Origin of the sequence: Burkholderia sp. IT-111MI5, assembly GCF_949752865.1 — a bacterium.
Taxonomy (GTDB): domain Bacteria; phylum Pseudomonadota; class Gammaproteobacteria; order Burkholderiales; family Burkholderiaceae; genus Burkholderia; species Burkholderia pyrrocinia_C.
Genome location: NZ_CATKIF010000055.1, coordinates 1 through 225366 on the forward strand (window position 1 = coordinate 1; position 225366 = coordinate 225366).

Annotated in this window: 200 protein-coding genes, 1 tRNA gene, 3 pseudogenes and 1 riboswitch (1 of these 205 only partly in view); of the genes and pseudogenes, 112 read left to right on the plus strand and 92 right to left on the minus strand. The window is 68.1% G+C overall.

The window, feature by feature from the left end; translation table 11 throughout:
• The 3 genes and pseudogenes from ACM6JT_RS27190 to ACM6JT_RS27200 all read left to right on the plus strand — a co-directional run.
• Positions 1–154 (plus strand): annotated as a pseudogene (locus tag ACM6JT_RS27190) (acetyl-CoA C-acetyltransferase); the annotation flags it as partial.
• Between the two features lie 217 nt (positions 155–371).
• Positions 372–1115, plus strand: a complete 744-nt coding sequence (gene phbB, locus ACM6JT_RS27195; protein WP_217591029.1) for an acetoacetyl-CoA reductase — start codon at positions 372–374, stop codon at positions 1113–1115.
• Between the two features lie 109 nt (positions 1116–1224).
• Complete coding sequence (locus tag ACM6JT_RS27200; protein WP_034179041.1) at positions 1225–1431, plus strand: hypothetical protein; 207 nt, start codon at positions 1225–1227, stop codon at positions 1429–1431.
• Positions 1432–1501: 70 nt separating this feature from the next.
• On the opposite strand, the gene ACM6JT_RS27205 is transcribed toward ACM6JT_RS27200, so the two are convergent.
• From ACM6JT_RS27205 to ACM6JT_RS27250, 10 genes are all read right to left on the minus strand, one after another.
• The gene (locus ACM6JT_RS27205; protein WP_414857670.1) at positions 1502–1831 is read right to left on the minus strand and encodes a hypothetical protein; all 330 of its coding nucleotides are present in this window, start codon (positions 1829–1831) and stop codon (positions 1502–1504) included.
• Positions 1828–2331, minus strand: a complete 504-nt coding sequence (locus tag ACM6JT_RS27210) for a hotdog family protein (protein ID WP_414857671.1) — start codon at positions 2329–2331, stop codon at positions 1828–1830. The genes ACM6JT_RS27205 and ACM6JT_RS27210 overlap by 4 nt, the downstream gene beginning before the upstream one ends.
• On the minus strand, positions 2331–3146 hold the full coding sequence (locus tag ACM6JT_RS27215; RefSeq protein WP_217591026.1) for a beta-ketoacyl synthase chain length factor: 816 nt from the start codon (positions 3144–3146) through the stop codon (positions 2331–2333). Before ACM6JT_RS27215 ends, ACM6JT_RS27210 begins: the two co-directional genes overlap by 1 nt.
• Before the next feature lie 8 nt (positions 3147–3154).
• Positions 3155–4366: a beta-ketoacyl-[acyl-carrier-protein] synthase family protein gene (locus ACM6JT_RS27220; protein ID WP_414857672.1), complete on the minus strand. Its 1212-nt coding sequence runs from the start codon at positions 4364–4366 to the stop codon at positions 3155–3157.
• A 63-nt stretch (positions 4367–4429) separates the two neighbouring features.
• Entirely contained in the window at positions 4430–5320 is an 891-nt protein-coding gene (locus ACM6JT_RS27225; RefSeq protein WP_414857673.1) for a polysaccharide deacetylase family protein, read from the minus strand.
• The gene (locus tag ACM6JT_RS27230) at positions 5317–7779 is read right to left on the minus strand and encodes an MMPL family transporter (RefSeq protein WP_414857674.1); all 2463 of its coding nucleotides are present in this window, start codon (positions 7777–7779) and stop codon (positions 5317–5319) included. The genes ACM6JT_RS27225 and ACM6JT_RS27230 overlap by 4 nt, the downstream gene beginning before the upstream one ends.
• Positions 7779–8417 (minus strand): outer membrane lipoprotein carrier protein LolA, encoded by a 639-nt coding sequence (locus tag ACM6JT_RS27235; RefSeq protein WP_414857675.1) that lies wholly within the window; start codon positions 8415–8417, stop codon positions 7779–7781. The genes ACM6JT_RS27230 and ACM6JT_RS27235 overlap by 1 nt, the downstream gene beginning before the upstream one ends.
• A complete protein-coding gene (locus tag ACM6JT_RS27240) occupies positions 8414–9391 on the minus strand; it encodes an acyl-CoA synthetase (protein ID WP_414857676.1) in 978 nt (325 codons plus the stop codon). The genes ACM6JT_RS27235 and ACM6JT_RS27240 overlap by 4 nt, the downstream gene beginning before the upstream one ends.
• A complete protein-coding gene (locus ACM6JT_RS27245; protein WP_414857677.1) occupies positions 9388–11136 on the minus strand; it encodes an AMP-binding protein in 1749 nt (582 codons plus the stop codon). Before ACM6JT_RS27245 ends, ACM6JT_RS27240 begins: the two co-directional genes overlap by 4 nt.
• Positions 11137–11200: 64 nt before the next feature.
• Positions 11201–11860 (minus strand): membrane protein, encoded by a 660-nt coding sequence (locus ACM6JT_RS27250; RefSeq protein WP_034179434.1) that lies wholly within the window; start codon positions 11858–11860, stop codon positions 11201–11203.
• A 571-nt stretch (positions 11861–12431) separates the two neighbouring features.
• On the opposite strand from ACM6JT_RS27250, the gene ACM6JT_RS27255 reads away from it, so the two are divergent.
• The 5 genes from ACM6JT_RS27255 to ACM6JT_RS27275 all read left to right on the plus strand — a co-directional run bounded on the left by ACM6JT_RS27255 (position 12432) and on the right by ACM6JT_RS27275 (position 16872).
• Positions 12432–12692 (plus strand): phosphopantetheine-binding protein, encoded by a 261-nt coding sequence (locus ACM6JT_RS27255; RefSeq protein WP_034179433.1) that lies wholly within the window; start codon positions 12432–12434, stop codon positions 12690–12692.
• 110 nt (positions 12693–12802) lie between these two features.
• Positions 12803–13519, plus strand: coding sequence for a 3-oxoacyl-ACP reductase FabG (gene fabG, locus ACM6JT_RS27260; RefSeq protein ID WP_034179432.1), 717 nt, complete (start codon positions 12803–12805; stop codon positions 13517–13519).
• 87 nt (positions 13520–13606) lie between these two features.
• Positions 13607–15004, plus strand: coding sequence for an endoribonuclease L-PSP (locus tag ACM6JT_RS27265; RefSeq protein ID WP_414857678.1), 1398 nt, complete (start codon positions 13607–13609; stop codon positions 15002–15004).
• A 125-nt stretch (positions 15005–15129) separates the two neighbouring features.
• Complete coding sequence (locus ACM6JT_RS27270) at positions 15130–15912, plus strand: glycosyltransferase family 2 protein (RefSeq protein ID WP_414857679.1); 783 nt, start codon at positions 15130–15132, stop codon at positions 15910–15912.
• Positions 15913–16110: 198 nt separating this feature from the next.
• Complete coding sequence (locus ACM6JT_RS27275; RefSeq protein WP_034179029.1) at positions 16111–16872, plus strand: M48 family metalloprotease; 762 nt, start codon at positions 16111–16113, stop codon at positions 16870–16872.
• A gap of 103 nt (positions 16873–16975) precedes the next feature.
• On the opposite strand, the gene ACM6JT_RS27280 is transcribed toward ACM6JT_RS27275, so the two are convergent.
• From ACM6JT_RS27280 to ACM6JT_RS27295, 4 genes are read right to left on the minus strand one after another with little or no spacing between them, the layout of a single operon-like run.
• On the minus strand, positions 16976–18682 hold the full coding sequence (locus ACM6JT_RS27280; protein WP_414857680.1) for a lactate permease LctP family transporter: 1707 nt from the start codon (positions 18680–18682) through the stop codon (positions 16976–16978).
• A gap of 57 nt (positions 18683–18739) precedes the next feature.
• Positions 18740–20185, minus strand: a complete 1446-nt coding sequence (locus tag ACM6JT_RS27285) for a LutB/LldF family L-lactate oxidation iron-sulfur protein (protein WP_414857681.1) — start codon at positions 20183–20185, stop codon at positions 18740–18742.
• Positions 20182–20922, minus strand: coding sequence for a LutC/YkgG family protein (locus tag ACM6JT_RS27290; RefSeq protein ID WP_034179027.1), 741 nt, complete (start codon positions 20920–20922; stop codon positions 20182–20184). The genes ACM6JT_RS27285 and ACM6JT_RS27290 overlap by 4 nt, the downstream gene beginning before the upstream one ends.
• Complete coding sequence (locus ACM6JT_RS27295; protein ID WP_217591017.1) at positions 20919–21719, minus strand: (Fe-S)-binding protein; 801 nt, start codon at positions 21717–21719, stop codon at positions 20919–20921. The genes ACM6JT_RS27290 and ACM6JT_RS27295 overlap by 4 nt, the downstream gene beginning before the upstream one ends.
• A gap of 134 nt (positions 21720–21853) precedes the next feature.
• On the opposite strand from ACM6JT_RS27295, the gene ACM6JT_RS27300 reads away from it, so the two are divergent.
• The 5 genes from ACM6JT_RS27300 to ACM6JT_RS27320 all read left to right on the plus strand — a co-directional run bounded on the left by ACM6JT_RS27300 (position 21854) and on the right by ACM6JT_RS27320 (position 27283).
• Positions 21854–22570, plus strand: coding sequence for a FadR/GntR family transcriptional regulator (locus ACM6JT_RS27300; RefSeq protein ID WP_105391387.1), 717 nt, complete (start codon positions 21854–21856; stop codon positions 22568–22570).
• A 244-nt stretch (positions 22571–22814) separates the two neighbouring features.
• On the plus strand, positions 22815–24437 hold the full coding sequence (locus ACM6JT_RS27305; RefSeq protein ID WP_217591016.1) for a phospholipase D family protein: 1623 nt from the start codon (positions 22815–22817) through the stop codon (positions 24435–24437).
• 189 nt (positions 24438–24626) lie between these two features.
• Positions 24627–25400 (plus strand): class II aldolase/adducin family protein, encoded by a 774-nt coding sequence (locus ACM6JT_RS27310; protein ID WP_414857682.1) that lies wholly within the window; start codon positions 24627–24629, stop codon positions 25398–25400.
• Positions 25401–25796: 396 nt separating this feature from the next.
• Positions 25797–26231 (plus strand): CHRD domain-containing protein, encoded by a 435-nt coding sequence (locus tag ACM6JT_RS27315; protein WP_034179022.1) that lies wholly within the window; start codon positions 25797–25799, stop codon positions 26229–26231.
• Between the two features lie 89 nt (positions 26232–26320).
• Entirely contained in the window at positions 26321–27283 is a 963-nt protein-coding gene (locus tag ACM6JT_RS27320; protein ID WP_034179021.1) for an alpha/beta hydrolase, read from the plus strand.
• On the opposite strand, the gene ACM6JT_RS27325 is transcribed toward ACM6JT_RS27320, so the two are convergent.
• The gene (locus ACM6JT_RS27325) at positions 27253–28095 is read right to left on the minus strand and encodes an EcsC family protein (RefSeq protein ID WP_034179020.1); all 843 of its coding nucleotides are present in this window, start codon (positions 28093–28095) and stop codon (positions 27253–27255) included. The genes ACM6JT_RS27320 and ACM6JT_RS27325 overlap by 31 nt on opposite strands.
• 108 nt (positions 28096–28203) lie before the next feature.
• Here ACM6JT_RS27325 and ACM6JT_RS27330 point away from each other — a divergent pair, with 108 nt between their 5' ends.
• Both ACM6JT_RS27330 and ACM6JT_RS27335 read left to right on the plus strand, forming a co-directional pair.
• On the plus strand, positions 28204–29799 hold the full coding sequence (locus ACM6JT_RS27330) for an MDR family MFS transporter (RefSeq protein ID WP_034179019.1): 1596 nt from the start codon (positions 28204–28206) through the stop codon (positions 29797–29799).
• A gap of 34 nt (positions 29800–29833) precedes the next feature.
• The gene (locus ACM6JT_RS27335; protein WP_034179018.1) at positions 29834–30280 is read left to right on the plus strand and encodes a MarR family winged helix-turn-helix transcriptional regulator; all 447 of its coding nucleotides are present in this window, start codon (positions 29834–29836) and stop codon (positions 30278–30280) included.
• Positions 30281–30392: 112 nt separating this feature from the next.
• Here ACM6JT_RS27335 and ACM6JT_RS27340 read toward each other — a convergent pair whose 3' ends face one another.
• Complete coding sequence (locus ACM6JT_RS27340) at positions 30393–30974, minus strand: DJ-1/PfpI family protein (protein WP_034179017.1); 582 nt, start codon at positions 30972–30974, stop codon at positions 30393–30395.
• 167 nt (positions 30975–31141) lie between these two features.
• On the minus strand, positions 31142–32422 hold the full coding sequence (locus ACM6JT_RS27345; protein WP_175750286.1) for an amino acid deaminase: 1281 nt from the start codon (positions 32420–32422) through the stop codon (positions 31142–31144).
• A gap of 119 nt (positions 32423–32541) precedes the next feature.
• On the opposite strand from ACM6JT_RS27345, the gene ACM6JT_RS27350 reads away from it, so the two are divergent.
• The 3 genes from ACM6JT_RS27350 to ACM6JT_RS27360 all read left to right on the plus strand — a co-directional run bounded on the left by ACM6JT_RS27350 (position 32542) and on the right by ACM6JT_RS27360 (position 35484).
• Positions 32542–33480, plus strand: coding sequence for a MurR/RpiR family transcriptional regulator (locus tag ACM6JT_RS27350; RefSeq protein WP_034179015.1), 939 nt, complete (start codon positions 32542–32544; stop codon positions 33478–33480).
• 2 nt (positions 33481–33482) lie between these two features.
• Positions 33483–34964, plus strand: a complete 1482-nt coding sequence (locus tag ACM6JT_RS27355) for an N-acyl-D-amino-acid deacylase family protein (RefSeq protein WP_414857683.1) — start codon at positions 33483–33485, stop codon at positions 34962–34964.
• A 133-nt stretch (positions 34965–35097) separates the two neighbouring features.
• The gene (locus ACM6JT_RS27360) at positions 35098–35484 is read left to right on the plus strand and encodes a RidA family protein (RefSeq protein WP_414857684.1); all 387 of its coding nucleotides are present in this window, start codon (positions 35098–35100) and stop codon (positions 35482–35484) included.
• 99 nt (positions 35485–35583) lie between these two features.
• On the opposite strand, the gene queF is transcribed toward ACM6JT_RS27360, so the two are convergent.
• Both queF and ilvA read right to left on the minus strand, forming a co-directional pair.
• Positions 35584–36408, minus strand: coding sequence for an NADPH-dependent 7-cyano-7-deazaguanine reductase QueF (gene queF, locus ACM6JT_RS27365; protein ID WP_414857685.1), 825 nt, complete (start codon positions 36406–36408; stop codon positions 35584–35586).
• Positions 36409–36420: 12 nt separating this feature from the next.
• Positions 36421–37944 (minus strand): threonine ammonia-lyase, biosynthetic, encoded by a 1524-nt coding sequence (gene ilvA / locus ACM6JT_RS27370; protein WP_414857686.1) that lies wholly within the window; start codon positions 37942–37944, stop codon positions 36421–36423.
• Between the two features lie 578 nt (positions 37945–38522).
• Here ilvA and ACM6JT_RS27375 point away from each other — a divergent pair.
• The 23 genes from ACM6JT_RS27375 to ACM6JT_RS27485 all read left to right on the plus strand — a co-directional run bounded on the left by ACM6JT_RS27375 (position 38523) and on the right by ACM6JT_RS27485 (position 66303).
• Positions 38523–42548: a DUF3683 domain-containing protein gene (locus tag ACM6JT_RS27375; RefSeq protein WP_414857687.1), complete on the plus strand. Its 4026-nt coding sequence runs from the start codon at positions 38523–38525 to the stop codon at positions 42546–42548.
• 87 nt (positions 42549–42635) lie between these two features.
• Positions 42636–43079 (plus strand): HIT family protein, encoded by a 444-nt coding sequence (locus tag ACM6JT_RS27380; RefSeq protein ID WP_034179010.1) that lies wholly within the window; start codon positions 42636–42638, stop codon positions 43077–43079.
• Complete coding sequence (locus ACM6JT_RS27385; protein ID WP_034179009.1) at positions 43076–43489, plus strand: gamma-butyrobetaine hydroxylase-like domain-containing protein; 414 nt, start codon at positions 43076–43078, stop codon at positions 43487–43489. The genes ACM6JT_RS27380 and ACM6JT_RS27385 overlap by 4 nt, the downstream gene beginning before the upstream one ends.
• A 52-nt stretch (positions 43490–43541) precedes the next feature.
• Positions 43542–44273, plus strand: coding sequence for a bifunctional demethylmenaquinone methyltransferase/2-methoxy-6-polyprenyl-1,4-benzoquinol methylase UbiE (gene ubiE, locus ACM6JT_RS27390; RefSeq protein WP_414857688.1), 732 nt, complete (start codon positions 43542–43544; stop codon positions 44271–44273).
• 41 nt (positions 44274–44314) lie between these two features.
• A complete protein-coding gene (locus ACM6JT_RS27395; RefSeq protein ID WP_034179007.1) occupies positions 44315–45355 on the plus strand; it encodes a Tim44 domain-containing protein in 1041 nt (346 codons plus the stop codon).
• A gap of 164 nt (positions 45356–45519) precedes the next feature.
• Complete coding sequence (locus ACM6JT_RS27400; RefSeq protein WP_034179006.1) at positions 45520–46146, plus strand: SCP2 domain-containing protein; 627 nt, start codon at positions 45520–45522, stop codon at positions 46144–46146.
• A 12-nt stretch (positions 46147–46158) separates the two neighbouring features.
• Complete coding sequence (gene ubiB, locus ACM6JT_RS27405) at positions 46159–47736, plus strand: ubiquinone biosynthesis regulatory protein kinase UbiB (protein WP_034179005.1); 1578 nt, start codon at positions 46159–46161, stop codon at positions 47734–47736.
• A 17-nt stretch (positions 47737–47753) separates the two neighbouring features.
• Positions 47754–48380 (plus strand): SAM-dependent methyltransferase, encoded by a 627-nt coding sequence (locus ACM6JT_RS27410; RefSeq protein WP_414857689.1) that lies wholly within the window; start codon positions 47754–47756, stop codon positions 48378–48380.
• A 95-nt stretch (positions 48381–48475) separates the two neighbouring features.
• Entirely contained in the window at positions 48476–48826 is a 351-nt protein-coding gene (locus ACM6JT_RS27415) for an FmdB family zinc ribbon protein (protein WP_131947138.1), read from the plus strand.
• 61 nt (positions 48827–48887) lie between these two features.
• A complete protein-coding gene (locus ACM6JT_RS27420; RefSeq protein ID WP_034179003.1) occupies positions 48888–49538 on the plus strand; it encodes a DUF502 domain-containing protein in 651 nt (216 codons plus the stop codon).
• A 67-nt stretch (positions 49539–49605) separates the two neighbouring features.
• Complete coding sequence (aspS, locus tag ACM6JT_RS27425; RefSeq protein WP_034179002.1) at positions 49606–51408, plus strand: aspartate--tRNA ligase; 1803 nt, start codon at positions 49606–49608, stop codon at positions 51406–51408.
• 160 nt (positions 51409–51568) lie between these two features.
• Positions 51569–52063 (plus strand): dihydroneopterin triphosphate diphosphatase, encoded by a 495-nt coding sequence (gene nudB, locus ACM6JT_RS27430; RefSeq protein ID WP_243564899.1) that lies wholly within the window; start codon positions 51569–51571, stop codon positions 52061–52063.
• Entirely contained in the window at positions 52060–53334 is a 1275-nt protein-coding gene (gene clsB / locus ACM6JT_RS27435; protein ID WP_034179001.1) for a cardiolipin synthase ClsB, read from the plus strand. Before nudB ends, clsB begins: the two co-directional genes overlap by 4 nt.
• 200 nt (positions 53335–53534) lie before the next feature.
• A complete protein-coding gene (locus tag ACM6JT_RS27440) occupies positions 53535–54134 on the plus strand; it encodes a TetR/AcrR family transcriptional regulator (protein WP_034179000.1) in 600 nt (199 codons plus the stop codon).
• 58 nt (positions 54135–54192) lie between these two features.
• On the plus strand, positions 54193–55980 hold the full coding sequence (locus ACM6JT_RS27445) for an acyl-CoA dehydrogenase C-terminal domain-containing protein (RefSeq protein WP_034178999.1): 1788 nt from the start codon (positions 54193–54195) through the stop codon (positions 55978–55980).
• Positions 55981–56093: 113 nt separating this feature from the next.
• Positions 56094–58529, plus strand: a complete 2436-nt coding sequence (locus ACM6JT_RS27450; protein ID WP_034178998.1) for a 3-hydroxyacyl-CoA dehydrogenase/enoyl-CoA hydratase family protein — start codon at positions 56094–56096, stop codon at positions 58527–58529.
• A 31-nt stretch (positions 58530–58560) separates the two neighbouring features.
• Positions 58561–59760, plus strand: a complete 1200-nt coding sequence (locus tag ACM6JT_RS27455; protein WP_034178997.1) for an acetyl-CoA C-acyltransferase — start codon at positions 58561–58563, stop codon at positions 59758–59760.
• A 92-nt stretch (positions 59761–59852) separates the two neighbouring features.
• Positions 59853–60620 (plus strand): enoyl-CoA hydratase, encoded by a 768-nt coding sequence (locus ACM6JT_RS27460; RefSeq protein WP_131947142.1) that lies wholly within the window; start codon positions 59853–59855, stop codon positions 60618–60620.
• Between the two features lie 561 nt (positions 60621–61181).
• Positions 61182–62072: a ubiquinol oxidase subunit II gene (gene cyoA / locus ACM6JT_RS27465; RefSeq protein ID WP_034178995.1), complete on the plus strand. Its 891-nt coding sequence runs from the start codon at positions 61182–61184 to the stop codon at positions 62070–62072.
• A 3-nt stretch (positions 62073–62075) separates the two neighbouring features.
• Positions 62076–64088 (plus strand): cytochrome o ubiquinol oxidase subunit I, encoded by a 2013-nt coding sequence (gene cyoB / locus ACM6JT_RS27470; protein WP_105391403.1) that lies wholly within the window; start codon positions 62076–62078, stop codon positions 64086–64088.
• The gene (cyoC, locus tag ACM6JT_RS27475; RefSeq protein ID WP_034178993.1) at positions 64088–64699 is read left to right on the plus strand and encodes a cytochrome o ubiquinol oxidase subunit III; all 612 of its coding nucleotides are present in this window, start codon (positions 64088–64090) and stop codon (positions 64697–64699) included. The genes cyoB and cyoC overlap by 1 nt, the downstream gene beginning before the upstream one ends.
• Positions 64700–65032 carry a cytochrome o ubiquinol oxidase subunit IV gene (gene cyoD / locus ACM6JT_RS27480; RefSeq protein ID WP_034178992.1) on the plus strand — a complete coding sequence of 111 codons (333 nt, stop codon included), beginning with the start codon at positions 64700–64702 and terminating at the stop codon, positions 65030–65032.
• A gap of 95 nt (positions 65033–65127) precedes the next feature.
• Positions 65128–66303, plus strand: a complete 1176-nt coding sequence (locus tag ACM6JT_RS27485; RefSeq protein WP_243564894.1) for a fatty acid desaturase — start codon at positions 65128–65130, stop codon at positions 66301–66303.
• Here ACM6JT_RS27485 and fdhD read toward each other — a convergent pair.
• On the minus strand, positions 66288–67142 hold the full coding sequence (gene fdhD, locus ACM6JT_RS27490) for a formate dehydrogenase accessory sulfurtransferase FdhD (RefSeq protein WP_131947145.1): 855 nt from the start codon (positions 67140–67142) through the stop codon (positions 66288–66290). The genes ACM6JT_RS27485 and fdhD overlap by 16 nt on opposite strands.
• A 120-nt stretch (positions 67143–67262) precedes the next feature.
• On the opposite strand from fdhD, the gene ACM6JT_RS27495 reads away from it, so the two are divergent.
• Positions 67263–67745, plus strand: a complete 483-nt coding sequence (locus tag ACM6JT_RS27495; RefSeq protein WP_034178989.1) for a nitrate reductase associated protein — start codon at positions 67263–67265, stop codon at positions 67743–67745.
• Between the two features lie 45 nt (positions 67746–67790).
• Here ACM6JT_RS27495 and ACM6JT_RS27500 read toward each other — a convergent pair whose 3' ends face one another.
• Positions 67791–68186 carry an acyl-CoA thioesterase gene (locus ACM6JT_RS27500; protein WP_034178988.1) on the minus strand — a complete coding sequence of 132 codons (396 nt, stop codon included), beginning with the start codon at positions 68184–68186 and terminating at the stop codon, positions 67791–67793.
• A gap of 174 nt (positions 68187–68360) precedes the next feature.
• On the opposite strand from ACM6JT_RS27500, the gene ACM6JT_RS27505 reads away from it, so the two are divergent.
• A complete protein-coding gene (locus tag ACM6JT_RS27505; protein ID WP_105391406.1) occupies positions 68361–70232 on the plus strand; it encodes an ABCB family ABC transporter ATP-binding protein/permease in 1872 nt (623 codons plus the stop codon).
• A 113-nt stretch (positions 70233–70345) separates the two neighbouring features.
• Here ACM6JT_RS27505 and murU read toward each other — a convergent pair whose 3' ends face one another.
• Complete coding sequence (gene murU, locus ACM6JT_RS27510; protein WP_243564892.1) at positions 70346–71065, minus strand: N-acetylmuramate alpha-1-phosphate uridylyltransferase MurU; 720 nt, start codon at positions 71063–71065, stop codon at positions 70346–70348.
• A gap of 22 nt (positions 71066–71087) precedes the next feature.
• Positions 71088–72137 (minus strand): aminoglycoside phosphotransferase family protein, encoded by a 1050-nt coding sequence (locus tag ACM6JT_RS27515; RefSeq protein WP_105391408.1) that lies wholly within the window; start codon positions 72135–72137, stop codon positions 71088–71090.
• A 223-nt stretch (positions 72138–72360) separates the two neighbouring features.
• Between ACM6JT_RS27515 and ACM6JT_RS27520 the strand changes: the two genes are divergently transcribed.
• From ACM6JT_RS27520 to rsmA, 4 genes are read left to right on the plus strand one after another with little or no spacing between them, the layout of a single operon-like run.
• A complete protein-coding gene (locus ACM6JT_RS27520) occupies positions 72361–74721 on the plus strand; it encodes an LPS-assembly protein LptD (RefSeq protein ID WP_034178985.1) in 2361 nt (786 codons plus the stop codon).
• 51 nt (positions 74722–74772) lie between these two features.
• Positions 74773–76131, plus strand: a complete 1359-nt coding sequence (locus ACM6JT_RS27525) for a peptidylprolyl isomerase (protein WP_105391409.1) — start codon at positions 74773–74775, stop codon at positions 76129–76131.
• Positions 76132–76142: 11 nt separating this feature from the next.
• A complete protein-coding gene (gene pdxA / locus ACM6JT_RS27530; RefSeq protein WP_243564890.1) occupies positions 76143–77129 on the plus strand; it encodes a 4-hydroxythreonine-4-phosphate dehydrogenase PdxA in 987 nt (328 codons plus the stop codon).
• Between the two features lie 49 nt (positions 77130–77178).
• Complete coding sequence (gene rsmA / locus ACM6JT_RS27535; RefSeq protein ID WP_243564889.1) at positions 77179–78006, plus strand: 16S rRNA (adenine(1518)-N(6)/adenine(1519)-N(6))-dimethyltransferase RsmA; 828 nt, start codon at positions 77179–77181, stop codon at positions 78004–78006.
• Between the two features lie 108 nt (positions 78007–78114).
• Here the strand turns inward: rsmA and ACM6JT_RS27540 are convergent, their stop codons facing one another.
• Both ACM6JT_RS27540 and gloA read right to left on the minus strand, forming a co-directional pair.
• Positions 78115–79050 carry a DMT family transporter gene (locus ACM6JT_RS27540; RefSeq protein WP_034178981.1) on the minus strand — a complete coding sequence of 312 codons (936 nt, stop codon included), beginning with the start codon at positions 79048–79050 and terminating at the stop codon, positions 78115–78117.
• A 251-nt stretch (positions 79051–79301) separates the two neighbouring features.
• Positions 79302–79697, minus strand: a complete 396-nt coding sequence (gene gloA, locus ACM6JT_RS27545) for a lactoylglutathione lyase (protein ID WP_034178980.1) — start codon at positions 79695–79697, stop codon at positions 79302–79304.
• Positions 79698–79828: 131 nt separating this feature from the next.
• Between gloA and ACM6JT_RS27550 the strand changes: the two genes are divergently transcribed.
• Positions 79829–80917 (plus strand): RNA-guided endonuclease InsQ/TnpB family protein, encoded by a 1089-nt coding sequence (locus ACM6JT_RS27550; protein WP_051983609.1) that lies wholly within the window; start codon positions 79829–79831, stop codon positions 80915–80917.
• A 117-nt stretch (positions 80918–81034) separates the two neighbouring features.
• On the opposite strand, the gene ACM6JT_RS27555 is transcribed toward ACM6JT_RS27550, so the two are convergent.
• Genes ACM6JT_RS27555 through glyQ form a run of 5 tightly spaced genes read right to left on the minus strand, consistent with a single transcriptional unit; the run spans position 81035 to position 86477 of the window.
• Positions 81035–81922, minus strand: a complete 888-nt coding sequence (locus tag ACM6JT_RS27555; RefSeq protein ID WP_034179426.1) for a M48 family metallopeptidase — start codon at positions 81920–81922, stop codon at positions 81035–81037.
• 46 nt (positions 81923–81968) lie between these two features.
• The gene (locus ACM6JT_RS27560; protein WP_034178979.1) at positions 81969–82733 is read right to left on the minus strand and encodes a lysophospholipid acyltransferase family protein; all 765 of its coding nucleotides are present in this window, start codon (positions 82731–82733) and stop codon (positions 81969–81971) included.
• Positions 82734–82776: 43 nt separating this feature from the next.
• Positions 82777–83340 (minus strand): D-glycero-beta-D-manno-heptose 1,7-bisphosphate 7-phosphatase, encoded by a 564-nt coding sequence (gmhB, locus tag ACM6JT_RS27565; RefSeq protein ID WP_034178978.1) that lies wholly within the window; start codon positions 83338–83340, stop codon positions 82777–82779.
• A 10-nt stretch (positions 83341–83350) separates the two neighbouring features.
• Positions 83351–85450 carry a glycine--tRNA ligase subunit beta gene (gene glyS, locus ACM6JT_RS27570; RefSeq protein WP_034178977.1) on the minus strand — a complete coding sequence of 700 codons (2100 nt, stop codon included), beginning with the start codon at positions 85448–85450 and terminating at the stop codon, positions 83351–83353.
• A 22-nt stretch (positions 85451–85472) separates the two neighbouring features.
• Positions 85473–86477, minus strand: coding sequence for a glycine--tRNA ligase subunit alpha (gene glyQ / locus ACM6JT_RS27575; RefSeq protein ID WP_082729061.1), 1005 nt, complete (start codon positions 86475–86477; stop codon positions 85473–85475).
• Positions 86478–86798: 321 nt separating this feature from the next.
• On the opposite strand from glyQ, the gene ACM6JT_RS27580 reads away from it, so the two are divergent.
• Positions 86799–88454 carry a hypothetical protein gene (locus tag ACM6JT_RS27580; RefSeq protein ID WP_414857690.1) on the plus strand — a complete coding sequence of 552 codons (1656 nt, stop codon included), beginning with the start codon at positions 86799–86801 and terminating at the stop codon, positions 88452–88454.
• A gap of 31 nt (positions 88455–88485) precedes the next feature.
• On the opposite strand, the gene lnt is transcribed toward ACM6JT_RS27580, so the two are convergent.
• From lnt to ACM6JT_RS27620, 8 genes are all read right to left on the minus strand, one after another.
• Complete coding sequence (gene lnt / locus ACM6JT_RS27585; protein ID WP_414857691.1) at positions 88486–90177, minus strand: apolipoprotein N-acyltransferase; 1692 nt, start codon at positions 90175–90177, stop codon at positions 88486–88488.
• Positions 90178–90229: 52 nt separating this feature from the next.
• Positions 90230–91117 (minus strand): HlyC/CorC family transporter, encoded by an 888-nt coding sequence (locus ACM6JT_RS27590; protein ID WP_034178974.1) that lies wholly within the window; start codon positions 91115–91117, stop codon positions 90230–90232.
• 386 nt (positions 91118–91503) lie between these two features.
• Positions 91504–91653, minus strand: a complete 150-nt coding sequence (locus tag ACM6JT_RS27595) for a hypothetical protein (RefSeq protein ID WP_165948079.1) — start codon at positions 91651–91653, stop codon at positions 91504–91506.
• A gap of 70 nt (positions 91654–91723) precedes the next feature.
• Positions 91724–92356 carry a gamma-glutamylcyclotransferase gene (locus ACM6JT_RS27600; RefSeq protein ID WP_034178973.1) on the minus strand — a complete coding sequence of 211 codons (633 nt, stop codon included), beginning with the start codon at positions 92354–92356 and terminating at the stop codon, positions 91724–91726.
• Between the two features lie 12 nt (positions 92357–92368).
• A complete protein-coding gene (ybeY, locus tag ACM6JT_RS27605) occupies positions 92369–93145 on the minus strand; it encodes an rRNA maturation RNase YbeY (RefSeq protein ID WP_105391413.1) in 777 nt (258 codons plus the stop codon).
• 142 nt (positions 93146–93287) lie between these two features.
• Positions 93288–94331 (minus strand): PhoH family protein, encoded by a 1044-nt coding sequence (locus tag ACM6JT_RS27610; RefSeq protein WP_105391414.1) that lies wholly within the window; start codon positions 94329–94331, stop codon positions 93288–93290.
• A 29-nt stretch (positions 94332–94360) separates the two neighbouring features.
• Positions 94361–95734 carry a tRNA (N6-isopentenyl adenosine(37)-C2)-methylthiotransferase MiaB gene (gene miaB, locus ACM6JT_RS27615; RefSeq protein ID WP_407970856.1) on the minus strand — a complete coding sequence of 458 codons (1374 nt, stop codon included), beginning with the start codon at positions 95732–95734 and terminating at the stop codon, positions 94361–94363.
• A 214-nt stretch (positions 95735–95948) separates the two neighbouring features.
• Positions 95949–96881 carry a LysR family transcriptional regulator gene (locus ACM6JT_RS27620; RefSeq protein ID WP_034178969.1) on the minus strand — a complete coding sequence of 311 codons (933 nt, stop codon included), beginning with the start codon at positions 96879–96881 and terminating at the stop codon, positions 95949–95951.
• Positions 96882–97027: 146 nt separating this feature from the next.
• Here ACM6JT_RS27620 and ACM6JT_RS27625 point away from each other — a divergent pair, with 146 nt between their 5' ends.
• The 4 genes from ACM6JT_RS27625 (at position 97028) to ACM6JT_RS27640 (ending at position 100689) form a co-directional block, all read left to right on the plus strand.
• Positions 97028–98203: an MFS transporter gene (locus ACM6JT_RS27625; RefSeq protein WP_407970855.1), complete on the plus strand. Its 1176-nt coding sequence runs from the start codon at positions 97028–97030 to the stop codon at positions 98201–98203.
• A gap of 217 nt (positions 98204–98420) precedes the next feature.
• Complete coding sequence (locus ACM6JT_RS27630) at positions 98421–99104, plus strand: helix-turn-helix domain-containing protein (RefSeq protein WP_034178967.1); 684 nt, start codon at positions 98421–98423, stop codon at positions 99102–99104.
• Positions 99105–99290: 186 nt separating this feature from the next.
• Positions 99291–99439: riboswitch (FMN riboswitch) on the plus strand.
• Between the two features lie 118 nt (positions 99440–99557).
• A complete protein-coding gene (gene ribB, locus ACM6JT_RS27635) occupies positions 99558–100268 on the plus strand; it encodes a 3,4-dihydroxy-2-butanone-4-phosphate synthase (protein WP_414857692.1) in 711 nt (236 codons plus the stop codon).
• A gap of 187 nt (positions 100269–100455) precedes the next feature.
• Positions 100456–100689 carry a hypothetical protein gene (locus ACM6JT_RS27640; protein WP_414857693.1) on the plus strand — a complete coding sequence of 78 codons (234 nt, stop codon included), beginning with the start codon at positions 100456–100458 and terminating at the stop codon, positions 100687–100689.
• A 207-nt stretch (positions 100690–100896) separates the two neighbouring features.
• Here ACM6JT_RS27640 and ACM6JT_RS27645 read toward each other — a convergent pair whose 3' ends face one another.
• The 5 genes and pseudogenes from ACM6JT_RS27645 to ACM6JT_RS27665 form a co-directional block, all read right to left on the minus strand.
• A complete protein-coding gene (locus ACM6JT_RS27645; RefSeq protein ID WP_217591231.1) occupies positions 100897–101583 on the minus strand; it encodes an HAD family hydrolase in 687 nt (228 codons plus the stop codon).
• Between the two features lie 185 nt (positions 101584–101768).
• Positions 101769–102755: an inositol 2-dehydrogenase gene (gene iolG, locus ACM6JT_RS27650; RefSeq protein ID WP_131946988.1), complete on the minus strand. Its 987-nt coding sequence runs from the start codon at positions 102753–102755 to the stop codon at positions 101769–101771.
• Between the two features lie 132 nt (positions 102756–102887).
• A complete protein-coding gene (locus ACM6JT_RS27655) occupies positions 102888–103715 on the minus strand; it encodes a TIM barrel protein (protein ID WP_243564881.1) in 828 nt (275 codons plus the stop codon).
• An 87-nt stretch (positions 103716–103802) separates the two neighbouring features.
• A pseudogene (locus ACM6JT_RS27660) lies at positions 103803–104789 on the minus strand (xylose isomerase); the annotation flags it as partial.
• A 145-nt stretch (positions 104790–104934) separates the two neighbouring features.
• Positions 104935–105999 (minus strand): LacI family DNA-binding transcriptional regulator, encoded by a 1065-nt coding sequence (locus ACM6JT_RS27665; protein WP_414857694.1) that lies wholly within the window; start codon positions 105997–105999, stop codon positions 104935–104937.
• 178 nt (positions 106000–106177) lie between these two features.
• Here ACM6JT_RS27665 and ACM6JT_RS27670 point away from each other — a divergent pair, with 178 nt between their 5' ends.
• From ACM6JT_RS27670 to ACM6JT_RS27680, 3 genes are read left to right on the plus strand one after another with little or no spacing between them, the layout of a single operon-like run.
• Positions 106178–107260, plus strand: a complete 1083-nt coding sequence (locus tag ACM6JT_RS27670; RefSeq protein WP_034178962.1) for a fatty acid desaturase family protein — start codon at positions 106178–106180, stop codon at positions 107258–107260.
• A gap of 36 nt (positions 107261–107296) precedes the next feature.
• Positions 107297–107605 (plus strand): non-heme iron oxygenase ferredoxin subunit, encoded by a 309-nt coding sequence (locus ACM6JT_RS27675; RefSeq protein ID WP_034178961.1) that lies wholly within the window; start codon positions 107297–107299, stop codon positions 107603–107605.
• A gap of 4 nt (positions 107606–107609) precedes the next feature.
• On the plus strand, positions 107610–108857 hold the full coding sequence (locus ACM6JT_RS27680) for an NAD(P)/FAD-dependent oxidoreductase (RefSeq protein ID WP_105391420.1): 1248 nt from the start codon (positions 107610–107612) through the stop codon (positions 108855–108857).
• A gap of 84 nt (positions 108858–108941) precedes the next feature.
• Here ACM6JT_RS27680 and ACM6JT_RS27685 read toward each other — a convergent pair whose 3' ends face one another.
• The 3 genes from ACM6JT_RS27685 to glpD all read right to left on the minus strand — a co-directional run bounded on the left by ACM6JT_RS27685 (position 108942) and on the right by glpD (position 112871).
• Complete coding sequence (locus tag ACM6JT_RS27685) at positions 108942–109658, minus strand: MIP/aquaporin family protein (RefSeq protein ID WP_105391421.1); 717 nt, start codon at positions 109656–109658, stop codon at positions 108942–108944.
• A gap of 81 nt (positions 109659–109739) precedes the next feature.
• Entirely contained in the window at positions 109740–111242 is a 1503-nt protein-coding gene (gene glpK, locus ACM6JT_RS27690) for a glycerol kinase GlpK (protein ID WP_111016167.1), read from the minus strand.
• 105 nt (positions 111243–111347) lie between these two features.
• Positions 111348–112871 carry a glycerol-3-phosphate dehydrogenase gene (gene glpD / locus ACM6JT_RS27695; protein ID WP_034178957.1) on the minus strand — a complete coding sequence of 508 codons (1524 nt, stop codon included), beginning with the start codon at positions 112869–112871 and terminating at the stop codon, positions 111348–111350.
• Between the two features lie 162 nt (positions 112872–113033).
• Between glpD and ACM6JT_RS27700 the strand changes: the two genes are divergently transcribed.
• Entirely contained in the window at positions 113034–113402 is a 369-nt protein-coding gene (locus ACM6JT_RS27700; RefSeq protein WP_034178956.1) for a hypothetical protein, read from the plus strand.
• A 97-nt stretch (positions 113403–113499) separates the two neighbouring features.
• On the opposite strand, the gene ACM6JT_RS27705 is transcribed toward ACM6JT_RS27700, so the two are convergent.
• A complete protein-coding gene (locus ACM6JT_RS27705; protein ID WP_034179421.1) occupies positions 113500–113697 on the minus strand; it encodes a hypothetical protein in 198 nt (65 codons plus the stop codon).
• Positions 113698–114011: 314 nt separating this feature from the next.
• Positions 114012–114791: a DeoR/GlpR family DNA-binding transcription regulator gene (locus ACM6JT_RS27710; protein WP_006493999.1), complete on the minus strand. Its 780-nt coding sequence runs from the start codon at positions 114789–114791 to the stop codon at positions 114012–114014.
• A gap of 222 nt (positions 114792–115013) precedes the next feature.
• Between ACM6JT_RS27710 and ACM6JT_RS27715 the strand changes: the two genes are divergently transcribed.
• The 3 genes from ACM6JT_RS27715 to ACM6JT_RS27725 all read left to right on the plus strand — a co-directional run bounded on the left by ACM6JT_RS27715 (position 115014) and on the right by ACM6JT_RS27725 (position 118371).
• On the plus strand, positions 115014–116654 hold the full coding sequence (locus ACM6JT_RS27715; protein WP_414857695.1) for a gamma-glutamyltransferase family protein: 1641 nt from the start codon (positions 115014–115016) through the stop codon (positions 116652–116654).
• 312 nt (positions 116655–116966) lie between these two features.
• Positions 116967–117794: a ferritin-like domain-containing protein gene (locus tag ACM6JT_RS27720; protein WP_034178954.1), complete on the plus strand. Its 828-nt coding sequence runs from the start codon at positions 116967–116969 to the stop codon at positions 117792–117794.
• Positions 117795–117864: 70 nt separating this feature from the next.
• Entirely contained in the window at positions 117865–118371 is a 507-nt protein-coding gene (locus ACM6JT_RS27725) for a hypothetical protein (RefSeq protein ID WP_034178953.1), read from the plus strand.
• Here the strand turns inward: ACM6JT_RS27725 and ACM6JT_RS27730 are convergent.
• The 3 genes and pseudogenes from ACM6JT_RS27730 to ACM6JT_RS27740 all read right to left on the minus strand — a co-directional run bounded on the left by ACM6JT_RS27730 (position 118365) and on the right by ACM6JT_RS27740 (position 121954).
• Complete coding sequence (locus tag ACM6JT_RS27730; RefSeq protein WP_414857696.1) at positions 118365–119804, minus strand: DEAD/DEAH box helicase; 1440 nt, start codon at positions 119802–119804, stop codon at positions 118365–118367. The two genes, ACM6JT_RS27725 and ACM6JT_RS27730, sit on opposite strands and share 7 nt — an antisense overlap.
• Before the next feature lie 73 nt (positions 119805–119877).
• Positions 119878–121170 (minus strand): annotated as a pseudogene (locus tag ACM6JT_RS27735) (c-type cytochrome); the annotation flags it as partial.
• A 19-nt stretch (positions 121171–121189) separates the two neighbouring features.
• Entirely contained in the window at positions 121190–121954 is a 765-nt protein-coding gene (locus ACM6JT_RS27740) for a c-type cytochrome (protein WP_072443436.1), read from the minus strand.
• Between the two features lie 378 nt (positions 121955–122332).
• Here ACM6JT_RS27740 and ACM6JT_RS27745 point away from each other — a divergent pair, with 378 nt between their 5' ends.
• Complete coding sequence (locus ACM6JT_RS27745; protein ID WP_414857697.1) at positions 122333–123265, plus strand: CopD family protein; 933 nt, start codon at positions 122333–122335, stop codon at positions 123263–123265.
• A gap of 139 nt (positions 123266–123404) precedes the next feature.
• On the opposite strand, the gene dgoD is transcribed toward ACM6JT_RS27745, so the two are convergent.
• On the minus strand, positions 123405–124553 hold the full coding sequence (gene dgoD, locus ACM6JT_RS27750) for a galactonate dehydratase (RefSeq protein ID WP_021160175.1): 1149 nt from the start codon (positions 124551–124553) through the stop codon (positions 123405–123407).
• 155 nt (positions 124554–124708) lie between these two features.
• Here dgoD and ACM6JT_RS27755 point away from each other — a divergent pair, with 155 nt between their 5' ends.
• Positions 124709–125392: a FadR/GntR family transcriptional regulator gene (locus tag ACM6JT_RS27755; protein WP_034178948.1), complete on the plus strand. Its 684-nt coding sequence runs from the start codon at positions 124709–124711 to the stop codon at positions 125390–125392.
• Between the two features lie 18 nt (positions 125393–125410).
• On the opposite strand, the gene ACM6JT_RS27760 is transcribed toward ACM6JT_RS27755, so the two are convergent.
• Positions 125411–125659, minus strand: a complete 249-nt coding sequence (locus tag ACM6JT_RS27760) for a DUF1272 domain-containing protein (protein ID WP_034178947.1) — start codon at positions 125657–125659, stop codon at positions 125411–125413.
• A gap of 153 nt (positions 125660–125812) precedes the next feature.
• Here ACM6JT_RS27760 and ACM6JT_RS27765 point away from each other — a divergent pair, with 153 nt between their 5' ends.
• On the plus strand, positions 125813–126160 hold the full coding sequence (locus ACM6JT_RS27765) for a GFA family protein (protein ID WP_034179419.1): 348 nt from the start codon (positions 125813–125815) through the stop codon (positions 126158–126160).
• A 34-nt stretch (positions 126161–126194) separates the two neighbouring features.
• On the opposite strand, the gene ACM6JT_RS27770 is transcribed toward ACM6JT_RS27765, so the two are convergent.
• Positions 126195–129302: a transglycosylase domain-containing protein gene (locus ACM6JT_RS27770; RefSeq protein ID WP_414857698.1), complete on the minus strand. Its 3108-nt coding sequence runs from the start codon at positions 129300–129302 to the stop codon at positions 126195–126197.
• A gap of 196 nt (positions 129303–129498) precedes the next feature.
• Positions 129499–130386: a LysR family transcriptional regulator gene (locus ACM6JT_RS27775; protein ID WP_034178945.1), complete on the minus strand. Its 888-nt coding sequence runs from the start codon at positions 130384–130386 to the stop codon at positions 129499–129501.
• Between the two features lie 456 nt (positions 130387–130842).
• On the opposite strand from ACM6JT_RS27775, the gene ACM6JT_RS27780 reads away from it, so the two are divergent.
• Complete coding sequence (locus ACM6JT_RS27780) at positions 130843–131127, plus strand: PAAR domain-containing protein (RefSeq protein WP_034179418.1); 285 nt, start codon at positions 130843–130845, stop codon at positions 131125–131127.
• 36 nt (positions 131128–131163) lie between these two features.
• Here ACM6JT_RS27780 and ACM6JT_RS27785 read toward each other — a convergent pair whose 3' ends face one another.
• Positions 131164–131475: a cupin domain-containing protein gene (locus ACM6JT_RS27785; RefSeq protein ID WP_111016179.1), complete on the minus strand. Its 312-nt coding sequence runs from the start codon at positions 131473–131475 to the stop codon at positions 131164–131166.
• A 59-nt stretch (positions 131476–131534) separates the two neighbouring features.
• Positions 131535–132218 (minus strand): DJ-1/PfpI family protein, encoded by a 684-nt coding sequence (locus tag ACM6JT_RS27790; protein ID WP_105390020.1) that lies wholly within the window; start codon positions 132216–132218, stop codon positions 131535–131537.
• Positions 132219–132335: 117 nt separating this feature from the next.
• Between ACM6JT_RS27790 and ACM6JT_RS27795 the strand changes: the two genes are divergently transcribed.
• Together ACM6JT_RS27795 and ACM6JT_RS27800 are read left to right on the plus strand one after the other, a co-directional pair.
• Positions 132336–133307 carry a GlxA family transcriptional regulator gene (locus ACM6JT_RS27795; protein ID WP_105390021.1) on the plus strand — a complete coding sequence of 324 codons (972 nt, stop codon included), beginning with the start codon at positions 132336–132338 and terminating at the stop codon, positions 133305–133307.
• Between the two features lie 174 nt (positions 133308–133481).
• Positions 133482–134456: a LysR family transcriptional regulator gene (locus tag ACM6JT_RS27800; RefSeq protein ID WP_034178941.1), complete on the plus strand. Its 975-nt coding sequence runs from the start codon at positions 133482–133484 to the stop codon at positions 134454–134456.
• Between the two features lie 184 nt (positions 134457–134640).
• Here the strand turns inward: ACM6JT_RS27800 and ACM6JT_RS27805 are convergent.
• The 4 genes from ACM6JT_RS27805 to ACM6JT_RS27820 all read right to left on the minus strand — a co-directional run bounded on the left by ACM6JT_RS27805 (position 134641) and on the right by ACM6JT_RS27820 (position 139052).
• Positions 134641–134717, minus strand: a tRNA-Met gene (locus ACM6JT_RS27805).
• Between the two features lie 156 nt (positions 134718–134873).
• Entirely contained in the window at positions 134874–136532 is a 1659-nt protein-coding gene (locus ACM6JT_RS27810) for an MFS transporter (protein ID WP_034178940.1), read from the minus strand.
• 226 nt (positions 136533–136758) lie between these two features.
• Positions 136759–138306, minus strand: a complete 1548-nt coding sequence (locus ACM6JT_RS27815; RefSeq protein ID WP_034178939.1) for a sensor histidine kinase — start codon at positions 138304–138306, stop codon at positions 136759–136761.
• A gap of 17 nt (positions 138307–138323) precedes the next feature.
• Positions 138324–139052, minus strand: coding sequence for a response regulator transcription factor (locus ACM6JT_RS27820; RefSeq protein WP_034178938.1), 729 nt, complete (start codon positions 139050–139052; stop codon positions 138324–138326).
• Positions 139053–139242: 190 nt separating this feature from the next.
• On the opposite strand from ACM6JT_RS27820, the gene recA reads away from it, so the two are divergent.
• The 9 genes from recA (at position 139243) to ACM6JT_RS27865 (ending at position 148411) form a co-directional block, all read left to right on the plus strand.
• The gene (recA, locus tag ACM6JT_RS27825; RefSeq protein ID WP_034178937.1) at positions 139243–140313 is read left to right on the plus strand and encodes a recombinase RecA; all 1071 of its coding nucleotides are present in this window, start codon (positions 139243–139245) and stop codon (positions 140311–140313) included.
• The gene (gene recX / locus ACM6JT_RS27830) at positions 140313–141182 is read left to right on the plus strand and encodes a recombination regulator RecX (protein WP_131946661.1); all 870 of its coding nucleotides are present in this window, start codon (positions 140313–140315) and stop codon (positions 141180–141182) included. Before recA ends, recX begins: the two co-directional genes overlap by 1 nt.
• Before the next feature lie 146 nt (positions 141183–141328).
• Complete coding sequence (locus ACM6JT_RS27835; RefSeq protein WP_034178935.1) at positions 141329–141937, plus strand: DUF2889 domain-containing protein; 609 nt, start codon at positions 141329–141331, stop codon at positions 141935–141937.
• 68 nt (positions 141938–142005) lie between these two features.
• Positions 142006–143172, plus strand: a complete 1167-nt coding sequence (sucC, locus tag ACM6JT_RS27840) for an ADP-forming succinate--CoA ligase subunit beta (protein WP_034178934.1) — start codon at positions 142006–142008, stop codon at positions 143170–143172.
• Between the two features lie 64 nt (positions 143173–143236).
• Entirely contained in the window at positions 143237–144118 is an 882-nt protein-coding gene (gene sucD / locus ACM6JT_RS27845; RefSeq protein ID WP_034178933.1) for a succinate--CoA ligase subunit alpha, read from the plus strand.
• A 156-nt stretch (positions 144119–144274) separates the two neighbouring features.
• Positions 144275–144979 carry a TerC family protein gene (locus ACM6JT_RS27850; protein WP_105390024.1) on the plus strand — a complete coding sequence of 235 codons (705 nt, stop codon included), beginning with the start codon at positions 144275–144277 and terminating at the stop codon, positions 144977–144979.
• Positions 144980–145076: 97 nt separating this feature from the next.
• Positions 145077–145673: a pilin gene (locus ACM6JT_RS27855; RefSeq protein ID WP_034178931.1), complete on the plus strand. Its 597-nt coding sequence runs from the start codon at positions 145077–145079 to the stop codon at positions 145671–145673.
• A gap of 156 nt (positions 145674–145829) precedes the next feature.
• Positions 145830–147608 carry a PglL family O-oligosaccharyltransferase gene (locus tag ACM6JT_RS27860; RefSeq protein WP_414857699.1) on the plus strand — a complete coding sequence of 593 codons (1779 nt, stop codon included), beginning with the start codon at positions 145830–145832 and terminating at the stop codon, positions 147606–147608.
• 452 nt (positions 147609–148060) lie between these two features.
• Entirely contained in the window at positions 148061–148411 is a 351-nt protein-coding gene (locus ACM6JT_RS27865) for a TonB family protein (RefSeq protein WP_034178929.1), read from the plus strand.
• 120 nt (positions 148412–148531) lie between these two features.
• Here ACM6JT_RS27865 and ACM6JT_RS27870 read toward each other — a convergent pair whose 3' ends face one another.
• The 6 genes from ACM6JT_RS27870 to moaC form a co-directional block, all read right to left on the minus strand.
• The gene (locus tag ACM6JT_RS27870; protein WP_105390027.1) at positions 148532–149746 is read right to left on the minus strand and encodes a hypothetical protein; all 1215 of its coding nucleotides are present in this window, start codon (positions 149744–149746) and stop codon (positions 148532–148534) included.
• On the minus strand, positions 149743–149952 hold the full coding sequence (locus ACM6JT_RS27875) for a hypothetical protein (protein WP_146120796.1): 210 nt from the start codon (positions 149950–149952) through the stop codon (positions 149743–149745). Before ACM6JT_RS27875 ends, ACM6JT_RS27870 begins: the two co-directional genes overlap by 4 nt.
• Positions 149953–150001: 49 nt before the next feature.
• Positions 150002–151177 carry a WD40/YVTN/BNR-like repeat-containing protein gene (locus ACM6JT_RS27880; RefSeq protein WP_105390093.1) on the minus strand — a complete coding sequence of 392 codons (1176 nt, stop codon included), beginning with the start codon at positions 151175–151177 and terminating at the stop codon, positions 150002–150004.
• A gap of 79 nt (positions 151178–151256) precedes the next feature.
• Positions 151257–152201: a hypothetical protein gene (locus tag ACM6JT_RS27885; RefSeq protein WP_414857700.1), complete on the minus strand. Its 945-nt coding sequence runs from the start codon at positions 152199–152201 to the stop codon at positions 151257–151259.
• Positions 152194–154881 carry a type VI secretion system Vgr family protein gene (locus tag ACM6JT_RS27890; RefSeq protein WP_414857701.1) on the minus strand — a complete coding sequence of 896 codons (2688 nt, stop codon included), beginning with the start codon at positions 154879–154881 and terminating at the stop codon, positions 152194–152196. The genes ACM6JT_RS27885 and ACM6JT_RS27890 overlap by 8 nt, the downstream gene beginning before the upstream one ends.
• 112 nt (positions 154882–154993) lie before the next feature.
• Positions 154994–155482, minus strand: a complete 489-nt coding sequence (moaC, locus tag ACM6JT_RS27895) for a cyclic pyranopterin monophosphate synthase MoaC (RefSeq protein WP_034178925.1) — start codon at positions 155480–155482, stop codon at positions 154994–154996.
• Positions 155483–155660: 178 nt separating this feature from the next.
• Here moaC and ACM6JT_RS27900 point away from each other — a divergent pair, with 178 nt between their 5' ends.
• Positions 155661–157355 carry a M48 family metalloprotease gene (locus ACM6JT_RS27900; protein WP_243564863.1) on the plus strand — a complete coding sequence of 565 codons (1695 nt, stop codon included), beginning with the start codon at positions 155661–155663 and terminating at the stop codon, positions 157353–157355.
• 39 nt (positions 157356–157394) lie between these two features.
• Here ACM6JT_RS27900 and ACM6JT_RS27905 read toward each other — a convergent pair whose 3' ends face one another.
• From ACM6JT_RS27905 to ACM6JT_RS27930, 6 genes are all read right to left on the minus strand, one after another.
• A complete protein-coding gene (locus ACM6JT_RS27905) occupies positions 157395–157982 on the minus strand; it encodes a DUF2946 family protein (protein ID WP_175748927.1) in 588 nt (195 codons plus the stop codon).
• Entirely contained in the window at positions 157975–159012 is a 1038-nt protein-coding gene (locus tag ACM6JT_RS27910) for a hydrolase (protein ID WP_034179416.1), read from the minus strand. Before ACM6JT_RS27910 ends, ACM6JT_RS27905 begins: the two co-directional genes overlap by 8 nt.
• A gap of 34 nt (positions 159013–159046) precedes the next feature.
• Positions 159047–159493: a nuclear transport factor 2 family protein gene (locus tag ACM6JT_RS27915; protein ID WP_034178922.1), complete on the minus strand. Its 447-nt coding sequence runs from the start codon at positions 159491–159493 to the stop codon at positions 159047–159049.
• 115 nt (positions 159494–159608) lie between these two features.
• Positions 159609–160646, minus strand: coding sequence for a lipopolysaccharide heptosyltransferase II (gene waaF, locus ACM6JT_RS27920; protein ID WP_027785312.1), 1038 nt, complete (start codon positions 160644–160646; stop codon positions 159609–159611).
• Between the two features lie 139 nt (positions 160647–160785).
• Positions 160786–160980, minus strand: coding sequence for a zinc-finger domain-containing protein (locus ACM6JT_RS27925; RefSeq protein ID WP_006749970.1), 195 nt, complete (start codon positions 160978–160980; stop codon positions 160786–160788).
• 51 nt (positions 160981–161031) lie between these two features.
• On the minus strand, positions 161032–161955 hold the full coding sequence (locus ACM6JT_RS27930; protein WP_047898927.1) for a branched-chain amino acid transaminase: 924 nt from the start codon (positions 161953–161955) through the stop codon (positions 161032–161034).
• Positions 161956–162149: 194 nt separating this feature from the next.
• Here ACM6JT_RS27930 and ACM6JT_RS27935 point away from each other — a divergent pair, with 194 nt between their 5' ends.
• The 3 genes from ACM6JT_RS27935 to ACM6JT_RS27945 all read left to right on the plus strand — a co-directional run bounded on the left by ACM6JT_RS27935 (position 162150) and on the right by ACM6JT_RS27945 (position 164702).
• On the plus strand, positions 162150–162905 hold the full coding sequence (locus ACM6JT_RS27935; protein WP_034178920.1) for an AzlC family ABC transporter permease: 756 nt from the start codon (positions 162150–162152) through the stop codon (positions 162903–162905).
• Positions 162902–163225, plus strand: a complete 324-nt coding sequence (locus tag ACM6JT_RS27940) for an AzlD domain-containing protein (RefSeq protein ID WP_034178919.1) — start codon at positions 162902–162904, stop codon at positions 163223–163225. Before ACM6JT_RS27935 ends, ACM6JT_RS27940 begins: the two co-directional genes overlap by 4 nt.
• Before the next feature lie 280 nt (positions 163226–163505).
• On the plus strand, positions 163506–164702 hold the full coding sequence (locus tag ACM6JT_RS27945) for a phosphoglycerate kinase (protein WP_072442751.1): 1197 nt from the start codon (positions 163506–163508) through the stop codon (positions 164700–164702).
• 157 nt (positions 164703–164859) lie between these two features.
• Here ACM6JT_RS27945 and ACM6JT_RS27950 read toward each other — a convergent pair whose 3' ends face one another.
• Positions 164860–164988: a hypothetical protein gene (locus tag ACM6JT_RS27950; RefSeq protein ID WP_258170483.1), complete on the minus strand. Its 129-nt coding sequence runs from the start codon at positions 164986–164988 to the stop codon at positions 164860–164862.
• Between ACM6JT_RS27950 and pyk the strand changes: the two genes are divergently transcribed.
• The 6 genes from pyk to ACM6JT_RS27980 all read left to right on the plus strand — a co-directional run bounded on the left by pyk (position 164987) and on the right by ACM6JT_RS27980 (position 171868).
• Complete coding sequence (gene pyk, locus ACM6JT_RS27955) at positions 164987–166423, plus strand: pyruvate kinase (protein ID WP_034178917.1); 1437 nt, start codon at positions 164987–164989, stop codon at positions 166421–166423. The two genes, ACM6JT_RS27950 and pyk, sit on opposite strands and share 2 nt — an antisense overlap.
• Positions 166424–166729: 306 nt before the next feature.
• Positions 166730–167794 carry a class II fructose-bisphosphate aldolase gene (gene fba, locus ACM6JT_RS27960; protein ID WP_034178916.1) on the plus strand — a complete coding sequence of 355 codons (1065 nt, stop codon included), beginning with the start codon at positions 166730–166732 and terminating at the stop codon, positions 167792–167794.
• Positions 167795–168023: 229 nt separating this feature from the next.
• Entirely contained in the window at positions 168024–168914 is an 891-nt protein-coding gene (locus ACM6JT_RS27965; protein ID WP_034178915.1) for a phosphoribosylaminoimidazolesuccinocarboxamide synthase, read from the plus strand.
• 114 nt (positions 168915–169028) lie between these two features.
• Positions 169029–169550 (plus strand): 5-(carboxyamino)imidazole ribonucleotide mutase, encoded by a 522-nt coding sequence (gene purE / locus ACM6JT_RS27970; RefSeq protein WP_006763511.1) that lies wholly within the window; start codon positions 169029–169031, stop codon positions 169548–169550.
• A gap of 81 nt (positions 169551–169631) precedes the next feature.
• Positions 169632–170828, plus strand: a complete 1197-nt coding sequence (locus tag ACM6JT_RS27975) for a 5-(carboxyamino)imidazole ribonucleotide synthase (protein WP_034178914.1) — start codon at positions 169632–169634, stop codon at positions 170826–170828.
• 11 nt (positions 170829–170839) lie between these two features.
• Positions 170840–171868, plus strand: coding sequence for an L-threonylcarbamoyladenylate synthase (locus tag ACM6JT_RS27980; protein WP_407970836.1), 1029 nt, complete (start codon positions 170840–170842; stop codon positions 171866–171868).
• Positions 171869–171999: 131 nt separating this feature from the next.
• Here ACM6JT_RS27980 and ACM6JT_RS27985 read toward each other — a convergent pair whose 3' ends face one another.
• From ACM6JT_RS27985 to dacB, 3 genes are all read right to left on the minus strand, one after another.
• Positions 172000–173139: an SGNH/GDSL hydrolase family protein gene (locus ACM6JT_RS27985; protein WP_034178912.1), complete on the minus strand. Its 1140-nt coding sequence runs from the start codon at positions 173137–173139 to the stop codon at positions 172000–172002.
• A 94-nt stretch (positions 173140–173233) separates the two neighbouring features.
• On the minus strand, positions 173234–174148 hold the full coding sequence (locus ACM6JT_RS27990) for a sterol desaturase family protein (protein WP_034178911.1): 915 nt from the start codon (positions 174146–174148) through the stop codon (positions 173234–173236).
• Positions 174149–174534: 386 nt separating this feature from the next.
• The gene (gene dacB / locus ACM6JT_RS27995) at positions 174535–176067 is read right to left on the minus strand and encodes a D-alanyl-D-alanine carboxypeptidase/D-alanyl-D-alanine-endopeptidase (protein WP_034178910.1); all 1533 of its coding nucleotides are present in this window, start codon (positions 176065–176067) and stop codon (positions 174535–174537) included.
• Between the two features lie 201 nt (positions 176068–176268).
• Between dacB and ACM6JT_RS28000 the strand changes: the two genes are divergently transcribed.
• From ACM6JT_RS28000 to ACM6JT_RS28025, 6 genes are all read left to right on the plus strand, one after another.
• A complete protein-coding gene (locus ACM6JT_RS28000) occupies positions 176269–176931 on the plus strand; it encodes a response regulator (protein WP_034178909.1) in 663 nt (220 codons plus the stop codon).
• Positions 176932–176934: 3 nt separating this feature from the next.
• The gene (locus ACM6JT_RS28005; protein WP_175961960.1) at positions 176935–178281 is read left to right on the plus strand and encodes an ATP-binding protein; all 1347 of its coding nucleotides are present in this window, start codon (positions 176935–176937) and stop codon (positions 178279–178281) included.
• Between the two features lie 112 nt (positions 178282–178393).
• The gene (locus ACM6JT_RS28010) at positions 178394–179878 is read left to right on the plus strand and encodes a DegQ family serine endoprotease (RefSeq protein WP_034178907.1); all 1485 of its coding nucleotides are present in this window, start codon (positions 178394–178396) and stop codon (positions 179876–179878) included.
• 101 nt (positions 179879–179979) lie between these two features.
• Complete coding sequence (locus ACM6JT_RS28015) at positions 179980–180417, plus strand: carboxypeptidase-like regulatory domain-containing protein (protein WP_034178906.1); 438 nt, start codon at positions 179980–179982, stop codon at positions 180415–180417.
• Between the two features lie 136 nt (positions 180418–180553).
• Entirely contained in the window at positions 180554–180913 is a 360-nt protein-coding gene (locus tag ACM6JT_RS28020) for a DUF427 domain-containing protein (RefSeq protein WP_034179415.1), read from the plus strand.
• A gap of 28 nt (positions 180914–180941) precedes the next feature.
• The gene (locus ACM6JT_RS28025) at positions 180942–181649 is read left to right on the plus strand and encodes a CoxG family protein (RefSeq protein ID WP_131947551.1); all 708 of its coding nucleotides are present in this window, start codon (positions 180942–180944) and stop codon (positions 181647–181649) included.
• A gap of 66 nt (positions 181650–181715) precedes the next feature.
• Here the strand turns inward: ACM6JT_RS28025 and ACM6JT_RS28030 are convergent, their stop codons facing one another.
• Positions 181716–182723 (minus strand): helix-turn-helix domain-containing protein, encoded by a 1008-nt coding sequence (locus ACM6JT_RS28030; RefSeq protein WP_217589993.1) that lies wholly within the window; start codon positions 182721–182723, stop codon positions 181716–181718.
• A 152-nt stretch (positions 182724–182875) separates the two neighbouring features.
• Here ACM6JT_RS28030 and ACM6JT_RS28035 point away from each other — a divergent pair, with 152 nt between their 5' ends.
• Entirely contained in the window at positions 182876–183529 is a 654-nt protein-coding gene (locus tag ACM6JT_RS28035) for a cysteine hydrolase family protein (RefSeq protein WP_034179414.1), read from the plus strand.
• A 105-nt stretch (positions 183530–183634) separates the two neighbouring features.
• On the opposite strand, the gene ACM6JT_RS28040 is transcribed toward ACM6JT_RS28035, so the two are convergent.
• On the minus strand, positions 183635–184276 hold the full coding sequence (locus ACM6JT_RS28040) for a TetR family transcriptional regulator (protein WP_105390038.1): 642 nt from the start codon (positions 184274–184276) through the stop codon (positions 183635–183637).
• Positions 184277–184674: 398 nt separating this feature from the next.
• Here ACM6JT_RS28040 and ACM6JT_RS28045 point away from each other — a divergent pair, with 398 nt between their 5' ends.
• Genes ACM6JT_RS28045 through ACM6JT_RS28055 form a run of 3 tightly spaced genes read left to right on the plus strand, consistent with a single transcriptional unit; the run spans position 184675 to position 190691 of the window.
• Positions 184675–185952 carry an efflux RND transporter periplasmic adaptor subunit gene (locus tag ACM6JT_RS28045; RefSeq protein ID WP_034178902.1) on the plus strand — a complete coding sequence of 426 codons (1278 nt, stop codon included), beginning with the start codon at positions 184675–184677 and terminating at the stop codon, positions 185950–185952.
• A gap of 15 nt (positions 185953–185967) precedes the next feature.
• A complete protein-coding gene (locus ACM6JT_RS28050) occupies positions 185968–189168 on the plus strand; it encodes an efflux RND transporter permease subunit (protein ID WP_105390039.1) in 3201 nt (1066 codons plus the stop codon).
• Positions 189168–190691: an efflux transporter outer membrane subunit gene (locus ACM6JT_RS28055; protein WP_105390040.1), complete on the plus strand. Its 1524-nt coding sequence runs from the start codon at positions 189168–189170 to the stop codon at positions 190689–190691. The genes ACM6JT_RS28050 and ACM6JT_RS28055 overlap by 1 nt, the downstream gene beginning before the upstream one ends.
• Positions 190692–190824: 133 nt before the next feature.
• Here the strand turns inward: ACM6JT_RS28055 and ACM6JT_RS28060 are convergent, their stop codons facing one another.
• Complete coding sequence (locus tag ACM6JT_RS28060) at positions 190825–192201, minus strand: nucleobase:cation symporter-2 family protein (RefSeq protein WP_034178899.1); 1377 nt, start codon at positions 192199–192201, stop codon at positions 190825–190827.
• A gap of 449 nt (positions 192202–192650) precedes the next feature.
• Here ACM6JT_RS28060 and ACM6JT_RS28065 point away from each other — a divergent pair, with 449 nt between their 5' ends.
• From ACM6JT_RS28065 to fghA, 3 genes are all read left to right on the plus strand, one after another.
• Positions 192651–194132, plus strand: a complete 1482-nt coding sequence (locus tag ACM6JT_RS28065; RefSeq protein WP_414857702.1) for a xylulokinase — start codon at positions 192651–192653, stop codon at positions 194130–194132.
• A gap of 242 nt (positions 194133–194374) precedes the next feature.
• Positions 194375–195481: an S-(hydroxymethyl)glutathione dehydrogenase/class III alcohol dehydrogenase gene (locus tag ACM6JT_RS28070; protein WP_034178897.1), complete on the plus strand. Its 1107-nt coding sequence runs from the start codon at positions 194375–194377 to the stop codon at positions 195479–195481.
• Positions 195482–195497: 16 nt separating this feature from the next.
• Positions 195498–196346, plus strand: a complete 849-nt coding sequence (fghA, locus tag ACM6JT_RS28075) for an S-formylglutathione hydrolase (protein WP_243564857.1) — start codon at positions 195498–195500, stop codon at positions 196344–196346.
• A 105-nt stretch (positions 196347–196451) separates the two neighbouring features.
• Here fghA and ACM6JT_RS28080 read toward each other — a convergent pair whose 3' ends face one another.
• From ACM6JT_RS28080 to ACM6JT_RS28095, 4 genes are read right to left on the minus strand one after another with little or no spacing between them, the layout of a single operon-like run.
• A complete protein-coding gene (locus ACM6JT_RS28080; RefSeq protein ID WP_034178895.1) occupies positions 196452–197234 on the minus strand; it encodes a metal ABC transporter permease in 783 nt (260 codons plus the stop codon).
• Positions 197227–198114 (minus strand): ABC transporter ATP-binding protein, encoded by an 888-nt coding sequence (locus ACM6JT_RS28085; RefSeq protein ID WP_414857703.1) that lies wholly within the window; start codon positions 198112–198114, stop codon positions 197227–197229. The genes ACM6JT_RS28080 and ACM6JT_RS28085 overlap by 8 nt, the downstream gene beginning before the upstream one ends.
• Before the next feature lie 14 nt (positions 198115–198128).
• Positions 198129–199043 carry a metal ABC transporter solute-binding protein gene (locus ACM6JT_RS28090; RefSeq protein ID WP_414857704.1) on the minus strand — a complete coding sequence of 305 codons (915 nt, stop codon included), beginning with the start codon at positions 199041–199043 and terminating at the stop codon, positions 198129–198131.
• Positions 199044–199089: 46 nt separating this feature from the next.
• Positions 199090–199551 (minus strand): Fur family transcriptional regulator, encoded by a 462-nt coding sequence (locus ACM6JT_RS28095; protein WP_011546084.1) that lies wholly within the window; start codon positions 199549–199551, stop codon positions 199090–199092.
• A gap of 329 nt (positions 199552–199880) precedes the next feature.
• On the opposite strand from ACM6JT_RS28095, the gene ACM6JT_RS28100 reads away from it, so the two are divergent.
• The gene (locus ACM6JT_RS28100) at positions 199881–200657 is read left to right on the plus strand and encodes an L-iditol 2-dehydrogenase (protein ID WP_034178892.1); all 777 of its coding nucleotides are present in this window, start codon (positions 199881–199883) and stop codon (positions 200655–200657) included.
• An 18-nt stretch (positions 200658–200675) separates the two neighbouring features.
• Here ACM6JT_RS28100 and ACM6JT_RS28105 read toward each other — a convergent pair whose 3' ends face one another.
• Positions 200676–201728 carry an RNA-guided endonuclease InsQ/TnpB family protein gene (locus ACM6JT_RS28105; protein WP_034178891.1) on the minus strand — a complete coding sequence of 351 codons (1053 nt, stop codon included), beginning with the start codon at positions 201726–201728 and terminating at the stop codon, positions 200676–200678.
• Positions 201729–201898: 170 nt separating this feature from the next.
• Between ACM6JT_RS28105 and ACM6JT_RS28110 the strand changes: the two genes are divergently transcribed.
• The 7 genes from ACM6JT_RS28110 to ACM6JT_RS28140 all read left to right on the plus strand — a co-directional run bounded on the left by ACM6JT_RS28110 (position 201899) and on the right by ACM6JT_RS28140 (position 209361).
• Positions 201899–202855, plus strand: a complete 957-nt coding sequence (locus ACM6JT_RS28110) for a sugar kinase (protein WP_414857705.1) — start codon at positions 201899–201901, stop codon at positions 202853–202855.
• Positions 202843–204204 (plus strand): D-tagatose-bisphosphate aldolase, class II, non-catalytic subunit, encoded by a 1362-nt coding sequence (locus tag ACM6JT_RS28115; protein WP_414857706.1) that lies wholly within the window; start codon positions 202843–202845, stop codon positions 204202–204204. The genes ACM6JT_RS28110 and ACM6JT_RS28115 overlap by 13 nt, the downstream gene beginning before the upstream one ends.
• A 58-nt stretch (positions 204205–204262) precedes the next feature.
• On the plus strand, positions 204263–205588 hold the full coding sequence (locus tag ACM6JT_RS28120; protein WP_414857707.1) for an ABC transporter substrate-binding protein: 1326 nt from the start codon (positions 204263–204265) through the stop codon (positions 205586–205588).
• Between the two features lie 114 nt (positions 205589–205702).
• Positions 205703–206650, plus strand: coding sequence for a carbohydrate ABC transporter permease (locus ACM6JT_RS28125; protein WP_407970827.1), 948 nt, complete (start codon positions 205703–205705; stop codon positions 206648–206650).
• Positions 206647–207498 carry a carbohydrate ABC transporter permease gene (locus tag ACM6JT_RS28130; protein WP_034178886.1) on the plus strand — a complete coding sequence of 284 codons (852 nt, stop codon included), beginning with the start codon at positions 206647–206649 and terminating at the stop codon, positions 207496–207498. The genes ACM6JT_RS28125 and ACM6JT_RS28130 overlap by 4 nt, the downstream gene beginning before the upstream one ends.
• Positions 207495–208193: an HAD family hydrolase gene (locus ACM6JT_RS28135; protein ID WP_414857708.1), complete on the plus strand. Its 699-nt coding sequence runs from the start codon at positions 207495–207497 to the stop codon at positions 208191–208193. Before ACM6JT_RS28130 ends, ACM6JT_RS28135 begins: the two co-directional genes overlap by 4 nt.
• Positions 208194–208251: 58 nt before the next feature.
• Positions 208252–209361 (plus strand): ABC transporter ATP-binding protein, encoded by a 1110-nt coding sequence (locus tag ACM6JT_RS28140; RefSeq protein ID WP_407970824.1) that lies wholly within the window; start codon positions 208252–208254, stop codon positions 209359–209361.
• 13 nt (positions 209362–209374) lie between these two features.
• Here ACM6JT_RS28140 and ACM6JT_RS28145 read toward each other — a convergent pair whose 3' ends face one another.
• Positions 209375–210259: a LysR family transcriptional regulator gene (locus tag ACM6JT_RS28145; protein ID WP_034178884.1), complete on the minus strand. Its 885-nt coding sequence runs from the start codon at positions 210257–210259 to the stop codon at positions 209375–209377.
• Between the two features lie 114 nt (positions 210260–210373).
• Between ACM6JT_RS28145 and ACM6JT_RS28150 the strand changes: the two genes are divergently transcribed.
• Together ACM6JT_RS28150 and ACM6JT_RS28155 are read left to right on the plus strand one after the other, a co-directional pair.
• Positions 210374–211570, plus strand: a complete 1197-nt coding sequence (locus ACM6JT_RS28150) for a serine hydrolase domain-containing protein (protein ID WP_414857709.1) — start codon at positions 210374–210376, stop codon at positions 211568–211570.
• A complete protein-coding gene (locus ACM6JT_RS28155; protein WP_034178882.1) occupies positions 211567–212778 on the plus strand; it encodes an MFS transporter in 1212 nt (403 codons plus the stop codon). Before ACM6JT_RS28150 ends, ACM6JT_RS28155 begins: the two co-directional genes overlap by 4 nt.
• A gap of 16 nt (positions 212779–212794) precedes the next feature.
• On the opposite strand, the gene ACM6JT_RS28160 is transcribed toward ACM6JT_RS28155, so the two are convergent.
• The 4 genes from ACM6JT_RS28160 to ACM6JT_RS28175 form a co-directional block, all read right to left on the minus strand.
• Positions 212795–213751 carry a sugar-binding transcriptional regulator gene (locus ACM6JT_RS28160; RefSeq protein WP_034178881.1) on the minus strand — a complete coding sequence of 319 codons (957 nt, stop codon included), beginning with the start codon at positions 213749–213751 and terminating at the stop codon, positions 212795–212797.
• A 122-nt stretch (positions 213752–213873) separates the two neighbouring features.
• Positions 213874–215355, minus strand: a complete 1482-nt coding sequence (gene xylB, locus ACM6JT_RS28165) for a xylulokinase (protein WP_175748913.1) — start codon at positions 215353–215355, stop codon at positions 213874–213876.
• A gap of 104 nt (positions 215356–215459) precedes the next feature.
• Positions 215460–216869: a D-arabinitol 4-dehydrogenase gene (gene dalD / locus ACM6JT_RS28170; protein WP_243564848.1), complete on the minus strand. Its 1410-nt coding sequence runs from the start codon at positions 216867–216869 to the stop codon at positions 215460–215462.
• A 206-nt stretch (positions 216870–217075) separates the two neighbouring features.
• Positions 217076–217987, minus strand: coding sequence for a LysR family transcriptional regulator (locus tag ACM6JT_RS28175; protein WP_034178878.1), 912 nt, complete (start codon positions 217985–217987; stop codon positions 217076–217078).
• Between the two features lie 99 nt (positions 217988–218086).
• Here ACM6JT_RS28175 and mdlC point away from each other — a divergent pair, with 99 nt between their 5' ends.
• From mdlC to ACM6JT_RS28195, 4 genes are all read left to right on the plus strand, one after another.
• Complete coding sequence (gene mdlC, locus ACM6JT_RS28180) at positions 218087–219694, plus strand: benzoylformate decarboxylase (protein ID WP_407970820.1); 1608 nt, start codon at positions 218087–218089, stop codon at positions 219692–219694.
• A 29-nt stretch (positions 219695–219723) separates the two neighbouring features.
• Positions 219724–221175 carry an aldehyde dehydrogenase gene (locus ACM6JT_RS28185; RefSeq protein ID WP_414857710.1) on the plus strand — a complete coding sequence of 484 codons (1452 nt, stop codon included), beginning with the start codon at positions 219724–219726 and terminating at the stop codon, positions 221173–221175.
• A 14-nt stretch (positions 221176–221189) separates the two neighbouring features.
• Positions 221190–222134, plus strand: a complete 945-nt coding sequence (locus ACM6JT_RS28190) for a ketopantoate reductase family protein (protein WP_243564844.1) — start codon at positions 221190–221192, stop codon at positions 222132–222134.
• Positions 222135–222400: 266 nt separating this feature from the next.
• A complete protein-coding gene (locus ACM6JT_RS28195; protein ID WP_414857711.1) occupies positions 222401–223798 on the plus strand; it encodes an MFS transporter in 1398 nt (465 codons plus the stop codon).
• 30 nt (positions 223799–223828) lie between these two features.
• Here ACM6JT_RS28195 and kynA read toward each other — a convergent pair whose 3' ends face one another.
• The gene (gene kynA, locus ACM6JT_RS28200; protein ID WP_243565623.1) at positions 223829–224782 is read right to left on the minus strand and encodes a tryptophan 2,3-dioxygenase; all 954 of its coding nucleotides are present in this window, start codon (positions 224780–224782) and stop codon (positions 223829–223831) included.
• Positions 224783–224874: 92 nt separating this feature from the next.
• Positions 224875–225366 carry the final stretch of a kynureninase gene (gene kynU / locus ACM6JT_RS28205; protein ID WP_414857712.1) on the minus strand. The gene runs 762 nt beyond the window's last position, so only the last 492 of its 1254 coding nucleotides appear in the window; the start codon falls outside the window, past its right edge — the gene reads right to left on this strand; the stop codon is at positions 224875–224877.

The window sequence follows — 225366 nt, forward strand, 5'->3', positions numbered from 1 at the left end:
GGCGATCGCGATCGGCCACCCGATCGGCGCGTCGGGCTGCCGGATCCTGGTGACGCTGCTGCACGAGATGGCCAAGCGCGATGCGAAGCGCGGGCTGGCGTCGCTGTGCATCGGCGGCGGGATGGGCGTCGCGCTCGCGGTCGAGCGCGTCTGAGCCGGGGCTGAAGACACGACCCGCAGGCGGCGCCGGCCGGCGCCGCGGGCGGGCGAAGCGGTTGTCGCGCACGACAAGCAGCCAACAACAAGCGCGATGTTCCGGTGCGTGCCGTGCCCGCGACGCGGGCGGCTGCGCATCGAAGCGGTGGGGCGGCAGCATGTGCGATGCCGTCGCCCCGCATTCATCGATTACTTTTTTGTCGGTAATTTATAGGATGACTAAGCGAATTGCAATTGTGACAGGTGGAATGGGCGGTCTCGGCGAAGCGGTCAGCATCAGGTTGAACGACGCTGGCCACCGGGTAGTCGTCACGTATTCGCCGAACAACACCGGCGCCGACCGCTGGCTGACCGAGATGCACGCGGCCGGCCGCGAGTTCCTTGCGTACCCGGTGGACGTGGCCGATTACGATTCGTGCCGGCAATGCATCGAGACGATCGTGCGGGACGTCGGCCCGGTCGACATTCTCGTGAACAACGCGGGCATCACGCGCGACATGACGCTGCGCAAGCTCGACAAGGTGAACTGGGATGCCGTGATCCGAACGAACCTCGATTCCGTGTTCAACATGACGAAGCCCGTCTGCGAAAGCATGGTCGAGCGCGGCTGGGGTCGCATCGTCAACATCTCGTCCGTGAACGGCTCGAAGGGTTCGGTCGGCCAGACCAACTACGCGGCCGCGAAGGCCGGCATGCACGGTTTCACCAAATCGCTCGCGCTCGAGGTCGCGCGCAAGGGCGTGACGGTGAACACGGTGTCGCCGGGCTACCTCGCGACGAAGATGGTCACGTCGATCCCGCAGGACATCCTCGACACGAAGATCCTCCCGCAGATTCCGGCGGGCCGGCTCGGCAAGCCCGAAGAAGTCGCGGCGCTGGTCGCTTACCTGTGCTCGGAGGAGGCCGGTTTCGTGACGGGCTCCAACATCGCGATCAACGGCGGCCAGCACATGCACTGACGCGCGACGGCCCGGGCCGCGTTCGCACGCGTTTCGGGCCGCGTTCCGCTATATCCAGTGCCGGAGCGGCGGCAGGCGCGCCGCTTCGGCCTCGCATTCCGGAGAAGGCATGGGTGAAACCTGGATGGGACTCGCGATCGGCGGCTCGGCACTGGCCGTCGCGCTGACGATGGCGATCTCGCTCTACTGGCTCGAGCGGCGCCGCGCGCGGCTGCTGCGGAACTTCGATCATCGCGATTGCTGGTTCGTCGCGTACGGCAAGTGCTTCGCTCGCAGGCCGGCGAGGCCGGCACGCCGCATGCGCGGCGCGCGGTAACGCGGCGTCGCGACTGACGAACGGTCACGCATCGCGCGCATGCAGTCGGTGATGCGCGCGATGCGCGTGCTCAATTGCTCTTTTCGCTCTTTCCACCCGACTCGCTCGAGTCGTTCTTGTGGAAGATCCGCTTCGTCGTGCGCTTGGTGGCATCCCAGCCTTCGCGCGACGCGTGTGCGACTCCGTGCCCGACCGCCTTCGCGGCGCTCGCGGTTGCGTGGCCGAAGCTGCGTGCAGCTTCGCCCGTCTTGTGCGCGGCTTCTTTCGAATCGCGCTTGATGTCCTGCTTCACTTCCGACATGTCCGCATGCGCGATCGGGCTGATCAGCGCCAGAACGAGTGCGGTGCCAATGAACTGACGAACTTTCACGACCTGGTTTCCTTGTGTAAGTCTCTTCATCGAGGATTCGAATTGCCGGCGGGCGGCGGGGCAAACGTGCCGGCGGCCGATGCGTCGAGCATCACCGCGGCGCGGCCAGTAAGCAGCACGCGATCGCCGCAGCGCAGCGCGAAGCCGTACAGCACCGAGCGGCCGTCGCCGCCCACTCGTTCCGCGTCGACGGTGAGCGGCAGGTCGAACGTGTCGATCCGATCGACGAACGCGTCGACATTGCGCACGCTCGCCAGATAGCCGGCGCGCGGACGTTCTTCTTGCATACCGAGCAGCGCGCCGTGCACGGCCATCGCCTGCGCCGCGTATTCGATGCCGCAGACCGACGCGAGCCGGCCGTGCGAGCGCAGCGGGTTGTGCGGATCGCAGTGACTCGTCGCGGTGCAGCGGATGCGTTCGGCGTCCCACGCATCGACCGTATCGAGCACGCACATCGTGCCGCCGTGCGGAATATGCGCGGCGATCCACGCGTGGTCGAGCGGCGGCATCAACGCGATCGTCGCGGCCATCACGTGCGCTCCGCGAAGGCGTCCGGCATCGCGACGTCGACCTGCACGCGCGTATCGGCCAGGTAGTCGAGCACGACGCGCGTCGAACGCCCTGCGGCCAGCGCATCGAGCAGCGGCAGCACGCGTGCGGCCGGATTGCCGGCGCGCAGTGCGTCGAGCCCGGCATTCGCGAGCGTCGTAGCGGGCGCGTCGGTGAGCTGCACGTCGATGCGGGCGAGCGTGCGCGCGCTCGCTTCCGGCGCGAATACGAGCGCGACGCCGAATGCGTCGTCGATCGGCCGCACCGTGCGCAGCGGTTCCGGATAGTCGGTGTCGTACGCGATCAGCAGGGTCGGTATGCGATCGACCGCGACCTGGCACAGGCTCTCGAGCAGGCCCGCGGCAAAGCTGCCGTCGTGCGCGCACAGCACGTTCGACGTCGCCATCGCGCGGGTCGCGATGCTCCAGTAGCCGGCCGGCGCGTTGTGCACGGAGTTGTGGAAACGCGTCGGCGACAGCTGGCGATCGTCGCCGGCGAGGGTTTCGCAGATCGCGTGGCAGTTCTGGCCGTCGCCGCCGGACGCGCTGAACACGGTCGCGAGCGTGGCCGCATCGCGTCCGCTTGCCGCGACCGCTTCGTGGCCGACCGCGAGCGCGACGCGCACGACGGGGCCCGTGCGGCGCCGCTCGGCCGACGGCAGGCCGGCCGGCGGCGGCAGCACGGTGCGTGCGCTCGCATAGGCCGTGCGGCCCGCGAGCACGTCGGCCGCGTGCGGCCAGTCGTTCAAGCCCGGCCCGACGAGACCGATGCTTTCGATGAAGGCGGTGAGCGTCATGTCGGGCCTCAACGGCGTACGTGGCCGGCGCGGCCGAGGATCAGGCTGCAATTCGTGCCGCCGAAGCCGAACGAATTGGAGAGCACGGTGCGCACGCGCATATCGCGGCTCGCGAGCACGTAGTCGGCGGCGAGCGCCGGGTCGGGCTGCGTCGTGTTGACGCCGGCCGGCACGAACTGCTCGCGCAGCGCGAGCGCGGCGACGACCGCTTCGAGCGCGCCGGCCGCGCCGAGCGTGTGGCCGGTCGCGCCCTTCGTCGAGCTGCACGGCGTGCGCGCGAGCAGCGCGCCGACCGCGCGGCTTTCGGCCGCGTCGTTGCTCGGCGTTGCGGTGCCGTGCAGGTTCACGTAATCGATGTCGTTCGCGTCGAGGCCGGCGGACGCGAGCGCCTGCTCGATCGCGACACGCGCGCCGAGCCCGTCCGGATGCGGCGACGACATGTGGTGCGCGTCGCTCGATTCGCCGATGCCGAGCAGCAGGACCGCGTTGCCGTCGAGCGCGCCGGGCGGTTCGGGCACGCGTTCGACGAGCGCGAAGGCCGCGGCCTCGCCGATCGAGATGCCGTCGCGCGCAACGTCGAACGGCCGGCACGGTAGGCGCGACAGCAGTTCGAGCGAGTTGAAGCCGTACAGCGTCGTCAGGCACAGCGAATCGACGCCGCCGACGACGGCCGCGTCGATCAACCCGGCCTCGATCATGCGGCGCGCGGAGCCGAATACCTTCGCGCCGGACGAGCACGCGGACGAGATCGCCATCGCCGGCCCGCGCAGCGCGAAATACGTGCGCACGAACGCGGCCACCGAATACGGGTTGTGCGTGTTCGCATAGTGGAAGTCGGTGGGCAGCGCGCCGCTCGCCGGATCTCGATGCTGGTACGCGCATTCGGTCTCGAGGATGCCGGCCGTGCTCGTGCCGATGAACACGCCGACGCGCGCCGCGCCGTGGCGCGCGACGGCCGCCGCGACGCGGGCGTCGAAGCCGTCCTGCGTGAGAGCGAGCTGCGCGAGGCGGTTGTTGCGGCACTCGAAGTCGGCGAGGTCCGCGCGCACGGGTTGCTCGTCGACGCCGTCCACCGCGCCGATCCACGTGTCGAGATCCGCACGCTCGAAGTCGCACGGCGCGAGCCCGCCGCGGGCATTGCGCAGCGCGTCGAGGGTCGCATCGAGGCCGCGGCCGATGCAGCTGGTGGCGGTGAAGTGCGAGAGCAGGAGAGGTTTCACGAGGGTCGCATCCGGTGGCCGGAACGGGCGCCGCAGCAGGGCTGGCAGGCGCGCCGTTCAAGTTCAGATTTTATCAAACGGGGGTGCCGGAACGCCCGGCTGGCCGGGCGGTTCGGGCGCGAGCGCCGCGCGCAGCGTGGTCCAGTGCAGTTGCGCATCGGCGGCTGCGCGCAGCACCGCTTGCAGTACGTCGAGCACGACCGGTTCGCCGCGCGCGTCGCGTGCCGCGTGACCGTCGTGTACCAGCAGGATGTCGCGCGGTGCGAGGCCGTGCAGCAGGCGGCGCGTGACGGTCGCGGCGTCGTGCGCACGCGTGTCGAAGCCGCGCCGCGTCCAGCTCGCAAGCTGCAGGCCGAGTTCGCACAGCACCGGTTCGAGAAACGGATTGCGCAGGCCGGCCGGCGCGCGGAAGAACAGCGGACGCGTGCCGGCGATCTCGGTCAGCGTCTGCTGCGCGGCCGCGATCTCGCGCCGCAGCGCGGCGGGCCCCGACAGCGAGAACGAGTGCCGGTGCCGCTGGCTGTGGTTCTCGATCGCGTGACCGCGCGCGACGATCGCTTCGATCCAGCGCGGATGACGGCGCGCGAGATCGCCGATGCAGAAGAACGTCGCGCGCGCGTCGTAACGATCGAGCAGGTCGAGCACGCGCGGCGTAACGTCCGGGTCCGGGCCGTCGTCGATCGTCAGCGCGATCCGGCGGTCGGCGCCGGCCGGCAGGCGCGTCCAGTTCGGGCCGAGCAGCGTGCTGCGCGGCCACAGGCCGGCGGCGGTCAGCGCGAGATGCGACGCGACCACGCCGCCGACGGCCCACGGCCATGCGGCCGGTTGCGTGACGACGGTGGCGGCCGCGCCCGCGTGCAGCGCGACCGTGCCCGCGATCAGCGGCGTCGGCTTCCAGCGGCGCGCGCCGGATTGGCCGGGCTGTCGAGGCGGAACGGACGACGGTGCGTTCATGCCTGGCTCCGTTGACGACGATCGCCGGCTGCCGCGGCGCGTGGCGCGAGTATCGCCGCGAACGCGAGCGCGAGCATCGCGCCGGGGCCGACGGTCAGCCCGAAGGTTTCGAGCAGCGGCACGCGCGACAGCGCCAGCAGCCCGAAGCCGGCGACCGTCGCGAGGTTCGCGATCAGCAGCGACACGAGCGTGTACGGCGTGACGGGCTGCGCGTCGTCGCGCTTGCAGAAGAACAGCGCGTAGTTCGAGCCGACCGCGACGATCAGGAGCATGCCGACGAGGTGCAGGATCGTCAGCTGCACGCCGGCGAGCGCGAAGCCGGCCGTCACGACCAGCACGGCCGCGACGAGCGGCGCGAGCGCGCGCACGGCACGGCGCGGCGAGCGCAGCGCGATCAGCAGCAGCACGGCGATCGCCGCGAAACCCGCGAGCGACAGCCGGATGTCCTCGTGCACGTAGCTCACGTACAGGCGATCGGCTTCGGCCTTCATGTCGACGAACAGCGCATCGGGCACGCCCGCTTGCGCGACGGCCATGCGTATCGGCGTTGCGTCGAACCCTTGCGCCGCGCGTGCGGCGTCCGGCGCGCGCAGCGGCAGCATCGCGCTCCAGCGGCCGTCGCGTTCGGTCAGCAGCGCATCGACCGCGAGCGCCATCGACGTGCCGCGCAACGCCGCGCGCGTCAGCAGCGGCGCGTGGCGGGCGGCTTCGACATCGGCGATGAACGGCGCGAACAGGTCGGGTTTTACAGCGATCGGCTGGTTCGCGACGGCGTCGCGCATTCGCGCGGCGAGCACGTCCGCATCGGGCAGGCTCGCCTGGCGCGCGCGCTGCGCGGCGTCGCTCGGCAGGTAGCGCGCGGGGCTTTCGAAACCCGCGAGCGCGCGCTGGTCGACGAGCGGCTGCAGTTGCGCGGCGACCTTTTCGGCGCCTTCGAGCGCGGCCTGCTCGGTCGGCGCGGAAATCACGACGAGGTAGCGTACGTCGGGCGCGCCGACATCGGCGCGCAGCCGCGCGTCGAGCGCCTGCGCGCGCGCCGGCACGGGGCTGAGCGAGGCGAGCTCGCGGCTCCACAGGCCGTCGCGATGCAGCACGAGCGTCGCGCACGCGGCGACCACCAGTGCGGCGAGCGGCCAGCGCAGCCGCGGCGCGGCGTCGGCCGCGCGCGCGAGCACGGCGCCGACGCGCGACATGTCGCGGATCGCGACATGCTCGCCGCGCAGGTGCGGCAGCACGAAGCGCGTGACGAGCGCGGCGGCCGTCAGCCCGGCGATCGAATACAGCCCGAGCTGCACGAGGCCCGGGAATCCGGAGAACAGCATCGACGCGAAACCGCACACGGACGTCAGCACGCCGAGCCGGATCGTCGGCCAGTACGCGGCGAGCCATGCGCGCGTCGCATCGGCCGGGCGAGCGGTGCCGCGCATGCCGGTCTGCGCCGATTGCACGAACAGGTAGATCGAATAGTCGACGGCTTCGCCGATCAGCGTCGTGCCGAAGCCGAGCGTCAGCCCGTGGACCGTGCCGAACGCGACGCTGACCGCCGCGATCCCGGCCGCGGCGCCCGTCAGCACCGGCAGCAACCCGAGCGCGAGCGTGCGCGGCGAGCGGTACAGCGTCAGCAGCAGCGCGACGATCAGCACGACGCTCGCCGTCGACAGCCGCTCGACGTCGTGCCGGATCGTGTCGCGCATGTCGACCGAGAACACGCCGGGGCCCGTCATCGCGAGCGTGGTCGCGGCCGCGTTCGGCACGGCCTGCGTCGCGGCGGCGAATGCGCGGCGCACCGTGTCGATCGCGCGCGCCTGCGCGTCGGTGTCGGAGCCGGCCGCGGCGGTCTGCACGACGAGCACCGCGCGCGTACCGTCGTGCGACGCCCACACGCCGTCGCGGTTCGCCGGCTGCGCCGCGCTGTCGATCTGGTCGACGAGCGCGGCGACTTCGCCGGTCGGGTCGCGCGGCAGCATCGCCTTGGCCATGAGGCCGGCCGACGAGCTCAGCAGGTCGAGGCTGTCGCCGAGCGCCTGATGCAGGCCGTCGGCGCTGAAGCGCTGCGGCGTGACCGCCGGGCTCAGCAGGTAGCGGTGATCGAAGATGAACTGCCGGTCGCGCGCGTCGTTCGCGGCTTCGCCGTTGTTAACCGCCGCGAACTGCGGATCGGTGCGCAGCGTGCCGGCGATGCGCCGCGACACTGAGGCGCGCGTACTTGCCTCGCCGCCGTCGATCGCGACGAGGATCAGCCGCGACACGATGCCGTCGCGCAACTGGTCGACGAGCACGCGCTGCCCGGCGCTCGGCGAGTTTGGCAGGAACGCGGACAGGTCGGCCGTGAAGTGCGCGCGGCCGATCGCGACGCCGCACGCGACGAGCGCGAGCAGCCACACGAGCACCGCGCGCTGCCGCAACGCGTGCAGGCGGCGCGTGACGGGTGACGATGAAGGGCGCGTGTGTTCGTCCATCAGTTCGGATTCGCCGGAACGGGTTGCAGGCGCATCACCGAATGATCGCCGTCGGCCTGCCGGATCGCGACGCCGCGCAACATATCGCGCGTGCCGTCGAGCGTGATCGTGCTGACCACCTTCAGCATCCGCGAGTCGAGCGGCGTGAGCGTCAGCGTCCAGTCGTCGCCGCGCCCGGCGAGCGCGACCTTGTACACCTGCTCGAGCGCGAAGCGGTTGCCGGCGAGCGTCGCGCGGATGCTGTCGATGAACGCGCCGAGTTCCGGATAGCGCGCGAGCGCGAGCGTGTACTTGCGGTTGTTGCGCTCGACGGTGAGCATGTCGCCGTCGACGACGAGGTGCTCGGGCTTCGGGCTCAGCGTGTGCTTTTCCAGATGATCGGGCGCGACGAATATGAGTTCGCCGGACGATTCGACCGGCTGCGTGGCGATCGACAGGTACTTCGTTTCGGTGAACGTCGCACGCCCCGACTTGTGCTGCGCGAGCGTCGACATCAGCCGGTCGAGGTTCCAGGCCGACGCCGTGTCGGCCGCCTGCGCCGCGGGCACGGCCAGTGCGATCGCTGCGACGGTTGCGGCGAGCAAGCGGGCACCGCGGTGCAGCGCGAGCGGAAGCAGGAAGCGGCGAACGGCGGTCATGCGTCGGAATCCCTCGTGGCGGGCAGGTCGGCAGCGGCGCGCGCAGCGTCGCGGCCCGCGGCCGCAGCGTCGCCGACTTGCCAGAAATCGAAATAGTTGAACCAGTTGTACGGCGCTGCTCGGCAGTACTTGTCGAGCAGCGCGACGTAGCGCGCGAGTGCCGCGTCGACGGCCGCCGCGCGTGCGTCGCGCCGCACGTCGGAGAAATCGGCGAGCGTCTCGAAGTGCACGTCGTAGCGATTGCCGTCGCGATAGAGGCCCGTCATGAAGATCACCGGGCGTCGCAGCATCGCGGCCATGTAGAGCGGCCCGAGCGGGAACGCGGCCGGCGCGCCGAGCAGCGGCAGCCGCCGCAGCGACGCGGCCGCGTCGTCGCGCAGCGTACGATCGGCGAGCATGCCGACCATGCAGTTCGCGTCGAGGCGCTCGCGTACCTTCAGCATCGAGTCGACCTGCCCGAGCGGAATCACTTCCGGCGTCGCGGCCGGATTCACCGCGGCGAGCGTCGCGTTGATCTTGCGCGCATTGTTCTCGTACATCGTGACGACGACGCGCAGGTCCGGGTGCGTGCGGCCGATCGCACGCACGACCTCGAAGCTGCCGAGGTGCGCACCCATCAGGAACGCGCCGCGTCCGCCCGCGAGCGCATCGTCGACGAGCGTTTCGCCGTGCAGCCGGATGTCGAACAGGTCGAAGCGCCCGTTCATCAGATAGATGCGGTCGTGGATCGTCGCCGCGAACGTGAACACGTGCCGGTACACGTCGCGCCAGCGTGCGGGGCGGCCGAGCACGCGACGCAGGTAGTCGCGCGACGCGGCGCATGCCACCGGCGAGAACAGCACGAAATACGTCGCGATCAGATGCAGCACGATGCGCGCACGCTGCCGGCCGAAGCGCAGCGAGATCCACGTCATCGCGCGCAGCAATCCCGCGTTGCTGCGCTCCTGGCGTTCGGCCCACGCGGTGCGCTTCATGGCTGGGCACCGTCCTGCACGGCCGGCGGCACGGACAGCACGCCGGTCGCGACATCGCGCGACCCGGCGCGCAGCGTGAAGCGGATCGCGCCGCTGGCCGAGGCGTCGAACGCGAGATCGAGCGGCTCGCCGGGCGCGACCGGGCTCAGGAATTTCGCGGAGCCGAGCCGCCAAGCGTGCATCGGGCGGTTCAGCGCCGCGCCGATCGCGTGGATCGCGTGATCGAGCAGCACGACGCCCGGCACGACCGGATGGCCGGGGAAGTGGCCGGGCAGCGCCGGATGGTCGGCGGGAATCGTGAACCCGAGCGCGGGTGCGTCGGCTGCGCCGCGTGCGGCCATGGGCGCGGTCGCGGCGCGCGCGTGTCGTGCAACGAGCGCGGCCAGCACGTCGCGCGGCAGCTTGCCCGTTTCGTTGCGCGGCAGCGCGTCGACGAACACGAGCGGGCGCGGCATGAACGCGGGATCGATCCGCTCGCGCAGCGCGCGCTGCAGATCGGCGGCGGCGAGCGTCGGCGCGACGACGAGCGCGACGAGGCGCGTGACCGGTTCGAGGCCGGTGTCGGCGGCCGCGGTTTCGTCGGGCATGAAGAACACGCCGTCGACTACATCCGGAATCGCGTTGAGCTGATGGTTCAGGTACGCGAGCGACGTGCGCTTGCCGGCGATGTTGACGAGATCGGTCTTGCGGCCGTGCAGCAGGAAGCGGCCGTCGCCGAGCAGTTCGAGCGCATCGCCCATCGGCACGGGCGCCTCGACGTGTCCGCCCGACACCCAGACGGTCGGCCCGCCGTCGTCGCCCGTGTGGTCGCTTGCGGGCTCGTCGCGCGCGTCGAGCCGGATGCCCGGGAACAGCTGCCACGCTGCGCCCTGCGACGTGCGGCGGGTCGCGATCTGGCCGGTCTCGGTGCTGCCGTAGATCTCGACGAGCGGTGCGTCGAGCGCGGCCTCGGCTTCGCATGCGAGCTTTTCCGACAGCGGCGCGGTGGCCGACAGCACGAGCGCCGCGCGCGGCAGTGCATGGCCGGCCGACAGCAGCGCGCGTAGGTGGATCGGCGATGTGACGAGCACGCGCGGCTGCGGGATCGCATCGAGTTCGTCGCGAATGTCGACCGGGTAGAACGGCTGGCGATTGCTGAACGCGAGGCCGCCGATCAGTGCGAGCAGCACCGTCGATTCGAAGCCGTACATGTGCTGCGCGGGCACCGTGCCGATCAGCGTGGCCGCGCGACCGTCGAGCAGCCCGAGGCGGTCGGCCGCCGCGCGCACGCAACCGACCAGGAAGCCCCAGGTCTTGCGGTGCGGCACCGGCGCGCCGGTCGAACCGGACGTGAACACGTACGCCATGATCCGCGCCGCATCGATCTGCGGCACCGCGAACGGCGCATCGTCGGCGAGGTCGCCGGGGGCGGCGTCGGGATACGCGAAGCGCGGCAGGTCGATCGCGCAGTCGGGCGCGTCGTGCAGGCAGAACGCATCGGGCGCGAACGACGCGAGCTGGCGGACCATTTCCGGCGTGTGCGTCGACGGCAGCAGGCTGACCCTGCCGGAGACGAGCGCCGCGCACAGGCTGACCGCGAAACGGTAGCGGTCGCGGCACACGTTGAACACGTGGCCGCCGGCGGGCAGCGCGGCGGCCACGCGCGCGACGTCGGCGACGAACGCGCGCACGGTGACGGGCGCACCGTCGCGCCAGGCGATCGTCTGGTCCGGCGACGAATGGAATACCAGCGGGTGAGTCGGCATAAATCGGTAAAAACGGGAGCGAAGGCCGGCGCGGCCGCATTGCGGCGCCGCGCCGGCCGTGAATTCATCGTGACGCCTGCGACGCGTGGGTTGTCGCGCGATACGCGCGCACGGCTTCGATCATTCGCGGCCGCGGCTCGTGCGGCAGCGCGAAGCGCCGGCAGGCATGCTCGGCGGCGAACATCACGGCGACGAGCGGCAGCGACAGGTAGTTCGCGAACGTCGACCACGTGACGATCGGCGCGGTCGCGAACAGCAGCGTCGACACGGCGGCGATCGCGACGAAGAACAGCGTCCACGCGAGCGTGATCTGCCGCGTATAGCGCGCAATGGCCGGCGTGACCGCGCCGTGGCCGTGGACCATCGTCGCGAAGCGCGTGCACAGCGGCACCTCGCCTGCCGCGAGCGTGCGGCCGAACAGCAGCGCCATCGCGACGTTGAAGCTCGCGTGTTCCAGATACAGGCCCCATTCGAAGTGCTGCGCGAGCGGCGCGCGCGCGGCCCACAGTGCGGCGGCGGCCAGCAGCCACGCCGGCACGAACCATGCACGTCGCGGCGAGCGCAGCGCCGCGCCGAGCGCGAGCAGCAGCGGCGGCACGAGCGCCATCGCGAGGCCGAAGCCGTGCGCGCCGGGCGTCGCGGCAGCGTAGTGCGCGCCGGCCTGGTAGGCCGCCACGGCGCCGACCGCGGCGACGCCGCGCGCGATGGACAGCAGCCTGCTCATCGGCGGCCTCCGTGCGGGCGTGGGCTGGCGTCGCCGGCGGCCGCCGGGCGGCGGCAGACGGACGGGCGAACCGGAACGGAGCGGAAGGACGGACGCGGCATGACTGGAGACATCGGGCGGATCGTGGCTGAACGCAGTGGTCGGGCCGTCAAACATCATATGAATGGCGGCCGGAACGCGGGTCGGGGCCGGTAGTCGAGTGCGCCCATTTTAGGGCCGTGGCACGGCGTGTTCGGGGCGGGCGTGTGCGGGTTTTGTAACCGATTGTATGGCACCGGACGAACGGTTTCGCGGGGTCGGTCCATTTCCATCCAAAGCGGCTCAAGCGTCTCGTGCATTCGTGTCACGAAACGGGCCGCGGCGCCGGCTCGCCAGTCTGTAACCATTCCCCGTATACGGCCCGATACCCATCGTCTAGAATCCGCGTAACTTTTACAAACGATCCCCAAATAACGCAGGCGGGGACGCCGGCAGACGCCGGAGGGACGGAGATTTGCACGCGCCGGGCGTGCACGACGGTTGCCGTTTCCGGGCGCCTCCCGCTGCCATTGGCCGCCTGCTCGCACGCATGATGAACGCACTGGAACAAGAGCTCGCCACGCTGATCATCGGCGAACTGAATCTCGAAGACGTCCCGCTCGAAACAGTGACGGTCGAAACCCCGCTGTACGGCGAAGGTTTCGGGCTCGACTCCATCGACATCCTGGAAATCGCGCTGCTGATCTCGAAGAAATACGGCTTCGAACTGCGCTCGGACAATCCGGACAACCAGAAGATCTTTGCGACGCTCGGCGCGCTGGCCGCGTACGTCGCCGCGCATCGTACGAAGTGACGGCGCAGCGCACGGGCGCGACGCGCAGGTGATGACGGTATGCGGCGGCGATCGGCAGACGATGCGCCGCCGCGTCGATCGAGGTGAAACGCGATGAACGGAGCAATTCGATGCGCTCGCTCGTGACGGGCGGCAGCGGCGCACTCGGGCAGGCGATCTGCATGGCGCTCGCGCAGGCCGGCCATGAAGTGTGGGTCCATGCGAACCGCCATCTCGCGCAGGCGGAGGCGGTCGCGCAGCAGATCGTCGCGGCCGGCGGCACCGCGCGCGCGATCGCGTTCGACGTGACCGACGCCGACGCGACGCTCGCCGCGCTGGCGCCGCTCGCCGACGAAGCGCCGGTGCAGATCCTCGTCAACAACGCCGGCATTCACGACGACGCGCCGATGGCCGGCATGTCGCGTCGGCAGTGGCACAGCGTGATCGACGTGACGCTCAACGGCTTTTTCAACGTCACGCAGCCGCTGCTGCTGCCGATGATTCGCACGCGACGCGGGCGGATCGTCAACATCGCATCGGTGGCCGGCGTGACCGGCAATCGCGGGCAGGTCAATTACGCGGCCGCGAAGGCAGGGCTGATCGGCGCGACGAAATCGCTGTCGCTGGAGCTTGCGTCGCGCGGCATTACCGTGAACGCGGTCGCGCCCGGCATCATCGAATCGCCGATGGCCGAACAGGCGTTTCCCGCCGAACGGATCAAGCAGCTCGTGCCCGCGCAGCGCGCGGGCCGGCCCGACGAAGTCGCGGCGATGGTCGCGTATCTGGTGTCCGACGCCGCCGCCTATGTGACGGGGCAGGTGATGTCCGTCAACGGCGGGCTCGCATGACGAAACGCGCGGCGTCGGCCTGACGTCGCGCAACGCGATGCCGGCCGCGTTGTCGCGCGGCCGGCGCCGCATAGTGAGGAAATCGAAGTGTCCGTGCATCCAGTCGACGCCGAACGGCGCCCGTGTTCCCTGTCGTCAGCCACCGCGCCGGTCGCGCGCGGGCAGGCGGCCGGCGGGCCGGACGCATCGCGATCGGGCGCGCCGCTCGCAAACGGCGGCGACCGCGCACTGCGGCTCGTCCAGATGAGTCATGCGCGGCTCGCCGCGTTGCTGCACGATGCGCGCATGCGTGGCGATGGAATCGACCGCGTGTTTCCCGGCGCGTTGGGCGCGGTGTGCATCGGCGCGGCCGGATTGCAGGACGAATCGAACGCAGAATCGCACGCCGATGCGGCGGCACGAATGCTGGCCGATGCCGTGCCTGACCTGCCGGTTGCACCGGTGCAGATGGCGCTGCTCGGCGCCGGCGTCGCACCGGGCGATGCCGTCTGCGAAATCTGGCAATGCGATGCGCGCGACCTGCGTAGCGAACGGCGCGGTGCGCTGCATTATCGCTACAGCGAAGCGGCGGGGCTCGTGTTCGGCAGCATCGTCGTGCACGAAACGCACGAAACGCACGAAACGCACGAAACGCACGAAACGCACGAAACGCACGAAACGCACGAAACGCACGAAACGCACGAAACGCACGACGTGCACGACGTGCACGACGTGCAGCGCGACGGCGGCACGCCGCTCGAACGCGCGACGCACGATGCATACCGCACGCTGTTCGACGTGCTCGATACGCTCGGCATGCCGCATCCGCTGCGCATCTGGAATACCGTGCCGGCGATCAATGCCGTGCAGTTCGGGATCGAGCGCTATCGTCAGTTCAATATCGGCCGTCAGCACGCCTTCGACGCGTGCCGCCGCGCACTGACGGGCGGCGTGCCGGCCGCGTGCGCGCTCGGTTCGGTCGTGCCGGTCGCGGGCGACGCATCGCCGGCCGCGCCGCTCGCGATCCATTTCATCGCGAGCCGCACGCCCGCGGATCCGGTCGAGAACCCGCGCCAGGTCAGTGCGTATCACTATCCGGCGCAATACGGCCCGCGTGCGCCGACGTTCGCGCGTGCAGCCGCCTGGGCGAATGGCGGCGCCGCGCCGGTGCTGTTCGTATCCGGCACCGCGAGCATCGTCGGGCACCGCACCGTTCATCGCGGCGACGTCGTCGCGCAAACGCGCGAGACGGTCGCGAACCTCGCGGCCGTGCTCGAGCAGGCCGCGCGGCAGGGGCATGGTCCGTTCTCGCTTGCCGACCTGAGCTATCGCGTCTACGTGCGCGACGCCGGCGATGCCGCGGCGCTTGCCGAAATCGATCGGGTGCTGCGCGATGCGGCCGGCCCCGGCGTGCGGCCGCTCTTCGTCCATGCGGATGTATGCCGCGACGACCTGCTGGTCGAGATCGAGGCGAGCGCGGGGCACGCAGTGGAGCGGCTGTCATGAAGCGGGAGAACCTCACGATCCGGCAACCGGCACCGCATACGGGCGGCGTCGACGAAGCCTGCCGCCAGTCGCCGGCAAGTCATAAACTTTTGTCAGGATCCCTGTCTTCGCAATCGGCCGTTCCCATGTCCAAGCTGCACGCCTCGTCCACCCACCTCGTCCTGATTCCGAGCTACAACCCCGGCGCCAAGGTCGACACGACCGTGCGCAATGCCCGCGCGCAGTGGAATCCGGTGTGGGTCGTCGTCGACGGCAGCACCGACGGCAGCGCCGAGCGGCTGCAGGCGATGGCCGAGCACGATCCCGGGTTGCGCGTGATCGTGTTGCCGGAGAACCGCGGCAAGGGCGCGGCAGTGCTCGCGGGGCTCGACGCGGCTGCCGCGAGCGGCTTCACGCACGTGCTGACGATGGATTCCGACGGCCAGCATCCGGCCGACCTGATTCCCGCTTTCATGGCCGCGTCGCAGGCCGCGCCCGATGCGATGGTGCTCGGTGTGCCGAAGTTCGACGCGAGTGCGCCGCAGCTGCGCGTGCAAGGGCGCCGGCTGTCGAACGCCTGGGCCGACCTCGAGACGCTGTGGGCCGGGATCGGCGATTCGCTGTACGGCTTTCGCGTGTATCCGGTCGCGCAGCTCGCCGCGATCATGCGGCGCCAGCCGTGGATGCGCGGCTTCGACTTCGATCCCGAAGCGGCTGTGCGGCTGTGCTGGGCCGGCGTGCGTCCGATCCGCATCGACGCGCCGGTGCGCTACTTCGGCCGGCACGAGGGCGGCGTGTCGCATTTCCACTACGGCCGCGACAATGCGCTGCTTGTATGGATGCACCTGCGTCTTTTCGCCGGCTTCGCGGTGCGGCTGCCGATGCTGGTCGCGCGGCGGCTGACGCGCCGCCGCGACCAGGCGGCCTGAGCGACGCGCCCGTTTTCCGTCCCGATCGTCGCCCGCTCGCGGCGATTGCTTCGGTTTTGATCTTCAATTCCGCTGAAAATCGCCGCTTCGCTTCAATCCTGTGAGTAATTAAGGTGTCATCGGATGTAAACATCTGGTAATTTTCTGCCGGATTATGCAAAATCGCCGCTCCCAAATACAACTATCGAGGGATCCGGGATGCAACTCAAGAAAGCGGTGGCAGCGTGTGGCGTGGCGTTTCTGTTGAGCGCGTGTGGCGGGGTACAGAGCCTCGACGCGAACAGCCTGACGTCGGCGGGGACGAACCTGTTCAAGGCAGCGACGCTGTCGGATTCGGACATCGCCGCGCTGTCGAACGACTCGTGCAAGTCCAGCGACGCCGAATCGAAGATCGCGCCGGCGAACAGCGCGTATTCGAAGCGCCTGACGAAGGTGATGAAGGGCTTCGGCGACATGACGCTGAACGGCCAGAAGGTCAACTACAAGGTGTACGTGACCAAGGACGTCAACGCGTGGGCGATGGGCAACGGCTGCGTGCGCGTGTACAGCGGCCTGATGGACATGATGAACGACGACGAACTGCGCGGCGTGATCGGCCATGAAATGGGCCACGTTGCACTGGGTCACTCGAAGAAGGCGATGCAGACGGCGTACGCGGTGAGCGCGGCGCGCAGCGCGGCCGGTGCGGCATCGCCGGGCGTGGCGGCGCTGACGAGCTCGCAGCTCGGCGACATCACCGAGAAGTTCATCAACGCGCAGTTCTCGCAGACGCAGGAAAGCGCGGCGGACGACTACTCGTTCGACCTGATGAAGCAGAAGGGCATGAGCCAGAAGGGCCTCGTCACCGCATTCCAGAAGCTGGCGAAGCTCGATGGCGGCCAGAGCTCGATGATGAGCTCGCACCCGTCGTCGACGAGCCGTGCGCAGCACATCGAGGATCGCATCGCGAAGGGCAGCTGATCGCGCAGCCGCTCGCCGGCCGACGCCGGCGATCGGCAGGCAGAAAGAAAAACCCCACGCTTTTCCGGGCGTGGGGTTTTGTTTTTGCGGGGGCGCGTGCCGCTTACGGCACCATCCCCGGCAGCACGTACGCCTGCACCAGCGTGATCAAGCCGACGATCACCGCGAACAGCAGGCTGTGCCGCACCGTGAAGCGGAACAGCGCCGACTCGTTGCCGACGAGGCCCGTCGCCGCGCATGCGACCGCGATCGACTGCGGCGAGATCATCTTCGCGGTCACGCCGCCCGTCGTGTTCGCGGCCACCGCGAGCGTCTCGGGCACGCCGAGCTGATGGGCCGTGGCCTGCTGCAGCGAGCAGAACAGGGCGTTCGACGACGTGTCCGAGCCGGTCAGGAACACGCCGAGCCAGCCGAGGAACGGCGAGAAGAACGGGAACGCGGCGCCGGTCGCGGCCAGCATCAGCGCGAGCGTCGACGACATCCCCGAGTAGTTCGCGACGAACGCGAACGCGAGCACGAGGCCGATCGACAGGATCGGGCGCGTCAGCTCCTTCAGCGTCTCGCCGAACGTGACGAGTGCGTCGCGCGGCTTCATCCGCAACAGCGCCATCGAGATCAGCGCGGTCACGAGGATCGCGCTGCCCACCGCCGACACCAGATCGATCTTCAGCACGGCGTCGAGCGCCTTCGGCGTCGCGGCGATCGGCGCGGTCTTCACGACGAGCTGGTCGAGCCCCGCCACATGGAACTTCAGCACGGTCGACGCGAGCGCGCCGTGCGCGGCGAACAGCGCCTTGAACGGCGCGATGCTCCACACGGTGACGACGGCCGTCAGGATCAGGAACGGCGACCACGCGCGCACGGTTTGCGCGAGCGTGTACGGCGACGCCTGCCGGCTCGTGCCCGTGCCGAAGCCGTTGCCGCCCGCGCCGAAACCGGCCAGCGCAGCGCCGCCGCCGGTCGCGACGATGCCGCCTGCCGGCTGCTTCGCGGTGCGCGGCTGCCACACCTTCAGGAACGTCGCGAGCGCGACGAGGCTGACGAGCGACGACGTGATGTCCGGCAGCTCGGGCCCGATGTGGTTCGACGTGAAGTATTGCGTGACCGCGAAGCTGCCGCCCGCGACGAGCGCGGCCGGCCAGGTCTGCCGCACGCCGCGCAGCCCGTCCATCATGAACACGAGCCAGAACGGCACCGCGAGCGACAGCAGCGGCAGCTGGCGGCCGGCCATCGCGCCGATATGGAACGGGTCGATGCCCGTCACCTGTCCGGCGACGATGATCGGGATGCCCATCGCGCCGAACGCGACCGGCGCGGTGTTCGCGATCAGGCACAGCCCGGCCGCGTGCAGCGGCTTGAAGCCGAGGCCGACGAGCAGCGCGGCCGTGATCGCGACGGGCGCGCCGAAGCCGGCCGCGCCTTCCAGGAACGCGCCGAACGAGAAGCCGATCAGCAGCATCTGCAGGCGCTGGTCGTCGGTGATCGACAGCACGGATGCGCGGATGACGTCGAACTGGCCGGTCTTCACGACGATCTTGTACAGGAACACGGCCGCGACGATGATCCACGCGATCGGCCACAGGCCGTACGCGAAGCCGAAGCCGGCCGCCGCGAGCGCCTGCGGCACGGGCATCCCGTACGCGAGGATCGCGACGCCGAGCGACAGCAGCAGCGTGATCGCGGCCGCGACGTGGCCCTTCATCCGCAGCGCGGCCAGCGCGACGAAAAAGAAGATGATCGGGATCGCGGCGACGAACGCCGACAGCCCGAGGCTGCCGAGCGGGGTGTAGATCTGATGCCAAACCTGCATGGTTGTCTCCTCCATCTGTGTCTGTATCTCTATGGGTACGGTCGGGAAAGCGGTGTCTTATTCGGGCTGGCCGCGTGCGTGCAGCAGGTCGGACAGGCTGCGCGGCGCCGGTTCGAGCGGCGTGCGGTGCTGCGTCCAGCCCATCTGTTTCGCGGGCGTCAGCGCGCGCAGGCGCGTCGCGGTCCAGCGGAACGCGCGATACGCGCGCGGATGCGCGAATGCGCCCGACCAGAAGCGCCACACGAGGTCTTCCGCGCGGTTGTAGTTCGCGCCCTGGCCGCGCAGCGGATGCGCGACGGGTTCGTCGGGCTTGCGGTTCGCCTCGGTGCGCAGCCGCACGAGCAGTTCCGGGATCGGGATCCGGACCGGACATACCTCGCCGCATGCGCCGCACAGCGTCGACGCGGTCGGCAGGTCGGCCGTCGCGTCGAGGCCGAGCAGGTGCGGCGAGATGATCTTGCCGATCGGCCCCGGGTAGGTCGTCCCGTACGCGTGGCCGCCGATGCGCGTATAGACGGGGCAGTGGTTCATGCATGCGCCGCAGCGGATGCACTGCAGCGTCGCGCGCAGCTGTTCGTCCGCATAGGCCTGCGTGCGGCCGTTGTCGAGCAGCACGAGATGCAGTTCGCGCGGGCCGTCGCGTTCGCCGTCGCGGCGCGGGCCCGAGATCAGGTTGAAGTAGGTCGTGATCGCCTGGCCGGTAGCCGAGCGCGTGAGCAGGCTCGACAGCGGCACGATGTGCTCGAGCTTCTCGACGACCTTCTCGATCCCCATGATCGCGATGTGCGTGTCGGGCACCGTCGTCGACAGGCGGCCGTTGCCTTCGTTCTCGACGAGCCACAGCGTGCCCGTGTCGGCCGCCGCGAAGTTCACGCCCGACAGGCCGATGTCCGCGTCGGCGAACGCGCGGCGCAGCGCGCGCCGGCCGGTCTGGATCAGCTCGTCGACGTCTTCCGTGTAGCGCGTGCCGGGGATGTGTTTCTCGAACAGTTCGGCGATGTCGCCGCGCGTCTTGTGGATCGCCGGCATCACGATATGCGACGGCTTCTCGCCCGCGAGCTGCACGACGAACTCGCCCATGTCGGACTCGATGCAGTCGACGCCGTGATCCGCGAGGTAATGGTTCAGCTCGATTTCCTCGCTCGCCATCGATTTGCCCTTGATCACGCGGCGCGCCTTCTTCGCCTGCGCGATGCCGAGCACGATCGCGTTCGCGTCGGCGGCCGTCTCGGCCCAGTGCACGTGCACGCCGGCTTCGACGAGCTTCGCCTCCAGCCGTTCGAGCAGCGCCGGCAACTGCGCGAGCGCGTGCCGGCGCACGGCTTCGCCGAGATCGCGCAACTGCTGCAGCTCGGTGTCGTCGGGGAATTGCGTCGTGCGCTTGCCCTGCAGGAAGTCCATCGCACCGCGAAAACTCCGGCGCAGCGCGGGATCGTCGAGCGCGGCGCGCGCGCGGGCCTTGAAGTCGCCGGGGGCGACGAATTGCAGCGTGTGGTCGCTCATCGCGGTTGGTCCTCGCAAGCGGTGGCGGCCGGCCGGGCGGTCGCGGCATCGGCAGCCGGATCGGTGACGATCACGACCCACAGGCGGCGCGGGCCATGCGCGCCATAAGCGAGCGTCTGCTGGATGTCGGACGTCTTCGACGGCCCCGACACCAGCACGAGGTTGGTCGGCATGCCGGCGTGCCAGCGCTCCGCGTGCACGGCTGCGTGCAGGTCCGCATGCAGCGTGTTCGCGTGGACGAGCGCGACATGCAGCGGCGGCACCAGCGACACCGTGCGCGGCGTGCCGGCATCGGGGGCGAGCACGACGGTGCCGGTTGCCGCAATGCCCGAGCGGGCGACGGTGAAGCCCGCGTCGATCGTGTCGAACAGTTCGGTCTTCCACGCGTCGATCGGCCGGTCGAACGGCACGGGCGCGACCGCGTCGGGCAGCGCGCGGGCGAGCGCCGCCGATTCGGCGCGGGCCGGGTCGAGCAGCAGGCGACGCACGCCGGCGTCGGCGAGACGCGCGGCAAGCTGCGCGGGCCATTCGTCGTCGGTCGCGCACCAGGCTTCCGCGTGCGAGGCGGCGAGCGCGGCCTGCAGCGCCTGAGCGAGCGTGTGTGGATCGCGCGCGGCTGGCGCGCGGCGCGTGTCGTAATGCGTATCGATGCGCGCATCGAGCGCGGGGGCGGCCGTCGCGGCGACGCCCGGGGCGGCGCCGCGCAGGCGCGCGAGAATCGCGGCGCGCGCGCTCATTGCTTGTCTCCGCGCAGCGATGCGGCGCCGGACGTGCGCCGCCACAGGAAGCTCGCGAGATGCTCGACGGGCAGCCGCGCGCCGGCCTTGGTCGCAGCGTGGCCGATGTTCAGCAGGCAGCCGCAGTCCGCGGACACGAGCCGGTCGCAGCCGGTCGCGCAGGCCGACGCGACCTTGTCGCGCACCATCGCGCCGGAGATGTCGGGATGCTTCAGCGAGAACGTGCCGCCGAAGCCGCAGCATTCGGATTCGCGTTCGTGTTCGATCCGCGTCACGCCCGGCAGCGCGTCGACGAGCGCGACGCCGTGCACGCGCGTGCCCATCTCGCGGCGCGCCGCGCACGACGTGTGCAGCACGACGCGCTCGTCGGGCCCGGCGCTTGCCGCGGCCGCGTCGAGTTGCACGTCGAGCACATGGACGAGGAATTCTGCGAGTTCGTAGGTCCGCTCCGCGATTGCCCGCACCTTCGGGCCGTGGACGGGGTCGTCGGCGAACAGCGCCGGCCAATGGTGACGGATCATGCCCGCGCACGAGCCCGACGGCACGATCACCGGCCACGGTTCGGCGAACAGGTCGAGCTGCGCGGCCGCGACGCGGCGCGCTTCGTCGGGATTGCCGCTGCTGTAGGCCGGCTGCCCGCAGCAGCTCTGGCCGCGCGGATAGTGGACGGTCAGGCCTTCGCGCTCCAGCAGGCGGACCGCGTCGAGCCCCGCTTCGGGGACGAACAGGTCGACCAGGCAGGTCGCGAACAGATAGACGTGCGCGGGGGCGGCGGCGGGGTACTGCCTTTCGTTCATGTCTCGCTCCAGTGGCGACGGCCCGGCATGCGGATGCGGGACGACGTTTTCGCTGCATAATTCCCGCGACGGCGCCGCAGCTCAAATTGGTTGGGCCAATCGGCGCGACGGGCATTCCGAGGGGAGACGCGACGATGGCGGCGATGACGGCACGGGGCCGGACCGAAGTGGTGATGCGCAAGATCGAGACGGCGCTGCTCGACGGCACCTGGCCGGCCGGCGCGCGCCTGCCGGCCGAGCGCGTGCTCGCGCAGCAGTACGGCGTCGCGCGCAACACGGTGCGCGAGGCGACCCAGCGGCTCGTCGCGCGCGGGCTGCTGCAGAGCCGGCGCGGCGCGGGCGTCTACGTGACCGACCAGTTGCGCGCGGGCATCGCGTCGCCGTGGGGCCAGCTGGTTGCCGATCATCCCGCGCTGCGCGACGACATCCTCGAATTCCGTCGCGTGCTTGAGGGCGCGACCGCGTATTTCGCCGCGCTGCGGGCCGATGCGAACGACCGGCGCAGGATCCGCACGCTGCTGCGCGAACTCGAGACCGCGCATGCGAACGACGACGCGGTCGTCGAAGCCGCGACCGACGCGCAGCTGCACGAGGCGATCGCACGCGCATCGCACAACACGATGTTCCTGCACCTGCATACGAGCGTGATCGGGATGCTGCGCGAGCACATCTCGATCAACGTGGCGGGCATGACGACGGACGACGAGCAGGCGTCCGAGCTGCTGTTGCTGCAGCACCGCGTCGTATGCGACGCGATTTGCGCGCATCGGCCCGAAGAGGCGCGCACCGCGATGCAGACGCATATCGATTACGTGCGCAGCCATTTCGAGCGCAGCGGCGACGGCGCATGAGATTGGTCGGACCGTTTCGGTGCGCGGGCCGCCCGGCGGGCGAATCCGGGGCGATCGGACCTCGACGCCAGATACGCGGACGTTCGCCCGCCGCCCACGCCGCCCGCTGCCGCAACGGGGCGCCGCCTGCGCCACCCGCGTGATTGACCGGTTCATCGGGCGCCCACTAGAATCGGCTGAACCGCCCGCCAGCCGCGCGCCGCGGCGAATGCGGACCGTTGTTCCGCCAGTCGAGGAAGCTTCCGTGCTCACGTCTTTCATCCGGCGCGCGCCGGCCGCGCTGTCGTGGCGCGCCGCATGCGGCCCGGCCCGTGCGCTGGCCGTCTGCGTGCTGCTGTCGCTCGTCGCCGCGTGCGCGACGCATCCGCCCGCCACCACGCTCGATCGCCCGGTTTCCCATGCATTGCCGTCCGATGCCGCGACGCCGCTGCGCGACGCGCTGGCCGCGCCCGAGGCCGCGCATCCGGGCCAGTCGGGTTTCCGGCTGCTGGCGGACGGCGCCGAGGCGCTGCAGATGCGCATCGCGCTCGCGCGCGCCGCGACGAAGACGCTCGACATGCAGTACTACATCGCGACCGAGGACACGACCGGCAAGCTGCTGCTTGCCGCGGCGCTGTACACGGCCGATCGCGGCGTGCGTGTGCGGATGCTGGTCGACGACCTGAACTTCCGCGACATCGACCGCATCATGGCCGCGCTGAACACGCACCCGAACATCGAGATCCGCGTGTTCAACCCGTTCGGCGCGTCGCAGGGCATGGTCGAGCGCACGACCAATTTCTTCACGAGTATCGACAGCTTCACGCGCCGGATGCACAACAAGGCGATGATCGCGGACAACCGGATCGCGATCGTCGGCGGCCGCAATCTCGGCGACGAATACTTCAGCGCGAGCCCGACGCTGCAGTTCCGCGATCTCGACGTGCTCGCCGCCGGCCCCGTGACGAACGACATCTCGGCGAGCTTCGACACCTACTGGGCGAGCGCGAGCAGCTATCCGCTGCGCGTGCTGAATCATCAGTCGTTCGATCCGAAGGATCTCGACGCGATGCGCGACGAGCTGCGCAACCACTGGCGCCAGAACGCCGATCCGTACAACGCGAAGCCGCTGAACGCGACACCGCTCGCGCAGCAGATCGCGCGCAACGAGCTCGCGCTCGTGTGGGCGCCGGCCGAGTTCAAGGCCGACGCGCCCGACAAGATCGCGCAGCCGGACGACGCATACGTGAGCCCGCCGATGCGGCGCCTCGTCGAGCTGACGCGCGGCGCGCAGCAGGAATTCCTCGCGTTCTCGCCGTATTTCGTGCCGCACGACGCGGGCGTGAAGATTCTCGGCGACACGACCGCGCGCGGCGTGCGCGTCGCGATCCTGACGAATTCGCTCGCCGCGACCGACGCGGTGGCCGTGCAGGCCGGCTACGGGCCGTACCGCGTGCCGCTGCTGCGGCACGGCGTCGAGCTGTACGAGTTCAAGGCGCAGCCCGGCCGGCAGCGCCCGCGCCTGTTCGGGTCGCGCTCGCGCGCGAGCCTGCACGCGAAGGCGTACGTGATCGACCGGAAGATCCTCGTGATCGGCTCGATGAACCTCGATCCGCGTTCCGCGCACCTGAATACCGAGCTCGCACTCGTGATCCACAGCCCGGCGCTCGCGCAGCAGGTCGCGACGATTTTCGCGCGCGTGACGCAGCCGGACGAAAGCTATCGCGTGAGCCTCGCGACGCCGGCGGGCGGCGGCGCGCCCGAACTCGAGTGGACGGGCACGGACGACGGCCGGCCGACCACCTATCACGTCGATCCGCACGCGGGGCTGCTGCGCAACCTGATGACCGGCATCTTCACGCTGCTGCCGGTCGACGACCAGCTTTAGGGCCAGCGCAGGCCTGTCATTGGCGTGAACGGGCCCCAAGAGGACGGAAGCGCCCCGGCTAAACCCGCGTTACCGGTGCGCGGGGAAAGGTGATATGGTTGTGTGCGCAACGATCGTGGCAGCGTGACGATGGCGCCGGACGGCCCGTGCCACGCGCACCGCGCACACCCGCAACCGGAGTTCCCCCCCATGCAACGTGTCACGAACCAGCCGTTCACGCGTCCCGCCCGCTTCTCCGAAGCCGAATGGCAGGCGCGCGTGCAGCTCGCGGCGGCCTACCGCATCTTCGATCATCTCGGCTGGACCGAGCTGATCTACAACCATATCTCGCTGCGCGTGCCGGGCGAGGACGGGCATTTCCTGATCAACCCGTTCGGGCTCCATTACCGCGAGGTGTGCGCGTCGAACCTCGTGAAGATCGACATCGACGGCAACGTGATCGGCCCTTCCGACTGGCCGATCAATCCGGCCGGCTTCACGTTCCACAGCGCGATCCATGCGGCGCTGCCCGACGCGCACTGCGTGATGCACGTGCACACGACGCCCGCGATGGCCGTGTGCTGTTCGCGCGACGGGCTGTCGTTCTCGAATTTCTATTCGGCGCAGTTGTACGGGAAGATCGCGTATCACGACTTCGAGGGCATCACCGTGCATCTGGAGGAGGGGCGGCGCATCGTCGAGAGCGCGGGCGGGCGGCCCGTGCTGCTGTTGCGCAACCACGGACCGGTGACGATCGGCGCGACGCTCGCGCAGACGTTCTCGCTGATGTGGCTGCTCAACCGCGCGTGCGAGGTGCAGGTTGCCACGCACGCGATCGGCGGCGCGCTGCCGATCGCGCCGCAGGTGCTCGAAGCGTGCGTGCGGGATTCGCTGAATTTCGACCCGAAGCATGGCGCGGGGCAGGACGCGTTCGACGCGCTGCAGCGCATCGTCGATCGCATCGATCCCGGCTATCGCGCGTGACAGCGAAGTGCTGTCGTGCCGCGAGCGGTGGCGGACTCGCTTCGTCATGCTCGAGACGGAGCGAACCGGATCCGGCCACATACGCAAAAAAAACGCGGCCGGGTGGCCGCGTGAATACTCGCAGACTCCTTCGGACGAAGGAAACAAGCAACTGTGAGACGAAGTGTAGCGAAAGGCTGGGCGCGGATTCAGGCGTCAGGCTGCAAAGGTCTCTTCCAGGTTGACGCAAACTGACGCGATGCGTCGCGCGAGAGGGCCTGCCGTGCGCGGCGCGCCGATGGGCTGCGGCGATTCGCGGCATGGCCGTTCGGAGGACTCCCGGATCGGCGGCGATCGACTACCATCATGTGTAGCGCTCCCGTTCGGGCGGCGTACAACGTCGTGCAAGGAGAGTCCATGCTCAAGCTGCGTTTGCTCCAGGTCGCGTTACTCGCGGGCGTGCTGGCCGCCGGCAGCGCCGCTGCCGAAACGGTGCGCCTGTCCGCCAGTCTCCAGCCGTCGAGCGAAGTGCCGCCGACGGCGACCAAGGGTTCGGGCGCCGTCGACGCCACTTACGACACGGCCAGCCGCACGCTGCAATGGATGGTGACTTACGAACACCTCACCGGCCCGGCGACGGCCGCGCACTTCCACGGGCCCGCGCCGGTCGGCCAGAACGCCGGCGTGCAGGTGCCGATTCCTAAGGACGAGCTCGCGAGCCCGATCAAGGGCTCGAAGGTGCTGACCGACGCGCAGGTCATCGACCTGATGGGCGGCAAGTGGTATTTCAACGTCCATACGAAGGAGCATCCGTCCGGCGAGATCCGCGGCCAGCTGATGCCGGCGAACTGAGCGCCGGCGTTTGATATAGAGCCTCCGTTCGAGCGGCGCGGGAACGATCGCACGTACCATCGTCACACTGTGATTACGGAGTGCGTCCGATGAGTTGGCAAAGCAAGTTCGCCTGCTGGCTGCTGCGCTGGCAGTTCCGTCCCGAGACCACGCGCGAGGTGCTCGATCCCGCCCGCGCACGGCGCTTTACCGACCTGCGGATGGTCGTGCCGCGCCGCGCGCCGTCGGGCTACCGGCTGCGCCAGTGCTACGGCGCGAGCGACGCGCCGCTGCGCGGCGAATGGCTCGAACGCACCGACGCGGGCGTGGCTCGCGCGCCCGGCCGCACGCTGCTGTACTTCCACGGCGGCGGCTATTACTTCTGTTCGACGAAGACTCACCGGCCGCTCGTGTTCGGCCTGACGAAGCGCGCGGGCGTGCGCTCGTTCTCGCTCGACTACCGGCTCGCGCCCGAAAACCGCTTCCCGGCCGCGCTCGACGATGCGCTGGCCGCGTACCGGCAACTGCTGGCGCTCGGCACGCCGCCCGAGTCGATCGTGCTCGGCGGCGATTCGGCCGGCGGCGGCCTCGCGCTCGCGACGCTCGTCGCGCTGCGCGATCGCGGCGAGCCGTTGCCGGCCGGCGCGATCCTGTTTTCGCCGTGGACCGACCTGGCCGGCACGGGCGATACGATGCGCACCAACGACGGCGCCGATCCGATGTTCGCCGGCGCCGCGCTGCCGAAGGCCGCGAAGCTGTACCTCGGCGACGAGCCGGCGACGAATCCGTACGCATCGCCGCTCTATGCGGATTTCGCGGGCCTGCCGCCGCTGTATATCCAGGTCGGCAGCACCGAGGTGCTGCTGGACGATTCGCGCCGTGTCGCGGAGAAGGCGAAGGCGGCCGGCGTGCCGGTCGAGATCGAGGTGTGGCCGGACATGCCGCACGTGTGGCAGCTTTACGCGCCGATGGTGCCGGAAGCGCGCGATGCGCTCGATCGCGCGGCCGCGTTCCTGCGCCGCGTCGCGGTCGAACGCGCGGTTCAGCGCGTCGGCGAGGCGTCGATCGCCTGATAGGCGGCCTGGACGGCCGCCGGGCCGTACTTGCGCTCGAGCCGGCGCACGGTGAAGTGGCCGTGCGCCATCTGCTGGAAGTGGTCGATGAACAGCGTGTTGACGGTCGCGCCGAGCACGGCGCCGATCGCCGGGATCGACTTCGCGGCCATCTGCTCGGTCACCTGCACCGAGAACCGCGATGCCACCGTCTGTACCAGCTTGAACACCGCCGCCGAGCTGTGCGCGGCGATGCCTTTCGTCGTGATGTCGGACGACGCCTTCGAGATCGCCTGCGCGAGCGCGCCGCGCAGCACGAAATAGCCGAGATCGGCGTCCTCTTCCTGCTTGTCCGGGTTGCCGCCCATGCCGAGCACGGCCAGGCATTGCAACTGTGTGTCCACCGACGCGAGATCCTCGCCCTCGCTGCGCGCGATGTCGCATACCGAGCGGAAGATCAGCGTGGTCGTCACCGGCAGCTCGACCGGCAGCGCGAGAAAGCCGAACGCACCGCCCGCCGCGCCGGTCGTCGCGACCGCGAGCTTGTGCAGCAGGTTGCTGGGTTTCTCGGGCTCGGCGTCCGGCGTCTGCGGCTTGCCGAGCGTGCGCAGCGCGATGTTCAGGCACTTGCGCAGCGCGAGCTGCGTCGCATCGTTGATCTTGCCGGTCGCGAAATCAGGCAGCCGCGCGATCATCTTCTCGACCGGCGCGCCGAGCACGCCCGTCAGCTTCATCGTCAGCGACGGGCTTTCCAGCACCTGCTTCGCGCGCCGCAGCGCGTCCCGGTCCTCCGGCGACAGCGTCGTCGCGGGCGTGATTGAAATCGGTTCCATCTTTCTCCTTGGCGGCCGGGGAGCGGTTTGACCGCCGCCGGCCTAGATTACTCCGACATGCTAGAATTTTGAGATCGTTTGACTCGTCAAAAGTTGCATCAACAAAAAATGGCCGTCCATACTGCCGCCCACCATTCGAGCGGGCAAGTCCTGCCGTTCCGCGAATCGCTACTGGCGATGATCGGGATCTCGTTCGTCACCATGCTCGTCGCGCTCGACCAGACCGTGGTCGGCACCGCGCTGCCGACCATCGTCGCCGAGTTGAGGGGCTTCGACCTGTACGCGTGGGTCGCGACTTCGTACCTGCTCAGCTCCGTGATTACCGTGCCGATCTTCGGCCGCCTCGGCGACTACTACGGCCGCAAGCCGTTCGTGATCGTGTCGATCGTCGTGTTCACCGTCGCGTCCGTGCTGTGCGGGATGGCCAACGACATGCTGACCCTCGTGCTCGCGCGCGGCCTGCAGGGGATCGGCGGCGGAATGCTGGTCGGCACTGCGTTCGCGTGCATTCCCGACCTGTTCCCCGATTCGGTCGTGCGGCTGCGCTGGCAGGTGCTGATGAGCTCGGCCTTCGGCATCGCGAACGCGGTCGGCCCGTCGCTCGGCGGCGTGCTGACCCAGTCGTTCGGCTGGCGCTCGGTGTTCTACGTGAACCTGCCGGTCGGCCTGCTGTCGCTGCTGTTCGTATGGCGCTACCTGCCGCACCTGCGCCACGTCGAGCACGATCGCAAGATGCGGCTCGACTGGCCGGGCGCGCTGCTGATCGCGCTGTCGCTCGGCGCGCTGCAACTGTTCGTCGAATGGCTGCCGAAGTACGGCGTCGCGAGCTGGGCGTCGCTGCTGCTCGTCGTCGCGGTCGCGGCCGGCATCGGCCTGTGGCACTGGGAGAAGCGCTGCGCGCAGCCGATTCTGCCGTTCGACATGTTCGGCAACCGCGCGCTGTCGGCGCTGTTCGTGCTCGCGATCCTCGCCGGCTTCTCGATGTTCTCGCTGCTGTTCTACGCGCCGCTGCTGTTCCAGGGCGGCTTCGGGATGTCGCCGAAGGAGGCCGGGCTCGTGATCACGCCGCTCGTCGTGTTCATCACGATCGGCAGCATCATGAACGGCCGCGTCGTCACGCGCATCCGCAATCCGAACGCGATGCTGCACGTCGGCTTCGTGCTGTTCGCGATCGCATGCGCGGGCATCGTCGTGTCGACCCACACGACGCCGACCTGGATGCTGATGGCGCTGATGGTCGCGGGCGGCATCGGGCTCGGCTTCGTGCTGCCGAACCTCACCGTGTTCGCGCAGCAGGCGGCCGGCCGCGAGCATCTCGGCATCGCGACGGCGCTGCTGCAGTCGCTGCGGATGGTCGGCGGGATGATCGGCACCGCGCTGACGGGCACGCTCGTCAACCAGATGTATTCGGGCGGCGTGCGCAATGCACTCGCGGCCGACCATGCGACGCAGTGGCATGCGCAGCTCGCCGATCCGCAGATCCTGATCGACCGGGCGGCGCAGGGCGGTCTGGTCGCGGAGCTGACGCGCGCCGGGCATAATGGCGCGCTGCTGCTGGAAGCGGCCCGCGAATCGCTCGTCGGCGCGATTCACCTGGGCGTCGCGATGGCGGCCGTCGTCGCCGTGGTGTCGGTATGGCAGTGCCGCCGCGTGCCGCCGATCGCGCTGCGGCGCAAGATCGAGCCGCACGTCGCGGCCGATTAACGATTCAACGATTCACCGGAAACGAAATCAGCGCATGGAAGAACAGGACCGCGTCGCGATCTTGCAGCAATTCGGACGCACGTATCGCGCGTTCATGACCGCGTTCGAAGCGCACGTCGGGCAGCCGATGCCGCGCTGGCGCATCATGGTCGCGTTGCACACGATGGGCGGACATTCGTCGCAGAAGAAGCTCGTCGAAGTGCTGCGCATCGATCCGGGCGCGCTCACGCGCCAGTTGAAGTCGCTCGACGCGCTCGGCTGGATCGAGCGCGAATCCGACGCACGCGACAACCGCGTGACCAACGTGACGCTGACGGACGACGGCCGCGCCGCGTTCGACGCGTGCCTGCCGCGCCGCAAGGCGTTTCTCGAACAGACGGTGGCGCAGTTGCCGGACGACGTGCTGAATGCGCTGTCGGGCGCGCTGGCGATGCTGGAATCGCGGATCGCGGACGTCGGTTCGACGCCGGTCGCGCGCTGAAGCGCGGCGCGGGCAGGCGCGTACGCCGCGCCCGCGAACGATCGCGACCGGCAGGCGAGCACGAAATCTTGCCACCGGCCAGCGCTTCAATTCATCTCAATTCACTTCAGGTTCACAGCTCGATGCGCGTTCCCAGCAGCGCGAGGAACTGCGCGAGCCATGCCGGATGCGCGGGCCACGCGGGCGCGGTGACGAACGGCGCGTCGGTCACGGCCGCGTCGACCGGGATGTCCGCATATTCGCCGCCGGCGAGCTTCACCTCGGGCGCGCAGGCCGGGTAGGCCGAGATGCGCTTGCCGCGGATCACGTCGGCGGCCGCGAGCAGTTGCGCGGCGTGGCAGATCGCTGCGATCGGCTTGCCGGCCGCGGCGAACTCGCGCACGAGCGAAATCACCTTCGGGTCGAGTCGCAGATATTCGGGCGCACGGCCGCCCGCGATTGCGAGCGCGTCGTAGCGCGATGCATCGACGTCGTCGAACGCCGCGTTCAGCGTGAACTGGTGGCCGGGCTTCTCGGTGTAGGTCTGGTCGCCCTCGAAATCGTGGATCGCGGTCTTGATCTTGTCGCCCGCGCGCTTGCCCGGGCAGACTGCGTCGACGTGATGGCCGACGGCCTGCAGCGCCTGGAACGGCACCATCGTTTCGTAGTCTTCGGCGAAATCGCCGGTCAGGAACAGGATCTTCTTCGCGGCCATGACTTTCTCCAGTGAAGCAGCGTTGAGGGCCCGTTCGCGCCGCGTGCGGCAGACCGACGCAACGGCCGCGAGGGGCCCCGAGGACGAAAGCGCAGTGTACTCCGGCAGATTGAAGCGCGCGTGACGGCCGCCCCGCGCGAGCGGCGGGGCGGCGCGCGCAACGTGCGTCAGAAGAAGGTTTCGACCACTTCCGTCACGCGGAACTGCGGATCGAGCACGAGCACTTGGCGCCACTTGTCGAACGTCAGGCACGGGTGCGAGATGTCGAACGCGACCATGTCGCCGACCTTCACGTCGGCGCCCGGCGGGATCTGCAGGTATGCGTGCTGATCCATCATCCCGGTCACGGCCCAGCCTTCGGTGGCGGCGACGTCGCGCGGCGCGGTGTCGCGGCCCGGGCGGAAGTGGCGCGCCGGCTCGGGCAGGCCTGCATCGAATGCCGCGTCGCGCTTGCCGAGCGCGACGATCGCGCGATTCTGCTCCGGCACCGACTGCACGTACGCCCACAGCTGCAGTGCGGGCAGCAGCCCTTCGCCCATCTTGCGTGCGATCGGGTTGCGCGCGAACACGTCGGTCTGCGCCTTCTTGTAGATGCCGACGTCGTGCGTCAGATAGCAGCCCGGGCGCAGCACGACTTCCGCGAAGCCCGCGTCGGACGCCTTCGCGAATTCTTCCGCGACCACGTCGTACCACGCCGAACCGGCGCCGGACAGGATCGCCGGCGTGCGCGCGAAGCGGCCGGCGTCGGCCAGCTCGCGCGTGAGCGCGACCGCGTCCTGCAGGAACGCGCGGATCTCGCCTTCCTCCTTCAGCACGCCTTCGTAGAGTTCGATGCCGGCCAGCTTAAGCGTGTCCGGATAGCGCGCGAGCGCGGCGAGCACGGCCTCGCGCTGCGCGGCGTCGCGCACGCCCGCGCGGCCGCCCGGCACACCGAGCTCGAGCAGCACGTTCAGCGTTTTTTTCGCGTCGCCGAAGAAGCGGCCGAGCTGGTCGACGCTCTCGGCGGAATCGACGAGACAGAAGAATTCGAAGTCGGGATCGGACAGCAGCCCGGCGATGATCGTCATGTTCTGGCGGCCGACGAGCTGGTTCGCGAGCAGCACGCGTCGCACGCCGCCGTGATACGCGGCCTGCGTCTGGTGCGCGGTCGCGAGCGTGATGCCCCACGCACCGGCATCGAGCTGGCGGCGGAACAGTTGCGGCGCCATCGTCGTCTTGCCGTGCGGCGCGAACTTGACGCCATACTGCTGGACGAACGCCTGCATCCAGTTCAGGTTGTGTTCGATGCGGTCCTCGTAAAGCACGGCAGCCGGCAGGCTGACGTCTTCCGCGAGCAGGTTCCACTCGAGGCGGCCCGCGTCGCCGAGCGGCACGCTGGCGCTCGGCAGGTTGCCCAGGCCCTTGCCGAAAGGATCGATCGTCGCTTCCTGATAGTTTGTAACTTTCATGTCATCCCGCTCCATCATCACTATGCATTGCACTGAAGTTGACATGCCGATGGTACAGAAAGTAGCATCGGCGCGGTGATGTTATTTAGTAACATCAGGCTTCGAACCCTTTTCCGCAGATGAATACGCCCGCCACCCCGTCCGCTCCGCTCGCGGCCGAGCCCCATCCGGCTTCGGCCGCCCCGCCGGTCCTCGACATCGTCGCGAGGATCGCCGAATGCGCGCCCGAGCTGCGCGATGCCGAGCGCAAGGTCGCCACGTTCATCCTCGCCGATCTCGCGCGCGCCGCGCATGCGAGCATCGGCGCGCTCGCGCGCGACGCGGAGGTCAGCGTCGCGACGGTCACGCGTTTCGCGAAGGCCGTCGGCTGCCGCGACGTGCGCGAACTGAAGGTGCTCGTCGCGCAGGCGGCGGCCGTCGGCCAGCGTTTTCTGGTGCCGTCCGACGATGCGCCGACCGCCGACGCGAGCCCCGCGTCGGTCGTCTACGACGAGATCCGCGTGGCGCTCGCGCACAACCACCAGTTGCTGCGCAACACGTCGTTCGACGCGGCGGCCGATCTGCTCGCCGGCGCGAAGATGATCTACGTGTACGGGCAGGGCGGCGGCTCGACCATGCTCGCCGACGAGCTGCGCTTCCGGCTCGTGCGCTTCGGCCGGCCGGTCGCGAGCTACCAGGACAGCCTGCTGCAGCGGATGGTGTCCGCGACGCTGTCGCGCGACGCGGTCGTCGTCGCGCTGTCGGTGAGCGGGCGCGTGCCCGAGCTGCTCGAGAGCTGCCGCCTCGCGAAGCGCTACGGCGCGAAGCTGATCGCGATCACCGCGCCGGCTTCGCCGCTCGCGAAGCTCGCCGACCACCTGATCCCGGTCGTCGCGTTCGAAACCGATTTCATTTACAAGCCGTCGACGTCGCGCTACGCGATGATGATGGCGATCGACGTGCTCGTCACCGGAGTCGCGCTGCGGCTCGGCGATGCGGGCCGAGAATCGCTGCGCCGCATCAAGCATGCGCTCGATGCGCATCGCGGCGGCGGAGACCGTCAACCGGTAGGAGACTGACCATGCATTCGCATCCCGAAGCCGCCGATACGCTGATCGTCGGCGCGCAGTTGTACGACGGCACCGGCGCGCCGCCCGTCACGCGCGACGTCGCGATCCGCAACGGCGTGATCGCGGCGATCGGCAACCTGTCGAACTGGCTCGCCGAGACCGTCGTCGATGCGAACGGCCGCGCGCTCGCGCCGGGCTTCGTCGACGTGCACACGCACGACGACACGCACGTGATCCGCGCGCCGCAGATGCTGCCGAAGATCTCGCAGGGCGTGACGACCGTGATCGTCGGCAACTGCGGGATCAGCGCGTCGCCGGTGACGCTCGCGGGCGATCCGCCCGACCCGATGAACCTGCTCGGCGAGCGCGGCGCGTTCCGGTACCCGACCTTCGCCGACTACGTCGCGGCCGTGAACGACGCGCGTCCGGCCGTGAACGTCGCGGCGCTCGTCGGCCACACGGCGCTGCGCAACAACCAGATGGATCGCCTCGACCGCGCGGCGACCGACGGCGAGATCGCCGCGATGCGCACGCAGCTCGAGGAGGCGCTCGCGAACGGCGCGCTCGGCTTGTCGTCGGGCCTCGCGTACGGTTCCGCGTTCGCGGCGCCGACCGAGGAAGTGATGGCGCTCGCCGAGCCGCTCGCGAATGCGGGCGCGCTGTATACGACGCACATGCGCACCGAGTTCGACGCGATCCTCGACGCGATGGACGAGGCGTATCGCGTCGGCCGCCATGCGCAGGTGCCGGTCGTGATCTCGCACCTGAAGTGCGCGGGGCCGTCGAACTGGGGGCGCAGCACCGAAGTGCTCGAGTCGCTCGAAGGCGCGCGCCGTTACCAGCCGGTCGGCTGCGACTGCTATCCGTACAGCCGCAGCTCGTCGACGCTCGACCTGAAGCAGGTGACGGGCGACATCGACATCACGATCACGTGGTCGGAGCCGCACCCGGAAGTCGCGGGCAAGCTGCTGAAGGCGATTGCGGCCGACTGGGGCGTGACCGAGCAGGAAGCCGCGCAGCGCATCCGCCCGGCCGGTGCCGTGTACCACAACATGTCCGAGGACGACGTGCGGCGGATCCTGTCGCACCCCGCGACGATGGTCGGCTCGGACGGTCTGCCGAACGATCCGCTGCCGCACCCGCGGCTGTGGGGCGCGTTCCCGCGCGTGCTCGGCCATTACGTGCGCGACACGAACCTGCTGCCGCTCGAGGAGGCGATCCGCAAGATGACGTCGCTGTCCGCGCGCCGCTACGGGATCGCGCGGCGCGGCGAGGTGCATGTCGGCTATCACGCGGATCTCGTGCTGTTCGATCCGGCGCGCGTGATCGACGCCGCGACGTTCGAGAAGCCGCAGCAGCCCGCGCACGGGATCGATGCCGTGTGGGTGAACGGCGTGCTGACCTACGAGAACGGCCAGCCGACCGGCGAGCGCGCCGGCGGCTTCGTCGCGCGTGGCGAGCGCGTGCCGGCGAGCGCCGAAGCTGCATTCTGAGTCCGGACGCGGCGATTGTTCCGATCTTCACGCGTGTGCCGCTGCCGGCGCGCGCATCCGCAACCGAGCGTTGCACGGGATCCGGGGCGGTGCTGAAGCGCCTGCCCGGGTCGACAAAACAAGGAGTGAAACGATGAAGCGATATGGCGTAGGCGAAGCGAAGGGTACCGGCGGCCAGGTGATGCCGTTTGCGCGTGCGGTCGAGGCCGACGGCTGGCTGTACGTGTCGGGCCAGACGCCGATGGTGAACGGCGAGGTCGTCGAAGGCGGGATCGTCACGCAGTCGAAGCAGACGATCGAGAACGTGATCGCGATCCTGAAGGAAGCCGGCTACGGCCTCGAGCACGTCGTGCGCTGCGGCGTGTGGCTCGACGATGCGCGCGATTTCGCGTCGTTCAACAAGGTGTTCGTGTCGTACTTCGGCGAGCATCCGCCGGCGCGCGCATGCGTGCAGTCGAGCGTGGTCATCGACTGCAAGGTCGAGGTCGACTGCATCGCGTACAAGGCGCCGGCGAAGTAACGCGGCTGCGCTTCCCCGCGCACAGGAGAACAGCCCGTCCGGCGCGAGCCGAACGGGCTGTTCTGTTTGGGGCTCGCGTCTGCCGCTCGCCGGCCGCCGTCACTGCCGCGCAGTCCGCGCGTTGTCCGGCATCGGCTGGTTGTAGTTCGTGCGGAACGGGTTGATGTCGAGCCCGCCGCGGCGTGTGTAACGCGCATACACCGCGAGCTTCACCGGTTTGCACGCATGCAGGATGTCGAGGAAGATCCGCTCGACGCACTGCTCGTGAAAGCCCGTGTGATTGCGGAACGAGATGATGTAGCGCAGCAAGCCGGCATGATCGATCTGCGGCCCGACGTAGTGGATCTGCACGCTGCCCCAGTCGGGCTGGCCGGTGACCGGGCAGTTCGAGCGCAGCAGGTCCGACACGAGCGTCTCCTCGACCGGCGCTTCGTTCTCGGCGGCCGACAGCAGCGACGGATCGGGTTCGTACACGTCGGTGTCGAGATCGAGCCGGTCGAGCGACAGCCCGTCGAGCTCGTCCATTTCCAGCTTGCCGAAATCGTGCGCCGACACGAGTTGCACGGCGACGCTCGCGCCGCATGCGGCCGACACGTCGCGCTTCAGCGTGTCGCGCACCGTGTCGATCGAGTCGAACTTCGACTGCGCGAACGAGCCGAGATACAGCTTGAACGACTTCGATTCGACGATGTTCGGCGATTCGGCCGGCACGTAGAACGTCGCGACCGCGACCTGCGGCTTACCGCGCACGTTGAGCCACGACAGCTCGTACGCGTTCCAGATGTCGGTGCCGAAAAACGGCAGCGCCGACGCGATGCCGAGCTGCTCGCGCGCGCCCGCGCGCGGGATCGGGAACAGCAGCGACGCATCGTACTGGGCTGCGTAGACGGTGGCCTTGCCGAGCGGGGAGTGTTCGGGATTCATTGCGTGACGCCTTTACGACAGGAAGAGGCGGTAAGCCGGGTTGGCGCTCTCTTCGACATACGGATAGCCGAGTGCCGCGAGGAAGCCCTCGAACTCGGCGCGATCGGCCTGCGGCACCTGCAGCCCGACGAGGATCGAACTGTAGTCCGCGCCCTGGTTGCGGTAGTGGAACAGGCTGATGTTCCAGTCCGGCGCCATCGACGACAGGAATTTCATCAGCGCGCCCGGCCGCTCCGGGAATTCGAAGCGGAACAGGCGCTCGTCGAGCGCGAGCGGCGAGCGGCCGCCGACCATGTAGCGGATATGTTCCTTCGACAGCTCGTCGTGCGTCAGGTCGACGCTCTTGAAGCCGTGCGACTCGAAGTTCGCGGCGATTTCCGCCGATTCGCCGCGACGGCGGATCTGCACGCCGACGAAGATGTGCGCGGATTGCGCATCGGCGATCCGGTAGTTGAACTCGGTGACGTTGCGGTCGCCGACGAGCGAGCAGAAGCGCTTGAAGCTGCCGCGCTCCTCGGGGATCGTGACCGCGAATACGGCTTCGCGCGCCTCGCCGACCTCCGCGCGCTCGGCGACGAAGCGCATCCGGTCGAAGTTCATGTTCGCGCCGGACGTGACCGCGACGAGCGCCTGGTTCTCGATCCCCTCGCGTTCCGCATACAGCTTCGCGCCCGCGACCGCGAGCGCGCCGGACGGCTCGAGCACGCTGCGGGTATCCTGGAACACGTCCTTGATCGCCGCGCACAGTGCGTCGGTGTCGACGGTCACGACACCGTCCAGGTATTCGCGGCACAGCCGGAAGGTTTCCTCGCCGACGAGCTTCACCGCGGTGCCGTCCGCGAACAGGCCGACCTCGGTCAGCTCGACGCGCTCACCGGCCTTCAGCGATTGCGCCATCGCGCACGAATCCTCGGCCTGCACGCCGATCACCTTGATCTCCGGGCGCACGGCCTTCACGTATGCGGCGACACCGGACGCGAGGCCGCCGCCGCCGATCGGCACGAAGATCGCGTGGATCGGGCCCTGGTGCTGGCGCAGGATCTCCATCGCGATGGTGCCCTGGCCGGCGATCACGTAAGGATCGTCGAACGGGTGGACGAACGTGAGGCTGCGCTCTTCCTGCACCTTGACCGCATGCGCGTACGCGTCGCTGTACGACTCGCCGGCCTGGATCACCTCGACGCCCGGGCCGCCGTGCGCGCGCACCGCGTCCACTTTCACCTGCGGCGTCGTGACGGGTACGACGATCACCGCCTTGACGCCCATCCGGGCCGCCGAGAACGCGACGCCCTGCGCGTGATTGCCGGCCGACGCGGTAATCACGCCGCGCGCGAGCGCGTCGGCCGGAATGTGCGCCATTTTGTTGTACGCGCCGCGCAGCTTGAACGAGAACACCGGCTGGTTGTCCTCGCGCTTCAGGTAAACGGCATTGCGCAGCCGGGCTGACAGGTTGCGGGCGGGTTCGAGTTCCGTCTCGATCGCGACGTCGTAGACGCGCGCGGTGAGGATTTTCTTCAGGTAATCGTGGGATGCCATGGGCGCTCGCGTGCAGTGCGGAAGCAGACGGTAAAAGGTCAATGATAGCGCCAAGGGTCCGCCCGCACGCAAGCGGCATGCCGGGCGAGCGGTCGCGGGGCCGCGCGGGCGGCGCATTCGCGACGCCGGGCGTCCCGTTTTTACCGGTTTAACCGCGCGGTTACCGACCGGACGGGCGGCGAATGATCGCACGAATCCGCGCCGAACCAGGCCTGGCGCGGCTGGCGGGGATAGCCCCACGACCTGTCCGGCGTGTCACGCATGGCCCGATCATGGGTTAGAATTCCGTTTTGAATCAAGGATCGGAAGATGCAGAGGCACCCTCGGATCGCCCCGTTGAAGCCGACGCCGCGCGCAGCCAGCCCCGCGGCGGAACGGCATGCGCGCCGCGCGCGATCGTGCTGATGGTTCCGAGTGCCGCCAGGCCCTGTCGCCGGCCAGGAGGGGCGAATCAACGCCCGCTCCGGCCCCATGAAGGACAGCCGCGCGCCTGGTAACAGAACAGATTTCCCCAAGATTGCGCCCACGCGCTTGCCGACGCCCGTGCACGGGGTATCGGCCCTCCGAGTCGTCCGAACATGAACGCACCACAAGTTTTCGATCCGAATGGCGCGGCCGCCGCCGTCGCCGCCGACCCCGCGCCCCGGTTGCGCGAGATTCCCTACAACTACACGTCCTTCTCCGATCGCGAGATCGTGATCCGCCTGCTCGGCGAAGAGGCGTGGTCGGTGCTCGACGAACTGCGCGCCGAACGCCGTACGGGTCGTTCGGCACGGATGCTGTATGAAGTGCTCGGCGATATCTGGGTCGTGCGGCGCAATCCGTACCTGCAGGACGACCTGCTCGACAACCCGAAGCGCCGCGCGCTGCTGATCGAGGCGCTGAACCACCGCCTGACCGAGATCGGCAAGCGCCGCAGCGCGGATCTCACCGCGCACCGCGACGACGCGGGCCGCGAGCGCGCGTTGCGCGTCGAGATGCTCGAAGCCGCCGCGCAGCGTGCGGTCAACGAGTTCGCCGACGAATTCGAGAAAATGGCCGACCTGCGCCGCCGCGCGACCAAGGCGCTCGGCCGCTGCACGCAGAAGGACAACATCCGCTTCGACGGGCTGTCGCGCGTGTCGCACGTGACCGACGCGACCGACTGGCGCGTCGAATACCCGTTCGTCGTGCTGACGCCCGATACCGAAGCCGAGATCGCGGGCCTGATCAAGGCCTGCTTCGAGCTCGGCCTGACGGTGATTCCGCGCGGCGGCGGCACCGGCTACACGGGTGGCGCGGTGCCGCTCACGCCGTTCTCCGCGGTGATCAACACCGAGAAGCTCGAACAGCTCGGTGCGGTCGAGTTGACCGAGCTGCCGGGCGTCGCGCACAAGGTGCCGACGATCTTCTCCGGCGCGGGCGTCGTCACGCGCCGCGTGACCGAAGCGGCCGAGGCGGCCGGCTACGTGTTCGCGGTCGATCCGACCTCGCTCGACGCATCGTGCATCGGCGGCAACGTCGCGATGAACGCGGGCGGCAAGAAGGCCGTGCTGTGGGGCACCGCGCTCGACAACCTGGCCTGGTGGCGGATGGTCGACCCGGACGGCAACTGGCTCGAAGTCACGCGCCACGAGCACAACCAGGGCAAGATCCACGACATTGCGGTCGCGCGTTTCGAGCTGAAGTGGTTCGACGGCGCGTACGCGCCGGGCGAGAAGCTGCTGCGCACCGAGATGCTCGAGATCGAAGGCCGCCGGTTCCGCAAGGAAGGGCTCGGCAAGGACGTGACCGACAAGTTCCTCGCCGGCCTGCCGGGCGTGCAGAAGGAAGGCTGCGACGGGCTCATCACGTCCGCGCGCTGGGTGCTGCACAAGATGCCCGCGCATACGCGCACCGTCTGCCTCGAATTCTTCGGCCAGGCGCGCGAGGCGATCCCGAGCATCGTCGAAATCAAGGACTACCTGTTCGAGACGTCGAAGCAGGGCGGCGCGATCCTCGCGGGCCTCGAGCACCTCGACGAGCGCTACCTGCGCGCGGTCGGCTACGCGACCAAGAGCAAGCGCAATTCGTTCCCGAAGATGGTGCTGATCGGCGACATCGTCGGCGACGATGCGGATGCGGTCGCGCACGCGACGTCCGAAGTGATCCGGATGGCGAACGGCAAGAGCGGCGAGGGTTTCGTCGCGGTCAGCGCGGAGGCGCGCAAGCGCTTCTGGCTCGACCGCAGCCGCACGGCCGCGATCGCGAAGCACACGAACGCGTTCAAGATCAACGAGGACGTCGTCATCCCGCTGAACCGGATGGGCGAGTACACCGACGGCATCGAGCGGATCAACATCGAGCTGTCGCTGAAGAACAAGCTGCAGCTCGTCGACGCGCTCGAAGCGTTCTTCCGCGGCGGCAACCTGCCGCTCGGCAAGACCGACGACGCGAACGAGATCCCGAGCGCCGAGCTGCTCGAAGACCGCGTCCAGCAGGCGCTGGAGCTGCTCAAGCGCGTGCGTGCCCGCTGGGAATTCGTGCGCGACCGGCTCGACCAGCCGTTGCGCGAGGCGCAGCACTACCTCGTGCAGCTCGGCTACGAGGCGCTGGCCGAGAAGTTCGCGGATCGTGCGGACGAGCAGCCGGGCGCGACCGTGTTCCACATCACGCAGGACCGCACGGTCCGCATCTCGTGGAAGCAGGAGATCCGCGCGGAGCTGCGCGCGATCTTCAACGGCGGCGCGTTCAAGCAGATCCTCGACGAGGCGCAGGCGATCCACAAGCAGGTGCTGCGCGGCCGCGTGTTCGTCGCGCTGCACATGCACGCGGGCGACGGTAACGTCCACACGAACATCCCGGTCAACTCCGACAACTACGAGATGCTGCAGGACGCGCACGCGTCGGTTGCACGCATCATGAAGCTCGCGCGCTCGCTCGACGGCGTGATCTCCGGCGAGCACGGGATCGGCATCACGAAGCTCGAGTTCCTGACCGACGACGAGATCGCCGAATTCCGCGCGTACAAGCAGCGCGTCGACCCGAACGGCCGCTTCAACAAGGGCAAGCTGCTCGAAGGCGCCGATCTTCGCAACGCGTATACGCCGAGCTTCGGGCTGATGGGCTACGAGTCGCTGATCATGCAGCAGTCCGACATCGGCGCGATCGCCGATTCGGTGAAGGACTGCCTGCGCTGCGGCAAGTGCAAGCCGGTGTGCGCGACCCACGTGCCGCGCGCGAACCTGCTGTACAGCCCGCGCAACAAGATCCTTGCGACGTCGCTGCTGATCGAGGCGTTCCTGTACGAGGAACAGACGCGCCGCGGCGTGTCGATCAAGCACTGGGACGAGTTCAACGACGTGGCCGACCATTGCACGGTGTGCCACAAGTGCGCGACGCCGTGCCCGGTGAAGATCGACTTCGGCGACGTCACGATGAACATGCGCAACCTGTTGCGCAAGATGGGCAAGAAGAAGTTCAACCCGGGCAGCGCGGCGGGCATGTTCTTCCTGAACGCGACCAATCCGCAGACGATCAACGCCGCGCGCAGCGTGATGATGGGCGTCGGCTACAAGGTGCAGCGCTTCGCGAACGACATGCTGAAGAACGTCGTGAAGAAGCAGACGCAGCACCCGCCGGCGACCGTCGGCAAGCCGCCCGTCGTCCAGCAGGTGATCCACTTCGTCAACAAGAAGATGCCGGGCAACCTGCCGAAGAAGACGGCGCGTGCGCTGCTCGACATCGAGGACAACAAGATCGTGCCGATCATCCGCAACCCGAAAGCGACGACCGTCGATTCGGAAGCGGTGTTCTACTTCCCGGGCTGCGGCTCCGAGCGCCTGTTCTCGCAGGTCGGCCTGGCTACGCAGGCGATGCTGTGGGAAGCCGGCGTGCAGACGGTGCTGCCGCCGGGCTATCTGTGCTGCGGTTATCCGCAGCGCGGCGCGGGGCAGTACGACAAGGCCGAGAAGATCGTCACCGACAACCGCGTGCTGTTCCACCGCGTCGCGAACACGCTGAACTACCTCGACATCAAGACGGTGGTCGTGTCGTGCGGCACGTGTTACGACCAGCTCGCCGGCTATGAATTCGACAAGATCTTCCCGGGCTGCCGGATCATCGACATCCACGAGTTCCTGCTCGAGAAGGGGATGAAGCTCGACGGCGTGACGGGCACGCGCTACATGTATCACGACCCGTGCCACACGCCGATCAAGACGATGGACCCGGTCAAGCTCGTCAACGAGCTGATGGGCACGGAGAAGGACGGCTACAAGATCGAGAAGAACGACCGTTGCTGCGGCGAATCGGGCACGCTCGCGGTCACGCGCCCGGACGTGTCGACGCAGGTCCGCTTCCGCAAGGAAGAGGAAATCCGCAAGGGCGCGGCGAAGCTGCGCAGCATCCCGGTCGTCGCCGGCGATGCGCCGGCGCCGGCCGCAGCGGCCGCGAACGGCCCGGACGTGAAGATCCTGACGAGCTGCCCGTCGTGCCTGCAGGGCCTGTCGCGCTACAACGAGGATGCGAACATCGAGGCCGACTACATCGTGGTCGAGATCGCGCGCCAGGTGCTCGGCGAGAACTGGATGGCCGATTATGTCGCACGGGCGAACCATGGCGGGATCGAGCGCGTGCTGGTCTAATGCGGGCATGACGACCGCCCGACCGGGCTTGGGATGAGAGCGGGCGCCGGCGCCGATGCGCGGGCGCCCGCCCACATGGGAGCGACGATGGAATGCGTGTTTTGCCGTGAAGACGGCGGCGAGCTGCTCTGGCGGGACGACGCGCTGCGCGTCGTGCTGGCAACGGGCGAGCACGACTACCCGGGCTTCTGCCGGGTGATCTGGGGTGCGCACGTGGCTGAGTTTTCCGATCTCGGCGAGCCCGAGCGGGCACATCTGATGCGCGTGGTCTACGCGGTCGAGCGGGCCGTGCGCCGCGTGATGCAGCCGAACAAGGTGAATCTCGCGAGCCTCGGCAACATGGTGCCGCATGTGCACTGGCACGTGATCCCGCGCTTCTCGAACGACGCCCATTTCCCGCAGCCCGTGTGGGCGCCGCGCCAGCGCGGCGTGTCCGAGGCGCTGCTGCGCACGCGCGCCGCGCAGGCCTCGCTGCTGCACAATGCGGTGCGCGAGGAAATTCAACGAACGACCGATTCGAGGCAGCCATGAGCGGTTTGACTTCCACGACGCCGATTCCGTCCGGCGTCGTCGTGCACGCGGTGTCGCGCGTGCTCGAATTGCAGTACCCGAACGGCGACAGCTACCGGATTCCGTTCGAGTTGATGCGCGTCTATTCGCCGTCGGCCGAGGTGCGCGGCCACGGGCCCGGCCAGGAGACGCTGCAGACGGGCAAGCGCGAGGTGACGATCACCGCGCTCGAAGGCGTCGGCAACTATGCGCTGCAGCCGACGTTCTCCGACGGCCATTCGACCGGCATCTACTCATGGGACCTGCTGTACGAACTGGCGACGCAGCAGGACGCGCTGTGGCGCGACTATTTCGACAAACTGAAGGCGGCGGGCGCCGATCGCGACGCCCCGATGCAGGCGGCCGCGGCGCCGCACGGCCACTGCCACTGAAATCGACGGCGCCCGCTCGGCGCCGTCTTGCCATTTACTGAGGATCAACGCGATGAGCAAAACCCACTTCGGCTTCGAAAGCGTCGAGGAAAACGAAAAAGCGAAGAAAGTGGCGGGTGTGTTCCATTCGGTCGCGAGCAACTACGATCTGATGAACGACCTGATGTCGGCGGGCATGCACCGCGCGTGGAAGGCGTTCACGATCGCGCAGGTGAACGTGCGCCCCGGCTTCAAGGTGCTCGATATCGCGGCCGGCACCGGCGACCTGACCAAGTCGTTCGCGAAGGCGGCCGGGCCGACGGGCGAAGTCTGGCACACGGACATCAACGAATCGATGCTGCGCGTCGGCCGCGACCGGCTGCTCGACAAGGGCATCGTGACGCCGTCGCTGCTGTGCGACGCGGAGAAAACTCCCTTTCCGGACAACTACTTCGATGTCGTCACGGTCGCGTTCGGGCTGCGCAACATGACGCACAAGGACGCCGCGCTGGCGGAAATGCGCCGCGTGACGAAGCCCGGGGGCCGCGTGATGGTGCTGGAATTCTCGAAAGTCTGGGATCCGCTGAAAAAAGCGTACGATCTGTATTCTTTCAAAGTATTACCGTGGCTTGGCGACAAGTTCGCGAAAGATGCTGAAAGTTACCGGTACCTTGCTGAATCTATCCGGATGCACCCCGATCAGGACACGCTGAAGACGATGATGGAACAAGCGGGCCTCGATGCCGTCAAATATTACAATTTGTCAGGTGGCGTGGTAGCTTTACATATGGGAACCAAGTACTAAGGGGTTCTTCCCATACATTTGTCTTACATCTGGAGAAAGTGATGTCCGAATCGCGTTCGTTGTTCAACCGTAGCAAGCCGTCGAAGCCGTGGGCTCGACGGGTCGGCACGCTGCTGATGGTCGGCCTGCTCACGGCCGGCACGTTCGCGTCGCTCGACGCCGAAGCCCGGCGCATGGGTGGCGGGCGCAGCATCGGCCGCCAGAATTCCACCGTCACGCAGCGCCAGGCCACGCCGCCCGCGCAGCAGCCGATGCAGCAGGCCGCGCCGTCGCAGGCGCAACGTGCCAACCCGGCCGCGCCCGCGCCGGCCGCGCAGCCCAACCGCTCGCGCTGGCTCGGGCCGATCGCCGGCCTCGCGGCCGGTCTCGGCATCGCGGCGCTGCTGTCGCACTTCGGTCTCGGCGAAGCGTTTGCCGGCATGATGTCGAACATCATCGTGATCGCGCTGCTCGCGATGATCGGCATCTGGCTGGTACGCAAGTTCATGAACCGCCGTCGCTCGCAGGAGCCGGCGTATTCGGTCGGCGGTTCGGCATCGTCGTCGGGCGGCTACTCGCAAAGCCCGTCGTTCCAGCAGGGCAACACCGGCAGCAATCAGGCGGGCAGCGGCAGCAGCTACGCGAACGAAGCGCAGGGCGTGTTCGGCGGCGGTGCCGCGGCTGCCGGCGCGGCAGCGGGTGCGATGGCCTCGGCCGCACCGCTCCAGGTGCCGGCCGGCTTCGACACCGAAGCGTTCCTGCGCAGCGCGAAGGTCTATTTCGTGCGCCTGCAGGCTGCGTGGGACCAGGGCAACCTGGCCGACATCCGCGAGTTCACGACGCCCGAAATGTTCGCCGAGATCAAGATCGACCTTGATTCGCGCGGCAACGAGTCGAACCAGACCGACGTCGTGCAGCTCGACGCGGAACTGGTCGCGATCGAGGATCGCGGCATCGAGCAGTCGGCGAGCGTGCGCTTCCACGGCCTGATCCGCGAATCGGCGAATGCGTCGGCCGCGCCGTTCGACGAAGTGTGGAACCTGTCGAAGTCGGGCAGTCAGGGCTGGCTGCTCGCGGGCATCCAGCAACTCAACACGCACTGAGCGTGACCGGCGGCCCGCGCCGCCGGATGCCCGGGCGAGCGCCGCCGCACTGCGACCGCTTGCCGCCCGGCTGTACGGTCGGGCACGGTCTGCCGACGATCCGACGTTACAATAGAAACCCGCGTGGGCGCCCGGCCTGCGCGGGTTTTTTCTTTCCCAGCCCGATGACCTTTGCCGCCAAGCCTTTTGCTGCTGCTGTCAATCACCTGCTCGCGCGCGAATCGTGGGCGCGCGACCGCCTGATTCCGTATGCGGGCAAGACTGCCCGGATCGACGTGCCCCCCGTCACGCTCACGCTGCTGGTGCAGCCCGACGGCTATCTGTCGGCTGTCGACGCGCACGATGCGCAACAGGTCGACGTGTCGATCGCACTCGCGGGCGACACGCTCGCCGCGTTCCTGCAGGGCGGCCAGGCGGCCGTGATGAAGCACGTGAAGATCGACGGCGATGCGGAGTTCGCGACGCAGATCGCGAAGCTTGCCGAGCACCTGCGCTGGGAACCGGAAGAAGATCTCGCGAAGCTGGTCGGCGACGCGGCGGCACACCGGATCGCGACGGTCGTGCGCGATGCCGGCGCACGCGCGCGACGTACCGGCCGCAACGTGCTCGATTCCGTCGCCGAGTACTGGCTCGACGAGAATCCGCAAGTCGTCCGGCGCACGGCGCTCGGCGGCTTCGACGCCGAACTGGCGCGCGCACGCGATGCGCTCGCGCGGGTCGAAAAGCGGGTCGAGCGACTCGAACAAAAAATCGGCGCGCGCACGGGTTCAGGCCCGCGCGGCGCGCACTGAGGGCCGCAGGGCATGCGCATTTTCCGTTTCATCAAGATTGTCTACACCGTCATCCGCTTTGGCCTCGACGAAGTGATGCTGTCCCGGATCGACGACCGGCGCGTGAAGCTGCTGCTGCGGATCACGACGATCGGCCGCCGCTATTCCGATCCGCCCGCCGTGCGGCTGCGTCACGCGCTCGAAAGCCTCGGCCCGATCTTCGTGAAGTTCGGCCAGGTGCTGTCGACGCGCCGCGACCTGCTGTCGGTCGATTTCGCGAACGAACTCGCGAAGCTGCAGGACCAGGTGCCGCCGTTCGATTCGGCGGTCGCGATCGCGATCATCGAGAAGTCGCTCGGTGCGCCGGTCGACGAGCTGTTCGACGAATTCGAGCGCGAGCCGATCGCGAGCGCGTCGATCGCGCAGGTGCATTTCGCGAAGCTCAAGCAGGGTGTGCACGCGGGCAAGGCCGTCGCCGTGAAGGTGCTGCGCCCGAACATGCTGTCCGTGATCGATTCGGATCTCGCGCTGATGCGCGACATCGCGATCTGGACCGAGCGCATGTGGGCCGACGGCCGGCGCCTGAAGCCGCGCGAGGTCGTCGCCGAATTCGACAAGTACCTGCACGACGAGCTCGACCTGATGCGCGAGGCCGCGAACGGCAGCCAGCTGCGCCGCAATTTCGCGGGCCTCGACCTGCTGCTCGTGCCCGAGATGTTCTGGGATTTTTCGACGTCGCAGGTGCTCGTGATGGAGCGCATGACCGGCGTGCCGATCAGCCAGGTCGAGACGCTGCGCTCGGCCGGCGTCGACATCAAGAAGCTCGCGCGCGAAGGCGTCGAGATCTTCTTCACGCAGGTGTTCCGCGACGGCTTCTTCCATGCGGACATGCACCCCGGCAACATCCAGGTGAGCCTCGACCCGAACACGTTCGGCCGCTACATCGCGCTCGATTTCGGGATCGTCGGCGCGCTGTCCGATTTCGACAAGAACTACCTCGCGCAGAACTTCCTCGCGTTCTTCAAGCGCGACTACCACCGCGTCGCGACGCTCCACCTCGAATCGGGCTGGGTGCCGCCCGAGACGCGCGTCGAGGAGCTCGAAAGCGCGATCCGCGCGGTGTGCGAGCCGTATTTCGACCGTGCGCTGAAGGACATCTCGCTCGGCCAGGTGCTGATGCGCCTGTTCTCGACGTCGCGCCGCTTCAACGTCGAGATCCAGCCGCAGCTCGTGCTGCTGCAGAAGACCATGCTGAACGTCGAGGGGCTCGGCCGCTCGCTCGACCCCGAACTCGACCTGTGGAAGACCGCGAAGCCTTACCTCGAGCGCTGGATGACCGAGCAGATCGGCCTGCGCGGCTGGTACGAGCGTTTCAAGGTCGAGGCGCCGCAGTGGAGCAAGACGCTGCCGCAACTGCCGCGCCTGATCCATCACGCGATGGCGGCGCGCCATGACGCACCGCGTGCCGCGAGCGAGGACCTGATGCGTCAGGTCCTCGTCGAGCAGAAGCGTACGAACCGGCTGCTGCAGGCGCTGCTGATCTTCGGCCTCGCCGTCGGCGTCGGGGCGCTCGTCGCGCGCGTGCTGCTGGCGCTCGCGTACGGCGCATGACCGAAAGGAGCAGCGCGATGTCCGATCCGAAGCAACCGGCCGCACCGGCGGCCGCCGATTTCGCGACGCGCGACCCCGGCAACGCATCGTTCTGGGACGAGCGTTTCGAGCGCGGCGTGACGCCGTGGGAATTCGGCGGCGTGCCGGACGGCTTTCGCGTGTTCGCGCACCGGCTCGAGCCGTGCGCGGTGCTGATTCCCGGCTGCGGCAGTGCGCAGGAGGCCGGGTGGCTCGCGCAGGCCGGCTGGCCCGTGCGTGCGATCGATTTCGCCGCGCAGGCGGTGGCTGTCGCGAAGGCGCAGCTCGGCGCGCATGCGGACGTCGTCGAGCAGGCCGATTTCTTCGCGTACCGGCCGCCGTTCGACGTGCAGTGGGTGTACGAGCGTGCGTTCCTGTGCGCGCTGCCGCCGAGCCTGCGCGCCGACTATGCGGCACGGATGGCCGAGCTGCTGCCGGCAGGCGGATTGTTGGCCGGCTATTTCTTCCTGACGGCGAAACCGAAAGGGCCGCCGTTCGGGATCGAGCGTGCCGAACTCGACGCGCTGCTCGCGCCGCACTTCGAACTGATCGAGGATTTGCCCGTGACCGATTCGCTGCCGGTGTTCGAAGGGCACGAGCGCTGGCTCACGTGGCGCCGCCGCTGATGCGCGGGCGTCACGGCCGTTGCCGGAGCGCGCCGAGGTTTCGGCTATAATTCAAGGTTTTGCAAGCCGTTTCCAGTTTCCGCGGGAAAAATATCATGCCGATCTACGCCTATCGATGCGAAGCGTGTGGTTTCGCGAAGGACGTGCTCCAGAAGATGAGCGACGCGCCGCTGTCGCAGTGCCCGGAATGCGGGAAGGATGCGTTTCGCAAGCAGGTCACTGCCGCGGGCTTCCAGCTGAAGGGTTCGGGTTGGTATGTCACCGATTTCCGCGGCGGTTCGGGCGGCACCAGCGCACCGGCGTCGGCGTCGGGCGACGCGGCGCCGGCAGCCGCTGCGGCGGCCGCGCCCGCAGCGGACGCGCCGGCTGCATCGAGCAGTTCCGAAAGCACGACGACGAGCGCCGCGCCGGCCCCGGCCGCAGCGCCCGCCGCCGCCAGCAGTTGACCGTCGCGGCCCGGCCGGGCCGCGACCACCCCGCGCCGACGGCGCGGTTCATTGACGGCAGATGATGAAAAAGACGACCCTGAAATCGGTGTTTCTGACCGGCCTGCTGGTTCTCGTCCCGCTCGCGATCACGCTGTGGGTGCTCGGTCTCATCATCGGCACGATGGACCAGACGCTGCTCCTGCTGCCCGAATCGTGGCAGCCCGAGCGGCTGCTCGGCTTCCACCTGCCGGGGATCGGCGCGGTGCTGACGCTCGCGTTCATCTTCATCGTCGGGCTGGCCACGCGGAATTTCATCGGCCAGAAGCTCGTCACCTGGTGGAATGCGGTCGTGCGCCACATCCCGGTGGTCGGGCCGATCTACACGAGCGTCAAGCAGGTGTCGGACACGCTGCTGTCGAGCAGCGGCAACGCGTTTCGCAAGGCGCTGCTGATCGAATACCCGCGCCGCGGCTCGTATACGATCGCGTTTCTGACCGGCACGCCCGGCGGCGACGTGCTCAATCATCTGACGGAAGAATACGTGAGCGTGTATATCCCGACGACGCCGAACCCGACGTCGGGCTTCTTCCTGATGCTGCCGAAGAGCGAAGTCATCGAACTCGACATGTCGGTCGATGCCGCGCTGAAGTACATCGTCTCGATGGGCGTCGTGGCGCCCCCGGCGCCGGCTCCGGCGCCCGCCCGCCGCCCCGTCGAGCCGCCGCTGTAAGTAAAGAATCATCGCCCGGGCCGCGCGTTGCGGCACCCGTTGATCAAACCGAACGAAAGCAAACATCATGTCGATGCGTACTGAATACTGCGGTCTCGTGACCGAACACCTGCTGGGCCAAACCGTGTCGCTGTGCGGCTGGGTGCAGCGCCGCCGCGATCACGGCGGTGTGATCTTCATCGACCTGCGCGATCGTGAAGGCCTCGTGCAGGTGGTGTGCGACCCGGATCGCGCGGAGATGTTCGCGACCGCCGAAGGCGTGCGCAACGAGTTCTGCGTGCAGATCAAGGGCCTCGTGCGCAACCGTCCGGACGGCACGGTCAACGCCGGCCTGAAGAGCGGCAAGATCGAAGTGCTGTGCCACGAACTGAACGTGCTGAACGCGTCGGTCACGCCGCCGTTCCAGCTCGACGACGACAACCTGTCGGAAACGACGCGTCTCACGCACCGCGTGCTCGACCTGCGCCGTCCGCAGATGCAGCACAACCTGCGCCTGCGCTACCGCGTCGCGATCGAGGCGCGCAAGTACCTCGACGAGCAGGGCTTCATCGACATCGAAACGCCGATGCTGACGAAGAGCACGCCGGAAGGCGCGCGCGACTACCTCGTGCCGTCGCGCGTGAACGCGGGCCAGTTCTTCGCGCTGCCGCAGTCGCCGCAGCTGTTCAAGCAGCTGCTGATGGTCGCGAACTTCGACCGTTACTACCAGATCACCAAGTGCTTCCGCGACGAAGATCTCCGTGCCGACCGTCAGCCGGAATTCACGCAGATCGACTGCGAGACGTCGTTCCTCGGCGAGCAGGAAATCCGTGACCTGTTCGAGGACATGATCCGTCACATCTTCAAGACGACGATCGACGTCGAGCTCGACGCGACGTTCCCGGTGATGCCGTACTCGGAAGCGATGGCGCGTTTCGGTTCGGACAAGCCGGACCTGCGCGTGCAGCTCGAATTCACCGAGCTGACCGACGCGATGAAGGACGTCGACTTCAAGGTGTTCAGCACGCCGGCCAACGCGAAGGACGGCCGGGTCGCGGCGCTGCGCGTACCGAAGGGCGGCGAGCTGTCGCGCGGCGACATCGACGGCTACACGGAATTCGTGCGCATCTACGGCGCGAAGGGCCTCGCATGGATCAAGGTCAACGAGAAGGCGAAGGGCCGCGACGGCCTGCAGAGCCCGATCGTCAAGAACCTGCACGACGCGTCGATCGCGGCGATCCTCGAGCGCACCGGCGCTGAAGACGGCGACATCATCTTCTTCGCGGCCGACCGCGCGAAGGTCGTCAACGACAGCCTCGGCGCGCTGCGCCTGAAGATCGGCCATTCGGAATTCGGCAAGGCGAACGGCCTCGTCCAGGCCGGCTGGAAGCCGCTGTGGGTCGTCGATTTCCCGATGTTCGAATACGACGACGAAGATGCGCGCTACGTCGCTGCGCACCACCCGTTCACGAGCCCGAAGGACGAGCACCTCGAGTACCTCGAGACCGACCCGGGCCGCTGCCTCGCGAAGGCATACGACATGGTGCTGAACGGCTGGGAAATCGGTGGCGGCTCGGTGCGTATCCATCGCGAGGAAGTGCAGAGCAAGGTGTTCCGCGCGCTGAAGATCGGTGCGGAAGAGGCTCAGCTGAAGTTCGGCTTCCTGCTGGACGCACTGCAGTACGGCGCGCCGCCGCACGGCGGTATCGCGTTCGGCCTCGACCGCATCGTCACGATGATGGCCGGCGCCGACTCGATCCGCGACGTGATCGCGTTCCCGAAGACGCAGCGTGCGCAGGATCTGCTCACGCAGGCACCGAGCCCGGTCGACGAGCGTCAGCTGCGCGAACTGCACATCCGTCTGCGTCAGCCGGAACAGCCGAAGGCGTAACGCGTTTTCGCACCCGGTCGTGTGTGCGGCGACGCGCACACGACGCAACTGAAAAAGGCGCAGCGATGCGCCTTTTTCAGTTTTTGCGGTACAGTCGCAGCACTTGCCGCACGTTCGGAGCACATGCCCGGCGCGCGGCCCCGTGCCGCATGAAACCAAGATGACGAAGCCGCCGAAAATCCCCGAATCCGTTCTCGTCGTGATCTACACGCCCGACCTCGATGTGCTGGTGATCAAGCGTGCCGACCAGCCCGATTTCTGGCAATCGGTGACCGGATCGAAGGACGCGCTCGACGAGCCGCTCGCGGTCACGGCCGCGCGCGAAGTGGCCGAGGAAACCGGTATCTCGGTCGGCACGCCGGACGTGCCGGCCACCGCGCTGGTCGACTGGCGTCACCGGATCGAATACACGATCTATCCGCAATACCTGCACCGCTACGCACCGGGCGTCACGCGCAACACCGAGCACTGGTTCGGCCTGTGCGTGCCGCATCGCGTCGACGTGACGCTGTCGCCGCGCGAGCATGTGGATCACGCGTGGCTGCCGTTCCGCGAGGCGGCCGCGCGCTGCTTCTCGCCGTCGAACGCCGAGGCGATCCTGCAATTGCCCGTGCGCGTCGCGCTCGCGCGCACGCCGCACGGCTCGTCCGCATGACTGCGGAGGCTCGCAAGCGCTTCGCGCAATTGCGGCAGATGTTCCTGCAGGAACGCGGCTCGGCGTCGCGGCTCGCGTTCACGGCGGGCAACACGGTGCGGTTGTGCGAGGGCGGCGGCGAATTCTTCCGGGCACTGATCGAGCGGATCGATGCCGCGCGCGAGCAGGTGATGCTCGAAACCTATATCTTCTGCGACGATGCGGCCGGCCGGCCGGTATCGGATGCGCTGATCCGCGCGGCGCAGCGCGGCGTGCGCGTGCGCGTGATCACCGACGGCGTCGGCACCGCGCGCCTGCCGCTGTTCGACATGTGGGCAGAGGCCGGCGTCGAGCACTGCATCTACAACCGTTTCCTGTTCGGCCGCTTCGGCTTCTCGCGTACGCACCGCAAGCTCGCGGTGATCGATCACGCGGCCGCGTTCTGCGGCGGCATCAACATCATCGACGACTACGCGCAAAACGGCACGACGCTGCCGTTTCCGCGCTGGGATTTCGCGGTCGAGATGGCGGGGCCGGCAGTATCCGACGTGCGCGCCGCGTTCGAGCTGCAGTGGCACCGGATCCTGTTCGGTCACAAGCCGTACGCACAGTACGCGGCCGGGCTGCATGGCGGCGAAGCGTTCCCCGACATGTTCCGGCGCTGGATACGCAGCCACCGGTGGATCAAGGCCGGCGCGCTGCGGGTCGTGACGGAGCCGAGCGTCGCGTTCGTCGCGCGCGACAACGTCGTGAACCGCCGCGCGATCGAGAAGGCCTATCTCGCGGCGATCGGCCAGGCGCGCCAGCGGATCCTGGTCGCGAATCCGTATTTCATGCCCGGCCGCAAGCTGCGCCGTGCGCTGACGGGCGCCGCGCGACGCGGCGTCGACGTGCGGGTCCTGATCGGCCGCAAGGAGTTCGCGGCGCTCGATACGGCCGTGCCGTTCCTCTATCACACGCTGCTGCGCGCGGGCGTGCGCGTTGCCGAATACGACAAGACGATGCTGCACGGCAAGGTGGCCGTGATCGACGACAACTGGGCGACGGTCGGATCGTCGAATCTGGACGCGCTGAGCCTGATGCTGAACAATGAGGCGAACGTCGTGCTGGTGCGCTACGATTCGGTCACGAACGAACTGCGCGACGCGATCGCGGCCGCGTTCGCCGACGGCCGGGAGATCGACGCCGCGCGATTCGCCGCGCGCCCGCGCATCGAGCGTATGCTGAACTGGCTCGCCTATACGGTGTATCGCGTCGTGATGAAGGCGCTGACGGTCGGCAGTTACGACTGACGCGGACTAAGCGTTCGCTTCAAAAAATCTATCCGCACGTTCGTGCGGAAAAGCCGCTCCGGTCCCGCCGGAATCGCGCAAAATAGCGGCTCGGTTAGACACCGGTTTCTAATAATTTCCTTGTTTCGCGAGCGGCCGCACTCAATAATAGTACGGCCGTTCGATTTTATTCGAACCCCCGAACGGTTACAGAAATAGCTATGCGAAAAGGCGAACAGACGCGTGCCGCGATACTTGAAGCTGCTTTGGACCTCGCCAGCCGTGACGGGCTGGAGGGGCTGACGATCGGCCTGCTGGCCGAGCGCATGCAGATGAGCAAGAGTGGCGTGTTCGCGCACTTCGGATCGCGCGAGGACCTGCAGGTCGAGGTCGTCCGCGAGTATCACCATCGTTTCGAAAACGAGGTGTTCTTTCCGAGCCTGCGCGAAGCGCGCGGTCTGCCGCGTCTGCGGGCGATGCTGGCGCGCTGGATCGAGAAGCGCATTCAGGAGGTGACGACTGGATGCATCTACATCAGCGGCGCAGTGGAGTACGACGACCGGCCGGACAGCCCCGTGCGCGAGCAGTTGATCGCGAGCGTGACCGCCTGGCGTGCCGCGTTGCTGCGCGCCATTTCGCAGGCGATGGAAGAGGGGCATCTGCGCACGGATACCGATCCGGACCTGATGCTCTTCGAGTTGTACAGCTTCACGCTCGGCCTGCATCACGACGCACGTTTCCTGCATTCGCCGGATGCCGTGCGCCTCACGTGGGCCGCGCTGGAAAAGACGATTGTTTCGTATCAGAGCGAGAGCCGTTAGCGGCGCGTGATCCGCCCGCCAGGAGCTCGAGCCGTTTTGCCCACCTTTGGAGAGAGTCATGGGACAGTACGCCGCGCCGCTGCGCGACATGCAATTCGTGTTGCACGAGCTTCTGAACGTCGAAGCCGAAGTCAAGCAAATGCCCAAGCATGCGGACCTCGACGCCGACACGATCAACCAGGTCCTCGAGGAGGCGGGCAAGTTCTGCTCCGAGGTGCTGTTCCCGCTGAACCAGGTCGGCGACCGCGAAGGCTGCACGTATGAAGGCGACGGCGTCGTGAAGACCCCGACCGGCTTCAAGGAAGCCTACCGGCAATACGTCGAGGCCGGCTGGCCGGCGCTGGGCTGCGACCCGGACTACGGCGGCCAGGGCCTGCCCGCGTTCGTGAACAACGCGCTCTACGAGATGATGAACTCGGCGAACCAGGCATGGACGATGTATCCGGGCCTGTCGCACGGCGCGTACGAATGCCTGCACGCACACGGCGCACCGGAACTGCAAAAGACCTACCTGCCGAAGCTCGTGACGGGCGAATGGACCGGCACGATGTGCCTGACCGAGCCGCACTGCGGCACCGACCTCGGCATCCTGCGCACCAAGGCCGAACCGAACGGCGACGGCTCCTACTCGATCAGCGGCACGAAGATCTTCATCTCGAGCGGCGAACACGACATGGCCGAGAACATCGTCCACCTCGTGCTCGCGCGCCTGCCGGACGCGCCGCAGGGCACGAAGGGGATCTCGCTGTTCATCGTGCCGAAGTTCATCCCCGATGCAGCGGGCGAGCCGGGCGAGCGCAACGGCATCAAGTGCGGCTCGATCGAGCACAAGATGGGCATCCACGGCAACTCGACTTGCGTGATGAACCTCGACAACGCGAAGGGCTGGATGGTCGGCGAGCCGAACAAGGGCTTGAACGCGATGTTCGTGATGATGAACGCGGCCCGCCTCGGCGTCGGCGCGCAGGGCCTCGGCCTCACGGAAGTCGCTTATCAGAACTCGCTCGCGTATGCGAAGGAGCGCCTGCAGATGCGCTCGCTGACGGGCCCGAAGGCACCGGACAAGCCGGCCGACCCGATCATCGTGCACCCGGACGTGCGCCGCATGCTGCTCACGCAGAAGGCGTACGCGGAAGGCGCGCGCGCGTTCACGTACTGGTCCGCGCTGCAGATCGACAAGGAGCTGTCGCACGCCGACGAAGCGGTGCGCAAGGAAGCGGCCGACCTCGTCGCGCTGCTCACGCCGATCATCAAGGCGTTCCTGACCGACAACGCGTTCGAGTGCACGAACCACGCGATGCAGATCTACGGCGGCCACGGCTTCATCTCCGAGTGGGGCATGGAGCAATACGTGCGCGACGCGCGGATCAACATGATCTACGAAGGCACGAACTCGATCCAGTCGCTCGACCTGCTGGGCCGCAAGGTGCTCGGCGACATGGGCGCGAAGCTGAAGAAGTTCGGCAAGCTCGTCACGGAATTCGCGGAAGCCGAAGGCGTGAAGCCGGAAATGGCCGAGTTCATCAACCCGCTCGCCGACATCGGCGACAAGGTGCAGAAGCTGACGATGGAAATCGGCATGAAGGCGATGCAGAACCCCGACGAAGTCGGCGCTGCCGCCGTGCCGTACCTGCGCACCGTCGGCCACCTGGTGTTCTCGTACTTCTGGGCGCGGATGGCGCGCATCGCACTCGACAACGAAGCGTCGGGCGATCCGTTCTACAAATCGAAGCTCGCGACTGCCCGCTTCTACTTCGCGCGCCTGCTGCCCGAGACGGCATCGACGATCCGCGCCGCGCGCGCCGGCTCGAAGACGCTGATGGAAGTCGACGAATCGCTGTTCTGACGCGAGTCCGGGCGGTGCGCGATGCGTACCGCCCGAACGCAACGGTTCCTGGTACTCACTTCTCCGTGCAGCCCTCACATTCCGCGCTGCACGACACTATCCGGAGACATCCCGTGAGCAATTTCCTGATTCGCAAGGTCGCCGTGCTGGGCGCCGGCGTGATGGGCGCGCAGATCGCCGCGCACCTCATCAACGCGCGCGTGCCGGTGCTGCTGTTCGACCTGCCGGCCAAGGAAGGCCCGAAAAACGCGATCGCGCTGAAGGCGATCGAGAACCTGAAGAAGCTGTCGCCCGCGCCGTTCGGCGTGAAGGACGACGCAAAGTATCTCGAGGCGGCGAACTACGAAGACGACATCGCGAAGCTGGCCGAATGCGATGTCGTGATCGAGGCGATCGCCGAGCGGATGGACTGGAAGCACGACCTGTACAAGAAGGTCGCGCCGCACATCGCGCCGAACGCGATCTTCGCGACCAACACGTCGGGCCTGTCGATCACGAAGTTGTCCGAAGGTTTCTCGGACGAGCTGAAGGCGCGCTTCTGCGGCGTGCACTTCTTCAACCCGCCGCGCTACATGCACCTCGTCGAGCTGATCCCGACCGCGCATACGCGCCCGGAGATCCTCGACCAGCTCGAGACGTTCCTGACGAGCATCGTCGGCAAGGGCGTCGTGCGCGCGAAGGACACGCCGAACTTCATCGCGAACCGCGTCGGCATCTTCTCGATCCTCGCGGTGATCACCGAGGCCGCGAAGTTCGGCCTGCGCTTCGACGAAGTCGACGACCTGACGGGCAGCCGCCTCGGCCGCGCGAAGTCGGCGACGTTCCGCACCGCGGACGTGGTCGGCCTCGACACGATGGCGCACGTGATCAAGACGATGCAGGACAACCTCGCCGACGATCCGTTCTTCCCGGTCTACCAGACGCCTGCCGTGCTCGCCGAACTGGTGAAGCAGGGCGCGCTCGGCCAGAAGACGGGCGGCGGTTTCTACAAGAAGGAAGGCAAGGCGATCAAGGTGCTCGACGCGAAGACGGGCACCTACGTCGATTCGGGCGCAAAGGCTGACGAAACCGTCGGCCGCATCCTGAAGCGTCCGCCGGCCGAGCGCCTGAAGCTGCTGCGCGAGACGGACCATCCGCACGCGCAGTTCCTGTGGTCGATCTTCCGCGACGTGTTCCACTACATCGGCGTGCATCTCGAGTCGATCGCCGACAACGCGCGCGACGTCGACCTCGCGATCCGCTGGGGCTTCGGCTGGAACGAAGGCCCGTTCGAAGGCTGGCAGGCTGCCGGCTGGAAGCAGGTCGCCGAGTGGGTGCAGGAAGACATCGCGGCCGGCAAGGCGCTCGCGAACGTGCCGCTGCCGTCGTGGGTGCTCGACGGCCCGGTCGCCGAGCAGGGCGGCGTGCACACGGCCGAAGGCTCGTGGGCGCCGGCAGCGCAGCGCTTCGTGCCGCGTTCGGACCTCGCGGTCTACGGCAAGCAGGTGTTCCGTGCGCCGTTGCTCGGCGAAACCGGTGCCGATCCGAAGACGTACGGCAAGACGCTGTTCGAAACCGACGCGGTGCGCGCCTGGGTCGACGACCGTGCGGGCGAGGACGACGTCGTGATCGTGTCGTTCAAGTCGAAGATGAACACGATCGGACCGAGCGTGATCGACGGCCTCGTGCAGGCGATCGAACTCGCGGAGAAGGACTACAAGGGCGTGGTGATCTGGCAGCCGACGTCGCTGAAGCTCGGCACGCCGGGCGGCCCGTTCTCGGCCGGTGCGAACCTCGAAGAGGCGATGCCCGCGTTCATGATGGGCGGCGCGAAGGGCATCGAGCCGTTCGTGAAGAAGTTCCAGGAAGGCATGCTGCGCGTGAAGTACGCGAACGTGCCGGTCGTTGCAGCCGTGTCGGGCATCGCGCTCGGCGGCGGGTGCGAGCTGATGCTGCACAGCGCGAAGCGCGTCGTGCACGTCGAGAGCTACATCGGTCTCGTCGAAGTGGGTGTCGGCCTCGTGCCGGCGGGCGGCGGCCTGAAGGAAGCCGCGCTGCGCGCGGCGGATGCCGCCACGGCCGCGAACGCGACCACCGACATCCTGAAGTTCGTCACGAAGTCGTTCGAGAACGCGGCGATGGCGAAGGTGTCGGCGTCCGCGCACGATGCGCGTGCGATGGGCTACCTGAAGCCGTCCGACACGATCATCTTCAACGTGTTCGAACTGCTCGACACCGCGAAGAAGGAAGCGCGCGCACTGGCCGCAAGCGGCTACCGCGCACCGCTGCGGGCGAAGGACGTGCCGGTCGCGGGCCGCTCGGCGATCGCGACGATCAAGGCATCGCTCGTCAACATGCGTGACGGCCGCTTCATCAGCGAGCACGACTACCTGATCGCGAGCCGCATCGCCGAAGCCGTGTGCGGCGGCGACGTCGAAGCCGGCAGCCTCGTCGACGAGCAGTGGCTGCTCGCGCTCGAGCGCCGCGCGTTCGTCGAGCTGCTCGGCACGCAGAAGACGCAGGAACGGATCATGGGCATGTTGCAGACCGGCAAGCCGGTGCGTAACTGAGCGAGCGGACAGAGCGGACAAGGAGTCTGAAATGAGCAAACAATTGCAAGACGCATACATCGTCGCCGCCAGCCGCACGCCGATCGGCAAGGCCCCGCGCGGTGTATTCAAGAACACGCGCCCGGACGAGCTGCTGGTCCACGCGATCAGGTCGGCGGTCGCGCAGGTGCCCGGCTTCGACACGAAGCTGATCGAGGATGCGATCATCGGCTGCGCGATTCCGGAAGCCGAGCAGGGCCTGAACGTCGCGCGGATGGGCGCGCTGCTCGCGGGCCTGCCGCAGACGGTCGGCGGCGTGACGGTCAACCGCTTCTGCGCGTCGGGCATCACGGCACTCGCGATGGCGGCCGACCGCATCCGTGTCGGCGAGTCGGATGCGCTGCTCGCGGGCGGCTGCGAATCGATGAGCATGGTGCCGATGATGGGCAACAAGCCGTCGATGTCGCCGCACATCTTCGATCGTAACGAAGACTTCGGCATCGCGTACGGGATGGGCCTGACGGCCGAGCGCGTCGCCGACCAGTGGAAGGTGAGCCGCGAGGACCAGGACGCGTTCTCGGTCGAGTCGCACCGCAAGGCGCTCGCCGCGCAGCAGGCCGGCGAGTTCAACGACGAGATCGCCGCATACACGCTCACCGAGCGTTTCCCGAACCTCGCGACCGGCGAAGTCGACGTGAAGACGCGCGAGATCGCGCTCGACGAAGGCCCGCGCGCGGACACGTCGCTCGAAGGCCTCGCGAAGCTGCGCACGGTGTTCGCGAACAAGGGCTCGGTCACGGCCGGCAACAGCTCGCAGACGTCGGACGGCGCCGGTGCGCTGCTCGTCGTGTCGGAGAAGGTGCTCAAGGAGTTCAACCTGACGCCGCTCGCGCGCTTCGTGAGCTTCGCGGTGCGCGGCGTGCCGCCGGAAATCATGGGCATCGGTCCGAAGGAAGCGATTCCGGCCGCGCTGAAGGCCGCGGGCCTGAAGCAGGACGATCTCGACTGGATCGAGCTGAACGAGGCGTTCGCCGCGCAATCGCTGGCGGTGATCCGCGATCTCGGCCTCGACCCGTCGAAGGTCAACCCGCTGGGCGGCGCGATCGCGCTCGGCCACCCGCTCGGCGCGACCGGCGCGATCCGCGCGGCGACCGTCGTGCACGGCCTGCGCCGCCGCAACCTGAAGTACGGGATGGTCACGATGTGCGTCGGCACCGGCATGGGCGCGGCGGGCATCATCGAACGCCTGTAAGCGGGACGCGACGAAAAGCGACGACGGTGCGCGGGCCACGAGCTCGCGCACCGTTTTTTCATTCCGATAGAGGAAAGTCAAAGGAGACGGTTGTGGCCGAAATTCAAGTGGAACGCGCCGATGGCGTGATGACGATCACGATCGCGCGCCCGGCGAAGAAGAACGCGCTGACGGCGGCGATGTACCAGACGATGGCCGACGCACTCGCCGAAGCGCAGGAAGACAAGGCGGTCCGCGTGATCCTGCTGCGCGGCGGCGACGGCAATTTCAGCTCGGGGAACGATCTCGAGGATTTCCTGAAGGCGCCGCCGAAGGACGAGAACGCGCCGGTGTTCCAGTTTCTCGCGCGGATCAGTGGTGCACCGAAGCCGATCGTCGCCGCGGTGCCGGGCATCGCGGTCGGCGTCGGCGTGACGATGCTGCTGCACTGCGATCTCGTCTATGCGGCCGACACCGCGACGTTCTCGCTGCCGTTCGCGCAGCTCGGGCTGTGCCCGGAAGCCGCATCGAGCGCGCTGCTGCCGCGCCTGGCCGGCCATCAGGTCGCCGCGGAGAAGCTGCTGCTCGGCGAGGCGTTCGATGCGCTGGAAGCGCACCGGATCGGCATCGTCAACCGCGTGCTGCCGGCCGCCGAGCTCGACGCGTTCGCGGCGAAGCAGGCGGCGAAGCTCGCGGCGCTGCCGGCGTCGTCGCTGCGCGTGACGAAGGCGCTGCTGAAGGATACGGGCGGCGTGGCGACCGCCGCGCGGATGGCCGAAGAGGCGGGCCATTTCTCCGCGATGCTGCGCGCGCCGGAAGCGCGCGAGGCGATGACCGCGTTCTTCGAGAAGCGCAAGCCGGATTTCCGTCAGTTCGACTGACACCGGGCCCCCGTGCGTTGCCGCCCCGGATTCCTTCACCGTCCGAGGCGGCCACGCTAGCCCGCGCGAGCCGCCGACCGCGCGGCTTGCGTTGGGTCTTCACGGCCGATGCGTCAATCGACGCGTCGGCTCGAACCTGCGCCGCTGCGCGTTCGCGCGGCGTTCCGCGTTCCCCTGCGCCGTTCTGCTGCCGTACTGCACTCACAACGCGCGTCGGTGTCGACGATGGCGTGGCGTGATGCCGCGGTCGGCGTCTCTCGTGTCGCGGTGCGGCGCCGTCATGTTTCCCGTTTCGCCATTGCCGCCCGCCATCCGCGGGGCTTGAGCGACGGCTCCCTATCCGTTGCGCCATAGGCCATCGCCGGCAATCGTGCGCGGGTGCCGGCGTCCCGATTCGCCCCGCTCGGGGCGGTTCCGGCTCACCTCGGCAAAGCTTGTCCGCCGTCAAGTTGCACTGCGGCAATTTTCCGTACAGTTCGCGCACAGGTCGCCGCGGCCGGATGCGTCGCGCGATGACGGCATGCGGCCGGCTCTTCTCAACGACAATCAGGCGAACGAACAATGATCGGACGAATCACCGGCGGAGCGCGTGCGGCGCCCGCCATCGGGCTGCTGGCGGCACTCGCCGGCTGCAGCGACCTTCACGTGCTCGATCCGAAGGGCGCGGTGGGCGTCGCCGAGAAATCGCTGATCGCGACGGCGACGTGGGCGATGCTGATCGTCGTCGTGCCGGTGATCCTGCTGACGCTTTACTTCGCGTGGCGCTACCGCGCGTCGAACCGCAACGCAACCTACGCGCCGAACTGGTCGCACTCGACCGCGATCGAAGTCGTGATCTGGACGGTGCCGACGCTGATCATCCTGTTCCTCGGCATCCTCACGTGGCGGACGACGCACGAGCTCGACCCGTACAAGCCGCTCGAATCGTCGGTGAAGCCGATCGATGTCGAGGTTGTCGCGCTCGACTGGAAGTGGCTGTTCATCTATCCGGAGCTCGGCATCGCGTCGGTGAACCAGCTCGCGATTCCGGTCGGCACGCCGGTGAATTTCCGCATCACGTCGGACTCGGTGATGAACTCGTTCTTCATCCCGCAGCTCGGCAGCCAGGTCTATGCGATGGCCGGCATGCAGACGCGCCTGCACCTGATCGCCGACGAGGCGGGCAGCTACGCGGGCGTGTCCGCCAACTACAGCGGCCGCGGCTTCTCCGACATGAAGTTCCGCACGCTCGCGGAGCCGCGCGAGCAGTTCGACGCGTGGGTGCGGAAGGTGAAGGCGTCGTCCGACCGGCTCGACATGACCGCCTACGGCGCGGTCGCACAGCCGAGCGAGAAGGCGCCCGTGCGCTACTTCTCGTCGGTGGATCCGAAGCTCTTTCACAACATCATCGCGAAATACAACAACGGCCACGCCCTCGACCCGAAGGACGCCGCCTGCACGACGAAGGGGTAACGCATGTTCGGCAAACTCACACTATCGGCGATCCCGTTCGACCAGCCCATCATCATGGGGGCGAGCGCCTTCATGGGGCTCGTCGTGCTGGGCATCGTCGCCGCGCTGACGGTCACCGGCCGATGGAAATGGCTGTGGAGCGAATGGCTGACGTCCGTCGATCACAAGAAGATCGGCGTGATGTACCTGGTCGTCGCGGTGCTGATGCTGCTGCGCGGCTTCGCGGACGCCGTGATGATGCGCGTGCAGCTCGCGCTCGCGTACAACGGCCCCGGCTACCTGCCGCCGCATCATTACGACCAGGTCTTCACCGCGCACGGCGTGATCATGATCTTCTTCATGGCGATGGCGCTGCTGGTCGCGTTCTTCAACCTGATCGTGCCGCTGCAGATCGGCGCGCGCGACGTCGCGTTCCCGTTCCTGAACTCGCTGAGCTTCTGGATGACGGCGATGGCCGCGATCCTGATGAACATCTCGCTCGTGATCGGCGAATTCGCGCAGACGGGCTGGCTCGCGTATCCGCCGCTGTCGGAGCTGCAGTTCAGCCCGGGTGTCGGCGTCGACTACTACCTGTGGGCGCTGCAGATCTCGGGCGTCGGCACGCTGATCACGGCGATCAACTTTTTCGTGACGATCATCAAGATGCGCGCGCCGGGCATGACGTTGATGAAGATGCCGGTGTTCACGTGGACCGCGCTGTGCTCGAACGTGCTGATCATGGCCACGTTCCCGATCCTGACGGTCGCGCTCGCGCTGCTGGGCCTCGACCGCTACCTCGACATGCACTTCTTCACGAACGATGCCGGCGGCAATGCGATGCTGTACCTGAACCTGATCTGGGCATGGGGGCATCCGGAGGTGTACATCCTCGTGCTGCCCGCGTTCGGCATCTATTCGGAAGTCATCGCCACGTTCGCGAAGAAGCCGTTGTTCGGCTACCGGACGATGGTCTATGCATCGTGCGTGATCATGGTGCTCGCGTTCCTCGTGTGGCTGCACCACTTCTTCACGATGGGTTCCGGTGCGGACGTCAACGCGTTTTTCGGCATCATGACGATGGTCATCGCGATTCCGACCGGCGTGAAGATCTTCAACTGGCTGTTTACGATGTACCGCGGCCGCATCGAATTCACGGCGCCCGTGCTGTGGACGATCGGTTTCATGGTCACGTTCACGCTCGGCGGCATGACCGGCGTGATGATGGCGATTCCCGGCGCGGACTTCGTGCTGCACAACAGCCTGTTCCTGATCGCGCACTTCCACAACGCGATCATCGGCGGCGTCGTGTTCGGCTACTTCGCGGGCGTGCATTACTGGTTCCCGAAGGTGTTCGGTTTCCGGCTCGACGAGAAGTTCGGCAAGCGTGCTTTCTGGTGCTGGTTCCTCGGCTTCTACGCGTCGTTCGTGCCGCTGTACGTGCTCGGCTTCATGGGCATGACGCGGCGGCTCAACCACTACGACAACCCGGCCTGGCATCCGTGGCTGGTCGCCGCCGCGTTCGGCGTCGCGCTGATCGCGCTCGGCGTGCTGTGTCAGGTCGCATCGGTGTGGGTCGGCTGGCGCAATCGCAACCAGCCGCAGTATCGCGATGCGACGGGCGATCCGTGGAACGGCCGCACGCTCGAATGGGCGACGAGTTCGCCGCCCGCCGTCTACAACTTCGCGGTGATCCCGAACGTTCATGAACTCGACGAGCTCGCGTATCGCAAGGCGAAGGGCCTCGGGCTCGGTCTCGGCAAGAACGTCAGGTACCAGGACATCCACATGCCGTCGAACACGAGTGCGGGCTTCTTCGTCGGCCTCTTCAGCCTGATGCTCGGCTTCGCACTCGTCTGGCACATCTGGTGGCTCGCGATTGCCGCGCTCGTCGGCATCGTCGCGACGGTGGTGCTGTACAGCGCACAGGACAACGACGGCTATTACATTCCGGCGGATACCGTCCGCACGATCGAGGAACAACGCGCGGGCGTGCGGATCGGCACACCGGCGCCGCAAGCCGAACTGGAGGCGAACTGATGTCGTATCAATCTCTCGCGGGCGCCGGCCATCAACCGGCGGCGCACCACCATCCGCCGTCGCATTCGGTGTTCGGCTTCTGGCTGTACCTGATGACCGACTGCGTGATCTTCGCGTCGCTGTTTGCGACGTTCGCGGTGCTCGGCCACCAGTTTGCGGGCGGGCCGACCGCGAAGGACCTGTTCGATATCCCGGGCGTCGCACTCGAGACCGCCGCGCTGCTGCTGTCCAGCATCACGTACGGCTTCGCGATGCTCGGCGCGCAGCGCCGCCGGCGCGGCACCGTGTTCGTCTGGCTTGCGGTGACGTTCGTGCTCGGCGCTGCGTTTCTCGCGATGGAACTGCGCGAGTTCTCGCACCTGATCGCGGAAGGCGCGGGCCCGCAGCGCAGCGCGTTCCTGTCGGCGTTCTTCGCGCTGGTCGGCACGCACGGATTGCACGTGGCGGTGGGCCTGTTGTGGATGGTCGTGCTCGTGGTGCAGATCGCACGTGGCCCCGGCATGACGGAACGCGACTTCCGGCGCCTCACCTGCCTGAGCCTCTTCTGGCACTTCCTCGACATCGTCTGGATCTGCGTGTTCTCCTTCGTCTATCTCGCGGGCGTGATCTAAATGGCTCATTCGGAACTCATCCACCACGATGAAGCGCACGGCACGGCCGGCGGCTACGTCGTCGGTTTCGTGCTGTCGGTGCTGCTGACGGCCGCGTCGTTCGGCCTCGTGACGGGCGGCGTGCTGGCGCCGAGGGCGGCGCTCATCGCGCTCGCGGTGCTCGCGTTCGTGCAGATTCTCGTGCACCTCGTGTGCTTCCTGCACATGAACACGTCGTCCAGCCAGCGCTGGAACGTGATGGCGTTCAGCTACACGGTGCTCACTGCGCTGATCCTGATCTTCGGGACGCTGTGGGTGATGCACAACGTCAGCATGAACATGATGTCGCGTTAACCGGCCCGGGCCGTGGTTTGGCCCGCCCTTCCGCGCCGTGCCCGCAGCACGGCTTTGTTCCTTTCGGGCGTGCGGTTCGCGCGCCTTTGCGCATCATGATCAACAACGATTCCCAGACCCCGGTTCGTGCCGACGAGCCGATCCCGCATCGCAAGGTCATCCGCGCGTGGCTCGTGCCGTTCGCCACGCGCGAGATCGTGCGCCCGATCGCGCTGCTCGTGCTCGACTACCTGCTGCTGTTCGCGGCGTTCGCCGGCGCGCTGCTGATTCCGTCGATCATCGGCAAGATCGTCTGCGGGATGGCCGCCGGCTTCATCACCGGGCGGCTCTTCATCATCGGGCACGACGCGTGTCACCAGAGCCTGACGCCCGATCGCCGGCTGAACCGCTGGCTCGGCCGCATCGCATTCCTGCCGTCGCTGACGCCATACAGCCTGTGGGAAGTCGGGCACAACGTCGTGCACCACGGTTATACGAACCTGAAGGGCTTTGACTTCGTGTGGGCGCCGCATACGCCGGCGGAATACGCCGCGCTGTCGCCGGTGCGCCGCTTGCTGGATCGCGTCTACCGAAGCGGCTGGGCGCCGGGGCTTTATTATCTCGTCGAGATCTGGTGGCTGCGGATGTATTTCCCGACCAGGACCTATGTCGGTGCGTCGCGGCCCGTATTCCGGCGCGACTGCCTGCTGGTGACGGGCTTCGCGGCCGTGTGGATCGCCGCCGTCGTCTGGGTGGCGATCGCGACAGGGCAGCCCATCGCGCTGCTGCTCGCAACCGCTGTGCTCGTGCCGTTCCTGTTCTGGTGCTCGATGATCGGCTTCGTCGTGTATGTCCATCACACCGATCCGCGCATCGCGTGGCACGCGAACCGCGCGGAATGGTCGAATGCCGCGCCGTTCGTGTCGACCACGCTGCACCTGACGTTCCCGTTCGGTATCGGCGGCCTGCTGCACCACATCATGGAGCACACGGCGCATCACGTGGACATGAGCGTGCCGCTGTACCGGCTCAAGCCCGCGCAGTCAAAACTGGAAGACATGCTGCCCGGGCGGATCGTCGTGCAGCGCTTCAGCTGGCGCTGGTATTTCGACACGGCGCGCCGCTGCAAGCTCTATGACACCGACCGCAAGCTCTGGACGGACTACCTCGGAAACCGGACGAGCGACGCGGCATGCGACGCGCTCCCGCCGGCCGCCGCGGACGAACTGGGGGGCGCGGTTCCCGAACCGGCGGGCAAGGTGCCCGCCGCGAGCGCTCACGCGGTGCCGTAATCCACGTGGCCGGTTTCGCGGCAGAAGCTGACGAGCCGCAAACCGGCCGCCTTTGCGATCTCGATCGCGAGCGACGACGGCGCGGAGATGGTTGCGACCATCGGGATGCCGACCCGTGCGGCCTTGCGCACGAGCTCGTAGCTCGCGCGGCTCGACAGGAACACGAAGCCGTCGGTCGCGTCGGCGCGCGACAGCACGAGCGAGCCGATCAGCTTGTCCAGCGCGTTGTGGCGGCCAACGTCCTCGAACGCGATCCGGATCGCGCCTGTTGCGTCGCACCATGCGGCCGCATGCAGGCCGCCCGTGAGCTGCGTGAGCGCCTGGTGGGCCGGCAGCGCATGTGCCGCGCGCGCCAGCGCGTCGGGCGCGAGGCGCGCGAGAAAGCCCGTGTCGGGCACGCGTTCGGGCGCGAGGTCGAGCAGGTCGATGCTTTCGATTCCGCATACGCCGCAGCCGGTGCGCCCCGCGAGCGCGCGGCGCCGGTCCTTCAGCGCGGCGAATGCCTGCTGGACGACTTCCAGATGGACTTCCGCATGCGGCAGCGGCGCGTCGGCGTGCAGGATCACCTCGATGTCCTTGATGTCGCTGCCGCGCGCGACGATCCCTTCCGAGATTGCGAAGCCGACCGCGAACGCTTCGAGGTCGCACGGCGTGCACATCATCACCGCGTGCGAGATGCCGTTGAAGACGAGTGCGACGGGCCATTCCTGGCCGACGTAGTCGTGCGCGGTTTCGACGGCGCCGCCGCGCGTGCGGCGCACGGACAGCTCGATCGCGCCGCGCGGTTCGGCGTGCGGTTCGTCGCGCAGTTCGTCGGATTCGGTCGGATTCACGAGCACTCCCGTTGATTCGAGGCACGGCTGGCGGACCATCAATCGTGTCCGCCGTCCGCGCGCAGAGGTTCTAAAATACCCCAGGCAGGCCGGCCGCGCCGGCAACCGTCATGTCAGGTAACGACCATGGGACTCAGCGACGCTCCGTTGCTATTCAACTTCGAACACGATTCGTCGGAAAATTTCACGTACATCCCGATGATCGTGCGTTTCAACCTCGACCGCTTCGGTTTGCGGATTTCGCTCGAGCAGTGGCAGTTGCTGCCGCTCGAGGACCGCAAGCTGCTCGCGCGCTTTCCGGCCGACGACGACACCGCGATCGAGCCCAACTTCGATCATGCGCTGTTCGAGATGCTGCGCACGCACGCCGATCTGGAACCGTCGTGGTTCCAGCCGGACGAGCAGCCGAGCTGGCGCGCCACCGACACGGTGCCGGAGTCGCTCGTGCAGCAGAGCGCGCTGGCCGGGTTGTCGGCACCCGCGCTCGCGCAGTGGCAGCGGCTTGCGCCGTTCCAGCGCTACGTGCTGGTGAAGCTGTCGCGCAAGCCGAAGCTGAATCACGATTTCCTGCCCGCGATGCGGGAGTTCGGGCTGACGGCCACGCACTGACGGGCCGCGTGCCGCGCCGCAGCGCGGCGCTTGTCCGTCAGGGCGTCAGAGCGGCGGCAGTTGCCGCGGCTTGCGGTCCTGGCCGGTCGCGACGTACGTGAGCGTCGCTTCGGTGACCTTCACGATTTCGCCCATCAGGCGCATGCGCTGTGCATACACCTCGACGTCGACCGTGATCGACGTGTTGCCGGTGCGCATGATGGTCGCGTAGAAGCTCAGAAGATCGCCGACGAACACCGGCTGCTTGAACACGAACGAGTTGACCGCGACCGTCGCGACGCGTCCATTTGCGCGCTGGCTCGCGGGGATCGAACCGGCAATGTCGACCTGCGACATGATCCAGCCGCCGAACACGTCGCCGTGGACGTTCGCGTCGTGCGGTTGCGGGACGACGCGCAGCGCGGGCTGCTTTTGCGGAAGTTCGAGGGTCGAATCGGTCATGGCGGGGGCTTTCATCCTGTAATAAATTCGCCGCCGCGCGCAGGCTGGCCGGCAAGACCGCCGGCAGCGGCGCGAAGCGGCTTCTGCGACAATACAACGTTCGCAAATTGTACGAGAAAGCGGGCGAGCCGGCCGCCGATGCACGCGTCCGGCGCCGCCGCCGATCCTTCCCCCATGCGCCGATTTCCTGCTTCCGGCGAGCCCGCGCCGGCTTCGACCGGGCCCCGCAACGACTGGCAGACCATCCGGTCGCTGCTGCCGTACCTGAGCACCTACAAATGGCGCGTCGCGCTCGCGCTCGCCTGCCTGATCGGCGCGAAGGTCGCGAACCTCGGCGTGCCGGTCGTGATGAAGCGCATCGTCGACCACCTGTCCTACGTGCAGCAGATCACCGCGCTCGGCCGCGCCGAGCAGTCGGCCGGCATCGTGCTCGCGGGCGGCGTCGGGCTGCTGGTCGTCGCGTATGCGTTCGTGCGGCTGTCGACGTCGCTGTTTACCGAGCTGCGCGAGATCCTGTTCTCGAAGGTCACCGAGAGCGCGGTGCGCCAGCTCGCGCTGCAGGTATTCAGGCACCTGCACGGGCTGTCGCTGCGGTTTCACCTGGAGCGCCAGACGGGCGGCATGTCGCGCGACATCGAGCGCGGCACGCGCGGCATCCAGCAGCTGATTTCGTATTCGCTGTACAGCATCCTGCCGACGCTCGTCGAGGTCGGGCTCGTGCTCGGCTTCTTCGTGGTCAAGTACGAGGCCTATTACGCGTACGTGACGTTCGCTGCGCTGGTCACGTACATCGTGTTCACGGTGAAGGTCACCAACTGGCGCACGCACTTCCGCCGCACGATGAACGAACTCGATTCGCGCGCGAACGCGCGGGCGATCGATTCGCTGATCAACTACGAGACGGTGAAGTACTTCGGCAACGAGGAGTGGGAAGCGCAGCGCTACGACGAGAACCTGAAGCGCTACCGCAAGGCGGCGATCCGCTCGCAGAACTCGCTGTCGGTGCTGAACTTCGGCCAGCAGGCGATCATCGGCACGGGGCTCGTGTTCATCCTGTGGCGCGCGACGCAGGGCGTGCTCGCGGGCAAGCTGACGCTCGGCGATCTCGTGCTGATCAACACGTTCATGCTGCAGCTCTATATTCCGCTGAACTTTCTCGGCGTCGTCTATCGCGAGCTGAAGCAGAGCCTCACCGACATGGACCGGATGTTCGGGCTGCTGTCGGCCGCGAAGGAAGTCGCGGATTTACCCGATGCACGGCCGCTCGCGGTGGCCGGCGCGCAGGTGCGCTTCGAGCATGTGAACTTCGCATACGAGCCGGCGCGGTCGATCCTGCACGACGTGACGTTCACGATCGACGCGGGCACGACGACCGCGGTGGTCGGTCACAGCGGTTCCGGGAAGTCGACGCTGTCGCGCCTGCTGTTCCGCTTCTACGATCTCGACCGGCAGGCGGGCGGCGCGATCCGGATCGACGGCCAGGACATTCGCGACGTCACGCAGGATTCGCTGCGCGCATCGATCGGGATCGTGCCGCAGGACACCGTGCTGTTCAACGACTCGATCTACTACAACATCGCGTACGGCCGGCCGACCGCGACCCGCGACGAGGTGGTCGCGGCCGCGCGTGCCGCGCATATCCACGATTTCATCGAAAGCTTGCCGAAGGGCTATGACACGCCGGTCGGCGAGCGCGGGCTGAAGCTGTCGGGCGGCGAGAAGCAGCGCGTCGCGATCGCGCGCACGCTGCTGAAGAATCCGCCGATCCTGCTGTTCGACGAAGCGACGTCGGCGCTCGATTCGCGTTCGGAACGCGCGATCCAGCACGAGCTCGACCAGATCGCGCGGCATCGCACGACGCTCGTGATCGCGCATCGGCTGTCGACGGTCGTGCACGCGCAGCAGATCCTCGTGATGGATCACGGACGGATCGTGGAACGCGGCACGCACGACGAACTCGTGCGTGCGGACGGGCTGTATGCGCAGATGTGGGCGCTGCAGCAGCAGCGCGCGGCGGCGGGCGGGGAAGAGGCCGAGGCCGCGTGAGCGGCGATGCTGCGCGCGGTGGCGCGCAGCGGGAACCCGGGGCGGTCTGCCGGAAGTGCGCGCGGGCAGCGTAGCGGCACGACGCGGCGCCGCGTAGGTAGTCCGTCGTCCGGTCAGCCCGCGGCGCGCAGCCGCGCGTCGAGTTCGCCGAGCTGCGCGGGCGTGCCGACGTTCTCCCAGACGCCTTCGTACAGTTCGCCGCTCGCGCGGCCGGCTTCGATCGTCGCGCGGAAGTACGGCGTCAGTGCGCGTCGCGTGCCGGGCGCGAGATCGCGGAACATCCGCGTGTCGTACAGGCCGATGCTGCCGAACGTGACGCGCTCGCCGCCGTCGAGCGACAGGCGCCCGTCGCCACCGAGCACGAAGTCGCCGGACGGATGGAACGGCGGATTCGGCACCATCACGAGATGCATCGCGGGCGCGTCGAGTGCCGACATGCGCGCGGCGGGGGCGGCGAGCTTCCCGTAATCGAACTCGGCGAACACGTCGCCGGCCACCGCGACGAACACTGTCGGCCGCCCGTCGGGTTCCAGCAGCGGCAATGCCTGCGCGATGCCGCCGGCGGTTTCCAGCGCTTCGCCCTCGGCCGAATACGCGAGCCGCACTCCCCAGCGCGAACCGTCGCCGAGCGAGGCCTCGATCCGTTCGCCGAGCCATGCATGGTTGATCACGATCGTCTCGATGCCCGCGCGTGCGAGCGCTTCGATCTGCCAGACGATCAGCGGCTTGCCGCCCGCTTCGAGCAGCGGCTTCGGGCGGGTGTCGGTCAGCGGGCGCATCCGTTCGCCGCGCCCGGCGGCGAAGATCATCGCCGTGGTCAGGGTGTCACTCATGTTCGGCCGGGTGTCAGGACAGTCAGAACGTATAGCCCACGTCGGCCGGCGCGTTGCCCTCGAGTTCGTCGAGCAGCTTCGCGAACGGCACGAGCGGGCGATAGCGCAGCGCGACCTTGCGCGCATACGCGAGGAAGCGCGGCAGGTCGTTCAGGTAGTGCGGCTTGCCGTCGCGGTAATTGATGCGCGCGAACAGGCCGAGGATCTTGATATGGCGCTGCAGCCCCATCCATTCGAGCTGGCGGTAGAACTCGCCGAAATCCGGATCGACCGGCAGGCCGGCCTTTTTCGCCTTTTCCCAGTAGTACGCGAAGCAGTCGAGCTCGAACTCCTCGTCCCAGCTGACGAACGCGTCGCGCAGCAACGACACGACGTCGTACGTCAGCGGCCCGTAGACGGCGTCCTGGAAGTCGAGCACGCCCGGATTCGGCTCGCAGACCATCAGGTTGCGCGGCATGAAGTCGCGCAGCATGAAACCCTGCGGCTGCGCGTGCGCGCTGGCGACTAGCAGTGCGAAGGTGCGGTCGAGCGTGCCGCGCATCGCGTCGGTGACGGGCTTGCCGAGGTGGCGGCCGACGAACCATTCGGGCAGCAGCTCCATTTCGCGGCGCAGGAACGCTTCGTCGAACGGCGGCAGCACGTCGGGCTTCGACGTGAGCTGGAAGCGGATCAGCGCGTCGAGCGCGTCGCGCATCAGCGGCCGCGCGGCGGCCGGGTCGGCCGGATCGAGCACCGAGATGTACGACGTGCGGCCGAGGTCCGTCACGAGCATGAAGCCCGCATCGAAATCGTGGGCCAGGATGTCCGGCACGTGATCGCCGGCCGCGGCGAGCAACTGCGCGACCTGGACGAACTCGCGGCACTTCTCTGGCGGCGGCGCGTCGACGGCAATCAGCGTGCCGCCGGCGCTCGTGGCCGACGCGACACGGAAATAACGGCGGAAACTGGCGTCGGACGACGCAGGCGCGAGGGTCGACAGGTCAAGGGCGTAGCGCCCGGCGAGCGGGCGCAGCCACGCGGTGAGTGCGTCGAGGCGGGCGTCGGGCTGGGATGCGGCGGATGGCGGCGTCATGAAACTCGGGGGAGGGGGGAACGTCTTGCCATATAATACCCCACGACTTTTTTGACGCGCCCCGCGTCAGCTTCCGCCGTACAGGCCCGCTGCCTGTCGCGCCGTCCGCCCGATCGCCTCCCCGGTTTGCGCTCAGCCGCAGTCGCGGTTCGACGGCGCGGCCCGCCGTGCGCGAGTGTGCCGTGAAGGCGCGGTTGACAAGGGGCGATTCGCCAAACGATAGATGCCGCCCAAACCGCTATTCCCGAATGTTTTCCCCGGTGACGGGGCGCCGCGCAAACGGCGGCTCGCGCTCGCGCTCCTGGCCGTGCCGGGCCTCGTGCCGGCCGTGTCGTACGCGCAGCTGTCGGGCGCGGCTGCGCAGCCGCAGCCGCTCGACTCGCCGTGGGATCTGCGTCTCGCACCCCAGCTCGAGGATCATCCGCTGAAGGACGGCGCGAAGCCGGCCGCCTTCGTGATCGCCGACCACACGAGCGGCACGGCCGAGCAGGATCTGGCCGCGAAGGGTTCGGCCGAACTGCGGCGCGGCGAAGCCGTCGTGAAGGCCGACGCGATCCACTACGATCAGGATACCGACATGGCCGATGCGTACGGCCAGGTCAGGATAGTCAACGGCGGCACGTCGTTCGCGGGCCCCGAGGCGCATCTGAAGATCGAGGCGAACCAGGGCTTCATGACGGCGCCGAAGTACCACTTCAACGTGACGGGCGGGTCGGGCAGCGCGGAGCGCGTCGACATGGTCGACAACGAGCGCTCGGTGTTCGTCAACGGCACGTACACGGCGTGCCAGTGCTCGACGAACCCCGCGTGGTACATCAAGGGCAGCCGCTTCGACTTCGATACGGGCGCCGACGAAGGCACCGCGCGCAACGGCGTGCTGTTCTTCCAGGGCGTGCCGATCTTCGCGAGCCCGTGGCTGACGTTCCCGCTGTCGGGTGAGCGGCGCAGCGGCCTGCTGCCGCCGACGTTCTCGATGAACTCGAACAACGGCTTCGAGCTGTCGCTGCCGTACTACTTCAACATCGCGCCGAACCGCGACCTGACGCTTACGCCGCGCATCATCTCGCGGCGCGGCGTGATGGCCGAAGCGACGTTCCGCTACCTGTCGGCGTCGTATTCGGGCACGCTGACGGCCAATTACCTGCCGGATGACCGGCTCGCGCACCGCAACCGCTACGCGATCTACTGGCAGCACCAGCAGAACTTCGGCGGCGGCTTCGGCGGCTACGTCTACTACAACAAGGTCTCGGACAACACCTATCCCGAAGATCTCGGTTCGACGAACCAGTTCATCAACGGGACGCAGACGCTGTACCAGCAGGAAGCCGGCCTCACGTACAACAACGGCCCGTGGTCGGTGCTTGCGCGTTACCAGCACTGGCAGACGCTGCCGCCGTCGATCGCGCCGTACAGCCGCGAGCCGCAGTTGAACGTGAAGTACACGAAGTACAACGTCGGCGGCTTCGACTTCGGCGCGGAAGCCGATTATTCGCGGTTCCGCATCACGACGGCCGATGCGACCGAAGGCGACCGGATCGTCTTCAACCCGTACATCGCATACGGCGTGTACGGCCCCGGCTACTTCGTCGTGCCGAAGGTCCAGTACCACTTCGCGTCGTACGACCTGAGCCACCTGTCGTCGGGCACGCCGAACAACCCGAAGCGCTTCACCGAGTCGATCCCGACCGTGACCTTCGACTCGGGCCTGATCTTCGACCGCTCGGTGCGCCTGTTCGGGCAGGACTTCATCCAGACCCTCGAGCCGCGCCTGTACTACGTGTACACGCCGTATCGCGACCAGTCGAACGCGCCGCTGTTCGACACCGCGGAATCGGACTTCGGCCTCGCGGAGATCTACCAGCCGAACACGTTCGTCGGCAACGACCGGATCGCCGATGCGAACCGGATCACGGCCGGCCTCACGTCGCGCTTCATCGATCCGCGCACCGGCGACGAGCGTGCGCGCTTCGTGATCGCGCAGCAGTACTACTTCGCCGATCAGCGCGTCACGCTGAACCCCGGGCAGAGCGCCGTGCTGGCGCGCCACTCGGACCTGATCGTCGGCGCCGCGCTGAAGCTCGGTTCGGGCTTCATGTCGGAAACGGCGTTCCAGTACAACCAGAACAACAACCAGCTCGTGAAGTCGAGCATCGGTTTCGGCTACAGCCCGGGCGAGCGCCGCGTGATCAACGTCGGCTACCGCTATACGCGCTCGAACACCACGCTCGACAACCAGCCGATCAACCAGTTCCTGGTGTCCGCGCAGTGGCCGCTCACGCGCCGCCTGTATGCGATCGGCCGCTTCAACTACGATCTCGCCGGCGATCGCGTGGTCGACGGTCTGCTCGGCTTACAATACGACGCGGATTGCTGGGCGCTCGGGGTAGGGGTGCAGCGGGCCGCGAACGGCATCAATTCGTCGGGACAGCAGAACTCGTCGACGCGCTTCATGATGCAACTGACGCTCAAGGGCTTGTCGACCGTCGACAACGGCCTCGTGTCCGCATTCCGCGCCGGGGTGCCGGGCTACACGCCGCTGCCGCCGCCGCCGCCGCCGATGTCCCGCTTCAGCAACTACGAGTAACGCCGGCTTGTCTGCACCGGTCAGCACGATTTCAATGGAGTATCAGTGGCAATGAAGAAATCCCTTCGTTTCGCGGCAGTCGTGTCCAGCCTCGCCGCGTCCGCCGCGCTGCTCGCCGCCGCGCCGGCCGCGGCGCAGGCGCTCGGTTCGCGAGGTGCGCAGCTCGCCGACGAAGTCGTCGCGGTCGTCAACAACGACGTGATCACGGGCCGCGAACTCGACCAGCGCGTCGGCCTGATCGCGCGCCGGCTGCAGCAGCAGAACGCGCCGGTGCCGCCGGCCGACCAGTTGCGTGCGCAGGTGCTGAACCAGATGGTGCTCGAGCGGATCCAGGTGCAGAAGGCCAAGGACGACGGGATCCGCATCGACGACGCGACCGTGCAGTCGACGCTGCAGCGTCTCGCGCAAGCGAACGGGATGACGCTCGAGCAGTACCGCGCGCGTCTGGAGTCGCAAGGCGTGCCCTGGAGCATCTTCACGAGCGATGCGCGTACCGAGCTGATGCTGTCGAAGCTGCGCGAGCGCGAGGTCGACGGCAAGATCACCGTGTCGGACGCCGAGGTCGCGAACTACATCGCGAGCCAGCGCGGGCCGAACGCGGCACAGCAGCAGGACCTGCGCTTCCAGCACATCTTCATCAAGGCGCCGACCAACGCGCCGCAGGCCGACATCGAAGCCGCGCAGAAGAAGGCCGACGCGCTGCTGCAGCAAGCGAAGTCGGGCGCCGATTTCGAGCGGCTCGCGAAGAACAACTCCGAAGCAAACGACGCGAAGAAGGGCGGCGACCTCGGCTTCAAGGCGCCGAGCGCGCTGCCGGCCGAAGTCGTCGATGCCGCATCGAAGCTGCGCCCGGGCCAGGTCAACCCGACGCTGATCCGCGTGCCGGACGGCTTCGAGATCGTGCGTCTCGTCGACCGCCGCCAGAGCCAGGGCGCTTCCGCCGCGGCGCCGAAGATCGTCCAGACGCACGTGCGCCACATCCTGCTGCGCGTGGGCGAAGGCAAGTCGGAAGGGCAGGCGCGCCAGCAACTGGCCGACATCCGCAACCAGGTCGAGGCCGGCGGCGATTTCGCGAAGTTCGCGCGTACCTACTCGCAGGACGGTTCGGCGTCGCAGGGCGGCGATCTCGGCTGGATCAGCCCGGGTGAAACCGTGCCGGAATTCGAGCGTGCGATGAACAACCTGCAGGACGGCCAGATCAGCCAGCCGATTCGTACCGAGTACGGCTACCACCTGATCCAGGTGCTGAACCGCCGCGAGGCGGAAGGCTCGGTGCAGCAGCAGATGGACATCGCGCGTCAGGCGATCGGCCAGCGCAAGGCCGAGCAGGCATATGCCGACTGGCTGCGCGAGCTGCGCGACTCGTCGTACGTGCAGTTCAAGATCGGCGGCGCCGGCCCGGCGAACTGAACGAGCCTCCGATGACCACGCCCGCGCTGCAGATCGCGATCACGACCGGCGAACCCGCGGGCGTCGGCCCTGAGCTGACCGTGCAGGCGCTGCGAGATGCCGCGCAGCGCTGGCCCGACGCGCATTTCACCGTGCTCGGCGATGCGGCGCTGCTCGACGCGCGCGCGGCGGCGGTCGGCGCGAGCCCTGCAACGCTCGCCGGCGGGCAGGTGTCGGTCGCGCATCACGCGCTCGCCGCTCCCGTGCAGGCGGGCAAGCTGGATGCGGCGAACGGCCGGTACGTGCTCGACCTGCTCGACACGGCGATCGACGGCGCGCTGGCGGGCCGGTACGACGCGATCGTTACCGCGCCGCTGCAGAAGAGCACGATCAACGATGCGGGCGTGCCGTTCACCGGCCATACCGAATACCTGGCCGAGCGCACGCATACGCCGCGTGTCGTGATGATGCTGGCGGGCACCGGTGCCAGGCCGCTGCGCGTCGCGCTCGCGACCACGCACCTGCCGCTGAAGGACGTGTCGGCCGCGCTGACGATCGACGGGCTCGTCGAGACGCTCGCGATCATCGATCGCGACCTGCGGCGCGACTTCGGTCTCGCCGCGCCGCGCATCCTCGTGACGGGCCTGAACCCGCACGCGGGCGAGAACGGTTATCTCGGCCGCGAAGAGATCGACGTGATCTCGCCGGCGCTGGCCCGCGCGAACGCGCAGGGTATCGATGCGCGCGGCCCGTATCCGGCCGACACGCTGTTCCAGCCGCGCCATCTGGCCGATGCCGATTGCGTGCTCGCGATGTTCCATGACCAGGGGTTGCCCGTGCTGAAGTACGCGACGTTCGGCGAGGGCATCAACGTGACGCTCGGGCTGCCGATCATCCGCACGTCGGTCGATCACGGCACCGCGCTCGATCTGGCCGGCACGGGCCGCGCGGATCCGGGCAGCATGGTCGCCGCGCTCGATACGGCCGTCACGATGGCGCGCCATCGCCGCGCGGCCTGACGCGGCCCGACCTCACCCCATTCGTCGTATTTTTCGTTTTACTGAGTCGATGTCGAACAGCAGACAGCACCAAGGCCACTTCGCGCGCAAGCGCTTCGGGCAGAACTTCCTCGTCGATCACGGCGTGATCGATTCGATCGTGTCGACGATCGGTCCCGCGCGCGGCCAGCGCATGGTCGAGATCGGCCCCGGGCTCGGCGCGCTGACCGGGCCGCTGATCGAGCGTCTCGCGACGCCCGAGGCGCCGCTGCACGCGGTCGAGCTCGACCGCGACCTGATCGGGCGCCTGCAGCAGCGCTTCGGCGCGCTGCTCGAACTGCACGCGGGCGACGCGCTCGCGTTCGACTTCGGTTCGCTCGCGGCGCCCGGCGACAAGCCGTCGCTGCGGATCGTCGGCAACCTGCCGTACAACATTTCCAGCCCGCTGCTGTTTCACCTGATGACGTTCGCCGACGTGGTCATCGACCAGCATTTCATGCTGCAGAACGAAGTCGTCGAGCGGATGGTCGCAGAGCCGGGCACGAAGGCGTTTTCGCGGCTGTCGGTGATGCTGCAGTACCGCTACGTGATGGAAAAGATGCTCGACGTGCCGCCGGAATCGTTCCAGCCGCCGCCGAAGGTCGATTCGGCGATCGTCCGGATGATTCCGTACGAGCCGCACGAACTGCCGGACGTCGATCCGGTGCTGCTCGGCGAAATCGTCACCGCCGCGTTCTCGCAGCGCCGCAAGATGCTGCGCAATACGCTCGGCGACTATCGCGAGACGATCGATTTCGATGCGCTCGGCTTCGATCTCGCGCGCCGTGCGGAGGACGTGAGCGTGGCCGAATACGTCGGCGTCGCGCAGACGCTCGCGGCGGTGCGCAAGGCCGGGTAACGCGCATGGCGCGGGCCGGACCACCGGATGTCGCGATGAGGCTGCCCCGCGGGGCAGCTTTTTTATTGCGCTCGTGCCTTTCTTCGCATGTGCGGCTGCCGCCTGCCGTCACGCCCGCCTGCGCGGCGGCGTGTTGACGAGCGCGATGCCGGTCAGCACGAGCGCGGCCGCGGACATGAAGCGCCAGCCGACCGATTCGCCGAGCAGCAGCACGCCGAACGCGACGCCGAACAGCGGCGACAGGAACGTGAATACGGACAGCCGCGACGCGCTGTAGCGCGTCAGCAACCAGAACCACGACAGGTAGCTGACGAACGCGACGATCACCGACTGGTACGCGAGGCTTGCCACCGCGACCGGCGTCACATGCGCGAACGACATCTGGCCGAACAGCGCGGCCAGCGCGACCAGTACGACCGCCGACACCGCGAGCTGGTAGAACAGCGTCTTGCTCGCACTTGCGTGCGCGAGCGCCGTCGAACGCACGACGACCGTCGTCGCGGCCCACATTGCGCCGCCGAGTATGCCGAGCGCGTCGCCGGCCAGCCCCGCCAGCACCGATGCGCCGGGCGCGCGCGGCGTCAGGAAGCCGTCCGCGAACGCGAGTGCGATACCGGCGAACGCGAGGCCGACGCCGGCCCACTGCGCGCGCTGCAGCCGTTCGCCCGGCGCGAACAGGTGCAGGCCGAGCGCGGTGAAGCAGGGTGCCGTGTACAGGAAGATCGCCATGTGCGACGCGCTCGTCAGCGTCAGCCCGAAGAACACGCAGACGAATTCGCCGGCGAACAGCGCACCGGCCGCGAGGCCGGCGCCGAACGTGCCGTCCGCGTGGAACAGCGGCGTGCCGCGCGCGCGGGCCCAGCCCCACAGCAGCAGCGCGGCAATCACCGAGCGCAGCCCGGCCTGGAACATCGGCGCGATGGCGGCATTCGTGCTCTTGATCGCGACCTGCTGGAAGCCCCAGATCGCGCACAGCAACAGCATCAGGCCCACCGCGCGCATGTCGAGCGCGCGGCGCATGGGCGTGGCGGCAAGCGTGGTCATCGGCGAGCCTCGCTGATTCGATACGGCAGCAGCGAGATCGGGTGGGCGGCGCGTTCGGCGCGCTCGAATCGGCGGTTTCGCACGAGAGTTTAGAGAGGCGCGAGATGGTCTTGGAGTCGGGAACGAGAATCTAAACTTGGACCTCGCAGCCTCGGAGCGGGCTCACGGTGGACGAACATTCGAAGGGCAATGTAAGCGCCGCCTATGGTCCTCTGTGCGATGAGAGTTGGAGGCTTCACGCTTTGTGAGGTTTAGTCGACTCGACCTTTTTTCTGGATCAGTTCAATTTTGTAGCCATCGGGGTCCGCGACAAAGGCGATCACGGTTGTACCGTGCTTCATAGGGCCGGCTTCGCGCGCCACGACGCCACCGCGCTTTTTTACTTCTTCACAGGCGGCATACGCGTCTTCCACTTCCAGCGCGATATGACCGTACCCCGTTCCCAAGTCGTACTTGTCGGTGCCCCAGTTGTAGGTCAATTCGATAGCTGCGGCTTCGGACTCGTCTTCGTAACCGACAAATGCCAGCGTGAACTTTCCATCAGGGTAGTCGTGCTTTCGGAGCAGACGCATGCCGAGGACCTCGGTGTAGAAGCGGATGGACGCGTCCAAATCGCCTACGCGAAGCATAGTGTGCAGGATTCGCATGAGTAGTCCTTTGATGGCGCGTCGAAAGACGCATTGAGAACCCGCAATTGTAGAGGATATGGAGTTGACCTGCTTTTCGCCCCAACTTGTCCCTTGACCGGCAGTTTCTTCCGCAGGTTAGGATGACCGGCATGATTCTTGTCTACCGCTACCGCGTGAAGTCGCTCAACGGACTGCTCAACAAACAGAGCCGTGCGGTGAACTACGTCTGGAATTTCTGCAACGACACGCAGAAGCACGCGCTCAAGTGGAGCAAGAGGTGGCCGACCGGCTTCGACCTGAATGTGCTCACGACCGGCAGCAGCAAGGAACTCGGCATTCACTCGGGAACGGTCAACGCAACGTGCGAGCAGTACGCGAAGTCGCGCAGCCAGCACCGGCGCCCTTACCTGCGCTATCGCGGCAGGAAATCGCTTGGCTGGGTGCCGTTGAAAGGCCGCGACATGAAACGTGAAGGCGACGCGTTTCGCTTTGCCGGCCATACTTTCCGCGTGTTCAGCAGCCGGCCGCTCCCTGAAGGCAAGATCAAGGACGGAACCAATTTTGCGCAGGATGCGCGCGGCAACTGGTTTCTCAACATCGTGATCGAGATGCCCGATGTTCAGGCGCGCCCGATCCGTTCCGGCGTCGGCCTCGATCTCGGTCTGAAAGACTTCGCCACACTTTCGACCGGCGAGAAGCTGCCTAACGACCGGTTCGGCCAGCGCGCGGCCGAAAAGCTGGCGAGAGCCCAACGCGCGCGAAAGCACAAACGACATATCGCGAAGCTGCACGCGAAAGTGGCGAATGCCCGCGCCGATTTCCAGCACAAGCTCGCACTCGATCTGGTGCGACGCTTCGACTACATCGCGGTCGGCAATGTGTCGGCCACCAAACTCGCCAGAACCAGGATGGCGAAGAGCATCTACGACGCATCCTGGTCGTCCTTCCGAAACAAGCTTCGTCACAAAGCGATGGCGCACGGAGTCACGTTCGAGGAAGTGGACGAAAGCGGTTCTACCCAGTCCTGTTCGGCGTGCGGGTCGAGAGACAGCACGACGCGGCCGAAAGGTATCGCGGGACTGCGAGTAAGAGAGTGGACCTGCGGTGACTGTGGCGTCGAGCATGATCGTGATACCAACGCTGCGCTGAACATTCTCCGATGCGGGCGTGCATCGCCAGTAGTGGGAATCCACTGCCGTTTGGCGGTGGAGGACGTCAACCAGAAGAAGGCGCACTGAGCGCGGGATGAGCAGGCCGCGGCGCGCGATGCATGTGGCGGCCGGTCGAACGAACGGGCGGTGCGGGGTGACCCGCAGCGCCCGTTTGCATTTGCGCGCGAGGAAAGACTGCGCGCGTTACAGCGACGGCAGCAGCTCGGGCGGGTGATGCTTGAGCGTGTGCCGCGCTTCGCGGAACTCGGGGAAGATCGATTCGACGGTCTGCCAGAAGGCGGGGCTGTGGTTCATCTCGCGCAGGTGCGACAGTTCGTGCGCGACCACGTAGTCGACGATCGACATCGGAAAATGGATCAACCGCCAGTTCAGGCGGATCTTGCCGTCGCTCGAGCAGCTGCCCCAGCGCGTCGCGGCCGACGACAGCGCGTACATCGAATACGTGACGCCCAGCTTTTCCGCATAGACCGCGAGGCGTTCGCCGAAGATCCGCTTCGCCTCGCCCTGCAGCCAGCCCTGCACGCGATCCTTGATCTGCTGCATGTCGGCCTGCGCGGGCAGCGGCAACGACAGCCGCAGCGCATCGGCGTCGAACCCGACGGCGCCCGCGCCGAGCGCGATCGTCACCGTCTTGCCGAGATACGGAAGCTGCGCGCCGTCGCGCCAGTCGATCTGCGGCAGCGCGCGCTGCTCGGTGCGCGTTTTCCACTCCGCGAGCTTCGCGAAGATCCAGCGTTGTTTCTCGGAGATCGCGGCTTCGATGTCGGCGAGCGTGACCCAGCGCGGCGCGGTGATCGACAACCCGCTGCCGTCGATCGTGAAGCCGATCGTGCGGCGCGCCGAGCGCTTCAGGCGGTATTCGAGCACGCGGCTGTCGAGTGCGAACGTGCGCACGCGCGAGCGGTCGGGGGCCGGGCCCGGATCGAGCGGTGCGGCGGGCGCCGCTTCAGGCGGCGCCGGCGGCGTGGCGGGCGCCGACGGTGCGGCGGCCGGCCCGTCGAAGAGCGGCAGATCCATCTGGCGATGATCGAGAGCCACGACGGCTGGCCGTGGCCGCGGACGCTGTTTCATCAGTTCGCTTCTTTTTGACGTACGCAACGGCTGCAACCCGCGGGATTCAGACTCGCGCGGCATCGCGCGTGCCGGCATTGCCCGCTTGACGATATGCATCGGGATCGATACGGCGCATTTCCGCTTCGATCCATGCTTCGACCTGCGAGTTCAATGCATCGGGCGTGAGGCCGGTCGAATCGATCGGCTTGCCGATCGACACGGTGACGACGCCCGGGAATTTCATGAACGAGTTGCGCGGCCACACCCGTCCTGCATTGTGCGCGATCGGCACGACGGGCGTGCCGGTTTCGATCGCGAAGCGCGCGCCGCCCGTCTTGTACTTGCCCTGCTTGCCGACCGGCGTGCGCGTGCCCTCGGGGAACATGATCATCCATGCGCCTTCCGACAGGCGCTTCTTGCCCTGGCGGATCACCGAGTTGAACGCGTTCTTGCCTTCCTTGCGGTTGATGTTGACCATGTGCAGCATCCCGAGCGCCCAGCCGAAGAACGGCACGTACAGCAGCTCGCGCTTGAACACGTAGCAGAGCGGCTTCGGCATCAGCGCCGGAAACGCGAGCGTCTCCCACGCGGACTGGTGCTTCGACAGCAGCACGGCCGGGCCGTCGGGCAGGTTGTCCATCCCTTCGATCCGGTAGCGGATGCCGTTCAGCCAGCGCACGACCCACAGCGTCGACTTGCACCAGCCGGCCGCCATCCAGTAGCGCGCATCGGGGCGCATGAACGGGAACGCGATGAAGCACGCGGTGGCGTACGGCACCGTGTACAGGATGAAGTAGATCAGCAGCAGCAGGGAGCGGACGAAGCGCATCGGCGTGAGTCTGGCGTTGGGGAGGATGCGCGCGGCAGCCGCATCACTCGTGTTCGTGTGAAAGGAAATCGAGCGCAAATGCGCGCAGGTCGTCGTGGACCTTCGTGCCGGGCGGCAGATTGCCGGCGGCGAGCGTTTTCTTGCCCTTGCCGGTCAGCACGAGGTGCGGCTGGAAGCCGACCGCGACACCGGCCTGCAGGTCGCGCAGCGAATCGCCGACGGCCGGCGTGTGACCGGGATCGATCTCGAAGCGCTCGGCGATCATCTGCATCATGCCGGGCTTCGGCTTGCGGCAGTCGCAGTGATCCTCGGCCGTATGCGGGCAGAAGAACACCGCGTCGATGCGCGCGCCGACCGCGGCCGCCGCGCGATGCATCTTCAGGTGCATCTCGTTGAGCGCGGCCATGTCGAACAGCCCGCGACCGATGCCGGACTGGTTGGTCGCGACGACCACGCGATAGCCCGCGTGGTTGAGCCGGGCGATCGCCTCGAGGCTGCCGGGCAGCGCGATCCATTCGTCGGGCGTCTTGATGAACGCATCCGAATCGACGTTGATCACGCCGTCCCGGTCGAGGACGACGAGCTTTCGGGTGGGGCTGGTCGGCATCGTGCGGCCCTTATGCGGCGAGCTTCGAGATGTCGGCGACGCAGTTCATCTGCTGGTGCAGTGCCGACAGCAGCGCGAGACGGTTCGCTCGCAGCGCGGGATCTTCCGCGTTGACCATCACGTCGTTGAAGAACGTGTCGACCGGCGCGCGCAACGCGGCGAGCGCCGACAGCGCGCCCGTGTACGCACGCGCCTCGAGCTGCGACTGCACGTGAGGCGTCACGGCCGCGAGCTGTTCGTGCAGCGCCTTCTCGGCTGCTTCGACGAGCAGCGCCGGCTGTACCGCGCCGTTCACGCCGCCTTCCGACTTCTTCAGGATGTTCGAGATCCGCTTGTTCGCGGCCGCGAGCGCTTCGGCTTCCACGAGAAGCGTGAATTCGCGCACCGCGTCGAGGCGTGCGACGAGATCGTCGACGCGCGTCGGGTTCAGGCTCAGCACGGCGTCGACTTCGCCGGCCGAATAGCCGCGCTCGCGCAGCAGGCCGCGCAGGCGATCCATGAAGAACGCGAAGATCGCATCGGTCGATTCGGCGACGCCCGGCACGCCTTCGAAGCGCGCGTGGGCCGTGCGCAGCAGCGACACGAGATCGAGCGGCAACTGCTTCTCGAGCAGCAGGCGCAGCACGCCGAGCGCATGGCGGCGCAGCGCGAACGGATCCTTCTCGCCGGTCGGCGCGAGGCCGATGCCCCAGATGCCGACGATCGTCTCGAGCTTGTCGGCGAGCGCGACGGCGGTCGATACGGGCGTGGTCGGCAGCGCGTCGCCGGAGAAGCGCGGCTGGTAGTGCTCGGCGCACGCGAGCGCGACGTCGTCGGCTTCGCCGTCGTGGCGCGCGTAGTACGTGCCCATCGTGCCCTGCAGTTCCGGGAATTCGCCGACCATGTCGGTCAGCAGGTCGGCCTTCGCGAGGCGCGCGGCGCGCTTCGCGTGCACGGCGTCGGCGCCGATCGCGGGTGCGATCTCGCCGGCCAGCGCCTCGAGGCGCTCGACGCGCGCGAGCGCCGAACCGAGCTTGTTGTGATAGACGACGTTCGCGAGCAGCGGCACGCGGTCGGCGAGCGGCTTCTTCTTGTCCTGCTCGAAGAAGAACTTCGCATCGGCGAGGCGCGGGCGCACGACGCGCTCGTTGCCTTCGACGATCTCGTCCGGCGTCTTCGTCTCGATGTTCGACACGATCAGGAAGCGCGAGCGCAGCTTGCCGCCGATATCGGTCAGCGCGAAATACTTCTGGTTCGTCTGCATCGTGAGGATCAGGCATTCCTGCGGCACCTGCAGGAATTCGTCCTCGAAGCGGCACGGGTAGACGACCGGCCATTCGACCAGCGACGTCACTTCGTCGAGCAGCGATTCGGGCATCACGACCGTGTCGCCGCTCGCGTGCTCGTTCAGTTGCGTGCGGATCGTTTCGCGGCGATCGGCGAAGTGCGCGATCACGCGGCCCTTGTCGCGCAGCGTGTCGGCGTAGGCGCGCGCATGCTGGATCGCGACGAGGCCGTCGGACAGGAAGCGGTGGCCGAGCGTGGTGTCGCCGGCGTCGATGCCGAACGCGGTGACGGGCACGATGCGATCGTCGTGCAGCACCGTCAGGCGATGCACGGGGCGCACGAACTGCACGTCGGAGCCGTCCGGGCGTTGATACGTCATCACCTTCGGGATCGGCAGCTTCGCGAGCGTTTCGTCGAGCGCGGCCTGCAGGCCGTCGGCGAGCGTCGCGCCGGCTGCCGAATAGTTGATGAAGAACGCTTCGGCCTTGCCGTCCTGCGCACGCTCGAGATCGGCGATCGACAGGTTCGGGTGGCCGAGCGCCGCGAGCTTCTTCGCGAGCGGGGCCGTCGGCTTGCCTTCGGCGTCGAGCGCGACCGACACGGGCAGGACCTTTTCGCGGACCTGTTTTTCAGGCGCGACGGCGCGCACGTTCTGCACGACGACGGCGAGGCGGCGCGGCGTGGCGTAGCGTTCGAACACGAGTTCGCCTTCGACGAGGTCGCGCGCCGCGAGGCGTTGCGCGAGACCTTCGGCGAATGCGTCGCCGAGGCGCGCGAGGGCCTTCGGCGGCAGCTCTTCGGTCAGCAGTTCGACGAGCAGGGGAGCGGGATGATTGTGCGTCATGTTTGGAGGAAATCTCGTCTCGTCAGTCTTGGTCGATCTTGCGTTCGACCTTGAGCGGCGGCGCCCATGCCGGCTGCGCGGCGTCCTGGGCGTCGGTGGTGAGGCCCGGCACGCCCGGCGGGTTACCGAGCATCGGGAAGCCGAGCTTCTCGCGCGAGTCGTAATAAGCCTGCGCGACGAGACGCGACAGCGCGCGGATGCGGCCGATGTACGCCGCGCGCTCGGTCACCGAGATCGCACCGCGCGCATCGAGCAGGTTGAACGTGTGGCCGGCCTTCAGCACGAGTTCGTACGCGGGCAGCGCGAGCTGCGCGTCGATCATCTTCTTCGCTTCCGCTTCGTAGCTGTTGAAGAACGTGAACAGCAGGTCGACGTTCGCGTGCTCGAAGTTGTAGGTCGACTGCTCGACCTCGTTCTGGTGATAGACGTCGCCATACGACAGGCGGCGCAGCTCGGGGCCGTTCGGGCCGTGCTCTTCCCACTCGGTCCACACGAGGTCGTACACGTTCTCGACCTTCTGCAGGTACATCGCGAGGCGTTCGAGGCCGTACGTGATCTCGCCGAGCACGGGTTTGCAGTCGAGGCCGCCGACCTGCTGGAAATACGTGAACTGCGTGACTTCCATCCCGTTCAGCCACACTTCCCAACCGAGGCCCCACGCGCCGAGCGTCGGGTTTTCCCAGTCGTCCTCGACGAAGCGCACGTCGTTCTGCTGCAGGTCGAAGCCGAGCGCTTCGAGCGAGCCGAGGTACAGGTCGAGGATGTTCTCCGGCGCCGGCTTGAGCACGACCTGGTACTGATAGTAGTGCTGCAGGCGGTTCGGGTTCTCGCCGTAGCGGCCGTCCTTCGGGCGGCGCGACGGCTGCACGTATGCGGCGCGCCACGGCTCGGGGCCGACCGCACGCAGGAACGTGTGGACGTGCGACGTGCCCGCGCCGACTTCCATGTCGATGGGCTGGAGCAAGGCGCAACCCTGCTTGTCCCAGTAGGACTGCAGCGTCAGGATGATTTGCTGAAACGTAAGCATGAAGAGCCTTCGAGGCGCTGGCGCTCCGTTGCGGGCCGCGCTCCGGGCAGGGCCCCGAGGGTCGGCTCGCGCGGCGGCGCGGCTTGTTAGTGTGCTGAAACGTGTAATTTTACCGGATCGGCGACCGGATGCGGCCGGAACGCTGGCGAGGCCGCTGCCGGCCCGCTTCCTGCGGCCTCGCCAGCGTGACCCCGTGCGCTCCGCGCAGGCGCATACGGCCCGTCGCGACACGCGTGCCGCGACGCTTCGCGCGGGCGTTAAGATGCGCGTATTGCGGCTCGCGCGACGCGTGCCGCGCCACCGCTTGCAGGCTCCGATCGCATGGACGACCCGACCGACATCCTCATTCCGCTGCTTCCGCCGTTCCTTGCGCTGCTCCGGCACGCCGCCGATGCGCAGGCGCGCGGCGAGCGCGCCGCGCACGATCTGTGGCTCGCCGCAGCCGCCCATCTGCATGCGGTCGACGCCGATGCGCTCGCGCAGCTCACATCGACGCTCGTCGCGCGGCAGCGCACGGCCGACGCGCTCGCGCTCGCCGAATGCGCGGCGCGCGTGCGGCCGGGCGCGGCCGCGCACTTCAATCACGGCTATACGCTGCAGATGGCCGGCCGTCACGCGGACGCGGTCGCGCCGTACCGTGCGGCGCTGGCGGCCGATGCCGGCTGGCCGTCGCTGCGCAACAACCTCGCGATCGCGCTGCGGCTGTCGGGCGGCGACCGCACGGAGGAAATCGCGCTGCTCGACGCGGCCGTGAACGCCGATCCGCGCGACGTGCAGGCGTGGATCAACCTCGTCGTCGCGCGGCTCGCGACGCACGACCTCGACGGCGCGCTCGCGTGCGCCGCGCGGCTCGCCGACCTCGCGCCCGACAACGCGCTCGCGATGAACAACGTCGCGATGGCGATGAAGGAGGCGCAGCGCTGGGACGACGCCGAGCGTTACGCGGCGCGCGCGTGCGAGCTGGCGCCCGACGACGCGTCGTTCCGTTTCAATCTCGCGATCATCCAGCTCGTGCGCGGCAATCACGCGGCCGGCTGGCGCGGCCACGAGGCGCGCTGGGACGGCGCCGGCGAACTGCGCGGCCGCCGGCCGGCGCTGCCGGGCCCGCGCTGGCAGGGCGAGCCGCTCGCGGGCAAGACGCTGCTCGTATGGGGCGAGCAGGGGCTCGGCGACGTGCTGCAGTTCTGCCGCTTCGTCACGCCGCTCGCCGAGCGCGTGCATCGCGAGGGCGGCCGGCTCGCGTGGAACACGTTCCCGCAGGTGGGCACGCTGATGCAGCGCAGCCTGGGCGCGCAGGCGGACGCGTTCGGCGCGGGCGGCGGCGTCGACGCGCTGCCTGCATTCGATTACGAAGTGCCGCTGATCGGCCTGCCGCTGATGCTCGGCATGGAAGCGTCGACGCTGGCGTCGTCGGTGCCGTACTTGCGGGCCGATCCGGATGCGCGCGATGCGTGGCGCGCGCGGCTCGCGGGCGACCGCCGGCTGAAGGTCGGGCTCGTGTGGACGGGCAGTGCGGGCCACCAGCGCAATCCGTTCCGGCGCGTCGGGCTCGAGCGTTATGCCGATGCGTTCCGCGGGATCGACGGGGTCGCGTTTTATTCGCTGCAGCCGGGCGCGGATGCGGATGTCGCGGCGGCGCGTGCAGCCGGCTTCGCGATCGAGGACTTCACGGCGGAACTGAAGAGCTTCGACGATACGGCCGCGTTCATCGGCGCGCTGGATCTCGTGATCACCGTGTGCACGTCGGTTGCGCACCTGTCCGGCGCGCTCGGTGCGCGCACCTGGGTGCTGCTCGACGTGAATCCGCACTGGCCGTGGCTGCTCGAACGCAAGGACAGCCCGTGGTATCCGACCGCGACGCTGTATCGGCAGCGGACGTTCGGCGCGTGGGAACCGGTGATGGAGGAGGTGGCGGGTGATTTGCGGAGCCTGGCCGCGCAGCCGGCTCAATCGGACCGATCGGCCCGGCAGGCCTGAGCGGCCGACCGCATTGCGGTCACGGGCCGCGTCATGCGCGCCGGTCGTCGTCGGGCTTCGCGCCGTTGCGCCGGCGCAGCCCCGGCCCGAACGTGAAGCCGAACGCAAGCAGCACGAACGACACCGCGAGCACGATGTTGTTGCCGCTCGTCACGTACGGCGTGAAGCCGCTCGTGCCTTCGATCCGCACGTCGAGCGAGCCGATCGTGAACGGCTTCAACTGGCCGAGCACGCGCCCGTGCGCGTCGATCGCGGCCGTCATCCCGGTATTGGTCGAGCGCAGCATCGGCCGGCCCGTTTCGAGCGAGCGCATCCGCGCGATCTGCAGGTGCTGGTCGAGCGCGATCGTGTCGCCGAACCATGCGAGGTTCGTCACGTTGACGAGCACGCCGGGCGGTTGAGGATTGTCGCGGATCGTTGCGGCGATTTCCTCGCCGAACAGATCCTCGTAGCAGATGTCGGCCATCACGGGCTGGTTGTGCACGAGGAACGGCTTCTGTACCGGCGCGCCGCGCGCGAAATCGCCGAGCGGCATCTTCATCAGGTCGACGAACCACCGGAAGCCCCACGGAATGAATTCGCCGAAGGGCACGAGGTGGTGCTTGTCGTAGTGATAGATGTCGCGCGAGTTCGGCGTCACGCCGTACAGGCTGTTCGTATAGTCGACGTAGCGGCCTTCCTCGGTCACCGACGCGCCGACCGCGCCGAACAGCACGGCCGAACCGGTCGTGTCGCTGAACTTGCGGATCGCGACGGCGAACGGTTCGGGCAGTTCCTGGATCATCACCGCGATCGCGGTCTCGGGCGTGACGATCAGGTCGGCCGGCTTCTCGACGATCATCTGCTGGTACATCTTGATCGCCGCGTCGATGCCTTCCTGCTCGAACTTGATGTCCTGCTTCACATTGCCCTGCAGCAGCCGCACGGTGAGCGGCGCGTTCGCGGGCACGGTCCACGTGACCTGCGACAGCCCGAGGCCGGCCGCGACGAGCGCGACGGCGACGCCGGCCGGCGCGGCGATACGCACGCGCGCGTTGCCGCCGGTGCTGCCTTCACGCAAGGGCGACGGGCGCGCGACGGCGAGCGCCTGCACGACCAGCGCGGCGAACAGTGCGAGCACCCACGCGATCCCGTACACGCCGACGATCGGCGCGAAGCCCGCGAACGGGCCGTCGACCTGCGGGTAGCCGCTCGCGAGCCACGGAAAACCGGTGAGCAGCGTGCCGCGCAGCCATTCGCCGAAGGCCCACGCGCTCGCGAACGCGAACGCGCCGTGCCAGGTCGGCGAGAACGGCCGCGGGTCGGGCGCGCGGCGATGCCACGCATGGCCCGCGCAGAACGACCACAGCCCGGCCGAGAACGCCGGGTACAGCGACAGGTACAGCGAGAACAGCACGAGCGCGCCGCCCGCGAGCGGCGCGGCCATCTCGCCGTATACGTGCATGCTGATGTAGAGCCACCAGATGCCGCTGATGAAGTTGCCGAAGCCGAACGCGCCGCCCGTGAGCGCGGCGCCGCGCCAGCTCGACGTGCGCGTCAGTTGCGCGAAAAACCAGACGAATACGGCGAGCTGCAGCCAGCCGCCGTGCGGCGTCGGTGCGAAGCTGAGCGTATTGGCCGCGCCGGCGAGCAGCGCGGCCGGGTAATGCCAGCGTGGCAGCGCGCGGCCGGGTGCCGGCGCGAGAAGGCCGCCAGCCGGGCGGGACGGGATCGGATCGTCCATGTGAAGCGGAAGTGGGCGAGCGGTTGAAGGAGACGCGGCTGGCGCGGGACGGTCAGTCCTCGTGCGAGGTTTCGGCGCGACGGCTGGCGAGCGGGTTGCGGCGTACCAGCAGCACATGAACCTGGCGCGCATCGCCGCGCTGGATCTCGAATACGAGGTTGCCGAGCTGCAGCTTCTCGCCGCGGTGCGGCACGCGTCCGAAATGATGGGTGATCAGGCCGCCGATCGTATCGACTTCGTCGTCGGGGAAATCGGTGCCGAACGCCTCGTTGAACTGTTCGATCTCGGTAAGCGCGCGCACGCGGTAGCGGCCGTCCGGCCCTGCGATGATGTTGCCGGCTTCCTCGTCGAAGTCGTATTCGTCCTCGATGTCGCCGACGATCTGCTCGAGCACGTCCTCGATCGTGATCAGGCCCGCGACGCCGCCGTATTCGTCGACGACGATCGCGAGGTGGTTGCGGTTCACGCGGAAGTCGTGCAGCAGCACGTTCAGGCGCTTCGATTCGGGAATGAACACGGCCGGGCGCAGCATCCCGCGCACGTCGAACTCTTCTTCGGCGTAGAAGCGCAGCAGATCCTTCGCGAGCAGCACGCCGATCACGTTGTCGCGGTTCTCCTCGAACACGGGGTAGCGCGAGTGCGCCTTTTCGAGGACGAACGGGATGAAATCTTCGGGTTTGTCGGCGATGTTGATCGCGTCCATCTGCGCACGCGGCACCATGATGTCGCGCGCGCACAGGTCGGATACCTGGAACACGCCTTCGATCATCGACAGCGAATCGGCGTCGATCAGGTTGCGTTCGTGGGCGTCCTGGAGGATTTCCAGCAGCTCGCCGCGGGATTCGGGCTCGGGCGAGATGAAGTCGGTCAGGCGCTCGAGGAGCGAGCGCTTTTCTTGCGGTTTGTCGGTTGGCTTACGACTGGGATACGAATCGTTCATGGTGGTGCGCCCGGGTCGTGCCGGGGCGCGCTGTCACGGAGTAGGCAAGGATACACCAAGGGCACGACGCGACCGTGTCACCCCGGCCGTGCGGCCAGGGTGCGCAGCCCGCGCGGGCCTGCTCGCGGACGGCCGCGCCGGGCGCGGCATCGTCCTCGTGTCCATCCTATCCCAGAAAAGGGCGGCGGCGCAGCCGCGGCAAAAATCGGGTGTGGGCAGGACGGGGGCGGCGTGGAAAGGCGACCGGCCGGCCGGTCGGTACCGGGGCGGCATTCTGCCGCACGCGATCGCGCCCGGCGCGCGGCTCTCAAGAAAACGCCGGGCCGCCCCAAGTCTTCTTGACCCTCTCGGGGGGGCCTGGCGCGAAGCGACAGGTCCGGGGGCGCTCAGAACCGCATGCCGGTCGAGCAGCCGCCGGCGGCCGCGCCGTTGGTCGCGGCGCCGCCGCAGCCGAGTATTCCGCAGCCGGACAGCGCGACGCTCGCGGCGACGATCAGCGCGGCGACCTTGCAGCGGGACCAGCGTGATGGTTTCATCGGCAGGAACCTCGTTCGAATGCGCAGGGAGCGCGGTTTCGCGCAGCGGCAAGCCGGGCGTCGCGTTGCGTCACCGGCATCGCGCGAGCAGCCCTTCCAGCGCGCGATCGGGGATGCCGCTCGCGCGCAGCGCGTCGACCGTGCGGCTCACGTAGTCGAGCGTCGTGCCGTAGCGGCCGGCCGCGCAGCCGAACACTTCCTTCACGACGGAGTCGGACAGCTTGCCCGTATAGGTCGGCGCGTCGCGGCGCATCACGAACGCGAGCGCGTTCACGCGTTCGCCGTTCTCGAGCGAGCACGGCAGCCACGCGGGCCGGTACGAACCCATCGGCATCTCGCGCTTCCACAGCGTCTCGAGGTGCGGCTGCGCGGTCGGGCCCGAGAGCCGGAACGCGATGCCCGAGCACGAGCCGCCGCGATCGAGCGCCAGCACGAGGCCCGGACGTTCGGGCGTGCCGCGGTTCACGCGCGACCACAGGTAGAGCCCGCGATGGTAGCCGTGCACCTTGCCGCGCACGGCGGCGACGGTCGGCAACCCCGGGTTCCAGATCAGCGAGCCATAGCCGAACAGCCAGAGGTCCTGCCGGCCGTCCCAGTCGCGCATCGTATGCGCGAGCGATGCCGCGAGCTCGTCTTCCGTCAGCAGCCGCCCGTCGCCGATCGACGGCGGGTAGGCGGGCGGGAGCATCGCGGCGTTGCGCATCGTGCGGCCGGCTTACTGGTACGGGTTCGGGAAGCCCAGCTTCGCGAGGATGTCGACTTCGAGCGCTTCCATTTCGGCCGCGTCCTCGTCGCTCGTCTCGTGGTCGTAGCCCTGCGCGTGCAGCGCACCGTGCACCAGCAGGTGCGCGTAGTGGGCCGTGAGCGGCTTGCCCTGGTCGTGCGCTTCCTGCTCGACGACCGGGCAGCACAGCACGAGGTCGCCGATCACGGTGCCGTCGGGCGCCGCGTCGTACGCGAAGGTCAGCACGTTGGTCGGGTAGTCCTTGTGGCGGTAGCCGGCGTTCAGCGTGCGGCCTTCGTTTTCGCCGACGAAGCGCACGGTGAGCTGCGCGCCGGCGAACAGCGCCGGCTCGATCCATTCGGCGATCAGCTTGCGCTTGGGTAGCGTCTTGCGCACGTCGCTCGTGATTTCGTCGCCGTATTGCACGGACAGGTCGAGTTCCGGCTCGTGCAGCGCGTCTTCGATTTCGTCTTCGCGCGGCGCGAGCTCGGCGCCCACGTGCAGCGTCACGCTGTCGTAGTGCTCGGGCTGCAGCGCCAGCTTCGCGCGCATCGCGGGATCGTTGTGCTGCGCGACGATCGCGACGGCCGCGTCCCCCGAGCTGCCCGACAGGTCGAACATCAGGCTGCGGCCGTCCGGGAAGTCGATTCGCAGCCCCTGTGCGTTGACGGTCCGGGCCTTGCCCTTCGCATCGAACAGCGAAAGACGGGGGGATTCGGGCGCGGCGGACTGGGCGCGCCCGGACTTGCGAGAACGGGAGGATTTCATGACACGTGCGGCGATTGGAACGCGTTGAGGATACACCAAACGGCCGATCGCGCCCGAATTCGCGCGGGCGAAAAAAGGCCCGGCGCGCCGTCTGGCGGGCCGGGCCGGCTGGCCGGGGCAGCGCGCGGGCGCCGCCGGCCGGTCAGCTGTCCTGGTGCTGCGCGTGGAACTCGTCGTACGCCTCGACGATGCGCGCGACGAGCGGATGGCGCACGACGTCCGCGCTCGTGAAACGCGTGAGCGCGATGCCGCGCACGCCGCTCAGCACCTGCTGCGCCTCGACGAGGCCGCTCTTGTGGCCGCGCGGCAGGTCGACCTGGCTCGTGTCGCCGGTCACGACCGCCTTCGAGCCGAAGCCGATCCGCGTGAGGAACATCTTCATCTGCTCGGGCGTGGTGTTCTGCGCCTCGTCGAGAATGATGAACGCGTGGTTCAGCGTGCGGCCGCGCATGTACGCGAGCGGCGCGATCTCGATCATCTGGCGCTCGAACATCTTCGCGGTCTTGTCGAAGCCGAGCAGGTCGTACAGCGCGTCGTACAGCGGACGCAGGTACGGGTCGACCTTCTGCGCGAGGTCGCCCGGCAGGAAGCCGAGCCGCTCGCCGGCCTCGACGGCCGGGCGCGTCAGCACGATCCGCTTGACCTGGTCGCGCTCGAGCGCGTCGACCGCGCACGCGACCGCGAGGTAGGTCTTGCCGGTGCCGGCCGGCCCGATGCCGAGCGTGACGTCGTGCGACAGGATCTGCTTCAGGTATTCGCGCTGCGCGGGCGTGCGGCCGCGCAGGTCGGCGCGCCGCGTGTAGAGCTTCGGCCCCTGCTCTTCGAGCGCCTCGTCGTCGAGCTGCACGACAGGCTCGTCGAACGGATGGTCGGGGTCGCCGCGAAAGCGCACGTCGAGCGTGTTCTCGCGGCCGTTGCCGGCGGTGTGGCGCACTTCGACCAGCGCGAGCTGGATGTCGTCGACCGACAGCGGATCGCGCGCGCGGTTGTAGAAGTTGTCGAGCGCCGCGAGCGCGAGCTTGGCGCCGCGCCCGCGGATCGTGATCCGGTGGCCGCGCCGCGCGAGCGTCACGTCGAGCGCCTGTTCGATCTGCCGCAGGTTTTCGTCGAGCGGGCCGCAGAGATTGGCGAGGCGCGCGTTGTCGTCGCGCGGCGCGATGAATTCCAGGGGGTGGGCGGGCTTCAAAGTGGCGTCGGGCTCCGGTGATGCGTCGGTCAGTGGGTGGCCGCGCTCGCGTCGTCGCTGACGAGCACGAGCTCGCCGCGCAGCGAATGCGGGTACGCATGGTTGATCTTCACGTCGATCATCTGGCCGATCAGGCGCGGGTGCGACGCGAGCGGCGCCGGGAAATTCACGACCCGGTTGTTCTCGGTACGGCCCGCGAGTTCGTTCGGGTCCTTGCGCGACGGGCCCTCGACGAGGATCCGCTCGACCTTCCCGACCATCGACTGGCTGATGCGCGCGACGTTCTCCTCGATGGTCGCCTGCAGATGTTGCAGGCGTTTGAGCTTCACTTCGCGCGGCGTGTCGTCGTGCAGGTTCGCGGCCGGCGTGCCGGGGCGTGGGCTGTAGATGAACGAGAAGCTCGTGTCGTAGCTCATGTCGTGCACGAGCGCCATCATCTTGTCGAAATCGTCCTCGGTCTCGCCGGGGAAGCCGACGATCATGTCGGTCGACAACGACAGGTCGGGGCGGATCGCGCGCAGCTTGCGGATCACCGACTTGTATTCGAGCACCGTGTAGCCGCGCTTCATCGCCATCAGGATGCGGTCGGAACCGTGCTGCACGGGCAGGTGCAGGTGGCTCACGAGCTTCGGCACCTTCGCGTAGGTGTCGATCAGCCGCTGCGTGAATTCCTTCGGGTGCGACGTCGTGTAGCGGATCCGCTCGATGCCGGGGATGTCGGCGACGTATTCGATCAGCGTCGCGAAATCGGCGATCTCGGATGCGCCGGCCGTCAGCGCGCCGCGATACGCGTTCACGTTCTGGCCGAGCAGCGTGACTTCGCGCACGCCCTGGTCGGCGAGGCCGGCCACTTCGGTCAGCACGTCGTCGAGCGGGCGCGACACTTCGTCGCCGCGCGTGTACGGCACCACACAGTAGCTGCAGTACTTCGAGCAGCCTTCCATGATCGACACGAACGCGCTCGGCCCCTCGACGCGCGCGGGCGGCAGGTGGTCGAACTTTTCGATTTCGGGGAACGTGATGTCGACCTGCGCGCGGCCGCTCGCGCGGCGCGCGTCGATCATCTGCGGCAGGCGGTGCAGCGTCTGCGGGCCGAACACGAGGTCGACGTACGGTGCGCGCGACACGATCGACGCGCCTTCCTGGCTCGCGACGCAGCCGCCGACGCCGATCAGCAGGCCGGGCTTCGCTTCCTTCAGCTCGCGCACGCGGCCGAGATCGGAGAACACCTTCTCCTGCGCCTTTTCACGCACCGAGCACGTGTTGAACAGGATGACGTCCGCGTCTTCGGGGTTGTCGGTCTTTTCGAGGCCTTCGGCCGCATTGAGCACGTCCACCATCTTGTCCGAGTCGTACTCGTTCATCTGGCAGCCGAAGGTCTTTACGTAAACTTTCTTGGTCATGGGGATTCGCCGTTCGCAGTGGTTGACCTGGGGGCGTCGTCAAGGGTGAATCGGGACGGCCGTACGCTGCACGCAGGTTGCGCGCGTCAAGCATGAAAGGCCGTCGGGAAAGCTTTCCATTATAGCTTTTCGCGCTGCGCCGGACGGCCGGCGGGTTGCGGCCGCGCGACGTCGATCGTCAGATTCCGACCCTTGAGCGGCCATGCATCGGCCGTCAGCGGCACGCGTTCAGCAGGTCGTCGAGCGCGGCTTCCTCGCGCGCGAAGCGTTCGGCGAGAAAGTCGAGCAGCACGCGCACGCGCGGCGCCATGTAGCGCTTGCTGTGATAGATCGCGTGCAGCGGCGCGTCCTGGTGCCGCCAGTCGGGCAGCAGCACGCGCAGCCGGCCCGCGCGGACGTCGTCGGCGATGTCCCACAGCGATTTCAGCGCAATGCCGTGGCCGCGCAGCGTCCATTCGCGCGTGAGGCCGCCGTCGTTGGTCTCGAATGCGGTCGCGACCGGCACCCTGTGGATCTGCACCTCGTCGCCGCGCGTGAAGTGCCAGACGTTCATCGGACCGGACGCGATCGTGATCACGTTGCACGGAAAGCGGGCCAGATCGTGCGGATCGGCCGGCACGCCGTGGCGCTCGACGAACGACGGCGCCGCGCACAGCACGCGCCGGTTCGTCGCGAGACGGCGGGCGATCAGCGCACCGTCGGGCGGCGCGGCGAAGCGGATCGCGAGGTCGATCTCGTCCTGCCACAGGTTCGACGACGAATCGGACGCCGTCAGCGCGAACGTGACGTCGGGATGGCGTGTCGTGAATTCGTCGAGCCAGTCGAGCAACTGGTTGCGGCCGAAATCGGACGTCGACGACAGCCGCACCTTGCCGCCGACGACGTTGCGGCCTTCCTGCAGCATCGCGTCCGCGTCGTCGAGCGCCTGCAGCGCCTGGCGGCAGCAGTTCAGGTACAGCCGGCCTTCGTCGGTGAGCCGCAATTGCCGCGTCGAACGTTCGAACAGCCGTGTCGCGGTCTTCGCCTCGAGTTTCGCGAGGCGCGCGCTCGCGGCGGCCGGCGTGAGGTTCAGCTTGCGGCCGGCAGCGGACAGGCTGCCCAGTTCCGCCGCCTCGACGAATAGCCGGATATCGCCCAGTCGATCCATTCGATTTTCCAGAGTTTTTTGAAAATGGTTCAAATGCCACGCCAATTATCAAATATAGGCATCTTCGGGACAATGCGCGCACATCCCGCTTCTTGTGCGGTGCGGCACCGACCGGGCGCCGCTTCCGCCGCCCTCCGGAGAACGTCATGCCCATCCCGTTACTGGCGCTCGCGATCAGCGCCTTCGCCATCGGCACCACCGAATTCATCATCATGGGCCTGCTGCCCGAGGTCGCGCACGATCTCGCCGTTTCGCTGCCGTCGGCCGGCCTGCTCGTCACCGGTTACGCGCTCGGCGTCGCGGTCGGCGCGCCGTTGCTCGCGGTGCTGACGAGCCGCATGCCGCGCAAGGCTGCGCTGCAGTTGCTGATGGCGATCTTCATCGTCGGCAACGTGCTGTGCGCCACCGCGTCCGGCTACGCGATGCTGATGGTCGCGCGCGTGGTTACGTCGTTCGCGCACGGGTCATTCTTCGGGATCGGCGCGGTGGTCGCCGCGTCGCTCGTGCCGGCCGACAAGCGGGCGAGCGCAATCGCGCTGATGTTCACGGGGCTCACGCTGTCGAACGTGCTCGGCGTGCCGTTCGGCACGTTCGTCGGCCAGCTGCTCGGCTGGCGCGCGTCGTTCTGGATCGTCGCCGCGCTCGGCGTGCTGGCGCTCGGCGGCGTGGCCGCGCTCGTGCCGAACCGCCACGACGGCGGGCCGGTCGGCCTCGGCCACGAGGTGCGCGTGCTGAAGGAGCCGCAGGTGTGGCTCGCACTGCTGATGACCGTGCTCGGCTTCGGCGGCGTGTTCGTCGTGTTCACGTATATCGCGCCGATTCTCGAGACGGTGTCGGGCTACTCGCCGCGCTCGGTCGCGCTGATCCTCGTGCTGTTCGGCGCGGGGCTGACGATCGGCAATACGATCGGCGGCAAGCTCGCCGACCGCGCGCTGATGCCGTCGCTGGTCGCGATCCTCGTCGCGCTGATGGCCGTGATGGCCGTGTTCGCCAAAACGAGCCACCTGCCGGTCGCGGCCGCCGTCACCGTGTTCGTATGGGGGATGGTCGCGTTCGCGACGGTGCCGCCGCTGCAGGCGCGCGTGGTCGAGAAGGCCGCGAGCGCGCCGAATCTCGCGTCGACGCTCAATATCGGCGCGTTCAACGTCGGCAATGCGGGCGGCGCGTGGCTCGGCGGCCTCGCGCTGGAACACGGCTTCGCGCTCGATGCGCTGCCGTGGGTTGCCGTCGCGGTGACGTTCGCGGCGCTCGTCGTCACGTGGCTCGCGATGCGGCTCGATGCGCGCGGTCCGGCGCGCGGCGCGGCGCCGGCGGCACAATGAGCGGCGCGATGGTGGCGTGACGGCGACGCCATAGCGGCAGGAAAAGGTTCGCGAGAAACGCATTCCTCCGCGATGCTGATAACGGTGTGAAGATAACTTCGTTTGCCCGCGCAAGGCCGGGTGATAGCGTCTCGATACGCGCCGTTGCAGGCGCAACCCGATTCCGATCCCGGCTTACCCCATACGCAGGGCCGCGCGGCGGCCCGGAGGCAATGCTATGTCTTCATCCCTGGCGCTGGTGCGCGACGTGTCTTCCTTCGAGTCCGGCAACGCCGCCGACGTGCGGGCATCCGCGTCGCTCGATGTCCTCGAACAGGTCGTCGGCGTGAATCTCGCGCGCTTGCGCGCCGAGCGGCAACTGTCGCTCGATGCGCTCGCGCGGCTGTCCGGCGTGTCGCGCGCGATGCTCGCGCAGATCGAGTCGGCGCGCAGCGTGCCGTCGATCAAGGTGCTCTGCAAGATTGCCGCGGCGCTGAAGGTGTCGGTCGCCGCGTTCCTGCGCCGCCATGCGGTGAACGGCTTCGAACACCTGGCGGCCGAGCGCGCGTCGCGCGTCGTCAGCTCGAACGGCCGTTTCTCGGCGCGCGCACTGTACCCGGAAGGCGAGCCGGCCGCGGCCGAATTCCACGAGCTGCGGATCGCGCCGCTGCATACGGAGCCCGGCACGCGCCGCGCGCCCGGCACGACGGTCAACCTCGTCGTCAGCGAGGGCACGCTCGAAGTCAGCGTGCATGACCGCCGCCAGTTGCTCGCGACCGGCGACGCGATCGTGTTCGATGCCGACCAGCCGTACAGCCTGCGCAACCCGGGCGACAGCGAAGCGCGCGCGTTTCGCGTGACGGTGAGCCCCGAGGTGCCGCCGCGCTGGCTCGTGCCCGACGCGGCGCACGCGGCCGGTTGATCGTGCGGGTCGCACGGAGCGGTTGCCGTCCCCATATCGGGCGGGACCGCAGCGCGGCCGTCGGCCGTCTGGACGATGCCGTTAGACGGAGTCGTCAGTAAGGTTTTAGGTGCTGTTGGCTGCGCCATGCGCGCGGCTGTTGTATGCTTGGCCCGCCGCTGATGGGCAGCCCCCATCCGGCAATCAGTGCGTCTTCAGGGCGGGGCGAAATTCCCCACCGGCGGTAGGCTGGCGTAAGCCGGCGAGCCCGCGAGCGCCCGCGCCACCGCGCGGGGTCAGCAGATCTGGTCGAATGCCAGAGCCGACGGTCACAGTCCGGATGAGAGAAGATGTGCAGATAGTCATGTCCGCCAGGGCCGCTTCGCGATGCGTGCGAAGCGGGTTGTCGTTCTGTCTGTTTGCAATGCCCTGAAACGTTTTTCGCCCAAATCGTATTTGCGAGGAGCGTTTCACATGTCCTTGATGTCCGTTTCGTCGGCACCCGCCGACGCCTTTGCCGATCTCCCGTTGCTGGATTCCGAACCGGTGCCGCCGCGCATCGCCGCTGCGCTCGAAGCGATGCGCGCGGGCCGCGCGGTCGTGCTGCAGGACGACCACGACCGCGAGAACGAGGCCGACCTGATCGTCGCCGCCGAGCGCATCACGCCCGAGACGATGGCGCTGCTGATTCGCGAGTGCAGCGGCATCGTGTGCCTGTGCCTGACCGACGACACGGTGCGTGCGCTCGAACTGCCGCCGATGGTGCAGACCAACGAGAGCCGCAACGGCACCGCGTTCACCGTCTCGATCGAGGCACGCGAAGGCGTGCATACGGGCGTATCGGCGGCCGACCGCGTGACGACGATCCGCGCGGCGATCGCCGACGGAGCGAAGCCGCACGACATCGTGCGTCCCGGCCACGTGTTTCCGCTGCGTGCGCAACCGGGCGGCGTGCTCGCGCGCCGCGGTCACACCGAAGGCACGGTCGACCTGTCGATCCTTGCGGGCCTGAAGCCGGCTGGCGTGCTGTGCGAGCTGATGAATCCGGACGGCACGATGACGCGCGGCGACGACGTCGAGCGTTTCGCGCGACAGCACGGGCTGCCGATGCTGACGATCGCGGAACTCGTCGAATTCCGCGAGGCGCTGGCCGTTGCGCGCGAGGGCTGCTTGAGCGACGCGTAGAGGGCTGCACGCGTAGTCCCGAAATTTGGCGATTCGGCGATATTCGGCTTCCGGAGCGCTACCTATACTCGACCGGGCTCGTCGGCATGGCGAACCGATAGTCCGGTTCGTGGTGTCGTGCTTGCACAAGGAGCCCGCGGCGGTCACGCACGGGTGTCGATCACGAACCAACAGAGGTAGGGAAATCATGCGAACAATCAACATGACGGAACGCGCATGCGTCGGTGGCGGGGTAGGCGGCCAGAACGCGATTCAATTGCCGGAGGGCACCGTCGATGCGGGGTTTGCGGCCCACGAGATTATGACGGCGCGCCCCGTTTTGCCGGGAGCAGCGGTTGGCGGCTCACGTGGGCGCTATCTCATCTACAAGTTCCCGCACGGCTGTACCCTGCCGATGATCCCGCGAGAGTGGCTGCGTTAAGCGCCGACGGCCCGGCGTGAAGGCGGGCCGCCAGTACAGCGGGCCCGGCTTCACGCCGGGCATCGCACTGACAACATGTCCTGGCTGACCAAGCGCGGCAATTGGCTGGTCGGCTAGCGCCCCTGCAGAATTCCGCTGCACCTGCTGCGCTGAACGGCGCGTTCCGTTCGCGACGGCATATCGTCCAGCGCTGCCGTCGCGACACGTTCACGACTGCACGTCGCCGAATTCGCCGCGCATGCCGGCTTCGACGAGCGCCGGCAGTTCGTCCATCTTGCGCATGATCCGCGTGATGCCCATCGCGCGCAGCGCGTCCGCGTAGTTGTCGGGGATGTGGCTTGCGCCGACGAACGCGATCGTCTTCATCCCCGCCGCGCGCGCGGCATTCAACCCCGATACGCTGTCCTCGACGACGATGCAGCGCGCCGGCGCCACGCCGAGCGTCTGCGCCGCATGCAGGTAGACGTCGGGGTAGGGTTTCGGCCGCGACACCTGCTCGGAACTGAACACGCGTTCGCCGAAGATCTCGGTGAGCGACGCGCGCTTCAGCGAGTTGCGCACGCGCACGAGCCGGCTGTTCGACACGACGGCGGCCGGCAGGCTGACCTTCAGCAGCGCGTCGCGCACGCCGGTGATCGGCGCGAGCGATTGCGCCAGTGCGATCTCGATGTTGTGCTCGATGGTCTCGATGAAGTCGGCCGGCATCTCGACGCCGAAGCGGGATTCGAGCCCCGCGAGGAAACGCGACGTCTGCTGGCCGAACGCCGACTTCGCGGCGGCTTCGAAATCGATATGCGGGAAGGTGGCGGTCAGCGTGTCGAGCAGCACGCGGTCGGCGATGACTTCGCTGTCGACGAGCACGCCGTCGCAGTCGCAGATGAGGTGATCGAGCATGATGGTGAACAAGCGGGATATCGGCGACGCCGATCGATTCGCCATCATACGTGCTTTCACGCGCATGCCGCGCGACGTTTCGGCAAATCTGCCCGATGCGGCCGTGCCGTCGCGGCATTTCGTACAGGTGTGCTGCCGATCGTGCGACGGCGGCGGTCCGCTTGCACGGGCCGCCATCGTTCGCGTCACATCTCGATCACGCGCCCCGTTTTCCACGACGTCATCGCGGCCTCGGCCAGCTCGAGCGCGGCGAGCCCGTCGTCGATCGTCGTCCTGACCGGCGTGCCGTCGCGCAGCGCGTCGACGAAGTGCGCGATCTCGGCCGCGTACGCATGCCGGTAGCGCTCGAGGAAGAACGGCTCCGGCACGTCCGTCGCGATGCCGCCGGCCAGCCACGCGCTCACCTCGGTCGGCCGCACGTTGCCGGCCTGCAGCATCCCGTTGCTGCCGAGCAGCTCGAAGCGCTGGTCGTAGCCGTAGGCCGCGCGCCGCGACGTGTTGATCTGGCACAGCAGCCCGCGCCGCGTGCGGATCGTCACGGCGGTCGAATCGATGTCGCCGGCATCGAGCACGGCCGGGTCGGTCAGGCAACTGCCGGTCGCATGCAGCGTCTGCGCTTCGTCGCCGAGGATCCAGCGGAACACGTCGAAATCGTGGATCAGCATGTCCTTGAAGATGCCGCCCGAGCTGCGGATGTAGTCGACGGGCGGCGCGCCCGGGTCGCGGCTCGTGACGACCAGCATCTCCGGCGTGCCGATCTCGCCGCGTTCGACGCGCGCCTTCAGCGCGGCGAAGGTCGGGTCGAAACGGCGCTGGAAGCCGATCATGCAGGTCACGCCGGTGCGCCGCACGACGTCCGCGCATGCGCGCGAGCGCTCGACGGTCAGGTCGACCGGCTTCTCGCAGAACACGGCCTTGCCCGCGTTCGCCGCCGCGACGATCAGGTCCGCATGCGTGTCGGTGCTCGACGCGATCACGACCGCCTGCACGGCCGAATCGCCGAGCGCTCGCTCGACGTCGGCGACCTGCGCGCCGTGCGCATGCGCCAGCGCTTCGGCCGACGGCGCATGCCGGTCGACCACATACTTCAGCTTCGCGCCCGGATGGCGCGCCAGATTCGCCGCGTGGATCTTGCCGATTCTTCCCGCGCCGAACAAAGCGAATTCGATCATTCTGTTCTCCTCTTCCTTTAAGTTCGTTGTCTTCTTCCTGTCAGGCCCGTGCCTGGCGCGCACATCGAGTGCATGGCCGCACGCGTCGTCACGTGTACGGGTCGTCACGCCGGCCGCGCACCGCGGCGACGCTCAGCAATCCGCCAGTTCGCGCCGCACATAGTCGATGCTTGCCCGCAGCCGGTCTTCGATGTCGTCGGCTTCCGCGATTTCGTTCGCGAACGGCTCGAACGAGAACGCGCCGCGGTAGCCGCGCGCGAGCAGTTCGCGCAACTGCCGGATGTTGCCGAGCCGGTCGGCGCCGCCGACCAGCACGCGATGGCCGTCGCGCATCCGGTCGACCGGCAGGTCGGCTTCGTCGACGCCAGAGATGTGCACGAGGCCCGTCAGGTTCGGGAAGAAGATGTCCTCGCCCGACAGGTGATGGTGGAACGTGTCGTGCACGAGCCGGAAGACCTGTTCGCCGGCTGCGTCGTAAATGCCTTTCACCGCGTCGGACTTGCGGCGCAGCGCGCACTCGTCGAAGCCGAGCGGCTCGATGAAGCCGAGCAGGCCGCGCGCTTCGAGGATCGGCTTGAGCGCCTTCAGCGCCTTCACGAGATCCGCATGGCGCACGTCCGCGCCGCGCGTGTCGCCGCGGCTGTTGGTCGGGCACAGCACCAGCGCACGCGCGCCGCACTGCGCCGCGTAGTCGGCCAGCGCGGTCGCTTCGTCCGCGCGCTCGGCGCTCCATTGCTCGAAGCGCTGCAGCGCGTTGATCGTCAGGATCGTCACGCCGCCGGCTTCGGCCGTCGCGCGCACGGCGGCGGCCGGCGTGCCGTCGGCGATCTCGACGCCGTCGAGATCGTTGCGGATTTCGATCGTGTCGATGCCGAGGCGCCGGCACAGTGCGACATAGCGGTCGAGCGGCAGGCGCGGCGCGCTCATCCGGTTCAGCGAAAAGTGGAATGCTTGCGTCATCGTTCTGTCCTTGTGTGTCGAGTAGGGGCGGGGGCTGAATCGGGTGAGGTCGCGCGCGGTGGTGTCGGCCGGCGCATCCGTCGGCGGCGCGGTGAGTGCGTGCCATGTATCGCGCAGCCAGTGCGCGCATGCGACGTTGTTGTCGAAGATCGAATAGCGTGCGCTGCCGCCGTAGTCGGGAAACGGGATGAACTCGCAACTGATCTGCTCGAGCCGCGCCGACCGAGCGTGAGCCTGCGATTGCAGCAACTGACGCAGCGCGGCCTTCCACGTGTCGAGCGCCGCCGCGTGCCATTCGCCGTGCCAGGCGCCCGGTGCCGGCGCGACGAACGGATACTGGATGCCGCGGCCGGGCCGGCCGTCCGCGCGGCGCATCCAGCGGTTCTCGGGATTGTTCGGGATCACGCTGCGCGCATGCGCATGCCGGACCCAGCCGCGCGCGATCCAGTCGGCGTAGATGGCGGCCGGCGATGCGGGGTCGAGCACGAGACTGCCGCTGTCGACCCGTTCGCGAATGCCCGACGCATCGAGTTCGGCGCGATTGCCGATCTTGAACAGCAGGTGCGAATGATCGAGCGTGATCCGGAACGGCGCACCGGCCTGCTCGACATGCTGCGCGACCCGCGCGACGCGCGTGAAATCCTCGCTCCACATGTCGACGTGCACTTCGAGGCTCGGCAGGCAGCCGACCGGCTCGCCGCGTTCGTACGTGCGCAGGTAGAAATCGGCGACTTCGCGGTCCGACAGCGGATGGCCGTCCGCGTGATGCGCGTACAGCTGGCAGTTGAGTACGGTGCTGCCGAACCGCGCGCCGGCATCGACGATTTCGGCGGCATGCGCTTCGTCGCGGCCCGCGCACCAGATGCCGCCGATCACGCGAATCGGCAGCGCGTGGCGTTCGACCAGCGCGAAATACGGCGACAGATCTTCGCCGCGCGACGGGTTCTTTTCGACGTAGTCGAACACGCCGGCGTCGGCGATCATCCGGAAGCGTTCGGCAGGCGTGGGCAACGGCAGGCCGTCGTGTTCGAGCACGCCGTCGAGGTTCACGCCGATGAGGATCGGTTCAGCCATCGTCTCCTGTCCGTTGTTGTGCTGGGGATGGCTGTCCAATGTACGGATGCGCGGCGCGGGCTGCATGACAAACGTTGACGAAAAATCGCCAATGCGTCGGTCGATTTTTTTCGCCGCGCGCATGCGCCGCGATGCGCGGCGACATTCAGGGCTGCAGGTAGGCGCTCGTCCTCACGTTCGCCGCACAGAACACGCGGAATTCGACCGGGTCGCCGGGCGGCGGCTGTTCGACGATCCCGCACGCATGCAGTACGTGCTGCAGCGCGGAAATCGCCTGTCCGTCCGGATCCTGGTCGATCGCGAGGTCCATCGCACCGGCGTCGATGAAGGTGCGGTGCTCGTCGAGCATCTCGTGCCCGATCCAGACCACGCGGCCGGTCGCGCCGGCCTTGCGCAGCGCCGCTTCGATGCCGGCCGAGCCGGCGCCGCTGTTGTAGATCGCGACCACGTCGTCGTGTGCCTGCAGTGCCTTCGTCACCGCGCGGTAGCAGCGGTCGTCCTGGTCGAGCGTCTCGACCGGCTCGGCGTCGCAGCGCAGCGCGGCGAACGCGTCGGCGAGCTGGTCGCGGCAGCCGGCCATCCGGTCGGCGTGCGCGCGGTAGCCCATGCGGCCGCCGAGCAGCAGCACGCGGCCCGGGCGTGCCGCCAGACGGCCGACGTAGTAGCCGGCCGTGCGTCCGGCACGGTAGTTGTCGATGCCCGCGTAGTGCACGCGGTCGATGCCGCCGATGTCGGTGACCATCGTGACGACGGTTTCGCCGCGCGCGATCGCGCCGGCCAGCGCATCGCGCACGCGGGCGGTGTCGCGTGCCGTGACGATCAGCGCCGCGCGCCGGTATGCGGGCCGTTCGATCAGCGCGGCGGCGCGTTCGTCGTCCGCGGCGGGCAGGATCGTCCGGTGCACGACCACGCGCCGGTCGAGCATCTGCAGCGAGCGCTGCAGCGCCTGCTGCAGCCGCCGGAAGAACGGCGCGTCGGTGTCCGGCAGCAGCACGTCGAGGTGGATCAGCCCGTGCCGCGTGTCGGGCAGCTGCCGCGGCACGCCGAGCTGCCGCGCCGCCGCGACCACGCGCTCGCGCGCCTGCGCCGACACGCTGCCGCGCTCGTTCAGCACGCGGTCGACGGTGGTCGTGCTGACGCCGGCGAGCGCCGCGATCTCGTCGAAGCGCGCGGTGCGCTTGCGCCAGCGCGGCCCGGATTCACCTGCCATGGTCGTCTCCATCGTCGTGGTCGCCATCATCGGGTGCGTGGCGCTGTCAGGAACGCTAAAACGATGGCGAAATTTCGTCAACGTTTCGATTGAGTGGGGGCGGCCGGTCGCCTAATTTTGGTTCCATGGGGGAAGCGCTTGCCGCGCTTCCCGCACACAAGCAAACCAGGAGACACGAGTGGCCCATACCGACGACCAGGCGCGCGATCGCACGGCGGCGCGCCGTCAGGAATACAGAATGATCGGCGGCGCAGGCGAGCGCGCGCACGCGGCGGGGCTCGTCAACGCCGAGTGGTACCGGTGCGCGGTGCCGCGGCCGCTGATGAAGCAGTTGATGCAGCGCGGCGACGCGCGTGCGATCCGCGACACGCTGATCTGGTACGCGGCGATCGCGGCCAGCGGTGTGCTCGCGTGGCTTGCCTGGCGCGCGCATTCGGCGTGGGCGATCCCCGCGTTCTTCGTGTACGGCACGCTCTACTGCAGCCCGGCCGACTCGCGCTGGCACGAATGCGGGCACGGCACCGCGTTTCGCACGCGCTGGATGAACGACGCGCTGTACCAGGTCGCGTCGTTCCAGGTGTTCCGCCGCGCGACGGCATGGCGCTGGAGCCATGCGCGCCATCACACCGACACGCTGGTCGTCGGACGCGATCCGGAAATCGCCGCGCCGAAGCCGACCGACTGGCTCGCGCTCGCGCTGAACGTCGTCGCGCTGAAGCATGTGGCCGGCGAACTGCGCAAGATGATTGCAGCCGCGTTCACCGGCCGGCTCGACGACGAGGAGCGCACCTACGTGCCCGAATCGGAATGGCCGAAGGTCGTGCGCGAGTCGCGCATCCATCTGGCGGTCTATGCGCTCGTGGTCGGTGCTTCGCTGTACCGGCACACGCTCCTGCCGCTGCTCTACATCGGCTTGCCGAGCCTCTACGGCGCGTGGCTGTACCTGTACTTCGGCCTCACGCAGCACGCGGGCATGCCCGAGAACGTGCTCGATCATCGGCGCAATTGCCGCACCGTGATGATGAATCCGGTGTTCCGCTTCCTGTACTGGAACATGAACTACCACGTCGAGCACCACATGTTCCCGATGGTGCCGTTCCACGCGCTGCCGAAGCTGCACGAGGCCGTGAAGGCCGACATGCCGCCGCCGTACCGCAGCACGCTCGCCGCGTATGCGGAGATCGTGCCGGCGCTGGTCCGGCAGACGCGCGACCCGTCCCATTACGTCGTGCGGCCGGTGCCGGACACGGCGCGCGCGTGATCGACATCGAACAACCCAAGCAAGGAGACACGCATCATGACGCAATGGATCGACACCGGCGCGCTCGACGACATCGACGATGAAGACGTCGCGCGCTTCGATCACGCAGGCCGCACGTACGCGATCTACCGGATCGACGGCCAGGTCTATGCGAGCGACGGCCTGTGCACGCACGAGCGCGTGCATCTCGCGGACGGGCTCGTGATGGGCCATGTGATCGAATGCCCGAAGCACAACGGCCGCTTCGACGTGCGCGACGGCCGGCCGCTGTCCGCGCCCGCATGCGAGAAGCTGCGCACGTACCGCGCGAAGATCGAGGGCGGTCGCGTCCTGATCGAGGTGTGATGCGATGACGAACCACCGTGTGATGGCGATCGTCGGTGCGGGCCATGCGGGCGGCCGCGCGGCGCAGGTGCTGCGCGAGTCCGGCTGGCACGGGCGCATCGTGCTGATCGGCGCGGAGTCGCACCTGCCGTACGAGCGGCCGCCGTTGTCGAAGGGCGTGCTGACGGGCGAGCGCAGCGCGGCGCAGTGCCGGTTGCGCGATCCGGACGCATGGGCGGCCGACGGCATCGAGCCGGTCGTCGCGACGGTCGAGCGCATCGATCCGCACGCACGCGAAGTGCGCGTGTCCGGCGGCCGGGTGTTCGGCTACGACGCGCTGCTGCTCGCGACCGGCGCTCGCGCGCGCCGCCTCGCGATCCCGGGCGCGGCGCTCGACGGCGTGTTTGCATTGCGCACGCTCGACGACGCGGCGGCACTCGGCGCGCGGCTCGTGCCCGACGCGCGGATCGTGCTGATCGGCGGCGGCTTCATCGGTCTCGAAGTCGCGGCGTCGGCGCGGCGGCGCGGCTGCCGCGTGACCGTGCTCGACGCCGCGCCGCGCCTGCTCGGGCGCGCGGTGCCGGAGACGATCGCGGCGCGCGTGCACGCGCTTCACGAGGAGCAGGGCGTGGCGATCCGCGTGAACCGGAAACCCGTTGCGATCGAGCGGACCTCGGGCGGCGCGCTGGCCGTCGCGCTCGACGACGGCGACACGCTGATCGCCGATACGGTCGTGGCCGGCATCGGCATCGAACCGGCCGACGAGCTGGCGCGCGACGCGGGCCTCGCGGTCGATCGCGGCATCGTCGTGAACGCTCGGCTTGAGACGTCGGCGCGCGGCATCCATGCGGCCGGCGACGTCGCGGTGTTTCCGAGTACGTTGTCGGGGCGACCGGTCCGGCAGGAGACATGGCACGGTGCCGAGACCCAGGCGCGCGCCGCCGCGCGCAACATGCTCGGCGCCGACGAACCGTATCGAGAGATGCCGTGGTTCTGGTCGGATCAGTACGACGCGCAATTGCAGGTGGCCGGGGAGCCGGCGCTCGGTGAACGGTCGGTTGCGCGCGTGCTCGGCGACGATGCGGAAATCCACTTTCATTTCGACGCGGGCGGACGGCTCGTCGCGGCGAGCGGCTTCGGCCGCGCGTCCGGATTCGTCAAGGAGATGAAGCTGGCGAGGACGCTGGTCGAACGCGGCGCCGCGGTGGCGCCCGCGATGGTCGCCGATGCGAGCGTGAAACTGAAGTCGCTGTTGCCGACAGACGGCGCGTAGGCGGTAGGCGCAACGCCCGATGAAGAACAGCCCGCGGCCTTCCGGCACGCGGGCTGTGTTGCTGCGTCGATGCGACGGGCTACGTCAGTGCGGCACGTGCAGTTGCAGATAGAGCACGGCTGCGAGCGAGCCGCCGATCAGCGGGCCGACCACCGGAATCCACGCATAGCGCCAGTCGCTGTCGCGCTTGCCGGGAATCGGCAGCAGCGCATGCATCAGGCGCGGCGCGAGGTCGCGCGCGGGGCTCATCGCATAGCCGGTCGGGCCGCCGAGCGAGATGCCGATGCCGAGCACGAGCAGGCCGACGGGCAGCGCGTCGAGCGCGCCGAGGCCGACCTGCGGCGATGCGAGATACAGCACGCCGAGGATCAGCACGAACGTGCAGATCGCCTCGGTCAGCACGTTGTGCCGGACGCTGCGAATCGCGGGCGCCGTGCAGAACACCGCGAGCTTCAAGTCCGCATCGGCTTCCTTCGCGAAGTGCTGGCGATATGCGAGCCACACGAGCAGTGCGCCCGCCATCCCGCCGAGCATCTGCGCGACGATGTAGCCGCCGACTTTCGACCACGCGAACTTGCCCGCGAGCGCGAGGCTGATCGTCACGATCGGGTTCAGGTGCGCGCCGCTGAACGACGCGGTCACGTAGACGGCGACGAATACGGCCATCGCCCAGCCCCACACGATCACGATCAGGTCCGCGCCCTTGCCCTTGGTCTTCGCAAGCAGCACGTTCGCGACCGCGCCGTTGCCGAGCAGCACGAGGATCGCCGTGCCGATGAATTCTGCAATATAAGGTGACATGCTTGTCTCTCGTATGTCGCGGCGGACTCGCGCGCTGCGCGGTCCGCCGGTGTTGTTGTATTTCGTACGGATGGCTGACGATTACTGGGTGTCGTCGGCCCACGCCTTCGCGGCGCGCACCGCACGCTGCCAGCCGGCCATGCAGCGTTCGACCTGCTCCTTCGGCATCGACGGCGAGAAGCGGCGATCGAGCTGCCACTGGTCGCGCACTTCGTCGAGGTTCTTCCAGTAGCCGATCGCGAGGCCCGCGAGATAGGCCGCGCCGAGCGCGGTCGTCTCGGTGATCTGCGGACGCACCGCATCGACGCCGAGCAGGTCGGCCTGGAATTGCATCAGCAGGTCGTTCGCGCTCGCGCCGCCGTCGACGCGCAGCTCGCCGATGCTGATGCCCGAATCGGCTTCCATCGCGGCGAGCACGTCGAGCGACTGGTACGCGATCGAATCGAGCGCCGCACGCGCGAGGTGCGCGGCCGTCGTGCCGCGCGTGACGCCGAACACCGAGCCGCGCGCCCGCGCGTTCCAGTGCGGCGCGCCGAGGCCGGCGAACGCGGGCACGAGATAGACGCCGTCGGTGTGCGGCACGCTCGCGGCGAGCGCTTCGATTTCAGCGGCCGTCTTGATGATGCCGACGCCGTCGCGCAGCCACTGCACGACCGCGCCCGCGATGAAGATGCTGCCTTCGAGCGCGTACTGCACGTCGTCGCCGATCTGCCATGCGATCGTCGTGACGAGGTTGTTCTTCGACTCGATCGGCTTGTCGCCGGTGTTCATCATCAGGAAGCAGCCGGTGCCGTAGGTGTTCTTCACCATGCCCGACGTCGTGCACATCTGGCCGAACAGCGCCGCGTGCTGGTCGCCGGCGATGCCCGCGAGCGGGATCTTCGACGCGAATACGGTGGTTTTCGTATGGCCGTAGATTTCCGACGACGCCTTCACTTCCGGCAGCATGCTGCGCGGGATGTCGAGCAGTTCGAGCAGCTCGCTGTCCCACTCGCGCGTATGGATGTTGAACAGCATCGTGCGCGACGCGTTCGTCACGTCGGTCACGTGCAGTTCGTGCTTCGTGAAGTTCCACACGAGCCAGCTGTCGACGGTGCCGAATGCGAGCTTGCCCTGGCGTGCCTTGTCGCGCGCGCCCGGCACGTTGTCGAGGATCCAGCGGATCTTCGTCGCGGAGAAGTACGAGTCGATCGGCAGGCCGGTCTTCGCACGCACCTTCGCTTCGAGGCCCTGCTGCTTCAGCGAGTCGCAGAAGTCGGCCGTGCGGCGATCCTGCCAGACGATCGCGTTGTAGACGGGCTGGCCAGTCTCGCGATCCCAGACGATCGTCGTCTCGCGCTGGTTGGTGATGCCGATCGCCGCGATCGACGTGCCGTTCAGGCCCGTGCGCGTGACGGCTTCCGCGGCGACGCCGGCTTGCGTCGACCAGATTTCCTGAGGGTCGTGCTCGACCCAGCCGGGTTGCGGGTAGATCTGTTCGAATTCCTTCTGGGCGATCGACACGATATTGCCCTGGCGATCGAACAGCATCGCGCGGGAACTCGTGGTGCCCTGGTCAAGCGCGAGGATGTACTGGTCCTGCATGTCTCTCATCTCCATCCGTGGATTGGCTTAGTTGTGATGCGCGCCGCATGGTGGGCGGCGCGTCGGTGAGTCAACTTCGGTCAGACAACTGCAACTGCTTTCGGATCACGCGTGCGGCGCATGCGCGGCGGCGAACCACGCGTCGACCGCGGCCGTCACGGCGTCGAGCGTGCCCGGCGCGACGTGCAGGCCGAGCTTCGAGCGGCGCCACAGCACGTCCTGCGCGCAGGTCGCCCATTCGGCGTCGCGCAGGTAGCGCAGTTCGGCGTCATAGATGCCCGGCGCGATTTCGGTGCCGAGATCGGCGAGCGACTTCGCGTCGTCGACCACGCGTTCCGCACGCGTGCCGTAGGCGCGCGCATAACGACGGGCGAGTGCGGCCGGCAGCCACGGATGACGTTTCGCGAACGTGTCGGCGAACACGTCGAACTTCGCGTTCGCGATGTCGCCGCCCGGCAGCGCGACGCCGGCCGTCCAGGTTTTCGCGTCGCGGCCGAGCGCGCGGCACAGCATGTCGCCGGCTTCTTCCGCGAGCTTGCGGAACGTCGTGATCTTGCCGCCGAACACCGACAGCAGCGGCGCGCCCGCGCCGTCGTCCAGCTCGAGGCGGTAGTCGCGCGTGACGGCCGATGCATTCGCCGCGTTCTCGTCTTCCAGCAGCGGGCGCACGCCCGAATAGGTCCAGTGCACGTCGGCCGGCGAAATCTTCCGCTTGAAGTAGCGGTTGATCGAATCGCACAGGTACTGCGTCTCGTCGCGATCGATCGCGACCTTCGCGGGATCGTTCGTGTATTCGACGTCGGTCGTGCCGATCAGCGTGAAGTCGTGTTCGTACGGAATCGCGAAGATGATCCGCTTGTCCGGGTTCTGGAAGATGTATGCGTGATCGTGATCGAACAGGCGGCGCGTGATGATGTGGCTGCCCTTCACGAGCCGCACGCTGTGCTGCGCGCCGCGGCCGAGCGCGCCGTGCAGCACGTCGCCGACCCACGGGCCGGCCGCGTTCGCGATCGCGCGAGCATGCACGACGCGGATCGAACCGTCGGCGTGCTGCAGCCGCGCTTCCCATTCGTCGCCGCGGCGTTCGGCGGATACCAGCTTCGTGCGCGTCAGGATCTCGGCGCCGCGCTCCTTCGCATCCATCGCGTTCAGCACGACGAGGCGTGCGTCGTCGACCCAGCCGTCCGAATACACGAAGCCGCGCTTGATCGAGTCGATCAGCGGTGCGCCGGCCGCATGGCGGCGCATGTCGATGCCGCGCGAGCCGGGCAGCAGTTCGCGTTTCGCGAGGTGATCGTAGAGGAACAGGCCGATGCGGATCAGCCAGGCCGGACGCAGGTTCGGCATGTGCGGCATCACGAAGCGCAGCGGCCACATGATGTGCGGCGCCGCGCGCAGCAGCGTCTCGCGCTCCTGCAGCGCCTTGCGCACGAGCCCGAACTCGTTGTACTCGAGATAGCGCAGGCCGCCGTGAATCAGCTTCGTGCTGGACGACGACGTGTGCGACGCGAGATCGTCCTGCTCGCAGAGCATGACCGACAGGCCGCGGCCGGCCGCATCGCGCGCGATCCCCGCGCCGTTGATGCCGCCGCCGACGACGAGCAGATCGTAGCGATTCGGTTGGGTCACCTGCTGTCCTTATCGTCTGATGGAAATGGGCGAACACGAAATGTTCGAATTCGAAATTTAACGAACGAAATCGAAAAAGTAAAGTTCGGAAAAGCGGGGCCAGTAGCGCGCGGCGCGATCCCGGACGATACTGGCGCAATCGACCGTTTCGCGAGGTGAATCATGCGTATTGGGATGTGGGCCGGCGTGTGCGCCGTCCTTCTGGCGGGGTGCAGCACCGGCACGCCGCCGCTTGCCGGCAACTGGCGGGCGCCGTCGTTCGCCGACCTGCAGACGTCGTGCGGCGGCGCCGCGCGCGACTGGGGCGCGGACGCGCAGCCGGTCTACTCGACGCTGTACGACGCGTACGTGGCGAAACGGTATCGCGGGCTGACCGAAGCGAACTATTGTGCGTTCGTAAACGAACTTTCGACGCACTATGCGGCGCCCGACGCGGCGGCGCGCGCCGGCTGGATCGCGTATTTCAACGGTGCGCGCGCGCAGGCCATCAGTTGGCGGGCGGCGGTCGATCCGACGCTGCGCGGCGGCTGAAGCCGGCTGCGGCCGGGTGAGGCGAACCGGCGGGGAAGCGGAAACGACCGTGCGGCCGAAAATTCGGCCGCACGGTCAGGTCAGGAACAGCGGGGTTTCACGAATAGCGGTACTTGATCGATCGCAGCGCAGCGTCGCCGGTCTCGGTCACGCAGTATTTGCGCCCCGAGCCGAGTCCTTCCAGGCGGACGAGCTGCTGTTCGAGCAGTGTGTCCAGTTCATCCCGATCCATGTCGCGCTGATCAGGCGCGTCCTTTACAAGCAATAGCGTGGCGAATTCATGCGGACTCAGCATCGTTCTCTCCATGGCAACCGGTCTGCCCGCGCGGCCGGCGCAAACGCCGACGCACGATACCCCGCGGGGTATGGCTTGGGGGGAAAGCTGTATTCGCCGGCCCTGAAGTTCGCTCACGCCCTGGCACAGGCGGATCGGGCGAACGAGCCGGGGAACTGGAGTCTAGTCGAGCGCGCGGGCAACGACAAATCGTGCCCCGTTAATTTTCCGTTTGACAGGAGAATGCGCCGCAAGCGGTCCGCTCGCGGCGCCAACTTCTTGATTTCACTTGAAGTTTCGGGTGCGGTGCAGCATCGCCGGCGCCTGCGCAAGCGTCATTCCGCGACGTACACCTGGGTGCCGGCGGCGGCCACGGTATCGGCCATCTCGGGCGGCAGCGGCTTGTCGGTAAAAAGCGCGTGCACCTGGCTCAGGTGGCCCTGGCGCACCAAAGCCGGGCGGCCGACCTTCGAATGGTCGGTCACGAGGTAGACCGTGCGCGCATGCTGCATGATCGCCTCGGCGACGCGCACCTCGCGCGTGTCGAAGTCGCGCAGCGTGCCGTCGGCCTCGATCGCCGACGTGCCGATGATCGCGTAGTCGACCTTGAACTGGCGGATGAAGTCGATCGCGAGTTCGCCGACGATGCCCTTGTCCCACGGCCGCACGATGCCGCCCGTGATCAGCACCTCGCAGTCGGGGTAGCCGCTCATCATCGACGCGACGTTCAGGTTGTTCGTGATCACGTGCAGCCCGTGGTGGCGGTTCAGCGCGCGCGCGACTTCCTCGGTCGTCGTGCCGAGGTTGATGAACAGCGACGCCTGATCGGGGATGTGCGATGCCGCGAGCGCCGCGATGCGCCGCTTCTCGTCGTGGAACATCCGCTGGCGCGCCGTGTACGACACGTTCTCCGAGCTGGTCGGCAGGCTCGCGCCGCCGTGGTAGCGGCGCAGCAGGTTCAGGTCGGCGAGCCAGTTCACGTCGCGGCGGATCGTCTGCGGCGTCACCGCGAAGTGCGCGGCGAGATCGTCGACGGTCACGAAGCCGTCGCGCTGCACCCATTCGAGCAGTTCCTGCTGGCGCGCGTTGAGGGTGAGGCGGGGATCTCGGGTCATGGCTCGATGGTCGTGTCGTGAGACGGAGCGGGTATTGTAAGGGCGGCAACGCCGTTCGGCCGGCCTGGCCGGCCCGGTCGCGTGAAATTCATGCGTAAATTGCATGGATTCATGTGACAAATGAATTTGTGCGATTGCGCTGATCGCGCTGCAATGGCGGACTGCCCGCGCATGCGGGCACGCGTTCGGCGCGTTCATTCAGCTTTCGACGAGGTGGCACCGATGACAGGCTTCAACTGGCACAACCCGTATCCGACGACCCGCATCCCGGTATTCGCGCGCAACGTCGTGTCGACGTCGCATCCGCTCGCCGCGCAGGCCGGGCTGCGGATGCTGTGGAAAGGCGGCAACGCGGTCGACGCGGCGCTGGCCGCCGCGGCCGCGATTACCGTCGTCGAGCCCGTGTCCTGCGGGCTCGGCGGCGACGCGTTCGCGCTCGTATGGGACGGCGAGCGGCTGTCCGGGCTCAACGCATCGGGCGTCGCACCGGCCGCGTGGAACGTCGACTATTTCCGCAAGCGCCACGGCGAGGATGCGCACGGCATCGCGAACAAGCCGACGCGCGGCTGGGATACCGTCACCGTGCCGGGCGTGATCGCGGGCTGGGAAGCGCTGCACGCGAAATTCGGCTCGCTGCCGTTCGCGGACTTGCTCGAGCCGGCGATCGAGATCGCGGAGCGCGGTTATGCGGTGCCGCCGATCGTCGCGCACAAGTGGGCGGCGGCGGTGCCCGCGCTGCAGGGCCTGCCGGGCTTCGCGGAGACCTTCATGCCGCGCGGCCGTGCGCCGCTCGTCGGCGAGCGCGTGTGCCTGCCGGGCCATGCGCAGACGCTGCGCACGCTCGCGAAGGACGGCGCCCGTGCATTCTACGAAGGCGAGCTCGCCGAGCGCATCGCCGCGTTCGCCCGCGAAGGCGGCGGCGCGCTGACCGAAGCCGACCTGCGCGCATACCGGCCGGAATGGGTCGAGCCGATCGGCAAGCGCTTCGGCCGTCACACGATTCACGAGATCCCGCCGAACGGGCAGGGCATCGCCGCGCTGATCGCGCTCGGGATCGCCGAGCATGCGGGCCTGACCGATTGGCCGCTCGATTCGGTCGATTCGCAGCACCTGCAGATCGAGGCGATGAAGCTCGCATTCGCGGACGTCTATCGTTACGTCGCCGATCCGCGCGCGATGGAAGTCACACCCGGGCAGATGCTCGACGATGCGTATCTCGCCGAACGCGCGAAGCAGATCGATCCCGCGCGGGCGACGCACTTCGGCGCCGGCCGGCCGCATTCGGGCGGCACGATCTACCTGTCGGCGGCCGACGAGCGCGGGATGATGGTGAGCTTCATCCAGTCGAACTACATGGGCTTCGGCTCGGGGCTCGTGGTGCCGGGCACCGGCATTGCGCTGCAGAATCGCGGGTACGGCTTCTCGATGGATCCGACTTCGCCGAACGTCGTCGCGGGCGGCAAGCGGCCGTTCCACACGATCATCCCGGCGTTCGTGACCGAGCAGGTCGACGGCCGCACCGAGGCCGTGATGAGCTTCGGCGTGATGGGCGGCGACATGCAGCCGCAGGGCCATCTGCAGACCATCGTGCGGATGCTGGGCCATGGGCAGCAGCCGCAGGCCGCATGCGATGCGCCGCGCTGGAAGGTCAACCGCGACTTCACGCTCGACGTCGAAGCGACGATGAATCGCGCGACGGTCGACGCGCTGGCGGCACGCGGCCATACGATCAAGTCGATCGACGATCCTTACATGGATTTCGGTTCGGGGCAGTTCATCTGGCGTCTCGATCGCGACGATCGCGAGCGCGGCTACGTGGCCGCGAGCGACAGCCGGCGCGACGGTCTGGCGGCCGGCTTCTGACGGTTCGCGTCAATTTCATGCGCTCGACGGGCGGCCGAACGGCCGCCCGTTTCGTTTGATGCGGCCGTACTACCGAACGGCTGCAAGCAGTTCGAAGGACTCGTCTAACGAACGGCAACAGACGCCGTGGAACTGCGCCTGTCCGGTATGGTCAGTGCTCTGGAGCACGAACGTCAAAGTCCGGCTAAGATGCCAGGATGGTTCGGCCGGACCAATTCACTAGAAACGCAAGTAATACGCCGCCTGCGGGACGGTCGGCGCCTGTGCCAAGGCATGGGCCGGCCCCCGCGCGACGACTGGGAGCGCACCACCATGGACACCAAAACGACGCATGTCATGCCGTGGCGAATCGAGGACATCGACCTGAACCGGATCGATCGTCAGCGTGCCGCCGCGAACGAGGATCTGCTGCTGCTGCTGTGCGCGTCGTCGTTCATCGAAAGCGGCTCGGATCTCTACACGAGCAATCTGAGCGAATTCTTCAACGACGATCCTGAAGTATCCGAGTGGCTCAACAATGCATGGGAGCACGAAGAATTGCAGCACGGCCGCGCGCTGAAGGCGTACATCGCGCACGTGTGGCCCGAGTTCGACTGGGATACCGCGTTCGCGAATTTCTTCGCCGAGTATTCGAAGACCTGCAAGGTCGAGGCATTCGAGAAGACCCGCGCGCTCGAGATGGTCGCGCGCTGCGTCGTCGAGACGGGCACGGCCACGCTCTATCGTGCGATCAACGAATGCTCGGACGAACCCGTGCTGAAGGAAATCACCGACAACATCCGCACGGACGAAGTGCGTCACTACAAGCACTTCTTCAAATTCTTCAAGAAGTACAACAAGCTCGAAGGCAATGGCCGGCTCGCGGTGCTCGGCGCGCTGGCGCGCCGCGTGATGGAAATCAAGAACGAGGATTCCGAGATCGCGCTGCGCCACGTGTTCGCGGTTCGTTATCCTGATCGCGTCGGCGACAGCCAGTACAACCGCGAGCGCGCCGCGCGCATCAGTACGCTCGTGCGGCGCAACCTGTCGGCCGACATGTGCGTGAAGATGCTGCTCAAGCCGCTCGACCTGCCCGCGAGGATCCAGCCGGGCGTCCACTATCCGCTCACGAAGATCACGCGGCACGTATTCCTGCGCTGAGCGCCGCTGCGCGGCCGGTCGAGCGTATGCTTGCCGCATCGTCTCCGATCTGCACCAGGGCCACGCCACCATGACCGATACCCATCGCCACGCGCTCGAACAATGGACGTTCGACGCGTGGCCGCCGGCTGTCGTATCGCTGTTCGACGGCACCGCGCTCGAGCGTCATGCCGATATCGCCGCATCGCTGATCGTCGCGACCGACGACGGCCAGTTGCGCACGACGCTGCTCGGCGTCGGCGAGATCTATGCGCACGATGCGCGCACGCTGCTGCTGGCGCTATGGCCGCAATCGCGTGCGGCGCGCGCGCTCGCGCAACGGCGCGCGGCCGCGTTGACGCTCGTCGCGGACGGCGCATTCTTTCAGGCGCAATTGAGGATCGAGCCGCTCGAAGGCGACTTCGGGGGACTGGCCGGATTCGCTGCGACGATCGCGCACGGCGATGCGCAGCGGGTCGGTTATGCGCGTCTCGCGACAGGCGTCACGTTCACGCTGGAAGGGGAGCGCGCCGCGGTGCTCGCGCGCTGGCAACGCCAGCTCGAGCACCTGCGGCGCGCGGCCGCGCGGCTTCAGTGACCGCGCTGGCCGCTGCGCGACGAACGGTTGCGGTTCGGGTGCGCGGCGTTGCCGCTCGCGGGGCGCGCGCTGTTGCCGCCGCCCGCCGGGCGTGCGCCGCTGCCGCCGGCGCCGCCTTGCGTGCGCGGCTTCGCGGCCTTCTGCTGCGATGCCTTCGGTTGCGCGTTGCCGTCGCGCTTCGCGGCCGGCTGGCCTGAGCCGCCTGCGCGCGGCTGGCGGTTGCCGCCGCCGCCACCGCCGCGAGGTTGCTGCTGCCCGCGGCGCTGCTGGATCGGCTCCGGCTTCGCATTCGGATCGGGTTCGAAGCCCGCGATCACTTCCTGCGGAATCTCGCGCTTGATCAGCCGCTCGATGTCGCGCAGCAGCTGCTTCTCGTCGACGCACACGAGCGACACGGCTTCGCCGGTCGCGCCCGCGCGGCCCGTGCGGCCGATCCGGTGCACGTAATCCTCGGGCACGTTCGGCAGGTCGAAGTTGACGACGTGCGGCAACTGGTCGATGTCGATCCCGCGCGCGGCGATATCGGTCGCGACGAGCACCTGCAGCGTGCTGTTCTTGAATTCGGCAAGCGCGCGCGTGCGGGCCGACTGGCTCTTGTTGCCGTGGATCGCCATCGCGCTGATGCCGTCCTTCGTCAACTGTTCGGCGAGCCGGTTCGCGCCGTGCTTGGTGCGCGTGAACACGAGCACCTGGAACCAGTTGTGTTCGCGGATCAGGTGCGTGAGCAGCTCGCGCTTGCGGTCGCGGTCGACCGGATGGATCTTCTGCGCGACGCTCTCGGCGGTCGTGTTGCGGCGTGCGACCTCGATCAGTGCGGGCGAGTCGAGCAGGCTGTCGGCGAGCGCCTTGATCTCGTCGGAGAAGGTCGCCGAGAACAGCAGGTTCTGGCGCTGCGGCGGCAGCTTCGCGAGCACGCGCTTGATGTCGTGGATGAAGCCCATGTCGAGCATCCGGTCGGCTTCGTCGAGCACGAGGATGTCGAGATCCGACAGGTCGATGGTCTTCTGCTGCATGTGGTCGAGCAGGCGCCCCGGCGTCGCGACGACGATGTCGACACCGCGCTTGAGTGCATCGATCTGCGGATTGATGCTGACGCCGCCGAACATCACGGTCGAGCGCAGCTTCAGGTACTTGCTGTAGGCACGGACGCTTTCCTCGACCTGTGCGGCGAGTTCGCGCGTCGGCGTGAGGATCAGCGCGCGCACCGCGCGCTTCGCGCCGCGATGTTCGGCGTAGAACGTGTGCAGGCGCTGCAGGATCGGCAGCGTGAAGCCGGCGGTCTTGCCGGTGCCTGTTTGTGCGCCGGCGAGCAGGTCGCCGCCGCCGAGCACGGCGGGGATCGCCTGCTGCTGGATCGGAGTCGGCGACGTGTAGCCGAGCTCGTTGACCGCCTTGACAAGCGGTTCGGCCAGGCCGAGAGATTCGAAAGACATAGATACCACTCTTGAGTTTTATGATCGGCGACACCTCGCGCGGCCCGCGCGGGGACTGGCGTCGCAAAAAGCAAAGGGGCGCGGAACGCAGGTCGCTCACCTGTTGCGGCGAGATCGGCGTACCGTTGTTGCCCCACGACATCCGGATATACGTTACAACGGCTGCGACTTCCTGGTTCGACAGCGACTGCGCGAACGGCGGCATGCCGTACGGACGCGGATTCTTGAACGTGCTCGGCGGATAGCCACCGTTCAGCACCATGCGGATCGGGTTGACCGCCGATTCCATCATGATCGAGTGGTTGCCCGCGAGCGGCGGATATGCCGGCGGCTTGCCCGCGCCGGTTTCGGCGTGGCAGGTCGCGCAGTTGTCGGCGTAGATCTTCTTGCCCTGATCGAACAGCGCATTGCCGAACTGCTTCGACGGCTCGTACTGCATGTTCTTCGGCGCTTCAGCCTTCTGCGGGATCGACTTCAGGTACGTCGACATCGCGCGCGTATCTTCGTCGGTCATGTACTGCAGGCTGTTGTGGACCACGTCCGCCATCGGGCCGAACACCGCGCCCTTCTGCGACACGCCGGCCTGCAGCAGGTCGGACAGCTCCTGCACGTGCCAGTCGCCGAGGCCGAGTTCCTTGTCGTTCGTCAGCGACGGCGCATACCAGTTCTGCAGCGGGATCAGGCCGCCTGCGAACGCCGACGAGCTCACCGGGCCGCCCATCATGTTGATCGACGTGTGGCACATCGAGCAGTGGCCGAGGCCTTCGACGAGGTAGGCGCCGCGGTTCCATTCGACCGACTTCGTCGGATCCGGCTTGTATTCGCCTTCCTTGAAGAACAGCGTGCGCCAGCCGATCAGCAGGTTGCGGTTGTTGAACGGGAACTTCAGTTCGTGCGGACGGCTCGGCACCGACACCGGCGGGACCGAACGCAGGTACGCGTAGATCGCGTCCGAATCCGAGCGCGTGACCTTCGTGTAGCTCGCGAACGGGAAGCCCGGGTAGAGCAGGCTGCCGTCCTTCGAGCGACCCGTGTGCATCGCGCGGTAGAAGTCGTCCGACGTCCACTTGCCGATGCCATCCTTGTCGTCCGGCGTGATGTTCGGCGTGTACATCGTGCCGAACGGCGTCGCCATCGGCAGGCCGCCCGCGAACGACTTGCCGCCGCGCACGGTGTGGCACGCGATACAGTCGCCGACGCGCGCGAGGTATTCGCCCTTCTTGATCAGCGCGGCCTGGTCGGCCGGCGTGGCCGCGACGGCGGCAGCGCCGTGCAGCGTGTCGTTGCCCGGCCACAGGACCGGCACGAGGGCGGCAGCCGCGACGATCGCGACAGCCGAGAGTGCAAACAGGGACTTGCGTTTCATTGTGTCTGTCTCCCTTGCCTTATTGCGGTTCGCTGCCGCAGGCGAGCGGAGTCTTCATCGAACGCGCCGGTGCCGGCACGGGGTTGGCGGGCGCCGGTTGCGCGGCGAGCCACGCGGTCACGGCCGTCACGTCTTCGTCGGAAAGCTTTGCTGCGATGTCGTGCATGCAATCCGGTGCCTTCGCGTGGCGGTTGCCCGAGCGCCATGCGCCGAGCTGTGCGCTCAGGTAATCGGCGTGCAGGCCGACGAGGCCCGGGATCGCCGGCTGCATGCCGGTCAGCCCCGCGCCGTGGCAGGCCACGCAGGCCGGCAGCTTGCGGGACGGGTCGCCCTGCGTGACGAGCTGCTTGCCGCGTGCGAGCGTCGCGGCCGGCAGTGTCGGCTTCGCCGGCGTCGGGTACGGCGGACGCTCGGCCGAGAAGTGCTCGGCGATTTCGCGCAGGTAGTCGTCGTTCAGGTACGTCAGCAGATAGTTCATCGGCGGGTACTTGCGCCGGCCGTCACGGAAGTTGACGAGCTGGTTGTACAGGTACTCGGCCGGCTTGCCGGCAAGACGCGGGAAGTAGTCGTTGTCCGTGCCCTGGCCGTGGACGCCGTGGCATGCGGTACAGCCGCGCACGCGCTCGGCCATCGTATCGGGTGCCTTGAGCGGCGCCTGCTGGGCGTGCGCTTGCTCCGTGGGCTTGGTCTGCGCTTGGGCAGCGCTCATAAGGCCCGCTCCGCCGATCAACAGAACGGCGAGCAGCGGACGGAAGAGGCGTCTTGAAGACACACGAGACTCCATGATTATTCGTCGGGGACCTTGTCCGGGCTACGATCGGCTCGGCGCATGGACGGCAGGACAGCCGGGCTGCTGCGACGCGGCATTCTATCATCGATGGGTAATGACGGCTATTTGGCAAAAGGACAGCGGTTCCTGTCTGTTTACGACTTGCGACAATTTGACGCGTATTGCGCAGCGGCGAAGTGAACCGGCGTGCGCTTTCACCATCGAAGACCGTACACTCGCGGGTCGCGCGGCGCCGCCTCCGCCGCAGGTCCAGTCATTTCTCCCGTTTCCGGATTCATCAATGACGTTTTATACCGTGCCGTTGCCTCGTTCCCGCTGTCTGTCCCGTTGCCGCCGCGCCGCCGGCCGGCCGTTTCCGGGAGGGTGCGCGCAATGAAGTTCGACAGCTTGTGGATCGGGCAGGTCGCGCTCGCGGCGCTGATGGACGCCGCGTTCGCGATGGCGGTCGGCTCGGCGCTGCTCAAGGCGTGGCTCGGCAAGGACGGCGCGCGGCCGGTCATCTCGCCTTCGCATCCCGCGTGGTTGCGCGCACAACATTCGCTGGTCGCGGCGGCGCTGGCGCTCGTGCTCGCGGATCTCGGCTGGCTGGTCTACGAGGCCGCGACGATGAGCGGCGCGGGGCTCGGCGGCGCGTTCGCCTCGATTCCCGTCGTGCTGATGCAAACGCACGCGGGCTTCGCATGGAGCGTCGCGTTCGCCGGCGCGGTGGTGCTTGCGATCGTCGCGCTGGCGAAGCCGGAGGGCCCGGGCGCGCACGCGGTGCTGTGGCTCGCGGTGATCGTGGTCGCGGCCGGCAAGGCATCGCTCGGCCATGCGGCCGATCCGGGCGCGCTGTCCGCGGCGGTCGGCGTGCAGACGCTGCACCTGCTCGCGACGGCCGTGTGGGGCGGCCTCGTGCTCGCGGGCGGGCTCGCGGTGCTGCCGGCGCTCGGTTCGTCGGTCGCACGCGGCGCGCTGATCCGCATCGGCCAGCACCTGTCGCGTACGTCGATCATCGCGGTCGTATTCCTGCTCGGGACGGGCGTGCTCAATGCGCTGCGCGGGCTCGGCGGCTCGCTCGCGCCGCTCGACGGCAGCACGTGGGGGCGCGTGTTGCTGCTGAAGCTGCTGCTCGTCGCACTCGCGCTCGTGCTCGGCGGCCTGAACCGCTTCTCGGCGCTGCCGCGGCTGCGCCGCACCGCGTCGACCGAGGATGCGCACACGTTCCGCAACATCCTGCATCTCGAAGGGATGACGATGATCGGCGTGTTCGTCGCGGCCGCCGTGCTGTCGTTCAGCGTGCCGGGGTTCGCGGCGCTCGGTTGACGGCAGGTTCCTCGCGGCGCGACGCAAGGCCGCCGGCGCGTGTCTGGCGCGTGCAGCTCGTCGCGCCGCTCACGTACAAACGGCCGCCTGTCGGGCGGCCGCTTCGAAGTCGATGCGTATCGCGCGATACGCAGCGTGCTCACCACTCGGCGACGCTGCCGTCCGCGTGGCGCCACACCGGGTTGCGCCAGCGGTGGCCCGTCTTCGCCATCTCGCGCACCTTTTCCTCGTTGACGTCGATGCCGAGCCCCGGGCCCTGCGGGATCGCGACGAAGCCGTCCTCGTAGCGGAACACCTCGGGGTTGCGCAGGTAGTCGAGCAGGTCGTTGCCCTGGTTGTAGTGGATGCCGAGGCTTTGTTCCTGGATGAACGCGTTGTAGCTGACCGCATCGAGCTGCAGGCACGCGGCGAGCGCGATCGGGCCGAGCGGGCAGTGCAGTGCGAGCGCGACGTCGTAGCTTTCCGCGAGCGTCGCGATCTTGCGGCACTCGGTGATGCCGCCCGCGTGCGACGCGTCGGGCTGGATGATGTCCACGTAGCCGCCCGCGAGGATGTGCTTGAAGTCCCAGCGCGAGTACAGCCGTTCGCCGAGCGCGATCGGCGTGTTGGTCTGGTTGACGATGTCGCGCAGCGCCTCGGCGTTCTCCGACAGCACGGGTTCCTCGATGAACATCAGCTTGTACGGGTCGAGCTCCTTCGCGAGCACCTTCGCCATCGGCTTGTGCACGCGGCCGTGGAAGTCGACGCCGATCCCGACGTGCGGGCCGACCGCGTCGCGCACGGCCGCGACGTTCGCGATCACCTGCTCGACCTTGTCGTAGGTGTCGACGATCTGCAGCTCCTCGGAGCCGTTCATCTTCACGGCCTTGAAGCCGCGCTCGACGACTGCGCGCGCATTGTTCGCGACGTCGCTCGGCCGGTCGCCGCCGATCCACGAATACACCTTGATGCGGTCGCGCACCTGGCCGCCCAGCAGCGCGTGCACCGGCACGCCGTGATGCTTGCCCTTGATGTCCCACAGCGCCTGGTCGACGCCCGCGATCGCGCTCATCATGATCGGGCCGCCGCGGTAGAAGCCCGCGCGGTACATCACCTGCCAGTGATCCTCGATCAGCAGCGGGTCGCGGCCGACGAGGTAGTCGGCCAGTTCCTGCACCGCGGCCTCGACCGTGTGCGCGCGGCCTTCGACGACCGGCTCGCCCCAGCCGACGATGCCTTCGTCGGTTTCGATCTTGAGGAACAGCCAGCGCGGCGGGACGACGAAAGTTTCGAGGCGGGTGATTTTCACGATGCGAGTCTCCATGGTTGGCCGGCGCGGGCGCTCGGGCGCGGCGCGCGGTCGCGTGCTTTCGCGATTATCCTAGCGTAGCCGGATAAAAAATAGTATTAATAGCATTATTGTGCAGATAGTGGGCAGCCTGCACGCCGGCCCAACGGAGAACGATCATTCAACACGACCTGCATGGACAGACGGCTTTCCGGCTTGCGACGGCGATCCTGCGCGGCGACTATCCGCCCGAATCGCTGCTGCCGAGGGAGCCCGACCTGATGGAGCTGTACGGCGTGAGCCGCACGGTGATGCGCGAGGCGCTGCGCACGCTGACGTCGAAGGGGCTGGTCGAATCGCGGCCGAAGGTCGGCACGCGCGTGCGGCCGCGCCATGCGTGGAACCTGCTCGACGCCGACCTGCTCGACTGGTACGCGCGGGTCGCGCCGCCGCTCGCGTTCGCGCTGAAGCTGCAGGAGATGCGCGAGATGATCGAGCCGTACGCGGCCGCGCTTGCCGCGCGCGCGCATACGCCGGAAGCCTTCGACGCGATCGACGACGCGGCGCGCGCGATGGCCGATGCACGCAACGTAGACGAATGGGTGCGCGCCGACCTGCGCTTTCACCTGAGCGTGCTCGCGGCGGGCGGCAACGAGTTGCTGGTGCCGCTCGGCGCGCTGATCGATCGCACGCTCGAGGCACAACTGCGTCTGAATGCGCGCCGCGCGGACGTGTACAACGCATCGCTTGCCGAGCACACGGCCGTCAGCGACGCGATCCGCGTGCGCGACGAGGACGGCGCGCGCCGCGCGATGGCGGCGCTGCTCGCGGTGACACGCGCGCGGATCGAGATGTCGTGACGGGGCGGGGCGGCGCCTTCAGGCGGCGTTTGCGCAGCCGCCCGGCTTGTGGATGCGCTCCGTCGACGCAGGATACTTCGCGAGCAGGCTTGCCGGACGCCGCGGGCGCACGACCAGGTCGCCGCCGCAGTTCGGGCAGCGGCCTTTCAGCACGTCGTCGGCGCAGGTCGCACAGAACGTGCACTCAAACGTGCAGATGCGCGCATCTGCCGAATCGGGCGGCAGGTCCTTGTCGCAGCATTCGCAGCCGGGGCGCAGTTCGAGCATGATGGTTTTCCTTGGTTGGGGAGGGTCAGGACGGGCGCCGCCGGACATTGCGCGCGGCGCATGTGCGCGCTACTGTACCCGCTTGAATCGGCCTGGCCAACGGTGTCCCGTCCGGGCGCCGCCGACGCGCACGGGCCGCACCGGGAGACGACCATGCTTTATCGCGGAAGCTGTCACTGTGGCGACGTGAAGTTCGAAGTGGAAGGCGACCTGCAGGGCGTGATGGCGTGCAACTGCTCGATCTGCCAGCGCAAGGGCGCGCTGATGTGGTTCGTGCCGCGCGACCACATGAAGCTCCTCACGCCCGACGAGAATCTCGCGACCTACCTGTTCAACAAGCACGTGATCAGCCATCGCTTCTGCAAGCGCTGCGGCATGCATCCGTTCGCCGAGGGCGTTCATCCGAACGGCACTGCTATGGCCGCGATCAACGTGCGCTGCCTCGAGGATGTCGACCTCGACACGCTGCCCGTCACGCACTACGACGGCCGCTCGCACTGAGCGGCGTGCCATCGCGTGAACGTACGTGCCGCGGTCAGGAAGGTTGCGCCGACGCGGCGCCCGGTGCGGGCATTTCCGCCTGCGGCGCGGGGGCCGCGGCGTGCGTGCCGGTGGCGGCCGGACGTTCGATCAGCGGCGCGAGCGCCGGCGCCATCGACTTCAGCAACTGCACGGCCATTGCGCTCGTGAAGTCGTAGCGCGCCGCGTACGGTTCGTGCGCGGTCGCCGTCAGCACCCCGAAGAACCGGTCGCCGAGTACGAACACGAACGTGCCGCTGCGGTTCACCTTGCGCGACTCGATCAGCCGCGCGCCGCGCGCGTAGACGTTGAAGCGCTGGTCGCCGGTCCCCGTCTTGCCGTATACCTCGAGCGTCTTGCCGTCGGGCAGCGTGAAGCCGCCCGCGAGGCGGCGCGCGGTGCCGCTGAGCACGACGTCGCGCAGCAGCGTGTGCGCCACGTTGACGATTTCCGGCGACAGCATCGGCTGCGGCTGCGCGGCCGCGCGCACGAAGCGCGTCTCGTACGGCGTGCCCTTCGCGAAGTCGAGCCGCGTGATCGTCTCGGTCGGCGCTTTCTGGCCGCCGTTCGCGATCAGGCCGATCAGTTTCGCGAGCGCGTCGGGCTGGTCACCCGATGCGCCGATCGCGGCCGCGTAGGACGGCGTGACTTCCGCGAACGGGTAGCCGAGCGCGCGCCACGACTTCGTGATCTCCGCGTACGCGCGCAGCTCGACCATGCGGCGGATGCGGCGGTCCTGGGTCGCGTGGTAGCGCGTCTTGTACAGCCACGAATACGTGTAGAAACGCGCATCGCGGCTCTCGCGCTGGACCTCGCCGAGCGACGCGCTCGGGTGCGCGCGCAGGTAGTTGAGCGTCCACAGCGCGAGCGGGTGCACGCTCGCGATATAGCCGCGATCGTTGAGGTTGAAGCGGTCGATCGCGTATTTCGCGTAGAGCGCGGCGAGATCGTCGTCGGACAGCGTCGCGGCCGGCGTGCCCTTCAGTTGCGCGCGCATCTGCGCATCGAACCACGCGAGCGATTCGTTCGGCGCGACGCTGCGCAGCACCGTCGCGATCTTCGGCGGCGACTTGCGCACGTCCTTCAGCATCAGCGCCAGCGCGTCATCGGGTGCCTTGCCCGCATAGCGCGTGTAGTAGCGCTTCACGTAGACCTGGCTTTCGCCGTCGACGAACTGCTGCAGGTAATGCCGGCGCTGTTCGGGATCGCCGAGCCACGACGACGACGGGCCGGCCGCCTGCAGCGTCTCGTAGTGGACGATGTCGCGCATCAGCCGCACGAACACGAGGTTGACCGAATGCTCGAACGCGGTGTGCAGCGTCAGGATGCGGCCGTTGTCCGACTTCTCGAAGTTCGAGAACACCTGCGCGCCGCCGCCCGTGTAGAACACGTCGGGACTTGCCGAGTACTTGCGTTCGACGGCCGCGTCGAGCATCGCCTGCAGCGAGCGGTCGCGCGTATGCAACAGATAGTCGAGCGCCCAGCGCGACAGCCCGTCGACCGGGTCGGGTTTCACGCGCGCAAGCTGCGCGTTCGACAGGTTCGCATAGCGCGCGTGCAGGTCGGAGACGATCTGCAGGTACGTGATCAGCGTGCGCAGTTTCGCGGTCGAGCCGAGGTTGATGCGGCCGCCGCGATTCACGTCGAACGGCTCGTTCACGCTGTCGGTCTGCACGCGCAGCATGTTCGCGCCGTTGCGGCGTTCGTACAGCGTGAAGCTGTACGTGAGATGCGACGGGTCGTCCTTCGGCGCGAGCATCTCGTAGCCGTAGAGGCCGGCGGCCTGCGCGCCGTCGCGCGTCGATGCCTTCGCGAGCCGCTCGGCGACGGCTTGCTGCACGCCGTTGTCGAGCGTGCTGGTCGCCTCCAGGTCGAGCAGGTCGAGCTGGTACACGTCGCTGATGCCGAGGGCCGACAGCAGCGACGCGCGCGCGGACGTCACGGCCTTGCGCGACACGAACGACTGCACCAGCGCGGCGGCAGGCGGCGCACTGCGTTCGATCTGCGCGGACAGCGCGGCATCGCGCATTGCAGGCGAGATCACGCCGCCGTTCGACAGCAGCCGCAGGTAGCTGTCGGTCAGCCGCTGCAGCGCCGGATAGCCGCGGTTGAGGAAGTACGACGGCGCGCGCTGCGCGATGATCAGCGACAGCACCTCGCGGAACGTCTTGCCCTGTTCGTCGACGTTGTCGCCGGTCGTCGGCGCGGACAGGATCCGGTTCACTTCGTTGAAGTCGCGGCCGTACCAGGCGGCGAGACCGTCGCCGATGCCGGTGATTTCGCCGATATGCGGCCGCGCGGCGAGCGGCACCGAGTTCAGGTAGCGCACGACGATCGTGCGGCGCGCGAGCATCGTCTGCGGGCCGTTCAGATACGCGCGGACCGACGCCGACGCGATCTGCCGCAGCTTCTCGGGTGGCGTCGCGGTGCGGCCTTCGGGCGAATGGCGGAACTTCTCGATCTGGGTCGCGAGCGTGCTGCCGCCCGGGCGTGCCTGGTGACGGTTGACGACGTGCAGCGCCTGGTCGGCGAGCGCGCGGCTGAAGCGCCCCCAGTCGATCGCCGGGTTGCGGTTCGGTTCGTTCGCGTCGAGCAGGTAGCGATCCTCGATGAACAGCAGTGAATCGACGACCACGCGCGGCACCGTGTCGAAGTCGGCATAGACGCGCTGCGGGAACACGGTCGCGAACAGCGGCGCGCCGGTCGAATCGAACAGCATCAGGCCCGTCTGGTCCTTTTCTTCGTAAGGGAGGAACAATCCGCGCTCGCCGAGCGACAGCATCCGTTGCGAATCGCGCGCCTGCTTGCCGACGACGAAGCCGCGCGCGAGCAGCCGCTCCTGGAACGACGGAATCATCGCGTAGCCGAGGCGCTGGTCGTAGGGGCCGTTCGCGGGGAAGCGGATGTGATCGCTCGGGCCCGTTTCGACCGTGTAGCCGACATCGCGGGTGAGCTCGGACAGGTAGCGCGCCTGCAGCCGGGACGTTTCGATCTCGGTCTGCACGAGCCGCGCGACGATCGCGAGCGCGATCAGCAGCGCGGCCAGCAAAGACCATTTGACCCACGTCCAGACCGATGCGAGACCGGTCACGCGCGGCAGGATACGATTCAGCGGCCGATTCATGGCGGCATCTCCCTGAGGGGAGGGCTCCGGCCGCACCCCATTAAGGATTAGTTTAGTCGTCCGCCGCGTGCTGCCAAGGCGGTTCACTACCGAGATGCGCCGACGCAACGCACGTGCCTGAACCGGGCGGAGCGCCCGGCCGCCGCCCCGATTTGGGGCAGCGCCGGAAGGGGGAAATAGTGCGCGATGACTTCATTCAACCGACGAAATGCTCGACCAGGTGATCGACGAACAGGCGCGCCTTGCGCGGAAAGTGCCGGCGGCTCGGGTACGCGATGTTCATCTGAAGTTCCTCGAGCCGATAGTCGGGCAGCAGCGCCAGCAGCCGGCCGTCGCCGAGCTCCGCTTCGACCAGGAAGTCCGGCAGCACCGCGACGCCCACGCCCGCGAGCGCCCAGCTTCGGATCAGCCCGAGATTGTTCGACGACGCGGATTTATTGGGGTGCACGGTGAGATGCGCATGACCGTGATCGAACGACAGGTATTCGCCCGCGAAGTCGGAGTGGAATGCCAGGCACGCATGGGCGGCCAGGTCATGCGGATGAGCCGGCGCGCCATGCCGTTCGAGATACTGAGCAGATGCGCATACGACGAGTTTCAGCCGCGTGAGCAGGCGTTTCACCAGCGTGCTGTTGCTGATGTGCTGCGACAGCAGCAGGCCGACATCGAAGCCCTCCGAGACGAGATCGACGTGACGGTCGACGAGCGTGACTTCCGGCACGATGTTCGGATGGCATGCCTTGAAGGAATCGATCGCGGGCCCGAGCACATGCATGCCGAACATGACCGGCGCGACGATTTTCAGCGAGCCGACCGGCTCGTGGTGCGTCGACGCGATCGCTTCCTCGACGCGGTCGATTTCGTCGACGACGTGGCGCATCTGCGCCAGATACAGGTGGCCGGCGTCGGTCAGCGACAGGCTGCGGGTCGTGCGATTCAGCAGGCGTACGCCGAGCCGCTCCTCGATGTCCATGACCAGGCGGGTGGCCGATGAATTGGAGATGTTCAGTTCGGCGGCTGCACGCGCGAAGCTCTGTAGTTCGGCCACCTTGACGAATAATCGTATCGATAGAAATTCATCCATTTTTTTCGGAAAACTTAATTTGTTAACTGAATTCTATCTGTCGGCGGCTGGACTTTGAGCGATTTTGATGTGAGATAAAGTTTTATGAAATCGTGCATCAATCCGATGCGGATGGCGTTGGAGTATGTAGGGTTGGGTCGAGGCGGCCTGCGATTCCATCGCTTTGCCTGGGGATTGAAAAATATTGGTTGATGATTTTGTTTTTTGTAAAAGTACTAAAAATCTGGCTTATTGTCCTAAAAGGGCGGTGTCATATTCGCAGTGCGGTGCAATACGAGTCGGATGCGTCGTTTTCGTCGCGGCGGCGTCCCGGCACCAGATGGCGGCATTCGGCGTGCGGCGGCGCGTGGCGGTGATATCCTCGCGGGACGCCCGCAATCGACGGGCGGTGTCCGATTGCCCGTGCGCAGCCTCGCTGCCGCGTGGCGCGGCGTTTCCGAGGGAAGAACCGACATCATGAGCCGCAAATTCATTCTGAAGGGCGACACGACCGATCACGGCGGCGTGGTGCTCGAAGGGATCGCCAACTCGTCGTTCGACGGACGCGAACTCGCCTATCTTGGCGCACCCGTGTTCTGCGCCGCGTGCAAGACGACGGGCGTGATCGTGTCGGACGGCGGCGAGCGGACGATGACCGTGATGGGCAAGGTCGTCGCGCTCGAACACGACCTGTGCCAGTGCGTGTGCACGCCGCAGCCGAAACTGATCCCGTCGCAGGGCACGGGGACGATCTCGGGGTAAAACCCGCCGCGCGGCACGGCGCACGGCGGCCCGCCGTCACACGCTGCCTTCCGTCTCGATCACGAGGATGCGCGCTTCGCCGAGCGGATGCGCGACGTGCTCGGTGCCGGCCGTCGCGTGGAAGACGTCGCCGGTTTCGAGCACCGTTGCGTGCTCGATGCCCGCTACGCGATAGCGCATCTCGACGCGGCCGTCGAGCACCGCGAACACTTCGTCGCCGTCGTTTACATGCCATCGATACGGCTGGTCGGTCCAGTGCAGCCGGACCGTGATGCCGTTCAGGTTCGCGATGTCGAGCGCGCCCCACGGGCGGTTCGCGGTGAATGCGGCGCTGCGGATGATGTTCATCGATGTGTTCTCCGGCGCGAATGCGCGTCGTCTTCCAGTCAATTCCTCCGCACCCGAATTCAACGCGACATCGCGCGCAGCGCCTGCTCGATTATCTGCTTGCGTTTCGCGAAACCGGCCGCCGAACGCTCGGTGACGCGCTTCACGACCGATGCCGGCGCGGTGTCGGGCGAGCCGGCGTCGAACGGCGGCGCCGGCGCGTATTCGAGCTGAAGCTGGATCGCCTGCGCCTCTTCATCGCCGGCCAGTTCCGCGGCGATCGTCAGCGCGAAGTCGATGCCGGCCGTCACGCCGCCGCCCGTGATCAGGTTGCCGTCGCGCACGACACGCTCGCGCACGGGCACCGCACCCAGCGGTTCGAGCAGCGCGTGGAACGCCCAGTGGGTCGTCGCACGCCGACCGCGCAGCAGGCCGGCCACGCCGAGCAGCAGGGCGCCCGTGCAGACCGACGTCACGTAGCGCGCGGTGGCCGCGCGCTGCTGCACGAACGCGATCGTTTCGGCATCGAGCAGCAGGTCGTTGATCCCGATGCCGCCCGGGACGCAGATCACGTCGAGCGGCGGGCAGTCGTCGAACGTGCAGGTCGGCGCGAGCGCGAGGCCGCTGCTCGACGCGACGGCGTCGCGCGACTTCCAGACCAGGTGGACGGTTGCGTCGGGCAGCGACGCGAGCACGTCGTGCGGGCCGGTGAGATCGAGTTGCTGGACGCCGGGAAACACGAGAAGGCCGATATGCAGGGTCATGCGAAGACTCCGGGTGAAAGAGGAGCGCGCCGTTGCCGGCACACGATGGACAGATCGATTCTAGGCGCGTAGTGTTTGGCGAAATTGCCATATCGCCCACGTTTTAAGCCAATCGCCATGCCTGCCGCCCCGCGTTCGATCCTGATCCTCGCGTTCCCCCGCGCGCAATTGCTCGATGTGTCGGGGCCGCTGCAGGTGTTCGCGTCCGTCAACGAACTCGCGCTGGAGCGCGGGCAGCCGGCGCCGTATGCGCCGCGTGTCGTCGCGGCGGACGCCGGGCCCGTCGAGACGTCGTCGGGCCTCGTCGTGATGGCCGAGTCGCTGCGCTCGGCCGCGCGCCGTCCCGATACGGTGATCGTCGCCGGCGGCAAGGGCGTGCACGCGGCATCGCAGGATGTCCGGCTGGTGCGCTGGGTGCGGCAGCAGGCGGAGCGCGCGCGGCGCGTTGCGTCGGTCTGCACCGGCGCGTTCCTGCTCGCCGAGGCCGGCCTGCTCGACGGGCGGCGCGCGGTCACGCACTGGGCGCGCTGCGACGAATTCGCGGCGCGCTACCCGAACGTACGCGTCGAAGCCGATCCGATCTTCATCCGCGAAGGCGCGCTGTGGACGTCGGCCGGCGTGACGGCCGGCATCGATCTTGCGCTAGCGCTGGTCGAGGAGGATCTCGGCCGCGCGACCGCGCTCGACGCAGCGCGCGAACTCGTCGTGTTCCTGAAGCGTCCGGGCGGACAGGCGCAGTTCAGCGCGATGCTGTCGATGCAGCGCACCGACGACCGCTTCGGCGAACTGCATGCATGGATGGCCGAGCACCTGGCGGCTGACCTGTCGGTGCCCGCGCTGGCCGAGCGCGTGCGCATGAGCGAGCGCAGCTTCGTGCGCCACTATCGCGCGGGAACCGGCCGCACGCCCGCGCGCGCGGTCGAGCAGATCCGCGTCGAGGCCGCGCAGCGCCTGCTCGGCGAAACGACATGGCCCGTCAAGCGGATCGCCGCGCGGTGCGGATTCGGTTCGGAGGAGACGTTGCGGCGCAGCTTCGTGCGTGTGCTGGGCGTGTCGCCGCAGGCGTATCGGGAGCGGTTCGTGCGGTAACGCGCGGCGCGCGATCGGGGCCGGAGCGGTTGTCGTCTGGAACTGAACGGAAATCGATCGCTTTCCAGTGCGAAATGCCGAAACTATTCAGGATGAGAGAACAATAGGCGGGGGCTTGTGCCGCGCCCGCCGCGGGCTCTATTCTGTTCCGTTGGCGATTCGAAGGGGGGCAGCATGGACCGAATCCAGGCAATGGAAGTTTTTACCCGTGTGGTCGACGCGAACAGCTTTACGCGCGCGGCCGACACGCTCGCGATGCCGCGCGCGTCGGTGACGACCATCATCCAGAATCTCGAGGCGCTGCTCGGCGTGCGCCTGATGCACCGGACGACGCGCCGGCTGTCGCTGACGCCGGAAGGTGCCGCGTACTACGAGCATTGCATGAAGATCATCGCGGAGATCGCGGAAGCCGACGCGAGCTTCCAGACCGGCAACCGCAAGCCGAGCGGCGTGCTGCGCGTCCATATGCCGAGTTCGCTCGGGCGGCGCATCGTGCTGCCGTCGCTGTCGATTTTCCGGCAGCGTTATCCGGACATCACGCTCGAGCTGGGGCTTTCCGACCGCTACGTGGATCCGGTCGAGGAGGGGATCGACTGCATGATCCGGGTCGGGCCGCTCGAGGATTCGTCGATGGTCGCGCGGCGCATCGGGATGCTGAAACGCGTGACCTGTGCGTCGCCCGATTACATCGCGCGTCACGGCGAGCCGCACGAGATTGCCGATCTTGCCGAACATCATGCGGTGAATTTCCGTTCGAGCCACGGCGCGCGTGCGATTCCGTGGGTGTTCATGATCGACGGCAAGCCGGTCGAGGTGCGGATGAGCGGGGAGGTCACGGTCAACGATTCGGATGCCTACGTGACGTGCGGGCTCGAAGGATTCGGGATGATCCAGCCGACGCTGTTCATGGTGCTGCCGAACCTGCTCGACGGATCGCTGGTCGAGGTGCTGCCGGACTGCAATCCGAAGCCGAAGCCGATTTCGATCGTCTATCCGCACAACCGGCATTTGTCGCAGAAGGTGCGTGTGTTCGCCGACTGGATCGCGGAGGTGTTCGAGTCGACACCGGCGCTGGAGGGTGGGGAGAACTGGCGCGGGAAGGTGCTTGCGCACGCGGCGAAGCTGGAGAGGGGATCGGTGGCGGCGTGATGGAAGCGGTGCGGCCTGGTCGTCGGCTGCGCCGGTTTCATCGGCATCGTTAACGCGCTGTCGGTTGGTTTGCCTTACGGCATCGTCGTGGCTGCAAAGCCGATGACGTTGATGCCGACCGCGACCGGAGCGTTTTTTCCGAGCAAAGAAAAAGGGCCCAGCTTGCGCTGGGCCCTTTTGCATTTGGTGGCGAATCAGGGACTCGAACCCCGGACCTGCGGATTATGATTCCGTCGCTCTAACCGACTGAGCTAATTCGCCGAAGAAATGAATTATGGAGATCGACCGTCGGGCTGTCAACACCTTTTTTCGTCTTAGGTGAAAAAAGTTGCCGGCGGCCCGAGCCGGCGTCGGCGCGGAGCCGGTTGCCGGTCACCGGAGCAAACCCGGCAACCGCCGCCAGCCCGCGCTTCGACATCAATCCTGCGCGTAGATGTTCGAATCCTTCGTCTCCTTGACGAACAGCAGGCCGATCACGAACGTGCCCAGCGCGATAATGATCGGATACCAGAGCCCCGAGTAGATGTTGCCCTTCGCCGCGACGATCGCGAACGCGGTTGCCGGCAGGAAGCCGCCGAACCAGCCGTTGCCGATGTGGTAGGGCAGCGACATCGACGTATAGCGGATCCGCGTCGGGAACATCTCGACCAGCATCGCGGCGATCGGCCCGTAGACCATCGTCACGTAGATCACGAGGATCGTCAGGATCACGATCGTCATCGGCCAGTTGAGCTGCGCCGGGTCGGCCTTCGCCGGGTAGCCGGCTCCCTTCAGCGTCGATGCGAGCGTCTTGTCGAACGCCGCGCCCTGCGCCTTCGCGTCGGCCGCCTTGCCGTCGTACGCCGGGATCACCGTATCGCCGACCTTGATTTCGGCCATCGTGCCGGCCGGTGCCGCGACGTTCTCGTAGTTCAGGCCGGCCTTCGCGAGCGCGCTCTTCGCGATGTCGCACGAGTTCGTGAACTTCGACGTGCCGACCGGGTTGAACTGGAACGAGCAGGTGGCCGGATCGGCGACGACGGTGATCGGTGCCTTCTGCGTGGCGATCTCGAGCTGCGGGTTCGCGTAGTGCGTGAGCGCCTTGAACAGCGGGAAGTAGGTCAGCGCCGCGATCAGGCAGCCCGCGAGGATGATCGGCTTGCGGCCGATCTTGTCCGACAGCGACCCGAAGAACAGGAAGAACGGCGTGCCGATCAGGAGCGCGATCGCGATCAGGATGTTCGCGCTCGCGCCGTCGACCTTCAGCGTCTGCGTGAGGAAGAACAGCGCGTAGAACTGGCCCGTGTACCACACGACGGCCTGGCCGGCGGTCAGGCCGACGAGCGCGAGGATCACGATCTTCAGGTTCTTCCACTGGCCGAACGCTTCGGTCAGCGGCGCCTTCGACGTCTTGCCTTCCGACTTGATGCGCAGGAACACCGGCGATTCGTTCAGCTGCAGCCGAATCCACACCGACACCGCGAGCAGCGCGATCGATGCGACGAACGGCACGCGCCAGCCCCAGTTGCCGAACGCTTCCTCGCCGATGAACGTGCGCACGCCGAGGATCACGAGCAGCGACAGGAACAGGCCGAGCGTCGCGGTCGTCTGGATCCACGCGGTGTAGAAGCCGCGCCGGTTCGACGGCGCATGCTCGGCGACGTAGGTCGCCGCACCGCCGTACTCGCCGCCGAGCGCGAGGCCCTGCAGCAGCCGCATCGCGATGAAGATCACGGGCGCGGCGATGCCGATCGACGAGTAGCCGGGCAGGAAGCCGACCACGAACGTCGAGAGGCCCATGATCACGATCGTCACGAGGAACGTGTGCTTGCGTCCGACCATGTCGCCGAGCCGGCCGAACACGATCGCGCCGAACGGCCGCACCGCGAAGCCGGCCGCGAAGCCGAGCAGCGTGAAGATGAACGCGGCGGTCGGATTGACGCCGGAGAAGAAGCTCTTGCTGATGTAGGCCGCGAGTGAGCCGGCCAGATAAAAGTCGTACCACTCGAACACGGTCCCGAGCGACGACGCGAAGATCACCTTCTTCTCTTCGCCCGTCATCGGCGCGTGCGAAATTTGCCCGCCTAACGTTGCCATGAATCGTCTCCAAGTCCCTTGATATAGATATGCGGCCGCCTTGGGTGGGCGGGCCTGTCGACGATTATTGGCACGGAAACTTACGGCGCACTGACTCGCGCGCACAAAACGACTGCGCGTTAACCCGTGCCGAACCGGATGCTTCGCGCGCCGATCGTGGTGCGAACGTCCGGCAAAACGCCGGTTTCGGCGCAACCGCGACGCGCTGCCGCGGTGCGCGTCAGGGTTAATCCGGAGCGGTTTCCGCCAGCGGCAGGCTGACGCGCACGAGCGTGCCGGCGAGGCGGGGCGCCTGCTGGTAGACGTGATCGTCGAGCGTCAGCGTGCCGCCGTGCTGCGTGGCGATCTCGCGCACGATCGCGAGCCCGAGGCCGCTGCCGTCGCCTTCGCGGCCGAGGATCCGGTAGAAGCGCTCGACGACGCGCTCGCGTTCGGCGGCCGGGATGCCGGGCCCCGTATCCTCGACTTCGAGATGCGCGAGTCGCGCCGCGCGATCGGCGCGCACGCGCACCGTGATGCGGCCGCCTTCCGGCGTGTAGCGGATCGCGTTGTCGATCAGGTTGCCGAGCATCTCGCGCAGCATCACCGGGTTGCCGTCGACGTCGAGCGGCGCGTCGTCCGGCGGGCCTTCGTAGCCGAGATCCATTCGCTTCGCGAGCGCGGCCTGCACCCAGTCGCGCACCGCGCGTCGTGCGAGCGCGGCGATCTCGACCGGCTCGAACGTGAGCCCGCTCGCGCGGTTCTCGGCGCGCGCGAGCGCAAGCAGTTGCGTGACGAGCCGCGCGGCCTGCTCGGAGCTCGTCGCGATCTGCTCGAGCGAGCGCTGCACGTCGGGCGGCACGGGGTGGCGCAGCGCGAATTCGGCCTGCGTGCGCAAGCCCGCGAGCGGCGTCTTCATCTGGTGCGCGGCGTCGGCGATGAAGCGCTTTTGCAGCGCCATGTTCTGTTCGAGACGCGCGAGCAGGTCGTTGAACGACGTGACGAGCGGTTCGATCTCGGGCGGCGCGCGCTGCGCCTCGACGGGCGACAGGTCGTCGGGCCGCCGCGCGCGGATGTGCGCCTGCAGCGCATTGAGCGGCGCGAGCCCGCGCGACAGCCCGAACCAGACGAGCAGGATCGCGAGCGGCAGGATCACGAACTGCGGCAGGATCACGCCCTTGATGATGTCGTTCGCGAGCGCGTTGCGCTTGTCGAGCGTCTCGCCGACCTGCACGAGCACCGGCTGCGTGCCGCTTGCCTGCGGCAGCGCGACCGTCGTATATGCGACGCGCACGTCGTTGCCGCGCAGCAGGTCGTCGCGAAACACGACGACGCCCGGCGGCGGGCGGTCCTCGTCGCGCGGCAGCGGCATGTCGGCTTCGCCCGCGACCAGCTCGCCGCGCGCGCCGAGCACCTGGAAGTAGACGCTGTCGACGTTGTCCGCGCGCAGGAAGTCGCGCGTCTGCTCCGGCAGCGTCAGCTCGGCGACGCCGTTCACCGGGTGGATCTGGCGCGCGAGCACGTATGCGTTGGTCTCGAGCGCGCGGTCGAACGGGCCGTTCGCGATCGTCTTCGCGACGAGATAGGTGACGGCGATGCTCATCGGCCACAGCAGCAGCAGCGGCGCGAGCATCCAGTCGAGGATTTCGCCGAACAGCGAGCGCGGGCGCGGCGCCTCGGGCGCATCGGTTTCGTCGGGCGGCGCGAACGGGTTCTCGTAGCGCGCGTCGCGCGCATCGTCGGCGGCCGACGACGGCGCGCCGGTCGGGTGGCGGGAATGGGCCGGCGTGGCCATCGCGGCGACGCCCGGCTTCAGCGCAGCGGCGTGCCGGCCGTCGCGGGCTGGGGCGCTGTGGTGTCGGCCGGCGCGGCGGGCGCGACCTTTTCGAGGCAATAGCCGAGGCCGCGCACGGTCGAGATCCGGACGCCGCTCGGTTCGATCTTCTTGCGCAGCCGGTGCACGTAGACTTCGATCGCGTTGTTGCTGACTTCCTCGCCCCATTCGCACAGATGGTCGACGAGCTGCTCCTTCGATACGAGCCGGCCGATCCGCTGCAGCAGCACCTCGAGCAGGCCGAGTTCGCGCGCGGACAGATCGAGCACGTGATCGTTCGCGTACGCGATGCGGCCGACCTGGTCGAACGCGAGCGAGCCGTGCCGCACGACGGTCGGGCCGCCGCCCGCGCCGCGCCGGGTCAGTGCGCGCACGCGCGCCTCGAGTTCGTTGAGTGCGAACGGCTTGGCCATGTAATCGTCCGCGCCGAGATCGAGGCCCTTCACGCGCTCGTCGACGCTGTCGGCGGCGGTCAGGATCAGCACGGGGAGGTTGGAATTGCGGGCGCGCAGGCGCTTGAGCACGTCGAGCCCGGACATTTTCGGCAGCCCGAGATCGAGGATCAGCAGGTCGAATGTCTGCATCGACAGCGCCGTATCGGCATCGACGCCGTTCTTCACGTGGTCGACCGCATAGCCCGATTGGCGGAGTGACCGGGTGAGGCCGTCCGCGAGTATGCTGTCGTCTTCGGCGATGAGAATTCGCATGTTGCTGACCGATGGCCGGCAGGGTGTTCGCGCCGGCGCGGCTGTCTCCGAAGTTATTCGTGTACAACGCAGCCCGCATTGCGGGCTTGCATAAAACACTGTTTTTTTATACAGTGTCTGCATTCGTGGGCGGCGCTTGAAAGCGGGCGCGCCTTTAACAGACGCTGCTCATCATAGCAAAGGACGATTCATGGAAGAAAGCAAGAAGGGCTCCGGGATGACCGCCGAGAAGAGCAAGGCGCTGGCGGCCGCACTCGCGCAGATCGAAAAGCAGTTCGGCAAAGGGTCGATCATGCGGATGGGCGACGGCGAGGTGGCCGAGGACATCCAGGTCGTCTCCACGGGTTCGCTGGGGCTCGACATCGCGCTCGGCGTCGGCGGCCTGCCGCGCGGCCGGGTGGTCGAGATCTACGGTCCGGAATCGTCCGGTAAAACCACGCTCACGCTGCAGGTGATCGCCGAACTGCAGAAGATCGGCGGCACGGCCGCGTTCATCGACGCCGAGCACGCGCTCGACGTCCAGTACGCGGCGAAGCTCGGCGTGAACGTGCCGGAACTGCTGATCTCGCAGCCGGACACCGGCGAGCAGGCGCTGGAAATCACCGATGCGCTGGTGCGCTCGGGCTCGATCGACATGATCGTCATCGACTCGGTCGCGGCGCTCGTGCCGAAGGCCGAAATCGAAGGCGAGATGGGCGATTCGCTGCCGGGCCTGCAGGCCCGCCTGATGTCGCAGGCGCTGCGCAAGCTGACCGGCACGATCAAGCGCACGAACTGCCTCGTGATCTTCATCAACCAGATTCGTATGAAGATCGGCGTGATGTTCGGCAACCCGGAAACCACGACGGGCGGCAACGCGCTGAAGTTCTATGCGTCGGTGCGTCTCGACATCCGCCGGATCGGCTCGATCAAGAAGAACGACGAGGTGATCGGCAACGAAACCCGCGTGAAGGTCGTCAAGAACAAGGTATCGCCGCCGTTCCGCGAAGCGATCTTCGACATCCTGTACGGCGAGGGCATCTCGCGCCAGGGCGAGATCATCGACCTCGGCGTGCAGGCGAAGATCGTCGACAAGGCAGGCGCCTGGTACAGCTACAACGGCGAGAAGATCGGCCAGGGCAAGGACAACGCGCGTGAGTTCCTGCGCGAGAATCCGGAAATCGCCCGCGAGATCGAGAACCGCATCCGCGAATCGCTCGGCGTCGTCGCAATGCCCGATGGCGTAGACAACGAAGCCGAGGCGATGGACGAAGAAGAGTGATGGTCGGGCGCCGAGGTCAGGCTGGTGAGCCGGAGGAGAGCGACGCGCCCGAAACGGCGGGTCGCTCCGGCCGGCGAGCCGGATCCTCGGGCGCCGACCGGCGGGTCGCTGGCAGCAACGCCGCGAACCGCACCGCGACGAGGGCATCTGACGATGCCCTCGTTTCGTTTGAGATTGCCGCACCGGACGATCCGTTCGATGACGATGAATCGTTCGACGCGCACGACCGGTCCCGCCGTCGTGTGTCCGGCGTCAGCTTCCCGGGCGATCGCGCATCCGATGCGTCGGCACCTGCCAGGGAAGATGTCTATACGCGCAGCAGCCAGCATCCGCGCCGCACGCGCCGTGCGTCCGGCGCTGCTTCAAGCGCTGCTTCCGGCGACGATCCGGATGCCGGCAAACGCAAGTCGTCGAAGCCGCAACGTTCGTTGAAGGGCCGCGCGCTCGGCTATCTGTCCAGGCGCGAATACAGCCGCACGGAACTCGCGCGCAAGCTCGCGCCGTATGTCGGCGAAGACGAGTCCGTCGAACCGGTGCTCGATGCGCTGGAGAAGGAAGGCTGGCTGTCCGACGCGCGTTTCGCCGAGAGCCTCGTGCATCGTCGTGCGTCGCGCGTCGGGGTCGCGCGCATCGTCAGCGAGTTGAAGCGCCATGCGGTCGGCGACACGCTCGTCGAGGAAGTGAACGCGCAGCTGCGCGAGACCGAATGGGCCCGCGCGCAGGCGGTCTGGCGCAAGAAATTCGGTGCATTGCCGCAAACGCCGGCCGAGCGTGCGAAGCAGGCGCGCTTTCTCGCTGCGCGCGGCTTCTCGAGCGCGACCATCGTGAAGTTGCTGAAGGTCGGCGACGATTTCCCGATCGACGATTGAGCGCTCCGGTCGCGCGCGTGGCGCGCGATTTTGCTGCAACGCAACCGCTCCCGGACAGGCGGGAATACCCGCCGTCGCGTCAAACTGTCTCAAATACCCAATATGCTAAAATCCGTGGGTTTTCCTCTTCGGCCTCAACCTCCAGCATGCCGCTATCCGAGCCCGTGCCCCGTCAGTTGCGACATCGACGCGCAATCCGAGCGGAAGCTTACGAGCGCGGCGACGGCTTGTGGGACATCGAAGCCTGCCTGACCGACCACAAGCCGCGCGATGTCGCGCTTGCGTCGGGCATCCGGCCCCAGGGCCTGCCGATCCACGAACTCTGGCTGCGCGTGACTATCGATCGTGAACTCAATGTCGTCGACGCCGAAGCGTCTTCGGAATGGGTGCCCTATCCCGGTCAGTGTCAATCCGCCCCTCCCGCCTATCGGGCCCTCATCGGGCTCAATCTCTTCCGCCACTTCCGCCGCGATGCGAACCGACTGCTGTCCGGTGTCGCAGGCTGCTCCCATCTCACCGAACTGTGCGCCGTGCTGCCGACGGCAGCGATCCAGGCGTTCGCCGGTGACGTGTGGAACGTGCGCGAAGAGGGTGGCGAAGGGCCGGATCACGACGGCGTGCGCGACGAACCGCCTTTCCAGCTCGGCCGCTGCCGTGCGCTGCGGTTCGACGGCGAGGTCGTGCGGCAGTACTACCCGCGCTGGTATGGCGCGAGTCGGCCGGATGTGCCCGTTGACGGCAGCACGAAGGAATGAACGGAAATCATTCGAAGAAGCGTCTTAAGCGACTTTTCATCCAACTCTCAGACTGAAGGGAATCACGCATGAAGATTCACGAGTACCAGGGTAAGGAAATCCTGCGGAAATTCGGAGTCGCGGTACCGCGCGGCAAGCCGGCGTTCTCGGTTGACGAGGCCGTCAAGGTGGCGGAAGAACTCGGCGGCCCGGTGTGGGTCGTCAAGGCTCAGATCCACGCGGGTGGTCGCGGCAAGGGCGGCGGCGTGAAGGTGGCGAAGTCGATCGAGCAGGTGCGCGAATACGCGAACCAGATCCTCGGCATGCAGCTCGTCACGCACCAGACCGGTCCGGAAGGCCAGAAGGTCAACCGTCTGATGATCGAAGAAGGCGCCGACATCAAGCAGGAACTGTATGTCAGCCTCGTCGTCGATCGCGTGTCGCAAAAGATCGTTCTGATGGGTTCGAGCGAAGGCGGCATGGACATCGAAGAAGTTGCCGAAAAGCACCCGGAACTGATCCACAAGGTCATCGTCGAGCCGTCGACGGGCCTGCTCGATGCTCAAGCCGACGACCTCGCCGCGAAGATCGGCGTGCCGGCTGCTTCGATTCCGCAAGCGCGTGCGATCCTGCAAGGCCTGTACAAGGCATTCTGGGAAACCGACGCGTCGCTGGCTGAAATCAACCCGCTGAACGTCTCCGGCGACGGCAAGGTCATCGCACTCGACGCGAAGTTCAACTTCGACTCGAACGCGCTGTTCCGCCACCCGGAAATCGTCGCGTACCGCGATCTGGACGAAGAAGATCCGGCTGAAATCGAAGCGTCGAAGTTCGACCTCGCGTACATCTCCCTCGACGGCAACATCGGCTGTCTCGTGAACGGCGCAGGCCTGGCAATGGCGACGATGGATACCATCAAGCTGTTCGGCGGCGAGCCGGCGAACTTCCTGGACGTCGGCGGTGGCGCGACGACCGAGAAGGTCACGGAAGCGTTCAAGCTGATGCTGAAGAACCCGGACCTGAAGGCGATCCTCGTGAACATCTTCGGCGGCATCATGCGCTGCGACGTGATCGCGGAAGGCGTGATCGCCGGTTCGAAGGCCGTGAACCTGAAGGTGCCGCTCGTCGTGCGCATGAAGGGCACGAACGAGGACCTCGGCAAGAAGATGCTGGCCGACTCGGGCCTGCCGATCATCTCGGCGGACAGCATGGAAGAAGCCGCGCAGAAGGTCGTCACGGCTGCCGAAGGCAAGTAACGCTATCGAATACGCATGGCGGCGCGGCAGATACGCGACGCCAATCGAACAGAGGTCAAAATACATGTCGATTCTGATCAACAAGGACACGAAGGTCATCACGCAGGGCATCACCGGCAAAACCGGTCAGTTCCATACGCGCGCCTGCCGTGAATATGCAAACGGCCGCGAAGCATTCGTCGCGGGCGTGAACCCGAAGAAGGCCGGCGAAGATTTCGAAGGCATTCCGATCTACGCAAGCGTCAAGGAAGCGAAGGAAGAAACCGGCGCGACCGTGTCGGTCATCTACGTTCCGCCGGCAGGCGCAGCCGCTGCGATCTGGGAAGCGGTCGAAGCCGATCTGGATCTCGCGATCTGCATCACGGAAGGCATCCCCGTGCGCGACATGATCGAAGTGAAGGACCGCATGCGCCGCGAAGGCCGCAAGACGCTGCTGCTCGGGCCGAACTGCCCGGGCACGATCACGCCGGACGAACTGAAGATCGGCATCATGCCGGGTCACATCCACCGCAAGGGCCGCATCGGCGTCGTGTCGCGTTCGGGCACGCTGACGTATGAAGCCGTGGCGCAACTGACGGCACTCGGCCTCGGCCAGTCGTCGGCAGTCGGCATCGGCGGCGACCCGATCAACGGTCTGAAGCACATCGACGTGATGAAGATGTTCAACGACGATCCGGATACGGACGCGGTCGTGATGATCGGCGAAATCGGCGGTCCGGACGAAGCCAATGCGGCCGAATGGATCAAGGCCAACATGAAGAAGCCGGTCGTCGGCTTCATCGCGGGCGTCACGGCGCCCCCGGGCAAGCGCATGGGCCACGCCGGCGCGCTGATCTCGGGCGGTGCGGATACGGCCGAAGCGAAGCTGGAAATCATGGAAGCGTGCGGCATCACCGTCACGCGCAACCCGTCGGAAATGGGCCGCCTGCTGAAGGCAGCGCTGTAATATTTCCGCCTGGGTTCGTCCTGCAGAAAACGCCGGCTTTGCCGGCGTTTTTTGTTATGCTCGCGCAATGAATTCGTAAGCACCGGGCATGCATCGCGCATGTGCCGGCGATGAACCGGGCCGCCCGCCGGGTGGCCATATTCTGCACATCCCCCCATGCTCGAATTCCTGACGTCGCTGCACTGGGGCGCCGTTCTCCAGATCGTCATCATCGACATCCTGCTCGGCGGCGACAACGCGGTCGTGATCGCGCTCGCGTGCCGCAACCTGCCGGCGAACCAGCGGCTGCGCGGCGTCGTCTGGGGCACCGCAGGGGCGATCCTGCTGCGCGTCGCGCTGATCACGTTCGCGGTCGCGCTGCTCGACGTGCCGTTCCTGAAGATCGGCGGCGGGCTGCTGCTGCTGTGGATCGGCGTCAAGCTGATGGCGCCGGCCGCCGATGCACACGACCACATCAAGCCGGCCGACCGGCTGTGGGACGCCGTGAAGACGATCGTCATCGCCGATGCGGTGATGAGCCTCGACAACGTGATCGCGATCGCCGGCGCGGCCGAGCAGGCCGACCCGTCGCACCGGATCGCGCTCGTGATCTTCGGGCTCGTCGTCAGCGTGCCGATCATCGTGTGGGGCAGCACGCTGGTGCTGAAAATGCTCGACCGCTTCCCCGTCATCGTCACGCTCGGCGCCGCGCTGCTCGGCTGGATCGCGGGCGGGCTGATCGTGAACGACCCGGTTGGCGACCGCTGGCCGGTGCTCGATACGCCACCCGCGATCTACGGCGCAAGCATGGCCGGCGCACTGCTCGTCGTGGCGGCCGGTTACGCGCTCAGGCGCCGCCGCGGCGCACCAGGCGCGCACTGACGTTGGCCGTCCGGCCGACTGCCGGGTTCGCAGCCCGCTGGCTACGATCGAGACGCCTGCCTTTACCGGCAGGCGTTTTTCGTTTCCGGAGCCTGCCATGTTCGAAGCCTTTTCCGTTTCACTGTTCCGTCGCGTTGCCGCCGATCTGCGGCGCGCGAACCGGCCGTCGCCGCGCTGGCGGCCGGCCGGCTTCACGCTGATCGAGTTGATGATCGTGCTGGCGATCGTCGGCGTCGTCGCCGCCTATGCGATTCCCGCGTACCAGGATTACCTCGCGCGTTCGCGCGTCGGCGAGGGGCTCGCGCTCGCGTCGTCCGCGCGGCTTGCGGTTGCCGACAACGCGGCGAGCGGTGCGAGCCTCGACGGCGGCTACAGCCCGCCGGCCGGGACCCGCAACGTCGAATCGGTTGCCATCGACGGCGAGACCGGCCAGATCACGGTCGCGTTCACGACCCGCGTCGCCGCGGCCGGCACGAATACGCTGGTACTCGTGCCGTCCGCGCCCGACAAGGCCGATGCGCCCACCGCGCGCGTGGCGCTCAAAAAGGGCGCGATGCAGGCCGGTGCGATTGCGTGGGAGTGCTTCGCCGCCGGCAAGGATGCGTCGTCGCTGCCGGCGCCGGGGGCCGGGCCGCTGCCGGGCACGGCCGCGACGCTGCCTGCGAAATATGCGCCCGCGGAGTGCCGCGCGTAGCGCCTGCGGAGGAGGAGGGCGGCGGCGCGCGCGGCATGCCGGCCGCCGCTTCGGCCGGCCGGGACGGTCGTGCCGAGTCGGGTGGCCGCGCGACGGCCCCGCACAGAGGGGGGAAAGTTTTGTATAGTGCGCCGGTTGCTGACATCCGGTTCGCTCATGCCTTCTACTTTTTCCCGTTCGTTGTCGCTCGTTGCGCTGGCTGTCGCCCTGATCGTGCCGTACGCGATCACGAATCACACGTATCCGATTCCGACCTTCTATTCCGAATTTTCCGCGCTGGTGCTGTATCTGCTGGTGGGGCTGTCGGTCGTCCTGCTCGTACGGACGAACCGTGCGGCCGAGCCATTTGCCGCGCCGGCCGCGTTCGTCGTGCCGCTCGGGTTCGCCGCGGTGCTGACTGCGCAGGTCGCGCTGATGTCGCTCAAGGTGCCGTCGATGAACTGGCTGGCGCTCGGCTATCTCGCCGCCGCGCTGGTCGCGATGCAGGCCGGCTACGCGCTCGCGCGCGACGGGTTGGCCGAAGTCGTCTCGCGGATGATGGCCGGTGCGCTGCTCGTCGGCGGCGTGTTCGCGGTCGGAACGCAGATCGTGCAGTTGTTTCACCTCGAGTCGGCCGTATCGCCGTTCGTCGTGATGTACAACATCGCGGTCGATCGCCGCCCATACGGCAACATGGCGCAGGCGAACCATCTGGCCACTTACATCGCGTTCGCGCTCGCGGGCGCGCTGTATCTCGTGCAGACGCGCCGGCTCGCGGTATGGGCGTGGTTCGTGCTGTCGATCGTGCTGTCGGTCGGTCTCGCGCTGACGGTGTCGCGCGGGCCCTGGCTGCAGGTCGCGGTGATGGTCGTCGCGGGCTTCTGGATGGCGTGGCTCGAATCGCGCCGTGCGCCGGGCAATACGCGTGCGTGGCTGATGCCGGTCGTGCTCGCGGTTGCGTTCATCGCGGTGAACGTCGCGGTGCGCTGGGCCAACGTGCACTATCACCTGAATCTCGCGGAATCGGCGGCCGACCGGATGCGCGATGCGGGGCAGATCGCGCCGCGCCTCGCACTGTGGAAGTACGGGCTCGCGATGTTCCGCGAGCATCCGCTGCTCGGTGTCGGCTGGGGCGAATTCCCGTCGCACCAGTTTGCGCTCGTGCGCACGCTCGGCGGCGTCGAGATCGCGAACAACTCGCACGACATCTTCATCGACCTGCTCGCGAAGTCGGGTCTCGCCGGCCTTGGCGTGCTCGCCGTCACGCTCGTGATGTGGTTCGTGCGTGCGCTGCGCGCGCCGCAATCGAGCACGCGCGTGTTCGGCTTCGCGCTGATCGGCATCCTGCTGATGCATGCGCTCGTCGAGTATCCGCAGCAGTACATGTTCTTCCTGCTGCCGGCGATGTTCGTGATCGGGCTGCTCGACGTGAAGCCGCTGCGCATCCTGCCGGGCCGCGCGGCGTTCGGGCTGTTCGCGGTGCTGTCGTTCGGCGGCGTGCTGGCGGCGGTGCCCGTGCTGCGCGACTACCAGCGCGCGGAAGTGCTGTATTACGGCAGCGACCCGGCCGCGCAGTATCGCGATGCGCCGTCGCTGCTGTTCGGCGCGTGGGGCGATTACGGCGCGGCGACGCTGCTGACTATTTCGCCGGAAGACCTGCCGGCCAAGCTCGCCGCCCATGAGCGCGCGATTGCGCTGCTGCCGGGCGAGACGGTGCTGCGCCGCTATGCGGCGCTGCAGGCGCTGGCAGGCCGCGAGGCCGACGCGCTCGATACTGTCGCGCGCCTGCATGTGTTTGCGAAGGAACTGAAGGACTGGCCGCAGCAACTGGCCCTGCTGTACAAGCTGTGCGACCAGCAGCCGGCGCTGAAGACGCTCAAGGCGGCCGTCGTCGCGAAGTACGGGGAAGTGCCGGCCGATGCGGCCGACGACTCGGACGACGACGACTCGGATTAACACGCGCAGCGGCCGCCGGAACGGGGAATTCCGGCGTTTGCCGCGTCGTGGCGCCCGACATGGGCAGCGGTCGGGCAGATCGGCCCTGCATGAACCGCGTGAATTCGGCCAGGTATTCGATTACCTCGCGAATGGCGCGGATTCCGGCCGAAGCGCGTCGATTCGCGTCAACCATTGTCAAATCGGCGCCGCTGGTCGCGTGGCGCGTGCACAATGCGCGCAAGCGCTCGCGAGCCGGTCCGCATGTGGCACGGGCCCGGCGTGAGCGCGGGCCACCCCGGCTATCCGGGCACCCCGCCAGGCAGGATCGCGGCCGAGCATCGATCGGCCGTGCGGCCGTAACGGGGCGCCGGTCCGATGGCCGCGGCGCAGTGCGACGCACGTGATGCGGGAGCGATGTCTTCCGGTGCGCGGCGTTCGTCCAGAACAGTGATGAAGAACGATATTCGACCATGGCCATTCGCTCGACCTACCTGATCCTGCCCGCCGTCGCGATGCTGTTTTCCGGCTGCGCGATGCTGTCGTCGTCGCAGGAAAGCAAGCTGACCTGCCACATTCCGCGTGCCGTCTATCCGGACACCGCGAAGCCGCTCACGCGCCCGGCCACCGTGCTCGTGCGCGCGCTGATGACGACGTCAGGCGAAGCGCAGAACGTCACCGTGACGACGAGCAGCCGCAATGCGGCCGCCGATCGTGCGGCCGTCGACGCGATGACGCATGCGACCTGCGCGCAGACGGGCGCGACCGCGAATCCGTTCCTGCTGACCCAGCCGTTCGTGTTCGAGCCGCGACGCGGCGAGTGATGTCGGACGGCGTGCCCTGCGCGCCGTTTTCCGTCCGTTTTTGCCGCTGGCCGACCGCGCCGTTGCGCACGGCCGTCGAAAGCCGATACGCGCGGCCGTTGCGCCGAGCGCGCCCGATGTTCAGTGCCGCGGCATCAGGTTCGCGCCGCGGCAGGCCGGTTCGGCCGAATTGCGCAGCCCGAGCATCGTGAATCCGTTGCGCTCCTGGCGAATCAGCGCATAGCGCCGCGCGACCGTTTCCCCGCTCTTGCCCGTCAGATCCAGTTCGACCTGAAAGCGCTCCTTGCTGTCCGAGCAGCCGCGCACGGGGCCGTACGCGAAGCCGGTATCGGGCGCTTTGCTTGCCGCGTTGAACGCCTGCCGGGCTTTCAGCGCAGCCGCGGCGGCGGCGGGCTCGCTCCATTCGCGCGCAAGCGCATCGTCCACCTTCAGCCATTCGTCGACGAAATCCCGGCCGTTGAGCGCCGCGGGCTGCACGCGTTGCACGGTATCGCCGTCGACGCGGTAGCGGAAGATGCCTGGCCGAGTCATGACTTCGCTGTCGAGCGAGCCGACCGTCGTGCGCAGCTCGAAGCCGTCGGGGCGCATCTTGAAGCGGATCGCGTCGTCGTCGATCACGTAGCCGTGTTCGGTATGGAACAGCGTGCGTTGCGCGGTCGAGCCGTTTGCCGGTGCGACCACGTCCGCGCCGAACCGGCTCCAGCGCGACGAGCACCACGGCGTGCCGTGCACGACCGCGACCTGCCCGCCGGGCAGCGCCGAGAACCAGAAGCCGCCGCCGTAGGCGCCGCCGATGTCCTTGTAATCGTCGGCCTGCCAGCGCAGCACGCGCCGCCAGCCGCCGTTTTCCCATGCGTACGCGGTGAGCAGGTTGTCGTCGCCGCACGCGATGTCGAAGCCGGCGCGCACGAAGAGGAGCGGACGGGACGTGCCGCCGCGTTCGACGTCGACGTCCGGATTGCGGCCGAACGCCGATTCGCCGTTTTTCGGTGCGGCCGACTGGGCCGATTGGGCCGGCACGCCGAGCGCGGCCGCGAGCGTGCGTTTCAGTGCGGCCGGTTCGACGTGTTCGTCGCTGCACGCGAGCCGCGCGTCGATCGCGCCGACGAGCGCCTGCTTGTACGCGCGAAGCGCGTCGCGCAGCGGCGGCGAGATGTCGACGTTGCCGCCACCGTCGCCTTGCGGATTGCGGACCTGCTGGACGCGGTGCTGCGCGTCGATTGCCGCGCGCGCGGTGGTGTCGGCGGTGGGGCAGGTGCCGGCGGCGAAGGTGGCGGCCGGTGCGGCGCAGACGATGGAGAGCGCGAGTGTCGCGCGGGTCAGCATTTTTTTCATCGACGTTTTTCTTCGTTTTTTTCGTTCAGGACGGAAAGCGGCTGGCCGGATACCGAACCGGAATCGAGGCCCGGCGCGGTATTGCATGAATCCCGAGCAATCCGGCCGGACGCGATGAACGAAGCATTCGACCCGGGCCACTCCGCCGGCCGGCGCGTGCGTTGTCGTGCGCAGCGCGATATCTCGCCGCGGTTGCGGATCGCCATGATCGCGCTGCCGCAGCGAGGGCCGGTTGCCGAGGCTCCCGGCGCGTGGTCAGAAGGTCCGCTTCTTCAGCGTGAATGCGTGCAGCCAGTACAACGTGTTGGTCTGCGCGTCGAAGTAGCCGCCTTGTGCGGTCTTGTCGGTCGTTTGATCCCACGACTTGCCGGCGTCGGTGCTGCTGAACGTCAGGTCGATCGGTGCGCCGCCGCCGCGGCCATCGCTCCCCGTGTTCGGGTCGGTTGCATAGACGAGCAGAAGACCGTCGCGACCGACGCTCAGGCTGTCGAGCCTGAGCTTTTCGTCGAACGTGCGCAGTTGCTGCACCGACTCGGGATGATCGCTCGTCCACGTGGAAATGGCGCCCGTGCGGCGGCCATTGTCGCGAACCTCGCCGTTCTGCGGCTTGTCGAGGCGCGACAGCGTGTACAGCGAATAGCGTGATGCCGGTCCCGGCGTGGTGTCGAGCGCGGTGACGACCTGGCCAGGCAGCACGGTATCCGTCGCGAATGCGTGCTGCTCCCAGTCGAGCCGGTCAATCACGCTGTGCGCCGGCGCGTCGGCAGTCTGAGCGACGTAGTACGCAATGCGCAGCACGCCGTCAGGACCAAGACTGATTGCGTTGAAATTCTTGCGCGTCTTGCCGGCGATATGCGCGCCCGCCGGCACGTCGATCGCCTGCCACGTGTTTCCGCCGTCCGAAGTCCGCCATACGCGGGGCCCCCAGCCGGTCGCGTAGCCGCGCTGCGGGTCGAGGAAGAGCAGGCGACCGATGTTCTGGCTTTCGGGCCATTGAAGCTGCGACCATGTCTGGCCGCCATTGGTCGACTTCCACAGTTTCGTGGTTTGCGGCGCATCGCCGCCTTGCGCCTCGGGGGCTTTGTAGTTCATCCACGACGTGCTGATGAACTGAACCGACCAGTCCGGCGAGTACCACCAAGCGGCGCTTTGGCCGACCTGCTGGAAATGGCGTTGCATCCCGCCGTCGACGGTTCCCCGGAAGAAGCTTATCGTCATGCGGTTCAGCAATTCGCCGGTGTCGTTCATCCACGCCTCGGTCGGCTCGGCCCGCTGCGGTTCGTTCGATTCGGCGGTGGGCTTGAACGTCACCTCGGGATTGGCGAGCTTGACGCTCATGACGTCATTGTCCTTGATGCGGAAGTTGCCGCCGCCGTACGGCGTGTCGTCCCGCATGAAGCTTGTCGAAATCGTCTCCCAGCCCGTCGTCATATTCACGTACCCGTATGTTGCAATGGCCAGGGCAACGAGGCCCCCGGCGATCCATTTCCAGCGCTTGTGTTTTTGCATGTTACTTTTTCAGCAAACGATCCAGCGCGCGGCTGACTTCTTCGGATGTGTCAGAGCCCCACTCGCGCGCCTTGTCGACCGCGTCGTTGCCCCATTCGCGTGCCTTGTCGACCGCATCGGAGCTCCAATCGCGTGCCTTCTGTTTGGCGACGGGGATACCGGCGTCCCATGCCTGCTTGAGCGTGCGCCCATCGCCCCATTCCTGCATGTTGGGCCGTTTGCCAATCTTCACCAGATCCTCGACCGGCAGGCCGGCCAGCCCTCCGTCCAGATAAGCCAATGGGTGCGTGACGAAGGCGAAGGTCTTGAATGTTTCCCCGCCCTGGTCCACTTCCAGCTCGTATTGTTCCACCTGCATCGAGAGCTCGCCGTTGCCCGGCTTCGCACTCTGGAATGCGATCAGGTCTCCCTGCATGTTCCGCTGCAGCCCGATCTCGATGTATCTCTGAAGCCACCACCGGGCGTTTTCAAGCCATTTCTTTCCTTTTGGCGTGAGGGTGGGATAGAGATTGGCGCCGTAATCCGAGCAATAGTAGTAGCCGTAACTCACATAGTAGTCGGGCGGTTTGTGGCCGCACCCGATATGCCGCATCATGAAATTGCCGTGGCGCGACCAGTCGGAATCCTTGCTGCGCACTTCGATCAGCTTCTCTCGCCGATGCAGCAGGCGGCGGGCGACTTCCTTGTCTTTCCACGGATCCCATGAGGTGGCGAATTTCTTGACGGTCTCCCATGCACTTGACTTGCTGACCTTCTCGACCGTTTGCCAGTACTCGCCGTGCAGCGGCTGGTAGTAGAACGGGCAGGTGCCGACGATGGAATCCGCAGCCGGCGTTACATGCTTGTCGCAAATGTTGATATCGACCTTCGGCCGATCCTTGTACCCCGTCGGCGTCAGCATCCCCGAGCCGGTGCCGAGCACCTTTTCCTGTTGTCCGTCAGCCATGCGATTTCCCTAGAAACTTGACGACGACGTCATGCGGCACGTGGCTCTGTGTGAGCCCCGTCTCTCCCGCCGCGTTGGTGACGCCTTCCGAGAGCAGCTTGCCGTTCGAGAACATCTGGTACCGCGTGTTTGCGACCGGAATGTCGGTGCCGGCCCAGTGCGCGATGAACGCCTGATCGTAGTTGCCGGTCGAGTTAGGCAGCGTCGGCATGGTTTGCGACAGGTGCGTGGGGCCGCTGAACGCATGCTGCGCACCCTTGATGTCGATCTTGCCGGGCGCATGCACTTCGATGTTGCCGTTCGCGATGCGGATGTAGGCGCCGCCGGACGTCAGCAGGATTTCCTTCGCCGCGGCGCCTTCGATCGACTCGGTGACCGCCATCAGCTTCAGCGCCTTCTGCGCGGTCAGCTCGATGTTGTCCGCGTGCGCCTGGACTTCGACCTTGCCCTTGCCGGCGAACAGTTTCATCCCCGCGTTCTGCGCGAACAGGCTGATCCGGTCGAGGACGCTCGCGATCAGCGACTTTCCGGCGGCGACGTGCGTGCTTTGCCCGCTGACGAGGTTGATGTGACGGTCCGCGGCAAGCTGCGTGGACTGCTGCGTGGACATCCCGATGCCGGCCGGGCTGCCGAACAGCATCACGGGCTCCTTGAACGCATTGGCGCTGCCGGTTCCGCCGCCGGCGGTTCGGCCGCCCGATGCACTGCCGCTCACGCTGTTCTGCGTCGCGTCGGTGAACTGCTTCAGCGCCGCGTGGCCGGGGTCGAGCGACTCGCCCTGATGCTGTGCGCTGACATCCGACATCGCCTCCATCAGGCCTTCCGCGCGAACGAGTTGCTGTTGCGTCTCCTCGACGTCGAGCGGTTGGCTTGCCGGCCGTTTCGGATGGGTCGTGACGTACAGGCCGCGGTTCGCGCGCACGGCGCCGTATGCGTCGGACCGCAGGTCGAAGCCGCTGCCGAGATAGCTGCCGCGGTTGTTGCCCGAATGGTCGATCAGGTAGCCGAGATGCAGGTGCGCGTTGGTCTGGCTGCTGTACAGGTGCACGCGGTTCTGCGAGGTCGCGTCGTCGAGCACCAGCTGGTTGTAGCCGGCGCCCGCGTATTCCTTGGACCGGTATCCGGACAGGATCCCGTTGGTATGCCACTGCGGGCTCGTCGCGCCGTTGTACAGCTTGCCGACGATGATCGGGCGATCGCAGTCGCCGCCGAGGAAATCGACCAGCACCTCCTCGCCGCTGCGGTGCGGGTGCACGGCGCCGTAGCCGTTGCCCGAATCCGACGTCGCGGCACGCAGCCAGCACGATGCTTTCTCGTCGCCGTCGTTGAGGCGGTCCCAATGGAAGCGCACCTTGACCCGGTTGAGTTCGTCGGTATGGACTTCCTCGCCTTGCGGTGCGACGACGATCGCCGATTGCAGGTGCATCGGCGGTTTCGCGTGTTCGAGGGGGCTGCGGAACGGCACGGTCGTGCGCTGCGCTTCGATGCTGATCCGGAAAAAGCCCTCGCTGCCGTCAGGATGGCGAACGCGCGACGAGTCGGCGCCACCGGCCTGCACGATGCTGCCGACCTCGGCCTGCAGGCTGTGCGGGAAGGCGGCCTGCCCGTCGCCGACGGGCAGGTTGTTGACGATGATCCATGCGGTCTCGATCACGGCGAATTCGCGCTGGCCGGCATCGTCCTTGTCGTGTTCGGGGTGATCCGCGAACTCGAACGTGCGTCCCGCGTCCATGCGCCGCACGCCGCCGACGCCGTGAAAGCGCTTCGCGTGCGACTCCTGCTCCTCCATCCAGATCTTCGACAGATGGTCGCCGCGGGACTGCTCGGGATACGTGTAGGCGCCCGTGTATTCGTAGACTTCGAGCTGCTGCGGCAGGTCGCCCTGGTTCGCGATCGTCGGCGTATGGGTCGCTTTCGGATTCGACGCGGTGGGCGGCTGCTTGTAGTCGAACGTGCGCGTGGTGCGCTCGACGCTTCGCAGCGTACGCGTACCGGAGAACTGGACGAGCGTGTCGGCTTCGTCGCCCGTGCCTGCGTGATGAAAGCGCACTGTTCGCGGCGACAGCGCGGGCAACGCGTCGATGCGGTCGACGATGACGAGCCGATGCGATTTGCCGTCCTTGTCCTGTTCCCAGAAGCCGTACAGGCCTTCCGATTCCATCAGGCGATGCACGAAATTCCAGTCGTCTTCGTATTGCATGCAGAACGAGCGGGACGGCAGCGGCTGGTAGAGCCTGAAGGTGAAGCGCCCCTTGGCCTGCGGATGCTGGTTCAGCACGTCGGCGATGATGTCGTCCGCGGACCGGTCCTGCCAGATGCGCTGATCGCGGCGGAACTTCAGGAAGTGCAGGAACGACGCAAACACGATCTGATAGTGCGTGACGCCGCTGTCCGATCCGAGCCGGCGGGCGGCATGCACGTAACCGTGGTGAGGCGCGTACGACCGGTCGGCCTGCTGGATCCACAGCGTCACCGGCTGCGCGATCAGTTTCTTGAGTTCGAGGCTGTCGGACACCGAGACGGTATCGACGGTGAACTCGAAATGGCGCCCGAGCCGCGATCGTCCCTTGACGCGATGCGGCAGCAGGACGTCGGGGCCGAGCGGCGTATCCAGTTTGACAAGCCGCTCGTGCTGAACCGGTCCGGCCAGCAAGGCGCTTCTTGACGCTTGCGAATTCATCACCAGTGCTCGCTTTTTTTGTGTGGGTTCGCACGCTCTCCCGTGCGGAGTCCGGTAATTGTATGAGAAAACCGGTTTTATCTCGAATTTGCAGGCGGGCGGTGCGCTGGCTTCAACCCGCCGCGTCTTCCGCCTTCCAGTCCCCAGACTTCCCGCCGCGCTTTTCCCGCACGCTCACATCGGTGATCACCATCCCGCGATCGACGGCCTTGCACATGTCGTAGACGGTCAGCAGCCCGACCTGCACGGCGGTCAGCGCTTCCATCTCGACGCCGGTCCGGCCGAACGTCTCGACCTGCACGCCGCAGTGGACGCCGGGCAGCGCATCGTCGAGCTCGAAGTCGACGGCCACGCGCGTCAGCGCGAGCGGGTGGCACAGCGGAATGAGGTCGGCCGTGCGCTTTGCGCCCTGGATGGCCGCGATGCGCGCGACGCCGAGCACGTCGCCTTTTTTCGCCTTGCCGTCGCGGATCAGCGCGAACGTGGCCGGCAGCATCCGGATCGTGCCGCGCGCGATCGCGATGCGCCGGGTTTCCTGCTTGCCGCCGACGTCGACCATGTGCGCATGGCCGGCGGCATCGAAATGGGTGAGTCCTGACATGTCTTGCTCCGTCTCAACGGGCGCTTATCATAGCAGCGGCATTCGCGTCGCCGGGGGCGCAGATGACGCATGCGCGGCACGAGACAGTCGCGCATGCGCCGGTACAATGACCCGAATATTCAGACCAAACGCCGCGATGCGCGCCCGGCGCGCGGGACGGCGTCGTTTTCATCCTGCCATGCGTGTCAAACAGTTGCTTGCCGTGTCGCTGTCGGCGGCGCTCGCGTTGCCGCCGAGCGGCCATGCGCAGAGCGCGTCCGCGCCGCCGCTCGAGCCGGCGGCCGGCGGCTCCTCGTCGATTTCCACCGTGCCGCCCGGCATCGCGACCGGCGTGTTCGGCACGTACGGCGGTGCGGAGAGCCGGTTTTCGGGCGCGGGCGGCGCGTCGGCGCCGGCCGCGAGCCTGCGCGCGCCGCTGCGCGCACTCGAGCTGCCCGACCTCGGCGACGGCTCCGGCGGTTCGCTGACGCCGCGGGCCGAGCGCCGGCTCGGCGAGCGCGTGATGCGCGAAGTGCGGCGCGATCCCGATTATCTCGACGACTGGCTCGTACGCGACTACCTGAACGCGATGGCGGCGCGCCTCGCAGCCGCGGCGGCCGCGCGCTACATCGGCGGCTACACGCCGGACTTCGACCTGTTCCCGGTGCGCGATCCGCAGATCAACGCGTTCTCGATGCCGGGCGGCTTCATCGGGATCAACAGCGGGCTCGTGGTCACGACGCAGACGGAATCGGAGCTTGCGTCGGTGGTCGGCCACGAGATGGGCCACGTGCTGCAGCGGCACATCGCGCGGATGATCGGCGCGAGCGAGAAGAGTGGCTACACGGCGCTCGCGACGATGCTGCTCGGCGTGCTGGCCGGCGTGCTCGCGAGAAGCGGCGATCTCGGCAGCGCGATCGCGATGGGCGGGCAGGCGTATGCGGTGGACAACCAGCTGCGCTTCTCGCGTTCGGCCGAGCGCGAGGCCGATCGCGTCGGCTTCCAGCTGCTCGCGGGCGCGGGCTACGACCCGTACGGGATGCCGGGTTTCTTCGAGCGGCTCGAACGCGCGTCGATGGGCGATGCGGGCGTGCCGGCCTATGCGCGCACGCACCCGCTGACCGGCGAGCGGATCGCCGACATGGAGGATCGCGCGCGTCGCGCGCCGTACCGGCAGCCGCGTCAGTCGACCGAGTACGGATTCGTGCGCGCGCGGCTGCGCGTCCTGCAGAACCGCGCGCCGACCGACATCTCGGCCGAGGCGCACCGGATGCAGCTCGAGATCGACGATCGCACGGCGCCGAACGTCGCGGCGAACTGGTACGGTATCGCGCTCGCGAACACGCTGCTCGGCCAGTACGACGCGGCGGACAAGGCGCTCGCTTCGGCGCGCGGCGCGTTCGATGCGCGTGAGCGGCGCGAGGACGACCCGGCAACGAGTTCGCCGAGCCTCGACGTGCTGGCCGCCGACATCGCGCGCCGTGCGGGCCGGACCGACGACGCGGTGCGGCTCGCGGCGCTCGCGCAGCGGCGCTGGCCGGCGTCGCACGCGGCGATCGTCGCGCACCTGCAGGCGCTGATCGCCGCCCGCCGCTTTGCCGAAGCGCAGGCGCTTGCACGCGCGCAGGCGCAGGCCGATCCCGAGCAGCCGGACTGGTGGGACTACCTCGCGAAGGCGAGCGACGGCAAGGGCGACGTGCTCGCGCGGCGCCGCGCGCTCGCGGAGAAACTTGCACTCGATGGCGCATGGCCGTCGGCGATCCGCCAGTTGAAGGAAGCGCGCGATGCGAAGGACGTGTCGTTCTACGAGCAGTCGATCATCGGCGCGCGGCTGCTGGAATTCGAGGCGCGCTACAAGGAAGAGCGCGACGACGAGAAGAACGGCCGCGGGTAGCGGCCGGCGCGCGGCGAACGCGGGAAGGGCGGGTGCGGGTCAGTTGCCGTTGTCGGCCGCGTCGCGTGCCTGTCGCGCCGGACTCGCGACGTAGCCGAACCGCGCGGGCACGTCCGCGCAGACGATTGCGCCGAGCGGCAGCGCGCGGCCGTCACGCCAGCGCAGCACGGGCGGCGCGGCGTCGAAATCCGCGTGATCGGCGAACAGCCCGAGATCGTGGTCGTGCAGCGCCGCGATGCGCGGCGGCGCGCCTGCATCGCGAAACAGCACGCCGCCCCCATCGTCGAGCCATGCTTCGTCCGGTTCGAACGCGGCGCCCGTCTGGTCGGTGAGCGTGAGCTGTCCGTCGCGCTCGGCGAGCCGCACGACCCACGGCGTATAGGCGAGCTCGACGTACACGCGCTGCGGCCCGTTCTGGAAGAACCACCGGCCCCGCGCGTCGCATTCGTAGTTGCGGCCGATGAACGCGTTCAGCGCCGCATGCCGGATCGGCGAGCCGAGCTCGCCGGCCGCCTGCGCCGCGTCGTCGCGCAGCCGCCATTCGCCGCGCCGGTCGAGCAGCAGCCAGCCGGTGCAGTGCGGCACGTTCGGCCATTTTGCGAGCGCCTGCCTGACGATGTCATCCATGGTCGACGAATTTCGAGCAATAGCCGAACACCCGCGCCGACAGCCAGTCGAGGCGGCCGGGGAACGGCCCGGTCATGAATCCCGCGTGCCCGCCGGTCTCGGGCTGGTCGAGCTCGACGGCCGGCGATACGTCGGCCGGGCCCGGCAGTGCCGATTCGGGCAGGAACGGGTCGTTGCGGGCGTTGAGGATCAGCGTCGGCACGTCGATCGCGGGCAGCAGCGGCCGCGTTGTCGCCTTCGTCCAGTAGTCGTCGGCGTTCGCGAAACCGTGCAGCGGCGCGGTCACGGCCTCGTCGAAGTCGCGCATCGTCACGGCCTGCAGCATCGCGTCGCGGTCGAACAGCCCCGGGTACTGGTCGAGCTTCGCGAGCGCCTTGCGCTTGAGCGTCTTCAGGAAGCTGCGCGTATAGACCATCGCGAACCCCTGCGACAGCGCGCGGCCGCCCGCATGCACGTCGATCGGCGTCGAGATCGCGGCGGCCGCCCGCAGGATCGACGTGTCGCTGCGATGCTCGCCGAGCCAGTGCAGCAGCACGTTGCCGCCGAGCGACACGCCGGCCGCGATCAGCGGCCCGCGATGCTGCGCGGCGAGCCGGCGCAGGATCCAGTCGACCTCGGCGCTATCGGCGAGATGGTAGAAGCGCGGCTGGCGGTTGATCTCGCCGCTGCAGCTGCGAAAGTGCGGCACGACGGCGTGCCAGCCCTTCGCGCGTGCGGCGGCCATCATCTCGAGCGCGTAGTGCGAGCCGGAACTGCCTTCGAGGCCGTGGAACAGCACGAACAGCGGCGCATCGGGCGGCGGCGCCGCACTGTCGAGATGGGCGACCCAGTCGAGATCGATGAAGTCGTGATCGGGGGTTTCCCATCGCTCTCGTCGGTAGGCGACGGCCGGTCGTCGCGCGAACAGCGCGGGCACGATGGTTTGCGCATGGCTGTTCGGCAGCCAGCGTGGTGCGCGATAGCGCAGTGTGTCGTCGTCCGGGACCGGAGCCCCGGCGAGCGGCGAGGTGGGCGGAGAAGCCGTACTCATGATCGCCCCGCGTATGCGTTGCTTCGTCTTTTCGTCAGTGCAGCGGGCCCTGCCCATGACGGATCTTCGCGGCGAACTGCCCGGCCGCTTGTTCGGGAATCGGGCTCGCGTGGATGTGCGCGATGCGCCACTCGCCGCGTTCGTGGATCATCACGTACGTGGCGAAAACCATGTCGGGTTCGGCCGTCAGGTCGGCCTGCTGATGCGCTTCGGCGATCGTGTAGACGACCGTGCCGAGGCTGTCGTAGACGCGGATGTCGAGCGGTTCGATCGTCACCGGGCGCGTCGCGAGCCGGTTGGCGAGCCCGCTGCGGATCTGGTCGAGGCCGTGCAGATGCTCGCCGTCCGCCCACACGCAGCTGGCGAAATCCTCGTCGATCCACAACGCCAGCAGCGCGTCGAGATTGGCATCGGCGACGGCCTGGTAGTAGGCGTTCAGCGTATCGGCAGCGGCTTCGAAGAGGCGGGCAAAACGTGGCATCGGGGTTGTCTCTCGCGCGCGTCGCGCGCCGTATTCAGCACGGCGGCCCGGATGGGGCCGCCGCACACCGGTGAATCGGATTGCCCGGCGCGTCGTGCGACGCTGCCGGCCAGGGTCAGCGCTGCCCGACGAGCATGCCGCGCAAATCGCCGAATACCTGCTCGGGACCGAGTTCGCGCAGGCACTTCAGGTGGCCGAGCGGGCACTCGCGTTCGAAGCAGGGACTGCATTCGAGATGCAGCCATTGTACCTTCGCCAGGTCCGACAGCGGAGGGGTGTGGCGCGGATCGGTCGATCCGTACAGCGCGACGAGCGGCCGGCGCAGCGCGGCGGCGACGTGCATCAGCCCCGAATCGTTGGTGACGACCGCGTTCGCGCGCGCGATCAGCGCGCATGCCTCGGACAGCGACGTCTGCCCGCACAGGTTGCGCACGTTCGGCGCGTGGTCGGCGATCGCCTGCGCGGCCGCGGCGTCCTTCTGCGAGCCGAGCGCGACGATCTGCGTGTACGGGAACGACTGGTGCACGATCGTCGCGAGCGACGCGAAGTGCTCGGGCGGCCAGCGCTTGGCCGGGCCGTATTCGGCGCCCGGGCAGAACACGACGAGCGGCTTGCGTGTATCGAGATTGAAACGCGCGGAAACCCGCGCCGTCTCGTTCAGGTCGGCGTCGAGGCGCGGCGCGGGCAGCGTCTTCATCGATTCGGGCAGCTTCGCGCCCGGCGCGTACGCGAGCGCCGCGTAGTGGGTCGTCATCGGCGGCCGCTCGCCCGACTTGGTCGGATTCGCGTGCCGCACGTTCAACAGCCCGTAGCGGTGCTCGCCCGTGTAGCCGATCCGCAGCGGGATGTTCGCGAGCCACGGGATCACCGCGGACTTCAGCGAATTCGGCAGCACGTACGCCGCGTCGTAGCCGACGTCGCGCAGGTCGCTCGCGAGCTGCCAGCGGCGCAGCAGCTGCAGCTTGCCGTGCGCGAGATCGGTCGCGTAGACATCGTGGATCTCGGGCATCCGCTCGAGCACGGGCGCGACCCACGAGGGCGCGACCGCATCGATCGCGATGCGGGGATGGAGCTTCTTCAGCAGCGCAAAAAGCGGCTGCGCCATCAATGCGTCACCGATCCAGTTCGGTGCGATAACCAGCGCTCGACGCATCAGGTGGACTTCCGATGTCGTAATGAAGCGCGGCGCGCGGGCGCCGCGTTCGGGTTGCCAGAATGGAGAACGGCGGCGCGCCGGGCATCCGGCTGCGCCGCCTCGCGAGCGGCGGGCCCGCGGGCCCGGCCGCCCGGGCTCAGTGGCCCTTGACGACCTCGCCGTCGCGCAGCTTGTAGCGCGTGCCGCAGTACGGGCAGCGCGCCTCGCCGTGCGAGACGTCGATGAACACGCGCGGGTGCGCGCTCCAGCGCGCCATGGCCGGGTTCGGGCAGTAGGCGGGAAGATCCTTGGCCGTCAGCTCGACCAGCGGCATTTCCTTGATTTCACTCATGAGACTTTCTCTTATCACTCTTTTGTGGGGGCGGTCGGTGGCGCGGCGCGCTCAGACCTTCGTCAGCCAGTGCGCGTACTTCGCGTTCTTGCCCGACACGATATCGAAAAACGCCGACTGGAGCTTTTCCGTGACGGGGCCGCGCGCGCCGCTGCCGATCGTGCGGTTGTCGAGCTCGCGGATCGGCGTGACTTCGGCGGCCGTGCCGGTGAAGAACGCCTCGTCGGCCGTATAGACCTCGTCGCGCGTGATGCGCTTCTCGATCACCTCGATGCCGGCGTCCTTCGCGAGCGTGATGACCGTGTCGCGCGTGATGCCGTCGAGGCACGACGACAGGTCGGGCGTATACAGCTTGCCGTTGTTCACGAGGAAGAAGTTCTCGCCGGAGCCTTCCGACACGTAGCCGTCGACGTCGAGCAGCAGCGCTTCGTCGTAGCCGTCGGCCGTCGCTTCCTGGTTTGCCAGGATCGAGTTCACGTACCAGCCCGACGCCTTCGCGCGCACCATCGACACGTTCACGTGGTGGCGCGTGAACGACGACGTCTTCACGCGGATACCCTTCGCGAGGCCTTCCTCGCCGAGGTACGCGCCCCACGGCCACGCGGCGATCGCGACGTGGATCGTGTTGCCCTTCGCCGACACGCCGAGCTTTTCCGAGCCGACCCAGATGATCGGGCGCAGGTAGCACGATTCGAGCTTGTTCTCGCGCACGACTTCGAGTTGCGCGGCTTCGAGCGTTTCCCGGTCGAACGGCACGTCCATCTGGAAGATCTTCGCGGAATTCAGCAGACGTTTCGTGTGCTCGCGCAGGCGGAAGATCGCGGTGCTGCCGTCGGCCGTCTTGTACGCGCGCACGCCCTCGAAGACGCCCATGCCGTAGTGCAGCGTATGGGTCAGGACGTGGATCTTGGCGTCGCGCCAGTCGATCAGCTTGCCGTCCATCCAGATCTTGCCGTCGCGGTCGGCCATTGACATAGGATTCTCCTGGGATGCGGTTGTGTGCAGCGTTGAGCCGGAAAGACGCTTATTTTAGCGTCATTTGGCGACGATCCGGTCGGTCGGCGCGGGGCCGGCGCTATAATCGCCCGGTACCGATTCCAATAACGACGGGTCGTGCCGGCAGGAGGCGCCGGCGTCCCGACGAACCGCCCGCTGCGGCCCGCTTTCCCATGCTCGCTCGATTGTCCGCCACCGACCGTTTCGCGCTGATCCAGGGCGCGCGCGACTATTCCCCGACACTGATGGCGATCCTGTCCTGGGGGCTCGTCACCGGCATCGCGATGAGCAAGTCGGTGATGACGCTCGGGCAGGCGAGCGCGATGTCGCTGCTCGTCTATGCAGGCTCGTCGCAGCTCGCGGTGCTGCCGCTCCTCGCCGCGAAGCTGCCGATCTGGACCGTGCTGCTCACGGCCGCAATGGTCAACACGCGCTTCGTGATCTTCAGCGCCGGGCTTGCTCCCCATTTTTCCTACCTGCCGCTGTGGCGGCGCCTCGCGATCGGCTATTTCAACGGCGACGTGATCTACCTGCTGTTCCAGAAACAGGGCTTCGCAAACGGCCACGTGCCGGGCAAGGAAGCGTATTTCTGGGGGATGGCGCTCGCGAGCTGGGCGTCGTGGCAGGTGTCGTCGCTCGCCGGCATCCTGCTCGCGAGCTTCTTTCCCGCGAGCTGGGGGCTGGAACTGGCCGGCACGCTCGCGCTGATCCCGATCATGGTGTCGGCGGTCGCGAACCGCTCGACGCTCGCGGCCGTCGCGGTCGCGGGGATCGTGTCGCTGGTCGCGTTCGACCTGCCGTACCGGCTCGCGCTGCCGCTCGCGGTGCTCGCCGCGCTCGCGGCCGGCAGCACGGCCGATTTCTTCGTCGAACGGGCCGACTGGCGGCGCATCCGCACCGAAACCGTGCACGAGAAGGAGATCGAATGAGCGCGACCGAGATATGGATCGTCATCATCGGAATGACGATCGTCACGGCCGTCACGCGCGCGCTGTTCCTGATCGGCGGCGAGCGCACCGTGCTGCCCGAACGCGCGCAGCGCGCGCTGCGCTACGCACCGGCGGCCGCGCTGGTCGCCGTCGTGCTGCCCGACGTGCTCGAAACGCCGGCCGGGCTGTCGTTCGCGCTGTCCAACCATCCGTTCTACGCGGCGCTCGCCGGCCTCGGCTGGTTCTTGTGGCGGCGCAGCATGCTCGGCACGATCGTCGTCGGGATGCTCGTATTCACCGCGCTGCGCATGATTTTCTGATGGGCCGCCGTTCCGGCCCGCGGGGCGTCGGCCGCTCGTGCGCGTGGATTGCTGCGCTGCGGCAATGGAGCCGTTGCCGCGCGCGATCCCAAATAGGCGGAATTCGCCGCCGCACGGGTCAGTCTGCCGGGTGGATCGGCTAGAATGCCCGTTCGAGATTTTTTACCCGTGCGCGTCATGCGAACCGCCAGCCACGGCCGCATCCGGCGCCCTTTCGCGGCAGCCCGCGCACGTCCAGCGTGAACCCCCTTTCCCCATCCACTACTTCAATCTGTCCAACATGAGCCAAGTCAAGCGTCTTACCGACCTGATCGCCGCCGGCCAGCTCGCCGGCAAGCGGGTGTTCATCCGCGCCGACCTGAACGTCCCGCAGGACGATCACGGCAACATCACCGAAGACACGCGCGTGCGCGCGTCCGTGCCGGCCATCCAGGCCGCGCTCGACGCCGGCGCGGCCGTGATGGTCACGTCGCACCTCGGCCGTCCGACCGAAGGCGAATTCAAGCCGGAAGATTCGCTCGCGCCGGTCGCGAAGCGCCTCGCCGAGCTGCTCGGCCGCGACGTGCCGCTCGTGTCGAACTGGGTCGAGAACGGCGTGAACGTCGCACCGGGCCAGGTCGTGCTGCTCGAGAACTGCCGCGTGAACAAGGGCGAGAAGAAGAATTCGGACGAGCTCGCGCAAAAGATGGCGAAGCTCTGCGACGTGTACGTGAACGACGCGTTCGGCACCGCGCACCGCGCGGAAGCGACCACGCACGGGATCGCGAAGTATGCGCCGGTCGCGTGCGCGGGCCCGCTGCTGGCCGCCGAACTCGACGCGCTCGGCAAGGCGCTCGGCAACCCGGCGCGCCCGCTGGTGGCGATCGTCGCCGGCTCGAAGGTGTCGACCAAGCTGACGATCCTGAAGTCGCTGGCCGGCAAGGTCGACCAACTGATCGTCGGCGGCGGCATCGCGAACACGTTCATGCTCGCGGCCGGTCTGCCGATCGGCAAGTCGCTCGCGGAAGCCGACCTCGTCAACGAGGCGAAGGCGATCATCGACGAAGCGCGCGAGCGCGGCGCGTCGGTGCCGATCCCGACCGACGTCGTGACGGCCAAGGAATTCTCGCCGACGGCCGCGGCCACGGTGAAGCAGGTCGCCGACATCGAAGCGGACGACATGATCCTCGACATCGGCCCCGATACGGCCAAGGCGCTCGCGAGCCAGCTCGAGAAGGCAGGCACGATCGTGTGGAACGGCCCGGTCGGCGTGTTCGAGTTCGACCAGTTCGGCAACGGCACCAAGACACTCGCCGAAGCGATCGCCAAATCGTCCGCGTTCTCGATCGCGGGCGGCGGCGACACGCTCGCGGCCATCGCGAAGTACGGCATCCACGACCAGGTCAGCTACATCTCGACGGGCGGCGGCGCCTTCCTCGAGTTCCTCGAGGGGAAGAAGCTGCCGGCGGTGGAAGTGCTCGAAACGCGGGCGGCCTGAGCGTGGCGGCGCGCGCAGGGGTGACGAAGGCCGCGCGCTCCGCGAAAGCGGAGCAGCCGGCCGGCGCGGGCAAGCGCAAACGCGCGCCCGCGCGGGCGAACTCCACCCCGCGCGCACCGGCGGCCGCTGGCGACGCGGCCATGCAGCACCACGAGATTCAGAACAAAGCGATGCCGGGCGCAAGCACCGGCACGCCCTCCGGAACGGCCGCCGCTGGGCCCGCCGTGTCCGGCTCTCGCAGCGTTTCACCCAGCGCATCCACCTTGATCCAGATGAGGAGTTTCATGCAGCGCGCCACCAAGATAGTCGCCACGATCGGCCCGGCTTCCAGTTCGCCGGAGATTCTGCTGCAGATGATGCAGGCGGGCCTCGACGTCGTGCGGCTCAATTTTTCGCACGGCACGGCCGACGATCACCGCCAGCGCGCCGAGATGGTGCGCGAGGCCGCCCGCAAGGTCGGCCGCGAGATTGCGATCATGGCCGATCTCCAGGGTCCGAAGATCCGCGTCGGCAAGTTTGAGAACGGCAAGACGACGCTCGCGCCCGGTCAGCCGTTCATCCTCGACGCGGCCTGCGAGCTCGGCAACGACGAGCGGGTCGGCCTCGACTACAAGGAACTGCCGCGCGACCTGAAGCCGGGCGACCTGCTGCTGCTGAACGACGGCCTGATCGTGCTGACCGTCGAGCGCGTGCTCGGCGACGAGATCCACACGATCGTCAAGGTGGGCGGCGAGCTGTCGAACAACAAGGGGATCAACCGCCAGGGCGGCGGCCTGTCGGCGCCCGCGCTGACCGCGAAGGACATGGAAGACATCCGCACCGCGATGTCGCTCGGCGCGGACCTGGTGGCGGTGTCGTTCCCGAAGAACGCGACCGACATGGAAATGGCGCGCCAGCTCGCGAACATCGCGGGCGCGCCGTACGGCATCAAGCCGAAGATGATTGCGAAGATCGAGCGCGCGGAAGCGATTCCGGCGCTGCAGAGCATTCTCGACGCGTCCGACGGCATCATGGTCGCGCGCGGCGACCTCGCGGTGGAAGTGGGCAACGCGGCCGTGCCGGCGCTGCAGAAGCGGATGATCCGGATGGCGCGCGAGTCGAACAAGCTCGTGATCACCGCGACGCAGATGATGGAATCGATGATCTACGCGCCGGTGCCGACCCGCGCGGAAGTGTCGGACGTCGCGAACGCGGTGCTCGACGGTACCGACGCGGTGATGCTGTCGGCCGAGACGGCCGCCGGCAAGTACCCGGTCGTCACGATCGAGACGATGGCGGCCGTGTGCGTCGAGGCGGAAAAGTCGGAACACGTCGAGCTGGACAAGGATTTCCTCGACCGCACGTTCACGCGGATCGATCAGTCGATCGCGATGGGCGCGCTGTTCACCGCGTACCACCTGGGCGCGAAGGCGATCATCGCGCTGACCGAATCGGGCGCGACCGCGCTGTGGATGTCGCGTCACTACACGCACGTGCCGATCTTCGCGCTGACGCCGCGCGTCGGCAGCGAGCGCACGATGGCGCTGTACCGCAACGTGACGCCGCTGCACGTCGACTTCAACAGCGACCGCGACTCGGCGCTGCAGGCGGCGCTCGAGCTCGTCGTCAAGCAGGGCTACGTGCAGCACGGCGACATGGTCGTGCTGACCGTCGGCGAACCGATGGGGCAGGCGGGCGGCACCAACACGCTGAAGATCGTGCGCGTCGGCGAGCACTATTGAGTCGAGCGTTCGCCGGGCACCTGGCCGGCGACCCGGGTCGATCGAATTCGATCCGGCACCGTTTTTCACGCGAAAGCCGCGCGGGGTCCGAAGCCCCGCGCGGCTTTTTTTCTCTTTTTTGCCCGCATTGTGCCGTGCGAACGTAACAAATTGCGAGCGGGCGCCAACGGGCGGTCGGAATCGGAGGCGCTTCGCGATAAAATGCGGCTATTCGACGCTCAGCCGCGCCGCGCCGCCCCGGTTCGAACGAGGGCGGGTGCCGCGCCGGCGTCAGGGCGCACCGGTTTTCATTCAAGGAGTTCCACAATGCCTCTCGTATCAATGCGTCAATTGCTGGATCACGCGGCAGAGCACGGTTACGGCCTGCCGGCCTTCAACGTGAACAACCTGGAGCAGGTCCAGGCGATCATGGCGGCAGCGGACCAGGTCGGCGCGCCCGTGATCATGCAGGCATCGGCCGGCGCGCGTAAGTACGCGGGCGAGCCGTTCCTGCGCCACCTGATCGAAGCGGCGGTCGAGTCGTATCCACACATCCCGGTCGTGATGCACCAGGATCACGGCCAGTCGCCGGCGGTCTGCATGGGCGCGATCCGCAGCGGCTTCACGAGCGTGATGATGGACGGTTCGCTCGAAGCCGACGGCAAGACGGTCGCGTCGTACGAGTACAACGTCGACGTGTCGCGCAAGGTCGTCGAGATGGCGCACTCGATCGGCGTGACGGTCGAAGCCGAACTCGGCGTGCTCGGCTCGCTCGAGACGATGAAGGGCGACAAGGAAGACGGCCACGGCGCGGAAGGCACGATGACCCGCGAGCAGCTGCTGACCGATCCGGAGCAGGCGGCCGATTTCGTGAAGCTCACGCAGTGCGATGCGCTCGCGATCGCGATCGGTACGTCGCACGGCGCCTACAAGTTCTCGAAGAAGCCGACGGGCGACATCCTGTCGATCCAGCGCATCAAGGAAATCCACGCGCGCATCCCGAACACGCACCTCGTGATGCATGGTTCGTCGTCGGTGCCGCAAGAGCTGCTGGAAGAAATCCGCCAGTTCGGCGGCGACATGAAGGAAACCTACGGCGTGCCGGTCGAGGAAATCCAGGAAGGCATCAAGCACGGCGTGCGCAAGATCAACATCGACACCGACCTGCGTCTCGCGATCACCGGCGCGATCCGCCGCTACCTGTTCGAGAACCCGGGCAAGTTCGATCCGCGCGACTACCTGAAGCCCGCGCGCGAAGCGGCGAAGCAGGTCTGCGTCGACCGCTACCTCGCATTCGGCTGCGAAGGCCAGGCCGCGAAGATCAAGCCGGTGTCGCTCGACAAGATCGCCGAGCAGTACAAGTCCGGCGCGCTCGCGCAGGTCGTGCGCTGAGACTGTAGTACGATTGCCCCGCCCGATTCTTCCGCAAGGCAGGGGCGGGCAGCCAGGCCGGATGTGATCCGGCCCCAGGCAGCCGTTCCGTCCGGCCGAACGAGGGCCGGCCGGCAACCGCCCGGGCACCGCCCGGCCGGTTCGCCGACGTATTGCAAGACCGCCGTTCCCGCCTGCCGCGGGGAACGGCGTTTCCCTTTTTGTTTGGCTCCTTATCTGCGAAAAGACGATGTCTACCCTTTACGAATCCACGCTCCGCTCGCTGCCGCTCCTCGGTCGCGGCAAGGTCCGCGATAACTACGCGGTCGGCAACGACAAGCTCCTGATCGTCACGACCGACCGCCTGTCGGCATTCGACGTGGTGATGGGCGAGCCGATTCCGAACAAGGGCCGCGTGCTGAACCAGATGGCGAACTTCTGGTTCGACAAGCTCGCGCACATCGTGCCGAACCACCTGACGGGCGACGCGCCGGAAGCGGTCGTCGCGGCCGACGAGGTCGAGCAGGTGACGGGCCGCGGCGTGGTCGTCAAGCGCCTCGAGCCGATCATGATCGAAGCGGTCGTGCGCGGCTACCTGGCCGGCAGCGGCTGGAAGGAATACCAGGCGTCGGGCGCCGTGTGCGGCGTGCAGCTGCCGGAAGGCCTGCAGAACGCGCAGAAGCTGCCCGAGCCGATCTTCACGCCGGCCGCGAAGGCCGAGATGGGCGAGCACGACGAGAACATCACGTTCGAGGAAACCGAGCGCCGCATCGGCACCGAGCTGGCCGCGACGATCCGCGACATCTCGATCCGCCTGTACAAGGAAGCGGCCGACTATGCGGCGACGCGCGGCATCATCATCGCCGATACGAAGTTCGAATTCGGCCTCGACAACCACGGCAAGCTGTACCTGATGGACGAAGTGCTTACGGCCGATTCGTCGCGCTTCTGGCCGGCCGACCAGTACCAGGTCGGCACGAACCCGCCGTCGTTCGACAAGCAGTTCGTGCGCGACTGGCTCGAGGCGCAGCCGTGGGGCAAGACGGCGCCGGCGCCGGCGCTGCCGGCCGACGTCGTCGAGAAAACGGCCGCGAAGTACCAGGAAGCGCTCGAGCGCATCACCGGCCAGTCGCTCGCCTGAGCGAGCTTTGCATGGGACCGGAGTAAGCGCTGAAGCGCCAACTCCGGTCGACCGCTTTGCATGGGACCAGAGTAAGCGCTGAAGCGCTAACTCTGGTCGACAGGAAATGACGAAATGAGTGAAGTCCAGACTGCCCACACGCACAGCGCGCCGCTCGTCGGCGTGCTGATGGGTTCGAGTTCCGACTGGGACGTGATGAAGCACGCGGTAGCGATCCTGCAGGAATTCGGCGTGCCGTACGAAGCGAAGGTGGTGTCCGCGCACCGGATGCCCGACGAGATGTTCGACTATGCGGAGAAGGCGCGCGAGCGCGGGCTGCGCGCGATCATCGCGGGCGCCGGCGGCGCCGCGCACCTGCCCGGCATGCTGGCCGCGAAAACCACGGTGCCGGTGCTCGGCGTGCCGGTCGCGAGCAAGTACCTGAAGGGTGTCGATTCGCTGCACTCGATCGTGCAGATGCCGAAGGGCGTGCCCGTCGCGACGTTCGCGATCGGCGAGGCCGGTGCCGCGAATGCCGCGCTGTTCGCGGTGTCGATCCTGTCCGGCACGTCGGCCGATTACGCGAACCGGCTCGCCGCGTTCCGCGTGCGCCAGAACGAAGCCGCGCACGCGATGGTGCTGCCGCCGCTGGAATGACGGCGCACCGGCGGCCGCGCGTCGCGGCTGCCTGACCCTCCCCACTGCGGCGGGCAGCGCCCGCCGCGACCGACCACTGACATGACCGCAACTCCTGATTCCGTTTCCCCGATCCTGCCCGGCGCGTGGCTGGGCATGGTCGGCGGTGGCCAGCTCGGCCGCATGTTCTGCTTTGCCGCCCAGGCGATGGGCTATCGCGTCGCCGTGCTCGATCCCGATCCGACGAGCCCCGCCGGCGCGGTCGCCGACCGCCACCTGCGCGCGGCCTACGACGACGAAGCCGCGCTCGCCGAGCTGGCCGACCTGTGCGACGCGGTGTCGACGGAGTTCGAGAACGTGCCGGCCGCGAGCCTCGATTTCCTCGCGCGCACGACCTTTGTCGCGCCGGCCGGCCGCTGCGTCGCGGTCGCGCAGGACCGGATCGCGGAGAAGCGCTTCATCGAGGCGTCTGGCGTACCGGTCGCGCCGCACGTCGTGATCGAATCGTCGGCGGCGCTCGCCGCGCTCGACGATGCCGTGCTCGACGCGGTGCTGCCGGGCATCCTGAAGACGGCACGCCTCGGCTACGACGGCAAGGGCCAGGTGCGCGTGCGTACCGCGCAGGAAGCGCGCGACGCCCATGCGGCGCTCGGCGGCGTGCCGTGCGTGCTCGAGAAGCGCCTGCCGCTGAAATACGAAGTGTCGGCGCTGATCGCGCGCGGCGCGGACGGCCGCTCGGCCGCGTTCCCGCTCGCGCAGAACGCGCACCACAACGGCATCCTCGCGCTGACGGTGGTGCCCGCGCCGGCCGCCGATGCCGCGCGCGTCGAAGAGGCGCAGCAGGCGGCCGTGCGGATCGCCGATACGCTCGGCTACGTCGGCGTGCTGTGCGTCGAGTTCTTCGTGCTGGAAGACGGCTCGTTCGTCGCGAACGAGATGGCGCCGCGCCCGCACAACTCCGGCCACTACACGGTCGATGCGTGCGCAACGAGCCAGTTCGAGCAGCAGGTGCGCGCGATGACGCGCATGCCGCTCGGCAACCCGCGCCAGCATTCGCCGGCCGCGATGCTGAACATCCTCGGCGACGTGTGGTTCCCGAACGGTGCAGCGGCCGATGCCGTCACGCCGCCGTGGGACACGGTCGCGGCGATGCCGGCTGCGCACCTGCACCTGTACGGCAAGGAAGACGCGCGCGTTGGTCGCAAGATGGGGCACGTGAACTTCACGGCCCCGACGCGCGACGAAGCCGTCGCCGCGGCTACCGCGTGCGCGCAGCTGCTGCGCGTGCCGCTCGACTGAGGCGCCAGCCGATGTCCATCGATCTCCCGAACTCCGTGACGCCCGCGCAGATCGACGCGGCCGCCGCGCTACTCGACGCGGGGCAACTCGTCGCGTTCCCGACCGAAACCGTCTACGGGCTCGGCGGCGACGCGGCGAATCCCGAAGCCGTCGCGCGCATCTACGCGGCGAAAGGGCGGCCGGCGAACCATCCGGTGATCGTGCACCTGCCGCCCGGTGGCGATCCGGGTTACTGGGCCGACGACCTTCCCGACGATGCGCGGAAGCTGATCGATGCGTTCTGGCCCGGCCCGCTGACGCTGATCCTGAAGCGCCATGCGCGCATTCCGGACGCCGTGAGCGGCGGGCAGGATTCGGTCGGGCTGCGCTGCCCGTCGCATCCGGTCGCGCAGGCGCTGCTGGCGGCGTTCAGCGCGCGGCGCGGCGGCCACGGCGGCGTGGCCGCGCCGTCCGCGAACCGGTTCGGCCATGTGAGCCCGACGACCGCGCAGCACGTACGCGACGAATTCGGCGACACCGTGCATGTGCTCGACGGCGGCGCGTCCGAAGTCGGCATCGAATCGACGATCCTCGATCTGTCGCGCGGCTTCCCGGCGCTGCTGCGCCCGGGCCACGTGACGCCGCAGCAGATCGCCGACGTGCTCGGCCGCGCGCCGCGGCTGCCGGACGGCAGCGACGCGACCGCGCCGCGCGCGTCGGGCACGCTGAAGGCCCATTACGCGCCGAGCACGCCGCTCGCGCTGCTGCCGTTCGATGCGCTCGAGCCGCTGCTCGCGGCCGCGCAAACCGACGGCGAGCGCGTCGCGCTGGTCGCGCGCGCATCGCGCGCGGGGCGCTGGGCGCAGGCCGACGGCGTGCATTTCATCGCCGCGCCGGAAGATCCGCAGGCTTACGCGCGCGACCTGTACGGGATGCTGCGTGCGCTCGATCGCGCGCAGGTCGCGCGCATTCTCGTCGAGAAGCTGCCCGAGACCGTCGAATGGATTGCCGTCAACGATCGTCTCGGCCGTGCCGCGGCCGCGTTCGAAGCGCGCGACTGACGACCGGCGCAAGCCTCGGCCCATGAATGACAAACGCCCGACCGGCGAACCGGTCGGGCGTTTTTTTTGGGGGAGATCGCGCCGGCTGCGCGTTGCGCGTGCCGGCCGGCGGCGGTCCGTTTATATGCCGCTTACTTGCCGACGCCCGAAGCCGCGATCTGCTTTTCCACGAACTGCGCGAACAGCGCGTGCAGGCGCGTCGTCGGGTGGACCGTGTCGGCGAACATGTAAGTCTGGTCCGCGTTCGGGACCGTGTAGGTCTGCGGCGAGCAGAACAGCGACGAGCCGAATGCGGTCGCGTTCGCGACGCCGTACTGCGTCGCGGCCTGGACCATCGCCTTCAGGTTGCACGCGGTGTCGGTGTTCGACACGTTGAAGCCGTTCGCCTGGTAGTTGGCCGCGATGCCGTCCTGCCACGTGAACGTGTCGAGCAGCGCGACCTTCGTCGTGTCGACCTTCAGCGCGGCCAGCGTGCCGGCGAGCGTCTTGTTGAACAGCCCCGACAGTTGCGTGAACGCGGCCTGCGTGCCGCCCTGCAGCGCGAGCGGCGTGCCGCCGATGTCCGGCACGTTCGACACGAACACGTGCGTTGCGCCTGCCGCGACGATCTGCTGGACGATCCCGCCGAGCTGCTGCGCGGCCAGGCCGATCGCCTGCGCCGCCGCGAGTTGCGCGGCCGGCGTGTTGCCTTGCGCCTGCGCGACCTGCGCCTGGTAGAAGATGTCGTTCGCGCCGCCGTTGACCAGCACGATCTGGCCTGCGTTGAAGCTGCCGTGCTGCGTCAGGTACTGCTTGACCTGGTCGGCGATCGGCGTCGTGGTCGCTTGCGCGAAGTCGGCGTTCGGCACGCTCGCGTCAGCATGGCCGATGCCCGGCTGCAGCGTCACGCGCGAGCCGCCCTGCGCGTAGCCGAGGCCGCCGGTGGCCTGCAGCGGAATGCCGAAGCCGCCCTGGTTCGCGGGCTGCAGCGTGTCGCCGTAGTACTGCGCGACGTTCTGCGTCCACACCTGGCCGGGGTTGGTCGTGAAGCGGCCGCCGCCGAAGCCGAGCTTGATCTGCGAATAGGTGCCGGCGTCGGACAGGCTGTCGCCGAACGACACGATCTGCATCTTCACGCCGGAAGGCGGCGTGTTCGACGCGCTGCTGCTGTTGTTGTCGTCACCGCCGCCGCACGCGGCGAGCAGCGCGAGCGCGGCACCCGCGATCGCGACCTGCGCGGTGCGCAGCAGGCGTTGCCGGATATGCGACGGGAATTGTTGTTGTGACTGCATCGTTCGATCTCCTCGTAGATATGGCCTGATGTGTTTCTCATCTGCCGCGTGCCTGCTCGGAACCGGGCTGCGCGGCGGCCGTTGGCTGAAACGGTTATTGGTCGCGCGCAGCCGCAAGCGGCACGGTGCGCGGGTCCTGGTTCGCGGCCTCGACAACCTGCGCATGATAAGCGCTCGCCCATTCGGGCGGGCCGAAAATCGCGCGCAGCTTGTTGCGCCATCCGTCGACGCGCAACGCGTCGGCCGCCATCGACACCCACTCGTGAAACGTCGCGACGAGCGGGTTGTTCGAGCCGAGCCGCTCGACGATCCCGTACTGCGGCGGGTCGTCCGGCGTTTCCTCGACATAGCTGCCGAACAGGCGATCCCAGATCACCAGGACGCCTGCGTAATTGCGGTCGATGTAGCGCGGGTTGCGCGCATGGTGCGCACGGTGGATCGACGGCGTGTTGAACACGTACTCGAGCCAGCCGAGCTTGCCGATCGCCTGCGTGTGCACGAAGAACTGGAACGCGAGGTTGATCAGCACGATGCCGACGACCTGTTGCGGCGGAAAGCCGGCGAACGCGAGCGGCAGCCAGAACACCCACATGCCCGCGACGGGGTACATCAGGCTCTGGCGGAACGCGGTCGAGAAATTCATCCGCTCGGACGAGTGGTGCACGACGTGCGCGGCCCACAGCCAGCGCACGCGATGGCTCGCGCGATGGAACACGTAGTAGAGGAAGTCCTGCGCGACGAACAGCACCGCGAACGACAGCCAGCCGTCGTGCCACGTGAACAGGCGATAGTGCCGGTAGCAGTACGCATAGACGGGGATCACGAAGAGCCACGCGATCTTGTCCGCGCCCTGGTGCATCAGCGCGAGCGCCGCATTGCACAGCGTGTCGCGCCACGCATAGACATGGTCCTGCGCACGTGTGCGGGCGAGGTGCCAGGCTTCCCACGCGATGCAGAGCAGGAAGACGGGCGCCAGCGCGAGCAGAAGCAATTCGACGTCGAATCGCATGGGCGTGTCTCCTCTTTTCCCCTGCAAGCCGTGAGGCCGGGCGCGTGGCCCGTTGTAGATATCGGTCAGGCCAACAGCCTACGCAATCGCCACGCGCTAGGCGAGGGGGCAGCGTAGAGGGTTCCCTCTGAGGACAGGGTTTCTACGGAAACCGCGCGGCGCGAGGCCGGGCGGTGCGGCCCCGTTTTACGGGCACGGCTGGCGTGCGATGCGTCGCGCATCGGTGGCGGTGCCCGTTTCAAACCGCGAACGGCGGGACTCCGTATGCGAGGCGGCGGCGGGCCGCACGGGCTGCCCGCCAAGGCTGCCCGATGCGCGGTGCCGCCCCGTGGCCGTCGTGCGTCGACCGAGGGGCGGGGATGCGCCGCGTCGCGGCGCGCGAGCCGTCAGTGCGCGCCCGCGTAGATCCATTCGAGCAGCGTGTCGTGCGCGGCGCGCGCGCCTTCCGCCTGGTCGTTGTTGATGAAGCTGACGACGACGTAGCTCTGGCCGTCGGCGCCGGCGACGTAGCCGGCGATCGCGCGCACGTCGCGCAGCGTGCCGGTCTTGATGTGCGCGTTGCCGAGCACGCCGGCGTTGGTGAGGCGGTTCTTCATCGTGCCGTCGATGCCGGCGATCGGCAGCGAATCGACGAACGCCTGCGCGACCGGGCTCGCGTTCGCTGCCTGCAGCAGCGCGGCGAGCGACAGCGCGCTCACGTGCTCTTCGCGCGACAGCCCCGAGCCGTTTTCGAGCGCGAGGTCCGGCATCGCGATGCCGTTCTTCTGCAGGAACGCCTGGATCGCGCGGCTCGACTGCTCGGGCGTCGCGGGCGGCTTGCCGCTGACCGCGCCGATCGTCAGGAACAGGTTGCGCGCCATCACGTTGTTGCTGAACTTGTTGATGTCGTAGACGATGCTGCCGAGCACCGGGCTGTGATGCACGGCGACCGGCCGCGCGGTGGTCGGCACCTTGCCTTCGCTCACGGGCCCCGCGATCGTGCCGCCGTCCTGCCGCCACAGCGCGAGGAAGCCGCGCGCGAAGAACGTCGTGTGATCGAGGATCGCGAGGTTGGTGGTGCGCGCGCCGCAGCGCAGCGGATAGTCGCCGGCGAACGACGCCGTCATCATCCCGGCGCCGGCCGTCAGCGTCGGGCGCGCGGCCGCGGCGGCCGCGCTGCACGAGCCCGTGCCTTCGACCAGCTGGTTGTCGATCGACAGGTCCGCGAGCGGCGGCAGCACGTCGACGGCCACCTTGCCGTCGTCGCCCGGCGTGACCGTGAACGACACGGCCTTGAACGCGTACAGCAGCGGATCGGGGCCGACGTTGTACGGCGCGCTCACGTCGTCGTCGAACGACGGCAGGTCGCGCGTCGATGCCGCGAAATAGCTCTTGTCGAGAACGAGGCCGCCGGCCACGCGCTTGATGCCGGCCCTGCGGATCTTGTCGACGAGGTCGATCAGTTCTTCGGGCACGAGCTTCGGATCACCGGTGCCCTTGATGTACAGGTTGCCCTGCAGCGTGCCGTCGGGGTCGACCGTGCCGTCCGTATAGGCGGTCGTGCGCCAGCGGAAGTCGGGGCCGAGGATCGACAGGCCCGAGAAGGTCGTGACGAGCTTCATCGTCGACGCCGGCAGCATCGGCCGGCTCGCATTCCACGCGATCAGCGGTTCCGGGTCGCCGACGCGTTCGACGACTACGCTCATCGCCGACGCCGGCACCTTCGCGCGCTGCAGCGCGACGAGCACGGATGCCGGCAGGCCGGCCGCACGCGCGGCGGGCGACACGACGGCGGTCTTGCGCGCTTCCTTGTGGAATTTCTTGCGGGCTTGCGCGGGCGGCGCGAAGGCCAGCGCGGTGCAGGTGGCGATGACGGCGGCTGCGCGCAGGCAGGCTTGAGCGCGGGGGGCGAACCGGGCGGAAAGGGCGGAAATCGGCATGGACGAATACGGGTAAGCAGGGGCTCGGGCGGCGCGTGCGTCGCGCGCAAGCGCACATTGTAGAGACAAGTGGGCAAATGCCCGCCGAAATCGCGTGTCGTGCCGCATTGAGGCATCACTTTGCGGCGCGCATGCCGCGCACGCGATTCGCGGCGCTACAATGATCGGCGTGTTTCACCCGACCCATGGATGCCTGTCCCGATGCGGATTCTGCTTGTCGAAGACGACCGAATGATTGCCGAGGGCGTGCGCAAGGCGCTGCGCTCGGACGGCTTTGCGGTCGACTGGGTGCAGGACGGCGACGCGGCGCTCACGGCGCTGGGCGGCGAGACGTACGACCTGCTGCTGCTCGACCTCGGCCTGCCGAAGCGCGACGGCACCGACGTGCTGCGCACGCTGCGTGCACGCGGGTTGTCGCTGCCGGTGCTGATCGTCACCGCGCGCGACGCCATCGCCGATCGCGTGAAGGGCCTCGACGCGGGCGCCGACGATTACCTCGTCAAGCCGTTCGACCTCGACGAACTCGGTGCGCGGATGCGCGCGCTGATCCGCCGCCAGGCCGGGCGCAGCGAGTCGCTGATCCGCCACGGCGCGCTGACGCTCGATCCCGCGTCGCACCAGGTCACGCTCGACGGCGCGCCCGTCGCACTGTCCGCGCGCGAGTTCGCGTTGCTCGAGGCGCTGCTCGCGCGGCCCGGCGCGGTGCTGTCGAAGAGCCAGCTCGAGGAAAAGATGTACGGCTGGGGCGAGGAGATCGGCAGCAACACGGTCGAGGTCTACATCCACGCACTGCGCAAGAAGCTCGGCTCGGACCTGATCCGCAACGTGCGCGGGCTCGGCTACATGGTCGTCAAGGAAAGCTGACGCGTGAGGTCGATTCGTCATCAATTGCTGATCTGGCTGCTCGCGATCGTCGTCGCCGGCGTCGGCCTCGCAGGCTGGCTGATCTACCGGCAGGCGCTCGCCGAGGCGAACGAGCTGTTCGACTACCAGCTGCAGGAAATCGCCGCGGCGCTGCCGTCCGAGCCGTTCTCGCAGGTGTTCGGCTCGCGGACCAACGGCGACGAAGGCATCGTGATCCAGATCTGGAACCGCAACGGCGTGCTGATGTACTTCTCGCATCCGCGCGCGCCGATCGCGCCGCGCGCGGAGCTCGGCTTCTCGACCGAGCGCACCGATCGCGGCGAATGGCGCGTGTACGGCGCGATCGTCGGCGACAACGTCGTGCAGCTCGCGCAGCCGCTGTCGGTGCGCAACCGGCTCGCGGCGAACGTCGCGCTGCGCACGCTGTGGCCGCTGATCGTGCTGCTGCCGTTCCTCGGCGCGGCCGTGTGGGTGATCGTCGGGCGCGGGCTGGCGCCGCTCGGCCGCGTGACGCGCGCGGTCGAGGCGCGCCGGCCGGAAGCGCTCGATCCGCTGCCCGACGAGCGTCTGCCGCTCGAGGTGCAGCCGCTCGTGCGCGCGCTGAACGGGCTGCTCGCGCGGCTGTCGGCCGCGCTCGACACGCAGAAGGCGTTCGTGGCCGACGCCGCGCACGAACTGCGCACGCCGCTCGCGGCCGTGCAGATCCAGGCGCAGCTCGTCGCCCGCGCGAAGGACGACGCGTCGCGCCGCGAGGCGGTCGCGGATCTCCAGGACGGCGTCACGCGCGCGACGCGCCTCGCGGAGCAGTTGCTCGCGCTTGCCCGCGCCGAGCCGGACGGCGCGACGATGCGCGAGCCGGTCGACCTGCAGGCGCTGCTGGCCGAATGCGTGGCCGCGCATGCGCCGCTCGCGCAGCGGCGCGACATCGATCTCGGCTTCGAGGAGACGCGCGCGGCGAGCGTCGTCGCGGACGTCGGCGCGCTGCGCGTGATGTTCGGCAACCTGCTCGACAACGCGGTGAAGTACACGCCGGACGGCGGCCGCATCGACGTGTCGCTGACCTCCGACGCGGCCGGCCGCGCGTGCGTGCAGATCGGCGACAGCGGGCCCGGCATCCCGGCCGACGAGCGCGAGCGGGTGTTCGACCGCTTCTACCGTGACAGCTCCGCGCGGGCGCGTGCCGACTTGTCGGGCAGCGGGCTCGGGCTCGCGATCGTCAAGCGCGTGGCGGCGCAGCAGGGCGCGACGGTGTCGCTCGGCGACGCGGCCGCGGGCGGCCTGCTCGTCAGCGTCGTGTTCCGCGACGCCGAGATGCCGGCCGAGGCGCCGCAGCAGTCCGAATCCGTGTGAAGAACGCGGTCGGACGGGCCTTGTCGGCCCGCTTAAGCGCCGCTTAAGGCTGATTAAGCCTCCTTTAAGTCAGGGTCGTTACGCTGCGTCCTAACAAAGAGGAGGTCCTACGATGAACACCCGATTCCTTGCGCGCGGCGCCGTCGCAGTCGCCGTGGCGGCCGCCCTGTCGGCCGGTTACGTTGCCGGCACCCGCCGCGCCGATCCGCAGATCATCACGCCCGCGCAGGCGGCCGCGCTGATGCCGGCCGAGGCGGCCGCGAAGACCGGCATCCCCGATTTCTCCGGGCTCGTCGAGACCTACGGCCCGGCGGTCGTGAACATCAGCGCGAAGCACGTCGTGAAGCAGGTGGCGCGGCGCGTGCCGCAGCCGCAGCTGCCGATCGATCCGAGCGACCCGTTCTACCAGTTCTTCAAGCACTTCTACGGCCAGGTGCCGGGCATGGGCGGCGACGCGCAGCCGGACGACCAGCCGAGCGCGAGCCTCGGTTCCGGGTTCGTCATCAGCTCCGACGGGTACATCCTCACCAATGCGCACGTGATCGACGGCGCGAACGTCGTCACGGTCAGGCTGACCGACAAGCGCGAATACAAGGCGAAGGTCGTCGGCTCGGACAAGCAGTCCGACGTCGCGGTGCTGAAGATCGACGCGAGCGGGCTGCCGACCGTGAAGATCGGCGATCCGGCGCAGAGCAAGGTCGGCCAGTGGGTCGTCGCGATCGGTTCGCCGTACGGCTTCGACAACACGGTCACGTCGGGCATCATCAGCGCGAAGTCGCGCGCGCTGCCGGACGAGAACTACACGCCGTTCATCCAGACCGACGTGCCGGTGAACCCCGGCAACTCGGGCGGCCCGCTGTTCAACCTGCAGGGCGAGGTGATCGGCATCAACTCGATGATCTATTCGCAGACGGGCGGCTTCCAGGGCCTGTCGTTCGCGATCCCGATCAACGAGGCGATCAAGGTGAAGGACGAGCTCGTGAAGACGGGCCACGTGAGCCGCGGCCGCCTCGGCGTCGCCGTGCAGGGGCTGAACCAGACGCTCGCGAGTTCGTTCGGGCTGCAGAAGCCGGACGGTGCGCTCGTCAGCTCCGTCGATTCGAACGGCCCGGCCGCGAAGGCGGGCCTGCAGCCGGGCGACGTGATCCTGTCGGTCAACGGCTCGCCGGTCGCCGATTCGACGTCGCTGCCCGCGCAGATCGCGAACCTGAAGCCGGGTACGAAGGCCGACCTGCAGATCTGGCGCGACAAGTCGAAGAAGTCGATCAGCGTGACGCTCGGCGCGATGGCCGATGCAAAACTCGCGTCGAACGACGGCGGGCCGGTCGAGCAGGGCCGCCTGGGCGTCGCGGTGCGTCCGCTGTCGCCGCAGGAGCGCAGCGCCAGCAACCTGTCGCACGGGCTGATCGTGCAGCAGGCCGGCGGGCCGGCCGCCAACGCGGGCATCCAGCCCGGCGACGTGATCCTCGCGGTCAACGGCCGCCCGGTCACGAGCCCCGAGCAGTTGCGCGACGCGGTGAAGGGCGCGGGCAACAGTCTTGCTCTGCTGATCCAGCGCGATAATGCACAGATCTTCGTGCCGGTCGACCTGAGCTGACCGGCGACGGCCGACGGCCGGCCAGGCCGGCCGCGGCGGGCGCCGTCGTCCGACCCCGTGGCGTGGCGCCCCGTATGTGTTCCGACCCAAAGGAGAGAGCCATGCAATATCTACGCAACGTGTCCCGATTTGCCGTCGCCGCGGCGTTGGCCGCCGGCCTCGCAGCCGGCGCGACCGGCGCGTACGCGCAGTCGGACGGCTTGCCCGCCGCGCGCCAGCAGGGCGACGTCACCTTCGTGTCCGGCGGCATCGGGCTGGACGAATCGACGGCGTTCCAGCGCAACGAGGCGAAGTGGCCGCTGGCGCTGCGCTTCACCGGCAAGGGCGGCGAATTCCTGGCCGACGTCCATGTGCGGATCGTCGACGGCAAGGGTGCCGAAGTGCTGAAAACCGACACGCGCGGGCCGTACATGCTCGTGCAGGTGCCGCCGGGGCGCTATACGGTGCAGGCGTCGTACCAGGGTAGCGACGAATCCCGTACCGTCACGGTCGGCGCGAAGGGCGGCGCGAAAGCCGCGTTCCAGTGGAGCGCGCAGTAGCCCGCCGCACGCGGCCCCCGCCCGGGTTGCGCAATCGGACGAAGTTTCGCCCATAATGAAAGCCACGGCACTCGTGCCGTGGCTTTTTTCGTTTCCTGTCACCGGCCTGCCTGCCGGGCCGCCCGAAGGAGAAACGATGTCAGACGCCGCCGCCCCTCACGTTGAAATCGTGCCCAACCGCCATCGCGTGCGCGTGATCCACCGCGGCATCACGTATGCCGATTCGCACGGCGTGCTGACCGTGCGGGAAGCGGGGCTGCCGGACGTCCATTACCTGCCGCGCGGCGACGTCAACATGCGCAGGCTCGTGAAGTCGGGCGTGACGAGCGCCTGCCCGTTCAGGGGCGAAGCCGTGCATTTCGACTTGCAGACGGAAGACGGCGTGATCGAGAACGCTGCATGGAGTTACGAGGAACCGAAGGCGGCCGCTGCCGCGCTTGCGCACTACGTCGCCTTCGATGTCGCACGGATCGACAGTCTCGTCGAGACGTCCTGATGCGGCGCGCGTTCATCGGGGAGACATCATGGAACTGAACGACACGTTACGCGTCCCGCTCGCGCCGCCTGTCGTGCGGGAGGCCTTCGAGGATCCCGCATTGCTGCGGGCGAGCTTCGACCATTGCGAATCGTTCGTGAAGCTCGCGCACGGCGAGTTCGCGCTGACGATCACGGTGCCGCTCGGCCCGCTGCGCGCACGCTACGACGTGCGTGCGCATGCGGCCGGCGAGCAGGGCGATGCGGAAGGGCGGCCGCGCCGCGTGATCAATTTCAAGGCGCGGGCCGACGGCCTCGGCGCGCTGCGCGGCCAGGTCGAACTGGTGCTGCTGCCCGATGACGAGGCGAACGCCACAAGCATCGAGTACGTGGTCTGGGCGACGGCGAGCGGGCCGCTCGTCGAGTTGCCGGCGCGGCAGATCGAGAATGCGCTGCGCGAGTGGACCGACGATTTCTTCCGCGAGTTCTGCGCGGTCGTGCAGGCGAAGCACGGCCTCGCGCCGAATCGCGCGAACCCGGCCGCACAGCGGCGCCAGCATGTGTTCCTGCGGCCGGCGTCGCTGATGGCCGCGACGAAGCGTCCGCTGCCGCCGCACGCTGGCGGCTCGCCGACCGGGCGTGCGGCCAGCGTGCTTCATCATCGCGGTGCGGGCACGGTGCCCGTCTGGGCATGGGCGGCGATGATCGTGTTCGTCGCGCTGCTGCTTTATGCGGCGCGCTGGATCAACGGCGGCTGAGCGGCCGAGCCGCTGAACCCCGCCGGTTTCGCTTCACGGCCCGCCCGCCTCCGCGCGCGGCGGGCATCACTGCCTCGCATCGGCGCCGGCTCCGGCGCCGCGGAATTCCCTTCGATACGCAGACGGCGACGTGCCGAGCGCGCCCGCGAAATGCTGGCGCAGCGACACGCTCGACCCGTAGCCGGCCGCCTGCGCGATCGCGTCGATCGATTGCCCGGTGGTTTCCAGCAGATGCTGCGCGCGCGCGAGCCGCTCGGCCTGCAGCCACGCGGTGACGGTCGTGCCGGTCGCCTGGCGGAAGTGGCGCGTGAACGTGCGCCGGCTCATCAGCACGCGTTCGGCGAGCGAATCGACGCTGTGCGCGGCGTCGAGGTGCGCGCGCACCCAGTCGAGCAGGCCCGCGAGCCGCGCATCGCGCGGGTGCGCGGCGACCGGCTGCGGCACGTACTGGGCCTGCCCGCCCTGGCGGTGCGGCGGGATCACGAGGCGGCGCGCGATCCGGTTCGCGGCATCCGAGCCGAAGCGCCGCCGCACGACGTGCAGGCAGCAGTCGAGCCCGGCGGCCGTGCCGGCCGACGTCATCAGGTTGCCGTCGTCCACGTACAGCACGTCGGGATCGAGCTTCACGCGCGGAAAGCGTTGTGCGAAGTCGTCGGCCCACGCCCAGTGCGTGGTGGCCGGGCGGCCGTCGAGCAGGCCGGCCGCGGCGAGCACGTATGCGCCGAGGCACAGCCCGACGAGTTGCGCGCCGCGTGCGGCGACCGCGCGCACCGCGTCGAGCAACTCGTCGGGCGGCGCTTCGTCCGGGTCGCGCCACGCCGGCACGATGACGATGTCCGCGTCGTCGAGTGCGTCGAGCCCGTACGGCGCGGTGATCGTGAAGCCGCCCGTCGTCGCGAGCGGGCCGCGCTCGGCCGAGCAGACGCGAAACTCGAACGCCGGCGATGCGACCGCGTCGCGCTCCTTGCCGAACACGACGGACGGCACCGACAGGTGGAACGGGCTGATGCCGTCGTATGCGATCACGGCGACGACGGTCGGGGCAGGCGAGGCGGGTGACGCGACGGCGGTCATGACGGGCTCCGGAATGGCGATGGCCCGATTTTATCGAAGAATGGCTATCGGGCCACTGTCCGCGCGGGCGATGCGGTCCGACAATGCATCGCATCGCGCCGCTGGCCGCCTCGTTCCGGGGCGGGGCCGCGCGTCAGGACCAGGAGCCATTCATGTCGAACACCGCCTCGCATACCACCTCCCGCCGCGCGCTGATCGTGATCGACGTCCAGAACGAATACGTGACGGGCAACCTGCCGATCGAGTATCCGCCGCTCGACGTGTCGCTCGCGAACATCGGCCGCGCGATCGACGCCGCGCATGCGGCCGGCGTGCCGGTGATCGTCGTCCAGCACGTCGCGCCGGCCGGCGCGCCGATCTTCGCGCCCGGCACCGACGGTGTCGCGCTGCACGCGGTCGTCGCCGGCCGGCCGTACGCGCACCTGATCGAGAAGGCGCAGGCGAGCTCGTTCGCCGGGACCGATCTTGCCGCATGGCTCGACGCGCACGGGATCGACACGCTCGCGGTGGCCGGCTACATGACGCACAACTGCAATGCGTCGACGGTCTATCACGCGGCGCACGCGGGACTGAACGTCGAGTATCTCGAGGATGCGACGGGTGCGTTGCCGTACGAGAACGAAGCGGGCGCGGCGAGCGCCGAAGAGATTCACCGCGCGTACACGGTGGTGTTCCAGTCGAATTTCGCGGCCGTGATGTCGACCGACGCGTGGATCGCCGGGCTGGCCGGCGCGCCGATGCCGAAGCGCGATTCGGTAGCCGCGTCGAACCGGCGGGCACGCGCGCATCGCGCGAAGGCGGCCTGAGCCGGGCGGGGAGACGGAGGCGGGCAAGCGCATTGCCGCGACTGTTGCGCGGCCCGGCTCGCCGATCGATGAAAATGAAACGGCGCGCGGGCGGCCGCCGTGCCGTCAGTCTTTTTCCTTCAGCATCGCCGGGCTGTAGCGCAGCATGTCGAAGCAGCCGTCGACGAGCTTTTCCGCATGCTGTTCGGCGTCGATCTCGTCGGGCAGCATCAGCATGTCGCGCACGAAGCCGCTGACGAGCGTGTGCAGCATCAGCGTCGCGCGCCACGTATCGAGCCGCTCGGGCAGCAGCTTGAGCCGCACGGCGCCCGCGAGATCGGCGTCGATCGTGTGCAGCGCCTCGCTCATCCCCGCGCGGTTGCGCTGCAGCAGCGGCTCCATGTCCGCGACGTATTCGCACTTCATGAACAGGATGCTGAACACGCGCCGCAACTGCGAGTCGCGCTGCACGCCGAGCAGGCACCAGATCAGGATCTTGCGGATCTTCTCGAGCGGATTGCCGCCCGGTGCATCGAGCGGCATCCGCTTCAGCTCGTCGATCGGCAGGAACACGCGGTCGAACATCGCGTCGAACAGCTCGCTCTTGTTCGCGAAATGCCAGTAGATCGCGCCGCGCGTGACGCCGGCGTGCTGGGCGATGTCCGCGAGCGACGTGTGCGACACGCCCTTCTCGAAGAACACGTGTTCGGCGGCATCGAGAATGCGATTGCGCGTCTCGAGCGCCTCCTCCTTGGTACGTCTGACCATGTGCAGGCCTGATTGGATCGATCGTAGGTGAATATAGGGTCCGCAACCCTCGTTGCCGTCATGCGGATTGGCTATGCTTGCGACTGGTAATAATTCGTAAGACTGGACAGTCGGCGCGATACAAACGGGCTTTTTACATACATTCGTGAATGTATATACAATACCACCCTACGATCGAATGACCCAAGTGGCAATCAGTTAATATCCCACTCTGCTGATTCCCGCCCCAAGTACCATCCGCAGTTCGCGGCATCCCGTCGGCATGGAGGTTTCGTGCCGACGTGCTGTATCCAGCAGTCCAGTAATTCAGGTGTTCGATCTGCGCCGCGAGGCGCATCCGTGTTGCGCTCCCGCCGGGTGCTGCACTTATTCCATTGGTTACACACAGAGGTCGCTCCATGCGCGTCGAACGGGTTCCATACCGCTTGATCACTGTCGCGGCAGCCGCGGTTTTCCTGGCTGCCTGCGGAAAAAAAGAATCGGCACCGCCGCCGCAAACGCCGGAAGTCGGCGTCGTCACCGTCCAGCCCCAAGCCGTACCGGTCTTCAGCGAGCTGCCCGGCCGCACCAGCGCGTTCCTCGTCGCGCAGGTCCGCGCGCGGGTCGACGGCATCGTGCTGCGCCGTGAATTCACCGAAGGCACCGACGTCAAGGCCGGCCAGCGTCTGTACAAGATCGATCCGGCGCCGTATATCGCCGCGCTGAACAGCGCGAAGGCGACGCTCGCGAAGGCGCAGGCGAACCTCGCCACGCAGAACGCGCTGGTCGCGCGCTACAAGGTGCTGGTGGCCGCGAACGCGGTCAGCAAGCAGGACTACGACAACGCGGTGGCCACGCAAGGGCAGGCCGCGGCGGACGTCGCGTCCGGCAAGGCGGCGGTCGACACCGCGCAGATCAACCTCGGCTACACCGACGTGGTCTCGCCGATCACCGGCCGCGTCGGCATTTCGCAAGTGACGCCGGGCGCGTACGTGCAGGCGAGCCAGGCGACGCTGATGTCGACGGTGCAGCAGCTCGATCCCGTGTATGTCGACCTCACGCAATCGAGCCTCGAAGGCCTGAAGCTGCGCCAGGACGTGCAGAGCGGCCGCCTGAAGACGAGCGGCCCGGGCGCGGCGAAGGTGTCGCTGATCCTCGAGGACGGCAAGACCTATGCGGAGCCGGGCAAGCTGCAGTTCTCGGACGTGACGGTCGACCAGGCCACCGGCTCGGTGACGATCCGTGCGGTCTTCCCGAACCCGGGCAAGGTGCTGCTGCCGGGGATGTTCGTGCGCGCCCGGATCGAGCAGGGCGTGAACGAGAACGCGTTCCTGGTGCCGCAGATCGGCGTCACGCATGACCAGAAGGGCCAGGCGATCGCGATGGTGGTGAACGCCGGCAACAAGGTCGAGCCGCGTCCGCTGAAGACGACGGGCATGCAGGGCCAGAACTGGATCGTCGAAGGCGGTCTGCAAGCGGGCGATCACGTGATCGTGCAGGGCGGCGAGAAGGTACGCCCGGGTGCGACCGTGAAGTCGGTGCCGGCGCAGCTCGCACCGGCGGCCGATGCCGCATCGGGCGCCGCCGCCGCAACCGCCGCACCGGCTGCCGCCGGTTCCGGCGCCGCCGCCGCTTCCGGTGCCGCCGCATCGGGCGCCGCGCCGGCGAGTGCTGCCGCTGCTTCGAGCGCGCAATAACAGGGAGCCTGTTTCATGGCAAAGTTTTTTATCGATCGCCCGATCTTCGCGTGGGTGATCGCCATCATCCTGATGCTGGCCGGGGTCGCGGCGATCTTCACGCTGCCGATCTCGCAGTATCCGACGATCGCGCCGCCATCGATCCAGATCACCGCGAACTACCCGGGTGCTTCCGCGAAGACGGTGGAAGACACGGTGACGCAGGTGATCGAGCAGCAGATGAGCGGTCTCGACAACTTCCTGTACATGTCGTCGACGAGTGACGACTCGGGCAACGCAACGATCACGCTGACCTTCGCGCCGGGCACCAACGCCGACATCGCGCAGGTCCAGGTGCAGAACAAGCTGTCGCTCGCGACGCCGGTTCTGCCGCAGGTCGTGCAGCAGCTCGGCCTGTCGGTGACGAAGTCGAGCAGCAGCTTCCTGCTGGTGCTCGCCTTCAACTCCGAAGACGGCAGCATGAACAAGTACGACCTCGCGAACTTCGTGGCGTCGCACGTGAAGGATCCGATCAGCCGGTTGAACGGCGTCGGTACCGTCACGCTGTTCGGCTCGCAGTACGCGATGCGGATCTGGCTCGACCCGAACCGCCTGACGAACTACGGCCTCACGCCGGTCGACGTGAGCTCGGCGATCACCGCGCAGAACGTGCAGATCGCGGGTGGCCAGATCGGCGGCACGCCGGCGAAGCCGGGCACCGTGCTGCAGGCGACGATCACCGAATCGACGCTGCTGCAGACGCCCGAGCAGTTCGGCAACATCCTGCTGAAGGTCAACCAGGACGGCTCGCAGGTGCGCCTGAAGGACGTCGCGAAGCTTGAGCTCGGCGGCGAGAACTACAACTTCGACACGAAGTACAACGGTCAGCCGACCGCGGCACTCGGTATCCAGCTTGCGACCAACGCGAACGCGCTCGCGACCGCGAAGGCCGTGCGCGCGAAGATCGACGAGCTGGCACCGTTCTTCCCGCACGGCCTCGTCGTGAAGTATCCGTACGACACGACGCCGTTCGTGAAGCTGTCGATCGAGGAAGTGGTCAAGACGCTGCTCGAAGGTATCGTGCTGGTGTTCCTCGTGATGTATCTGTTCCTGCAGAACCTGCGGGCGACGATCATCCCGACGATCGCGGTGCCGGTCGTGCTGCTCGGTACGTTCGCAGTCATGTCGCTGGTGGGCTTCTCGATCAACACGCTGTCGATGTTCGGCCTCGTGCTCGCGATCGGCCTGCTGGTCGACGATGCGATCGTGGTGGTCGAGAACGTCGAGCGCGTGATGGCGGAAGAGGGCCTGTCACCGAAGGAGGCAACCCGCAAGGCGATGGGCCAGATCACCGGCGCACTCGTCGGCATCGCGCTCGTGCTGTCGGCCGTGTTCGTGCCGGTCGCGTTCTCCGGCGGTTCGGTCGGCGCGATCTATCGCCAGTTCTCGCTGACGATCGTGACGGCGATGGTGCTGTCGGTGCTCGTCGCGTTGATTCTGACGCCGGCACTGTGCGCGACGATCCTGAAGCCGATCCCGCAAGGGCATCACGAAGAGAAGAAGGGTTTCTTCGGCTGGTTCAACCGCACGTTCAACAACAGCCGCGACAAGTACCACGTCGGCGTGCACCACGTGATCAAGCGCTCGGGCCGCTGGCTCATCATCTACCTGGCCGTGATCGTCGGGGTCGGCCTGCTGTTCGTGCGCTTGCCGAAGTCGTTCCTGCCCGATGAAGACCAGGGCCTGATGTTCGTGATCGTGCAGACGCCGTCGGGTTCGACGCAGGAAACGACCGCGAAGACGCTGGCGAACATTTCCGACTACCTGCTGAAGGACGAGAAGGAAATCGTCGAATCGGCGTTCACGGTGAACGGCTTCAGCTTCGCGGGTCGCGGCCAGAACTCGGGTCTCGTGTTCGTGCGCCTGAAGGACTACTCGCAGCGTCAGCATGCGAACCAGAAGGTGCAGGCACTGATCGGCCGGATGTTCGGGCGCTATGCGGGCTACAAGGACGCGATCGTGATCCCGTTCAACCCGCCGTCGATTCCTGAACTCGGTACGGCCGCCGGCTTCGACTTCGAGCTGACGGACAATGCCGGTCTCGGCCACGATGCGCTGATGGCCGCGCGCAACCAGTTGCTCGGGATGGCCTCGAAGGATCCGACGCTGCAGGGCGTGCGCCCGAACGGCCTGAACGACACGCCGCAGTACAAGGTCGACATCGACCGCGAGAAGGCGAATGCGCTCGGCGTGACGGCGGATGCGATCGACCAGACGTTCTCGATCGCGTGGGCGTCGAAGTACGTGAACAACTTCCTCGACACCGATGGCCGGATCAAGAAGGTCTACGTGCAGGCCGATGCGCCGTTCCGGATGACGCCGGAGGACATGAACATCTGGTACGTGCGCAACGGGTCGGGCGGGATGGTGCCGTTCAGCGCGTTCGCGACCGGTCACTGGACGTACGGTTCGCCGAAGCTCGAGCGTTATAACGGCATCTCGGCGATGGAAATCCAGGGTCAGGCCGCACCGGGCAAGTCGACCGGTCAGGCGATGACCGCGATGGAAGGGCTCGCGAAGAAGCTGCCGGTCGGTATCGGCTATTCGTGGACCGGCCTGTCGTTCCAGGAAATCCAGTCCGGTTCGCAGGCGCCGATCCTGTACGCGATCTCGATCCTCGTCGTGTTCCTGTGTCTCGCGGCGCTGTATGAAAGCTGGTCGATCCCGTTCTCGGTGATCATGGTGGTGCCGCTCGGCGTGATCGGTGCACTGCTCGCGGCGACGATGCGCGGCCTCGAGAACGATGTGTACTTCCAGGTCGGCCTGTTGACCACCGTGGGCTTGTCCGCGAAGAACGCGATCCTGATCGTCGAGTTCGCGCGCGAGTTGCAGGTGACGGAGAAGATGGGGCCGGTCGAGGCCGCACTGGAAGCGGCGCGCCAGCGGCTGCGCCCGATCCTGATGACGTCGATGGCGTTCATTCTCGGCGTGATGCCGCTCGCGATCAGCAACGGCGCGGGCTCGGGGAGCCAGCACGCGATCGGCACGGGCGTGATCGGCGGGATGATCACGGCGACGTTCCTCGCGATCTTCCTGATCCCGATGTTCTTCGTGAAGGTCCGCGCGATCTTCAGCGGCGAACGGGAAGATGCCGACGAGGCATTGCGCTTGGCTCAGGAGCACGCGAAGCACGAAGAGAAGCCGGGCAACGGCGACGAAGGCAACAAGGGACAGTGATGATGCAAAAACACGCTTTGACTGCAATCGCGGTCGCGCTCTTTGCCACGGGCTGCACGATGGCGCCGCATTACAAGCGGCCCGACGCACCCGTCGCGCAGGCGTACCCGGCCGGCGGCGTCTACGCGACGCAGCCGGGCGCTGCCGGCGCGCGCAGCGCGAACGGCCAGGCGGCGACCGCCATCGGCTGGCGCGAATTCTTCGTCGATCCGCGCCTGCAGCGGCTGATCGAGATCGCGCTGAAGAACAACCGCGACCTGCGCGTGTCGGTGCTGAACATCGAGGCGGCGCGCGCGCAGTACCAGATCACGCGCGCGGGCCTGTTCCCGACGCTCGACGGCACCGGTACGGGCAGCATCCAGCGGTTCCCGGCCGGCGTGTCGTCGACGGGGCAGCCGCTGATCTCGCGCACCTACAACGTCGGGCTTTCCGCGTCGTGGGAGCTCGACCTGTTCGGCCGCGTGCAGAGCCTGAAGGATCAGGCGCTCGCGCAGTACCTGTCGACCGCATACGCGCGGCAGGCGTCGGAAATCTCGCTGGTGTCGCAGGTGGCTGACCAGTACCTGACGCTGCTGTCGACCGACGATCTGCTGAAGGTCACGGAGAACACGCTGAAGTCCGCTCAGGCGTCGTACGACCTGACGAAGCTGCAGTTCGACAACGGCACGGGCTCCGAGCTCGAGCTGCGTCAGTCGCAGACGGTGGTCGAGACGGCGCTCGCGAACCAGCAGGCGCAGGCGCGTGCGCGTGCGCAGGCGCTGAACGCGCTGGTGCTGCTGATCGGCGAGCCGCTGCCGGACGACCTGCCGCCGGGCATGCCGCTCGACGCGCAGAACCTGCTGACGGACGTGCCGGCCGGGTTGCCGTCGGACCTGCTGACGCGCCGTCCGGACGTGATGCAGGCCGAGCAGACGCTGCTGGCCGCGAACGCGAACATCGGTGCGGCACGCGCGGCGTTCTTCCCGAAGATCTCGCTGACCGCGGCATTCGGCACCGCGAGCCCGACGCTCGGCGGCCTGTTCAAGGCCGGTACGGCGGCGTGGTCGTTTGCGCCGAGTATTGCGCTGCCGATCTTCGAGGGCGGTTCGAACATCGCCAATCTCGATCTCGCGCACGTGCAGAAGCGCATCGAGATCGCGAACTACGAGAAGGCGATCCAGTCGGCATTCCGCGAAGTGTCGGACGGGCTGGCCGCACGCGGCACGTACGACCAGCAGATCGCCGCGCTGGAGCGCAACGAGCACGCGCAGCAGCGTCGTTTCGACCTGTCGGACCTGCGCTACAAGAACGGCGTCGACAGCTACCTGTCGGTGCTGACCGCGCAGACGGACCTGTACTCGGCGCAGCAGACGCTCATCAGCGCGCGCCTGGCGCGCTGGACGAACCTGGTCGACCTGTACCGCGCACTGGGCGGCGGCTGGACCCAGCGGGCCGGCGAGACGCCGCGCGCGCCGGATGAGCCGGTCGACTACGACAAGGCGGCCGCCCCGGCGCCCGCGTCGTCGGCGGCAACCAACGGGTAAGCGCGAAGCAGCGCGGGAGCGGGCGACCGCTCCTGTCCGTCGAACCGGCGGTATGTGGAAACGACAACGCCACGGACGAAAGTCCGTGGCGTTTTTTCATTACCGCGTTGCGCCGTCGTCCGGCGCGGCGCGATCAGTGGTGCACGTCGGCGGGGCGCCCGTCGAAGTCGTGTCCGGCGCGGCGGATGTCGCAGCGCGCATCCTTTTCGCCTTTCACGCCGTTGAACACGATGTTCAGGATCACGGCCGTGGCCGATGCCAGCAGGATGCCGCTGTGCAGGATCGGTGCGAGCGCGGGCGGCAGCTTCGAGAAGAAGTGCGGCGACACGACCGGCACGAGGCCCATGCCGACGCTCACGGCGACGATGAACAGGTTGTGGCTGTTGTTCACGAAATCGACCTTCGACAGCACCTTGATGCCGTTCGCGGCCACCATCCCGAACATCACGATGCCCGCGCCGCCGAGCACGAACGGCGGCACCGACGCGACGACCTGCGCCATCTTCGGGAACAGGCCGAGCATCACGAGGATCACGCCGCCCGTCGCGCACACGAACCGGCTCTTCACGCCAGTCACGCCGATCAGGCCGACGTTCTGCGAGAACGACGTATGCGGGAACGAGTTGAAGATGCCGCCGATCAGCGTGCCGAGGCCGTCGACGCGCAGGCCGCGCACCAGGCGATCCTGGTCGACCGGACGATCGACCATGTCGCCGACCGCGAGGAACATGCCGGTCGATTCGATGAACGTGACGAACATCACCGTGACCATCGTCGCGATCGACAGCGGGTCGAAATGCGGCCAGCCGAAGTGGAACGGCATCACGAAGCCGACCCACGGCGCGAGCGACACGCCTTCGGTGTTCACGCGGCCGAGGATGAACGCGATCACGAAGCCGGCGACGATGCCGAGCAGTACCGAGATGTTCGCGATGAAGCCGCGCCCGAACTTGTTGATCAGCAGGATCAGCGTCAGCACGAGCAGCGACAGGCCGAGATAGACCGGGCTGCCGTATTCGGGGTTGCCGACGCCGCCGGCGGCCCAGTTGATGCCGACCTCCATCAGCGACAGCCCGATCACGGCAATCACGGTGCCGACGACCACCGGCGGGAAGAACCGCAACAGCTTGCCGATCGTCGGCGCCAGCACGATGCCGATGATGCCGGCCGCGATGGTCGAGCCGAAGATGTCGAGAATGCCGAGGCCGGGGTTCGTACCGATCGCGATCATCGGGCCGACGGCCGCGAACGTGCAGCCCATGATGACGGGCAGGCGGATCCCGAAGATCCACAGGCCCAGCGTCTGGATCAGCGTGGCGATGCCGCACGAAAACAGATCGGCGCTGATCAGGAACGCGATCTGGTCTTTCGGCAGCTTGAGCGCGCCGCCGACGATAAGCGGCACGGCGACGGCGCCGGCGTACATGACGAGGACGTGTTGCAGGCCAAGCGTTACCAGCTTGCCGGTCGGCAGCACCTCATCGCACGGATGGACCGTGTTCGATTGCATCTGTCTCACTCCATGATCTTGTTTTCGGGGTGATACGAAGTTATGCGGAATGAATCCACGCAACAAGAGCGCTGGGTTCTATTCCGTGCTTTGCTGGTTCGATATGCCATTTCGGCATGAAACAGGGTGTCGATCATCGGGAAACTGCCGCAGGAGTGAGGTTCCCCGGTTTTATAGCCCTTCAAAATAGCGCCGGCCCCCATGTCAAATATCGGCCGCTTTATGGTGTGTATCGGCGCGGCCGCATAGTGGCAAAAAGGGGTGTCGGAAAACCGCGCCGGGTTAACCCGCGAACGGCCGCTTTTGCACGCAAGGTGCAGCCCGGCGAAACCAGGCTGCCGACTGCGGCTTCCGTACATCGCATTGCGCTGCGGTGACCGCAAAAGCCGGGGCGAGTATCGCGATCCCGTTATCATCGACATCCGTTCATTCGAATTCACCGTCACGTCATGCGCCTGCTCGGAATCGACCTCGGCACCGGCTCCGTCAAACTCGTCACGCTCGATGCCGATGGCGTCGAGCGCGCGGTCGCGAGCGAACCTTATGCGTTGTCGTCGCCGCGGCCCGGCTGGGTCGAGATCGCGCCCGATGCGTGGTGGCAGGCGCTCGTGCGCGCGGCCGCGCGGCTGCCGGCCGGCGAGCGCGCGCAGGTCGCGGCGATCGGCTTCTCGGGCCAGATGCATGGCGTCGTGCTGATCGACGCGGCCGGGCAGCCGGTGCGGCCCGCGCTGCTGTGGCCCGACACGCGCGCGGTGCGCGAAGCGGACGCGTCCGATTGGTCCGTCGCCGGATCGCCCGCCGCCGGATTGCCCGTCGCCGGATCGCCCGTCGCCCCGAACCCCGTTGCGCCGGGCATGGCAGGCCCGCTGTTGCGCTGGCTGGCCGAGCACGAGCCCGATGCGCTGCGCGCCGCGCGCTGGGCCGTGCAGCCGAAGGACTGGCTGCGCATCGCGCTCGGCGGCGACGTCGCGGCCGATCCGAGCGATGCGTGCGCGACCGCGCTCGCGACGCCCGACGGCGCATGGGATACGGCATTGATCGCAGCGCTCGGCCTGCCGGCCGACCGGTTCGCGCCGGTCCTTGCGTCGACTGCGCGCTGCGGCGTGCTCGGCGCGCAGGCGGCCGCGGCGCTCGGCCTGCCGGCCGGCGTGCCGCTGGCGACGGGCGCGGCCGACACCGCATGCGCGGCGCTCGGCAGCGGGCTCGCCGCGGCCGGCGACGCGCTGCTGACGACGGGCAGCGGCGGCCAGATCGTCGTGCTCGCGGACGCGCTGCCGCCTGCGCAGCGCGGGCTGCATCGCTATCGCGCCGCGGCCGGCGGCGGTTATTACACGATGGCCGCGATGCAGAACGTCGGGCTCGCGCTCGAAGCCGTGCGCGGCTGGCTCGGTTATTCGGGATGGGCGGATGCGTATGACGACGCGTTCGCGCAACCGGCGTCGGAACGGCTGTGCTTCCTGCCCTACCTGACCGGGGAGCGTTCGCCGTGGATGAACCCCGATGCGCGCGGCGGCTGGCTCGGTCTCGGGCTCGGCGACACGCGCGGCGCGATGATGCGTGCCGCGTTCGAAGGCGTCGCGTTCGCACTGCGCGCGGGGCTCGATGCGATCCGCGATGCCGATCGTCGCGACCCGGTGACGACGCTGCGTCTCGCGGGCGGCGGCTCGGTCGATCCGCGCTGGCGCCAGTTGCTCGCCGATGCGCTCGGCGCGTCGCTGCACGCGATCGATTGCCCGAACGCCGCGACGCGCGGCGCCGCGCTGCTCGCGGGCGTCGCGATCGGACACTGGCGCGAAGATGCGTTGCGCGCGCTGGCGCCGGCCGCGTCGCCGGTCGCCGCGCCGCGCGACGACCGCCTGCTGGCCGCGCGCCACGCCCGCTTCATCGATCTGTATGCGCGCACGGATGCATGGTTCACGACGGGCGTTTAAACTCGAACACTTGTTCTTTTGCGTCAGCGATGACGCATCGTGGCAAGCCGGCGACCGTTTCCCGCTCGCGGTGCGCGGCGGGAGCGGCCATCATGGCGAGCACGAGATGCTTTTGCCGTGTCGCGCGCGAGGTCGCGCGGCATGGTTTCGACAGCTTTGAACGGGGCCCGGTGCGAATGGGACCTGCGTAAGCGCCGAAGCGCCGCCCCGGGGCAACCTAATTGACTGACAGGAGTGACACGATGAAAACGAAAGCCGCGATTGCATGGAAGGCGGGTGCACCGCTGACGATCGAGGAAGTCGATCTCGAAGGGCCGCGCGCAGGCGAAGTGCTGATCGAAGTGAAGGCGACGGGCATCTGCCACACCGACTACTACACGCTGTCGGGTGCCGATCCGGAAGGGATCTTCCCGGCGATCCTCGGCCACGAAGGCGCGGGCGTGGTGGTCGACGTCGGCCCCGGCGTCGGCACCGTGCGGAAGGGCGACCACGTGATTCCGCTCTACACGCCGGAATGCCGCGAGTGCAAGTTCTGCCTGTCGCGCAAGACCAACCTGTGCCAGAAGATCCGCGCGACGCAGGGCAAGGGCCTGATGCCCGACGCGACGTCGCGCTTCTCGCTCGACGGCAAGCCGCTGTTCCACTACATGGGCACGTCGACGTTCTCGAACTACATCGTCGTGCCGGAAATCGCAGTCGCGAAGGTGCGCGAGGACGCGCCGTTCGACAAGATCTGCTACATCGGCTGCGGCGTGACGACGGGCGTCGGCGCGGTCGTCTACTCGGCGAAGGTCGAGGCCGGTGCGAACGTCGTCGTGTTCGGCCTCGGCGGGATCGGCCTGAACGTGATCCAGGGCGCGAAGATGGTCGGCGCGGACAAGATCATCGGCGTCGACATCAACCCGAAGCGCGTCGAGCTCGCGAAGAAGTTCGGGATGACGCACTTCATCAACCCGAACGAAGTCGAGAACGTCGTCGACCACATCGTGCAGCTGACCGACGGCGGCGCCGACTACTCGTTCGAATGCGTCGGCAACGTGAAGCTGATGCGCCAGGCGCTCGAGTGCACGCACAAGGGCTGGGGCCAGTCGTTCATCATCGGCGTGGCCGCGGCGGGCGAGGAAATCAGCACGCGTCCGTTCCAGCTCGTGACGGGCCGCGAGTGGAAGGGCTCGGCGTTCGGCGGCGCGCGCGGCCGCACCGACGTGCCGAAGATCGTCGACTGGTACATGGAAGGCAAGATCAACATCGACGACCTGATCACGCACACGCTGCCGCTCGAGCGGATCAACGAAGGCTTCGACCTGATGAAGCAGGGCGAGTCGATCCGCTCGGTCGTGCTGTACTGACCGGGAGCGCACCGTCATGCTCGAACTCGTTTCCTCGCATGCGTGCCACGGCGGCGAGCAGCGCTTCTACCGCCACGATTCGACGGCGATCGGCCTGCCGATGAAGTTCTCGGTGTACCTGCCGCCGCAGGCCGCGCACGGCCGCGTGCCGGCGCTGTTCTACCTCGCGGGGCTGACCTGCACCGACGAGACGTTCGCGATCAAGGCCGGCGCGCAGCAATACGCGGCGCAGCACGGCATCGCGCTCGTGATGCCCGACACGAGCCCGCGCGGCGCGGGCGTGCCGGGCGAGACCGATGCGTGGGACTTCGGCGTCGGCGCGGGCTTCTACGTCGATGCGACCGAAGCGCCGTGGTCCACGCATTACCGGATGGAGTCGTACGTGGCGGGCGAGCTGCGCGAGCTCGTCGCGGCCGAGCTGCCGATCGACGGCGCGCGGCTCGGGATCTTCGGCCACTCGATGGGCGGGCACGGCGCGCTGACGCTCGCGCTGCGTCATCCCGGCCTGTACCGGTCGGTGTCGGCGTTCGCGCCGATCGCCGCGCCGACACGCTGCCCGTGGGGCGAGAAGGCATTCTCGGGTTATCTCGGCGACGATCGCGACGCGTGGAACGCGCACGACGCGAGCGAGCTCGTCGCGCGCGCCGATGCGCCGAAGTTCGCGGACGGCATCCTGGTCGACCAGGGCCTCGCCGATCAATTCCTCGCGAACCAGCTGAACCCCGACGTGTTCGAAGCCGCGTGCGCGAAGGCCGGCCAGCCGCTGACGCTGCGCCGCCATCCGGGCTACGACCACGGGTACTACTTCATCTCGACGTTCATCGCCGATCACATTGCGCATCACGCGCGCGTGCTCGCCCGATGAGCGGAGTCAGGTAACGCACGCATCGCCGCAAGCGATTGCGGGCGCATAAAAAACGCCGGCGCTGCCCTCGGGCACGCCGGCGTTTTCATTGGCATCGGGCGGCGATCAGTGGCGTCGCAACAGGCTCGCGCCGTACACGAGCGCCGACAGCGCGGTGATCCAGAAGCTCGTCGGCCAGTCGGTGTGATATGCAAGCGTGATGCCGGCCCACGCCTCGAACAGCGCGAACAGCGCGGCGAGCAGCACGCCCGTCGACAGCCGCGTCGACACGTTCTGCGCGGCCGCGGCCGGCCCGACCAGCAGCGTGAACACGAGCAGCACGCCGACGATCTGCGTCGCGGCGGCCACCGCGAGCGCGCACACTGCGAGGAACAGCATCGACACCGTGCGCAGCGACACGCCCTTGGCTTCGGCCAGTTCGGGCTGCAGCGACGCGAACAGCAGCGGCCGCGCGATCAGCGCGAGCGCGATCAGGCTCACCGCGCCGATGCCGGCCAGTACCGCGAGCGTGTCGTGGTTGACCGCGAGCACGTTGCCGAACAGCAGCGCGGTCACCTGCGTCGCGAACGACGTATAGAAATGCAGGAACAGCAGGCCGAAGCCGAGCGCGCCCGACAGGATCACGCCGATCGCGACGTCGCGGCCCGCGAGCCGTTCGCCGAGCGCGCCCATCCCGATCCCGGCCGCGAGCGTGAAGCCGACCATCCCCCAGATCGGCGAGATGCCGAGCAGCACCGCGCCCGTCGCGCCGGTGAAGCCGACGTGCGACAGCGCATGGCCGGCGAAGGTCTGCCCGCGCAGCACCAGGAAGTAGCCGACTATGCCCGCGAGCACCGCGACGATGCCCGACGCCGCGAAGGCGTTGATCATGAAGTCGTATTCAAACATCGTGCGAATGCCCGGGATGAGCGTGTCCGTGGTGGTGATGGCCGTGGCCGCCGCCGCCGTGCGAGTGGCCGTCGTCGTCCTCGTGTTCGTGGTCGTGCTTCTCGATCTCGACGTCGCCCGACATCACGAAGATCTTGCCGTTCACGCGCATCACGTCGATCGGCGATCCGTAGAGGCGCGACAGCACGGGCTTCGTGATCACCTCGTCGACGGTGCCGAGCGCCGCGACGCCATTGCCGAGATACAGCACGCGGTCGAGCGCGTTCAGCAGCGGATTCAGTTCGTGCGCGGAGAACAGCACGGTGATGCCGAGCTCGCGCTGCACGTTGCGCACGAGTTCGACCACGCCGCGCTGGTGGTTCGGGTCGAGGCTGATCAGCGGTTCGTCGAGCAGCAGCAGCTTCGGGCTGCCGAGCAGGCACTGCGCGAGCAGCAGGCGCTGCCGCTCGCCGCCCGACAGCTCCGACAGCGGTCGGCGCGCGAGCGTCGGGCCGCCGACGAGGTCGAGCACGCGGTCGACGTCGCGGCGCGTCGCCGCGTTGGTGTGCGGCAGCCCCCAGCGATGGCCGTCGGCGGCCATCGCGACGAAGTCGTAGCCGCGCATCCGGCGGTTCGCGAGGCCGCTCCTGATCTGCGGCATGTAGCCGATCGACGCGTTGCCGCGCACGACCGGCACGCCGCCGACCGACAGCGTGCCGGCCGAGACGGGCACGAGGCCGAGCACGGCGCGCATCAGCGTCGTCTTGCCCGCGCCGTTCGGCCCGAGCACGCCGACGAATTCGCCGGGTTCGATCGAGAAGCTGACGTCGCGCAGGATCGTGCGTCCGCCCAGTTCGAGCGTGACGCGATTGACTGCGAGTGCGTGGGGAGTGGCGGTCATGTCGTTGCAGTCGCTTATTTCTTGCCGGCCGAAAGCGCGCTGGAGAGCGCATCGAGCTGGCCGGCCATCCATTGCTGGAAGGTCTTGCCGGCAGGCTGCGTCTCGGTGACGCTGACGGCCGGCACGCCGCCGTCGCGCGCGATCTTCAGCATGCGCTTGGTCATCGGCGCTTCGGCCTGGCTGTTGTAGATCAGTACGCGCACCTGCTTCTTGCGCAGGTCGTTCTCGAACGCCGCGACGTCCTGCGCGCTCGCCTCGGTGTCGTTCATCGTCGCGAGCTGGAAGCGCTGGTTGCGCATGTCGAGCCCGATCGCGTCGGACATGTAGCCGAACACGGGCTCGGTGGCCGTCACCGGCACGCCCTTGTACTGCGCGCGCAGCGCGGCGACCTTGTCGTCGACGGGCTTCAGCGACGCGACGAACTTCTGCAGGTTCGCGTCGTAGTCGGCCTTGTTCGCCGGGTCGGCGCGGCCGAGCTCGGCCGCGATCGCGCGCGCGGCGGCCGGCATCGTCGCCGGGTCGTACCACAGGTGCGGGTTGTCGCCGGCCTTCTTGCCGACGAGATCGGCGACGACGATCGTCGCGCGCTTCGCCTGCTTCGATGCGCCGAGCAGCTTGCCCATCCACGGATCGTAGTCGGCGCCGTTGTAGATCACGACCTGCGCGTGCTGGAGCGCGCGGGCGGTCTTCGGGCTGGCTTCGAACAGGTGCGGATCCTGGTCGGGATTGCTGAGGATGCTCGTGACCGCGACGTGGCGGCCGCCGATCTGCGCCGCGACATCGCCGTAGAAATTCTCGGCGGCGACGACATTGACGGTCGCAGCCTGCGCGAACGCGGGCGCCGCGAGCGACAGCGCGGCGGCAGCGGCGGCAAGCCAGCGGAGAGGCGACAGGGCGCGCCGCGGCGCGCGCTTCAAGGCAATGAACATGAAACTCCTCGTTGGAAAGGCGGCGCATGCGCCGCGCGATGCGGCGTCAGCGTTGTGCGGGCTTGCGCTTGCAGTGCCCGCACAGGCCGCTCAGCTCGACGACCTGGTGGTGGACTTCGAAACCGTGCGCGGGCTCGCTCGCGGACAACTGCTTCGCGAGGTCGCCGCCGGGAATCTCGACGGTGTCGCCGCACGAATCGCAGATCAGGAACTGGCCTTCGTGCGGCACGCCGATCTCGCAGCACGCGAAGAACGCGTTCTTCGATTCGATCCGGTGGATGAAACCGTGCTCGACGAGGAAATCCAGCGCGCGATAGACGGTCGTGGGCGGCACGCGGCCGCGCTGCGGTTCGAGCTCGGCGAGCAGGTCGTACGCGCCGATCGGGCGCTGCGCGGCCAGCACGCGTTCGTAGACCTGGCGGCGCAGCGGCGTCCACGCGAGCCCGTGCTCGGCGGCGAATGCGTCGGCCCGGGACAGCCGGGCGTCAATGGACGATGAGGTAGCCATGGCGTGAAGCAGGCAGGGGAAACAGAGTACGGCGATGATATAACGTATCGCCGCGCCGTGCAGCGCGAATTCCCCGTTCCGTCCACGCTCCGTCCCCTTCATCGCCGATCCGGCCGCACCGCACCGCGCGCGCCGCGCCTTGCCGGGCGTGCGCTGCGGGCCGGTGCGATGCGCCGTTGTGCCGCAGCGCGTCATAGAAAGCCGTCGCGTTGCCTTGACAGCGCGAATCGCGTATCCGATCATTCGATCAACAACAGAGCAATTGATCGGTCGGCGAGCGTTCGCTCACCTCGCGACCGTCGTACAGCAGAACGAACCGGAGACAACCAGTGAGACTGGAAGACAAGGTCGCGATCCTGACGGGCGCCGCAAGCGGCATCGGCGAGGCGGTCGCGCAACGCTATCTGGACGAGGGCGCGCGCTGCGTGCTCGTCGACGTGAAGCCGGCAGGCGGCTCGCTTGCGCGGCTCATCGAAGCGAACCCCGGCCGCGCGGTGGCCGTCACCGCGGACGTCACGCGCCGCGACGACATCGAGCGGATCGTCGCCACCGCCGTCGAGCGCTTCGGCGGCGTCGACATCCTGTTCAACAACGCGGCGCTGTTCGACATGCGCCCGATCCTCGACGAATCGTGGGACGTGTTCGACCGGCTGTTCGCGGTCAACGTGAAAGGGCTGTTCTTCCTGATGCAGGCCGTCGCGCAGCGGATGGTCGAGCAGGGGCGCGGCGGCAAGATCGTCAACATGTCGTCGCAGGCCGGCCGTCGCGGCGAGGCGCTCGTTTCGCACTACTGCGCGACCAAGGCCGCGGTGATCAGCTATACGCAGTCGGCCGCGCTCGCGCTCGCGCCGCACCGGATCAACGTGAACGGGATCGCGCCGGGCGTCGTCGACACGCCGATGTGGGAGCAGGTCGACGCGCTGTTCGCGCGCTACGAGAACCGGCCGCTCGGCGAGAAGAAGCGGCTGGTGGGCGAAGCCGTGCCGCTCGGCCGCATGGGCGTGCCGGGCGACCTGACGGGCGCCGCGCTGTTCCTTGCGTCGGCCGACGCCGATTACATCACCGCCCAGACGCTGAACGTCGACGGCGGCAACTGGATGAGCTGACTTGACGTCCTCCGCCGCCTAAAGGCGGTGGATTCCCACACTTGGCGATGCACGTCCGCATCGGAGAATGTTCAGCGCAGCGTTGGTATCACGATCATGCTCGACACCACAGTCACTGCAGGCCCACTCTCTTACTCGCAGTCCCGCGATACCTTTCGGCCGCGTCGTGCTGTCTTTCGACCCGCACGCCGAACAGGACTGGGTAGAACCGCTTTCGTCCACTTCTTCGAACGTGGCTCCGTGCGCGATCGCTTTATAACGGAGCATGTTTCTGAAAGACGACCAGGATGCGTCGTAGACGCTCTTCGCCATCCTGGTTCTGGCGAGTTTGACGGCAGAGACATTGCCGACCGCGATGTAATCGAACCGCCGCACCAGATCGAGTGCGAGCTTGTGCTGGGAATCGGCGCGGGCATTCGCAACCTTGGCGTGCAGCTTCGCGATATGTCGTTTGTGCTTTCGCGCCCGTTGCGCTTTCGCGAGCTTCTCGGCCGCGCGCCGGCCGAACCGGTCGTTAGGCAGTTTCTCGCCGGTCGAAAGTGTGGCGAAGTCTTTCAGGCCGAGATCGATACCGACGCCGGAACGAATCGGGCGCGCTTGAACATCTGGCATTTCGATCACGATGTTGAGAAACCAGTTGCCCCGCGCATCCTGCGCGAAGTTGGTTCCATCCTTGATCTTGCCTTCGGGAAGCGGCCGACTGTTGAACACGCGGAAGGTGTTGCCGGCGAAACGGAACGCGTCGCCTTCACGCTTCAGGTCGCGCCCTTTCAACGGTACCCATCCGAGCGTTCTCTTGCCGCGATAGCGCAGGTAAGGGCGTCGGTGCTGGCTACGGGATTGTGCGTACTGCAAGCAAGTTGCGTTGATCGTGCCGGAGTGAATGCCAAGCTCCTTGCTGCTGCCGCTCGTCAGTCCATTCAGGTCGAAACCTGTTGGCCACTTCTTGCTCCACATGAGCGCGTGTTTCTGTGTGTCATTGCAGAAGTTCCAGACGTAGTTCACCGCACGACTCTGCTTGTTAAGCAGCCCGTTGAGCGACTTCACCCGGTAGCGGTAGACAAGGATCATGCCAATGATCCTACCCCCTGGACGAAGCGGCCTGTCAAGCGCATACCGTTCCTTCTCGCCGCCGATAATGGTTTGTCGGAGCAACGGATGAAGTGGCATTCATGTTCGCTTGGATGGCCGCTGCCACAGGCTGCGGCCCTTTGCACGCCGGTCTCGGGAGGGCACGCCTGATGGCCGAGATCGTCGTCGCCGGCGAACTGCTCGCCGAATTCGTCGCCGCCGAGCGCGGCCAGGGCTTCGATACGCCGGGCCTGTTCGCCGGACCGTTTCCGAGCGGCGCGCCCGCGATCTTTGCCGATCAGGCAGCACGGCTCGGCGCGCGCGTTGCGTATGCGGGCTGTGTTGGTCGCGACGCGTTCGGCGACGCGATCGTCGCGCGGCTCGAACGCGACGGCGTCGATGTCGCGCGCATCCGCCGCGTCGCGCGCCCGACCGGCACCGCGTTCGTCGCGTATCGCGACGACGGTTCGCGCAGCTTCGTCTTCAGTCTTTCCGCCAGCGCGGCCGCGTGTGTCGATGCATCCGACGTCGATACGGCGATGTTCGACGGCTGCCGCTACTTCCACGTGATGGGCTCGTCGCTGACGAGCGAATCGGCGATCGCGGCGGTCCAGCGCGGCGTGATCGAGGCCGCGCGCGCCGGCGCGAAGGTGTCGTTCGATCCGAACGTGCGCCCCGAGATGCTGAGCTTCCGCCCGATGCGCGCGGCGCTCGACGAGATGCTCGCCGCCTGCCACCTGTTCCTGCCGAGCGAGGCCGACCTGCCGTTCTTCTGCGGGCCGCAGCCGGCCGAGCGCGCGATCGCGGGGCTGCTCGCGACGCATCCGCTGCTCGAGCGCGTCGTGCTGAAGCGCGGCGCCGCTGGCAGCGTCGCGTTCGACCGCGCGAGCCGTGCCGAAGCGCCGGCGTTTCAGGTCGACGAAATCGACCCGACCGGCGCCGGCGACTGCTTCGGCGCCACGCTGGTCGCGAGCCTCGTCGCGGGCGTGCCGATCGAGGTCGCGCTGCGCCGCGCGAACGCGGCAGGCGCGATCGCGGTCACGCGGCGCGGCCCGATGGAAGGCAACAGCAGCGCGGCCGAGATCGACCGTTTCCTGACCGAACGAGGTGTGGCATGTCCGGCCTGACGACCATCGCCGAACGCCCGCGCACCGCGCACGCGGATGCCGTGCTGCGGATGATCTTCGACGCGAACCGTGCGGACGCGCAGCGCGGCATCTATTCGATCTGCAGCGCGCACCGGCTGGTGCTGGAGGCCGCGTGCGAAGCCGCGCGCGCGGACGGCTCGCCGCTGTTGATCGAGGCGACCTGCAACCAGGTGAACCATCTCGGCGGCTATACGGGCATGACGCCCGCCGATTTCCGCCGCGACGTCGATGCGATCGCCGCGCGCTGCGGGCTCGCGCCGTCGGCGCTCGTGCTCGGCGGCGACCATCTCGGTCCGAACCCGTGGCGGCACCGCCGCGCGGCCGACGCGATGCGCGAGGCCAGTGCGATGGTCGCCGCGTATGTCGAAGCCGGTTTCGAAAAGATCCACCTCGACGCGAGCATGGCGTGCGCGGACGATCCGGCGCGGCTCGACGACCGCACGATCGCCGCCCGCGCGGCCGAGCTGTGCCGCGTGGCGGAAGACGCGGCGTCGCGCGCCGGTATCGCGCCCGTCTACGTGATCGGCACCGAGGTGCCGACGCCGGGCGGCGAAGTCAGCGGCAATCCGGGCGATGCGAACGGCGCGGCGATCGCTCGGATCGCGGTTACGCGCAGCGACAGCATCGCGGCGACGCTCGACGCGCACCGCCGCGCGTTCGCGGCGGCCGGGCTCGACGACGCGTGGACGCGCGTCGTCGCGATCGTCGCGCAGCCGGGCGTCGACTTCGACGATCGCCACGTGCTCGACTACGACAGCGCCAAGGCAGCGTCGCTCGGCGCGAGTATCCTGCATACACCGCGCCTCGTGTTCGAGGCGCATTCGACCGATTACCAGACCGAGGGCGCGCTCGCCGCGCTCGTGCGCGACCACTTCGCGGTGCTGAAGGTCGGCCCCGCGCTGACGTTCGCGTTGCGCGAGGCGCTGTTCGCATTGACGTTCATCGAGGATGCGCTGATCGACGACGTCGCGCAGCGCTCGCGGCTGCGCGACGTCGTCGATGCCGCGATGCGCGCGCAGCCCGAGCACTGGGCGCCGTACTACCGCGGCGACGAAACCGAGCAGCGGCTCGCGCGCCAGTTCAGCTACAGCGACCGGATTCGCTACTACTGGCTGCAGCCGGCCGTCGCGGCTGCGGTCGAGCAGCTGTTCGGCAACCTCGCGCGGCAGCCGGTGCCCGAGACGCTCGTCGCGCAGTGGCTGCCGGATGTCTACGCGGCGTGCCGCGCGGGCGGGCTCGCGAAGGAGCCGCGCGCGTGGGTGCGCCACCGGATACGCGACGTGATCGCGCACTATGCGCGCGCGTGCGGAATGCAGCGGCCGGCGTGACGGGCCGTGAAGGAAACGCAAGACCGACGACACATCGAACAATCACAGGAGACATGCCATGCAACGAAAGATGCTCGACGCCGCCGCACGCTGCTTCGCCGGAGCCGCGCTCGCGACGGCCGCCTGCGCCGCGTCCGCCGGCACGCTGACGATCGCGACGCTGAACAACCCCGACATGATCGAGCTGAAGAAGCTGTCGCCGGCGTTCGAGAAGGCGAACCCCGACATCAAGCTGAACTGGGTGATCCTCGAGGAAAACGTGCTGCGCCAGCGCGCGACGACCGACATCACGACCGGCAGCGGCCAGTTCGACGTGATGGCGATCGGCACCTACGAGACGCCGCAGTGGGGCAAGCGCGGCTGGCTCGCGCCGATCACGGGCCTGCCCGCCGACTACGACCTGAACGACATCGTGAAGACCGCGCGCGACAGCCTGTCGTACAACGGCCAGCTGTATGCGCTGCCGTTCTACGTCGAAAGCTCGATGACGTTCTACCGCAAGGACCTGTTCGCGGCGAAGGGGCTGAAGATGCCCGACCAGCCGACCTACGACCAGATCGCCGAGTTCGCGGACAAGCTCACCGACAAGTCGAAGGGCACCTACGGGATCTGCCTGCGCGGCAAGGCTGGCTGGGGCGAGAACATGGCGTTCGTGTCGACGGTCGTGAACACGTTCGGCGGGCGCTGGTTCGACGAGAACTGGAACGCGCAGCTCACGTCGCCCGAATGGAAGAAGGCGATCACGTTCTACGTGAACCTGCTGAAGAAGGACGGGCCGCCGGGAGCGAGCTCGAACGGCTTCAACGAGAACCTGACGCTGACCGCGTCGGGCAAGTGCGCGATGTGGATCGACGCGACGGTCGCGGCCGGGATGCTCTACAACAAACAGCAGTCGCAGGTGGCCGACAAGATCGGCTTCGCGCCCGCGCCGGTCGCCGCCACGCCGAAGGGCTCGCACTGGCTGTGGGCGTGGGCGCTGGCCGTGCCGAAGACATCGAAGCAGCAGGACGCCGCGCGCAAGTTCATCGCGTGGGCGACGTCGAAGCAGTACATCGAGATGGTCGGCAAGGACGAGGGCTGGGCGTCGGTGCCGCCGGGCACGCGCGCGTCGACCTATCAGCGCCCCGAGTACAAGGCCGCCGCGCCGTTCTCGGACTTCGTGCTGAAGGCGATCGAGACGGCCGACCCGAACGATCCGTCGCTGAAGAAGGTGCCGTACACGGGCGTGCAGTACGTCGGGATTCCTGAATTCCAGTCGTTCGGCACGGTGGTCGGCCAGTCGATCGCGGGCGCGGTTGCAGGGCAGATGACGGTCGACCAGGCGCTCGCCGCCGGGCAGGCCGCCGCCGACCGCGCGGTACGGCAGGCCGGCTACAAGAAGTAACGCGCAAGCAGTCGCGTGGCCCGCGCCGTGCGCCGTCGCGCGCGGTGCGGGCCGGCGAAGCCGAAAGGCGGGCAGGCCGTTCGCGCCCGCGCATCAACCGGAGGGACTCCGATCATGCGTCACCTGCGTCTTCCCCTGAGCCACGCGCCGTCGGTCGGCGACGCGTCGTTGCCGCCGGGCGCGCCGCGCCGCGCGCGCGGCGGCGCGAGCTGGCTCGTCTCGCCGTCCGTCGCGGTGCTGCTGCTGTGGATGTCGATTCCGCTCGCGATGACGATCTGGTATTCGTTCTCGCGCTACAACCTGCTGAACCCGGACGTGAAGGGTTTCGCGGGGCTCGACAACTACCGCTTCCTCGCGACCGATCCGTCGTTCCTGCCCGCGATCTGGCACACGCTCGTGCTGATCGGCGCGGTGCTCGCGATCACGGTGATCGGCGGCGTGCTGATGTCCGTGCTGTTCGACCGCAAGTTCTACGGGCAGGGCGTGGCACGCCTGCTCGCGATCGCGCCGTTCTTCGTGATGCCGACGGTATCCGCGCTGATCTGGAAGAACATGATCCTGCACCCGGTGTACGGGCTCGTCGCGAACGCGATGCGCGCGTTCGGGATGACGCCGATCGACTGGTTCGCCGATTACCCGCTCACCGCGGTGATCATCATCGTCGCGTGGCAGTGGCTGCCGTTCGCGTTCCTGATCCTGTTCACCGCGATCCAGTCGCTCGACCAGGAACAGAAGGAAGCCGCGCGCATCGACGGCGCGGGCCCGATCGCGATGTTCTTCTACATCACGCTGCCGCACCTGAAGCGCGCGATCGCCGTGGTCGTGATGATGGAGACGATCTTCCTGCTGTCGATCTTCGCGGAGATCTACACGACGACCGGCGGCGGCCCCGGCAACGCGACGACCAACCTGTCGTACCTGATCTACGCGCTCGGCCTGCAGCAGTTCGACGTCGGCCTCGCGTCCGCGGGCGGCATCATCGCCGTCGTGGTCGCGAACGTCGTGTCGTTCTTCCTCGTGCGGATGCTCGCGCGCAACCTGAAGGGGGAATACGAAAAATGAGCGACCTGACCTTCGAAGGCCGGCGCGTGCCGGCCGTGTTCGACCTCGTGCGGCGCGCGCTGCCCGGCGCGCTCGCGTGGCTGATCGCGCTGCTGCTGTTCTTCCCGATCTTCTGGATGGCGATCACCGCGTTCAAGACCGAGCAGCAGGCATACGCATCGGCGCTGTTCTTCATGCCGACGCTCGACAGCTTCCGCGAGGTGTTCGCGCGCAGCAACTACTTCTCGTTCGCGTGGAATTCGGTGCTGATCTCGGCGGGCGTCACGGTGATCTCGCTGCTGTTCGCGGTGCCGGCCGCGTATGCGATGGCGTTCTTCCCGAACCGCCGCACGCAGAAGGTGCTGCTGTGGATGCTGTCGACGAAGATGATGCCGTCGGTCGGCGTGCTCGTGCCGATCTACCTGCTGTGGAAGAACGCTGGGCTGCTCGACACGGTGTCGGGCCTCGTGATCGTCTACACGCTGATCAACCTGCCGATCGCGGTGTGGATGACCTTCACGTACTTCAACGAGATCCCGAAGGACATCCTGGAAGCCGGCCGCATCGACGGCGCGTCGACGTGGCAGGAGATCGTCTACCTGCTGATGCCGATGGCGCTGCCGGGGCTTGCGTCGACCGCGCTGCTGCTCGTGATCCTGTCGTGGAACGAGGCGTTCTGGAGCATCAACCTGTCGAGCTCGAACGCGGCGCCGCTGACCGTGTTCATCGCGTCGTACTCGAGCCCCGAGGGGCTGTTCTGGGCGAAGCTGTCCGCGGCGTCGCTGCTCGCGGTCGCGCCGATCCTGATCGTCGGCTGGCTGTCGCAGAAGCAGCTCGTGCGCGGGCTCACGTTCGGAGCGGTCAAGTGAGCGCGGCCGGCCAAGGTGCGAACGTGCTGATCTGCGATTGCGACGGCGTGCTGATCGACAGCGAGGCCGTCGCCGCCGACGTGATCGTGCGCAAGCTCGACATGCGCTGGCCGGGCGTCGATGCGCGTCCGGCCGTGATGCCGCTGCTCGGTCTGCGCATCGAGCGCGTGCTGGCGGGTGCGGGCGACGCCGTCGGACGCACGCTGTCGGCCGGCGACGTCGACGCGATCCGCCGTGCGGTCGAGGCGGCGGCCGTCAATGCGCCGATGGTCGACGGCATCGACGCGGCGCTCGGCGCGATTCAGTTGACGACGGCCTGCGCGAGCAACAGCTACCGCGCATACGTCGAGGCGGCGCTCGCGCGCACGGGCCTCGCGCGCTTCTTCGGCGAACGGCTGTTCTGCGCGGATTCGGTCGCGCGGCCGAAGCCGGCGCCGGACGTGTATCTCGCGGCCGCGCGCACGCTCGGCGTCGCGCCCGCGCAGTGCCTGGTCGTCGAGGACAGCGTGACCGGCATCACCGCGGCGGCCGCGGCCGGCATGACCGTGCTCGGCTTCGTCGGCGGCGGGCATGCGTCGGCCGCGCAGATCGACGCGCTGCGCGGCATCGGCGCGCGTCACGTATTCGACGACATGCACGAGCTGCCCGGCTACGTCGCGCGCTGGCAGGCGACGGGCGCGGTGCTGCCGAACTAGCAACGATTACGCGCCGCATGCGTGAATGCGGCGCATCACGAACGAACGGAGACAGATCATGGCAAGCGTGCTCCTGCGCAATATCGCGAAGCGCTACGACGAAACCGAAGTGCTGCGCAACGTGAACCTCGACATCGCCGACGGCGAATTCGTCGTGTTCGTCGGCCCGAGCGGCTGCGGCAAATCCACGCTGATGCGGATGATCGCGGGCCTCGAGGATATTTCGAGCGGCGACCTGCTGATCGACGGCGCGAAGGTCAACGACGTGCCGAGCGCGAAGCGCGGCATCGCGATGGTGTTCCAGTCGTATGCGCTGTACCCGCACATGACGCTGTACGACAACATGGCGTTCGGCCTCAAGCTCGCGGGTGCGAAGAAGCCCGAGATCGACCAGGCCGTAAAGCAGGCCGCGAAGATCCTGCACATCGATCACCTGCTCGACCGCAAGCCGAAGCAGCTGTCGGGCGGCCAGCGGCAGCGCGTCGCGATCGGCCGCGCGATCACGCGCAAGCCGAAGGTGTTCCTGTTCGACGAGCCGCTGTCGAACCTCGACGCCGCGCTGCGCGTGAAGATGCGGCTGGAGTTCGCGCGGCTGCACGACGAGCTGAAGACGACGATGATCTACGTGACGCACGACCAGGTCGAGGCGATGACGCTCGCCGACAAGATCGTCGTGCTGTCGGGCGGCGCGGTGCAGCAGGTCGGCACGCCGAACGAGCTGTATCACGCGCCGGCGAACCAGTTCGTCGCGGGCTTCATCGGTTCGCCGAAGATGAACTTCCTGAAAGGCACGGTCGAATCGGTCGACGCGGGCGGCGTGCTCGTGCGCTTCGACAGCGGCGAGACGCAGTACGTCGCGGTCGAAGCGGCCGGGCTGCAGCGCGGTGCCGCGGTGACGGTCGGCGTGCGGCCCGAGCACCTGGTGGTGGGCACGGCGGCCACGGGCGTCGCCGCGCGCACGATGGCCGTCGAGTCGCTCGGCGATGCCGCGTATCTGTACGCGGAGTCGGCGGTCGCGCCGGACGGGCTGATCGCGCGGATTCCGCCGCTCGATACGTATCGCACCGGCGAGGCGCTGCACGTACACGCGCAGGCCGAGCACTGCCATCTGTTCGACGAGCACGGGCAGGCGTTCCGCCGGCTCGGCGTGCACGCGAAGGCCGCGTGACGGCCGGGATCGGTCAGAAGCGCAGGTTTGCGGCCATGAAGTCGACGAACGCGCGCAGCTTCGGCGTCGGATGTCGGCCCGACGGCCACAGCACGTAGATCGGCGTGCAACTCGCGACGTGTTCGTCGAGCACCGCGCACAGCGTGCCGTCGTCGAGCGCGCCGCGCACGAAGAACTCGGGCAGGCACGCGATGCCGAGCCCGCGCAGCGTGAAGCACAGGCGCGCTTCCGCGCTGTTGCTGACCATCGAGACGGGCACGTCGGGCGGCGTGCCCGAGCGCGGCACGCGCAGCGGCCAGGTTTCGAGCTTGCCGCTGCTCGGAAAGCGGTAGTGCAGGCAGCGGTGCAGCGCGAGATCGGCCGGTGTGCGCGGCGTGCCGTGCCGGGCGAGGTAGTCGGGCGACGCGACGAGGTGCTGGCGGAAATGGCGGAGCAGCCGCGACGACAGCCGTGAATCCGACGGCTGGCCGGTGCGCAGCACCGCGTCGAACCCTTCCTCGACGACGTCGACGAGCCGGTCGCTGAAATCGATATCGAGTTCGATCTCCGGGTACTCGGCCATGAAATCGGCGAGCACCGGCAGCAGCAGCGTGCCGATCGTCGGCAGGCTCACGCGCAGGCGTCCGCGCGGCGCTTCGGCACTGTGCGTCAGTTCCTGCTCGGCAGCTTCGATCTCGGCGATCACGCGCCGGCACCGTTCGAGAAACCGCGTGCCTTCGGCCGTCAGCGTGATGCTGCGCGTGCTGCGGTGAAACAGCCGTACGTTCAGGCGCGCCTCGAGCCGCGCGATGCGCTTGCCGATCGCCGACGCCGACAGCCCGAGCGCGCGGCCGGCCGCGACGAAACTGCGCGTTTCCGCGACCTGAACGAACACGACGAAACCGCCGAGATTTTCCATGCAAGTTCCTGATTGCGGACACCAGCGTCCGGATTGTCCGGAACTCTAACCCGGTTTTTCTTCTTGCGTCGGCTCCCTACGATGAACGTTCGTTCACTGTTGAGAGGTCACGCCATGTCATCCCTGCCTGTCACCGCATCCCGTGCCGAACCGGACGCCGCGCTGCGCCACCGGCTCGACGACGCGCTCGATCGCGCGCTCGCCGACGAGCGCATCGTCGGCGCGGTCGTGCTGGTCGCGTGCGACGGCGAGCTGCGCTATGCGCGCGCCGCCGGGCTCGCCGATCGCGAAGCCGGTACGCCGATGCGGGAAGACGCGCTGTTCCGGCTCGCATCGGTCACGAAGCCGGTCGTGACGGCCGCCGCGATGCGGCTGGTCGCGGCGGGGCGCATCGCGCTCGACGAACCCGTCGCGCGCTGGTTGCCCGAATTCCGCCCGGCGCTGCCCGACGGCGCACCCGCCGCGATCACGTTGCGTCATCTGCTGTCGCATACGGCCGGCCTCGGCTACCGCTTCCTCGAAGCCGACGGCGACGGCCCGTATGCGCGTGCCGGCGTGTCCGACGGGATGGACCGCGCGGGCATTTCGCTCGCGGAGAACGTGCGGCGCATCGCAAGCGTGCCGCTGCGGTTCGCGCCCGGCACGTCGTGGGACTATTCGCTCGCGACCGACGTGGTCGGCGCGCTGATCGAGGCGGTCGACGGCCGGCCGCTCGCCGACGCGGTAGCCGCGCTCGTCACGACGCCGCTCGGGATGACCGACACCGCGTTCGTCGCGCACGACGCCGCGCGCGTCGCGACGCCATACGTGAGCACGACGGGCGCGCCGCGCCGGATGGCGGACACCGATCTCGTGCCTGTGTACGACGGCACGATCGGCATCCGCTTCGAACCGGCGCGCGTGTTCGATCGCGCTGCGTGGCCGTCGGGCGGCGCGGGGATGGTCGGCACCGCGCGCGATTGCGTGACGCTGCTCGACGTGCTGCGCACCGGCCGCGACGGCTGGCTCGAGCGCGCATGGATCGACGAGATGGCGCGCATCCAGCCGGGCGCGCACGAACTGCAGGATGCGCCCGGTTTCGGCTTCGGGCTCGGCTTTTCGGTGCTGCACGATCCGGCGGTCGCGCAGTCGCCGGAGTCGGTCGGCACGTGGCGCTGGGGCGGCGCGTACGGGCATGCGTGGTTCGTCGACCGAACGGCCGGGCTGACGGTCGTCGCACTGACCAATACGCTGTACGAGGGCATGCACGGGCGGATCGTGACCGACGTGCGCGATGCGGTCTACGGTGTCGATATCGGGAGCGCGGCATGAGCGACTGCACGTCGATCGACGACGAGGTTTCCGTCGGGCCGGTGCAGGCGCGCGAGCGCCTGCCGGTCGCGAACCTGCTGGCGCTCGCGACGGCCGCCTTCATCACGATCCTCACCGAGGCATTGCCGGCCGGCCTGTTGCCGCTGATGAGCGCCGACCTGCGCGTGCCCGACGCGCTGATCGGCCAGCTCGTGACCGTGTATGCGCTCGGCTCGATCGTCGCGGCGATACCGCTCGTCGCCGCGACTCGCGCGATGCGCCGGCGCCGCCTGCTGCTTGCGGCGCTGGCCGGCTTCGTCGTGTCGAATGCGCTGACCGCCGCATCGCCGTACTACGCGCTCACGCTCGCTGCGCGCTTCGTCGCGGGCATGTCGGCCGGCCTGCTGTGGGCGCTGCTGGCCGGTTATGCGAGCCGGATGGTCGACGCGTCGCTGCGCGGCCGCGCGATCGCGGTCGCGATGCTCGGCGCGCCGGTCGCGATGTCGATCGGCATTCCGGCCGGCACCGCGCTGGGCGCGGCGCTCGGCTGGCGCGTCGCGTTCGCGTTGATCACGCTCGCGGCGCTCGCGCTGATCGGCTGGATCCGCTGGCGCGTGCCCGATTATCCGGGGCAGCAGGCCGGCGCGCGCGAACCGGTGCTCGGCGTGATGACGCTGCCCGGCGTGCGGCCGGTGCTGACCGTGATGTTCGCGTACGTGCTCGCGCACAACATGCTGTACACGTACGTCGCGCCGTTTCTCGCGGGCGTGCGGATGGGGGCACAGGTCGATGTGGTGCTGCTGGTGTTCGGCATCGCGTCGCTGGTCGGCATCGCGCTGACGGGCGCGTGGATCGGTGCCGCGCAACGGCGCCTGACGCTCGCCAGTATCGCGCTGTTCGCGCTCGCGGCGGCGATGCTCGGCGCCGGCTCGGGGATGGCGATCGTCTATGCCGGCGTCGCGCTGTGGGGGCTCGCGTTCGGCGGCGCGCCGACGCTGTTCCAGACGGCTGCCGCGAACGCGGCGGGGGAGTCGGCCGACGTCGCGCAGTCGATGCTCGTGACGGTGTGGAATCTCGCGATCGCCGGTGGCGGCATCGCGGGCGGGATGCTGCTCGGCGCGACCGGCGCCGGCGCGATTCCGTGGGTGCTCGTGGCGCTGCTGGCGGCCGCGTGGATCGGCGCGTGGCGCGCGCGCCGGCATGCGTTTCCGGCGCCGCGGGCCGCGTGAGCGTCCGGCTGCGGCGTCAGTCTGCGTTCGCGTCGAGCGCCGCCCGCGCGCACGTCTCGTCGGTGACGAGCCCCGACACCCAGCCGCCGCGCAGCGCGGCGATCACCGCGTCGCGTTTCTTCGGGCCGCCCGCGAACGCGATCGTCGGGCGTTTCGGCGGCGCGGCGAGCGACACGCTCGTCACGCGCGCGCTGGTCGACACGTCGATCATCTTGCCGTGCGCGTCGATCGGCATGCCGAGCAGTTCCGCCACCGCGCCGAGCGAGGTCATCTCGTCGCGCTCCTGTTCGGTGATGAAGCCGTCTTCGTATAGCGGGCAGTGCGGGCCGGTGTTGCCGATTCCGACGAACGCGACGTCGGCCTTGCCCGACAGCGCCTCGACGATCCGGTACAGCCGGTGGTTGCACCACTGCGCGCGCTCGGCCGCGCTGTCGGCGAACAGCGGCGCGGGCAGCAGGAAGTGCTTGCTGCCGGTTTTCTCGGAGATGTACTGCGCGACGTCGTAGCGGTTCGACGAGCCGTCGGCCGCGATCGCGCCGACCATCGACACGAGCCGGTGCTGCGGGCGGTCAATCTGCGCGATCTGCGCGACCGCGGCCTTCAGCGTCCGGCCGCTGCTGACGGCGATCACCATCGGCCGCGTCTCGCCCAGGTAGCGCTCCATCACCTGCGCGCCGGCGACCGCGAGCTTGCGGTCGATCGCTTCGGGCGCATCGGCATCGACGGGCACGACTTCGCACATCGCAAGGCCGTAGCGTTTCGACAACTGCGCGCCGAGATCGAGGCAGTCGGCGAGCTGGTGGTCGACGCGCACGCGGATCAGGTTCTTCTCGACCGCGAACGCGACGAGGCGCTGCGCGACCGGGCGCGACACCTGCAGCTTTTCGGCGATTTCGTTCTGCGTGTCGCCCGCGACGTAATAGAGCCACGCGGCACGCGTGGCGAGATCGAGTTTTTCTGAGGACTTGGACACGATAGCGATTCGGTTCGGAGCTGGGGGGCCGCCCGCGGACCGGCCGGCGGGCCGCGCGACGGCATCCACTGTACCGTATGTCGTGCGCGCGGCAGACGGCCGCAAGCGCGCCGCGGCGGCGCTTACGCGAGCCGCGTGCGCGACGGTTCGTACAGCGGCCGCACGTGGCGGTACAGCGCACGGAACGCGTCGAGGCGTTCGCGCAGCAACGCATGGCGGGCCGCGTCCGGCGCGTATTCGGCGCGCACCGGCGGCTTGGTCAGCACCGTCTGCGGATCGCCGCCGACGGCCAGCCAGCCGAGCCGCGCCGCGCCGAGCGCCGCGCCCGTTTCGCCGCCGCCGATCTGGCGCGTGCGCACGTTCAGCGCATCGGCGATCAGTTGTGCCCAGAACGCGCTGCGCGCGCCGCCGCCGATCAGCGACAGCTGGTCGGTTTCGACGCCGGCCGCATGCAGCGCGTCGAGGCCGTCGGCGAGGCCGAGCGTCACGCCTTCGAGCACCGCGTAGCCGAGATGCGCGCGTTCGGTTGCATGCGTCATCCCGAAGAACACGCCTTGCGCATACGGATCGTTGTGCGGCGTCCGTTCGCCGGACAGGTAGGGCAGGAACAGCGGCGCCGTCGCAAGCGCGTCGGCGTCGAGCGCCTCGACTTCGGCGAGCAGCGCGGGCTCGTCGGTGCCCGTCAGCTTGCAGACCCAGCGCAGGCAGCTCGCGGCCGACAGCACGACGCTCATCAATTGCCAGCGATCGGGAATCGCATGGCAGAACGCATGCACGGCCGACGCGGGATTCGGCATGAAGCGGTCGCCGACCACGCTCAGCACGCCCGACGTGCCGAGCGACACGAAGCCGTCGCCCGCGTGGATCGCGCCGATGCCGAGCGCGCTCGTCGCGTTGTCGCCGCCGCCGCCGGCCACCACGACGGCCTCCGACAGCCCGAGCTCGCGCGCGACATCGGCGCGCAGCGTGCCGGACGGCGCGTTGCCTTCGACGATGCGCGGCATCTGGTCGCGCGTCATCCCGCATGCGGCGAGCAGTGCGTCGGACCAGTCGCGCCGCGCGACGTCGAGCCACAGCGTGCCGGCCGCGTCCGACGGATCGGACACCTTCGCGCCGGTCAGCCGGAACCGCAGGTAGTCCTTCGGCATCAGCACGCACGCGGTCGCCGCGAACACGTCGGGTTCGTGCTTCGCTACCCAAAGCAGTTTCGGCGCGGTGAAACCCGGCATCGCGAGATTGCCGGCGAGGGCGTGGAGATCGGGCGCGCGTTCGGTGAGCAGCGCGCATTCGTCGGCGCTGCGCATGTCGTTCCACAGGATCGCGGGGCGCAGCACGCGGTCGTCGCGGCCGAGCAGCACGGCGCCGTGCATCTGGCCCGACAGGCCGATGCCGCGCACCTGCGCGAACGCTTGCGGATGCCGTTCGCGCAGCGCCGCGAGCGCGGCGAGCGTGCCTTGCCACCAGTCGTCCGGATGCTGTTCGGCCCAGCGCGGATGCGGCCGCGACACGGTGAACGGCGAGCCGGCGGTGCCGACGACCGCACCGTCCGGGGCGAGCAGCAGCACCTTCACTTCCGAGGTGCCGAGGTCGATGCCGAGATACATGAGCGATCCGTTCCGTCAGAGAGGAGCCGCTACTTTAGCCGTGCCGCACGGCATGTGCCAAGCGGGTTTGCCCGGCCGCGCGGCCGGGCGCCGGCTGTCGCGCGTCAGCGCTGCGCGAGCCATGCGTCGACGCGGGCGAGCGCGGCGCGCAGCGCTTCGAACAGCGCCGCATTGCCGGCGAGCGAGCCCCACAGCGGGCGGTTCGCGCACAGCGCGACGACGGGATCGTCGGCTTCCGGATGGCCGGCCCCGACGATCGCCCGTGCGGCGGCTTCGTCCATCACGCCGTCCTGGTACGCGTACGGCAGCGTGCCGCGCGCCCAGCGTTCGAGAAAGCGCAGGAACAGCGCGGGCAGCACGGCGGTGGCGACCGGCGCCGCGCCGCGCGCGAACGATTCGACGAGCGTCGGCGCGATGAAGCCGGGGATCTTCGAGAAGCCGTCGGCCGCGACGCGCTGGTTCGTGTCGAGCACGTACGGGTTGCCGAAGCGTTCGAGCACGACGTCGCGATAGCGCGCGAGATCGAGCGGGCTCGGGGTCAGGCAAGGGATTACGTCCTGCGTCACGTAGTCGTGCGCGAAGCGGCGGATCGCCGCGTCGTGCGTGCCTTCGTGGATATACGTGTAGCCCGCGAGCGTGCCGGCCCACGCGATGCAGCTGTGCGTCGCGTTGAGGATGCGGATCTTCGCTTCCTCGTACGGGTGCACGTCGTCGACGAGCTCCGCGCCGGCCAGCTCCCAGCGCGGCCGGCCGGCCGCGAAGCGGTCCTCGATCACCCACTGGATGAACGATTCGCCCATCACCGGGCAGGCGTCGTCGATGCCGGTGGCCGCCAGCACGCGTTCGCGCACGTCGGCGGTCGGGCGCGGCGTGATGCGGTCGACCATCGCGCTCGGCGTCGCGACGTTCGCGTCGAACCACGCGAGCAGGTCGGCTGCGCCGCGCCGTTCGAGAAATTCGCGCATGCCGGCGCGAAAGCGCGCGCCGTTGTTGCGCAGGTTGTCGCAACTTTGCAGCGTGAGCGGGCCCGCACCGCGCTGCATGCGTTCGGCGAGCAGCGCCGCGAGCGCGCCGTACAGCGTCGTGCGCGCGCCCTGCAGGTCGGCCGCGAGATCGGCGTTCGCGACGTCGAGCCGGTTGTGTTCGTCGAGGTAGTAGCCGCCTTCGGTGACGGTGAACGACACGATCCGGCAGGCCGGATCGGCGCCGGCGTCGATCAGCGCGGCGAGGTCGATCGACCAGGGCAGCACGCGCGTGATCGCGCGGATCGTCTCGTACGCGCGCTCGCCTTGCGGCGTGACGGTTTCGAGCGTGTATTCGCCGTGCTGCGCGGCGAGCGCGTCCATCGTCGCGCGCATGTCGTCGCGGATGTTGCCGACGGTCAGCGACCAGCGTTCGTCGGCCGGCACGGCCGCGTTCACGCGATGCAGATACCACGCCTGGTGCGCGCGGTGAAACGAGCCTGCGCCGATGTGCAGCAGCACGGGCGCGCGGGCGGAGGGCGATTCGCTCATCCGGTGTCTCCTGTTCGTGCCAGTCTTTCCTGTCGACTAGATCATTTGCTCTTCATGTGAGCGAATGATCGTATTCGGGCGAGCGAAAGTCAAGGCGGGGGGGACGGCATTTCGATGGTGCGCTGCGGCGGCGCGCGTGCGGGAAGTGCGGGAAGTGCGGGAAGGGCGGGAAGGGGCGCGAACAGGCGGCCAGCCGGGAACGGGCGTCAGCGCCCTTCGCGCGTGAGCGCGACGAGTTCGTCGAGCAGTTTGCCGGCCGGCCCCGGCAGGATCCCGTGGCGGCGTCGGAACGCGGTGAGCGTGCGCACCGCGACGACCTCCCGCACCGGCAGCGTGTCGATCGTGCCGGCCGCCTGCTCGGCGCCGTACATCGGCTCGGCCATCCAGCTCAGGAAACCGGCATGTGCGACGAGGCTCTTCAGTGTCGTGACCGAGCGCGTCTCGACCGCGATGTCGGGCAGTGCGAGCCCGTGTGCGTCGAAGGTCGCGCGCATGTGGTCGAACGGTGCGGTGCCGCGCGGCGGAATCGCCCAGCGTGCGTGCAGCGTATCGGCGAGCGTCGGCGCGCGGCCGAGCGCGCGCAGCGGATGGTGCGGCGCCGCAACGATATGGCTGCGATCTTCCCAGCGGCACTCGGGAATCGCGACGATCTCGTCGGTGTCGGGCCCGTGCGCGGACAGCGCGAGATCGATCTCGTGCTTGTTCAATCCGTCGGCGAGCCGGTCCCACACGCCTTCGAGGATCTCGACGCGCAGGTTCGGCCAGCGGTCGAGCACGCGGCCGACCGCGACCGGCAGCACGAGGCTCGCGATGCTGCCCACCGCGCCGACCTTGATCGTGCCCTTCGCGAATCCGCGCATCGCGTCGAGTTCCTCGCGTGCGTGCTCGGCCTCGTGCTGCAGCAGCGTCGCGTGCGGCAGCAGCGCGTCGCCGAACGCGGTGAGCTGCACGCCCTTCGAATGGCGCTCGAACAGCGGCGCGCCGACCTGGTCCTCGAGCCGCTTCAGGATCCGGCTCAGTGCCGGCTGCGTCACATGCAGCGCGTCGGCCGCGCGGCCGAGGCTGCCGCACGCGACGATCGTCGTGAAGGCGCGCAATTGTCGGAGATCGAAAGTCATGCCGGAATGTAATGGCTTATCGCAAAAAATACAGTATCCGAGAATGGCTTGCGCTTCGATACTGTGGAAACCGCCAAGCCATCGAGGAGACGCCCGAGCATGTCCGGCCATCAGCCCCCATTCGCCGCATCGATCACCGTTCGCGATGCGGTCATCGACCTGCTTCGCCAGTTCGGCATCGACCGTGTGTTCGGCAATCCCGGCTCGACCGAGCTGCCGATGTTCCGCGACTTCCCCGCCGATTTCCGCTATGTGCTCGGCCTGCACGAGGCCGTCGTGGTCGGGATGGCCGACGGCCATGCGCAGGCCACCGGCAATGCGGCGGTCGTCAACCTGCATTCGGCGGCGGGCGTCGGCAATGCGATGGGCAATCTCTTTACCGCGTTCAGGAACCGCACGCCGCTGGTCGTCACCGCGGGCCAGCAGGCGCGCGCGATCTTGCCGTTCGATCCGTTCCTCGGTTCGACACAGGCCGCCGAGCTGCCGAAGCCGTACGTGAAATGGAGCATCGAACCCGCACGCGCGCAGGACGTGCCGGCCGCGATCGCGCGTGCGTACCGCATCGCGATGCAGGAGCCGCGCGGGCCCGTGTTCGTGTCGATCCCGGTCGACGACTGGGACCAGCCGGCCGAGCTGCTGCCGCGGCGCGACGTCAGCAGCGTCGTGCGGCCCGATCCCGATGCGCTCGCGCGGCTCGGCGACGCGCTCGACGCCGCGCGGCGCCCCGCGTTCGTGGCCGGCGCGGCCGTCGATCGCGCCGGTGCGTGGGACGACGTCGTGCGGCTCGCGGAGCGGCACCGTGCGCGCGTGTACGTCGCGCCGATGTCGGGGCGCTGCAGCTTCCCCGAGGACCATCCGCTGTTCGCCGGCTTCCTTCCCGCGATCCGCGAGAAGATCGTCGCGCGGCTCGACGGGCACGATCTCGTGTTCGCGTTCGGCGCGCCTGCATTTACCTATCACATCGAAGGCTTCGGCCCGCACGTGCCGCCGGGTGCGACGCTCGTGCAGCTCGTCGACGATCCGGGCGTCGCCGCGTGGACGCCGGAGGGCGATGCGGTCGTCGGCAACCTGCGGCTCGCGGCGCGCGACCTGCTGGCGCGGCCGGCGCCGCCCGAGCGGCCGATGCCCGCGCCGCGGCCGCCGCGCGCACGCGTCGACGCACCGGCCGCCGGCGAGCGCATGTCGGCCGCGTTCGCGCTGCAGACGCTCGCCGACGTGCGTGACGCGCAGGACATCGTCGTCGAGGAAGCGCCGAGCGCGCGGCCCGTGATGCAGGAACACCTGCCGTTCACGCGCAGCGGCACGTTCTACACGATGGACAGCGGCGGGCTCGGCTACGGGATGCCGGCGGCCGTCGGCGTCGCGCTCGCGCAGCCGGGCCGGCGCGTGATCGCGCTGATCGGCGACGGGTCGAGCCTGTATTCGATCCAGGCACTGTGGAGTGCCGCGCAGCTGAAGCTGCCGATCACGTTCGTGATCCTGAACAACCGGCGCTACGCAGCACTGCAGGATTTCGCGCCGGTGTTCGGCTTCGGCCCCGGCGATCCCGTGCAGGGCACCGATCTGCCCGACCTGGATTTCGTCGCGCTCGCCGAAGGGATGGGCTGCCGCGGCGTGCGCGTCGCCGATGCAGCGCGCCTGCGCGACACGCTGACCGACGCGCTGCAGGCCGCGACGCCGGTCGTCGTCGAAGTCGAGATTGCCTGACGCGCAACGCGCGTCTTTCCGGAGACTCCATGCAAACCGTATCGATGCTGATCGGCGGCGAACGCCGCCATTCATCCAGCAGCGCGACCTTCGTGCGCCGCAACCCGCTCGACGGCGAAATCGCGTCCGAGGCGCCCGCGTGCACCGTCGACGATGCGCGTGCGGCGGCCGACGCGGCCGCGCGCGCCTTTCCCGAATGGGCCGCGCTCGGCCCCGGTGCGCGCCGCGCGCTGCTGCTGAAGGCGGCCGCCGCGCTCGAAGCGATGCATGAGCAGTTCGTCACTGCGATGGCGGCGGAGACGGGCGCATCCGCGCTGTGGGCCGGCTTCAACGTGCACCTTGCCGCGAGCGGGCTCGTCGAGGCCGCGTCGCTGACCACGCAGGTCGGCGGCGAACTGATTCCGTCCGACGTGCCCGGTTCGCTCGCGATGGGCGTGCGGCAGCCGGCCGGCGTGGTGCTCGGCATCGCGCCGTGGAACGCGCCGGTGATCCTCGCGACGCGCGCGCTCGCGCTGCCGCTCGCATGCGGCAACACGGTCGTGCTGAAGGGCTCGGAGCTGTGTCCCGCCACGCACGGGCTGATCGTCGAGGCGCTGCAGGAGGCTGGATTGCCGCCGGGCGTCGTCAACTTCGTGACGAATGCGCCCGACGACGCGGGCGCCGTCGTCGACGCATTGATCGCGCATCCGGCCGTGCGCCGCGTGAATTTCACCGGCTCGACGCGCGTCGGCAGGATCGTCGCCGAAGCGTGCGCGCGCCACCTGAAGCCGTCGGTGCTGGAGCTTGGCGGCAAGGCGCCGTTCGTCGTGCTCGACGATGCCGATCTCGACGCGGCGGTCGCGGCGGCCGCGTTCGGCGCGTTCGCGAATTCCGGGCAGATCTGCATGTCGACCGAGCGGATCATCGTCGACGCGTCGATCGCCGATGCGTTCGTCGCGAAGCTCGCCGACAAGGCCGCGTCGCTGCCGCTCGGCGATCCGCGCAACGGCCCCGTCGTGCTCGGCTCGCTGATCGACATGAAGGCCGTCGAGCGCTGCAACGCACTGATCGACGATGCGCTCGCGCACGGCGCGACACTGCTGTGCGGCGGCAAGGCCTACAGCACGCTGTTCCCGGCGACGCTGCTCGATCGCGTGACGCCGGCGATGCGCATCTATGCCGAGGAATCGTTCGGCCCGGTGAAGGGCATCGTGCGCGTCGACGGCGAGGCGGCGGCGATCCGCTGCGCGAACGACAACGCGTTCGGGCTGTCGTCGGCCGTGTTCAGCCGCGACGTCGCGCGCGCGATGCGCGTTGCGGCACGCATCGAATCGGGCATCTGTCACGTGAACGGCCCGACCGTGCACGACGAGGCGCAGATGCCGTTCGGCGGCGTGAAGGACAGCGGCTTCGGCCACTTTGGCGGCAAGGCCGGCATCGCGGCGTTCACGGATCTGCGCTGGATCACCGTGCAGACCGCGCCGCGCCACTATCCGTTCTGACGAGGCCACCGACGATGAGAATCGCAATTCTGGGCGCGGGCGCGATGGGCTCGCTGTTCGGCGGGCTGCTGGCCGAAAGCGACGAGGCCGTCACGCTGATCGACGTGAACGACGCACATCTCGATGCGATCCGCCGCGACGGGCTGCGCATCGACGACGATCGCGGCGAACGCCGCATCCGCGTTTTGCGGGCCGTGCGGCCGGAAGCCGCGAATGCGGACGCGGCCGCATCGCCCGATGCATCGTTCGACCTGCTGATCGTTTTCACGAAATCGCTGCATACGCGCGCCGCGCTCGACGGCGTGCGCGCGCTGCTGACGCCGCGCACGCACGTGCTGACATTGCAGAACGGGCTCGGCAACGTCGAGACGCTGAATGCGTTCGTGCCGCTCGAACGCATCCTGGTCGGCGTGACGACGTGGCCGGCCGATTTCGCGGGGCCCGCGCACGTTCGCTCGCACGGCGCGGGCACGATCCGCATGATGACGGCCGACGGCCACGCACACCCGTTCGCGACCGCCGTGGCCGATGCGCTGTCGCGCGCGGGGCTCGCATGCACGCTCGATGCCGACGTATGGGCCGCGATCTGGGAGAAGGTCGCGTTCAACGCGGCGCTCAACACGCTGTGCGCGGTGACCGGCTGCACGGTCGACCAGCTCGGCAACCATCACGACGGGCCGCGGCTCGCGCTCGCGATCGCGGCCGAGACGGCCGCCGTCGCCCGCGCGAAGGGGATCGCGGTCGACGGCGAACGCGTCGCACGCAACGTCGAACATGCAATCACCGAGCATCGCGGCCATCGCCCGTCGATGCTGCAGGACGTGCTCGCGGGCCGCCGCACGGAAATCGACGCGATCAGCGGCAAGGTCGTCGCGGCCGCGCGCGAAGCGGGCGTGGCGGTGCCGCATACCGAGACGCTGCTCGCGCTCGTCCGGCTGATCGACGCACGGGTGAACTGAGCATCAGACTGGCGGCGCTGCGTGCGCCGCCCAACGATACGAGCGCGTCGCACGCAGACGATGGCGCCGGATCGAGACGGGTTGGACAAGACACCGGAGCCGGCGCCGACGCGTTGACGCCGGCCGACCGCGCAGTACGAGATCCGGGCACGCGCCGACGCGCCAGCCCGGGCAACTGGAGACGCCATGAAAGCCATCGAATGCCGTTGTCTTGCCGCGCGCCGTTCGCGCGCGTTGCCGCCGACGCGCGGCGCACGGGAGGTCGCATGAACACGCGCGACGGATTGCCGCCGCCGTCGGTCGATATCGGCACGACGCTCGACGACGGGCCGTTCACGACGATGCAGCGCTGCGTGGTGCTGCTCGCCGCGCTCGCGATCGTGCTCGATGGCTTCGACGGCCAGTTGATCGGTTTCGCGATTCCCGTGCTGATCCGCGAATGGGGCATCACGCGCGGCGCGTTCGCGCCGGCCGTCGCGGCCGGGCTGATCGGGATGGGCATCGGCAGCGCGTGCGCGGGGATCGTCGCGGACCGCTTCGGCCGCCGCCAGGCCGTGATCGGCAGCGTGTTCCTGTTCGGCGTCGCGACCTGCGCGATCGGCTTCGCACCCGACGTCGCGGCGATCGCGATGCTGCGCTTCTGCGCGGGGCTCGGGATCGGCGGCGCACTGCCGACGGCCACGACGATGACGGCCGAATACACGCCCGCGCGGCGCCGCACGATGATGGTGACCGCGACGATCGTCTGCGTGCCGCTCGGCGGGATGCTGGCCGGCCTGTTCGCGCACGAGGTGCTGCCGCGCTACGGCTGGCGCGGGCTGTTCTTTGCAGGCGGCGCGCTGCCGCTCGTGCTCGGCTTCGTGCTCGTGCGTGCGCTGCCCGAATCGCCGCGTTATCTCGCGCGGCGCCCCGCGCGCTGGCCGGAACTCGGCGCGCTGCTCGCGCGGATGCAGCGGCCGGTGGCGCCGGGCACCGTGTTCACCGATACGAAAGATGCACGCGCACCCGGCAGCCGCGGCGGCTTCGGCGCGCTGTTCGCGAGCGGCCAGGCGCGCGACACGATCGCACTGTGGTGCGCGTTCTTCATGTGTCTGCTTGCTGTCTACGCGGCGTTCAGCTGGCTGCCGACGATGCTGGCCGCGAGCGGGCTCAGCGTATCGGTCGCGGGCGCGGGCCTTACCGCGTACAACCTCGGCGGCGTGATCGGCGCGCTGCTGTGCGCATGGGCGATCGCGCATGCCGGGTCGCGTTGGCCGCTCGCGCTGTGCAGCATCGGCGGCGCGGCGAGCGCGGTGTGGCTGATGGGTGTCGATGCGAGCCGCCACACGAACTGGCTGATCGTCGGGCTCGGCCTGCACGGGCTGTTCGTCAACGCGGTGCAGTCGACGATGTATGCGCTCTGTGCGTACATCTACCCGACGGCGGTGCGTGCGACGGGCACCGCGAGTGCGCTCGCGTTCGGCCGGCTCGGCGCGATCCTCAGCGCGTTCGCGGGCGCGATCGTGATCACGGCGGGTGGTGCCGGTGCGTACCTGACGATGCTGGCCGCGGCGATGGGCGTCGTGTGCATCGCGCTGCTCGCGGTGCGGCGGCACATTCCGCGACTGTCGCGTGCGCAGTCGCTGCCGCGCGAAGGGGAGGAGCTGGCCCGCACGTCGTCGTGACGTGCGGGCGCATCACGTGCATCGCGTGCGTTACAGCGTGGTGCGCACGTGCCAGAGCTCGGGGAACAGCACGACGTCGAGCATCTTGCGCAGATACGGCGCGCCGCTGGTGCCGCCCGTGCCCTGCTTGAAGCCGATGATGCGCTCGACGGTCGTCACGTGACGGAAGCGCCACTGGCGGAACGCGTCCTCGAGATCGACCAGTTCCTCGGCCATCTCGTACAGCTCCCAGTGCTGCTGCGGGTGACGGTACACCTCGAGCCACGCGGCTTCGACCGTCTCGTCGTGACGTGTCGGCTGCGTCCAGTCGCGCTCGAGCCGCTCCGCTGCGATCGGGAACCCGCGCCGTGCGAGCAGGCGCACGACCTCGTCGTAGAACGACGGCGCGTCGAGCGTCGCGCGCACCTGTTCGAGGATGTCGGGCCGGTGCGCATGCGGCTGCAGCATCTGCACGTTCTTGTTGCCGAGCAGGAATTCGAGCTGGCGATACTGGTAGGACTGGAAGCCCGACGACTGCCCGAGATACGGCCGCATCGCCGAATACTCGGACGGCGTCATCGTCGACAGCACGTTCCACGCCTGCACGAGCTGCTCGAGGATGCGCGACACGCGCGCGAGCATCTTGAATGCGGGCGGCAACGCGTCGGAGCGCACCGCGTCGAGCGCGCCGCGCAGCTCGAACAGCGCGAGCTTCATCCACAGCTCGCTCGTCTGATGCTGGATGATGAACAGCATCTCGTTGTGATCGGGCGACAGCGGGTGCTGCGCGTCGAGGATCGAATTCAGCGACAGGTAGTCGCCGTAGCTCATCGACTTCGAGAAATCGAGCTGCGCGTTGTGCCAGCCGGCTTCACCGGCGGCATCGCCCGGCACGTGCGGCGCTTCGTGTGCCGCTTGCGCGGAATGTGCCGAATGTACCGGTTGCGCGGCGCGTGCGCCCGAGAACGGGCAGCCCGCCGGCGCTTCGTCGCCGGGTGGCTGCATATGACCAGAATTCACGACTTTCTCCAGGATTGAATGACGGGGGCGCGGCGCGCGTTCCACACGTCACTGCGGCGCGCGCCGGGCAAAACCGGTCAGGTCACCGCGCCGCGTTCGGCGAACTCGGGCGCCTTCCACGCGTCGGTGGCCAGGATGTCGCGCAGCGTCTCGACGGCATCCCACACGTCGACGAAGCGCACATAGAGCGGCGTGAAGCCGAAGCGCAGCACGTACGGCTCGCGGTAGTCGCCGATCACGCCGCGCGCGATCAGCGCCTGCATCACTTCGTAGCCGTGCGGATGCTCGAAGCTCGCCTGCGAGCCGCGCTGGTGATGCGAGCGCGGCGTGACGAGCTTCAGCGACAGGCCCGCGCAGCGCGCTTCGACGAGCGCGATGAACGCGTCGGTCAGCGCGAGCGACTTGCGGCGGATCGCCTGCATGTCGGTCTGCAGGAACACGTCGAGCCCGCATTCGACCATCGACATCGACACGATCGGCTGCGTGCCGCACAGGAAGCGCGCGATGCCCGGATCGGGCGCGAAGCCCGGCTGCATCGCGAACGGCGCGCGGTGGCCCCACCAGCCGGA

Excerpts from the sequence above, each read along its gene's own strand:
- phbB (WP_217591029.1), top strand. The coding sequence starts at position 372 with ATGACTAAGCGAATTGCAATTGTGACAGGTGGAATGGGCGGTCTCGGC.
- ACM6JT_RS27200 (WP_034179041.1), top strand. The coding sequence starts at position 1,225 with ATGGGTGAAACCTGGATGGGACTCGCGATCGGCGGCTCGGCACTGGCC.
- ACM6JT_RS27205 (WP_414857670.1), bottom strand. The coding sequence starts at position 1,831 with ATGAAGAGACTTACACAAGGAAACCAGGTCGTGAAAGTTCGTCAGTTC.
- ACM6JT_RS27210 (WP_414857671.1), bottom strand. The coding sequence starts at position 2,331 with ATGGCCGCGACGATCGCGTTGATGCCGCCGCTCGACCACGCGTGGATC.
- ACM6JT_RS27215 (WP_217591026.1), bottom strand. The coding sequence starts at position 3,146 with ATGACGCTCACCGCCTTCATCGAAAGCATCGGTCTCGTCGGGCCGGGC.
- ACM6JT_RS27225 (WP_414857673.1), bottom strand. The coding sequence starts at position 5,320 with ATGAACGCACCGTCGTCCGTTCCGCCTCGACAGCCCGGCCAATCCGGC.
- ACM6JT_RS27230 (WP_414857674.1), bottom strand. The coding sequence starts at position 7,779 with ATGGACGAACACACGCGCCCTTCATCGTCACCCGTCACGCGCCGCCTG.
- ACM6JT_RS27235 (WP_414857675.1), bottom strand. The coding sequence starts at position 8,417 with ATGACCGCCGTTCGCCGCTTCCTGCTTCCGCTCGCGCTGCACCGCGGT.
- ACM6JT_RS27240 (WP_414857676.1), bottom strand. The coding sequence starts at position 9,391 with ATGAAGCGCACCGCGTGGGCCGAACGCCAGGAGCGCAGCAACGCGGGA.
- ACM6JT_RS27245 (WP_414857677.1), bottom strand. The coding sequence starts at position 11,136 with ATGCCGACTCACCCGCTGGTATTCCATTCGTCGCCGGACCAGACGATC.
- ACM6JT_RS27250 (WP_034179434.1), bottom strand. The coding sequence starts at position 11,860 with ATGAGCAGGCTGCTGTCCATCGCGCGCGGCGTCGCCGCGGTCGGCGCC.
- ACM6JT_RS27255 (WP_034179433.1), top strand. The coding sequence starts at position 12,432 with ATGAACGCACTGGAACAAGAGCTCGCCACGCTGATCATCGGCGAACTG.
- fabG (WP_034179432.1), top strand. The coding sequence starts at position 12,803 with ATGCGCTCGCTCGTGACGGGCGGCAGCGGCGCACTCGGGCAGGCGATC.
- ACM6JT_RS27270 (WP_414857679.1), top strand. The coding sequence starts at position 15,130 with ATGTCCAAGCTGCACGCCTCGTCCACCCACCTCGTCCTGATTCCGAGC.
- ACM6JT_RS27275 (WP_034179029.1), top strand. The coding sequence starts at position 16,111 with ATGCAACTCAAGAAAGCGGTGGCAGCGTGTGGCGTGGCGTTTCTGTTG.
- ACM6JT_RS27280 (WP_414857680.1), bottom strand. The coding sequence starts at position 18,682 with ATGCAGGTTTGGCATCAGATCTACACCCCGCTCGGCAGCCTCGGGCTG.
- ACM6JT_RS27285 (WP_414857681.1), bottom strand. The coding sequence starts at position 20,185 with ATGAGCGACCACACGCTGCAATTCGTCGCCCCCGGCGACTTCAAGGCC.
- ACM6JT_RS27290 (WP_034179027.1), bottom strand. The coding sequence starts at position 20,922 with ATGAGCGCGCGCGCCGCGATTCTCGCGCGCCTGCGCGGCGCCGCCCCG.
- ACM6JT_RS27295 (WP_217591017.1), bottom strand. The coding sequence starts at position 21,719 with ATGAACGAAAGGCAGTACCCCGCCGCCGCCCCCGCGCACGTCTATCTG.
- ACM6JT_RS27300 (WP_105391387.1), top strand. The coding sequence starts at position 21,854 with ATGGCGGCGATGACGGCACGGGGCCGGACCGAAGTGGTGATGCGCAAG.
- ACM6JT_RS27310 (WP_414857682.1), top strand. The coding sequence starts at position 24,627 with ATGCAACGTGTCACGAACCAGCCGTTCACGCGTCCCGCCCGCTTCTCC.
- ACM6JT_RS27315 (WP_034179022.1), top strand. The coding sequence starts at position 25,797 with ATGCTCAAGCTGCGTTTGCTCCAGGTCGCGTTACTCGCGGGCGTGCTG.
- ACM6JT_RS27320 (WP_034179021.1), top strand. The coding sequence starts at position 26,321 with ATGAGTTGGCAAAGCAAGTTCGCCTGCTGGCTGCTGCGCTGGCAGTTC.
- ACM6JT_RS27325 (WP_034179020.1), bottom strand. The coding sequence starts at position 28,095 with ATGGAACCGATTTCAATCACGCCCGCGACGACGCTGTCGCCGGAGGAC.
- ACM6JT_RS27330 (WP_034179019.1), top strand. The coding sequence starts at position 28,204 with ATGGCCGTCCATACTGCCGCCCACCATTCGAGCGGGCAAGTCCTGCCG.
- ACM6JT_RS27335 (WP_034179018.1), top strand. The coding sequence starts at position 29,834 with ATGGAAGAACAGGACCGCGTCGCGATCTTGCAGCAATTCGGACGCACG.
- ACM6JT_RS27340 (WP_034179017.1), bottom strand. The coding sequence starts at position 30,974 with ATGGCCGCGAAGAAGATCCTGTTCCTGACCGGCGATTTCGCCGAAGAC.
- ACM6JT_RS27345 (WP_175750286.1), bottom strand. The coding sequence starts at position 32,422 with ATGAAAGTTACAAACTATCAGGAAGCGACGATCGATCCTTTCGGCAAG.
- ACM6JT_RS27350 (WP_034179015.1), top strand. The coding sequence starts at position 32,542 with ATGAATACGCCCGCCACCCCGTCCGCTCCGCTCGCGGCCGAGCCCCAT.
- ACM6JT_RS27355 (WP_414857683.1), top strand. The coding sequence starts at position 33,483 with ATGCATTCGCATCCCGAAGCCGCCGATACGCTGATCGTCGGCGCGCAG.
- ACM6JT_RS27360 (WP_414857684.1), top strand. The coding sequence starts at position 35,098 with ATGAAGCGATATGGCGTAGGCGAAGCGAAGGGTACCGGCGGCCAGGTG.
- queF (WP_414857685.1), bottom strand. The coding sequence starts at position 36,408 with ATGAATCCCGAACACTCCCCGCTCGGCAAGGCCACCGTCTACGCAGCC.
- ilvA (WP_414857686.1), bottom strand. The coding sequence starts at position 37,944 with ATGGCATCCCACGATTACCTGAAGAAAATCCTCACCGCGCGCGTCTAC.
- ACM6JT_RS27375 (WP_414857687.1), top strand. The coding sequence starts at position 38,523 with ATGAACGCACCACAAGTTTTCGATCCGAATGGCGCGGCCGCCGCCGTC.
- ACM6JT_RS27380 (WP_034179010.1), top strand. The coding sequence starts at position 42,636 with ATGGAATGCGTGTTTTGCCGTGAAGACGGCGGCGAGCTGCTCTGGCGG.
- ACM6JT_RS27385 (WP_034179009.1), top strand. The coding sequence starts at position 43,076 with ATGAGCGGTTTGACTTCCACGACGCCGATTCCGTCCGGCGTCGTCGTG.
- ubiE (WP_414857688.1), top strand. The coding sequence starts at position 43,542 with ATGAGCAAAACCCACTTCGGCTTCGAAAGCGTCGAGGAAAACGAAAAA.
- ACM6JT_RS27395 (WP_034179007.1), top strand. The coding sequence starts at position 44,315 with ATGTCCGAATCGCGTTCGTTGTTCAACCGTAGCAAGCCGTCGAAGCCG.
- ACM6JT_RS27400 (WP_034179006.1), top strand. The coding sequence starts at position 45,520 with ATGACCTTTGCCGCCAAGCCTTTTGCTGCTGCTGTCAATCACCTGCTC.
- ubiB (WP_034179005.1), top strand. The coding sequence starts at position 46,159 with ATGCGCATTTTCCGTTTCATCAAGATTGTCTACACCGTCATCCGCTTT.
- ACM6JT_RS27410 (WP_414857689.1), top strand. The coding sequence starts at position 47,754 with ATGTCCGATCCGAAGCAACCGGCCGCACCGGCGGCCGCCGATTTCGCG.
- ACM6JT_RS27415 (WP_131947138.1), top strand. The coding sequence starts at position 48,476 with ATGCCGATCTACGCCTATCGATGCGAAGCGTGTGGTTTCGCGAAGGAC.
- ACM6JT_RS27420 (WP_034179003.1), top strand. The coding sequence starts at position 48,888 with ATGATGAAAAAGACGACCCTGAAATCGGTGTTTCTGACCGGCCTGCTG.
- aspS (WP_034179002.1), top strand. The coding sequence starts at position 49,606 with ATGTCGATGCGTACTGAATACTGCGGTCTCGTGACCGAACACCTGCTG.
- nudB (WP_243564899.1), top strand. The coding sequence starts at position 51,569 with ATGACGAAGCCGCCGAAAATCCCCGAATCCGTTCTCGTCGTGATCTAC.
- clsB (WP_034179001.1), top strand. The coding sequence starts at position 52,060 with ATGACTGCGGAGGCTCGCAAGCGCTTCGCGCAATTGCGGCAGATGTTC.
- ACM6JT_RS27440 (WP_034179000.1), top strand. The coding sequence starts at position 53,535 with ATGCGAAAAGGCGAACAGACGCGTGCCGCGATACTTGAAGCTGCTTTG.
- ACM6JT_RS27445 (WP_034178999.1), top strand. The coding sequence starts at position 54,193 with ATGGGACAGTACGCCGCGCCGCTGCGCGACATGCAATTCGTGTTGCAC.
- ACM6JT_RS27455 (WP_034178997.1), top strand. The coding sequence starts at position 58,561 with ATGAGCAAACAATTGCAAGACGCATACATCGTCGCCGCCAGCCGCACG.
- cyoA (WP_034178995.1), top strand. The coding sequence starts at position 61,182 with ATGATCGGACGAATCACCGGCGGAGCGCGTGCGGCGCCCGCCATCGGG.
- cyoB (WP_105391403.1), top strand. The coding sequence starts at position 62,076 with ATGTTCGGCAAACTCACACTATCGGCGATCCCGTTCGACCAGCCCATC.
- cyoC (WP_034178993.1), top strand. The coding sequence starts at position 64,088 with ATGTCGTATCAATCTCTCGCGGGCGCCGGCCATCAACCGGCGGCGCAC.
- cyoD (WP_034178992.1), top strand. The coding sequence starts at position 64,700 with ATGGCTCATTCGGAACTCATCCACCACGATGAAGCGCACGGCACGGCC.
- ACM6JT_RS27485 (WP_243564894.1), top strand. The coding sequence starts at position 65,128 with ATGATCAACAACGATTCCCAGACCCCGGTTCGTGCCGACGAGCCGATC.
- ACM6JT_RS27495 (WP_034178989.1), top strand. The coding sequence starts at position 67,263 with ATGGGACTCAGCGACGCTCCGTTGCTATTCAACTTCGAACACGATTCG.
- ACM6JT_RS27500 (WP_034178988.1), bottom strand. The coding sequence starts at position 68,186 with ATGACCGATTCGACCCTCGAACTTCCGCAAAAGCAGCCCGCGCTGCGC.
- ACM6JT_RS27505 (WP_105391406.1), top strand. The coding sequence starts at position 68,361 with ATGCGCCGATTTCCTGCTTCCGGCGAGCCCGCGCCGGCTTCGACCGGG.
- murU (WP_243564892.1), bottom strand. The coding sequence starts at position 71,065 with ATGAGTGACACCCTGACCACGGCGATGATCTTCGCCGCCGGGCGCGGC.
- ACM6JT_RS27515 (WP_105391408.1), bottom strand. The coding sequence starts at position 72,137 with ATGACGCCGCCATCCGCCGCATCCCAGCCCGACGCCCGCCTCGACGCA.
- ACM6JT_RS27520 (WP_034178985.1), top strand. The coding sequence starts at position 72,361 with ATGCCGCCCAAACCGCTATTCCCGAATGTTTTCCCCGGTGACGGGGCG.
- ACM6JT_RS27525 (WP_105391409.1), top strand. The coding sequence starts at position 74,773 with ATGAAGAAATCCCTTCGTTTCGCGGCAGTCGTGTCCAGCCTCGCCGCG.
- pdxA (WP_243564890.1), top strand. The coding sequence starts at position 76,143 with ATGACCACGCCCGCGCTGCAGATCGCGATCACGACCGGCGAACCCGCG.
- rsmA (WP_243564889.1), top strand. The coding sequence starts at position 77,179 with ATGTCGAACAGCAGACAGCACCAAGGCCACTTCGCGCGCAAGCGCTTC.
- ACM6JT_RS27540 (WP_034178981.1), bottom strand. The coding sequence starts at position 79,050 with ATGACCACGCTTGCCGCCACGCCCATGCGCCGCGCGCTCGACATGCGC.
- gloA (WP_034178980.1), bottom strand. The coding sequence starts at position 79,697 with ATGCGAATCCTGCACACTATGCTTCGCGTAGGCGATTTGGACGCGTCC.
- ACM6JT_RS27550 (WP_051983609.1), top strand. The coding sequence starts at position 79,829 with ATGATTCTTGTCTACCGCTACCGCGTGAAGTCGCTCAACGGACTGCTC.
- ACM6JT_RS27555 (WP_034179426.1), bottom strand. The coding sequence starts at position 81,922 with ATGAAACAGCGTCCGCGGCCACGGCCAGCCGTCGTGGCTCTCGATCAT.
- ACM6JT_RS27560 (WP_034178979.1), bottom strand. The coding sequence starts at position 82,733 with ATGCGCTTCGTCCGCTCCCTGCTGCTGCTGATCTACTTCATCCTGTAC.
- gmhB (WP_034178978.1), bottom strand. The coding sequence starts at position 83,340 with ATGCCGACCAGCCCCACCCGAAAGCTCGTCGTCCTCGACCGGGACGGC.
- glyS (WP_034178977.1), bottom strand. The coding sequence starts at position 85,450 with ATGACGCACAATCATCCCGCTCCCCTGCTCGTCGAACTGCTGACCGAA.
- glyQ (WP_082729061.1), bottom strand. The coding sequence starts at position 86,477 with ATGCTTACGTTTCAGCAAATCATCCTGACGCTGCAGTCCTACTGGGAC.
- ACM6JT_RS27580 (WP_414857690.1), top strand. The coding sequence starts at position 86,799 with ATGGACGACCCGACCGACATCCTCATTCCGCTGCTTCCGCCGTTCCTT.
- lnt (WP_414857691.1), bottom strand. The coding sequence starts at position 90,177 with ATGGACGATCCGATCCCGTCCCGCCCGGCTGGCGGCCTTCTCGCGCCG.
- ACM6JT_RS27590 (WP_034178974.1), bottom strand. The coding sequence starts at position 91,117 with ATGAACGATTCGTATCCCAGTCGTAAGCCAACCGACAAACCGCAAGAA.
- ACM6JT_RS27595 (WP_165948079.1), bottom strand. The coding sequence starts at position 91,653 with ATGAAACCATCACGCTGGTCCCGCTGCAAGGTCGCCGCGCTGATCGTC.
- ACM6JT_RS27600 (WP_034178973.1), bottom strand. The coding sequence starts at position 92,356 with ATGCGCAACGCCGCGATGCTCCCGCCCGCCTACCCGCCGTCGATCGGC.
- ybeY (WP_105391413.1), bottom strand. The coding sequence starts at position 93,145 with ATGAAATCCTCCCGTTCTCGCAAGTCCGGGCGCGCCCAGTCCGCCGCG.
- miaB (WP_407970856.1), bottom strand. The coding sequence starts at position 95,734 with ATGACCAAGAAAGTTTACGTAAAGACCTTCGGCTGCCAGATGAACGAG.
- ACM6JT_RS27620 (WP_034178969.1), bottom strand. The coding sequence starts at position 96,881 with ATGGATCGACTGGGCGATATCCGGCTATTCGTCGAGGCGGCGGAACTG.
- ACM6JT_RS27625 (WP_407970855.1), top strand. The coding sequence starts at position 97,028 with ATGCCCATCCCGTTACTGGCGCTCGCGATCAGCGCCTTCGCCATCGGC.
- ACM6JT_RS27630 (WP_034178967.1), top strand. The coding sequence starts at position 98,421 with ATGTCTTCATCCCTGGCGCTGGTGCGCGACGTGTCTTCCTTCGAGTCC.
- ribB (WP_414857692.1), top strand. The coding sequence starts at position 99,558 with ATGTCCTTGATGTCCGTTTCGTCGGCACCCGCCGACGCCTTTGCCGAT.
- ACM6JT_RS27640 (WP_414857693.1), top strand. The coding sequence starts at position 100,456 with ATGCGAACAATCAACATGACGGAACGCGCATGCGTCGGTGGCGGGGTA.
- ACM6JT_RS27645 (WP_217591231.1), bottom strand. The coding sequence starts at position 101,583 with ATGCTCGATCACCTCATCTGCGACTGCGACGGCGTGCTCGTCGACAGC.
- iolG (WP_131946988.1), bottom strand. The coding sequence starts at position 102,755 with ATGATCGAATTCGCTTTGTTCGGCGCGGGAAGAATCGGCAAGATCCAC.
- ACM6JT_RS27655 (WP_243564881.1), bottom strand. The coding sequence starts at position 103,715 with ATGACGCAAGCATTCCACTTTTCGCTGAACCGGATGAGCGCGCCGCGC.
- ACM6JT_RS27665 (WP_414857694.1), bottom strand. The coding sequence starts at position 105,999 with ATGGCAGGTGAATCCGGGCCGCGCTGGCGCAAGCGCACCGCGCGCTTC.
- ACM6JT_RS27675 (WP_034178961.1), top strand. The coding sequence starts at position 107,297 with ATGACGCAATGGATCGACACCGGCGCGCTCGACGACATCGACGATGAA.
- ACM6JT_RS27680 (WP_105391420.1), top strand. The coding sequence starts at position 107,610 with ATGACGAACCACCGTGTGATGGCGATCGTCGGTGCGGGCCATGCGGGC.
- ACM6JT_RS27685 (WP_105391421.1), bottom strand. The coding sequence starts at position 109,658 with ATGTCACCTTATATTGCAGAATTCATCGGCACGGCGATCCTCGTGCTG.
- glpK (WP_111016167.1), bottom strand. The coding sequence starts at position 111,242 with ATGCAGGACCAGTACATCCTCGCGCTTGACCAGGGCACCACGAGTTCC.
- ACM6JT_RS27700 (WP_034178956.1), top strand. The coding sequence starts at position 113,034 with ATGCGTATTGGGATGTGGGCCGGCGTGTGCGCCGTCCTTCTGGCGGGG.
- ACM6JT_RS27705 (WP_034179421.1), bottom strand. The coding sequence starts at position 113,697 with ATGCTGAGTCCGCATGAATTCGCCACGCTATTGCTTGTAAAGGACGCG.
- ACM6JT_RS27710 (WP_006493999.1), bottom strand. The coding sequence starts at position 114,791 with ATGACCCGAGATCCCCGCCTCACCCTCAACGCGCGCCAGCAGGAACTG.
- ACM6JT_RS27715 (WP_414857695.1), top strand. The coding sequence starts at position 115,014 with ATGACAGGCTTCAACTGGCACAACCCGTATCCGACGACCCGCATCCCG.
- ACM6JT_RS27720 (WP_034178954.1), top strand. The coding sequence starts at position 116,967 with ATGGACACCAAAACGACGCATGTCATGCCGTGGCGAATCGAGGACATC.
- ACM6JT_RS27725 (WP_034178953.1), top strand. The coding sequence starts at position 117,865 with ATGACCGATACCCATCGCCACGCGCTCGAACAATGGACGTTCGACGCG.
- ACM6JT_RS27730 (WP_414857696.1), bottom strand. The coding sequence starts at position 119,804 with ATGTCTTTCGAATCTCTCGGCCTGGCCGAACCGCTTGTCAAGGCGGTC.
- ACM6JT_RS27740 (WP_072443436.1), bottom strand. The coding sequence starts at position 121,954 with ATGGAGTCTCGTGTGTCTTCAAGACGCCTCTTCCGTCCGCTGCTCGCC.
- ACM6JT_RS27745 (WP_414857697.1), top strand. The coding sequence starts at position 122,333 with ATGAAGTTCGACAGCTTGTGGATCGGGCAGGTCGCGCTCGCGGCGCTG.
- ACM6JT_RS27760 (WP_034178947.1), bottom strand. The coding sequence starts at position 125,659 with ATGCTCGAACTGCGCCCCGGCTGCGAATGCTGCGACAAGGACCTGCCG.
- ACM6JT_RS27765 (WP_034179419.1), top strand. The coding sequence starts at position 125,813 with ATGCTTTATCGCGGAAGCTGTCACTGTGGCGACGTGAAGTTCGAAGTG.
- ACM6JT_RS27770 (WP_414857698.1), bottom strand. The coding sequence starts at position 129,302 with ATGAATCGGCCGCTGAATCGTATCCTGCCGCGCGTGACCGGTCTCGCA.
- ACM6JT_RS27775 (WP_034178945.1), bottom strand. The coding sequence starts at position 130,386 with ATGGATGAATTTCTATCGATACGATTATTCGTCAAGGTGGCCGAACTA.
- ACM6JT_RS27780 (WP_034179418.1), top strand. The coding sequence starts at position 130,843 with ATGAGCCGCAAATTCATTCTGAAGGGCGACACGACCGATCACGGCGGC.
- ACM6JT_RS27785 (WP_111016179.1), bottom strand. The coding sequence starts at position 131,475 with ATGAACATCATCCGCAGCGCCGCATTCACCGCGAACCGCCCGTGGGGC.
- ACM6JT_RS27790 (WP_105390020.1), bottom strand. The coding sequence starts at position 132,218 with ATGACCCTGCATATCGGCCTTCTCGTGTTTCCCGGCGTCCAGCAACTC.
- ACM6JT_RS27795 (WP_105390021.1), top strand. The coding sequence starts at position 132,336 with ATGCCTGCCGCCCCGCGTTCGATCCTGATCCTCGCGTTCCCCCGCGCG.
- ACM6JT_RS27800 (WP_034178941.1), top strand. The coding sequence starts at position 133,482 with ATGGACCGAATCCAGGCAATGGAAGTTTTTACCCGTGTGGTCGACGCG.
- ACM6JT_RS27810 (WP_034178940.1), bottom strand. The coding sequence starts at position 136,532 with ATGGCAACGTTAGGCGGGCAAATTTCGCACGCGCCGATGACGGGCGAA.
- ACM6JT_RS27815 (WP_034178939.1), bottom strand. The coding sequence starts at position 138,306 with ATGGCCACGCCGGCCCATTCCCGCCACCCGACCGGCGCGCCGTCGTCG.
- ACM6JT_RS27820 (WP_034178938.1), bottom strand. The coding sequence starts at position 139,052 with ATGCGAATTCTCATCGCCGAAGACGACAGCATACTCGCGGACGGCCTC.
- recA (WP_034178937.1), top strand. The coding sequence starts at position 139,243 with ATGGAAGAAAGCAAGAAGGGCTCCGGGATGACCGCCGAGAAGAGCAAG.
- recX (WP_131946661.1), top strand. The coding sequence starts at position 140,313 with ATGGTCGGGCGCCGAGGTCAGGCTGGTGAGCCGGAGGAGAGCGACGCG.
- ACM6JT_RS27835 (WP_034178935.1), top strand. The coding sequence starts at position 141,329 with ATGCCGCTATCCGAGCCCGTGCCCCGTCAGTTGCGACATCGACGCGCA.
- sucC (WP_034178934.1), top strand. The coding sequence starts at position 142,006 with ATGAAGATTCACGAGTACCAGGGTAAGGAAATCCTGCGGAAATTCGGA.
- sucD (WP_034178933.1), top strand. The coding sequence starts at position 143,237 with ATGTCGATTCTGATCAACAAGGACACGAAGGTCATCACGCAGGGCATC.
- ACM6JT_RS27850 (WP_105390024.1), top strand. The coding sequence starts at position 144,275 with ATGCTCGAATTCCTGACGTCGCTGCACTGGGGCGCCGTTCTCCAGATC.
- ACM6JT_RS27855 (WP_034178931.1), top strand. The coding sequence starts at position 145,077 with ATGTTCGAAGCCTTTTCCGTTTCACTGTTCCGTCGCGTTGCCGCCGAT.
- ACM6JT_RS27860 (WP_414857699.1), top strand. The coding sequence starts at position 145,830 with ATGCCTTCTACTTTTTCCCGTTCGTTGTCGCTCGTTGCGCTGGCTGTC.
- ACM6JT_RS27865 (WP_034178929.1), top strand. The coding sequence starts at position 148,061 with ATGGCCATTCGCTCGACCTACCTGATCCTGCCCGCCGTCGCGATGCTG.
- ACM6JT_RS27870 (WP_105390027.1), bottom strand. The coding sequence starts at position 149,746 with ATGAAAAAAATGCTGACCCGCGCGACACTCGCGCTCTCCATCGTCTGC.
- ACM6JT_RS27875 (WP_146120796.1), bottom strand. The coding sequence starts at position 149,952 with ATGGCGATCCGCAACCGCGGCGAGATATCGCGCTGCGCACGACAACGC.
- ACM6JT_RS27880 (WP_105390093.1), bottom strand. The coding sequence starts at position 151,177 with ATGACGACGGGCTGGGAGACGATTTCGACAAGCTTCATGCGGGACGAC.
- ACM6JT_RS27885 (WP_414857700.1), bottom strand. The coding sequence starts at position 152,201 with ATGGCTGACGGACAACAGGAAAAGGTGCTCGGCACCGGCTCGGGGATG.
- ACM6JT_RS27890 (WP_414857701.1), bottom strand. The coding sequence starts at position 154,881 with ATGAATTCGCAAGCGTCAAGAAGCGCCTTGCTGGCCGGACCGGTTCAG.
- moaC (WP_034178925.1), bottom strand. The coding sequence starts at position 155,482 with ATGTCAGGACTCACCCATTTCGATGCCGCCGGCCATGCGCACATGGTC.
- ACM6JT_RS27900 (WP_243564863.1), top strand. The coding sequence starts at position 155,661 with ATGCGTGTCAAACAGTTGCTTGCCGTGTCGCTGTCGGCGGCGCTCGCG.
- ACM6JT_RS27905 (WP_175748927.1), bottom strand. The coding sequence starts at position 157,982 with ATGGATGACATCGTCAGGCAGGCGCTCGCAAAATGGCCGAACGTGCCG.
- ACM6JT_RS27910 (WP_034179416.1), bottom strand. The coding sequence starts at position 159,012 with ATGAGTACGGCTTCTCCGCCCACCTCGCCGCTCGCCGGGGCTCCGGTC.
- ACM6JT_RS27915 (WP_034178922.1), bottom strand. The coding sequence starts at position 159,493 with ATGCCACGTTTTGCCCGCCTCTTCGAAGCCGCTGCCGATACGCTGAAC.
- waaF (WP_027785312.1), bottom strand. The coding sequence starts at position 160,646 with ATGCGTCGAGCGCTGGTTATCGCACCGAACTGGATCGGTGACGCATTG.
- ACM6JT_RS27925 (WP_006749970.1), bottom strand. The coding sequence starts at position 160,980 with ATGAGTGAAATCAAGGAAATGCCGCTGGTCGAGCTGACGGCCAAGGAT.
- ACM6JT_RS27930 (WP_047898927.1), bottom strand. The coding sequence starts at position 161,955 with ATGTCAATGGCCGACCGCGACGGCAAGATCTGGATGGACGGCAAGCTG.
- ACM6JT_RS27935 (WP_034178920.1), top strand. The coding sequence starts at position 162,150 with ATGCTCGCTCGATTGTCCGCCACCGACCGTTTCGCGCTGATCCAGGGC.
- ACM6JT_RS27940 (WP_034178919.1), top strand. The coding sequence starts at position 162,902 with ATGAGCGCGACCGAGATATGGATCGTCATCATCGGAATGACGATCGTC.
- ACM6JT_RS27945 (WP_072442751.1), top strand. The coding sequence starts at position 163,506 with ATGAGCCAAGTCAAGCGTCTTACCGACCTGATCGCCGCCGGCCAGCTC.
- pyk (WP_034178917.1), top strand. The coding sequence starts at position 164,987 with ATGCAGCGCGCCACCAAGATAGTCGCCACGATCGGCCCGGCTTCCAGT.
- ACM6JT_RS27950 (WP_258170483.1), bottom strand. The coding sequence starts at position 164,988 with ATGAAACTCCTCATCTGGATCAAGGTGGATGCGCTGGGTGAAACGCTG.
- fba (WP_034178916.1), top strand. The coding sequence starts at position 166,730 with ATGCCTCTCGTATCAATGCGTCAATTGCTGGATCACGCGGCAGAGCAC.
- ACM6JT_RS27965 (WP_034178915.1), top strand. The coding sequence starts at position 168,024 with ATGTCTACCCTTTACGAATCCACGCTCCGCTCGCTGCCGCTCCTCGGT.
- purE (WP_006763511.1), top strand. The coding sequence starts at position 169,029 with ATGAGTGAAGTCCAGACTGCCCACACGCACAGCGCGCCGCTCGTCGGC.
- ACM6JT_RS27975 (WP_034178914.1), top strand. The coding sequence starts at position 169,632 with ATGACCGCAACTCCTGATTCCGTTTCCCCGATCCTGCCCGGCGCGTGG.
- ACM6JT_RS27980 (WP_407970836.1), top strand. The coding sequence starts at position 170,840 with ATGTCCATCGATCTCCCGAACTCCGTGACGCCCGCGCAGATCGACGCG.
- ACM6JT_RS27985 (WP_034178912.1), bottom strand. The coding sequence starts at position 173,139 with ATGCAGTCACAACAACAATTCCCGTCGCATATCCGGCAACGCCTGCTG.
- ACM6JT_RS27990 (WP_034178911.1), bottom strand. The coding sequence starts at position 174,148 with ATGCGATTCGACGTCGAATTGCTTCTGCTCGCGCTGGCGCCCGTCTTC.
- dacB (WP_034178910.1), bottom strand. The coding sequence starts at position 176,067 with ATGCCGATTTCCGCCCTTTCCGCCCGGTTCGCCCCCCGCGCTCAAGCC.
- ACM6JT_RS28000 (WP_034178909.1), top strand. The coding sequence starts at position 176,269 with ATGCGGATTCTGCTTGTCGAAGACGACCGAATGATTGCCGAGGGCGTG.
- ACM6JT_RS28010 (WP_034178907.1), top strand. The coding sequence starts at position 178,394 with ATGAACACCCGATTCCTTGCGCGCGGCGCCGTCGCAGTCGCCGTGGCG.
- ACM6JT_RS28015 (WP_034178906.1), top strand. The coding sequence starts at position 179,980 with ATGCAATATCTACGCAACGTGTCCCGATTTGCCGTCGCCGCGGCGTTG.
- ACM6JT_RS28020 (WP_034179415.1), top strand. The coding sequence starts at position 180,554 with ATGTCAGACGCCGCCGCCCCTCACGTTGAAATCGTGCCCAACCGCCAT.
- ACM6JT_RS28025 (WP_131947551.1), top strand. The coding sequence starts at position 180,942 with ATGGAACTGAACGACACGTTACGCGTCCCGCTCGCGCCGCCTGTCGTG.
- ACM6JT_RS28030 (WP_217589993.1), bottom strand. The coding sequence starts at position 182,723 with ATGACCGCCGTCGCGTCACCCGCCTCGCCTGCCCCGACCGTCGTCGCC.
- ACM6JT_RS28035 (WP_034179414.1), top strand. The coding sequence starts at position 182,876 with ATGTCGAACACCGCCTCGCATACCACCTCCCGCCGCGCGCTGATCGTG.
- ACM6JT_RS28040 (WP_105390038.1), bottom strand. The coding sequence starts at position 184,276 with ATGGTCAGACGTACCAAGGAGGAGGCGCTCGAGACGCGCAATCGCATT.
- ACM6JT_RS28045 (WP_034178902.1), top strand. The coding sequence starts at position 184,675 with ATGCGCGTCGAACGGGTTCCATACCGCTTGATCACTGTCGCGGCAGCC.
- ACM6JT_RS28050 (WP_105390039.1), top strand. The coding sequence starts at position 185,968 with ATGGCAAAGTTTTTTATCGATCGCCCGATCTTCGCGTGGGTGATCGCC.
- ACM6JT_RS28055 (WP_105390040.1), top strand. The coding sequence starts at position 189,168 with ATGATGCAAAAACACGCTTTGACTGCAATCGCGGTCGCGCTCTTTGCC.
- ACM6JT_RS28060 (WP_034178899.1), bottom strand. The coding sequence starts at position 192,201 with ATGCAATCGAACACGGTCCATCCGTGCGATGAGGTGCTGCCGACCGGC.
- ACM6JT_RS28065 (WP_414857702.1), top strand. The coding sequence starts at position 192,651 with ATGCGCCTGCTCGGAATCGACCTCGGCACCGGCTCCGTCAAACTCGTC.
- ACM6JT_RS28070 (WP_034178897.1), top strand. The coding sequence starts at position 194,375 with ATGAAAACGAAAGCCGCGATTGCATGGAAGGCGGGTGCACCGCTGACG.
- fghA (WP_243564857.1), top strand. The coding sequence starts at position 195,498 with ATGCTCGAACTCGTTTCCTCGCATGCGTGCCACGGCGGCGAGCAGCGC.
- ACM6JT_RS28080 (WP_034178895.1), bottom strand. The coding sequence starts at position 197,234 with ATGTTTGAATACGACTTCATGATCAACGCCTTCGCGGCGTCGGGCATC.
- ACM6JT_RS28085 (WP_414857703.1), bottom strand. The coding sequence starts at position 198,114 with ATGACCGCCACTCCCCACGCACTCGCAGTCAATCGCGTCACGCTCGAA.
- ACM6JT_RS28090 (WP_414857704.1), bottom strand. The coding sequence starts at position 199,043 with ATGTTCATTGCCTTGAAGCGCGCGCCGCGGCGCGCCCTGTCGCCTCTC.
- ACM6JT_RS28095 (WP_011546084.1), bottom strand. The coding sequence starts at position 199,551 with ATGGCTACCTCATCGTCCATTGACGCCCGGCTGTCCCGGGCCGACGCA.
- ACM6JT_RS28105 (WP_034178891.1), bottom strand. The coding sequence starts at position 201,728 with ATGATCCTTGTCTACCGCTACCGGGTGAAGTCGCTCAACGGGCTGCTT.
- ACM6JT_RS28110 (WP_414857705.1), top strand. The coding sequence starts at position 201,899 with ATGGCCGAGATCGTCGTCGCCGGCGAACTGCTCGCCGAATTCGTCGCC.
- ACM6JT_RS28115 (WP_414857706.1), top strand. The coding sequence starts at position 202,843 with ATGTCCGGCCTGACGACCATCGCCGAACGCCCGCGCACCGCGCACGCG.
- ACM6JT_RS28120 (WP_414857707.1), top strand. The coding sequence starts at position 204,263 with ATGCAACGAAAGATGCTCGACGCCGCCGCACGCTGCTTCGCCGGAGCC.
- ACM6JT_RS28125 (WP_407970827.1), top strand. The coding sequence starts at position 205,703 with ATGCGTCACCTGCGTCTTCCCCTGAGCCACGCGCCGTCGGTCGGCGAC.
- ACM6JT_RS28130 (WP_034178886.1), top strand. The coding sequence starts at position 206,647 with ATGAGCGACCTGACCTTCGAAGGCCGGCGCGTGCCGGCCGTGTTCGAC.
- ACM6JT_RS28140 (WP_407970824.1), top strand. The coding sequence starts at position 208,252 with ATGGCAAGCGTGCTCCTGCGCAATATCGCGAAGCGCTACGACGAAACC.
- ACM6JT_RS28145 (WP_034178884.1), bottom strand. The coding sequence starts at position 210,259 with ATGGAAAATCTCGGCGGTTTCGTCGTGTTCGTTCAGGTCGCGGAAACG.
- ACM6JT_RS28150 (WP_414857709.1), top strand. The coding sequence starts at position 210,374 with ATGTCATCCCTGCCTGTCACCGCATCCCGTGCCGAACCGGACGCCGCG.
- ACM6JT_RS28155 (WP_034178882.1), top strand. The coding sequence starts at position 211,567 with ATGAGCGACTGCACGTCGATCGACGACGAGGTTTCCGTCGGGCCGGTG.
- xylB (WP_175748913.1), bottom strand. The coding sequence starts at position 215,355 with ATGTATCTCGGCATCGACCTCGGCACCTCGGAAGTGAAGGTGCTGCTG.
- dalD (WP_243564848.1), bottom strand. The coding sequence starts at position 216,869 with ATGAGCGAATCGCCCTCCGCCCGCGCGCCCGTGCTGCTGCACATCGGC.
- ACM6JT_RS28175 (WP_034178878.1), bottom strand. The coding sequence starts at position 217,987 with ATGACTTTCGATCTCCGACAATTGCGCGCCTTCACGACGATCGTCGCG.
- mdlC (WP_407970820.1), top strand. The coding sequence starts at position 218,087 with ATGTCCGGCCATCAGCCCCCATTCGCCGCATCGATCACCGTTCGCGAT.
- ACM6JT_RS28185 (WP_414857710.1), top strand. The coding sequence starts at position 219,724 with ATGCAAACCGTATCGATGCTGATCGGCGGCGAACGCCGCCATTCATCC.
- ACM6JT_RS28190 (WP_243564844.1), top strand. The coding sequence starts at position 221,190 with ATGAGAATCGCAATTCTGGGCGCGGGCGCGATGGGCTCGCTGTTCGGC.
- ACM6JT_RS28195 (WP_414857711.1), top strand. The coding sequence starts at position 222,401 with ATGAACACGCGCGACGGATTGCCGCCGCCGTCGGTCGATATCGGCACG.
- kynA (WP_243565623.1), bottom strand. The coding sequence starts at position 224,782 with ATGCAGCCACCCGGCGACGAAGCGCCGGCGGGCTGCCCGTTCTCGGGC.